Origin of the sequence: Pseudomonas putida (genome assembly GCF_028682455.1) — a bacterium.
Taxonomy (GTDB): Bacteria; Pseudomonadota; Gammaproteobacteria; order Pseudomonadales; family Pseudomonadaceae; genus Aquipseudomonas; species Aquipseudomonas putida_AA.
Genome location: NZ_JANHLD010000001.1, coordinates 512,129 through 738,573, shown reverse-complemented (window position 1 = coordinate 738,573; position 226,445 = coordinate 512,129). Strand labels below are relative to the sequence as shown.

Below are 226,445 nucleotides of genomic sequence, written 5' to 3'. Positions count from 1 at the left end.
CGCTGCGAAGAGTTGTTGGAAACAGTGAATACCCTGATGGACAAGGCACGCACCGCTGGCGCTCCGATTTTTCTCGCGCGCCACATCGGGCCCGCTGGATCTCCAATCGAACCAGACAGTCCGTTGACGATGGTTGCGCAGGAACTGAAACTTCTGGGTGGAGAGGTGGTATTCGAAAAACGGCGACCCAACGCCTTCGAAATGACCGACCTGGCGGACGATTTGCGGTCTCGCGGGGCTACCGGGGTGGTAATCACTGGCATGAAAACTCAGTACTGCGTCGACAGCACCTGCCGTGCTGCTCGTGATCTTGGCTTCGATGCGGTACTTGTCGCCGAAGGTCATACCTGTTCAGACACGCCAATGATGAAAGCCAAGGACATCGTTGCTCATCACAATGCAACTCTTGACGGCCCGTTCTGCCAGCTAGTTCGGGCTGAGGAGTGGAGCTTCTAGCACAGCCCGAAACTACGGGAATGCACATGACTTGCCGTAAGCGCTGGCACAATGTGACATTCCCGCACTTTAAATGGGACGTTAAGGGTCTGCTGTATAAAAGATGCGAACAGCGTCGCATCTGGTAATAGGCCTGGTTGAACTCAGCCAGTGACCGGGCCGAGTTGGCCAAGCTGGGCACGCAGCCATGGGTCCAGAATTAAGACAGGATTAAATCTTTTTCATGTTTGCCCCAGCAGATACAGGGCAATCGACAGCAACTCGGCCATACTCCAGAATGCAGCGGTTTTTTTGGGGGAAAACCCTTGCACAGCCAACGACATAACAACTTTTAGTGAGCCTCAACGTGAAAACCTCCCTTTCGATTCTAAGCCTGCTGCTGTTGCTCACGGGTACCGCCACTGTCACCCCGGCCGCTGCTGCGCAACCCCCGGCCCAGGTGCAACGCGATCCTGCCAAGTTGCACCTGGCTTCCGGCGCTGCGCTGCTGATCGATCTGCAGACCAACAAGGTGCTCTACGCCAACAATGCCGACCGGGTGGTGCCGATTGCCTCGGTGACCAAACTGATGACCGGCATGGTAGTGCTCGACGCCAAGCAGAACATGGACGAAATGCTTACGGTCACCATCGCCCAGAACAAGGAAATGAAAGGCGTGTATTCGCGGGTGCGGCTGGGTAGCCAGTTGAACCGCAAGGACATGCTGCTGATCACCCTGATGTCGTCGGAAAACCGCGCCGCGTCCACCCTGGCGCACAACTATCCAGGCGGCTACAACGCCTTCATCAAGGCGATGAACGCCAAGGCCAAGGCACTGGGCATGACCCAGACCCGCTATGTCGAGCCTACGGGGCTATCGCACAGCAATGTCTCCACCGCCCGGGACCTGGGCAAGTTGTTGATGGCCGCGCGCAACTATCCGATGCTCAGTGAGCTGAGCAGCACCCCGCAGAAGACCGTGGCGTTCCGTAAGCCCAACTACACCCTGGGCTTTCGCAACACCGACCACCTGGTCAACAAGAGCAACTGGGATATCAAGCTGACCAAGACCGGCTTCACCAACGAAGCCGGCCATTGCCTGGTGCTGCTGACCAAGATGGACAACCGCCCGGTGGCCATGGTGATTCTCGATGCCTTCGGCAAGTACACCCACTTCGCCGATGCCAGCCGCATGCGCCAATGGCTGGAAACCGGCAGTGCCAAGCCGGCGCCGGCGGTGGCCATGCGCTACAAGTCCGAGCGCAGCCAGAACCGCCCGGCGCTCGACTGACCCGCGTTGACCTCAGGCGCTGGTGCTGACCAGCGAACCTGAGCTTGCGCCGCCGCTCTCGGTCAAGGCCTTGACCAGTGCGGCGGTGGCCGCCCCCAATGCCGCCATGGTGGCGCCGATTGCCGACTGCGCCGCGGCAACGGCGGCGGCCTTGGCGGTTTCTTCCATCCGGCTGGCCATCACTTGCTGCAGGTGCTTCTGCTGCTCCTCCAGCTGCTTTTGCAGCTTCTCGATCATCTTGCGCAACTGCTTGACATGAGCCGGCTCCGAGTCGGTTCGCGGATCGCTGCTGTCACTGGCCTGCGCCTTGGAATTGCGCAGGCTGGACGGATCGACCACTACCTTTCCGGGCGCAACCTCTGCTGGCGGCTGATCTGCATTGATCGTCACCCGCGAACCTGCGGCGAGCGTGCTGCTTTGCAGTGGATTCCCGTTGAGCGTTACGGCACCGATGCCTGCCATGGTTTGATCTTCCTGAAGGGTACTTGGGATAGCGTACATATCGGCCGCCCCCGCTAGAACTTGAAGAGCAAACCCGACCAGCGCAGGACGTCCACCCGCGAAACAGAGCCTTAGTAAGAATTAGATACATTTTCTTGCAAATAAGCAGACGGGTTTTGCCCTGCTCATCCGTCCTTATAGAGACGGGTAACTTATCTGACGAGATCGGCTGCCCACCGTTCACCAATAAAAGACAGGCTCATGTCGAAAAAGTCACGCTCAAAAATCTGGTTCCTGGTCCATAGCTGGCTCGCGTTGCCGATCTGGTTTTTCGTGCTGATCGTGTGCTTTACCGGCACGTTGGCCGTGGTTAGCCAGGAAATCGTCTGGTTGGCCAACCCGGACGTGCGCGCCACCAAGCCAAGCCCCGATGCCGAACGCCTGAGCTTCCAGCAAGTGCTCGATGCCATGCAAAAGGCCGAACCGGAGATGGCCGTGCGCTTTATCAGCCAACCCGATGGCTCGCACTTCGCCCTGACCGCGGCGGTGACCTATCCCGACGGCAGTGCGCCGACGCTCTACGTCAACCCGTATACCGGGGCGATCCAGGGCAAGAGCCCGTCGTTCAACTTCGAAGGCTTCACCCGTGCCCTGCACGGTTGGTGGTTGGTGCCCTTCACCAACGGCTACAGCTGGGGCTGGTACCTGGTGTCGTTGCTCGGCCTGCCGATGCTGGCTTCGCTGGTGACCGGGCTTGTGGTGTACAAAAAATTCTGGAAGGGCTTTTTCAAGCTGCCACGTGCCAACCATGGCTCGCGGATTTTCTGGGGCGACCTGCACCGTTTGAGCGGGGTGTGGTCGATCTGGTTCATCGCGGTGATCTCCATTACCGGTACCTGGTTCTTGATCCAGGCGATCCTCGGCGACAACCACATCACCATTTCCACCGAGCCTGTAGTACCGGTGATTGCCCGTGAGGATGTACCGATCAACGCATCGGGCGCGCCAGCCCCGCGCATCGACCTCGATGAAGCCGAGCGCATCGCCAAGTCGCAGATTACCGGCCTCGATGTGAGCTTCATCCAGATGCCCGGCAACGCCTACTCGCACCTGTACCTGGGCGGTCGTGGCTGGTACCCGTTGATGTTCCAGACGGTCAACGTCAACCCGTACAACAGCAAGATCGAGGCGCAGTTCTTGATCGAAGACCGCTCGACCCTGGAGTTCGTCACCGAGTCGATGCGCCCGCTGCACACCGGCGATTTCGGCGGCCTGATCATCAAGCTGATCTGGGCATTCTTTGGCCTGGTGCTGTCGTTGATGGTGCTCAGCGGCCTGTTGATCTGGACCAAGCGTACCGCCCAGGCCACCGCCGCCGCCCTCAAGCGCAGCGAGCGCACCCCACGCAAACAGGCCGTTAGCGCCACCCCTGACACCGCCACGGAGACCAGCGTATGAGCAAGGCAGCCGTCCAGACCGCCAGCCCATTGAGCCGTTGGTGGCACAAGTGGCGTTTTCACCTGAACATTCTGTTGTTGCTGATACCCCTGGGCTTCATGCCCAAGTACTTCGCCGATGCTGCGCTGTTTCGTGGTGACAGCGGCCTGGGCGAGCGTGAGCTGGGCGATGTGCAAGTGGGTCGTTGGAGCGTGAAGCTGGCCGAGATGCGCGACGAAGCCCCGCGCCAGGATGGCCCGGCCGGCTACTTCAAGACCTTCAACCTGGCCCTTTGCCAAACCTGCATTCCCGAGGTCAAGGCCGTCTACCTGCGTATCGGCAAGCCGCGCAGCCTGCGCGCTGCCGGGACCATCTTCTTCGGCCCGCCCTACCGCATGAGCACCGGCCTGCCAGTCCCGACCAAGACCCGTCCGGACGCCGAGATCTGGATCACCCTCGAAGGCTGGGACGGCAGCATGCAGCAAGGCTCCATCCCGCTGGCCAAGGCCTCGCCGGCCACCGTGGCCTGGCTGAACAAACAAGGAGGCAAGTAATGACGTTTATCGCCCGCAGGCTGCTTGTGCCCCTGCTGTTGCTCGGCGCCGCCGGCCCGGCCCTGGCCCACAACCCGATGTGCGAGTGCAAGCCGATCGACGGCGAGCAGATCGAATGCACGGGCGGCTTCTCCGATGGCAGCGGTGCACCGGGCGTCACCCTGGATGTGATCGGCTACAACGAAGAGATCCTGGTGCCCGGCAAGCTTGGCGACAACTCCAAGCTGACCTTCAAGCGCCCTGATGGCGAATGGTATGTGCTGTTCGACGCGGGCCCCGGTCACGTGGTGGAAATCGACTACGCCGATATCGGTGAACCATGAGCCGGGTCCAGGTAGTGCGCCCGGCCGGCGCCGGGCATGAAACCCTTTACGTGCTGCTGGTGAGCCTGTTCATCCTGGCGGTGGCCGCCGGAGTGGTGGCGCTGCGCGGTGAGGATCACGACGAGGTCAGCATCGAGTCCCATCAGCTCGACGCCCGCCGCGATCTGAATGCCGCGGAGCAAGGGGTGTATGCCGACCTGCGGGTGGCCTTCGAGGAAATCCAGCTGCTGCGCGAAAGCGCCCCTGCACTGGTCGAGGTGGCGGTGCTGGCCGAGGAAGGCTTCCCACCCTTCGTGACCGATGCCAGCAGCGCCAGCCGTGGCGAGCATCGCTGGCAGTTGCTGGGCGAGCAGGCCTACCTGGGCCTGAGCCAGTCGCCGAGCGTAGCCGGCAGCTTCCTGCTGCTGGTGCCCAGCGCGCACGACGGCGCCGCCGATATCTGGCTGCAGCGCACGGCGAGCGCCGGTGCCCCTGCCGACCTCAGCCCCGCCGCCCTGATCGCTGCCGGCTGGCAACAGATCGCCGCCCACTACGACGCCGGTGTCACCCGCCAGCATCGCCACTGATACAAGGACGCCCCATGCTTCGCTCCGCCCTCGCCCGCCGTGTTCTGAGCCTGTTGATCGCCTGCGCCCTGCCGACCCTGGCCCTGGCCGACAACGGCAAGCCGCTGCGTATCGGCATCACCCTGCACCCCTACTACAGCTACGTGAGCAACATCGTCGGCGACAAGGCCGAGGTGGTGCCGCTGATCCCGGCAGGCTTCAACCCCCACGCCTATGAGCCGCGGGCCGAGGACATCAAGCGCATCGGCAGCCTCGACGTGGTGGTGCTCAACGGCATCGGCCACGACGACTTCGCCGACCGCATGATCGCCGCCAGCGAAAAGCCGCAGATCACCGTGATCGAATCGAACACCAACGTACCGCTGCTGGCGGCTACCGGTGTGGCCGCACGCGGCGCGGGCAAAGTGGTGAATCCGCATACCTTCCTGTCGATCAGCGCCAGCATCGCCCAGGTCAACAACATCGCCCGCGAGCTGGGCAAGCTCGACCCGGACAACGCCAAGTACTACAGCCAGAACGCCCGCGCCTATGCCAAGCGCCTGCGCAAGCTGCGCGCCGACGCCCTGGCCCAGGTGACCGAGGCGCCGGGGGCGGAGTTTCGCGTGGCCACCATCCACGCCGCCTACGACTACCTGGTGCGCGAGTTCGGCCTGGAAGTGACTGCCGTGGTCGAGCCTGCCCACGGCATCGAGCCAAGCCCGAGCCAGCTGAAAAAGACCATCGACCAGCTCAAGGCCCTGGACGTGAAGGTGATCTTCTCGGAGATGGACTTTCCGTCGGCCTATGTCGAGACCATCCAGCGCGAGTCGGGGGTGAAGATCTACCCGCTGACCCACATCTCCTACGGTGACTACAGCAAGGAGAAGTACGAAGTGGAAATGAAGCGCAACCTCGACACCGTGGTGCGCGCGATCAAGGAGTCCAAGGCATGACCGTGGCCGAAACCGTCGTCATCCTGCCCTGCGGGCCCGACATCGAATTTGCCGGCATCGACCTGACCCTGGGCCGCACGCGGATTCTCGACCAGGTCAGCTTCAAGGTCGCCGCCGGCAGCGTGCATGCGCTGGTCGGGCCCAATGGCGGCGGCAAGAGTTCGCTGATCAAGACGCTGCTGGGGCAGATGCCGCACCAGGGCCAGTTGACCCTGACCTGGCCAAGCGATGCGCAGATCATTGGCTACGTGCCCCAGGCGCTGGAGTTCGACCGAGGTCTGCCGTTGACAGTGGACGACTTCATGGCCGCCATGTGCCAGCGCCGCCCGGCCTTCCTCGGCCTGTCGCGCAAGGTGGCGCCGGCCATCGATGCGGCACTGGAGCGGGTCGGCATGCTCGACAAACGCAAGCGACGCATGGGCGCCCTCTCTGGTGGCGAGCGCCAGCGCGTGCTGCTGGCCCAGGGCCTGATCCCGGCCCCCCAACTGCTGGTGCTGGATGAACCGATGTCGGCGCTGGACGAAGCCGGTATCCAGGTGTTCGAGCGTTTGCTGCTGGACTGGCGCGCCGCCGGGACCACCGTGCTGTGGATCGAGCACGACCTGCAAGCGGTCACACGCCTGGCCGACCGGGTCACGGGCCTGAGCCGCCGCGTGCTGTTCGATGCCCCGCCCAAGCAAGCGCTGACCCCGGAGCGCCTGCTCGGCCTGTTCTCCATCCACCCGCGCAGCGAGAGCATCGCCTGATGAACTACGAAGAATTCCGCCTGCTGATCCAGGGCTGGGCCACCGCCGGCTACCTACCCGAAGCCCTGGCCTATGGCTTTGTGGTCAATGCCCTGCTGGCAGGCCTGATGATCGGCCCGGTGCTGGGCGGCCTGGGCACCCTGGTGGTGGTCAAGCGCTTTGCGTTCTTTTCCGAAGCGGTGGGCCATGCCGCGCTGACCGGCGTGGCCATCGGCATCCTGCTCGGCGAACCCTACACCGGCCCCTATGGCAGCCTGTTCGGCTACTGCCTGCTGTTCGGCATCCTGCTCAACTTCCTGCGCAACCGCACGGGGCTGTCACCCGACACCTTGATCGGCGTGTTCCTCTCGGTGTCGCTGGCGCTGGGGGCGAGCCTGCTGTTGATGCTGGCCGGCAAGATCAACGTACACATTCTCGAGAACGTGCTGTTCGGTTCGGTGCTCACCGTCAATGCCCAGGACCTGCTGGTGCTTGGCATCGTCGGCAGCCTGGTACTGGCACTGGCCTTGCCGCTGTACAACCGCATCATCCTGGCCAGCTTCAACCCACAGCTGGCAGCCGTGCGCGGCGTGGCGGTCAAGAGCCTGGACTACCTGTTCGTGGTGCTGGTGACCCTGGTGACCGTGGCCGCAGTGAAAGTGATCGGGGCGATCCTGGTGGGTGCCCTGCTGGTCATCCCGGCAGCGGCGGCGCGACTGATCAGCCAGTCGCTCAAGGTTTTTTTCTGGGCCTCGGTGCTGATCGCCACCCTGAGCACCCTGGTCGGCATCCTGCTGCCGATCGTCTTCGACCTGCCGGTGCCATCGGGTGCAGCGATCATCCTCGTCGCTGGCGCCTTCTTCGCCCTCGCCGCACTGGCGCGCGGCCTTGTTCCACGCCTGCAAGGAAACCCGGCATGACCTTCAAACTCCAGCACCTGTGCCTGGTCCTGGCGCTCGCCGGCCTGTCGCCCCTGAGCCTGGCCCAGAGCGCACCGGCTGCGGCCCCGCAGCAGGCCGCGACGACCACCGTCCTGGCCTCGCTGCCAGTCACCCATGCCCTGGCACTGGCCCTGCTCGACGGCACCTCCGTCAAACTGCAGCGCGCGGCACCGGCGAACATCCCGGCCTCGCGCCAGCCGTCCTACTTCAGTGGCCGGGGTGGCGCCAGCCTGCAAAAAATAGCGACCCAGGCCGATGCGGTGATTGCCCTGCGTTCGATCTGGAGTGACGACCCGCTCTACCCAATGGCCCGACGCAGCAACATCCGCATCGTCGAAATCGACGCGGCCCGCCCGGTGGACGGCGCCTTGCCGGGGATTGCCGTACAGGGCAGCAACGCCTTTGCCGGCTACCCCTGGCTGAACCCGACCAACCTTGGGCGCATGGCCGATGTGCTGGCCAACGACCTGGGGCGGTTGAGCCCGGGCGATCAACCGAAAATCCAGGCCAACCTTGCCAACCTCAAGCGCCAGCTACTGGAGCTGAGTGCTGGCAGTGAGTCGCGCCTCGCAGAGGCCGACAACCTCAGTGTGGTCAACCTCTCGGATCGCCTGGACTACCTGATCAGTGGCCTGAACCTGGACCTGATCGACCACCCGCGCGTGGCCGACGACCAGTGGGACGCCGCGGCGCTCAAGCAATTGGCAGATGAGCTCAAAGGCCAGGATGTGGCGTTGGTGATGCACCACAAGCAGCCGAGCAAAGAAGTGGTGGATGTGATTGCCGCTAGCGGTGCGAAGCTGCTGGTGATCGACACCGACCCGCAGGATACCCTGGCAGGGTTGAAGGCCAGCATCGAGCAAGTGGTGGGCGCATTGTAGGAGCGGGCTTGCCCCGCGATCCCGGAGGCCAGGCAACCTCGAAAGTGCAAGCTGTACTGGCCTCATCGCTGGCAAGCCAGCTCCCACAGGTACCGCGCAGACCGGCAAGAGCGCAGCGAATTGTGCTTTTGATCTGGATCTTGCTTTTGATCTTCAGGCCCCGTTAACCAGAGCCCTACGCAACCTGTCGACCTCAGTTACTTGCCGGGGGAAAGACTTCACCCCAGGCTCCCTCGGTCACTGAATACTCGGTGATCGGGTTTGGCGACCCGAACAAGTTAATACATCCCATGGCATCTCTTTACAGTGGGCGTGGCAGCTCCATAAGCAGGATCGGCGTAGCTCGCAAGAACACCACAGGCCAGCAGGGTGTCAGCGCTTCATGCAGCGCTCATAGCGCTCATCCACCCGGTTGGCGAACCAGGCCGTGGTCAACTTGCGGGTGATCTTCGGGCTCTTCAATTCAATGCCCGGCAGCTGCGCCCGCGGCAGCGCCTTACCCGCCTTGCCCTCGGCCAGCGCATACACCCCGCTGTACAACCGCGTCTCCTCGAACGCCAGGCTGTCGCCCTTCTCCAGCTGACTGCGGATGCTGGGGTTACGCAGATTCAACTGCTCTCCCAAGCGCCGCGCGGCCTTCTCGGTAGTACCCGGGAAAATCGCCCCCGGCGCAATCAAATCCCCGTCCAGGGCCAGGGTCACCCCGCTGGCCCGGCTCAGCGCACTCTGGAACGCCGCGTTGCGACTGGCGTACCACCCCGCGTTGAAGTCGGCAAAACGATACAGCTGGCGCTCGTAATGGCTGGGGTAGCCGAGCAAATGAGCGATGCCGAAGTACATCCCGCCACGGCGGCTGAACACCTCCTGGCGAATCGTCCCCGAATGGCTGTAGGGATAGCCCTGCGCGTTGCGTTCGGCAAATTCGATACTGACCTGCATCGGCCCACCGGTATGCACCGGGTTCAAGTCCCCCAGCAACGTGCGCCCCAGCGGCACCGTACTGATCAAGTCATCGAAGATCGCGCTGAGTTGTTTTTCACTGCGCACCACATTGAGCCGCTGGCTGTAGGTCTGGCCGTTGGGCGAGCGTGTCTGCAACGCCGCGTTCACCAGCATCTGCGGAATATGCAGACTGGCGGCGCGACGGTCGATTTCTGTACGGGCAATGCGGCCAAGCCCTGGCACTTGCGGATCGGCCTGGAAGGTCGACTCCTGCTCGGTCACCGCCAGCACGGCGCACAGGTTGGAACGGCTGGGGGTGATGTTCTGCGCGGTAAAGGCCGTCTGAATATCCCGGGCCCAGCCTTCACGGTCGTTGGCGGCTGCCGGCAACAAGCGCAGGATCTGCGCGCGCACCTTGGCCGGGTCTTCCTCCGGTGCCTCGCGCTGCGTGACGCAGCCCTGCACCGTCAGCAGCACAACAATCGCCAACATCAATCCCCTGACCCGCATGTACCGCCCTCGCCTCGTGCCTTGACAGCAGCACAGTAGCGAGGGCCGGGACCGACTGCAATCAAGCACCGCTACTTACTGGAAGTCGAAAAGGTACGACACCGGCATGGTCGAGCATGGCCTGCGGGGCGATGCTGGGCGCACTCGGCTTTTCACACGGCGGGACTCAAGCATCCCCCGGCACGATGAAGTTCTTGCTGATAGCGCGGAACTGCTCATGCGTTGAACTTTGCATCCACTCGAACAACACCATCTCGCGGGTAACGATCTGCGCCCCGGCGTCGCGCATGCGGGCGATACCGGCCGCCTTGCTGGCGCTGCTGCGGCTGTCGCAAGCGTCTTCGACCACGAACACCTGCTTGCCAAGTTCGCGCAGGCCAAGCACGGTTTGCAGCACGCACACGTGGGTTTCCATACCGCAGACGATCACTTGCTCGCGGGCCAGCAGCGAGGCCGGCAGGCAGTTGGCGGCAACACAGGAGAAGTGCTGTTTTTCCACCACCTCGGCATCGGGCGAGGCCTCGATCAGCGCCGCCACGGTGTGGCCCAAACCTTTGGGGTACTGCTCGGAGAACACCGTGGGCACGCCCAGCAGGTGCGTGGCTGCCAGTAGCCAGCGGGTGCGGGCCAGGGTGCCGGCCGGGTCGCTGACCGCGCCAATGAGCTTGTCCTGCACATCAATGACCAGCAGGCTGGCCTGGTTGGGCTTGATCAACATCCCTTGCACCTCGTCATGAGTGAGCCGTCAAGGCTCGCCCACCACGCCCATGGCGTCAATGCCCGGGGCGACAGCCGATGAATCTCACAGGGGGCAAGGCGGCCGCAAGCGACAGTCATCTCACCCCGGACTGGAAAAATTCGTCGCAAAGCCCCATCCTCCCCGACTTTTTTCACGCTCACCTCGCCAAGGACCCTGTTTATGCAAGCCCAACCCCTGACCCCCAGCGAGTTCGAGTTCATCGAGGACACCTTGCTCAAGTACGGCGACGACCACTCCGTGCTCAACCCCTCCGAGCTTGACGGTTACTTCACGGCGCTGGTCTCAAGCCCCGCGCAGGTGGATATCGCCGAATGGTTCCCGGCCATCTGGGGCGGCAAAACTCCGGAGTGGCAAAAGCCTGAAGAGTGCCGGCGTTTCATCGATCTCTGCGTGCGCCACCTCAACACCCTGGCCAGCCAGCTGGCAACCGCGCCCGAGACGTTCAAGGCGCGCTTCGAGCAAACCGAACACCGCGGCCAGCCACTGACCCTGGCCGAGGAATGGTGCTTCGGTTATGTGCGTGGCGTGGCCGTGGGCAACTGGCCGGCGCTCAGCGAGGCACTGGCGAGCCGCCTGCAACTGATCGCCGACTGCGCCGAGCAGGACAACTACGAACTGCCGGTGGATTTCGACGTGGTGCTGCATCGCCAACGCGTGGCGGCCATCGAGCCGGCTGCACGAGCATTGCATGACCATTGGGTGACGCAACGCTGACCGGTAGGAGCGGGCTTGCCCCACGATGCAATGTGCCTTACAGATTGCTATCGCCGGACAAGCCCGCTCCTGCAGCACCAAGGATGGCTATAGTCATTGACTGACTCGCCCATCCGACTCCTTACAGAGAGGTGCCCGCCATGCTCACCATCGGCTACGCAGCACAAACCCCGCAGGCGCCTTTGGCGCCATTCACCTTCCAGCGCCGCAGCCTGCGTCCCAACGACGTGGCCATGCAGATCCTCTACTGCGGAGTGTGCCACTCCGACCTGCACCAGGCCCGGGATGACTGGGGCATCAGCCGCTATCCGATCGTTCCCGGCCACGAAATAATCGGCCGGGTGACCGACATCGGCAGCGCCGTCACCCGCTACAAGGTTGGCGACGCCGTGGCCGTCGGCTGCATGGTCGACTCCTGCCAACAGTGCGATCAGTGCCGCAAAGGCGAAGAACAACTGTGCCGCGAGAACAACACCCAGACCTACAACGGCCTGGACCGCATCACCAGGGAGCCCACCTACGGCGGCTACTCCAAGCACCTGGTGGTACGCGAAGAGTTCGTGCTGCGCGTCCCCGACGGCCTGGACCTGGCCAAGGCCGCCCCGCTGCTGTGCGCCGGCATCACCACCTACTCGCCCCTGCGCACCTGGAACGTCGGCCCCGGCAGTCGCGTGGCGGTGGTCGGCCTGGGTGGCCTGGGCCACATGGCGGTGAAACTTGCAGCTGGGCTGGGCGCCTTCGTCACCGTCCTCAGCCGCACCCCCGACAAACTCGCCGACGCCCTGGAACTGGGTGCCGACAACCTGCTGGTATCGACCGACGCCAAGGCCATGGCCGCTGCACGCTCGAGTTTCGACCTGATCATCGACACCATTCCCGTGCGCCACGACGTATCACCGTACATGGCGCTGCTGGACGTCGACGCCACACTGGTAATCGTCGGCCAGGTCGGTCCCATCGACGAACAACTCACCGTGCCCTTCATTCTTGGCCGCCGACGCCTGGCCGGGTCGCCCATTGGCGGAATCGCCCAGACCCAGGAAATGCTCGACTTCTGCGCCCGCAAGAACATCCTGCCGGATTGCGAAATGATCCGCATGGACCAGATCAACGAAGCCTTCGAGCGCATGGAACGCTCGGATGTGCGCTACCGCTTCGTCATTGACATGGCCAGCCTGGACGACGCCGCCACCGCTTGAAAACCACCGCCGCCTGCCTGCGATTGCCCGCGAGGCGGCCGCAGGCCGGTCACCCACAAACCGCCGGATGCCCGACTATCTTCCAGCACTGGACATCAATGATGGCCAATTAGTAGCATCGCACTCCAAAAACCATGTTGTCCTACAAAAAAGCCAGCCAGGGAGGCTCAATGTCCACCATCGTCCACCGCCCGATCCACGTCTCACTCCGCCCCACCCTCACCTGGACCGACACCTGGCAAGGCCCGGACAACGGCTTGATCCGCTGCTGGGAAATCGGCCGTGAACGCGCCCTCAAACACCCGGAAATCGCCCAACGCTGCCTGGCCGGCGAACTCCCCGTACTGGGCTGGAAAGGCGGTGTCGAACGCACTCTGAAAAAGCGTGAAAAATACGGTTCGCTCAAATACCTCGCCCAATGGCAAGGCCTGCGCGGCGAAGACCTGCAGATCGACACCAGCACCGAGGTGACCTTGAACTGCGCGCGCACCGGCATGGTGGTGACCTTCACCCCGGATGCGGCGAAGTACTACAACCCGCAGCTTGAGATGGAAGAGTAAGGAGTACCGCTTCATGGTCGACTTGCACCAAGAGTTCCAGAACAGCCGCTGCGGAACTGCTTGAAGTGTTCAGCAATTTACGGGGACTCACAGCAATGACGCCCAACCTTTCACCGCCCCGACCACGCTTCCCCTGAACAACCCAGCACCGGTGCCGGGGTGGATTGATTGGGGGGCAGTGAGCAAGAAGGTTCACTTTCTGGTGGTAGGCAGTGTTGGGAACGAGCAGTGGCTGAAAAATGGAGGATCTGTGTCGCCGTTAGCACCGTGAACTCCAAAGGTGCCGCGTCTTGTCCTTCAAAGCGTAATCCATCCCGTAGCCAACCCATGTACAGCGACAATCGCCCCTACCACGGTGGCCGCAAATAGCAAACGCTCTGGCCCGCTGAAAACGGGCAGGCCTTGCTCACGCCGGGCCTGGATGTAGAGCAACGTGCCCGGCGCGTAAATCACCGCGGACAGCAGCAGGTACTTCAACCCTCCCGCATACAGCATGAGCAGCGCATACGCCGTTGCCAGGATGGCGATTACCAGGTCTTTCGCACGTCCCCCTTCAACTACCGTGTAGGTTTCGCGGGTCTTTGCGAGTTTGAGCGCATACGCTGCCACCAACAGGTAGGGAATCAGTGTCAATGAACTGGTCAGTTCCAGTGCCAAGGTAAACGCGTATTCAGTAAAGAACGTCAGAACCAGAAAGAACTGCACCAGCAGTGTCGTCAGCCAGAGTGCCGCGCTGGGTACCTTGTGGGCATTTTCACGGCTCAGGAACTGCGGCATCGCCTTATCATGCGCCGCCGAGAAGAGCACTTCGGCTGCCAGCAAGGTCCAGGACAGGTATGCACCGAGCACCGACACAAGCAGGCCGATGCTAATGAAAATCGCGCCCCAATGCCCCACGATCGCCTCCAGCACTCCTGCCATCGAAGGCTGGCGCAACTCGGCAAGCTCGGGGCGAAGCATCACCCCGTAGCTCAGCAGGGTGATCAGCATCAGCAGGCCTAAGACGCCCAAAAATCCCAGTATTGTCGCAATGCCGACATCTCGGCGATTTGTCGCGTAGCGTGAGTAGACGCTGGCGCCCTCGATGCCCAGGAATACGAATACGGTGACCAACATCGTGGCGCGCACCTGCTCGAACAATGAGCCGTCGGCATTGCCAGCCTGCGCGGCCTCCACCGCCGCATGGCCGACGCGGCCGTAATCGTCGGCATGCGCCAGGTCGGGCGACGTTGCCGTGAGGGCGTCACCCCAGAAGTTCAGCATGAACAGGTTGCGGTCGAAGGCCACGATTAGCACCACGACGAAAACCACGATGGGAATGATCTTGGCGATGGTAGCAATCGTGTTGATCACCGTAGCCTGCTGCACACCCCGCAGGACGAGAAAGTGGAAACCCCACAGCAGCACGGATGAAGCAGCGATAGCGGCAAGCGTATTACCGTCGCCGAACACTGGAAAGAAGCTGCCCAGCGTCGACTTGATCAAAATGAAGTAAGAAACGTTTCCGATGCAGGTGCCGGCCCAGAAGCCAAACGCAGAGGCAAAGCCAAGGTAGTTGCCGAAACCGGCCCTTGCGTACGCATAGATGCCGGAGTCCAACTCGGGTTTGCGGTGCGCAAGGTTCTGGAAGACGAAGGCAAGCATCAGCATGCCAATGCCCGCGATCAACCAAGCGATGAGTGCCCCCAAGCCACCTGTAGCGCCAGCGAAAGTCGCAGGGAGCGAGAAAATACCTGCTCCGATCATTGAGCCTACGACTAGCGCTGTCAGCGCGACTACATTGAGCTTTCCTTCAGTATGTGCACTCATCAATGCGCGTCCTTGACATGGCTCGACACAGTAAAGACGAAGCATCAAGTTTGGTCCAACCACGGGGGCGGGTTCACCGAAATGCGCATTCTGATCAGCGAGCTCGGCCAGTCGCTGCCAATGCAGCGACCGGGTTTAGCAGCCCGCCCAAACTGATCAAGGTGCAAACAGCGCCCCTTCTCGATCAACCGGCGCTATTTTTATGCCTGTTGTCTCGTGTCATGGCGGCTGTGCCCGGGGCGCCTGGCATCGGTCAAATTGCTCCCTCCTGCACCTTGGTTGGGCCTGTGAATGCCCAGACCACCCATGCCGCAGCACTGATCAAGGCGCCCAGCAGGCTGACAGCCACCCAGCCCCAAAGCGCATACACCTGGGTCGCGGCTACCGCCCCCAGCGCACTGCCGACCGAGTAGAAGCCCATGTAGGCGCCCACCATGCGACTCTGGGCATCGGGTCGTGCAGCAAAGATGAGGCTCTGGTTGGTGACATGCACGGCTTGCACCGCGAAGTCGAGCAACACCACGCCACACACCAGCGCGATCAGGGACGACTCGGTGAACGAGATGGGTAACCAGGACAGTGTCAGCAGGCCCAGCGAAATGCCGGTAACGCGTTGCCCCAGGCCTTGATCGGCCCAGCGGCCGGCTCGTCTGGCGGCCAGCGCAGCGACCACGCCCGCCAGGCCAAACATGCCGATGGCCGTGTGTGAAAGCGCCAGCGGCGCAGCGCTCAATGGCAGCACGACCGATGTCCACAGCACAGAAAAAGCGGCGAAGATCAACAGTGCCAGCAAGCCCCTGACCCGCAACACCGGCTCGGTCAGGAACAGCATGAACAGCGATCGGATCAGCGCTGGGTAGGACTGTTGGCTGGGAGGCGAGACGGTGGCGGGCACCACCTTCCAGAACACCACTGCGATGCTCAGCATCAACCCCGAGGATACGAAGTAGACCGCGCGCCAACCTGCAAGGTCGGCGATCAGCCCCGAGGTAAACCGGGCCAGCAGAATGCCCAGGACAATTCCACTGGTTACGGTACCCACCGCCTGCCCACGCTGCGAGGGCGTTGCCAGCACGGCGGCATAGGCCACAAGCACCTGGACGACCACCGACATCAAGCCCATCACGACCATCGCACCCAGCAGGGCCAGCCATTGCTGGGATGCGCCAACAGCCGCCAATGCAATCGCCAACAGTATCACTTGGGTGAGGATCAGCCGCTTTCGGTTGACCTTGTCACCCAGGGGTACGATCAATAGCAACCCTAGCGCATACCCCACCTGGGTGGCGGTCACCACGCCGCCGATCAGCCCCGCAGTGACGCCCAGGCTTTGCGCCATCGAGGCCAGCAAGGGTTGAGCGAAGTAGACATTGGCCACGGCCAGTGCGCAGGTGACGGAAAACAACAGCGTGAGCGAAGCACAGAGCCCCGCAGACGCGTCGGCCCCGCAGCGTTGCCCAGTGTCCGTATGCGGCGCCCCGGGCGTCTGCCTGGTGAAACGTTCGGCATCTACTGTCATGTACGCCTCCATGGCGCTAAACTGGTTGCAATTCGAAACCTGATCGCATTGTTGCCAATTCAGGTTTCAAAATGCAACCACATTTTTCCGGTTCTCCAACAGGTCAATACGATGGTCGAAGAGACTGCACTGCAAAGCAGCGAATGCCCGGTAGCAAGAACACTGGAGGCGATCGGGGATCGCTGGTCGCTGATGATCATCCGCGATGCCTTTGATGACGTTCGTCGATTCAGCGAATTTCAGAAGCGTTTGGGCGTGGCCAAGAACATCCTGGCATCGCGACTCAAAACGTTGGTGGAGATCGGCGTGTTCGACATCCGGCCGGCGTCTGATGGAAGCGCCTACAAGGAGTACGTGCTCACCCAGAAAGGACGGGAGATTTTCCCGGTCGTGGTAAGCCTGCGGCAGTGGGGCGAACGTTTTCTCTTTGAGCCGGGCGAGATGCATTCCGTACTGGTGGACAACGCGTCCGGACAGGCGCTGATGCCGCTGCAGGTTCGCTCATCGAGCGGTGAAGTACTGGGACCGTCCGACTGCCACAAAGTCAGACGTGCCGCCGACGCCTCGTGAACCGACCGCGACCCCAACCCATACCAGATCCACCATGCGGAAATCGCCATGCATCCCAACAAAGCCTGCGCTGTCGTCCTCTCCCCTGCACCCCAGCCTCGTATTCTCCTGTTCCGCCACCCTCTGGCGGGCGTGCAACTGGTCAAGGGCACGATCGAAAAGGGAGAAGCGCCCGCGCAAGCAGCCCTGCGTGAATTGAAGGAAGAGTCGGGTATCACTGCTGCCCACGCCTCAAGCGACCTAGGTTGCTGGGACGCCGGGCATCTTGGCCAGGTCTGGTCGTTTCAGTTGTGCCAGGTGTACGAGCCGTTGCCTGAGCAATGGTCCCATCACACGCTTGACGACCACGGCCATTGCTTCGAATTCTTCTGGGCTTCACTGGACCGGTTGCCCTACGCCGACTGCCATCCGCTGTTTCGACGTGCGCTTGAATTCGTGACGACCACATTGAAGGAGCGAGGCCTCTAGCCCCTCATCACCCGTAGGGGCAAGCCCGCTCCTGCCGCATCAATGTGCCGACGCGCCGCTTGCGCCCACGCCGGTCTGGCCGCGCACGTACTGGTCCTCGAAGGCTTCGCGCTCGGCCTTGGCGCGGGCGCTGTGGTCGAGTTTCGAGCACACATAGGCCGCCAGGAACGCCAGTGGCATGGAGAACAACGCCGGTTGGGTGTAGGGGAACAGCGGCTCGCTGAAGTGGAACACATCGACCCACACCAGCTTCGACAGCACCACGAACGCCATGGCACTCACCAACCCGAGGTAGCCTCCCGCCAGCGCGCCCCGCGTGGTCAGCCCACGCCAGAACATCGAGAGAAACAACACCGGGAAGTTCGCCGACGCGGCAATACCGAACGCCAGGGCCACCATGAACGCGACGTTGGTGTTCTCGAACACAATGCCCAGGCCAATAGCCACCAGGCCCAGCCCCAGAGTGGCGAACTTGGTGACGCGCAACTCCTGCGCTTCACTGGCCGTGCCCTTCTTGATCACCCGTGCATAGAGGTCGTGGGCAATGGCCGAAGCGCCAGCCAGGGCGAGCCCGGACACCACGGCCAGGATGGTGGCGAAAGTCACCGCCGAGAGAAAGCCCAGCAGCATGTTGCCGCCCACCGCCTGGGCCAGGTGCATGGCGACCATGTTGCCGCCGCCCAGTAGTTTGCCGCCGGCCTGGCCACCCTCGAAGTACTGCGGCTCCTGGCTGACGATCACGATCGAGGCCAGGCCCAGCAGGAAGATCACGTTGAAGAAATAGCCGATGAAGCCCGTGGCATAGAGCACCGACTTGCGCGCCTCCTTGGCGTCGCTGACGGTGAAGAAGCGCATCAGGATATGTGGCAGCCCGGCAGTACCGAACACCAGCCCAAGGCTCAGCGACAGTGCAGTCAGCGGATCGGCCAGCAGGCTACCGGGCGCCAGCAGGCGTTCACCCAGGCCATGGATGCCCATCGCACGGGTGACCAGGGTGTCGTAGCTGAAGTTGAACTCGTTCATCGCCAGCAGCATCACCAGGGTGCCGCCCACCATCAGCAAGAAAGCCTTGATGATCTGCACCCAGGTGGTCGCCACCATGCCGCCGAAGGTCACGTAGAGCATCATCAGCGCACCGACGATCAGCAAGGCAATGTGGTAGTCCAGGCCGAACAGCAACTTGATCAACTGCCCCGCCCCCACCATCTGCGCCACCAGGTAGAAGCACACCACGGTCAACGAACCAATCGCCGCCATGGTCCGCACCTTGCCCTGGTCCAGGCGGTACGAGGTGATGTCGGCGAAGGTGAAGCGCCCCAGGTTGCGCAGCCGTTCGGTCATCAGCAACAGCAGCACCGGCCAGCCGGCGAAGAAGGCGATCAGGTAGATGTAGCCGTCCATCCCGGAGGTGTAGATCAGCGCGGTGATGCCCAGCAGGGTCGAGGCCGACATATAGTCGCCCGCCAGCGCCAGGCCGTTCTGGAACCCCGAAATGCCACCCCCGGCGCTGTAGAAGTCGGCCGTCGAGCGGGTACGCCGCGCGGCCCACCAGGTGATGGCCAGGGTGAAGACCACGAACACCATGAACATGCCGATGGCATGCAGGTTCAACGGCTGCTGCGTCGCCACCGCCATCGCTGGCGAGGCCAGCAGCGAGGTGGAGCCGCACGCGGTACCAAGGGCCAGCAGCAGACGCGCGCTCATCGTGCCTCCTCCTGCTCGACCTGGGCGATCAGCTCGCGGGTCATGCGGTCGAACTCGCCATTGGCGCGGTACACGTAGAAGCCGGACAACGCGCAGAAAAACACGAACAGCGATACCCCGGCGACCACCCCGAAGGTCAGGTTCGAGCCCTCGGCAAGGCGCCGGGCAATCAGCTCGGGCCAGAACGACACCAGCCCCATATAGGCGTAGAACACCGCCACGATCACCACCAGAAGACCGAGCGTAAGCCGGTTGCGTCGAGCCACCAGCTCGATGAATTGGGTGTTGCGCCGTATGCGTGCATACAAGGGACTGGAACTGGGCATGTGACCACCTCTGACGAAAGCACGTGTTGTTATTGGAAAATGTGTGCGCTTGGTCCATCACTGCTCGGCGTGGCTGGGCACCTCCCGGGGCGCCTTGGCCCACTCGCGTAGCACGAATTTCTGGATCTTGCCGGTCGCTGTCTTGGGCAACGCCACCAGCGAGACCTGTCGCGGCGCCTTGAAATGCGCCAGGCGCTCGCGACACCAGAGGATCAGGTCATCGCCACTGACACTGGCTGCGGCGTCGGCCCGCAAGGTGACGAAGGCATGCGGTGTTTCCCCCCAACGCGGGTCGGGACTCGCCACCACGGCGGCCTCGATCACCCCCGGGTGCTGGTAGAGCACTTCTTCGATTTCCAGCGAGCTGATGTTCTCGCCGCCGGAGATGATGATGTCCTTGGAACGGTCCTTGATTTCCACGTAGCCGTCGGGGTGCAGCACCGCCAGGTCGCCGGTGTGCAGCCAGCCATCGGCGAAGGCGGTGCGGGTCGCCTCAGGGTTGTTCAGGTAGCCCTTCATCACCGTGTTGCCGCGCACTACCAGCTCGCCCAGGGTGACCCCGTCAGCGGCGACCGGCTGTCCACTGTCGACGTCGAGCACCGTGGCCTCTTCAAGCATCGGATGGGCCACGCCCTGGCGGCTCATGAACTGTGCGCGGGCCTCCAGGGGCAGCTCGTCCAGCCCTGGTTGCCACATGCACAGGGTGCTCGGCCCATAACTCTCGGTCATGCCATAGGCGTGGGTGATGCTGAAACCGCGCGCCTGCATCGCGGCGATCACCGCGCTGGGCGGTGCGGCGCCACCGGTGATCACCTCCACCGGCTGGCCACCACGCCGTTCGAACTGCTGCTCGGCATGGATCAGCATCGACATCACCACCGGCGCCGCGCTCATGTGGGTGACCCCGTGTTCGGCGATCGCGGTATAGATCGAGTGGGGCTGCACCTTGCGCAGGCAGACGTGGGTGCCGCCGCAGAGGGTTACCGCCCAGGTGTGGCTCCAGCCATTGCAATGGAACATCGGCAGCGTCCACAGGTACACGCTGCGCGGCCCGAGCTGGAAGATCAGCGCCCCGGCGCAGGCGTTGAGGTAGGCGCCGCGGTGATGCAGGAGCACCCCCTTGGGATCGCCGGTAGTGCCGGAGGTGTAGTTGAGGGCAATCGACTGCCATTCGTTTTCTGGCAGCGAAAGCGCGCGCCCGGCATCGCCCTGGGCCAGGAACGCCTCGTAGTCCAGTTCGCCGATCAGCTCACCGCCACTGGCCTGGGGGTCGTCGATATCGACCACCAGCGGCCGAGTCTCGAGCAGTGTCAGCGCCTGGCGCACGGTGGCGCTGAACTCGCGGTCGCAGATCAGCACCTTGGCGCCCGAGTGGCGAAGAATGAAGGCAATACTCTGTGCTTCCAGGCGAATATTGATACTCACCAGCACTGCGCCGGCGCCCGGTACCCCGTAGTGGGCTTCAAGCAGCTCCGGCACGTTCGGCGCCAGCAGCGCCACGCGGTCGCCAGGCTGCACCCCTACCCGCTCCAGGGCGCTGGCAAGCGATCGGCTGCGCTGGTGCAACTGTCGATAGTTGTAGCGACGCTCGCCGTGAATCACCGCGTCGCGGTCCGGGTAGATGTGCGCGGCACGCTTGAGAAAGGACACCGGTGACAGGGGTACATAGTTGGCGTCGTTGGGCGCCAGCGGGGTGTCGAACATCGAAGGCATCATGTAGTTCTCCCGACCGTCATCGGTCTGTTGTTGTTCTCATGCAGTGATGCGCCTGGCGGCTACAGGCCGCTGCACAGATGCCCACCATCGACCACGATCTCGGCACCGGTCATGGCCTTGCCGGCATCGGATGCCAGCAGCAACAGGGCACCATCGAGGTCGCCCGGCCGGCTGAAGGCACGGCTGGGAATCCGCGCCCGGAGTTTCTCTCCCGCCTCGCTGCGCAAAAAGTCTTCGTTCAGTTCAGTCATCACGTAGCCGGGAGCCAGGGCGTTGACCCGGATGCCGTGGCGCGCCAGCTCCAGTGCCATGGCACGGGTCAGCTGGGCCAGCCCCGCCTTGGCCGCCACGTAGGGGCTGACGGCCCCGGCCACGCGGCTGGCAAGAATCGAGGTGACATTGATCAGGCTGCCGCCGCGCCCTGCCTGCACCATGCGCCGCGCGGCTTCCTGGGCAACCCTCCAGGCGCCCTTGAGGTTGGTGTCGAGAATGCGGTCCCAGCCTTCGTCGTCGTAGGCCAGCACGTTGCGGCTGTCGCTGACGCCGGCGTTGTTGACCAGGATGTCCAGCGGGCCGATTTCATCGAGGCAGCGGCTGACATCATCGCGACGGGTCACGTCGAGCGTGAAGGCCCGGGCCGTGCCGCCGGCCGCCTGGATGTCTTCCACCAACTGGTGCAACGGCTCGCTGCGCCGCGCCGCCACCGCCACCTGCGCACCGGCGGCCGCCAGGGTCAGGGCGAAGTGCCGGCCCAGCCCACTGGAGGCCCCCGTGACCAGGGCGCGGCGACCGTCGAGGTTGAACAGCTGGGCAATGGAAGGCTGCATCAGTGCGCTCCTGTACGGCGGTCGAGTATCTTTTTCGCCAGGCTCATGCGGTGCACTTCGCTCGGTCCGTCATAGATGCGAAACGGGCGAATGTCGCGGAAGATCCGCTCGACCACGGTGTCGTCGGTCACGCCGCGACCACCGAGCATTTGCACACAGCGGTCGACCACCCGCCACAACGCCTCGGCGCTGATCACCTTGGCCATGCTCGAGTCGACATTGGCACGCTGGCCCTGGTCGAGCACCCAGGCGCAATGCCAGACCGCCAGGCGCACCACGTGCAGATCCATCAGATTGTCCGCGAGCATGAAGCCGACGCCCTGATGCTCGCCCAGCGGCTTGCCGAAAGAGTCGCGAGTGCGGGCGTAGTCGCAGGCGATATCGTGGGCCCGGCGGGCAGCACCGAGCCAGCGCATGCAGTGGGTCAGCCGCGCCGGTGCCAGGCGCACCTGGGCATAGCGAAAACCGGCGCCGATTTCACCCAGCACGTCGCTGGCCGGAATCCGCAGGTTGTCGAAGCGCAGCTGGCTATGCCCGCCGGTAAAGCAGCTGTCCAGGGAGTTCAGCTGCCGCTCGTGGACAATGCCCTCGCGGTCCATGTCGGACAGGAACATGGTCGCCGTACCGTCCTCCATGCGCGCCATGATGATCACGAACCCAGCGCCCTCGGCGCCGGTGATCAACCATTTGTGACCATTGATGAGGTAGTCGTTGCCGTCGCGGGTGGCGGTGGTTCGCAGCATCGACGGGTCGGAGCCGGAACCCGGCGCAGGCTCGGTCATGGCAAAGCAGGAACGGATGTGGCCCTGCACCAGCGGCCGTAGCCAGCGGTCCTTCTGGGCCTCGGTCGCGACCACGTCCATCAGGTGAATGTTGCCTTCGTCGGGCGCATGGATGTTCAGCGCCACGGGGCCCAGCGGTGAGTAACCGGCCTCTTCGAAGACGATGGCCTTGGCGATATGGCTCAGCGCCTGGCCGCCCATTTCGCGGCTGGCGTGCGGAGTCAACAGGCCAGCCTTGCGGGCGCGCTCGACCAGCGTCTGGCGCAAGGACTCGCTGGGACCATGGGCGGTCTGGCCAGGGTCGTTTTCCAGGGGGATCACCTGCTCGGCAATAAAGGCGCGGGTTTTCTCCTGCAGGGCGAGCAATTCATCGGGAATGGTGAAATTCATGGTTGTCCTTGGGTGCTTGGCACGGTGCGGTGTTCTAAGGGGGCGACTGGCGCGCTCATGGCAGCGCCTTCGGATTGCTGATCGCCAGCTGTGCGAGGGTGATGTGTTGCAGCGCCCCGACCAACCGGCCGCGTTCATCGCCCGCATCGAAGCGGCCTTCGCGAATGGCGGCGGCCAGCCCTTGACGGGCGTCCGCCAGCGACAGCGGGCAGTTGTCCAGCAGCGCGTGCAGTTGCTCCTGTTCCAGGGCATCGGCGTCGCTTGCGGCCTGGCACTCGCGGGCAGCGATGGCCATGGCGCTGGCAACCATCAGAGTCAGGTAGCGTTTGTCGGCAGGCAGCGCCGGCAGCAGCTCCTGCAGCAGGGTCAGGCGGGCGATGTGCAGCAGCTCGTGGGCCTGGGGACGCTTCATCGTGTGCCTCCCGCCGTCAGGCGCAGAATGTCCAGTTCCAGTTCGGGTAGCAGGCGTCCGGTGAGCGCCAGCTCCAGCGAAGGCTCTTCACCCGAAAGGTGGCGTTGGCTTTGCTGCAGGGCGATCACGGCCCAGCGCAGGGTCGCCATCACTTGCCAGTAGTCGAGTTGCTCACGGTCGATGTGCAGCGTGGAGACCTCGCGATAGCCCCGCAAAAAATCTTCCAGCTGACCGATGCCGCCCGCCTCGAGGTCCGGCCGGGTGAAGCGCCAGCAGCGCGCGCTGAACCAGCCGATGTCTTCGCGGGGGTCGCCCCAGCCGGTGAATTCCCAATCCAGCACCGCTTGCAAGCCGCCTTCAGTGGCCAGGTAATTACCGGTGCGGTAGTCGCCGTGCAGCAGGCACACGGCGCTGTCGGTCGGTGCGTTGAGTTCGCACCAGCGCAGGCCCCATTCCAGCACCGGGTGCGCGCCTTCATGGCGATCGAGGAACGCCCGGTACGTGGCGATGCTGGCCAGTGCCGGGGCGCTGTCGGGCACCGGCAGAAAGTCCAGCTCGGCGCAGGGCGGGCGCAGTTGATGCAGCCGCGCAAGGTTGGCGCCCAGCTCGGCGGCGAGGCGGGCATTGCCCTGGGGCGCACACTGGCCGCTGAGCAAGCGGCCCGCGGCAACCCCCGGCAGCCACTCCATGAGAAAGAAGGCGCGGCCGATCACCGCCGGGTCACGGCACAACCACAGTGGCCGAGGCACTTTTACCCCGGCCCGGTGCACCCGGCCGAGCACGGCAAATTCCTGGGCGCGACTCAGGCTGGCCGGTAGCGCGGAGGCGGCATCGCTGCGCAGTACCCAGCGCTGCACACCGGCAAAGGGACCGCCGTCGAGTTGCACTTCGAGCAGCCAGTTTTCCTGAATCGCACCGCCCGAAAGCTGTTTGCGCTGCAGGATGACCACCCGCTGCGCCTGGGCCTGCTCGCCGATGAACGCCAGCAGGGGTTGGTCGTTCGCCGCGTCGCTGTGCACGCCAGCGGCTTGAGATGCTGCGTTGAGATTGCTCATGAAGCGATTCGCCCTGCCCTTTGGATTTTTTATCGGGAGTTGCTGGTGACCAGAGCTATAGCAATGGCCGGGCCAATCATCGCCCCGGCGCCTATGAATCGACGCAATGCCCCGCCGTAGCTGGGTTGCCGTAGCACAAGGGCGCCAAGGCTCGGCGGTCGGCGACGGATACTCGTTTCACTTTCGAGACAAATCTGTTCAACTCTGAAAAACAATTTCATCCTTGAACAGAGGAGCCGCCCATGCCGTTGCCCCGTGCGCAAATCGTCGTGCTCATCAGCCACCTGCAACGCCCCAACCAGCAAAGTCGTCTGGCGCAGGTGGTCGAGGGAGTGATGGGGGACTACGCCGAAGAGGCGAGCATCCAGGTGCTCGACACTTCGGTGGACCACGCACTGCAGGTAGCCTGCGAACTGGAACGGCGCGGCGAAGTCGATGTGTTCGTGTGTGCCGGCGCCACCGCCGCCTACCTGCGCAAGCACCTCACCCGCCCGGTGCTGTCGATGCGTATCAGCGGCGCCGACCTGCTGCGTGCCCTGGAGCAGGCGCGCTCGCACTCCTCGCAGGTGGCAATCCTCAGCTACAACCACATCAACGCCGAACTGCAGGCCATGGCCGGGCTGTTCACCGTGCAGTTCCAGCAGGCGTCCTATACCACCCTGGAGCAAGCGCGGGCGGCGGTGGATCAGGTGGCACGGCTGGGTTGTCGCAGCGTCATCGGCTCATCCACGGTGCTGGAACTGGCCGAGCAGGCCGGCCTGCATGGCGTGCTGTCACTGAGTAGCGAGACCGTGCGCAAGGCCCTTGAAGAGGCGCTCGGCATCCTGCACAGCCAGCGCATCGAGATTGCCAAGCGCCAGCACCTGAACGCCGTGTTGCAGCACATCCCGGCGGGGGTGGCGGCGGTCGACAACCAGGGCATCGTGCAATCGCTCAACCCGGCCCTGGCGCTGCTGCTGGATCTCCCGGCCAGCGCCGCCCTCGGGCGTTCCTTGCAGGAGTTGTGTCCGGGGCTGAACCTGGAGCAGGCGTTGCGCGAAGGCGTCGGCGAAGAAAACCAGGTCATCCGTCTCGGCGTCCACCAGGTCGTCAGCAACCTGCTGCCGCTGCTGGAAAACGGGCAGCGTACCGGCATGGTGCTGGTCTGCCAGGACATCACTGCGGTACAGCGCGCCGACCAGCGCATCCGCTCCTCCCGGCGCCCCGGCGCCTTCGCCGCCAAGTACCGGCTGGAGCAGATCAGCGGCAACAGCCTGGCCAACCGCGAACTGCTGCGCCTGGCCGAGCGCTATGCCCTGACCGACTCGACCATCCTCATCACCGGCGAGAGCGGCACCGGCAAGGAGCTGCTGGCCCAGGGCATCCACAACGCCAGCAAGCGCCCCCATGGGCCATTCGTGGCGATCAACTGTGCGGCGTTCCCCGAGACGCTGCTCGAGAGCGAGCTGTTCGGCTACGAGGAAGGCGCGTTCAGCGGCTCGCGCAAGGGCGGCAAGCCCGGTCTGTTCGAGGCGGCGCACCGCGGCACGCTGTTTCTCGATGAGATCGGCGACATGCCGGTGTCGCTGCAGACCCGCCTGCTGCGGGTGCTGCAGGAGCGCGAAGTGTTGCGCCTGGGCGGCACCGAGCCGATCTCCATCGACGTGCGCATTATCGCCGCCACCCATCAGGACCTGCGGGGCGCCATCGAGGCCGGGCACTTTCGGACCGACCTGTATTACCGGCTGAACATCCTGCGTTTGCAGACTCTCCCCTTGCGCGAGCGTCGCGAAGACATCCCGCTGATCGCCCGCGGCATCGTTCAGGGGCTGCTGGTCAGTGGCCAGCCGCGCGGTGCAGGCGCCCTGCCCCCGGCCTTGCTGCCGTACCTGCTGGACTACCCCTGGCCGGGCAACGTGCGCGAGCTTGAAAACATCGTCGAGCGCGCGGTGCTCTCGGCCAACGACCTGGCCCAGCACGGCGGCATCGACGAGCAACGGCTGGCGCGCTTGCTGCCGGAGTTATTCGAAAAACGCGAGCGCCCGCCAGCGCCATTACCGGCGATAGCGCACGACCTGCGCGCGCTGGGCAAGGCGGCGCAGTTGACGCATGTTCGCCAGACGCTGGAGGCGTGCCAGGGCAATCACGATGAAGCGGCGCGGCGGCTGGGTATCAGCCGCACGACGCTGTGGCGGCGCTTGCGTGGCTGATCCTGCTGCAGGCCAGGCAACCTCGAATGTGCAGGCTGCATTGGCCTCATCGCTGGCAAACCAGCTCCCACAGGATCGGCGTAGCAAGCAAGAACACCACAGGCCAGCAAGAGCGCAGTGAATTGCGCTCTTGGTCTTGCTTTTGATCCGACAGGGTTCACGCCACTTCGGTGGGAGCGGGCTGGCCCCGCGACATGGACGGCGCATGTGCCTGATAGAAGCATTGAAATGCCTGGGCAGGCATCGCCTTGGCGAAGTACCAGCCCTGGCCGAACTGCACCCCCTGCCCGCGCAGATACTCCATTTGCGCCTGGGTCTCGATGCCCTCGGCGACGATCTGCAGGCGCAGGCTCTTGGCCATTTCGATGACGTGCGTGGTGACCGAACCGGCAGTGGCATCCGGGTCGAGGGTATCGACGAACGACTTGTCGATTTTCAGAATATCCAGGGGCAGTTGCTGCAGGTGCTGAAGGCTGGAAAAGCCGGTGCCGAAATCGTCGATGGCCGCCAGGTGCCCCAAGGCGCGCGCTCGATTGACGGTAGCTCGCGCCTCGTCGATCGCGACAAAGCCACGCTCGGTCGCTTCCAGCCAGATCTGTTGCGGACTCACCCCGGCCTTGCGCAGGGTCGCCTGCAACTTGGGCAGGAAGCGACCACTGCTGACATCCGCGGCCGCCAGGTTGATCGACACATGCAGGCCACGTTCCTGTACCAGCAGCGGACCGAGGTCATGCATCACCTGCTCGAACACCTGATCGGTGATCGGCAAGATCAAGCCACTCTTCTCGGCCAGCGGAATGAAGGCATCAGGGCACACCAGGGTCCCGTCCCGGCGGCGCCAGCGCAGCAGCGCCTCGGCGCCGATGCAATGGCCATCGCCCAGACTCATGATCGGCTGGTAGTGAACGATGAACTCTCGATTGCGCACGGCCAAGCGAAGCGCGGCCAACGGCGACAAGCGTCGTCGTGTCCGCCTGACCAGCACCATGGCCAGCACCCCGGCCATCAACCCGCCGATGGGCAGCAACAGCATTTCCATCCGTACCAGCCCTTGCAGCAGCTCCCGTCGCGACAAGGCGGCAATCGCCACCCAGTCGCCGCTGTGAACCAGCGTGTAGAGGTAGCCTTCCTCAAGCCCCTTGGCGGAGCCCGAATGCACACGGCTCAAAAAGTGTTCCACCTCCGGCCGCGAGGCGCTGACCAAGTGGCCGCCGGCGGTCCCCACTGCCAACTGGACATTGTCGTCCAGGGGCACCTGAAGGAACTGCTCCGGGTCCACCAGCACGTTGAACGCGGCGTACTGCAGGGCCATCATCGGTTTGGCCGCGACGATTCGCGGCTGCACGCCCAGCGAAACCCGCACGCCGTCGGAGGTGGTGAAGTCTTCCCGCCAGGGCGTCACATGACGCCCCAGCGAACCCCAGGATCCGCAGGCAAAGACCTCTTCTTCGACATAGCCGACCGACTTCACGGAAAAGGTATTGATGGTCAACAGCCGCATCTGGTCGATGCTTTCCGGCGTGCAGGGTGCCAGGGTGGAGCCGGCGATGCTCTTGAGCGCGCCGGCCGCCTCGTGAAAGGTGCCGTTGGCCCTGCTGGAGGCGACGCCCGCCAGGGTTTCGAGACGCTGCTGGGCCGATTGCAGGTTCAGCATCCAGGCCAGGTAGCCCATCAACAGCACCGGCAGCAGCACACACGGAAACCCCAGGAGAATGCTTTCCCAGACGATGCGTTTACGGTTCATGTTGCCGCCTTGGCCGTTGGCCTGTGTCCAGCCACTACAGCCTAGGCCTGCCCCGCTGGTGCGACATTGCCGCAGATCAACGCCACCCCCGGTCGGTGATCCGCTGCCACTGATCGGCAACCTCCTGCACACTCGCGCACTTGATCCGGGCAAGGTCGGTCGGGTAGTCCACTCCCGGGTTCTCGCAAAAGCGCGTGGCGGTGAACTGGCCGTTGCTGGCCCGCAGGATCACGCCAGTGTCCCGGCACAACGAGCTGGCCAGGTACAACACCCCCGGCACCACCCATTCCGGCTTGAGGTTCTCGGGTGGCTGGGTGATACCCCACATGCGCGTCTTGGCCACCGGCGACACCGCGTTGACCAGGATGTCGTGCTCGCGGCCCTCCATGCTCAAGGCGTTCATGATCCCGATCTGGGCCATCTTGCCGGCCGCGTAGGCAGTCAGGCCCACCTGGGCGTATTGCGCGTACATGGCGCGGTCGGAGGTGGTCAGCACCACTCGCGCAGCGGCCGAGCGCTTGAGGTGCGGCCAGGCATGCTTGCTCAACCAGATCGGCGCCTGCACATTGATGCCCAGCGAGCGTTGCAGGAACGACGCGTCTTGCTCCTCGATCGGCTGGTAACCGACCCAACCGGCGTTGTGGATCAGGATGTCGAGCCCACCGAACCGCTCGACAGCCAGTGCGACCAACGCCTTGCACCCGGCCTCTTCGTCCAGGTTTCCGGCATGCGCCACCACCTGCCCGCCCTCGGCCTGCAATGCGCGTACGGCCGCGTGCACGACGCCTTCATCCTTGCCCGCACCCGCCCGGTCAGTGCCCAGGTCGCTGACGACGACCCGGGCACCTTCGGCCAGCAGTGCCTTGGCGTAGGCAAGCCCAAGCCCCTGGGCAGCCCCGGTGACGATGGCGACTTTGTCTTTGAACAGCATGGTCCACTCCTTTGGGTAATTGTCCTTTGCACAGGAAAGGCTGCGACAGCCTAGCAGTCCTTATCGAGCGCTGGCATCCGCCTCGTGCTCATCGGCGAAGGCCATGAACATCTCCAGGTCCAGCACCTCCAGCTTGATCCTGGCGATGAACGCCGAGAACGCCAGGTTGGCGGCCAGCAGTCGCAGGTCACTGGCCCAGGCCGGAACATGTACCGGCCCCTTGAGCCAGCCCGACTCGAACAGCGGTCCCAGGCGCACGGTGTCACTCAGGCTCAGGCGCCCGGCAAACAAGCGGCCCACCAGTTCCGGCCGGTTGTCGCGGATGGCGATGCGCATCAGCGTGTGGACGCCAAGCAGGCCGGTCAGGTAGGCCGCATCCTTGGTAAACGCCGAGCCGCCACGCAGGTCGGCGCCACGGAATATCCGCTGGGTCGAGCGGAAAGATTCCTCCTCTGACTGACCTGCTGCCAGGAACCCTTCGAACACCTGGATGAAGTCGGCGCCGTCGAGCGCCTGCTGGACCGCCAGCACGCGCAAGGCCAGGCGGCGCAGGCGGTTGATGTCCATGCTGGCGGTGAACAGCTCGGCCAGGGTGGCAATCCCTTCCTGGGTCTGGGTGGTGCGCGGCGCCCCCAGGCCCAGGCATTTGAGGTTGGGTTGCAACGCGCCATTCTGCGCCGTGGCGACATGCACGAAGGCCTCGTGCTGCAGCAACTGGTTCTTGTCCAGCTCCGAGAACAGCGCACTGGCGCGCAGGCGGATGCGGCTCGACCCGGCGATGGCCTTGGCGGCGAGGGTCGGGTCGAGCCTGACGCTGATCTGGCCCACGCCGAAAAAACGGTCCAGCTCCGGCTGCATCCAGGCGGCGAAATCCTTGGCCGGGATAGTCGCCTCGCTCGGTGGAATCCGGGAGCCGCCCAACAGGGCGTCGGTGGTCTGGAGAAAGAAACGGGCCGCGTCGAGCATGCTCAGTTGCTGCCTGGGGTAATAGAAATCCGGGCGCCGATAAAGCGCAGCGCAATATTGCGTGAAGGCGGGCGTGCCAATGGCGCCCAGCATGCGGGCGGCGGTGGCATAGCTGCGCGCGGTCATGGCGAGGAAGTGCCCGGCCGGATGGCTTACATCGCAACGGCCGATAAAGGCTTCCAACGCGGCGATGTCGCCACTGTGGTCACGTGGGCACTGCTCGACGTCGGGCAGTTGCGCTTTACCGGCGCGCCAGTTCGCCAGGAAAACGTCCTCGACACCCTCCGGCCAGGACAGTGCATCCAGCACACGGATCCTGCGGGCCAGACCAGGCAGTGCGGCATCGAGCTCGGACAGGGAGGCAAGGCTCATGGCGAGATCCGCTCGTAAACAGGGGGTGATCTCGAAAGCTTAGCCACTCTCCGGTAGGAACGGGCTTGCCCTTACAAGTAGATAGCAAGTAGCCATCATTAAATACTCAAGATCTGTCTACCCATGGCCGATACCGTTCGAACATCCCGATAAAAATCGAGTGAACTCACCACGCCATGAACAGAAGTCTTCGTTTCAGTCACAAAATTCTTTTGGCCGCTTCATTGATCGTGTTGCTCGCCTTCACCCTGTTCACCCTCTACAACGACTACCTGCAACGCAATGCCACCCGCACCAGCCTGGAAAACTACCTGGCAGAAATGGGTGAATCGACGTCCACCAACATTCGCAACCTACTGGAGGGGCGCATCACGCTGGTGGAGAACCTGGCACAGAATATCGCCCAGCAACCCGCCAACGCCGAAACCCTGATGGGGCAACAGGCGCTGGTCTCGAGCTTTCTCACGGTCTACCTGGGCAAGGTCGATGGCGGTTTCAGCGTGCGTCCCGACGCCAAGATGGCCGACGACTACGACCCACGCACCCGCCCCTGGTACAAGGACGGCATGAGCGCCAGCGGCGCGATACTCACCGAACCCTACCTCGACCTGACCACCAACAACATGGTCATCGGCATTCTCAGCAAAGTCTCCAGCAGCATCGGCGTGGTCGGTGGCGACCTGGCGCTGGACGGCCTGGCGCAGATCATCAACTCGCTGAGTTTCGGCGGCATGGGCTATGCCTTCCTGGTCAACGACCAGGGCAAGATCCTGGTCCATCCAGACCAGACCCTGGTGATGAAATCGCTGTCGGACCTGTTCCCTGGGCGCACGCCAAAACTGTCCGGCGAGCTGACCGAGGTCCAGGCCGATGGCCAGGCGCGGCTGCTGACCTTCACGCCGATCAAGGGGCTGCCTTCGGCCAACTGGTACATCGGCCTGTCGGTGGACAAGGGCAAGGCCTATGCGATGCTCAGCGAGTTTCGCACCTCGGCGATCATTGCCACGCTCATTGCGGTGGCCATCATCATCTGCCTGCTCGGGCTGCTGATCCAAGTCCTGCTGCAACCGCTGCACACCATGACTCGCGCCATGGAAGACATCGCCCAAGGTGAAGGCGACCTGACCAAACGCCTGAGCATCCACAGCCAGGACGAATTCGGCGACCTGGGCAACGCCTTCAACCGGTTCGTCGAGCGTATCCATACCTCGATCCGCGAGGTGTCTTCGGCCACCGAGCAGGTCAATGAAGTGGCCCTGCGGGTGGTCAGTGCCTCCAACTCGTCGATGGTCAATTCCGACGAGCAGGCCAACCGTACCAACAGCGTGGCCGCCGCGATCAACGAGCTTGGCGCCGCCGCCCAGGAAATCGCCCATAACGCCGCGCAAGCCTCCCAGCAGGCAAGCTCGGCTCGACGCCTGGCCGAAGAAGGCCAGCAGGTGGTCGATCGCAACATTGCCGCCATGAACCGTCTTTCGGACTTGATCTGCACCTCCAGTTCGCACATCGAGACGCTCAACAGCAAGACCGTGAACATCGGGCAGATCCTCGAGGTGATCACCAGCATCTCCCAGCAGACCAATCTGCTGGCCCTCAACGCGGCCATTGAAGCGGCGCGGGCCGGTGAAGCCGGCCGCGGCTTTGCCGTGGTCGCCGATGAAGTGCGCAATCTTGCCCACCGCACCCAGGAATCGGCGCAGCAAGTGCAGAGCATGATCGAGGAGCTGCAGGTAGGCGCCCGCGAATCGGTCGACACCATGGGCCAGAGCCAGCGCCACAGCCAGGACAGCGTCGAGATCGCCAATCAGGCCGGTGAACGCCTCGGTAGCGTGAACCTGCGCATTGGGGAAATCGACGGCATGAACCAGTCAGTAGCCACGGCCACCGAAGAGCAGACCGCCGTGGTCGAGGCGATCAACATGGACATCAACGAAATCAACATGCTCAACCAGGAAGGAGTGGAAAACCTGCAGTCCACCCTGCGCGCCTGCGCCGACCTGGAACAACAGGCCAGCCGCCTGAAGCACCTGGTGGGCAGCTTCCGCATCTGACCGTAGTAGCGGGCTTGCCCCTACAGGTGGAGCATTTCGCTGATCCAGCGGACTTGCCGGGCGACGTCTTCAGGCGCTGCCTGGTGGGTGAGGATCCGTTGCTTGAGGCGCAACCGACGTTGCCACTTGACCAGGAACGCCTCGCTGCGCGCCTGCATCAGCAGCGGGCCGAAGTACAGCTCCCGGTCGGTGTACTGCACCGGCCCGCTGCGCTCGGCGACGATGATTTCATAGTCGAAACGGTTCTCGCGCAGCACCTCTTCAAAGAGGATGCGATAACCGTTTTCCATCAGCCACTGGCGCAATGGCTGCTCGCCGCCGTTGGGTTGCAGGATCAGGCGTTCCTCGCCACGCAGGCGCGCCTTGTCACGCTCGAGGATGTCGCGGATCGTCTCGCCGCCCATGCCACACAGGCTGATCGCGGTAATGCCGTCCTGCGGCTCGATCGCCGCCAGGCCGTTGGCCAGGCGCACGGTAATCTGCTGCTCCAGGCCCTCTTCGCGCACAGTGCGCTCGGCGGCGCGAAACGGCGTCAACGCTACTTCGCCGGCCACCGCCGCCGCGATGACACCACGGCGCATCAAGGCCACCGGCAGGTAGCCATGATCCGAGCCGATATCGGCCAGGCGCGCCCCGGCGGGCACCTGTGCTGCCACGCGCTCAAGTCGCATGGACAATGTCTGTTCGTTCAACTGCAGCCCTTCTTCATTTGTAGACGTACCGACCTCTCGCGGGGCAAGCCCGCTCCTACAGGGGCTATGCAACTTGTCGGCGCATTGCCAGGATTGCGGCGCCGAAGCCGATGAACGTCGAGCCCACCACTCGGCTGATCCACACCGAAAACGCCGGGCGGGTCAGTACACCCTTGGCCCGGGAGGCCAATGCGGCATACAGGCTCAACGAGGCCAGCGACAACGCCATGAAGATCGAGGTCAGGAGCAGGAACTGCGGCAGCAACGCTGCGCCCTGATCGATGAACTGCGGGAACAGCGCGGTGAAGAACATCGTCGCCTTGGGGTTGGTGGCGGCTGTCAGGAACGCCGCCTTGTACAGCTTCAAGCGCGATGGCTTGGCCACGATACCCCCGGCTTGAACATCACACGCCAGCATCGGCGTCTTCCTGAACAACTGCTTGGCGCCCAGGTAGAACAGATAGCCCGCGCCCAGGATTTTCACGGCGTTGAACATCCACTCGGAGCTCGCAAGCAATGCGCCCAGCCCCAACATCGCCGCCGCCGACAGGCAGAACAGCCCGCTGGCATTGCCGATCGACGACCACACCGCGTAACGCGGCCCATACGCCAGGCTGTTGTTGATCGCCATCAACGTCGCCGGGCCAGGGCTTGCGATGGCAATGGCGGCCACCAGGGTAAAAGCGAGAATCGAGTGAAGGTCCATTTTCAGGTTCTTGGCACAGAGAAAGAAGTGGGCATGTTACAGGACAACCGAGAGTTGTCTGAACAGCGCTGCCACAACGACCCCCGCCGCAATCGCGGGCAGCGGCTTGCGCAGCACCAGCATGACGATGGCCGTTGTCAGCAAAGCGAGTCGCGCGCCGTTGTCGCCGGTGACCGCCAACGGCGCCAGCACCGCGACCAGTACCGAACCGGACATGGCACTGATGAACTGCTGCACCCGATAGTTGATCGGTACGAAGGACATCACGAACACGCCGCCCCAGCGCGTGGCCAGGGTGACCACCGCCATGATCAGGATGAGGTAGAAGGTGCCGAAACCTGCGCTATCAATGCTCAATTTTTTTCTCCATCCACACTGCGCCCAGAATGCCGCCGGCCAATGCCCCGGCCACGACATGGCTGTTTTCCGGCAAGTAGGCGTACGCCAGCAGCGACGCGCCCGCAGCCACGCTCCAGATGATCAGCATGCGCAGGTTCTTTTGCCCGCCGATCACCATCGCCAGCAAAAAGCAGCCCATCACCATGTCCAGGCCCAGGCTCACCGGATCGTGGATCGCACTGCCAAACACCAGCCCCAGCCAGCTGCCCAGCGCCCATGCCGACCACAAGGCCAGCCCGCCACCGAACAACAACCCCAAGCCCGACTTGCCGGCGTTGTAGGCCTGCATCGACATTGCCCAGTTGGCGTCCGAGACCACCAGCATCACACCGTAGCGCCTGGCCCGTGGCAGTTCGCGAAGCCAGGGGTACAAGGTCGCCCCCATCAACAGGTGCCGGGCATTGATTGCAAACACCGTGACCATCAACGGAACCACCGGCACCTGCTGCCCCCACAGATCGAGCGCAGCGAACTGCGCCGCACCGGCAAATACCAGGGCGCTCATGAGCACAGTCGAGGCGTCGTCCAGGCCTCGCTGTGCGGCGGCAAGCCCGAAGGCCACGCCGAACACCACGACAAACAGGGAAATGGGCATCAGTTGCTTGAAACCCTCCCCTACCTCCTTCCAGTCCAGCGCGACTGCGCTTTTTTCAACGTTCAAGCAACCTCACCTCTTTACATTGTTAGCCCGCTTCTACTGTGACCATCCATCAGTTGGATCCCACGCCCGGAGCAGGCCACTAGACTTCATATGGGGGACGAAATCAACGCACCTCACAACCGGAGATCTGTGATGAACAGAGCATCTTGGCTGGCGTTGGTAGCGGCGGTCGGGGCAATTTCAGGCTGCGCGAGCAGATCCGAAGTTGTCGATGTCCCCCTCCAGGCTACCCCGCTGAACGCAACGCATATCGCTCGGGCCACCCTCAGCCCGGTGGGCGACCAGACCGGCATCAAGCTCACCATCGGCGGGGTTCCCCATGACCTGGCCGTACCCAGCCGCCTGGACACGGCCATCGTCGCCGGGTCGTGCCAGCACCTGGGCAACCCTGCCTACACCGCCCGCCAGGCCAACAGCGTCGACTATCCCTCGCTGGCCCCGCGTACCCAGTACTGGGCCCAGGCACCGGTGGCGCTGAGCGAACTGGCCAAGGGTGACTATGCCCTGCTCGTGCGCACCAGCCCGGCAGACGGCAGCCAACCGCTGTTCTGCGGCGATATCAAGGAAGGCTGAGCGCAGGGCTTGCTGTGTAATGGGCTTGTTGTGGGAGCGGGGCAGGCCCGCTCCCACACCACCGCACGCCTATCTCTTCAAGAGATGGCTCCATCTGAAATCAGCACTACGGGTGTTGGCCGAAGCCTGCCTAATATGAGCACTACCTCCCTACAAATGCCGCACGCTTGAGGCGGCGAACAAGAATCGGAGATTGCTCGATGCCCCTTCCCCAATCCCTGCGCGATGACCTGTGCCTGTTGCTCGGCGAGCGGTTTTCTACCTCTGCCAGCGTGCGCGAGCACCATGGCAGCGATATTTCCGCCCTCGATCCGATGCCACCGGATGCCGTGGCCTACGCCAACAGCCTCGACGATATCGTCGGTATCAGCGCCGCGTGCTACCGCCACGATGTGCCGATGATCGCCTATGGCAGCGGCACGTCCCTCGAGGGCTGGCTGCAGGCCACCCACGGTGGCGTGAGCATCGATGTCTCCGGCATGAACCAGATTGTCGATATCCGCGTCGACGACATGGACGCCACCGTGCAACCGGGCGTGACCCGCAAGCAACTCAATGCAGCCTTGCATGGCACCGGGCTGTTCTTTCCCATCGACCCGGGCGCCGACGCCTCCCTGGGCGGTATGGCGGCGACCCGCGCCTCCGGCACCAACGCCGTGCGCTACGGCACCATGCGCGAGAACGTGCTGGGCATGACCGCCGTGCTGGCCGACGGGCGAGTGATCAACACCGGCGGCCGGGCCCGCAAGTCATCGGCAGGCTATGACCTGACCCATTTGCTGGTGGGCTCGGGCGGTACCCTGGCGACCATCGCCGAGCTGACCGTCAAGTTGCACCCGATTCCCGAGGCCATCTCGGCAGCCGTGTGCCGCTTCCCCAGTGTCGATCACGCGGTACGGGCGGTGATCCAGATCATCCAGCTGGGCGTCCCCGTCGCCCGCATCGAGCTGCTCGATGCGCTGACCATGCGCGCCCTCAACGCCTACAGCAAGACGCAACTGCGCGAGGCGCCCTCGCTACTCTTCGAACTGCATGGCTCCGACGCCGGAGTGAAGGAACAGCTTGAGACCGTGCGCATGGTCGCCGACGAACACCAGGGCCTGGACTTCGAGTGGGCGGTGCACCCGGAAGACCGCAGCCGCTTGTGGCAAGCCCGCCACGATGGCTATTTCGCAGCCCTGGCCTTGCGCCCCGGCTGCCGTGCCCTGACCACCGATGCAGTGGTGCCGATTTCGCGGCTGGCCGACTGCATTGAAGCGACCGCCACCGACCTTGCCGAAAGCGGCTTGATCGCTCCGATTTTCGGCCATGTCGGCGATGGCAATTTCCACGCGCTGATTCTCGTCGACCCGGACGATCATGCCGAAGTCGAGCGCGCCGAAGCGGCAGCGCACCGGCTGGCCGAGCGGGCCATCGCCATGAACGGCAGCTGCACCGGCGAGCACGGTATCGGCTTGACCAAGCAACACTTCATGGCGGTTGAACACGGGGCAAACGCGGTGGACACCATGAAGGCGATCAAGGCCGCACTGGACCCGAAGCAGTTGATGAACCCCGGGAAGATTTTTCCTCGCGCACGCGTCGCAGGCTGACGCGCTGTACCATCACCGGCCCCGTACATTCCAGTGCCGCAGGAAGCCCCAATGGAAATCCGCCAGATCAGATACTTCGTCGCCGTGATCGACTGCGGCAGCCTGTCCCAAGCCGCGCGCCAGGTGCATGTGGCGCAGTCGGCCTTGAGCAAGCAGATGTCGGCGCTGGAAGACGAGCTGGGGGTGCAGCTGTTTCACCGCAGCCACAATGGCGTGATCGCCAGCGAAGCCGGCAAGGTGTTCTACGAATATGCCCAGGGCATGCTCAAGCACCTGGTCGATGCCCGCGCCGCGGTCACCAGCAGCCCGGACTCGGTCAGCGGCTCGATCATCGTGGCGTTGCCGCAAAGCGTCGCGACCATCCTTGCCATGCCGCTGATGCGGGCAGTGGCCGCGCGCTACCCCAAGGTGTCGTTCCATCTCAATGAAGAGCTGACCGGCAACGTCATGGACCAGCTGATCCGCGGCCGCGTGGACCTTGCCCTGTTCACCTCCGGCGACCTGCCCGCGCAAGTGCTGTTCAGTGCCTTGATCGAAGAAGACTTCTACCTGATCCACCGAGCCAACGCCGCCGATGCGCCACCTGCCGGTGAAGTGTCGCTGGCCCAGGCACTGGCCCGGCCACTGGTGTTCCCGAGCCAGGCCCACGGCCACAGCACCCGCACCCTGGTCGAGCAGGCGGTGGCACGCCACGGGCTGACCGTGGGCGAGATCGCCATGGAGGTCAACTCCGTGCACATCCTCAAAAGCGCGGTGGAGGCCGGCATCGGCCACACCATCATGCCGTTGAACCTGGCCATGCGCGAAATCGATGACGGACGCCTGGTGGCCCACCGGATTGCCGCCGACGGGGTCTCGCGCACCCTGGGCATCTGCAGTTGCGCCTCGATGCCCGCCAGCCACCTCAAGACGCTGATCAGTGAGTTGATCCGCGAAGTCGTCCGGGACATGTGCGCGAGCGGCGACTGGCCGGGAGGTCGCGCGCTCTGACCCGCGAGCAATGCCATTTCAAGTTCGCCCCTACAACAACAAGAAAGAGGCTCGAGATGAACACCCCACCCCCACGCCCCGATCACATGCCGGACGCAGCCCTGCAATCGGCCTACCGCAAGACGGCCTGGCGGATCATTCCGCTGCTGATTGTCTGTTACCTGGTCGCCTACCTTGACCGGGTGAACGTGGGCTTTGCCAAGTTGCAGATGCTCGACGACTTGAAATTCAGCGATGCGGTGTACGGATTGGGCGCCGGCGTGTTCTTCGTCGGCTACCTGATGTTCGAGATACCCAGCAACATCGCCCTGCACAAGTTCGGCGCACGACGCTGGATCGCCCGCATCATGATGACCTGGGGCTTGCTGTCGGCGGCGATGATGTTCATTGAAACGCCCATGACCTTCTACGTGCTGCGCTTTCTGATCGGCATCGCCGAAGCGGGCTTCTTTCCCGGGATCATTTTCTACCTCACCACCTGGTTCCCGAGTCATCGCCGGGGCGTGATGATTTCGCTGTTCATCGCCGCCTTGCCGATCTCGAGCATGCTCGGCTCGCTGATCTCCGGCCTGATCATGCAGACGTTCGATGGCGTGGCCGGCTTCGCCGGGTGGCAGTGGCTGTTCGTGATCGAAGGCTTGCCCGCCGTGGCCCTGGGTGCCGCGGTGTTCTTCCTGTTGCGCGACCGCAATGTCAGATCCGACTGGCTCAGCCTCGACGAAAAACGCGGCATGCAGGCTGCACTGGATCGCGAAGCCAAGCAGAAGGCCCGCCACTCGCTGCGCGACGGCCTGCTCAACCCGAAGATCTGGCTACTGGGCGCTGTGTACTTTTGCCTGGTGCTCGGGCAATACGTCATCAGCTTCTGGATGCCGACCATCATCCGCAACAGCGGTGTTGCCGAGCCCTGGGCCATTGGCGTGCTGACGGCGATCCCATACTCGGTGGCCACGGTCAGCATGGTGCTGGTGGGCCGCAGCTCCGACCGCCTTCGCGAATATCGCTGGCACCTGGCGATCTGCGCCTTCATCGGCGGTGCCGGGGTGGTGTTCGGCACGCTGTTCGGCGAAAGCCTGGTGCTGTCGATGATCGGCCTCACCATCGGCACGGCGGCAATGATCAGCAGCTTGCCGGTGTTCTGGGGCATGCCCACTGCAGTGGTGGGTGGCGCGGCGGCGGCAGCCGGAATCGCGTTGATCAACTCGCTGGGCAACATCGCCGGGTTCTTCAGCACCATTGTGGTCGGCTGGTTGACGCAGCTCACCGGCAACACCCATGCGGCCATGTACTTCATGGCCGCTGCGCTGGTGATCGGTGGGCTGCTGGGGTTGAGTGTGTCGCGTACACCACGCATCGCCGAACCGGCAGGTGCGGGCTTGCCCCGCGATGCAATGTAGGCACAGGCTCAGAAGTCGTAGCGCACGTCCATCATCAGGTTGCGCGGCGGCCCGTAATGGCCATAGCTGCCGGAGAACCCCGAGTAATACTTCTCGTCGAGCAGGTTGTTCAGGTTCAGTGAGCTCGAGAGGTGGTCGGTGAACCGGTAGCGCGCCATCAGGTTGACCACGGCGTAGTCGTCCTGCCCCACGCGGCTGTTGTAGCGGCTGAAGTACAGCGAGTTGCTGGAGTTCCAGCTGGCGCCACCGCCCACGGTCAGGCGCTGCCACTGGCCGGGCAACTGGTAGGTGGTCCACAGCCGGAAGGTGTCCAGCGGCAATTGCGTGGTCAGCCGCTCGCCCTCGGCATCCTCGGTGCGGGAGTGGCTGTAGCCGGTCTGCAACTCCCAGCCAGGCGCCAGTTCGCCCGACAGCTCCAGGTCGACGCCCTTGGTCTTGGCACCGCTCACCGCACGGTAGGCGTCTTCATCGGTACCCGGCACGGTGAAGCCGGCATCGAGCTCGGCGACATTGTCGCGCTTGACCAGGTAGGCCGCGACGTTGGCATTGAGCCGGCCGTCGTAGAACTCGCCCTTCCAGCCCAGTTCGTAGTTTTTGCCGACCACCGGCTCGAGCGTCTTGCCAGTACGGTCCTGGCTCGATTGCGGCTTGAAGATATCGGTGTAGCTGGCGTACACCGATTGCTGCGCAGTGAGGTCGTAGACCACGCCGGCATAGGGCGTGACTTCGCCACGCTCGGTCATGCCGTAGTCCATCGTGAACCCCGAGGCCAGGCTCTTGGAGTAGTAGTGATAGTGGTAGTTGCTAGCCCGGGCGCCGAGGATCAGGTGCAACTGGTCGCTGAGGTTGAAGCGGCTGGCCACGAAGTAGCCGCTCTGGCGAGTGTCGACGTCGTAGTCCAGGGTCGGGGAGAAGGTGCTTTTGTCCGGCTTGGGCAGCTCGTTGTTCCAGGTGTAGAAGTCCACGAGCGCCGGGCTGCCGGTGGTCGCGTAATGGTGGTTGACGTAGTCCAGGTAATTGCTGCCCACGATCAACTCATGGGTCTGCCCGAACAACTCGAATGGCCCTTGCAGCGTGGCGTCGATGGCCTTCTGCCGCTGGTTGGCTTCGGACCAGCTCTGGCTGATGCTCGCAATACCCTCCGGGGTGATGTACGACATGCCGGTCGAGCTCTGGTAGGAGCCTGTGCGTGTATCGCGGTCGACCTCCATGTAGGTGGCCGCCACCTTCAACTGCCAGTCGTTGGCCAGTTGCTGTTCGATGCCCAGGGTGTAGTTGTTGGTGTCGAAGCGGTCCGAGTTCCAGCGCGCGCCAGAGCTGGTGGAGCGGGAGAAATCGGTCTGCTGGCCGTTGCTGAACAACATCGGCACACCCTGTGCACCGGTCGGCCGGTAGCGCTGGTGGTCGATGCTCAAGCGCACCACGGTGCTGTCGGTGAAGTCGGCTTCGAGCACGCCGTAAAGAATGTCGCGGTCCTGCTGGTACCAGTCCATGAAGGTATTGTTCAACTGCTTGGCCGCCACCATGCGGCCGCGCAGGTTGCCGGTCGGCGTCAACGGGCCGGAGACATCCGCCTCCAGGCGCTTGTAGTCCCAGGACCCGACACCGCCCTGCACATAGGCCTGGAACTCGTGGGTGGGGCGCTTGCGGATCACATTGACCACCCCACTGGGATCGCCCGCGCCCGTCATCAGCCCCGTGGCACCGCGCACCACCTCCACGCGGTCGTAGATCGCCATGTCCATCAGGGTGCTGGGCATGTTGCGGGTCTGGTTTTCCTGGTAGGTGGTGACGCCGTCGAACTGGTAGGTATTGATGGCACTGCCACGCGAGTAGATGTTGAAGCGCTCGCCGCCATCCTGGGACATGGTGATGCCGGGGGTCTGGTTGAGCACCTCGGACATGCTGTGCAGTTGCTGGTCATCCATGCGCTGGCGGGTGATGACGCTGATCGACTGAGGGGTTTCGCGAATCGACAGGTTCATCTTAGTGGCGGTGCTGGTAGCGCCTGTGGTGTAGGAGCCGGTGCCTTCGGTGGTGGCGCCAAGGCCTGCCGCATTGATACTCGTGGCCCCCAGTTCCAGCGCCTCGCTCTCGGCTGCCTGGGGGATCAGCCGGTAGCGGCCCGGCCCCACCGCTACCGCCTGCAGGCCGGTCCCCGCGATCAGCCGCGCCAGCGCCTGGTCCAGCTCAAACCGACCGCGCAGGCCGGGGCTGTTCAGGCCCTGGGCATGCTGCGAATCTACCGCGACCATTACCCCGGCTTGCTGGCCAAACTGCCCCAGCACGCTGTCCAGGCTACCCGGGGCGATGTCATAGGTGCGCTCTGCGCCCTGCTCGGCGCGAGTCTCTGCGGCCTGCACGACTGGGTTGGCACAAGCCACGACAACGCCAAGCGCCAGGACGCGCACGGCTGTTGCAAGGGGAGTAAGGCAAGTTTGCATCGAGACAATCCTTGGGAAGCAGTTGGGGACATGACGCCGTGTACCTGGCGTCTTCCCTTGTCTTGATGCGCGAGCCCGCAAAACCTGCCGGCAGCGGTGAAAAAAATCAGGCCGGCACGACGTTGGCCCAGTAGCCGAATACGCGCTGGACACGAATCGGCAATACCTGGGCCAGCAGATCGAGGCTGGCCTCGGGCTGGTCGACCGAAAACGAGCCACTGACCAGCATTCCGGCGATACGCGGATCGCAGCGCAGCACGCCCGGCCGATAGCGGTCCAGCTCTGCCAGCAGTTGCCCAAGCGACAGCCGCTCGGCCACCAGCAGCCCTTGCGTCCAGGCTCCTGCACCTGCGGGCAATGGCGAGGGCGCGCTGATGTGCCCATCGCTAAAGCGCTGCTGCCAACCCGCCTGCAGCGTGAAACGCCGACCTTGTGCCTGCGCCACCAGGGCGCTGCCTTGGAGCAGCTGCACCTGGGTGCCGGCGCGGTCCCGGCTGACGATCAGCTGCGCCAGCTCCCCTGGGTGGATCGCGGCGTCGGCGGTATGCAGGCTGACCATGGCGCCCTGCTCCACCTTGAGCGACACACGCCCACTGTTGAGGGTGAGCTCGCGGATACCGGACACCAATTGGCTGTCCAGCGCAGTGCGGGTGTCCAGTTGCAGCGCAAGCCCCGTCTCGAGGGCAACGTTGCGCCGCTCACCAGTGCCGGTGCCATAGTCGCTGAACAGCGTCGGCAGCAGGCTGCGCTGTTGCACGCCGTAGCCGCTGGCGACCACCACGCCGACACCGGCCAGGCCCTTGAGCACGGCCCTGCGCGAAGTCAGCGTGCGTGCGTTCAACAGCCCTCGGGCTCCTGCCGGACAGAAGCCACGCGTGCCGTCACGCAGGCCCTGGCCGATGCCCTCCAGGCGCCGCCACGCCAGTTCGTGGGCCGGGCTTTCCTGGCGCCAGCGCTGGCAGGCATGTTGCTCGGCTTCGGTACTGACTCCCGATTGCAGGCGCACCATCCACAGCATGGCCTGCTCCAGCACCTCCGGGTCTGGATGGGGATCATTGGAGCTGAACGCTTTCATTCGCTGTAGACCGCCGCGTAGCAATGCCGGTATGCCTTGAGCATGGCCTTCTGCACGATATTGACGGTCAGGCCCAATTGCTCGGCGATCTGCGGGTAGGTCAGGCCATCGAGCTGGGACAACAGGAACACCTCACGCACCCGGCTGCCCAGGCCATCGAGCACCTGGCCGACGGCGTCCAGCGCCTCGAGCACCAGCAGGCGGGTTTCTTCCGAGGGGTGATGCTGCGGCTCCATCAGTGCCAGGCCTTCAAGGTAGGCGCGCTCCAGCGCCTGTCGGCGAAAGTGCTGCAGGCACAGGCGCCCGGCAACGGTGGCAAGGTACGCCCGTGGCTCACGTAGAAATGACGGCATCTCGCTGCGCAGCAGCCTGACGAAGGTGTCCTGGGCCATGTCCAGTGCCTGTTCACGGTTGCCGAGCCGACGCCGGAGCATGGCCACTACCCAGCTGTAATGCTGCAGGTAGAGCTCACCGACATCGTGCGGGCTGGACGGGGGCATGGGGCGGGATCTCCTGGGCGGCGAGGAAATCACGCATGGTAATACTTCTCATTAGCTTGTATCTAACTATTTGTTCCGCGATCACGGTTCAGAAAACTCACCAGCTCACGCCCGTGGCTGCTGAGCGACTCCCAGCCCTTGATGCACAACCGCAACTCAAGGGTGGCCCAACTTTCCTCGAGCAGAATCATCCGCACAGGCAACTCCTGCTCCATGCGCAACGCCGTGGTCTGCGGCAGCATGGCGATACCAGCGCGCTGGGCGACCAGTTGCGCGATGGCCTCGAAGCTCGGTGCCCGCACGCGGATCTGCAGCGCCATGCCCAGTTTTCTCGCCCGCTCTTCGACGAACCGCTGCATGGCCCGCTCGGTGGGCATGCCAATGAAGGGATAGCTCAGCGCATCGCTCAGGCGGGTGTGTTCGCTGCCTGCCAGGGGATGCTCGTTGGGCACCAGCATCACCAGCCGCTCGTTGCAAAACGGCAACGACAACACCCCGTCACTGATAACGCTGCCGTCATACACGCCGATTTCGCACTCACCGGTGAGCACCGCCCGCATGACGTCCGCGCTCCTGTACTCGGTCAGTTGCAAGTCGACCTCCGGGTAGTCGGCCAGGAACGATCCCAGCACAGCCGGCAACAGGGTGTTGGTGGTCACCGTGGTGGCCGCCAGGCGCAGGGTGATGCGGCGCTGGCCGGCGAGTTCCTTGAGTGTGTCCTGCAGGGTTTGCGCTTCGCCCAGCACGCTACGGGCCGCTTCCAGGACCAAGCGCCCGGAGGGGGTGAGCTGCATGCCGTCGGCCTTGCGGGTGAACACGGTGACGGCGCAGCGCTCCTCGAACAGGCGCAAGCGGCTGCTGGCGGCGGAGACAGCAACCGGTATGCTGGCCGCCGCCTTGCTCAGGCTGCCGGTGGTGGCGATGGCGACCAGCAGGCGTAAATCGGGGAGGTCGAAGTGCACGGGGCGTTCTCTTTTGGCGAAGGCTTGTTTCGGGAAAATGCGATTCTGCGCCGGTTGCGTTCTCTTTAGAATAACCCCTGTCTCCAACTCCTCTCCTGGGTTGCCCATGAATAATTTGCGTGCGTTGTGCCAGCGTTGCGTCCACAACGGCAGCCTGTTCGCGGTGCTGTCTGCCCTGGGGTTCAGCCTCAAGGCGATTTTCGTCAAGCTGTCGTATGCGGCAGGCCCCGTGGATGCGATCACCCTGCTGGCCATGCGCATGGGCCTGGCCCTGCCGTTGTTTGCCTGGCTGGTGTGGGCCAGCCGGGGCCCTGCCAACGCGCCGCTGGGCCTGGGCGACAGCGTGCGGGTGATGCTGCTGGGCTTGTTCGGCTATTACCTGGCGAGCCTGTTCGACTTCTATGGGCTTGAGTACATCAGCGCCGGGCTTGAACGGCTGATCCTGTTCACCTACCCCACCCTGGTGCTGGTATTCCAGGCCATCGCCCTGCGCGAGCGCCCTACCCTGCGCACCCTGGCGGCGATGGGCCTGTGCTACCTGGGCCTGGGAATCGCCTTCGTGCATGACGTCAGCGTCTCGGGCATGGGCAACCAGGTGATCGTCGGCGCTGCCTGGGTGTTCGCCAGTGCCGTGACCTATGCGCTGTACTACTCGGGCACCGGCATCATGCTCAAGCGCATGAATTCCATGCGCCTGGCCGGGCTGGCGGGCGGCGCATCGTCGCTGATGGTGCTGGCGCATTATGTGCTGGTGGCCGATTTCACCGGGCTCTGGCAGCTGCCCGCGTCGGTGTGGATGTACGCGGCGCTGATGGCGGTGGTGTCCACGGTGCTGCCGATCTATTGGGTGGCGCTGGCGATCCAGCGCATGGGCGCAACCCAGACAGCGGCAGTCGGCAACCTGGGGCCGGTGCTGACAGTGCTGGCCTCGTGGGCCGTGCTCAGCGAGGAGGTGTCGATGTACCAGATGGCCGGGCTGGCCCTGGTGCTGTTCGGGGTTTCACGGTTGAAACCTGCCAAGGCGAAGGCCCAGGCACCCGGGCCGGTCGGCACTGCACCACAAAAGGCGTAGCGTGCCGGTCAGCTACACTTGAGGGTCCTGGTGCCGCGCGTTGCGCAAGGCACCAGCCCCAAGCGCAGTTACTCTCACCGAGTTGACCTGAGTACACACCATCATGTGTAAATCATGTGATTCAACTTCAACGTCCACCCCCACCGACCGTCGTCGCTTTCTTCAACTTGCCGGACTCGGGGCCAGTGCCCTGCTACTGGCGGGTGCGCTACCTGCACGGATGATCCAGGCCGCGGAGAAATCGTCTGCGCCCCCCAAACCCCAAAACGTGATGACACCCGACCAGGCCCTGCATCGCCTGGTTGAAGGCAACGAACGCTATGTCAGTGGCAACTCCGACACCCACGACTTTCAGGACGAACGCGAAGCATTGGTTTCCGGCCAGAACCCGTTCGTGGCGGTGCTCAGTTGCTCCGATTCACGGATCGCCCCCGAGTATGCCTTCGATACCGCACGCGGCGATCTTTTCGCCATCCGGGTGGCCGGCAATTTCGTCACCGACGAAGGCCTGGCCAGCCTTGAATATGCGGTCGCCGTGCTTGGCGCACCATTGATCCTGGTGCTGGGACACGAAAGCTGCGGCGCCATCGATGCCGGCATCAAGGCAGTAAAGGAGCAGACTGTGTTCCCTGGGCATATCCCCAAGCTGACCGAAGCACTCAAGCCCTCCATTGAAAAGGTCCTCGAGCAGCCCGGCAACCTCATGGAAAATGCGACCGCGCAAAACGTCAAGGACTCGGTGCAGCGCCTTAAAAACGCCACGCCGCTGCTCACCGATGCCCTCGGCAAGGGCACCTTGAAGGTCGTAGGCGGTGTCTACCGCCTGGCCACCGGTAAAGTCGAACTGATTGCCTAGCAGCAGAAAACAAAAAAGCACCCGAGGGTGCTTTTTTGTTTGCCGCAATCTAGCTGGACAACGCCGCCACTCGGGCCCGCGCGCTGTGCAGCTTCTTGTAGCTGTCGATCAGGCGCAGGTGCTTGTCGAGCCCTTCGAGCTTCATGCTCGTCGGCGTCAACCCGAAGAAGCGCACGCTGCCGTCCACCGAGCCGATCACCGCATCCATCCGCGGGTTGCCGAACATGCGCCGGAAGTTGACCTCGTAGTCGTCCATCTCCAGGTCGTCGTCCAGCTCCACTTCCAGCACCACGTTCAAGGCCTGGTAGAACAACCCGCGCTCGACGGTGTTGTCGTTGAACTGCAGGAAGGTTTCGACCAGCTCCTTGGCCTCGTCGAACTGCTGCAAGGCAAGGTGGATCAGCAGCTTCAGTTCCAGGATCGTCAGCTGACCCCAGGCGGTGTTTTCGTCGAACTCGATGCCGATCAAGGTAGAGATGTCGGTGTAGTCATCGAGCTCGCTCTCGATCAGGCGATCGAGCAGTGCCTGCAGGTCGGCCTCGTCGAGGCTGTGCAGGTTGAGGATATCGGCGCGAAAGAACAGAGCCTTGTTGGTGTTGTCCCAGATCAGGTCGTCCACCGGGTAGATTTCCGAGTAGCCCGGTACCAGGATGCGGCAGGCCGTTGCGCCCAGGTGCTCGTACACCGCCATGTACACTTCCTTGCCCATGCCTTCGAGAATGCCGAACAAGGTCGCGGCTTCCTCGGCGTTGGCGTGTTCGCCCTGGCCGGAGAAGTCCCACTCGACGAATTCGAAATCCGCCCTGGCACTGAAGAAGCGCCACGACACCACACCGCTGGAGTCGATGAAGTGCTCGACAAAGTTGTTCGGCTCAGTCACCGCGTGACTTTCGAAGGTAGGCTGCGGCAAGTCGTTCAGGCCTTCGAAACTGCGGCCCTGGAGCAGTTCGGTCAGGCTGCGCTCCAGCGCCACCTCAAGGCTTGGGTGCGCGCCGAACGAGGCGAACACGCCGCCGGTGCGCGGGTTCATCAAGGTCACGCACATGACCGGGAATTCCCCGCCCAGCGAAGCGTCCTTGACCAGCACCGGAAAGCCCTGCTCTTCCAGGCCCTGGATACCGGCCAGAATGCCGGGGTACTTGGCCAGCACCGCCTGCGGTACATCGGGCAGGGCGATCTCGCCTTCGAGGATTTCGCGCTTGACCGCCCGCTCGAAGATTTCCGACAGGCACTGTACCTGGGCTTCGGCCAGGGTGTTGCCGGCGCTCATGCCGTTGCTCAGGTAGAGGTTTTCGATCAGGTTTGACGGGAAGTACACCACCTCGCCATCCGACTGGCGTACAAACGGCAGCGAGCAGATGCCGCGCGCTTCGTTGCCCGAGTTGGTGTCGAACAGGTGCGAGCCGCGCAGCTCGCCGTCGGGGTTGTAGATCTCCAGGCAGTACCCGTCGAGCAGCTCGGCTGGCAGCGCATCCTTGCGACCCGGCTGGAACCAGCGCTCGTCGGGGTAATGCACGAACGGCGCGTTGGCGATTTCTTCGCCCCAGAACTGGTCGTTGTAGAAGAAGTTGCAGTTCAGCCGCTCGATGAACTCGCCCAGCGCCGAAGCCAGCGCGCTTTCCTTGGTGGCACCCTTGCCGTTGGTGAAACACATCGGCGACTGCGCATCGCGGATGTGCAGCGACCATACGTTGGGCACGATATTGCGCCACGACGCAATCTCGATCTTCATGCCCAGGCCCGCCAGGATCCCGGACATATTGGCGATGGTCTGCTCCAGCGGCAGGTCCTTGCCAGCGATGTAGGTGCTGGCGTCCGAATCCGGATTGACCATCAGCAGCGCCTGGGCGTTGGCGTCGAGGTTTTCCACTTCCTCGATGACGAACTCGGGACCGGTCTGTACCACTTTCTTAACCGTGCAACGGTCGATGGAACGCAAGATGCCCTGGCGGTCTTTCTCGGAGATATCCGCCGGCAGCTCGACCTGGATCTTGAAAATCTGGTTGTAGCGGTTCTCGGGGTCGACAATGTTGTTCTGCGACAGGCGGATATTGTCGGTGGGGATATCGCGCGTCTGGCAGTAGAGCTTTACGAAGTAAGCCGCACACAGGGCCGACGAAGCCAGGAAGTAGTCGAATGGACCCGGGGCAGAACCATCGCCCTTGTAGCGAATAGGCTGATCGGCCACCACCGTGAAGTCATCGAACTTGGCTTCAAGTCGAAGGTTGTCGAGAAAGTTAACCTTGATTTCCATGCGGGATTACCATCGAGCAAAACAAATTGGCCGCCATTATCCGGTTTTTCACCCTGAAGTCCCGCGCTTTTAAGCGATGGCCGCTGGCCGGTCCCCAGGACATGATCTCGCCGGGTGCCCCGTTATTCGACAATCGCCGGATGCGCCTGCACCGGGCCACCCAGCAGCTCGCGATAAGAGGCAGGCTGCTTGCCGTCCAGATCGACAATGCCATACGCCAGCGCCGCTTCTGCGCCGATCAGCACCTGCCCGGATTGCGTCATCCGGTTCGGATCGCAATACAGCGCGTGAATGACCTTCCCGGTGAACTCCGGGCTTTCCAGCACAAACGAGAAGTCCTCGTACCGCTGCGGGTGGTCTTCCAATGCGCGTGTCGTGCGCTCCGTGCGCAGCGGGCCCATCCAGATGGACACCACCGCAACGTCGTAGGGGCGAAGGTCAACGGCCATGTCCTTGGCGAACTTGTCGACACCGGCCTTCTGCGCGCCATAGGCAGCACCGTGCATGTAGCAGTTCGCGCCGAATGACGAGGTAAACGCGATCAGCCCGCCCCGCCGCTTAGCCATCAGCGCAGCCGCATGCCAGCTCGCCACATAGGCCGAGCGCAAGCCGACATCGAGGATGTCGACAAGATCGAGCGACTTCTCCCAGAACGGGCCGGGCTCAATCAGTTGATCGTGCAGAAAGGTCGCATTATTGACCAGAATGTCCAGCCGCCCGCATTCGCGTTCGACCCGTTCAAACAAGCATCGCACCTGCTCGTCATCGGCGTGATCACACGCGACAGCGATGCCCTTGCCGCCTAATGCGTCGATCTCGCGCGCGGTCGCGTGGATCGTGCCTGGCAACGGCGCGTCGCCCTCGTTCTGCGAGCGGCCGGTCACGTAGACCGTCGCGCCTGCCGCGCCGAGCGCCAGCGCAATGCCTTTGCCGGCACCGCGCGACGCGCCGGTCACGACCGCGACCCGATTGCTGAGATCGTTATTCATTTGCGAACCCCTGTGCTGCGGAGTGAGTGGACTGCATCGCGATCGGCTGAATCCCGGCAAAGCGCACACCGGGTGCAGTGTCCGCGTAGCTCGCTTCCAAGGTGGACGTTACAACGCAGCGCGTGGCAGAGATCTTCCACTGGCCGTCGACCTTGCGGTACTCATCCTCGTAGTACGCACCGAGTTGGGTGATGACGCGCGAGCGCGTGTCGATCCTCTGGTAATGCAGGCCCCAGGTGCCGCGGGCCTGGGTATGATCGAGCACATCGATCTGCGGGTTGACGCCGTGATGCATCTCGACGACGTGGGGATGGCAGCCAAGCGCCTGAAAAATCGCCACCAGCTGATCGCGGTCCTCGAACTCACCGATCCGGCCGTAGTCGATGCGCACCGGGCCTGGCGCGAAGCAGTCGCGCATGCCCTGCGCATCCTTGAGGTCGCAACAAGCCAGGTAGCGCGCTTTCAGCCGGCGAATCGCCTCGGCGTCTTCAAGCATGCGCAAACGCGTTTCCAGTTGATCGGTGGGGGTCATGCCATCTCCTCGGGTCGTGCCGGTCCGTGTGCCTGAGCAACAAGGTACAAGCACGGCCGCACCGATCAGTAATCCAAACAGACGATGTGGCTTCTCAGGTCTCGCAGGATCTCAGCAGCGGCAAGCAGAGGTGAATGCATTGTCAGGCGTAATCAACGCATGGCACCTGTTAAATGTCTTCTGCCTCGGGCGCACGGAATGCCTTGCTGTAGTAGCCGGACGAGTCGAAACAGCAGACGTGCTTCTTGCCGGATGCAAGCATTTCGCAGGCATCACCAATTCGTTTGGCGCGCGTCTTGAGTTGCTTGGCTGAAGTCATCCAGTGGATCCAGTCTACGCGTGCGATGGTCGTCGTATTGTTCCAGGCCTCACGAGCCTCGGGCGTGGCGGCCAAGGCCTCCTGAAAATCTGCTGGGATGTCAGGCTCGGGCTCCTTCTTCACGGGGGCGAGTTCGAGTGTGACGATATCCCCGACGACCGCGCCTGCGGCTTCGAGTAACGCGCTACCAACCTGCAGCCAATGGCTGAGCTGACCATCCGGCTCAAGGGTGGCCTGGAAAGGGTGCCCATTGATTGTGCCTTCGACTGTGGTTCTTCCTCGCCTCGGAAGCTGTTCACTCGCCTCTCTTGGCAGTACGACAAACGCCCACGACGTATCACTGCCAGGGTGTGCCGGACGAAGTAGCCTTGCTTCGAATCGGGATTTCACATCGATCGTTGTCATTGCAACACCTCCAACCAATACGCCCGACTACTAGCCAGCAATTTTACAGTCGCGTTCAAACGCGACTGTGCGAGTAAAGGCTATTGCGGGATGGGGCTGGTATCATTCAAGCATCCACGAGCCGGGTTGAATGATGAACCGTCAAAAAAAGATCAAGCAGCTACTGAAGGCGCACGCCAAAAAGGCCAGTGCCAAATTGGCGCCGAAGAACAAGCCTAAATACATCAGCAAGGCTGATCGATTGAAGCTTGCCGCTGAAGGCAGCCAGGACTCGGAGCTAACCTGCGAGTGAGCGCCCCGCTGCGCGGCTGGCGCAGGGCAAGCAACAGCCTTGCACAGACTTCGTAGGAGCCGGACTTGCCGGCGATCGACCGCAAAGCGGTCGTCATTCAGGCCCCCTGTGACAGGCAAGCTGCACTGCCCTCATCGCTGGCAAGCCAGCTCCCACAAGGTCTGCCATCCGGTGGCCAGGCTTGCCCCGCGATCAATTGCACTAGCGCCGATAGTAGCGGCGGTCATCCTCGTAACGGTGGCGCATGGCCCGGTCATGGTGGCGCTCCCAATCACGATGGCGGGCAGCTTCGCGGCGGGCCTGCTCCCTGCGCCATTGATCCCGGCGCCAGTTGTCGCGACGCCAATCGTCCCGACGATCATGCCAACGGTCATCATGCCGGTAGCGGTCGTCATGGGCCAGCAACGGCCCGGCCGGCTCACTGGCCAGCGTCGCCCATGGGTTGCCGGCCGCCGCCTGTACATTCGCGACGGGCGGGGTTGAGGTGTTGACCTGTGTTGCCGATGCCGAGCCCATTGCCGCGAACGCGAACAGGCCGAAGAGCACCATCCGTGGGACATGGAATTTCATGAGCGAAGACAACCTCTGCTGGACAATTGGGCGTGTGGCCATCCGGCTGCAGGAAACCTGAAGGTTCGTTCCTGACAATCGGATGTGCCTATCCACATAGACCGGTAAACAGGAAAAAGTTCTAAGGCACCTTTGCTTTCGCGCTCCGATACGTACTCGCGGTCGAACGCGGTCGAAGATGTTCTGCGCATCAAACACGGGTTTCTTTTCCTACGCACTGAGTGATAATGCGACCGATTTACAATTAAAAGCCGCCGCAGTGGAAGGAACGGCATGTCTGGCAAACACCCCATCGAACATCTCTACGTCGAACACCATGGCTGGCTACAGGGCTGGCTGCGCCATCGCTTGAACAATGCCGCGGATGCGGCGGACCTTGCCCAGGACACCTTCGTGCGCGTTCTGCAACGCCGCCACGCCCAGGCGCTGCTGGAGCCACGGGCGTACCTGCGTACCGTAGCTCGCGGGCTGGTCATCGACCTGTGGCGCCATCGCGACATCGAGCGGGCCTGGCTCGAAACCCTGGCCCATCTACCGACTGAAGACATCCCTTCACCGGAAACCAATGCCCTGGCCATCGAGGCACTGGTGACCATCGACCGCCTGCTCGACGAGTTGCCAGCGCGGGTGCGTGTCGCCTTCCTTCTGGCGCAACTGGACGGCTTGCCCTGTCCTCGGATCGCCGAGCAGTTGGGGGTGTCGTTGTCCACGGTCGAGCGGGATATCGCCAAGGCCTTGCGCCATTGCTACAAACGAGTGTTCGAGGACGCGCTATGAACGGCGCCGCCCTGCCCTCGCTGCCAGCCGAGGTGGTCGACCAGGCCATCGAGTGGTCGATTCGCCTCACCTACAACCAACCTGACCAGGCTACGCGCCTGGCCTTCGATGCCTGGCTGGCCCGTGCCGATACGCATCGCCTGGCCTGGGCACGCATCCAGAGCCTGGGCGGGCGTTTTGCCGGAGTACCCACGGAGCTGGCCATGCAGGCCCTGGAGAAATTGCCGGAGGCTCGCCTGCAACGACGGCAGATGATGAAACTGCTATCGGTATTCGCAGCGGTCGGCGCTACAGCCTGGACAACCCGCCAAACCATTCCCTGGCAGCGTCTGCAGGCCGACTTCAGCACTCAGGTCGGGCAACGCGGCCGATGGACGCTGGCCGACGGCAGCCTGCTTGAGCTCAATACCGATAGCGCCGTGCGCCTGCGTTTCGACGCTGTGGCCCGTGATATCGAACTGCTGCGGGGTGAATTGCACCTGATCAGCGGCAAGGATGGCGACAGTCCGACCCGGCGCGTGCTGCGCGTCAGTACTGCGCTGGGTATGTTCGAGGCCCTGGGCACCCGCTTCAGCGTACGGCTGGACGAACAGTCCTGCCGCCTGGGCGTCACCGAAGGTGCGGTACGCATGCACCCGCGGGGCGGTAATGCCGCTGTCGCACAGGCCGGGGAAATCTGGCAACTGGAGGCTACTGCCACCCATCGCCTGACCGGCGATGCCGCGCAATCCGCGGCCTGGCGCGACGGCCTGCTGGCAGTGCGCGACATGCCGCTGGCCAATGTACTGCAGGAGCTCGGCCGCTACCGCAACGGCTACCTGGGCTGCGCGCCAGAGATCGCCCACCGGCCGATCAGCGGTAACTTCAACCTGGCAGACACCGACGCCACCCTGGCCTTCCTAGCACGTTCCCATGGTTTGCAGCTGCACACCCTGACGCGCTACTGGGTGCGCCTGAGCACCTAGGGCAGCACGATAAAAAAGTTCGCGATCCGTGAAGGGGTTTTCGATCTGGCACGGCATACAGATCAGATCCCATCTGCTAATGAGAATCATCGTGACTCACCACCCGTCCCTTCGCATCGCCGTTCGCCACGCCATTTTCTGCCTGGGCCTCGGCCTGAGCCCCGTTCCGTTCGTCCATGCGGCCGATCCTGCCAGCGCCAGCGCTGCCCGTGAGTTCTCCATTGCGGCAGGTTCGCTGGATTTTGCACTCACCGAACTCAGCCGCGCGACTGGCCTGAACATCGCCTTCGAGCCCGCCGATCTGGCAGGCAAGCACAGCCGCGGACTGAACGGACGCTTCACTGTCGACCAGGCGCTGGAGCGCCTGCTTGCCGGCAGTGGCCTGCAGGCACTGGCCATGGGCAACGGTGGTTTTCGCTTGATACCTGCCGAGCCAGCCTCCGCCGGTGCCGTGGCGCTGGCTGCCACCAGCGTCGTCGGGGCCGCCACCCTGGGCGAGCTTACCGAGAACACCGGCTCCTACACCTCCGGCGCCATCGGTGCAGGAGGCAAGACACCGCGCAGCCTGCGTGAAACGCCGCAATCGGTTTCGGTCATGAGCAAGCAGCGCATGGAAGACCAGAACCTGAGCAGCCTGACCCAGGTGCTCGACCAGACCACCGGCATCACCGTAGTGGGCGGCAACGACTCGAAGAACGAGATCTACTCCCGGGGCTTTGTGATTCGCAGCATCCAGACGGATGGCGGTGCGCCGATGCTGCGCAACGAGGCCTTCGACACCCTGCCAGACATGACCGCCTACGATCACGTCGAGGTGCTGCGCGGTTCCGATGGCCTGTATGGCGGTACCGGCGACCCCGGTGGCAGCATCAACCTGGTTCGCAAGCGTGCGCTGGCCTACGACCAACTGAAGGTCAGCCAGTCGGCAGGCAGCTGGGACAACTACCGTACCGAAGTGGATGTTACCGGCCCCCTGGGTTTCGATGGCGCCCTGCGCGGCCGGATGGCCATGTCGTATGAAGACAAAAAGTACTTCTACGACAATGCCGACAGCGAGAAGCACGTGGTGTTCGGCACCCTGGAAGCCGACCTGACGCCGGAAACCCTGCTGACAGTGGGCGGTACCTACGAATGGCGCGACATGGATGGCTATTGGGACCGGGGGCTGGTGCGCTACAAGGACGGTACAGAACTTGGCGCCTCGCGCAGCACCTCGCTGGCTGCCGACTGGTCAGCCAACAACTACAAGCGTACCGAGTACTTCGCCAAGGTCGAGCACGCCTTCAACGACAACTGGAAGATCAACACCAGCTACACGAAGAGCAAATTCGACTCCACCCAGGACATCGGCGAGGTGAAGAGCTCGGTCACCCCGAACGTCACCAATGGCACGATCTTCTCGCGTTTCATCCGTGGCTACAGCATTGAGCAAGACCTGTTCGATACCAACGTCTCCGGTAAATTCAACGCCTTCGGCCTGCAACATGAACTGCTGGTCGGTGCCGACTACGCCGAAGTCATGCGCAGTTACTCCGACCACAGCGACCTGACCACACCCAGCGCCATCAACGTACCGTTCGACATCAACACCGGCGACGCCGGCTCCATGCCCAAACCGCCCACACCCGGGATCTACTACTACAACCCGGACTGGAACCAGCGAAAATCCGGCGCCTACACCACCCTCAAGGCGCAGCTTGCCGACCCGCTCCACCTGACCCTGGGCGCGCGCTATTCGGACTACCGCGACAACGTGCGCACCGTGGTGCCGAGCTTCAACGCCGATAACCGGGTCAAGGAAAGCAACCGCGGCGAAGTCACTCCATTTGGCGCCCTGGTGCTGGAGGTGACCGAACAATGGTCGCTGTACACCAGTTACGCCGAGATCTTCTCGCCCCAGACCGCGTATAAATCCCAGAGCGGTCACCCACTGGACCCGATCGAGGGTGAAACCTATGAGTTCGGTACCAAGGGCGAACTGCTCGGCGGTGCCCTGAATCTCTCCTCGGCGTTGTACTACACCAAGCGCCAGAACGAGGCGGTGAGTACCGGCAACGGCTTCTATACCGCCTCCGGCGAAGTGGTGAGCAAGGGCATCGATACCGAGCTATCCGGTGAACTGGCGCCGGGCTGGCAGGCCATCGTCGGCTACACGCTGAACCTCAACAAACAGCGCACCGCAGGCGACTCGGCCAACGACGGCAAGCCGATGAGCACGCAAACGCCCAAGCATCTGTTCAAGTTCTTCACCACCTACCAACTGCCGGGCGAGCTGGAACGCTGGAAAGTTGGCCTGGGTGCGACCATCCAGAGCGACAGCTACAAGAGCGGCTTCGTACAGCACCGCCTGCCTGACGGCAGCCTGAGCTCGGCAGAGGCGTACTCGTTCGAGCAGTCCGGCTATGCCGTATGGAACAGCCTGGTCGAATACAAGATCGACCAGCACTGGACCGCGCAGGTCAATGCCAACAACCTGTTCGACAAGACCTACTACCAGACGGTCAACTCCAGCGATGGCGGCAACTGGTACGGGGCGCCGCGCAACTACATGCTGACCCTGCGCGGCACATTCTAAAAGGGACGATGGTCGGAGCTGGCTTGCCCCGCGATGCGATGTGTCAGATAGATCGCTATCGCGGGGCAAGCCCGCTCCTGCCTGCGTTAGAAGCTCGCCTTGACCGACACCATGAAGTTGCGCGGCTGCGCTCCAACGACCCGCCCAGGGCATAGTCACCCCACAGGCGCAGCATGTGGCGGGGCAATCGCTGACCACAACGGACTGAACGGCAAGCCCGCTCTTATATATGCAGCAGCTCTATCACCCTCCAATACTCCCGCTATTAGCCCTCGCCCTTCTCCACGACTAGCCTATATTTATCGCTGCACTGATCCGGCCGGATGGCTTCTGGGAAGGCGGTCACCAAGCGGCGACAGCCGCCCTCTCCCGCAGTGGGCCTCAAGCCGATAACGAGATTGCCGCTTCGCTTGCCTGTCCGTGATAGCCATCCAGAGGTGAAACAGTCATGTCAAACGAGTCAAAATGCCCGTTCAACCATGCTGCTGGCGGTGGCACCACCAACCGTGATTGGTGGCCCGACCAGCTGAACCTGAAGATCCTGCACCAGCATTCCTGCCTATCCGACCCCATGGACGAAGGCTTCGATTACGCCAAGGCCTTCAAGAGCCTGGATTTCGCCGCCCTCAAGCAAGACCTGCGGGCACTGATGACCGACTCCCAGGACTGGTGGCCCGCCGACTTCGGCCACTATGGCCCGCTGTTCATTCGCATGGCCTGGCACAGCGCCGGTACCTACCGCATCGGTGACGGGCGCGGCGGCGCAGGCTCCGGCCAGCAGCGTTTCGCCCCGCTCAACAGCTGGCCCGACAACGTCAGCCTCGACAAGGCCCGGCGCCTGCTCTGGCCAGTCAAGCAAAAATACGGCAAGAACATTTCCTGGGCCGACCTGATCGTGCTCACCGGCAACGTCGCCCTGGAATCGATGGGCTTCAAGACCTTCGGCTTCTCGGGTGGTCGCGCCGATGTGTGGGAGCCCGATGAAGACGTCTACTGGGGCTCTGAAACCGTCTGGCTCGGGGGCGACACCCGCTACGGCAAGGCGCAGCCTCCCGGAGACGCGCCGCTGGTAGCCGAGCCGTCGATGCACGGCAAAGAAGAAAGCCGCAACGACAACCCCGGCCGCAATCTCGAGAACCCGCTGGCCGCCGTGCAGATGGGCCTGATCTACGTGAACCCGGAAGGCCCGGAGGGCAACCCCGACCCTATCGCCTCGGCCAAGGACATCCGCGACACCTTCGGCCGCATGGCCATGAACGATGAAGAAACCGTAGCGCTGATCGCCGGCGGCCACGCCTTCGGCAAAACCCACGGTGCAGGCCCTGCCGACCATGTCGGTGCCGAACCCGAAGCCGCGGGCCTTGAAGAACAGGGCCTGGGCTGGCGCAACAGCTTCGGCAGCGGTGTCGGCGCCGATACCATCACCAGCGGCCTGGAAGTCACCTGGACCTCGACTCCGACCCAATGGAGCAACGAGTACCTGGAAAACCTGTTCAATTTCGAATGGGAACTGACCAAGAGCCCGGCCGGCGCCAACCAGTGGAAACCGAAGAACGGCGCAGGCGCAGGCCAGATCCCGCACGCCTTCGACCCGTCGAAAAAACAGGAACCGCGGATGCTCACCTCGGACCTGGCCCTGCGCTTCGATCCGATCTACGAGCCCATCGCCCGACGCTTCAAGGAAAACCCCGAGCAATTGGCCGACGCCTTTGCCCGCGCCTGGTACAAGCTGATCCATCGTGACATGGGCCCGCTGTCGCGCTACCTGGGCCCGGAGCTGCCCAACGAGGAACTGCTGTGGCAAGACCCGCTGCCCAAGGTCGACCACGCCCTGGTCACCGAGGCCGATGCCGCTGCGCTCAAGGCCAAGATCCTGGCCTCGGGGCTGTCGGTGTCGCAGCTGGTGTCGACGGCCTGGGCGGCCGCCTCGAGCTTTCGCGGCTCGGACAAGCGCGGTGGCGCCAACGGCGGACGCCTGCGCCTGGCACCGCAGAAAGACTGGGAGGCCAACCAGCCGGCGCAACTGGCCGAGGTGCTCGGCAAGCTGCAGGGCATCCAGAACGAGTTCAACGCCCAGGGTGGCGGCAAGAAAATCTCCCTGGCCGACCTGATCGTGCTGGCGGGCAATGCGGGTGTGGAGCAAGCCGCAAAAAATGCCGGCCACAGCGTCACCGTGCCGTTTTCCCCTGGTCGCACCGATGCTTCGCAGCAACAGACCGACGTCGAGTCCTTCAACCTGCTGGAGCCAGTTGCCGATGGCTTTCGCAACTTCGTCAAGGCGGGGGTCAAGGTCAAGCCCGAGGCGCTTTTGGTAGACAAAGCGCAACTGCTGACCCTCACCGCGCCAGAGATGACGGTGCTGGTGGGCGGCCTGCGGGTACTGGGCAACAACACCGGCAAGAGCGCGCACGGCGTGTTCACCAAACGGCCGGAGCAATTGACCAATGACTTCTTCCAGAACCTGCTGGACATGAGCGTGGAATGGAAACCCACCTCCAGCGCCAACGACACCTACGAAGCGCGCGACCGCAAGACGGGCGAGGTGAAATGGAGCGGCACCCGCGTTGATCTGGTGTTCGGTTCCCATGCCCAGTTGCGGGCACTGGCCGAGGTGTATGCCAGCAACGATGCCAAGGACAAGTTCGTCAATGACTTCGTCGCCGCCTGGACCAAAGTAATGAACCTGGACCGTTTCGACCTGGCGTAAGAGGAGCGCCACAACGCCCCGACCCGAGGTTTCGGGTCGGGGCGTTTTTATTCTGATCCGTATTTTTCTGCGTTATCTGCATCTGTAATGCATTGCCTGAGACTCCGACAATAAAGCCCTGTAAGGCGCGTTTGCCTCTTTCCTGTTCAATTCGGAGTTCATATGGGCAAGCTTGCATTTTTCGTGGTTGGCTTTCTGGTGCTGGCGATCGGCATCGGCGCGTTGGGCACCATCTCCCCCCTGTAGGAGCAGCTTTGCCCCGCGATAGCGCTGTCATCAACGCGTCATGGATCGAGTGGCAAGATCATCGGACATGCTTTCGAGCGCTACCGATGAACGTGCAAGGAACACTCGATGAAAGGCGACACCTCCCTGTTTGCGGCCATTGACCTGGGGTCCAATGCGTTTCGCATGATGATCGGCCAACCGGTCAAGCGGAACCGTCAATGGGTGATCGAAGAGGTGAAATCCTTGCGCGAACCCGTCCGCCTGGCCGAGGGTCTGCGCGCTGGCGCCCTGGATGAACTGGCGCTGGACCGGGGCTGGCAAGCACTCGCCCGGTTTGGCAAGAAACTGCGCGGTTTCGAGCCCGGGCGCGTGCGCGCCGTGGCCACCAGCGCGGTGCGCGAAGCCGCCAATGCCCGGCTGTTCTTGAGCGATGCCCAGCGTCACCTGGGCTTTCCCATCGATGTGATTTCGGGCGAAGAAGAAGCCAAGCTGGTGTATGCCGGCGTCAGCCATCGCATCCCAGCGTCCGATACCATGCGCCTGGTGGTGGACATCGGCGGCGGCTCCACCGAGCTGATACTGGGCCGGGGCGAGCAGGCACTGCTGACCGAAAGCCTTACCATCGGCAGCGGCACGTGGAGCACACGGTTTTTCCCGGGCGGCCTGGTATCGGCACAGGCCCTGCTGGATGCCGAGCGCAGCGCCACGATGCAATTCGAGAAAGTTGCCCGTCGCTATCGTCACCTGGGCTGGCAGCAGGCAATCGGCTCGTCGGGCACCGCCCGGATGCTGGCCAAGGTGCTCAGGGCCAATGCCTTGAACGACTGCGGCGAAGGCGGTATCACCTATCGCGGCCTGTTGCGCCTGGCGGTGCTGCTGCTCGATGCCGGGCATGTGAACTGCACCCGCCTGGGCGGCCTGCAACCCCATCGCCAGAACGTCTTGCCCGGCGGATTGGCAATCATGCTGGCAGCCTTCAAGGCGTTCGGGATCACCGAGATGACGCCGTCCGAGCCCGGGCTCAGGTTTGGTTTGTTGCACGGGTTGATGCAACAGCGCTGAACGCCGACGGACACAAGCATTGGCATCGGCGGGAAAAATCAGTACAGTCCCGCTCGCTACATGACACGCTCACCTGAGGACGACCTCAGGCTCGAATACTGATCGGGGACGGCCCTGGACTTCCAAGGAAGCAAGCCGTGACCGATGTATCCGCACTCCCTACCCTTCCCCTGTACTTCTCGCCCGCGCAGCGTTTTCGATTCTGCCCGTCAGACCCGTGCGCCTGTGGTTAGCCAGCCCCCACCTGAAGCTTTCAATGACCAACGTCACGTTGATCCATTCATACCGGGGACTGAACAATGACAGAGACAACAGCCACCATTTCGCACAACTGGGCGTTCGGCGTCTTCCTGCTGGGCGTTGTCACGCTTTGCCTGCTGATGCTGGGTATTTCCAGCTTCCTGGGCGGCAAGGCCTGGGGACGGAGCAAGAACGAGCCCTTCGAATCGGGCATGCTGCCCGTGGGCAATGCCCGCCTGCGGCTATCGGCCAAATTCCACCTGGTTGCGATCTTGTTCGTGATCTTCGAGGCCGAGGCGCTGTTTCTATTTGCCTATGCCGTCTCAGTGAGGGAAACAGGCTGGGCCGGATTCATCGGGGCGACTATCTTCGCCGGCATCCTGCTGCTCGGGCTGGTCTATGAAGGCGCAATGGGCGCCCTCAATGGCGGCGTCGCAAAAAAGCCCCGGGGCAAAACCCATGAGGCCAAACATCCATCCTGCTCGCAGGGAGGCTAACGCCATGACCACAGCACCCCGTCACGACACCCTGTTCGACGAGGCGATCAAACGCCCACTCATTGCGCTTTCGACCTGGATGCGGCTGGCCGGCGCCTGGCTGGTGGTCGGCCTGTTCATGCTGATGGGCGCAGACCTGCTGGGCAGCACCCTGAACTCGTTGACCTCGACCTGGGTGTTCCTGCTGCTGTTCTTCACCATCCTGATGGCGTCATTCGGTGTGGTACACGAAGCCGATCACCTGGCGCAGCAGCTTGGCGAACCCTACGGCACCCTGATCCTGACGTTATCGATCGTATCGATCGAAGTGATCCTGATCGCCTCGGTCCTGCTCGGGCCGGGGGATTTCCCGAGCATCGGCCGGGATTCGATCTTCGCCGTGATGATGATCATCATGAACCTGGTCATTGGTATCTGCCTGATCGCCGGCGCTGTGCGCAACGGCGAGCAGGCGTTCAATATCCAGGGCGCCAATGCCTATATCTCGATGATCGTGCTGCTCACCGGGATTGCCTTGATACTGCCCAACTACACCTCCAGCGCCGGCGAGTTCAGCGTTACCCAGGCAGTTGGCATCTCGGTACTGACCCTGACGCTGTATGCAGCGTTCCTGTGGATGCAAATGCGCAGCCACCGGCGCTTCTTCATGCAGCCACCTGCCGGACACATGAGCATTGCCCAGCCGCAATCGCACAGCGATGCGCCGCGTACCGACGAGCACACCTCGCTCGACAGCAAAGAGATCCTGATACGTTCCCTGGTGCTGCTCGGCTTGATACTGCCCATTGTGTTGCTGGCGCATTACCTGGCCGTGGTAACCGACTACGGCATCGAGGCCGTCGGCGCGCCCACTGCGGTGGGCGGTGTATTGATCGCGATCATTGTCTTCACCCCCGAGTCCATTACCGCAGTGAAGGCGGCGATCAACAACGAAATGCAGCGGGCGATCAACCTGTGCCTGGGCGCGTTCGTTTCCACCGTAGGCCTCACGGTGCCGGCGGTGCTGGTGATTGGCATGCTCACCAACAAGCCGGTAGTGATGGGGATTTCCAATACCGAGATCCTGCTCTTCATCATCACCGTTGTGCTGACCATGCTCAGCTTCAACAGCCAGAAGACCTCACCGATCCAGGGCCTCATGCACCTGGTCGTGTTTGCAGTGTTCGGCCTGGTGCTGTTCTACCCCTGACTGCAGGAGCGTCAGGCGTTGAGCTGCTGCAGCACCACTTCCAGCGGATGGCGCAGCGTGCGGTCGGCCTGACGCTTGACCTGGCTGCGGCAGGAATATCCCGTCGCCAGGGCTTCGCCCTCCTTGTCCAGCTTGCCCGCCCAGGACTGCTCGAAGATCACCTTCGAGGTGTCCTGGTTGCGGGCTTCGTGGCCGTAGGTACCGGACATACCGCAGCAGCCGGTGGCTTCGGTGGACAACTTCAGACCCAGGCGGGCGAACACCTGTTCCCACTGGCGGGTGCTGGCCGGGACGTTGGTCTTCTCGGTGCAGTGGGCCATGAGCCGGTAGGTGGTCGTGGCGCGGGTCGGCTGCTCGGGCAGTACGTCCATCAACCACTCCTGGGGCAGCAGCACGGTCGGGCAGCCGCCCAGGCCCGGCACCTTCTGGTACTCCTGGCGGTAGACCAGGGTCATCGCCGGGTCCAGGCCCACCAGCGGCACGCCGCACTCGGCCAGGGCGCTGAGCTGACGGGCATTGCGGATCGCCGCTTTGTTGAAGGCACCCAGGAAGCCCTGTACATGCAGCGGCTTGCCATTGGCGCTGTAGGGCGCCAGGTACACGCGGTGCCCCAGGCGGTGGACCAGGTCGATAAAGGCCGCCAGCACCGGTGTCTCGAAATAGCGGGTGAAGGCGTCCTGGACCAGGACGATGCTGCGCTCGCGCTGGGCCGGGGTCAGTTCGCGCAGTGCCGGGATACTGGCCATGCGCACGTTGCAGCGAGTCAGTGTGGCCTGCAGGTTGTAGCGGCTGATCAAGGGACTGTCGAGCATGCCGACATGACGCTCCAGCAGTTTGCTCACCCACTTCGACCCCATTACCGCGTTGTACAACCCGGGCGCATGGGCCAGGTACGGGATGCTGAACTCCAGCGAGCCGATCAGGTAGTCACGCAGCGGCCGCTGGTAGCGCCCGTGGTAGAGCTCGAGGAAGCGCGAGCGAAACTCCGGTACGTTGACCTTGATCGGGCACTGGCCCGCGCAGGACTTGCACGCCAGGCAGCCGGCCATGGCGTCGTACACCTCATGGGAAAAGTCCGCCTCGCCCTTGCTGCGCGCCAGGTTGTTGCGCAGGCGCGTCGGCAGACCCTTGAGCCAGGCCGTCTTGCCCTTGGCCACGGCCAGCACGTCGATACTGGCGGCGCCCTGCAGGCGCAGCCATTCGCGGATCAGCGAGGCACGGCCCTTGGGCGAGTGCTGGCGTTCGCGGGTGGCTTTCCATGACGGGCACATGGCGTCGTTGGGGTCGTAGTTGTAGCAGGCGCCGTTGCCGTTACAGTGCACGGCGCTGCCAAAGCTCTGCCACACGCGCTCGTCGATCTGGCGGTCGTAGTCGCCACGCAGCGGTGCCTCGTCGACCTTGATCAGGCCCTGGGCGCTGTCTGGCGGGGTGCAGATCTTGCCGGGATTGAGCTGGTTGTGGGGGTCGAACGCGCCCTTGAGCGCCTGCAGCGACGGGTACAACTCGCCGAAGTACTCGGGCACGTATTCCGAACGCAGGCCCTTGCCATGCTCGCCCCACAGCAGGCCACCGTAGCGCAGGGTCAACGCCGCCACGGCGTCGGAAATCGGCTTGACCAGTGCGGCCTGGGCCGGGTCTTTCATGTCCAGGGCCGGGCGCACGTGCAGCACACCGGCATCGACGTGGCCGAACATGCCGTAGGCCAGGCCATAACTGTCGAGCAACGCACGGAAATCAGCAATGTAGTCGGCCAGTTGCTCTGGCGGCACCGCAGTATCTTCCACGAACGGCTGCGGGCGCACTTCACCTTCGACGTTGCCCAACAGGCCCACCGAGCGCTTGCGCATGGTGTAGACCCGCGTCACCGCCTCGGCGCCTTCGGCCAGGGTGTGGCCCAGGCGCTCGACCCCTTGGTCGGCCTGCAAGTGGGCGACAAACGCCTGTACCCGCGCATTCACCTCGGCCGGGTCATCACCGCAGAACTCCACCAGGTTGATGCCCAGGGTCGGGCGCTCGGCATCGGCGGGGAAGTATTCGGCAACGCTGTGCCAGACGATGTCCTTCATCGCCAGCATCAGTACCTTGGAGTCGACGGTCTCGATCGACAGCGGCTTGTGCGCCATCAGTGCATTGGCGTCGCGCAGGGCGTCCATGAAGCTGGTGTAGCGCACGTTGACCAGCACCGCGTACTTGGGGATCGGCAGCACATTGAGCTTGGCCTCGACCACATAGCCCAACGAGCCTTCGGCACCGCACAGCACGCTATTGAGGTTGAAGCGACCCTGCTCGTCGCGCAGGTGCGCCAGGTCATAGCCGGTCAGGCAGCGGTTGAGCTTGGGGAAGGTCCGTTCGATCAGCTCGGCCTGGGTTTCCTGGATCTGCCGGGCGGTGCGGTACACCTCACCGGCACGCCCGGGCTCGGCACAGGCAGCCTCGAGCTCGGCATCGCTCAAGGGCCGGGTGTGCAGGCGCTGGCCGCCCAGCAAGACGCTGTGCAGCTCCAGCACGTGGTCGCGGGTCTTGCCGTAGGTGCAGCTGCCCTGGCCGCTGGCGTCGGTATTGATCATGCCGCCGACGGTGGCACGGTTGGAGGTCGAAAGCTCCGGGGCGAAGAACAGCCCATGGGGCTTGAGCGCGGCATTGAGCTGGTCCTTGACCACACCGGCCTGCACCCGCACCCAACGTTCCTCGACGTTGATTTCGAGGATGGTGTTCATATGCCGCGACAGATCGACGACCACACCGTCGGTCAGCGACTGGCCATTGGTACCGGTGCCGCCGCCACGGGGGGTGAGCTTGACCGCCTTGAAGCGCGGCTCTGCCATCAACGTGGCAATGCGGGCGACGTCGTCGGCGTCCACGGGAAACACCGCGGCCTGGGGCAGGCGCTGGTAGATCGAGTTGTCGGTGGCCAGCACCGTGCGGGTGGCGTAGTCAGCGCTGAGCTGGCCACGAAAACCTGCACTGCGCAGGGCATCGAGAAAATCAGGGTACAGAGTGGCCGGCGCAGTGCCAGTCAGTCGGGCGATCATCGGGGGACGGCCTCATTTATGTCGGGCTAATCAGGAATACGTGCTGAAACGGTATGGTCAGTACACCGCCAGGTAGTGGATGATGCCAATGATCCCGCACCCTTGCGCCCGGCACAAACGGATAATCCCGCAACCTTTGATGACTTTTACGAATGAATTACCGCAACCTCACCCCCTCGATGTCGTTACTGCTGGCCTTCGAAGCCGCCGCCCGGCATGAAAGCTACACTCGCGCCGCCGTCGAGCTGTCGCTGACCCAGAGCGCCGTCAGTCGCCAGGTCCAGGCCCTGGAGCAGCAATTGGGGGTCATGCTGTTTCGCCGCGAAGGCCGCACGGTCAAGCTCACCGATGTCGGGCGCCTGTACCAGCGCGAAATCGTCGAGGCGCTGGGCCGGGTGCGCAGCGCCACCCTGCACGCCATCGCCCATCAGGCCGGCGGCGGCAGCCTGCGCCTGGCGACCTTGCCCACCTTCGGTTCGAAATGGCTGTTGCCGCGCCTGCATGCGTTCTACCGCAGCCACCCGGAAGTGATGGTGCATATCAATTCGAGGATCGAACCGGTGGACTTCGCCACCAGCGGCATCGACGCCGCCATCGTGGTGGCCACCGCCGACTTGCCAGGGCTGATCTGCCATCGCCTGCATGCCGAAGAGCTGATGGTGATCCTCTCCCCCACCCTGGCCGCCACCCGCCCGGCCTGGAGCCCCCAAGACATCAGCCAGCAGGTACTGCTCAGCGTCGCCAACAACCCCAACGCCTGGGGCGAGTGGTTCACCCACCATGGCCTGGCGCACCAGGCCATGCGCCTGGGACCGAGCTTCGAACTTACCTCGCACCTGATCCAGGCCGTACGCGCCGACATCGGCATCGGCCTGGTACCGCGCATCCTGATCACCGAAGAGCTTGCCAACGGCGAACTGTGCAGCCCGACCCTGCCGTATGCCAGTGCGCGCAGCTATTACCTGGTGTATCCGCCGCGCAACCAGGCATTACCCGCGCTGGAAGCATTCCGGGGGTGGTTGCTCGACAAGGCTGGCCGAGGACTGGGTGATTAAACGGCCAATCAATGGACTCTCGATAAACAATTTCGCTTTAAAAAGAGCAGTTGATACTTCAAAAACAATAAATAGCGCACTGAGTATTGGCGTCAATTTATTTCAACCAACAACTACCCGATTAAAATTGGATCCACAACAATCCAGGCGAAATGTAACTTTTAGTTAATAAACAAACGGGTAGACAAACTGCCAGAACATGGCTACCGCCTGCGTCCTGCCTCACCACCTAGCCAGTGGCCATTATTTTTACAACAAAGCCCTGCACTTAAAAAAAGAGCAGCTATGTTGCTAATTAACAGGTCCGCAACGGACCCTTGGTGCGCCGAAGGTGTTGCTGATGAAAACAACAATAATTGCTGCCGCCGTTACCACCACGCTCGCAGGTTTCGTGCCTGTCTTAACTATGGCTGCGACCACAACCGATCCGGTACTGGGCGTCGGCTTGATCGGCAGCTATAGCGAATTGGAATTCAAGGGGCGGACTTCAACAGATACCGAATATATCCCCGAGGGCGGGCTGTTCATCAACTTCGGCAACAAGCTGACTGCACACACCGGCCTGGTATACCAGGCCGAGTTGAGCGGCCAGTATGTGGAACGTCAGGGTGAGCGGGTCAAGGACGCCCAGGCTGACGTCGACCTTGGCTGGCGCGTGGCGCTGGATGACAGCAACTTTATAGACGCCTTGATTGGCGCCGGCTACAAATGGAACCGCTTTCATCCCGACTACAGCAAGTACGACATTGAACTCACCAGCCGCACACCCTTCGCCAAAGTTGCAATTGGCTATAACCATCAATTCGATAATGCCACCGTGAGATTGGAAGCAGGTGTTCGCAAAACAATTGATGGCGATTCGCGATTGGAAATAAGTCGCGTCGGCAGCGACACCCTGGACTTGAAAGACACCAGCAACCCCTATGCCGAACTTCACGTCTTGTTCAATCAACAGGGAGACTTCCCGGTTGTCGCCACCCTGTACTACAGCCACTTCAAATACGACCTCGACGGCCAGTTCCTCATCACCAACTTCGACAAACAAACCCGCAACGAATATGGCGCCAAGCTGGGCCTGGTGTTTTAAACCTGCGGCTGATGGCTGGTCACACAATGGATACCTCCGCCGCCAGCGGCAATGGCATCGATGTTCAGTTGCACCACCTCACGGTCGGGGTAGCACTGCGACAACAGTTCATAGGCAGCAACATCCGCCGCCTTGTCACCAAACTCGGGGGCAATGACCGCGCCATTGACGACGAAGTAGTTGATATAGCCAGCGGCAAAGTCGGGGTTGTTCTTGCTGAACTTGCTTTTTCGCGGCTTGAGCGGTGGCGACAGGGTCAGCACCTGTAGTGGCCGGCCATCGGCATCGGTAGCCTGTTTGAGAATCTCCAGGTGCGCCAGCGTCACGGCGTGGTCGTAGGAGTCCGGGTCGCTGTCGAGGTTGGCAATGACTACGCCCGGCTTGGCGAAGCGTGCGTAGAAGTCGACGTGGGCATCGGTGATGTCCTTGCCCTTGATGCCGGGCAGCCAGATGATCTTGCGCAAGCCCAGGCGCGCCTTGAGCTCTTTCTCGACCTCGGCCTTGCTCCAGTCGGGGTTGCGGTTGCGGTTGATCCAGCAGCTTTCGGTCATGATCGCGGTGCCGTGGCCGTCCACTTCGATACCACCGCCCTCGCCCACCAGCTCGCTCTGGATGTAGTGCGCATCCACGGTGTCGGCCACCAACCCGGCCAATTGCGCATCCTCATCGTGCTGCTGTTTGTTGCCCCAGCCGTTGAAGTTGAAATCCACCGCACCCAGGGCGCCCTCGCCGTCAACGACGAAATTGGCGCCGGTATCACGCATCCACACATCGTCCAGCTCGGTGGTGACATAGGTGATGTTGGTCGTGCCGCAGTGTTGCCGGGCCAGCTCCCGCTCATGCTGGCGACAGAATACCGTCACCGGCTCATAACCGGCGATGGTACGGGCGATCAGGCCAATGGCTGCTTGCACGTCGGAGGTGAAGTCTTCCCAGATCGCCTCCTGGGCACCAAAGGCCACGAAAGCCCGCTGGTGCCGGTCACCCTCATCGGGCATGCGCCAGGTGCCCACGCTTGCCTGCGCGCGCAAGGGGCCCAGGCCAAGCCCCAGGGCTGCGGCGGCGCCCATTCCGGCAACGACCGAAGCCTGTTTGATGAAGTCACGACGTGTGGTCATAGGTGGATCCTTGAATAGTTGCTCGCACGCTTACTGCGCGGTGGCGGTCTTGAACTTGGTCCAGGTACGCATGCGGGCGCGCATGTCGGCCTGGGGAATGTCCTGGCCCGGAATCAGCCGCTCATAGGTGGCATCGTCGAGGTAGATGTCGGGGTTGTTGCGCATGCTCGCATCGACATCCGGGCGCGCCTTGGCGTTGGCGGTGGGGTAGCCGGTGAAATTGCTGATGGCGGCCATGTTTTCCGGGCGCATGACGAAATTGATGAAGGCATAGGCGTACTCCGGATGCCTGGCGTCCACGGGAATCGCCATGGTGTCCATCCACACGGTAGTCCCCTCTTTTGGAACGCGGTACTCGAATCGGGTGGTTTTGCCAGCGCTGTCGGCGGTACGCTGCGCCTGGGTCATGTCGCCGCTGTAGCCCAGCGACAGGCACAGGTTGCCGTTGACCAGGTCGGTCACCGGCTGGGACTGGAACTTGCGGATGTAAGGCCGGATCTTGAGCAATACCTCACTGGCGGCGGCCAGGTCTTCACGCCGACCACTGCGCGGCTCGCGACCCAGGTAGTTGAGCACCACGGCCAGCACTTCATCGGGCGAGTCGATCATCGAAATGCCGCAGTCGGCGAACTTGGCCGCCAGCTCCGGCTTGAACAGCATGTCCAGGCTGTTGACGGGGGCGTCGGGCATGCGCTGGCTGATCTGCTCGGCATTGTAGGTCAGGCCGATGGTGCCCCAGGTGTAGGGCACGGTGGCAGGGCTTGAATGCACATAGTGCGTGCGCAGCTTTTGCAGGCCAGGTTCGATGTCGTTCATGGCGTTGAGCCTGGATTGATCCAACACCTTCAGGCTGCCAGCACGCATCAACCGCTCGGCCACGGTATCGCCGGGAAAGATCAGGTCATAGCCGCTACCGCCAGCCATCAACTTGGCCTCAAGGGTTTCACTGCCATCCATGACGTCATAGATCACCTTGATACCGGTTTCGGCGCTGAACCTGGCCAGGGTGTCTTGAGCAAAGTAATCGGCCCAGTTGTACAGCCGCAGGGTTTTCTCTTCAGCGTGCAGCGGCGTGATGATGCAACCCAGGGCAAGGCCCAGCGCGCACAGCAGGCGTTTGTTGGCAGCGTGCATATCAGACTCCTTGGCGGTTCCAGCGAGCATTGAGGTGACGGCCGTCCTGGCTCAACAGCGGTCCGTACATCTCCGGGCGGCGGTCGCGGTAAATGCCCCAGCTCAGGCGCTCTTCGGCCATCGCAGCCAGGTCCAGGCTGCTCAGCAACACACCGGTGCTGCCACGGTCGGCCTCTACCAGCAGCTTGCCCTTGTGGTCGCAGATAAACGACGAGCCATAGAAGTCCATCTGCAGGTTCGCATCGGTGGTCGCCACTTCTCGGCCGACCCGATTGGCCGCCACCACCGGCAGGATGTTGGCGGCGGCATGGCCGCGCATCGCCATTTGCCAGTGATCACGCGTATCCAGCCCTTCACAGCCGGGCTCCGAGCCGATGGCTGTGGGAAACAGCAGGATCTCGGCGCCCATCAATGCCAGGCAGCGGGCAGTCTCGGGGAACCACTGGTCCCAGCAGATCCCCACGCCGATGCGCCCGGCCGCCGTGTCCCAGACCCTGAAACCGGTATCGCCGGGGCTGAAGTACTCCTTTTCCTGATAACCGATGGCATTGGGGATATGGGTTTTGCGATACACACCCAGCAACTGCCCGTCTGCATCGGCCACGCTCAGGGAGTTGAACCAGGCATTGCCGGCCCGCTCGAACCAGCTCAGCGGCAGGACGACCTCGAGCTCCCGGGCCAGCGCGGCGAAGCGCTTGAGCACCTTGCTGTCGCGGTACTCCTCGGCCAGCGCCAGGTGCTTGTGGCTTTGCTCGATGCAGAAGTACGGCGTGGCAAACAACTCCTGCAGCAGGATCAGCCGGGCGCCCTTGGCTGCGGCCTCACGCACCAGTTGCTCAGCGTGGTCGAGGTTCTGCCCGAGGTTCCAGGTGCAGGGCATCTGGGTGGTGGCTACGGTCAACAGGCTCATGGCATCACCCCTGCACCGGCCAGGCCGGCTGCTGTTGGGTGATGCAATGCACCCCGCCGCCGCCATGGGCCAGGTGGTTGATGCGCACCGGTACCACCTCGCGCCCCGGGAACGCCTGCGCCAGCACGTCAGCCGCTGCCTGGTCGGCGTCGATGCCATAGGCCGGCATGATGATCGCGTTATTGGCGATGTAGAAATTGGTGTAGGAGGCGCAGAACACTTCGGCGTCGGTGTCTACCGCTTCGCTGGCCTCATACAGTTCGATCAGCTCGAAGTGGCGGCCCTGGGCATCGGTGGCCAGCTCCAGCGCACGACGATTTTCCCGCGCTACCCCGGCGTACACCGAGCCCTGGTCATGGGTGGCGTCCACCAGCAGTACGCCAGGGCGGGCGAAGGCACACACACCATCGACATGGCCGTCGGTCATGTCGCCGGTCACGTAGCCGGGGTCGCCCGGCAACCAGATGGTTTTCTTGATGCCCAACAGGCGGCTGAAGATCTCCTCCATCTCGGCCTTGCTCACGCCCGGATTGCGATTGGGGTTTAGCAACACCGACTCGGTGGTGATCAGCGTGCCTTGGCCGTCGACATGAATGGCGCCGCCTTCGTTGCTCAACGGCGTGCCAAAGCACGGCAGGCCCAGGCCATTGAGCACGCGACGGGCCAGGCCTTCGTCCAGGTCATGGGCCGATTTGCCGCCCCAGGCATTGAAGCGCCAGCTCACCCCCGCCACGCCATGCTGCGGGTGGCACACGAAGCTTGGCCCCGAGTCCCGGCACCAGCTGTCGTTCACCGCCAGTTCGATCAACTCGATGTTCGGCCCGCACAGGGCCTTGGCACTGCCGACAGCAGCAGGGTCGACCACCAGTCTGACCGGCTCGAAGCGGGCGATGGCATTGGCCACCCGTGCGAAGTCTTCCTGCACCTGCGCCAGGGTCACGCCCCAGCCCGATTCCCACAGCGCCTGGTTGTGGGGCCAGACCATCCAGGTCGCCGCGTGCCGGGCCCACTCTGCCGGCATCCACCACCCATCGTTAAGCACGTTGTTCTGCTGCATGACAAATACCCTTGAGTTAAGCCATTGTGTTCAATGAAAACTGCCTTGGCGGTCTTGGCATGCATGCTACGGCTGTAAAAACGGGCTAACAAACGATGGATTTTGCAGAAAACTGATTAGGACAACTTATCAATGCTCAAGCACTGGCCCCCACTGAGCAGCCTACGCGGCTTTGAAGCAGCCGCCCGGCTGGGCAGCTTTCACAAGGCTGCCGAAGAACTGCACCTGACCCAATCGGCGATCAGCCAGCAGATCCGCAGCCTCGAGGCCTATCTGGAACAGCCACTGTTTTTCCGCAGCGGGCGCAGCGTCAGCCTGACCGATGCAGGGCACGACCTGCTCAGCACCACCCAGGCGATGCTGCAGCAACTGGCCGTGGGCATCCGCCGCCTGGGCCAGTACCAGAAGCCCAATCAACTGGTGCTCAACACCACCCCGGCGTTCGCCCGACACTGGCTGTTGCCGCGACTGGGCGAGTTTCGCCGCCAGTATCCGCAAGTGGATTTGTGGATTTTCACCACCGACGAAGTACCGGACATGGCCAGCCAGACCATCGACCTGGCGGTACGCGATGACATCAGTGCCCAGGCCGAATGCAGCTTCAAAGTGCTGCACGCCGACCGCCTGTATCCGGCGTGCCACCCCAGCGTACGGGCCCTGCCCTGCGAGCAGCGCACCACCTTGCATGGCGAGCGGGAAATGGATTGGAGCCACTGGGCGGTGGAGGCCGGCATCGATGTCGGCCAGCAGGACCAGGGCCTGAATTTTTCCGACCCCGGCCTGCTGCTCGATGCCGCGGCCGCGGGGCTGGGCATCGCCCTGGTCAGCGAACTGCTCAGCCGGCAGGCACGTGCCAGCGGGCTGTTGCAGCCCTTGGTGGAACAGACCATCCGCGGCCCGAACTGGGCGCTGCTGACCCACCGCGACAGCGAGCACGATCCAATGGCACGCAGCTTTACCACCTGGCTGCACGACAACCTGCCCGCTGTGGGTACACTGACAGCAACCTGAACCTGCTCCGGGAGCCCTGCATGAAGGTTGGCGTGATCTCCGATACCCATGGCCTGCTACGCCCCGAAGCACTGGATGCGCTGGGCGGTTGCGAGCGGATCATCCATGCCGGCGATATCGGCAAGCCGGAGATCCTTCGGCAACTGGCGACCATCGCGCCATTGCAGGTAGTGCGCGGCAACAATGACCTGAACCTTCCCTGGGCAGACAGCCTTGCCGACCATTTGCGTTTCGAACTCAACGGCTGGCCCGTGCTGCTGGTGCATGACATTGCCGATGTGCCGGCACTGCTCGATGACGACATCCGCCTGGTGATCACCGGCCACTCGCACAAGCCCCTGATCGAATGGCGGGGCGAGCGCCTGTATCTCAATCCGGGCAGTGCCGGCCCCAGGCGCTTCAAGCTGCCGGTGACCCTGGCATTGCTCGAAGCGCTGCCCCTATCGCTGGATCCGCAACTAGTCTCTCTGCTGTAGCGACCCTGCGCGCAAGCATCGGCAAATTATGTACTAACTTGTTAATTAGCTTGCTAAGGGTATAATTCGGCCACCCCCCTTTCGAGTTTTTTTCGATATGAAGCACGCACCGCGCGCCGCTGGCGCCTCCTCATTCATCCTGGTTGGCCTGGGCGTGATCATCACCCTGCTCGGCCTTGCACTCGCCGCCGGCGGTGTGAAGCTGGCCGGCCTGGGTGGCTCCTGGTACTTCCTGCTCGGCGGCCTGGCGATGGCTGTTTCCGGCCTGCTGATTGCCCGGCGCAAGCCTGCCGGCGCCTGGCTGTTCGCCGCCTTCCTGGTGGCCACGGCGATCTGGGCCCTGGCCGATGTGGGGCTGGCATTCTGGCCGCTGTTCTCGCGCCTGTTCATGTTTGGCGCCATCGGTTTTGTGGTCGCGCTGGTCTATCCGCTGCTGGCCCGTGCCAGCGGCGCCACCCCGGGCCGGGGTGCCTATGGAGTGGCGGGCGTGCTCGCCGTCGCCCTGGTGATTGCGGTGGGCAATATGTTCGTCGCCCATCCAAGCGTGGCGCCGACCGGCACCGGCCCTGGTATCACTCCGGTGGACCCTGCCACCGCGCAGAAAGACTGGGCCCACTACGGCAACACCGAGGGCGGCAGCCGCTTCGCAGCGCTCGACCAGATCAACCGCGAAAACGTCAACAAGCTGCAAGTGGCCTGGACCTACCACACCGGTGACGTCGCCATCAGCGACGGCAACGGCGCCGAAGACCAGCTGACTCCGCTGCAGGTCGGCAACAAGGTGTTTATCTGCACCCCACACAACAACCTGATCGCCCTCGATGCCGATACCGGTAAAGAGCTGTGGAAGAACGAGATCAATGCCAAGTCGGCGGTGTGGCAACGGTGCCGCGGCATGGCGTATTTCGATGCTACCGCCCCCATTGCCCAACCGACCCAGCCTGACAGCTCGGCGATCATTGCCGCCAGCGTACCGGCCGCTGCCAACTGCCAGCGCCGCCTGCTGACCAACACCATCGACGCCCGGCTGATCGCGGTCGATGCCGACACCGGAGAGTTCTGCCAGGGCTTTGGCGACAACGGCCAGGTGGACCTCAAGGCCGGCCTCGGCAATGTGCCAGACAGCTACTATCAACTGTCGTCGGCGCCGCTGATGGCCGGCACCACCGTGGTGGTTGGCGGGCGCATTGCCGACAACGTGCAAACCGACATGCCCGGCGGCGTGATCCGTGGTTTTGACGTGGTCAGCGGCAAGATGCGCTGGGCCTTCGACCCGGGCAACCCCGAAGATCGCAACGCCCCGGCAGGCGACGCCACCTACGTGCGCAGCACGCCCAACAGCTGGGCACCGATGTCGTACGACCCGGCCATGAACACCCTGTTCCTGCCCATGGGCAGCTCGTCCACCGACATCTATGGCGTGGAGCGCACCGCGCTGAACCACAAGTACGGCGCCTCGGTGCTGGCCCTGGACGCCAGCACCGGTGCCGAAAAGTGGGTGTACCAGACCGTGCACAACGATCTCTGGGACTTCGACCTGCCGATGCAACCGAGCCTTATCGACTTCACCAAGGCCGATGGCCAGTCGGTGCCTGCAGTAGTGATCGGCACCAAGGCCGGGCAGATCTTCGTGCTCGACCGCGCCACCGGCAAGCCGCTGACCCAGGTCGATGAAGTACCGGTCAAGGCCGGCAACATCCCCAACGAACCCTACTCGCCAACCCAGCCCAAGTCGGTGGGCATGCCGCAGATCGGTGCCCAACAACTGACCGAATCGGACATGTGGGGCGCCACGCCCTTCGACCAGCTGCTGTGCCGCATCGACTTCAAGAAAATGCGCTACGACGGCCTGTACACAGCGCCCGGCACCGACCTGTCGCTGAGCTTCCCAGGCTCGCTGGGTGGCATGAACTGGGGCAGCCTCTCCACCGACCCGGTGCATGGCTTCATCTTCGTCAACGATATGCGCCTGGGCCTGTGGATCCAGATGATCCCCTCGCAGAACAAGGGCCAGGCCGCCTCCGGTGGCGAGGCGCTGAACACCGGGATGGGCGCGGTTCCGCTCAAGGGCACGCCGTATGCGGTGAACAAGAACCGCTTCCTGTCGGTGGCCGGTATTCCGTGCCAGGCGCCGCCGTTCGGCACTCTCACCGCCATCGACATGAAGACGCAGAAAATCGCCTGGCAAGTGCCGGTGGGCACCGTCGAGGATACCGGCCCGCTGGGCATCCGCATGCACCTGCCGATCAAGATCGGCCTGCCGACCCTCGGCGGCACCCTGTCGACCCAGGGTGGCCTGGTGTTCATTGCCGGCACCCAGGACTTCTACCTGCGCGCCTTCAACAGCGGTAACGGTGAAGAAGTCTGGAAAGCCCGCCTGCCCGTGGGCAGCCAGGGCGGCCCGATGACCTTCGTGTCGCCGAAGACCGGCAAGCAGTACATCGTGATTACCGCCGGTGGCGCGCGCCAGTCCACGGATCGCGGCGACTATGTGATGGCTTACGCCTTGCCTTGATTCAACTCCTTTTCGCGGCGCAAGCCCGCTCCTGCAGTAGGAGCGGGCTTACCCCGCGATCGCCCCAAAAAGATTCAGGAATACCCCTCGATGTCCTCCGCTTTGCGCTTTACCTCCTGCCTGCTTACCGCCCTTGTCAGCACCACTACCCTGGCCCAGGACAACACCCTCACCGGCGACTGGGGCGGCCTTCGCCACCAGCTGGACGAACAAGGCATCAAGTTCACCGGTGACTACAGCGGCGAGACCGCCTACAACGCCAACGGCGGCCTGCACCGCTCGGCGCGCTACTCGCAGAACATCAAGCTCGGTGTGCAGTTCGATCTGCAAAAGCTGTACGGCCTGGACGACGGCGGCAAGGTCCAACTCACCGTCAACGACCGACGCGGCAACAGCGCCTCCGAAGACCTGGTGGGCAACCGCCTGCCGATCCAGGAGAACTACGGCGGCCTCTACACCCGCCTGACCGAACTGAGCTACGAGCGCACCCTGTTTACCCCGGCGCTGAACGTCAAGCTCGGCTACATGGCCATGGGCAACGACCTCGGCGGGCTGGACAGCGGCATCCTGTGCAACTTCATGAACGCAGGGTTCTGCGGGCACCCGCTGAACATGTCGGGCGGCAGCGGCTGGACCAACTACCCCAACGCCCACCTCGGCGCGCGGGTCAAATACGACCTGTCGCCGGCCTGGCAACTGCGCGTTGCCGCGTTCAATGTCGACCCCCAGAGCAATGGCAACTCCAGCCGCGCCTGGCACCTGGGGCCCAAGCACACCACCGGCACCGTGGTACCGATCGAGCTGGTGTACAAGCATGCCGGCGAATTGCCAGGGGAATACAAGCTCGGCTACTACTACGACAGCTCCGACGCCAAGCGCATCGGCAGCGACGATGAAGTGGCCGGGCGTGGCGGTCATTACCTGCTGATCGACCAGGCTGTGTGGACCTCTCGAGCCTCGACGGGCCGCAGCCTGCACGCCTTCGGCCAATACTCGGCGGCCAGTGCGGCAGCATCGCCCTTCAAGAGCTGGTATGGCACAGGCGTCGTGCTGTACAAGCCCTTCGAAGGCCGCCCCCGCGATACCGTCGCCCTGGGCTACGGCCGCGCCGTGCCCAATCCGCGCAGCCGCGACGTGCAGCAGGACGCCGCGCTGGCCAATGGCGAGGCATTCGCCAACCTGGACAGCGCCGAACAACTGATCGAGTTGAGCTACGGCTATCAGGCCACCCCCTGGCTGACCTTGCGCCCGGATGTGCAATACATCATCGAGCCAGGAGCGTTTTCGGGTGAGCAGATCGACAATGCCCTGGTGCTGGGCCTGCAGGTCAAGGCCACGTTCTAACCCACCGCCTCGATCTACAAAGAGGCCGGCTTGGCCCGCGATGCGATGTAGCAGACAGTTCGCTATCGCGGGGCAAGCCCGCTCCAACAGACTATGATCCAGCTTTCCAATTATCTTATGGATCTTCGCAATGCACCTCGCCCCCGCCATTCCGGTTCTGCGCATTTTTTCGGTGGAAAAGGCCAAGGAGTTCTACCTGGGCTTTCTCGGCTTCACCCTCGACTGGGAACACCGCTTCGAACCCGACCTGCCCCTCTACGCCCAGGTCCATCGTGACGGCTTGATTTTGCACCTGAGCGAACACCACGGCGACAGCACGCCAGGCTCTACCGTGTTTGCCCGTGTCGAAGATATCGAAGCCCTGCAGCGCGAGCTGATTGCCAAGCAGTACGGCTACTCGCGCCCCGAAGCGCAGCACGTCGGCTGGGGCCTGCAAATGGAAATCGCCGACCCGTTCGGCAATCGCCTGCGGTTCTGTCAGCAGATCGAGGGTTGATCACACCGTTGTATTGGGCGGCGCTTTACCCGCGTCGCCTGCGCCCTTAAGCTGTACCCCACTTGTGTTTTCCCGAGGTGTAGTCCGATGCGCCATTAATGCCGCCGTCTGTTTGACGGCCCGTCTTCATCCCCCTTTGCCGGGGACGTTGCTGGCATTTTATGGAGTGTCGTATGACCCCTGTCTCGATTCTGACGCTCGATCGCGTCGCCTTTGCCTTGCCCGATGGCAGGCCGTTGTTTACCGACCTGAATGAATGCTTCGACCAGCGCTGCACGGGCCTGGTCGGGCGTAATGGCGTGGGCAAGAGCATCCTCGCGCAAATCCTCGCCGGGGGCCTGGCGCCCACCTCTGGGCACTGCCGCGCCACTGGCCGGGTGCATTACCTGGCGCAGCAGTTGGCCGGCCCCGACACCACCGTGGCGCAACTGGCCCAGGTCGGCGAGGTGCTCGATGCCTTGCGCCGCATCGAGGCCGGCAGTTGCTCGCAAGCCGACTTCGACGCCGTGGGCGAACGCTGGGATATGCGCGAGCGCCTGCAAGCGCAATTGGCGCGCCATGGGCTGGAACAACTGGATGCAGATCGGCCGGTCGCCACCTTGAGCGGCGGGCAGGCCACCCGCGTGGCCTTGCTCGGGGCATTTCTCAGCGAGGCCGACTACCTGATCCTCGATGAGCCGAGCAATCACCTGGACGGCCCCGGGCGCGCCCAACTGCTTACCCTGCTGAGAGAGTGGAACAAGGGCTTGCTGGTGATCAGCCATGACCGCGAACTGCTCGCGCACATGCAGCGGATCGTCGAGCTTTCGCCCCTTGGCCTGGCCAGTTACGGCGGCAATTACAGCGTGTATGCCCAGTGCAAGGCCGAGCAAAGCGCCCAGGCCGAACGCACGCTGGAGCGCCTGAAGCTGGAACGCCAGCGCCAGGCCCGCGAGCTGCAGCAGCAACGCGAGCGGCTGGAACGGCGCCAGGCCAGGGCTGGCCGGGAGGCGCGCGACAGCAACCAGGCGAAGATACTCCTGGATCGCAGGCAGGAACGCAGCGAAGCCACCGCCGGCAAACTGCAGCGCGACCATCAGGCCACCCGGCAGGCAATGGCGCAGAAAGTGCGTGAAGCTGCCCGGCGGGTGGAGGCCAGCAACACCATCGCCCTCCAGGCACCGGCCCCTACGCGGCAGGCGGGCAGCCCGCTGGTAACGCTGCAGGCGGTACGCCTGCCGTTCGGCGACCCGCTGCAGTCACCATTGGACGGTTGCCTGTACAGCGGCGATCGGGTCGCGCTGATCGGTGCCAATGGCAGCGGCAAGTCGACGATGCTCAAGGTGCTGGCAGGTCTCCTCGCACCCCGCTGCGGCCACGTCGAGGTTCGCGTTGAAGTCGCCTACCTCGATCAGTACTGCAACCTGTTACCTGCCACGCAATCGGTGCTCGACTACCTGCGCCAATGCACCGTGCGCCTGGATGAAAGCAGCCTGCGCACGCGCCTTGCGCAATTGGGACTGGGTGCTGATCGGGTGGAACTGCCCAGCGGCCTGCTCAGTGGCGGCGAACGGCTCAAGGCGGCGCTGGCGGGCGTGCTCTATGGCGACACCCCGGTGCCGCTGTTGCTGCTCGATGAACCGAGCAACCACCTCGACCTGCCCTCCCTCACCGCCCTGGAAAGCATGCTGCGCCAGTACCGCGGCGCCCTGCTGGTGGCCTCCCACGACAGGGTGTTCTTGCAGCAGCTGGGGCTGGACGGCGAGTGGCGGCTGGGGCGCTGAAACGACAAGGCCCCGTCCATTGCTGGACGGGGCCTTGGTTTACCCTGCTGCCTGGTGTTCAAACTATCGTACCTGCCCCGCGATTGGCGGCGGTCGTGGTACGTATCGAGGTCAGCGGGCAAAGCTTCGTTGAATTTATGGTGCTCCCGACTTTGCAGTCTGTCCAGCTCAATGTGCGGCCAAATGGCCCAACGGTAGCGGCCCATGGGGCTTGACCGTCTGGATGGCGAAATTGCTGCGGATATCACTGACCCCCGGCAGCTTGAGCAGGGTGTCGATCAGAAAACGTTCGTAGCTGCGCAGGTCCGGTACCACCACCTGCAGCAGGAAGTCCGACTCGCCCGACACCAGGTGCGCGGCAATCACTTCAGGCAAGGCCAGTACCGCTTGCTGGAAAGCCTGGGCAGCCGGTTCGTGGTGGCGCTCGACCTTGACCCCGACGAACACCGTTAGCCCCAGGCCCACTTCGTCGCGATCCAGCTGGGCGGCATAGCCCTTGATCATCCCCGCCTCTTCCAGCAGGCGTACCCGGCGCAGGCAGGGTGACGCAGACAGGCCGATCATTTCGGCCAGCTCCACATTGCTCAGACGCGCGTTGCGCTGCAGGGCGTCGAGAATCTTGCGGTCAAAAGCATCCAGGGTAATTTTTGGCATGATCGGTATATTCCTTTACTGATCCTGGCATTTTATATCAATACACCCTGCAGCCCACGCAACATTCGCAAGCACCTGCCAGCCTCTCCCGGCATAGAATTTTTACCTCGTCGTGAATTGCCGGAGATGGGCAGATGACTCAATACAGCTTGTTTATCGCAGCCCTGCTGGTGGTGTACCTGGTGCCCGGCCCGGATATGTTCCTGCTGCTCAACACCGGCGCCAGCGAAGGCCGCCGCCAGGCCCTGATGACCGCATTGGGCCTGGCCCTGGCCCGTGCCGCCCACGTCACCCTGGCCGCCCTGGGGCTGGCGGCACTGCTGCGCACTCACCCGTGGGCCTTCGACCTGCTGAGCATCGCCGGTGGCTTGTACCTCGCCTGGTTGGGCTGGCAGTTGCTGTGCGCCAAGGTCTCGACACTGCCGACGAGCACGGCAGAGGCCCGCCAGCCTGGCCATTGGTCGGCTGCCTTGAAAAAGGGCCTGCTGACCAACCTGCTCAATCCCAAGGCGCTGCTGTTCTGTTCGGTGTTGCTGCCGCAGTTCATCAGCCCGCATGCGGGGTCGATCAGCCAGCAATTTGCCATTCTCGGCACGGTGCTGGTGGTGGTCGGCCTGGGCTTTGACAGCGTCTATGCCCTGAGCGGTGATCGCCTGGGTCGCTGGGTGGCTGCCAGCCCCTGGAAACAGAAGCTGCAGAACCGCTTGTTCGGCACCCTGCTGATCGGCTTCGGCGCGCGCCTGGTACTGCTGCGCGAGCTTGGCGGGTGACGATTTGCGCTGATTTTCACTGCGACCATGGTCCAATCTATGACTGGGCGTTTCCGATCTGCACGGGATGTATTATCGTGGCTGCGTGCGCTATTTCAGCCGCCTGAGCCATCAGGCATATGCCAACCATTCGAGGGTGCCATGAGTAACGAAAGCATTAACTGGGACAAGCTGGGCTTCGACTACATCAAGACCGACAAGCGCTACCTGTCCTACTTCCGCAATGGCGAGTGGGACAAGGGCACCCTGACCGAAGACAACGTACTGCACATCAGCGAAGGCTCGACCGCGCTGCATTATGGCCAGCAATGCTTCGAAGGCATGAAGGCGTACCGCTGCAAGGATGGTTCGATCAACCTGTTCCGCCCTGACCAGAACGCCCTGCGCATGCAGCGCAGCTGCGATCGGCTGCTGATGCCGCAGGTGCCTACCGATGTGTTCATCGAGGCCTGCAAACAAGTGGTCAAGGCCAACGAACGCTTCGTGCCGCCGTATGGCAAGGGTGCCCTGTACCTGCGTCCGTTCGTGATCGGCGTAGGCGACAACATCGGCGTGCGTACCGCCCCGGAGTTCATCTTCTCGATCTTCGCGATTCCGGTTGGCTCGTACTTCAAGGGCGGCATGACCCCGCACAAGTTCCTGATCTCCGACTACGACCGCGCCGCGCCACAAGGCACCGGTGCCGCCAAGGTCGGCGGCAACTACGCAGCCAGCCTGCAGCCAGGCTACAAGGCAAAGCAGGCCGGTTTCGCCGACTGCATCTATCTTGACCCGCTGACCCACACCAAGATCGAGGAAGTCGGCTCGGCCAACTTCTTCGGTATCACCGCCAACAACGAGTTCGTCACGCCAAAATCCGCTTCCGTGCTGCCGGGTATCACCCGTCTGTCGCTGATGGAGCTGGCGGAGTCGCGTCTTGGCCTGAAGGTGATCGAAGGCGACGTGCTGATCAATGACCTCAAGCGCTTCAAGGAAGCTGGCGCCTGCGGTACCGCGGCGGTGATCACCCCGATCGGCGGCATCCAGTACAACGGTGAGCTGCATGTGTTCCACAGCGAAACCGAAGTGGGCCCGGTGACCCAGAAGCTTTATCAGGAGCTGACCGGTATCCAGAGCGGCGACGTTGAGGCGCCGGCTGGCTGGATCGTCAAGGTCGCCTGAGGCATTGATGAGCGATGACTGAAGGGCATGCCAGCAATGGCATGCCCTTATCTTATCAACATGGACACGCCCATTCTGCCGATAAGAAATATAAGCAAGACCAGAAAAAATACCCGAATAAAACCACTGCCATACCGCAATGCCAAAACCCCCCCCGTAAGTGAACCGGCGATATTGCACACAGCCACCATCCCACCGATCGCCCATAACACGTGCCCCGACGGAATAAAAAAGAGCAACGCGGCGCTAAACGTCCCTAGATTCACCAGCTTTGCCGAAGCGGAGGCGTTCAAGAAATCGAAGCCAAAATACTTAACAAACAGAAAAAGCAATAAACTCCCACTCCCCGGACCAAAAATCCCGTCATAGAAACCAATCAGCCCTCCAAAAAACACCCCCAACAGCACTTCCTTGTCCCCACACTCTATGCGCGCATGAACCCGCCCCAAATCCTTTTTAATAAAGGAATAGATAGCCATCACTATCAGAACAACTAGAACAACGGGCTCCATAAACGCTTTCGGTATGAGCGAGACAGAGAAAGCGCCTAGCAATGCAAACACGAATGCCGAAGCCAGCGTAGGAAGCAGGAGCTTCCACACAATCTCTATTCTTTTTGTATAGCTGAAGACAGAAGAAAGATTCCCTGCGAGCACCGCGAGCTTATTGGTTCCAAAAACAGTCGCCACGCTGCATTGCGGCAAAGCATGCAAGAGCGCCGGCACTTGAACTAGCCCCCCTCCCCCCCACTGCCGCATCTATTAAACCACCGCAAAATGCAAAGAAGCCCAGCGCAACCAGAGTGTATTCATAATCCATGAAATTACCCAGTTTGAATAGCCAATTCAAATTTCGACACGCATTGAAATTAATCGAACAATAACATTCTTTCGAAAACCGACATCTCTATAGCCGAACTTGGGGTCGAACCGCAACGCTAAAAAACAGCGACCAGAAGCCACTAAATCCCTTTGCATTGCGCAGACCGATAACATCGATACGCAATACCGGCCTGGTGGAAATCATCATGGCGTGCATTATGGAGCTTTTATACTCACAGGAAGTGATTGCAGACTTATGCTCCGCCACACACTTCACGCATCGCTCTCTGGATTTCAGCGACAGACTCAAAGTTAGCGCGCAGAGGCGGACTTCTAAAACCATTCCCCATCGATCGACCAGGAATTTTCAATTCTTTCATATATCCTGGCAGCGACCCAAGGAACACATCACCAAACTTCTGCATTGAAGTAGCCCCCTCAATGCTCAAGGCAGCATTCAAGATGTCTATTAGCATTTGTAAAGTAGTAACGACTGCAAGCTTGCAAGAGCACCCAAATCGAAGATGCAGGACCTGTCCGAGCATCGGGTAGGCCTGGTCCAAAACCTACCCCCAAGACCCTGCCGCCCATAAGAGGGGGAGGCGTTGCCCAGATGAATTTTTCTTTAACCCGGGTACCGCCTATTCTTTGGCACAATCAAGTCTCTACTCGCCGCCCAGGTAATAGCATGCCCCGCGTACTGACTATCGAAGACGATGCGGTCACCGCACAAGAAATCGTCGCCGAACTCTCCAGCCATGGCCTGGAAGTGGATTGGGCCGACAACGGCCGCGAAGGCCTGGCCAAGGCCATTGCCGGCGGTTACGACCTGATCACCCTGGACCGCATGCTCCCCGAGCTCGACGGCCTGACCATCGTCACGACTCTGCGCAACCTCAAGATTGCCACGCCGATCCTGATGATCAGCGCCCTCTCGGATGTCGACGAACGGGTACGCGGCCTGCGTGCCGGTGGCGACGACTACCTGACCAAACCCTTTGCCTCCGACGAAATGGCCGCCCGGGTCGAAGTGCTTTTGCGCCGCAACAGCGTGCCGCTGGCGCAGACCCGCCTGCAAGTCGGCGACCTGGAGCTGGACCTGATCAGCCATGAAGCCCGGCGCGGCGAGCACACCCTCAACCTGCTGCCCACCGAGTACAAGTTGCTGGAATTTCTCATGCGTCATGCCGGCCAGGTGATAACCCGGATGATGATTTTCGAGGAAGTCTGGGGGTATCACTTCGACCCCGGCACCAACCTGATCGACGTGCATATCGGCCGCTTGCGCAAGAAGATCGATGCCGCAGGCCAGACCCCGCTGATTCGGACCGTACGGGGCTCGGGCTATGCCATTGCCGAACCCGTCTAAGGGCTGGAGTTCGTCCACCAGTCGCCTGCTTGCGCTGTACAGTTTTCTGTTCGTGGCCTGGAGCAGCATCCTCATGGGAGTGCTGTATTTCGAGGTCTCGGGCTATTTGAACAAACTCACCCGCCATTCGCTGCTGCAGCGCCAGCACCTGTTCGCGCACATGAGTGGCAAGCAGCTGGACGATGCCCTGATCGCGAGCCAGGCTTTCGAAGAGCGCAGCTTCGACGCCTACGGCCTGTTCGACGCGCAGTTCAACCCCTTGGGCGGACAGATACGCCAGGTACCGACGGAGCTGGGCCTGGACGGCAAGATCCATGAGCTGAACCGTTGCCTGGACGCCGACGACCCGCACCTGCCACGCGACAGCTGCGATGCGGTGGCCATCAAGGTGCGCGATGGTCGCTGGCTGATCCTGGTACGCGACAACGGATCGCTGTTCGTGGTCACCCGCATCATCCTTCATGCCCTGCTCTGGGGCCTTTCCTTGACGATCATTCCCGGCATCGCCGGCTGGTACCTGCTGCGTCGACGGCCGCTCAAGCGCATCCGCGCGATCCAGGCCACCGCCGAGCAGATCGTCGCCGGCGACCTGACCCGACGCCTGCCGCTGTCGCAGCGCCGTGACGAGCTGGACATGCTGGCCGCGATCGTCAACGCCATGCTCGACCGCATCGAACGGCTGATGCACGAGGTCAAGGGCGTGTGCGACAACATTGCCCACGACCTGCGCACTCCGCTGACCCGCCTGCGCGCCCAGCTCTACCGCATCCGCCAGCAGGCCGGCGACGAATCGCCCCAGGCCGAGGCGCTGGAACAGGCCATTGGTGACACCGACACGCTGATGGCGCGCTTTCGCGGCCTGCTACGGATCAGCGAACTGGAAGACCGCCAGCGTCGTGCCGGCTTTGTCGAACTGGACCCGCGGGCGCTGCTGCTGGAGATGCATGACTTCTACCTGCCGCTGGCCGAGGACGGTGAAATTCAGCTGAGCCTCGAGGTGCCAGCGCAGTTGCCGCCGCTGCATGGCGATCGCGAGTTGCTGTTCGAAGCGCTGGCCAATTTGCTGGGCAATGCCATCAAGTTCACCCCCGCAGGCGGCCAGGTGCGTATGCGCGCCAGCAGTGATGCTGGGGATGTGCAGATCGAGGTCGAGGACAGCGGGCCGGGGATTCCCGAAGACGAGCGCGGGGCGGTGTTGAAGCGCTTCTACCGTAGCGAGGAAGGCCATCGCCACCCGGGGTTCGGGCTAGGGCTGTCGATCGTTGCGGCGATCGTTGATTTGCATGGCTTCGGGCTGGAGGTGGGGAATAGCGAATTGGGGGGCGAGGTTGGTGGTGAATTGTCGGGCCTCATCGCGGGGCAAGCCCGCTCCTACCGTGTAGGAGCGGGCTTGCCCCGCGATCGGTCAGTCGGCCAGGCGCCAGGTGGTCCCACCCTTGCCGTCTTCCAGCACCACACCCATGGCGGTGATCTGGTCACGGATCCGGTCGGATTCAGCCCAGTTCTTGTCGGCACGCGCCTGCAGGCGCGCCTGGATCAGGGCCTCGACTTCAGCCGCATCGACCTTGCCTTCGGCACCGGCGCGCAGGAAGTCGTCGGCATCCAGTTGCAGCACACCCAGCAAGTCACCCAGCTCACGCAGGCGACCCGCCAAGCCAGCTGCGGCCTCTGGCTCGCTATCGCGCAGGCGGTTGATTTCTCGCACCAGGTCAAACAGCACGGCACAGGCTTCGGGGGTACCGAAGTCGTCGTTCATCGCCAGGGTGAAGCGGTCGACGTACGTCTCGCCACCCTTGGCCTCGACCCGCGGCAAGCCGCGCAGGGCGTGGTAGAAACGCTCCAGGGCACCCTTGGACTCGCGCAGGCTGTCTTCGGAGTAGTTGATCGAGCTGCGATAGTGGCTCGACACCAGCAGGTAGCGGACCACCTCTGGGTGATACTTGTCGAGCACATCGCGAATGGTGAAAAAGTTGTTCAAGGACTTGGACATCTTCTCGCCATTGATGCGAATCATGCCGCAGTGCATCCACGAGTTGGCGTACTGCTTGCCCGTGGCGGCCTCGCTCTGGGCGATTTCATTCTCGTGGTGCGGGAACTCGAGGTCGTTGCCGCCGCCGTGGATGTCGAAGCTTTCACCCAGGCAGCAGGTGGACATCACCGAGCACTCGATGTGCCAGCCCGGACGGCCCGGGCCCCATGGCGATTCCCAGCTCGGCTCGCCCGGCTTGACGCCCTTCCACAGGACGAAATCGAGCGGATCCTGCTTGGCTTCGTCGACCTCGATGCGCGCACCGATGCGCAGGTCTTCGATCTTCTTGCGCGACAGCTTGCCGTAGCCGACGAACTTGCCGACGCGGTAGTACACGTCGCCATTGCCGGGCGCATAGGCATAACCCTTGTCGATCAGGGTCTGGATCATCGCGTGCATGCCGGCGATATGGTCGGTGGCACGCGGCTCCTGGTCCGGCGGCAGGATGTTCAGGCGGCGCTCGTCCTCATGCATCGCGTCGATCATGCGGGCGGTCAGCGCGTCGAACGACTCGCCGTTCTCGTTGGCCCGGTTGATGATCTTGTCGTCGATGTCAGTGATGTTGCGCACGTAGGTCAGGTCGTAGCCGCTGTAGCGCAGCCAACGGGTGACCAGGTCGAAGGCGACCATGCTGCGGCCGTGGCCCAGGTGGCAGTAGTCGTACACAGTCATGCCGCAGACGTACATGCGCACCTTGTTGCCTTCGAGCGGCTTGAAGACTTCCTTGGTTTTGCTAAGCGTGTTGTAGATGGTAAGCACGAGCGTTCCTCAGCTGCCCCACGAATCGCGCAGGGTCACGGTCCGGTTGAATACCGGGCGACCCGGCTGGGAGTCTTTCAGGTCGGCGCAGAAGTAGCCTTCGCGCTCGAACTGGAAGCGGTCTTCTGGCTGGGCCTGGCCCAGGGAAGGTTCCGCACGACAACCGGTGAGTACCTGCAGCGAATCGGGATTGATGTTGTCGAGGAAGGTGCCGCCATCTTCGGTCTTCTCGGGGTTGGCCGAGCGGAACAGACGGTCGTACAGGCGCACTTCGCATTCGACGCTGGCAGCCGCCGGTACCCAGTGGATCACGCCCTTGACCTTGCGGCCTTCAGGGTTCTTGCCGAGGGTGTCCGGGTCGTACGAGCAACGCAGTTCGACGATGTTGCCGTCGGCATCCTTGATGGCCTCGTCGGCGCGGATCACGTAGCTGCCGCGCAGGCGCACTTCACCGGCGGGTTCCAGGCGCTTGTAGCCCTTTGGCGGCTCTTCCATGAAGTCGTCGCGGTCGATGTAGAGCTCGCGGGCGAACGGCAATACGCGCACGCCCATGTCTTCTTTCGGGTGGCGCGGCAGTTCGAGGTTCTCGACCTGGTCCTGCGGGTAGTTGGTGATGACCACTTTAAGCGGGCGCAGCACGCACATGGCGCGTGGCGCGGTGCGGTCGAGGTCTTCGCGGATGCTGAATTCGAGCATCGACATGTCGACCACGCCGTCGGAACGGTTGGTGCCGATCATTTCGCAGAAGTTGCGGATCGAGGCCGGGGTGTAGCCGCGGCGACGGAAGCCCGACAGGGTCGACATGCGCGGGTCGTCCCAACCGTTGACGTGCTGTTCGTCAACCAGTTGCTTGAGCTTGCGCTTGCTGGTGATGGTGTAGTTCAGGTTCAGGCGGCTGAACTCGTACTGGCGCGGCTTGGCCGGCACCGGCAGGTGGTCCAGGAACCACTCGTACAGCGGACGATGGCCTTCGAACTCCAGGGTGCAGATGGAGTGGGTGATGCCCTCGATGGCGTCCGACTGACCGTGGGTGAAGTCGTAGTTGGGGTAGATGCACCACTTGTCACCGGTCTGGTGGTGGTGGGCATGGCGGATGCGATAGAGGATCGGATCGCGCATGTTCATGTTCGGCGACGCCATGTCGATCTTGGCGCGCAGCACGCGCTCGCCGTCCTTGAACTCGCCGGCCTTCATACGGGCGAACAGGTCCAGGTTCTCCTCGACCGAACGCTCGCGGAACGGGCTGTTCTTGCCAGGTTCGGTCAGGTTGCCACGGTATTCCTTGGACTGCTCGGGAGTCAGGTCGCAGACGTAGGCGTCACCGGCCTTGATCAGCTCCACGGCCCAGTCGTGCAGTTGGTCGAAGTACTCCGAGGCGTAGCGCACAGGGCCGGTCCACTCGAAGCCCAGCCACTTGACATCGCTCTGGATGGCGTCGATGTACTCCTGGTCCTCTTTGGCCGGGTTGGTGTCATCGAAACGCAGGTGACAGGCTCCGCCGAACTCCTGGGCCAGGCCGAAGTTCACGCAGATCGACTTGGCATGGCCGATGTGCAGGTAACCGTTGGGCTCTGGCGGGAAACGGGTGACGATGCTGGTGTGCTTGCCCGAGTCCAGGTCGGCCTGCACGATCGGACGCAGGAAGTTCGCAGGGACGGCGGGCGCGCCTTTGGCAGCGGCGTTGGGAGCGGTGTCGGCAGTGGGCTTGCTCATAGGATCCTTGAAATACGGGTACACGGCCTGGGTAGGCCGACTGAATCAAAGCGCTTATCATAGCCGAAGCGGTCGAGCTGCCGACAGCGCCCTGCCGACAAACTGGCGGGATATTCGACCGGCAATGCAAAAAAACTGCCGCGAGCCACGTATCGCGGGTTGTAGACTGTGCGTCAGGTTTACATCGCGTTGCGGCGCGACCCTATTTCAAATGCCTTGAAAGAGCGAATTCCAGCATGTCCAAAGTCAAACTGAGCACCAACCACGGCGACATCATCCTGAAACTGGACGCCGAAAAGGCCCCTAAAACCGTCGAGAACTTCGTTCAGTACGTGAAAGAAGGCCACTACGACAACACCGTGTTCCACCGTGTGATCAAGGGCTTCATGATCCAGGGCGGCGGTTTCGAGCCAGGCATGAGCCAGAAGAAAACCCGCGCCAGCATCCAGAACGAAGCGGACAACGGCCTGAAAAACATCAAGTACAGCATCGCCATGGCCCGTACCATGGAGCCGCATTCGGCCTCGGCGCAGTTCTTCATCAACGCCTCCAACAACGACTTCCTCAACCACAGCGGCAAGAACGTGCAGGGCTGGGGCTATGCGGTGTTCGGCGAAGTGACCGAAGGCCAGGACATCGTCGACAAGATCGAAGGCGTTGCCACAGGTTCCAAGGCTGGCCACCAGGATGTGCCGAAGGACGACGTGATCATCGAGAAAGCAGAGATCATTGAGTGATACTGCTGATCTCTGATCTGCACCTGCAAGAAGAACGCCCGGACATTACCCGGGCGTTTCTTGATCTGCTCGACGGACGTGCCCGCCATGCCCGGGCGCTGTACATCCTCGGTGACTTCTTCGAGGCGTGGATCGGCGACGATGGCATGACCCCCTTCCAGACCGGCATCTGCCAGGCCCTGCGCGCCTTGAGCGACAGCGGCACGCAGGTATTGCTGATGCACGGCAACCGCGACTTCCTGATTGGCGAGGCCTTCTGCAAGGCCGCAGGCGCAACCTTGCTGGCCGACCCGAGCGTGGTGGAAATGGGCGGTGAGCCGGTGCTGCTGATGCATGGCGACAGCCTCTGCACCCTGGACCTGGCCTACATGAAACTGCGCCGCTACCTGCGCAACCCGGTGAGCCTGTGGATCCTGCGGCACCTGCCGCTGGGCACCCGGCAGAAACTGGCGCGCAAGCTGCGCAGCGAAAGCCGCGCGCAAACGCGGATGAAGGCCACCGATATCGTCGACGTGACCCCGGAGGAAGTGCCGCGGATCATGGCCCAGTACGGCGTGCGCACGCTGGTGCATGGGCACACCCATCGTCCGGCGATTCACAAACTGCTGGTCGATGGTCAACCGGCACGGCGAATCGTGCTGGGCGACTGGGATCGCCAGGGCTGGGCGCTGGAGGTGGATGAACAAGGGTTTCAACTGCAGCCATTTGCCTTCCCCTGATAGCGCCGATCGCTGGCAATCCAGCCCCACAGGTCATGTAGCAACCCTGTGGGCGCTGGCCTGCCAGCGATGCTTTTTCCTCAGTGCCCTGCCGCAGCAGGCCCGGCCTTGGCCGCAAACGGCGGCTTGGCCAGCCACACCAGCAGAATCAACCCTGCAAACACCCAGCCCATCAGGGTGAAGTAATCCACCGTCGACATCATGTACGCCTGACTGCTGAGCATCCGTTCCAGCTGCGCATACGACTGCCCGTTCGCCCCGCCCAGGTGGTTGAGCGCTTCACGGGTGGCCGGCTCATAGGTACTGATGCTTTCACTCAGGTACGCATGGTGCTGGTCGGCCCGGCGAATCCAGATCCAGGTGGTCAGCGAGGCGGCAAAGCTGCCGCCCAGGGTACGCAGGAAGGTGGCCAGGCCCGAGCCGTCGGCAATCTGGTGCGGTGGCAGGTCCGAGAGCAGGATGCTCAAGGTCGGCATGAAGAACAGCGCCACGCCGATCCCCATGAACAACTGCACCAGGGCGATGTGCTGGTAGTCCACCTCGCTGGTGAAGCCTGCGCGCATGAAACAGCTGGTGCCGATCGCCAGGAAGGCCAGGCCCGCCAGCACGCGCAGGTCGAAGTTGTGCGCGTACTTGCCGACAAAGGGCGACATCAGCACAGGCAACAAACCGATCGGCGCCACGGCCAACCCGGCCCAGGTGGCGGTATAGCCCATTTGGGTCTGCAGCCACTGCGGCAAGATCAGGTTGATGCCGAAAAAGCCTGCATAACCGAACACCAGCACGATGGTGCCGATGCGAAAGTTGCGGTGCACGAACAGCCGCAGGTTGACCACCGGGTGTTTGTCGGTGAGCTCCCAAATGATGAACACGGCAATGAACACCACCGAAATCAGGCTGCCGACAACGATGAAGTTCGACTCGAACCAATCCAGGTCGTTGCCTTTGTCCAGCACGATCTGCAAGGCGCCCACGCCGATGATCAGGCACAGCAGCCCGACGTAGTCCATGGGCTGGCGGCTGGTACTGACCGGTCGCGTGCGCATCTGCTGGCGCACCACCGCCGCGGCGAACAGGCCGATGGGCACGTTGATGAAGAAGATCCACGGCCAGCTATAGCTGTCGGTGATCCACCCCCCCAGAATCGGACCGGCAATCGGCGCCACCACCGTGACCATCGCCAGCAGGGCCAGGGCCATGCCCCGCTTGGCCGGGGGATAGACCGCAATCAGCAGGGTCTGGGTCATCGGGTACAGCGGGCCGGCGACGATACCTTGCAGCACGCGAAAGCCGACCAGCTCCGGCATCGAGCGGGCGATACCGCACAGAAACGAGGCCAGCACGAACAGCAGAGTGGCCCAGATGAACAGCTTGACCTCGCCGAAGCGTCGGCTCAGCCAGCCGGTCAGCGGCAAGGCGATGGCATTGCTCACCGCAAACGAGGTAATCACCCAGGTGCCCTGCTCCACGCTCACGCCCAGGTTGCCGGCGATGGTCGGCAAGGCCACGTTGGCGATGGTGGTGTCGAGCACCTGCATGAAGGTCGCCAGCGACAGGCCGATGGTGGTCAGCAACAGGCTGGGCGGCGTGAATGACGCAGTGTTGCTCATCGCGCCGCCGTCTTGCTGGCCGCTGCGCTGTTGTCGTGGATCAGCCGGGTGATCATGGCGTCGGCTTCGACCAACTGGCGGTCATACACCTTGGTGGTGAACGAGGCCTTTTGCGGTGGCAACTGGGCCAACACCGGGCCGCTCTGATCATGCAGGTCGACGGTGACCTGGGTCGACAGGCCGATGCGCAGTGGATGCTTCGCCAATTGCTCGGCATTGATATGAATGCGTACCGGCACCCGCTGGACGATCTTGATCCAGTTACCCGTGGCGTTCTGTGCCGGCAGTAAGGCAAAGGCACTGCCGGTTCCGGCGCCCAGGCTGTCGATGGTGCCGCTGTACTTGACCTCGCTGCCGTACAGGTCGGCGACGATGTCCACCGGCTGGCCGATGCGCATGTTGCGCAACTGGGTTTCCTTGAAGTTGGCGCCGATCCACAACTGGTCCAGCGGAATCACCGCCATGGTCGCGGTCCCCGGTTCCAGGCGCTGGCCCAGCTGTACGGTGCGCTTGGCCACGTAGCCGGTCACTGGCGCCACCAGGGTGGTGCGGGCAGCCGCCAGGTAGGCCTGGCGCAGCTGGGCGGCGGCGGCCATCACTTCGGGGTGAGACGACACCACAGTGTCATCGACCAGTGCGGTGGTGGTATTGAGTTGCTGACGGGCATTGATCAGGGCGTTCTGCGCCGAGGCCAGATCGTCACGAGCGTGGGACAGTTCTTCAAGCGAGATCGCCCCGCCAGCCGCCAAAGTCTTGCGCCGGGTGTAGTTTTCCTGGGCCTTGGTCTGTTCGGCCTGGCGCGCTGCCACCTGGGCCTTCATGCCGTCGACATTGCTGTACAGCCCGCGCACCCGGCGCACGGCACGGGCCAGCTCGGCCTGGGCCGCCTGCAAGCCGATCTCGGCATCGCTCGGGTCGAACTCGATCAACACCTGGCCTTCATGCACCAGGTCGCCATCATCGGCGCCGATACTGACCACGGTGCCGGTCACCAGCGGGGTGATTTCCACCACGTTGCCATTGACGTAGGCGTCGTCGGTCTCTTCGTTCCAGCGTCCGTACAGTTCATGCCAGGCCCAGACGGCGCTACCGACCACGACGATCAGAAGCAGCAGGCCGAGCAGCCAGGTCTTGCGCTTGCGGGAGTTGTCGAGGTCCTGCGTGGCGCCAGCAGGGTCCGGAGTGTTGGCAATGGCCATATCGAATACCTTGGCTTACGCGTTTTCTGAAATGGAAGGCTGCGCCGCAGCAGTGCGCTGCGCAGTCAGGGTGTCACCGGCGGCGAGCAGGATCTTGGTCAACAGGCCTTCAAGGCTTGCCAGCTCATCCGCTGCCAATACGCCCAGCAGTTCGTTCATGGCCGCAGCCCCGACATGCGGCAGCTGGTCGGCGAGCTTCTGGCCCTCTTCGCTCAGTTCCAGGCGAACCTGGCGGCGATCGTCAGGGCAACGTCGACGCACGATCAGGTCCTTCTGCTCCAGGCGATCGAGCATGCGCGTCATCGATCCGCTGTCCAGGGCCAGGAAGCGGCACAGCTCGGCGGGGGTATCGACGTCGTACTGGGCGACGATGATCAGCACCTTGAATTGCGCGGCGGTCACGCCAAAGGCCTGCAAGTGGCTGTCGAGGATGCGGTCCTTGACCAGCGCAGCGCGGGCCAGCAACAGGCCGAGGGTGCAGGACTGGAAGTTCTCGGGGGTGTAGTGCGGCATGACAGGAGATACCTGCTTAGGCAGTTAGTAACATAATGTTACTGCTTAAGCAGCTAACGTCAAGGCATTAATTAGCTAGCTTATTAATGGCTCAAGGCAAGTTCGCTCCCCTGATGGGGCAATTATTAAGGATGAATTTCGTGGGGGCATTGCCAGCGATCGACCGTCTCGCGGTCGTTTTTCAGATCATCGCCGGCAACGCCGACTCCCACGCAGGTTCAGCGAACCCAGGTCAGGCAGGAATACCGCTGTGAAACCGGAACTCTTCGTCTGGCGAACTGATCAGCTCGGCTTCCACCGCCCTGACCTTCTCCACCACACGCTCGATATCGGCCGCATCACCGTACTGGTGTGCCAGCTTGAGGTACCCCTGGTAGTGGCGGGCCTCGCTATTGAGCAGGCCGTGGTAGAACTTGCCCAGTTCTTCGTCCAGGTGCGGCACCAGGGCGGCAAAGCGCTCGCAACTGCGCGCCTCGATAAAGGCCCCGACCACCAGGGTGTCGACCAGCTTGACCGGCTCGTGGGTCCGCACCACCCGGCGCAGCCCCGAGGCATAGCGTCCGGCCGACAAGGGGCGCAGGCCGATCTTGCGCCGCTTCATCAGGCGCAGCACCTGCTCGTGATGCACCAGCTCCTCGCGGGCCAGGCGCGACATCATGTTGATCAGGTCAAGGTGGGTGTTGTACTTGGCCATCAGGCTCAGCGCGGTGCTGGCAGCCTTGAACTCGCAGTTCTTGTGGTCGATCAACAGGGTTTCCTGGTCGGCGAGGGCCGCCTGGACCCAGGCATCAGGCGTACGGCAACCAAGAAAGGCATCGATTTCGGGAATAAGGGACATAGGCTCACAAACAGGCAGGGCAACGGCAAGACCGGCGATTATACCGGCGGCGGTGGCGATCACCAGTGACTATGCTTGATATGTATCAACGCCCATTGCACTTGGCGCCGACTATAGTCAGGCATTGGTCGCCATTTCTGAAGGGAGTTCACGCTCATGCAAGAAGTACGCAGCATCCTGGTGGTACTCGATCCCGAACATGCCCACAGCCGCGCCCTGACCCGGGCCAAACTGATTGGTGGTGCCACAGGCGCACGCCTGCACCTGCTGATGTGCGACAAGAAGCAGGACCACAGCGCCCTGCTCAGCCTGCTGGCCAGCCAGTTGCATGACGATGGCTTCGACAACGTGACCCACGAGCAGGCCTGGCACGACACCCTGCACGAATCGATCATCGATGTGCAGCAAGCCGAGGGCTGCGACCTGGTGATCAAGGAGCATCGCCCGGACAACCCGCTGAAAAAGGCGCTGCTCACTCCCAGCGACTGGAAACTGCTGCGCCAGTGCCCGTGCGCGGTGTTGATGGTCAAGCACGAGCGCCCCTGGACTGGCGGCGTGATCCTGGCTGCAGTCGACGTGGGCAACCATGACGAAGCGCACCGCCTGTTGCACAAGAACATCATCGACCACGGCTATGAGATCGCCAACCTGGCCAAGGGCAACCTGCACGTGATCAGCGCGCATCCGTCACCGATGCTGTCGGCGGCCGATCCGGTGTATCAACTCAAGGAAACCATCGAGCAGCGTTATCGCGAGGAATGCAGTGCCTTCCAGGCAGAGTTCGATATCAAGGACGATCGCCTGCATGTGGCCGAAGGCCCGGCGGATGTGTTGATCCCCTACACCGCGAAAAAGTACGACGCCGTGGTGACGGTGATCGGTACCGTGGCCCGCACCGGGATCTCTGGCGCGCTGATCGGCAACACCGCCGAGGTGGTACTCGATTCGCTGGAGAGCGATGTACTGGTACTCAAGAGTGAAGAGGCGCGGGTACACCTGACCGAATTGGCACAAGGCTGAAGCCATCGCGGGGCAAGCCCGCTCCTACTGCAGGAGCGGGCTTGCCCCGCGTTACGTCTAGCCCAATGCATCCTTCAGAAAGCCCGGCGCGATATAACGCTGGTAGTGCGCCTCGGACAGCAGGAAGAATTCCCGATCAATGGCGTCGCGCAACTGCGGCAGTTCCCAGTCGCGAAACTCCGGCAACAGCACCATGCCATAGGCCTCGAGATCGCGGATAACCCGCGCGCCGCGGGCGATCAACTGGTAGGCCCAGCAGTATTCGGACTGGTGCGGCACGAAGCGGATCTTGCGCTGCTCCAGCTGCAGGCGCAGGCGCGTGGCATCAAAGACCTCAAGTTTGGCGATCATGACCTGCACCAGCAATTGCTCGAGGCGCAGCCACACCGCACGCTTTTCGTCGTCGTTGTAGCCGTTCCAGTTGATCACTTCATGATGAAAACGCTTGCAGCCGCGACACACCAGATCCCCGTAAACCGTGGAACAGAGGCCGACACAAGGCGTTTTTATTGACTGATTGGACATGAAAAAGACAGCAGCTTGGCGGTGGAACAGGCTGCCATGTTAGCCCTTTGTCTAACGGGGGTCACTCGTTAAAGTCCTACAGCGCGCCTTACCTTTATCCAGTTTTTACCGTAGAATCACCCGGCCTTTTTAAGGCGCCAATGTCCGTTAGAAGCTGTTTTCAAAGCGTCACGAGCACAGTTCATCCGGTAGAACGGCGTTGGCCCGGGATATTCGCCTGTCGCATGTCCCGCGCCAGCCCTCATCAGCCTCCGTTCTACAGGCGTAAAACTTTGAAAGCAGCTTCTGTGAGGATTTCCTGCAACCCTGGCTACGCGGCCCAAGAAGCCGTATTGCGCACGGGTGCCGGACTTTCTGGATGAGCGTCCCGGACACCCATTTGGGACCACTGATGAGGGTAATAACTGTGCTTGAAGCCTACCGCAAACACATCGAAGAGCGTGCCGCCCAGGGTATCGTGCCCCAGCCGCTTAACGCCGAACAAACCGCAGGCCTGGTCGAGCTGCTGAAGAACCCCCCTGCTGGCGAAGAAGCCGTCCTCGTCGACCTGATCACCAACCGCGTTCCACCAGGAGTGGACGAAGCCGCCTACGTCAAGGCCGGTTTCCTCTCCGCTATCGCCAAGGGCGAAGCCACTTCCCCGCTGATCGACAAGAAACGTGCCGTAGAGCTGCTGGGCACCATGCAGGGCGGCTACAACATCGCCACCCTGGTCGAGCTGCTGGATGACGCCGAACTCGCCGCCGTCGCCGCCGAACAACTCAAGCACACCCTGCTGATGTTCGATGCCTTCCACGACGTCGCCGAAAAAGCCAAGGCGGGCAATGTCCACGCCAAGGCCGTACTGGAATCCTGGGCCGCCGGTGAGTGGTTCACCAGCAAGCCTGCCATCGCTGAAAAATACAGCCTGACCGTCTTCAAGGTCCCAGGCGAAACCAACACCGACGACCTGTCCCCTGCCCCGGACGCCTGGTCGCGCCCTGACATCCCGCTGCACGCCCTGGCCATGCTGAAAATGGCCCGTGACGGCATCGTGCCTGAGCAACAAGGCGTCATCGGCCCGCTCAAGCAGATCGAAGAAGTCAAGGCCAAAGGCTTCCCGGTTGCCTACGTCGGTGACGTGGTCGGTACCGGTTCTTCGCGTAAATCCGCCACCAACTCGGTGCTGTGGTTCTTCGGCGACGACATCCCGCACGTACCGAACAAGCGCGCCGGTGGCTTCTGCTTCGGCTCGAAAATCGCCCCGATCTTCTACAACACCATGGAAGACGCCGGCGCCCTGCCGATCGAGTTCGATGTCTCGAACCTGAACATGGGCGACGTCATCGACGTGTACCCGCATGCCGGCAAAGTCTGCAAGCACGGTACCGACGACGTCATCACCACCTTCGAACTGAAGACCCCGGTGCTGCTCGACGAAGTCCGCGCTGGCGGCCGTATCCCGCTGATCGTTGGCCGTGGCCTGACCGACAAAGCCCGCACCGAACTGGGCCTGCCGGTTTCCGACCTGTTCCAGAAGCCTGAGCAGCCTGCCGACACCGGCAAGGGCTACACCCTGGCCCAGAAAATGGTCGGCAAGGCCTGCGGCGTGACTGGCGTTCGTCCAGGCACCTACTGCGAGCCGAAGATGACCACCGTCGGCTCCCAGGACACCACTGGCCCGATGACCCGTGACGAGCTCAAGGACCTGGCGTGCCTAGGCTTCTCTGCCGACCTGGTCATGCAGTCGTTCTGCCACACCGCGGCCTATCCGAAGCCGATCGACGTCAACACCCACCACACCCTGCCGGATTTCATCCGCACCCGTGGCGGCGTGTCGCTGCGTCCAGGCGACGGTATCATCCACAGCTGGCTGAACCGCATGCTGCTGCCGGATACCGTCGGTACCGGTGGTGACTCGCACACCCGCTTCCCGATCGGCATCTCGTTCCCGGCCGGTTCCGGCCTGGTCGCCTTCGCCGCTGCCACCGGCGTCATGCCGCTGGACATGCCGGAGTCGGTACTGGTTCGCTTCAAGGGCAAGCTGCAACCCGGCATCACCCTGCGTGACCTGGTACACGCCATCCCTTACTACGGCATCAAGAACGGCCTGCTGACTGTCGAGAAGAAAGGCAAGATCAACGCCTTCTCCGGCCGCATCCTGGAAATCGAAGGCCTGGACGAGCTGACTGTCGAGCAAGCGTTCGAACTGTCCGACGCCTCGGCCGAACGTTCCGCTGCCGGCTGCACCATCAAGCTGCCGGAAAAGGCAGTGGCCGAGTACCTGAAGTCGAACATCACCCTGCTGCGCTGGATGATCAGCGAAGGCTACGGCGATGCTCGTACCATGGAGCGTCGTGCCCAAGCGATGGAAGCCTGGCTGGCCAATCCGGTTCTGCTGGAAGCCGACAAGGACGCCGAGTACGCCGAGATCATCGAGATCGACCTGGCCGACATCAACGAGCCTGTGCTCTGCGCACCGAACGACCCGGACGACGCCCGTCTGCTGTCCACCGTCCAGGGTGAGAAGATCGACGAAGTGTTCATCGGTTCGTGCATGACCAACATCGGTCACTTCCGCGCTGCCGGCAAGCTGCTGGAGAAGGTCAAAGGCTCGATCCCGACCCGCCTGTGGCTGTCCCCTCCAACCAAGATGGACGCTCACCAGCTGACCGAAGAAGGCTACTACGGCATCTACGGCAAAGCTGGCGCGCGCATGGAAATGCCGGGCTGCTCGCTGTGCATGGGTAACCAGGCACGTGTAGCGGCGAACTCGACTGTTGTGTCGACTTCGACCCGTAACTTCCCGAACCGTCTGGGTGATGGTGCCAACGTATACCTGGCTTCCGCCGAACTGGCTGCCGTTGCCTCGATCCTGGGCAAGCTGCCAACCGTCGAGGAGTACATGGAATACGCGAAGAACATCGACAGCATGGCTGCCGACGTTTACCGCTACCTGAGCTTCGACCAGATCGCCGAGTTCCGTGAAGCCGCTGCGAACGCCAACATCCCGGTCGTTCAAGCCTAAGCTGACTTAGCGTAAAAAAACCCCGCCAATCGGCGGGGTTTTTTGTGCCCACGGCACCGGTGGCCTCCAGGGGGGGAGCAACTGTCTTGATCAGCCATTCCCGCGAGAGGTCAGTACAGCCAGCACGCTCGGGATTGCCTGACCCACGACCACTTCGCAGCCGATCGCGGCCTGCCCCAGGATGCGCGCCCTCAGATCACCAACAGGTCAACGAACCGGTGTACCGCCGTCGCCTCAAGCATCGCCTGGTCCTTGCACAACGCAAAGATCTCGCTCACCCGCTGCCCGGCAAAGCGCGTCGCAAGGTTGGCCTTGAACTTCTCCTCGAGCAACGGAATACCCTCGGCGCGACGCCGGCGGTGGCCAATCGGGTACTCGACCACCACCCGCTCGGTACTCGACCCATCGCTGAAGAACACCTGCACCGCGTTGGCGATAGAACGCTTGTCGGCCTCCAGGTATTCACGGGTAAATCGCGGGTCTTCGACGATCTCCATTTTCTCGCGCAGCCGGTCGATGGTCGGGTGGGCGGCATGGAATTCGTCTTCGTAGTGTTCGGCCACCAGGTTGCCGAAAATCAGCGGCACGGCGGTCATGTACTGGATGCAGTGATCGCGGTCAGCAGCATTGGCCAGCGTGCCGACCTTGGAGATGATGCGGATCGCCGACTCGTGGGTGGTGATGACGATCCGGTCGATTTCATGCAGGCGGTTGCGCACCTGCGGATGCAAGGCCACCGCCGCCTCACAGGCGGTCTGGGCATGGAACTCGGCAGGAAAGCTGATCTTGAATAGCACGTTCTCCATCACATAGCTGGCAAACGGCTGGGAGAGGCTGAAGACACGCTTGCATTCAGGCTTGAGCGCCAGGTCCTTGTTGGTGTGGCTGAACAGTACATCGTAGAAGCCCCACTGCGGCGCCGTGAGCACCCCGGGCACACCCATTTCGCCACGCAGGGCGATATCGGCCAGGCGCACGCCTCGGCTGGAGGCGTCCCCCGCCGCCCAGGATTTGCGCGAGCCGGCATTGGGGGCATGACGGTAGGTCCGCAGTGCCTGGCCGTCAACGAAGGCATGGGAAAGTGCCGACAGGAGCTGCTCGCGGTTGGCGCCCATGAGCTTGGCGCACACCGCCGTGGACGCCACCTTGACCAGTAGCACGTGATCGAGGCCGACGCGATTGAAGGCGTTCTCCAGAGCGATGACACCCTGTATCTCGTGGGCCATGACCATGGCTTCGAGCACCGTGCGCATGCTCAAGGGCGCCTCGCCATTGGCGACACGCTTTTGTGAAAGGTGGTCAGCCACGGCCAGGATGCCGCCAAGGTTGTCCGAGGGATGCCCCCACTCGGCAGCCAGCCAGGTGTCGTTGTAGTCGAGCCAACGTACGATGCAACCGATGTCCCAGGCCGCCTTGACCGGGTCAAGGCGATAGCTTGTACCCGGTACCCGCGCACCATGCGGCACCACCGTACCGTCCACCAGCGGCCCCAGGTGCTTGGTGCACTCAGGGAAGCGCAACGCCAGCAGGCCGCAGCCCAGGGTGTCCATCAGGCAATTGCGCGCCGTGTCCAGCGCCTCCCCGGATACGACGGTGTAGTTCAGGACGTAGTCTGCAATGTCCTGCAGAATCCGGTCGTAGTCGGGGCGGTTGTTCAGATCAACGTTGGCACTCATTTCACATCTCTCTGTTGGGTAAACAGGGAGCCAAGCGCCGCTAACCGTTAGAAGGCATCACCGGGTACACGCACCCAGCCCTCCATCAGTATGCGAGCGCTGCGGCTCATGATTGCTTTGGTGACAGTCCACTCACCGTTCACCTGGCGAGCCTCGGCGCCAACGCGCAAGGTGCCCGACGGGTGTCCGAAACGTACGGCGCTACGCTCGCCACCACCGGCCGCGAGGTTCACCAGCGTGCCCGGCACTGCCGCGGCGGTGCCGATGGCCACGGCGGCGGTGCCCATCATGGCGTGGTGCAACTTGCCCATCGACAGCGCCCGTACCAATAGATCAACGTCGCCGGCGGCCACGGTTTTACCGCTGGACGACTGATACGCCACAGGCGGTGCCACGAACGCGACCTTGGGGGTGTGCTGGCGCTTGGCGGCTTCGTCGACATGAGCAATCAGGCCCATGCGCACCGCACCGTGGGCACGGATAGTTTCAAAACGAGCCAGTGCCTGCGGGTCGCTGTTGATCGCGTCCTGAAGCTCCGTGCCGGTGTAGCCGATGGCTTCGGCCTGGATGAAGATGGTCGGGATGCCGGCGTTGATCAGGGTCGCCTTGAGGGTGCCGACACCAGGCACTTCCAGATCGTCGATCAGGTTGCCGGTAGGGAACATCGAACCGCCCTCACCGTCTTCGTCGGCGGCGGGGTCCATGAATTCGAGCTGCACTTCGGCGGCCGGGAAGGTCACGCCGTCCAGTTCGAAATCGCCGGTTTCCTGCACTTCACCGTGGGTGATCGGGACGTGGGCGACGATGGTCTTGCCGATGTTGGCTTGCCAGATACGCACGGTGGCGATGCCGTTGTGCGGCACACGGCTGCTATCGACCAGGCCCGCGCTGATGGCAAAGGAGCCGACCGCTGCCGAGAGGTTGCCGCAGTTGCCGCTCCAGTCGACAAACGCCTTGTCGATCGACACCTGGCCGAACAGGTAGTCGACATCGTGCTCGGGCTTGCTGCTGCGCGCGAGGATCACGGTCTTGCTGGTGCTGGAAGTTGCACCGCCCATGCCATCGATCTGTTTGCCGTACGGGTCGGGGCTGCCGATCACGCGCAGCAGCAGCGCATCACGGGCAGCGCCCGGTACCTGGGCGCGCTCGGGCAGGTCCTGCAGGCGGAAGAACACGCCTTTGCTGGTGCCGCCACGGATGTAGGTGGCGGGAATCTTGATCTGCGGTACGTGAGCCATGGGAATCTTGTCCTGAGTAAAAACACGCAAACGTAAGACGGATACCGGGCCGGTGGGAGCCGGCCCGGCTCACCTCAGGCAGTCGCCGATTCGAGGAAGTCCTGGGCAAAGCGCTGCAGCACCCCGCCCGCTTCGTAGATCGACACTTCTTCGGCGGTATCCAGGCGGCAGGTGACCGGGACTTCCAGGCGCTCGCCGTTACGACGGGTGATCACCAGGGTCAGGGTTGCGCGCGGCGTGCGCTCACCCACCACGTCGTAGGTTTCGGTACCGTCGATGTCCAGGGTCTTGCGGTTCACACCCGACTTGAACTCCAGTGGCAGGACGCCCATGCCCACCAGGTTGGTGCGGTGGATACGCTCGAAGCCTTCGGCGACGATGGCCTCGACACCCGCCAGGCGAACGCCCTTGGCTGCCCAGTCGCGGGACGAGCCCTGGCCGTAGTCGGCACCGGCAACGATGATCAGCGGCTGCTTGCGATCCATGTAGGTTTCGATCGCTTCCCACATGCGCGTGACCTTGCCTTCCGGCTCGATCCGCGCCAGCGAACCCTGCTTGACCTTGCCGTCTTCGCGAACCATTTCGTTGAACAGTTTCGGGTTGGCGAAGGTGGCGCGCTGGGCGGTCAGGTGATCGCCACGGTGGGTGGCGTAGGAGTTGAAGTCTTCCTCCGGCAGGCCCATTTTCGCCAGGTATTCGCCGGCGGCGCTGTCGAGCATGATGGCGTTGGACGGCGACAGGTGGTCGGTGGTGATGTTGTCCGGCAGCACGGCCAGCGGGCGCATGCCCTTGAGCGTACGCTCACCGGCCAGCGCACCTTCCCAGTACGGCGGACGGCGGATGTAGGTGCTCATCTCGCGCCAGTCGTACAGCGGTGGGACCTTGGGACCGGTGTCTTCTTCGATGGTGAACATCGGGATGTAGACCTGGCGGAACTGCTCCGGCTTGACCGCCGCCTTGACCACTGCGTCGATCTCTTCGTCGCTCGGCCAGATGTCCTTGAGGCGGATTTGCTTGCCGTCGACCACGCCCAGCACATCCTTCTCGATGTCGAAGCGGATGGTGCCGGCGATGGCGTAGGCCACTACCAGTGGCGGCGAGGCCAGGAACGCCTGCTTGGCGTACGGGTGGATACGGCCGTCGAAGTTGCGGTTGCCCGAAAGAACAGCGGTGGCATACAGGTCACGGTCGATGATTTCCTGCTGGATAGTTGGATCCAGCGCACCGGACATGCCGTTGCAAGTGGTGCAGGCGAAGGCCACGATGCCGAAACCGAGCTGCTCCAGCTCATCGTCCAGGCCCGCTTCCTTGAGGTACAGGGCAACGGTCTTGGAGCCGGGCGCCAGGGACGATTTCACCCATGGCTTGCGGGCCAGGCCAAGTTTGTTGGCATTGCGCGCCAGGAGGCCGGCGGCGATTACGTTGCGCGGGTTGCTGGTGTTGGTGCAGCTGGTGATGGCAGCGATGATCACTGCGCCATCGGGCATTTGCCCCGGCACTTCTTCCCACTGTCCGGCGATGCCTTTGCTGGCCAGGTCGCTGGTGGCGACTCGCGCATGCGGGTTGGACGGGCCAGCCATGTTGCGCACGACGCTGGACAGGTCGAAGCGCAGCACACGCTCGTACTCGGCGTTGGCCAGGCTGTCGGACCAGAGGCCGGCGACCTTGGCGTAGGTTTCCACCAGCTTGACCTGCGCGTCTTCACGGCCGGTGAGCTTGAGGTAGTCGATGGTCTGCTGGTCGATGGAGAACATCGCCGCAGTAGCGCCGTATTCCGGGGCCATGTTGGAGATGGTGGCTCGGTCGCCCAGGGTCAGGGCACGGGCGCCTTCGCCGTAGAACTCGAGGTAGGCACCGACGACCTTTTCCTTGCGCAGGAATTCGGTCAGGGCCAGTACCACGTCGGTGGCGGTGATGCCCGGTTGCGGCTTGCCCGACAGCTCGACACCGACGATTTCCGGCAGGCGCATCCAGGACGCACGGCCGAGCATGACGTTCTCGGCTTCCAGGCCGCCCACACCGATGGCGATCACACCCAGGGCATCGACGTGCGGGGTGTGGCTGTCGGTACCGACGCAGGTATCGGGATAGGCCACGCCCCGTTCGGCGTGGATCACCGGCGACATCTTCTCCAGGTTGATCTGGTGCATGATGCCGTTGCCGGGCTGGATCACGTCGACGTTCTTGAACGCCTTCTTGGTCCAGTTGATGAAGTGGAAACGGTCTTCGTTGCGACGGTCTTCGATGGCGCGGTTCTTCTCGAACGCCTGCGGGTCGAAACCACCGCACTCCACGGCCAGGGAGTGGTCGACGATCAATTGCACCGGTACCACCGGGTTGACCTGGGCCGGGTCACCGCCCTTGTCGGCGATGGCGTCCCGCAGGCCGGCCAGGTCGACCAGGGCGGTCTGGCCGAGAATGTCGTGGCAGACCACGCGCGCCGGGAACCAGGGAAAGTCCAGGTCGCGCTTGCGCTCGATCAGCTGGCTCAGCGAGTCGTTGAGGGTCGCCGGATCGCAGCGGCGTACCAGGTTTTCGGCCAGTACGCGCGAGGTATAGGGAAGACGGTCATAGGCGCCGGGCTTGATGGCGTCGACAGCCGCACGGGCGTCGAAATAATCCAGGCCAGTGCCCGGCAGGTTCTTGCGAAATTCAGTATTCATGGCACAGGGACTCAATCACGGTAGGGTCGGGAGGCAATCCGGCTACCCCTCCTTGCTGCCGTGGGAGCGGGCTTGTACCGCGAAGCGATGCACTTGATCGATCGCTATCGCGGGGCAAGCCCGCTCCCACCCGCAGGAGGGAGCGCCAGCCGATTGCTCAGCGTTGTTCGATTGGCACGAACTTGCGCTGCTCAACGCCGGTGTACTCGGCGCTCGGACGGATGATGCGGTTGTTGGCACGCTGTTCGAACACATGCGCCGCCCAGCCGGTCAGGCGCGAGCAGACGAAGATCGGCGTGAACAGCTTGGTCGGGATGCCCATGAAGTGATACGCCGAGGCATGGTAGAAGTCTGCGTTGGGGAACAGTTTCTTCTGTTCCCACATGGTCTTGTCGATGGCTTCGGACACCGGGTACAGCACGGTGTCGCCCACTTCGTCAGCAAGCTTTTTCGACCAGCCCTTGATCACTTCGTTACGTGGGTCGGACTCTTTGTAGATCGCATGGCCAAAGCCCATGATCTTGTCTTTGCGCTCGAGCATGCCGAGGGTGCCGTTGATGGCTTCCTGCGGGGTCTTGAACAGCTCGATCATTTCCATCGCCGCTTCGTTGGCGCCACCGTGCAGCGGACCGCGCAGCGAGCCGATGGCCGCGGTGATGCAGGAGTACAGGTCCGACAGGGTCGAGGCACACACGCGGGCGGTGAAGGTCGAGGCGTTGAACTCGTGCTCTGCGTAGAGGATCAGCGAGACGTTCATCACCTTGACGTGCAGCTCGCTCGGCTTCTTGCCGTGCAGCAGGTGCAGGAAGTGGCCGCCGATGGTGTCTTCGTCGCTGGTGCAGTCGATGCGCACGCCATGATGGCTGAAGCGGTACCAGTAGCACATGATCGCCGGGAACAGTGCCAGCAGGCGGTCAGTCTTCTCGTGCTGCAGGTCGAAGCTCAGCTCCGGCTCCAGGGTGCCGAGTACCGAGCAACCGGTACGCATCACGTCCATCGGGTGGGCAGTAACCGGAATGCGCTCCAGCACTTCTTTCAATGCTTGCGGCAGGTCGCGCAGGGTCTTGAGCTTGCCCTTGTACTCGGCCAGCTGGGCCGCGCCTGGCAGTTCGCCGTAGAGCAGCAGGTAGGCGACTTCTTCGAACTCGGCGTGCTCGGCCAGTTCACGGACGTCATAGCCACGGTAGGTCAGACCGGCACCGGCCTGGCCCACGGTCGACAGTGCGGTTTGCCCGGCCACTTGACCACGCAGGCCGGCACCACTGAGTACTTTTGCTTCGGCCATTGTTTTTCTCCACTCTTGAATTTGTTATTGGATATCTGGCTAATCGCGGGGCAAGCCCGCTCCTACGGGTTTGAGACGTTCAACCCTTCTTCTGGGCGAACAGGGCGTCGAGGCTTTGCTCGAACGCGTGATAGTTGATGGCGTCGTACAGCTCCATGCGAGTCTGCATGGTGTCGATGACGTTTTTCTGCGTGCCGTCGCGACGCAGCGCGGTGTAGACGTTCTCGGCGGCCTTGTTCATGGCGCGGAACGCCGACAGCGGGTACAGCACCAGGGAAACATCGACCGAGGCCAGCTCCTGGGTGGTGTACAGCGGGGTGGCACCGAATTCGGTGATGTTGGCCAGGATCGGCGCCTTCACGCGGTCGGCGAAGGTCTTGTACATGGCCAGTTCCGTGATCGCTTCCGGGAACACCATGTCGGCACCGGCCTCGATGCACGCGGCAGCGCGGTCCAGGGCCGCTTCCAGGCCTTCGACGGCCAGGGCGTCGGTACGCGCCATGATCACGAAGCTGTCATCGGTACGGGCGTCTACCGCCGCCTTGATGCGGTCGACCATCTCCTGCTGGGAGACGATTTCCTTGTTCGGACGGTGGCCGCAGCGCTTGGCGCCGACCTGGTCTTCGATGTGGATGGCTGCTGCGCCGAACTTGATCATCGACTTGACGGTGCGGGCCACGTTGAAGGCCGAGGAACCAAAACCGGTGTCGACATCCACCAGCAGCGGCAGGTCGCAGACATCGGTGATGCGGCGCACGTCGGTGAGCACATCATCCAGGCCGGTGATACCCAGGTCCGGCAGGCCCAGGGAACCGGCGGCTACGCCCCCACCCGACAGGTAGATGGCCTTGAAACCGGCACGCTTGGCCAGCAGCGCATGGTTGGCATTGATCGCACCGACCACTTGCAACGGGTGCTCGGCGGCGACGGCATCGCGAAAACGCTGGCCGGGACTGCTTTTCTGACTCATGACTCACCTCGTGGGCTGGTAGCGTCCAGGTAATGACGCTCGATGTTGCGTTTGGAGGCGCCGATATGACGGCGCATCAAGAGCTCGGCCAGTTCGCCGTCACGGTCGGCGATGGCATCGAGAATCCGGTGGTGTTCGGCGAACGCCTGGCGCGGCCGATTGGGCGTGGCGGAGAACTGGATGCGGTACATGCGCACCAGTTGATACAGCTCGCCACAGAGCATCTGTACCAGGGTACGGTTACCGCTGCCCTGGATGATGCGGTAATGAAAGTCGTAGTCGCCTTCCTGCTGGTAGTAGCCAAGGCCTGCCTGGAAGGTGGCGTCGCGCTCGTGGGTATCGAGCACCCGTCGCAGCTCTTCGATCTCGGCTACGCTCATACGCTCGGCCGCCAGGCGGCAGGCCATGCCTTCCAGGGATTCACGGATTTCGTAGAGTTCGATCAGTTCGGCGTGATTGAGCGACACCACCCGCGCCCCGACATGAGGCACGCGCACCAGCAGGCGCTGGCCTTCAAGGCGGTGGATGGCCTCGCGCAGCGGCCCGCGGCTGATGCCGTAGGTACGCGCCAGCTCAGGCTCGGAGATCTTGCTGCCCGGGGCGATCTCGCCCTTGACGATAGCCGCCTGGATGCGCCGGAAGACGTTTTCGGAGAGGGTTTCCGAATCCTCTGCTACTGCGCCGGGGGCTTGGGCTGTGTCCAGCATATTGTCGACACCTCGTAAATCAATGTGGCCAAAACTAGCCAAATCGACAGCAAGAGTCAAAGACAAAATGAACATTGTCGACAATCGTCTAAGAACGAACTTCACTACCCCCAGCGTTGTCAGAGTGCAGCCGCTGGCGCCAGCACACCAGCGTGATAGAATGCCGCGCCTCACACGAGGCATGAATAGTGTGCCTGTCATCAATTTGTGTTGCTGACAGATGAACGAGGAAGCTTGCGCAGTACTGCCAGTGGCCTTGACCCGAACATCGCACAGCACCGCGCCAGGATTTATGAGACTTACGCCCCTCCCACTGTTGTTCAGCCTGTTCTTCCTGCCTGCCCCGAGCCAGGCCGCAGAAAAGACCGTGTACGGCCTTAATGAATACGCCCGCCTTGCCGATATCGACCTTGAGGTTGCCGCCAAGCTCGATACCGGGGCCAAGACCGCCTCGCTCAGCGCCCGCGACATCAAGCGCTTCAAGCGCAACGGCGAGTCCTGGGTGCGCTTCTACCTGGCAATTGACGCCGCCCACGCGCATCCGATAGAACGACCCCTGGCCCGCGTCAGCAAGATCAAGCGCCGCGCCGGCGATTACAACCCGGACGAAGGCAAGGCCTACACCGCCCGTCCAGTGATTGAAATGAACATCTGCATGGGGACGGCCAAACGCGTCATCGAAGTGAACCTCACCGACCGCAGTGCGTTCCAGTACCCGCTGCTGATCGGCTCGGAGGCGCTCAAGCACTTCGATGCACTGGTCGACCCAAGCCTTAAATACGCGGCCGGCAAACCTGCCTGCGCCCCTGACGCTCACACCGCAGAGTAATCCCGATGCGCTCTCTTACCCTTCATCTGAAAGTCCTGATCACCGTACTGGTGCTACTGGGCATCATTGTCACGGCCTATCAGATTTTCTTCCTCGGCATCCCGGTGACCGAAGACGAAACCGACGACCTGTGGAACATCGATGCCAAGGTCGAGTTCGTCGCCAACCCCAAGGACCCGGTCAAGGTACAGATGTTCGTGCCACCGCTGAGCCGTGACTATGTCAGCCTCAACGAGAGCTTCATCTCCAACAACTACGGGGTCAGCGTCAACCGCGTCGACGGCAACCGCAAGGTGACCTGGTCGGCCCGTCGCGCCAGCGGCAACCAGACCCTGTACTACCGCCTGGTCCTGACCAAGCGCTACAGCACCGAAAAAGCCAAGATCAAGGGCCCGACCTTCCGCGACAGCCTCGCCGTCGAAGGCCCGGAGAAGATCGCCGCCGAAGCCCTGATGGCGCCCATCCGCCAGCACTCGGCCGACGTCGAGACCTTTGTCAGCGAGACCATCAAGCGGGTCAACAACCTCAACGACGACAACGTCAAGCTGCTGCTGGCCGGCGATACCTCGTCGCTGAACAAGGCCAAGGTCATCGACCTGCTGCTGTCCATCGCCCACGTGCCGGTCGAAAAGGTCCACACCATCCGCCTGGTCGCCGACCAGCCGCAAACCCCTGAGCTGTGGCTGCGCAGCTTCAACGGCACCGACTGGCTGTACTTCAACCCGGATACCGGCGAGCAGGGCCTGCCGACCGACCGCCTGCTGTGGTGGACCGGTGACGACAACCTGATCACCGTCGACGGCGGCAAGAAAGCCAACGTCAGCTTCAGCCTCAACAACAGCGAGATGAACGCCATCCGCCTGGCCAAGCTGACCGACGAGAACACCGACGCCGACTTCCTCGAATACTCGCTCTACGGCCTGCCCCTGCAGACCCAGCAGACCTTCATGATCATGGTGATGATCCCGATCGGCGTGCTGGTGATCCTGGTACTGCGCAACCTGATCGGCATCCAGACCCTGGGTACCTTCACCCCGGTGCTGATCGCCCTGGCCTTCCGCGAGACCCAGCTGGGCTTCGGTATCATCCTGTTCACGGTGATCACCGCGCTTGGCCTGTCGCTACGCTCCTACCTCGAACACCTCAAGCTGCAGATGCTGCCGCGCTTGTCGGTGGTCCTGACTTTCGTGGTGGTACTGATCGCCGCCATCAGCCTGTTCAGCCACAAGCTGGGCCTGGAACGCGGCCTGTCGGTTGCCCTGTTCCCGATGGTGATCCTGACCATGACCATCGAACGCCTGTCGATCACCTGGGAAGAACGTGGCGGTGGCCATGCGATGAAAGTCGCCATCGGCACCCTGTTCGCCGCCTCCCTGGCTCACCTGCTGATGAGCGTGCCGGAGCTGGTGTACTTCGTCTTCACCTTCCCGGCGGTACTGTTGATCCTGGTGGGCTTCATGCTGGCGATGGGTCGCTACCGCGGCTACCGCCTGACGGAGCTGGTGCGCTTCAAGGCTTTCGTGAAGGCTGACGCCTGATGATCGGACTCTGGAAAACCTGGAAAGCCCTGGAGGCCCGGGGCATCATGGGTATCAACCGGCGCAATGCGGACTACGTCCTCAAGTACAACAAGCGCCACCTGTACCCGATCGTCGATGACAAGATCATCACCAAGGAACGCGCCATCAAGGCCGGCATCCATGTGCCGGAAATGTACGGGATCATTTCCACCGAGAAAGAGATCGACAAACTCGGCGAGATCATCGGCGGGCGCAACGACTTCGTCGTCAAGCCTGCCCAGGGTGCCGGCGGTGACGGCATCCTGGTAGTTGCCGATCGCTTCGAGGACCGCTACCGCACGGTCTCGGGCAAGATCATCAGCCATGAGGAGATCGAGCACCAGATCTCCAGCATCCTCACGGGCCTGTACTCCCTGGGCGGTCACCGCGACCGCGCCCTGATCGAGTACCGGGTCACCCCCGACCAGATCTTCAAGAGCATCAGCTACGAAGGTGTGCCGGACATCCGCATCATCGTGCTGATGGGCTACCCGGTGATGGCCATGCTGCGCCTGCCGACCCGCCAGTCCGGCGGCAAGGCCAACCTGCACCAGGGCGCCATCGGCGTCGGTGTCGACCTGGCCACCGGCCTGACCCTGCGCGGCACCTGGCTGAACAACATCATCAGCAAGCACCCGGACACCACCAACGCAGTGGATGGCGTGCAACTGCCGAACTGGGATGGCTTCATGAAGCTGGCGGCCGGCTGCTACGAGTTGTGCGGCCTGGGCTACATCGGTGTCGACATGGTGCTGGACCAGGACAAGGGCCCATTGATCCTCGAGCTCAATGCCCGCCCGGGCCTGAACATCCAGATCGCCAACGACTGCGGCCTGACCAAGCGCACCCACGCCATCGAGGCGCACCTGGAGCAACTGGCCAAAGACGGCAAGCAGGAAACCGCCGAGGAGCGCGTGCGCTTCGCCCAGGCACTGTTCGGCCACGTACCGTCCACCTGAGTGCAAACACCTGGCCCGCGCCAACCAATACTGGCTGACGCGGGCCAGGCACTCACGGTCGCAGTCAGCGCTAGGCGCAGTTCCTGCACAGGACTACAATCGCCTCCCCCGCATTCATAGCTGTTCACTTGCATGCCGACCTGTACGCTCCACCCCCTGCCTTATCTCGCCGACCCTGCGGCCTACTTCACACGCATCCGCAAGGCGCCTGGTGCCGTACTGCTCGACAGCGCACGCCCGGGCGCCGAACGCGGCCGCTACGACCTGCTCAGCGCCTGGCCGCTGCAAAACCTGGCACCGCAGACCCGCGAGAGCGGTGAAACCTACCTGCAACGCCTGCGCCAGAGCCTTGGGCAACTGGGCCATGCCGACTTGCCCCCGGGCGCTGAGCTGCCCTTTGCCGGCGGCCTGATCGGCTATCTCAGCTACGATTTCGGCCGACGCCTTGAGCATTTGCCGAGCCTGGCCGTCGACGACCTGGGCCTGGCGGACGCCCACCTTGGGCTCTACGCCTGGGCACTGATCAGCGACCACCAGTGCAAGCAGAGCCAGCTGGTGTTTCACCCAAGCCTTGTCAATGCCGAGCGCCAGCGCCTGATCGCGCTGTTCGAAGCACCGGCCGGGCAAGACCAAGCGCACTTTTCACTGCAGGCGCCCATGCGTGGCGACATCAGCGCCGAGGACTATCGCAGTGCGTTCGACCGGGTGCAGCAGTACATCCATGCCGGTGACTGCTACCAGATCAACCTCACCCAGCGTTTTCGCGCACCGTGCCAGGGCGACCCATGGCACGCCTACCAGGCACTGCGCCGGGCCTGCCCGACGCCTTACTCGGGTTTCCAGCTGCTGGCTGACGGCAGCGCCCTGCTGAGCTTCTCACCGGAGCGTTTTATCCAGGTCAGCGCCGGCCAGGTAGAAACCCGCCCGATCAAGGGTACCCGGCCACGCAGTGCAGATGCCGCCGAAGACGCCCGCAACGGCGCCGAACTGCTGGCCAGCCAAAAGGACCGTGCCGAGAACCTGATGATCGTCGACCTGCTGCGCAACGACCTGGGTCGCACCTGCGAGGTGGGCTCGGTGAAGGTGCCGGAGCTGTTCAGCCTGGAGAGCTACCCCAACGTCCATCACCTGGTCAGCAGCGTCACCGGCCGCCTGGCTGCCGACAAGGACGCCCTGGACCTGATCGCCGGCAGCTTCCCTGGGGGCTCGATCACCGGCGCACCAAAAATCCGCGCCATGCAGATCATCGACGAGCTGGAACCCAGCCGTCGGGCGTTGTACTGCGGCTCGTTGCTGTATGTGGACGTGCGTGGCGAGATGGACAGCTCGATTGCCATCCGCAGCTTGCTGGTCAAGGACGGTCAGGTATGTTGCTGGGGCGGTGGTGCGGTGGTAGCCGACTCGGACTGGCAGGCGGAGTACGAGGAGTCGATTACCAAGGTGAAGGTGTTGCTCGAGACGTTGCAGGGGCTTTGAATGCATCGCGGGGCAAGCCCGCTCCTACACACATTGCCTGTAGGAGCGGGCTTGCCCCGCGAGGGGCCGCTACAGACTCAACGACCGGTTCGAAGCCTTGATGAACTCCTTCTTCAGTGCCTCGAAGTCATGCACGGCCGGAAACTGCGGGAATTCGCGGATCACGTTCTCCGGTGCATGGAACAGGATCCCGGCATCGGCCTCACCCAGCATGGTGGTGTCGTTGTACGAGTCGCCGGCGGCGATCACCCGGTAGTACAGGCTCTTGAAGGCCAGCACCGACTGGCGCTTGGGATCTTTCTGGCGCAACTGATAGCCGGTCACGCGGTCGGTGTCATCAGTGATCAGGCGATGGCACAGCAGGGTCGGGAAGCCCAGCTGACGCATCAGCGGCTGGGAGAACTCGTAGAAGGTGTCGGAAAGGATCACCACCTGGAAGCGCTCGCGCAGCCAGTCGACGAACTCAATGGCGCCGTCCAGCGGCTTGAGCGTGGCGATGACCGCCTGGATGTCGGACAGCTTGAGACCGTGCTCGTCCAGAATACGCAGACGCTGTTTCATCAGCACGTCGTAGTCGGGAATATCGCGGGTGGTAGCCCGCAGCGATTCGATTCCGGTTTTTTCCGCGAAGGCGATCCAGATTTCCGGGACCAATACGCCTTCCAGGTCGAGACAGGCAATTTCCACAGCACACTCCTCGAACAACGCCAAAAATGGGAAGCCGCACTCTACATGCGAGGCGTCTGCCCGGGCAATTTTTGTTAAGATCGGCACATTACGAGCGCCAAGCGCCATTCAATGACCGGAAGCCGCCTGATGAGCCAACCCTTCGACGTCGCCGCCCTGGCCGCGACCTACGCCAACAAGTCCCCGCAAGACATCCTCAAGCTCGCCTTCGAGCACTTTGGCGATGACCTGTGGATCTCCTTCAGCGGCGCCGAAGACGTGGTGCTGGTGGACATGGCCTGGAAGCTGAACAAGAACGTCAAGGTATTCAGCCTCGACACTGGCCGCCTGCACCCGGAAACCTACCGTTTCATCGATCAGGTGCGCGAGCATTACAACTTGCCGATCGAGATCCTCTCCCCCGACCGCAGCAAACTCGACCCCTTCGTCAAGGAAAAGGGCCTGTTCAGTTTCTACAAGGACGGCCATGGCGAATGCTGCGGCATCCGCAAGATCGAACCGCTGCGACGCAAACTGGGCACGGTCAGCGCCTGGGCCACCGGCCAGCGCCGCGACCAGAGCCCAGGCACCCGTAGCCAGGTGGCCGCGCTGGAAATCGACGGCGCCTTCTCCACGCCTGAGCGCCCGCTGTACAAGTTCAATCCGCTGGCACAGATGAGCAGCGAGGAAGTCTGGGGCTACATTCGCATGCTGGAGTTGCCGTACAACAGCCTGCACGAGCGTGGCTTCATCAGCATCGGTTGCGAGCCGTGCACCCGCCCGGTACTGCCGAACCAGCACGAGCGTGAAGGCCGCTGGTGGTGGGAGGAATCCACCCAGAAGGAATGCGGGCTGCACGCCGGCAATCTGATCGCAAAGACTTGAGCTGCAAGCTGTAGGTTTCAAGCCACAAGAAAAAAGCAGCCCGCACGCGGACTGCTTTCTCTTAGAGCTTGGAGCTTGGAACCTGAAGCTTCAGTGCACCGGCAGCTCGACACCTTCGAACAGCTCTTCAAGCTCTTGCTTGTTGTGGCACTGGATGGCCTTGGCCATCACTTCGCGAGTCAGGTGCGGGGCGAACTTCTCGATGAAGTCGCACATGAAACCACGCAGGAAGGTGCCACGACGGAAACCGATCTTGGTCACACTGGACTCGAACAGTTCGCTGGCATCCAGCACCACCAGGTCGCTGTCCAGCTTTGGATCGACGGCCATCTTGGCCACGATGCCGACACCCAGGCCCAGGCGAACGTAAGTCTTGATCACGTCGGCGTCGGCGGCGGTGAACACCACCTTCGGGGTCAGTCCACGGTGGCTGAAGGCTTCGTCCAGCTTGGAGCGACCGGTGAAACCGAACACGTAGGTCACGATCGGGTATTCGGCCAGCGCTTCGAGGCTGAGCTTGGGCAACTTGGTCAGCGGGTGGCCCTGGGGCACGACCACGCAACGGTTCCAGCGATAGCACGGCATCATCACCAGGTCGCCGAACAGCTCCAGCGCTTCGGTGGCGATGGCGAAGTCCACGGTGCCGTCCGCGGCCATTTCGGCGATCTGCATGGGCGAGCCCTGATGCATGTGCAGGGCGACTTCCGGGTATTGCTTGATGAAGCTGCTGATCACCGGCGGCAGGGCATAACGCGCCTGGGTGTGGGTGGTAGCGATCGACAGCGTGCCTTTTTTCTCGTTGGAGAATTCCTGGGCGATCTGCTTGATGCTTTCGACCTTGCGCAGGATCTCGCCAGCTGTGGTGATGATCCGTTCACCGGCCGGCGTCACGCGGGTCAGGTGCTTACCGCTACGGGCGAACACTTCAACGCCCAGTTCGTCTTCGAGCAGGCGGATCTGTTTACTGATGCCCGGCTGAGACGTATACAGGCTCTGCGCTGTCGCGGAGACGTTGAGGTCGTGGTGCGCCACTTCCCAGATGTAGCGCAATTGTTGAAGCTTCATAGGTATCCCTCAAATCTGCTGGGGCGTCACCGGCAGCAGCGACGATTTATAACTATATTAGTGGTTAGAAGAATAAATCTAGAACTATTTTGGCAGTCTAGTCCTAATCCGCTTACAACGCCCCGCTATACCTTCCTACGCCCCAAGTGCTGCGCCAATGGCACCATGTACACCGGCACCGGCGACAACTGCAGCAAGCGCACAGCGGTGCGGCCAATGGGAATATCGACACCCGCCCCCTGGCTGTGGCTGCCGAAGATCAGCAGGTCGACACTCAGGCGCTGGGCTTGCTCGAGAATCACCTGGGCGGGATCGCCCTGGCGCACGCGCACTGCCTTGATCAATGCAAGGTCGGCCTCCTCGCCGAGCTCGTCGCGAAAATTGTCCAGCACCCGTTGCTCGATGTTGGCCATGACACTGTTGACCCCCTGGCTATGCAACTCGTCGAGGGTGCGTTCGTCCAGGTAGCTTTGCAGCAGCGACTCGGCGAACTGCCCCATGGGCTCCACGGCATGAATCACATAGAGCTCTGCATTGAAGGTGCGCGCCAGTGCGAGGGCGTGTTGCATGACAAAAGGTGCGTATACACCGAGGTCGGTGGCATAGAGCATGGAACGGATCATTCGACCTCCTCGACTGCCGCCTGGGCAGAGCAAGCTTCAGCTTAGCAGCGCCCGTGTAACGCGCCGTTCCGTCCGGCGCCAGGCGCAAAAGCCTCAGCCCAGGGTCGGTTCGTTGCTGATTCCATGGGGGACATGACCGGTTGCCACCACGCTGCGGGCCCGCTCGCAATGGCCGGCCTGGTCGTCGAAAAACACATCGGCGGCGAAGGCTTCGAGGAATGCCGACTTGTCCAGGCCGCCGAGGAACAACGACTCATCCAGGCGGATATCCCATTCGCGCAGGGTGCGAATGACCCGCTCATGGGCCGGCGCCGAACGGGCCGTCACCAGCGCCGTGCGGATCGGGCAGGTACCTTCGGGAAACTCCTTCTGCAAGCGATTGAGCGCGGCCAGGAATGGCTTGAACGGCCCTCCCCGCAGCGGTTCGCGGGCCGACTGGCGTTCGCTGGCCTGAAACGCCTCGAGCCCACCCAGCTGATATACCCGCTCGGATTCATCGGAAAACAGCACCGCATCGCCATCGAAGGCGATGCGCAATTCATCGCTGTTGGCCCGCTGCGCACCACCGGAAAGAATGGTCGCTGCGGCGAACCCGGCCTCCAGGGCGCTGCGTACATCATCGGCATCGGTGGAGAGGAACAGGTGGCAAGCAAAGGCCGCCAGGTACGGATATGGGCTGCGCCCGCCGACGAACGCTGCGCGGTAGATGCCCAGGCCGTGGTGTTCGATGGAGTTGAACACCCGCAAGCCCGTGTCGGCACTGTTGCGCGACACCAAAACCACTTCGACCCGCGGCTGGCCAAGATGGGCATTGAGGCCCAGCAACTTTTGCACGAGGGGGAAGGCATCGCCGGGCGCGAGCACTTCGTCCTCATGGTCGATCTGGTATTGGCGGTAGGCTTCGACCCCCTGCGCCAGGTAGATGCGATGGCTCTCGCTAAGGTCGAACAGCGCCCGCGAGGAGATGGCAATGACCAGTTTATCGCCCAGGTTCTTGCTCATTCGTTGCGCCCTCCCGGGGCCTGTGGGTGCGAGCCTGCCCCGCGATTACCCCGTTCGATAAACGCCAGCGCCTGATACAGGGCCTCGATCCGCGGCAAGCTGCAGCCTGCTTCCCGCGCCTGGGCCAGGGGTTGAGCATAGATCGCCTCCAGTTCCAGCGGTCGCTGCCCGGTAAAGTCGTGGTACATGCTCGGCCAGTAGTCGGGCATTTTTTCGGTTACCGCGAACAGATGCTCAGCATAGCCCTCAGGCAACTCATGGCCACATGAGCGCGCCCCTTCGACCACCTCGGCCATCAACGCCTGGATCAATGCCCGACTGTGCGGATTGCCCATCAGCGCCGTGGTGCTGGCCTTGAGCAGCACCGACAAGCCGTTGTAAGGCACGTTCCACACCAGCTTCTGCCAGCGCGCCTGGGCAAGGTTACCCATGGCCTGTGAGTCGATACCGGCCGCGCGAAACAGGTCGGCCCCGGCTTCGACAATATACTGGCGCGCGGCGGCGTCCGCCGCCGGGCCACTGTGATAGCCCAGGTGCACCGCGCCCAGGGCCTGGTGACGCACAACCCCTGGCGCCTGCCGATCGACGCAGATAAAGCACAGGCCACCGAGCAGGTGCAGGTTGGCAGGCAACAACGGGCGCAACCGTTCTTCCACATCCAGGCCGTTCTGCAATAGCACGACCTTGCAATCAGTCGCCGCAGCCTGGGCGATCACAGGGGCAAGTTCGGCATTGCTGGTGGTCTTGGCGCCCACCAGCAACCAGTCGCACGGCGGCATATCGCTGGCATCGGCGTAGGCCTGTACCGGCATCTGCAGCGTGCCGTGCACGGCACTCTCGACCCGCAATCCCCGGGTATTGACCGCTTCGAACTCGCTGCGCAGAAGAAAGTGCACGTCAAACCCGGCCCGTGCCAGCATCAACCCATAAAAGCCGCCAATGGCGCCGGTTCCGATGACGCCGATACGCGGACTGCTGGTGCTCATGCTGCTCTCCTCGATTGCTTATTGTTTGTTCATTTTTTTGACACGCAAATCAACCGCTTTTCCAACCTTCACTATACTGAGGCGAACAAGGTCAAAAAATCGACACGGAGTCGATCATGCGTGGATACCTGACACACCCGGACGATGTTCCGGTCGAACTGGCCCTACGCCAGTCACCCAGCCTGTTTCGCCAGCGCCTGCACACTATCAGCCTGGGCGGTATCGCCTGCAACCACCCCCGCGCCTACCGCCGGGGCATGGCCATTGAAATGTTCATTCCCTCGCTCGGTGAGTCGGCACGCTACCCAGGCTATGTGGCCTGGTGCCAGAAACACCAGGACGGCTATCGGGTCGGCATTGCCTTTGTCGATGAACAGGCACTGTTCGGGGCGCGAATGAGTGAGCAGGTCTGCCAGATCCAGCATCTTTACCAGCAGCAGTCCCTCGACGAAACCACCCCGCCCGACCTCGACACCCTCGCCTGCCAATGGGTCAGCGTGCACGCGGGCGAGTTCTCCGAGGCAAGCCTTGAAGCCACCCATACCCGACAGATTCTCATTTAACGACAAAAACCCTGCCCCTGCGGGCTTTCACACGCAGGAAAGCGGGCTCTGCCCATTGTCTAGCCACGGTGTAACGCGCTAAGGTTCGGCTCCCCGCTGCGTACAATCATGCTGCTCCGCCGCACGGGGATCGCTGGCGGCCGGCACCCGTGACCTGACGAGTAACACGATGGCTGATTTACCGATCGATGACCTAAACGTTGCCTCCAACGAGACCTTGATCACCCCCGATCAGCTCAAGAAGGAAATTCCCCTGAGCGCCACTGCGCTCAAGACCGTGACTGCGGGCCGTGAAGTGGTGCGCAATATCCTCGACGGCAAGGACCACCGCCTGTTCGTGGTGATCGGCCCCTGCTCGATCCACGACATCAAGGCTGCCCACGAGTACGCCGAACGCCTCAAGGCCCTGGCCGCTGAAGTGTCCGACACCCTTTACCTGGTCATGCGCGTGTATTTTGAGAAGCCACGCACCACCGTCGGCTGGAAAGGCCTGATCAACGACCCGTACCTGGACGACTCCTTCAAGATCCAGGACGGCCTGCACATCGGTCGCCAACTGCTCCTGGACCTGGCTGAGATGGGCCTGCCCACCGCCACCGAAGCCCTCGACCCGATCTCCCCGCAGTACCTGCAGGACCTGATCAGCTGGTCGGCCATCGGCGCGCGCACCACCGAATCCCAGACCCACCGCGAGATGGCCTCCGGCCTGTCCTCGGCAGTGGGCTTCAAGAACGGCACCGATGGTGGCCTGACTGTGGCCATCAATGCCCTGCAGTCGGTCTCCAGCCCCCACCGTTTCCTGGGTATCAACCAGGAAGGCGGCGTGTCGATCGTCACCACCAAGGGCAACGCCTACGGTCACGTGGTTCTGCGCGGCGGCAACGGCAAGCCGAACTATGACTCGGTCAGCGTCGCCCTGTGCGAACAGGCACTGGCCAAGGCCAAGATCAAGCCGAACATCATGGTCGATTGCAGCCACGCCAATTCCAACAAGGACCCGGCGCTGCAACCACTGGTGATGGAGAACGTTGCCAACCAGATTCTCGAAGGCAACCAGTCGATCATCGGCCTGATGGTCGAAAGCCACCTGAACTGGGGCTGCCAGTCTATTCCGAAGAACCTCGACGACCTGCAGTACGGTGTATCCATCACCGACGCCTGCATCGACTGGGACGCCACCGAGAAGACCCTGCGCAGCATGCACGCCAAGCTCAAGGACGTGTTGCCCAAGCGCAACCGCGCCTGAGCGCCACACACAAGAACGCCGGGCAATGCCCGGCGTTCTTGTGTGTGCTTTTGAATGACAGCCCAGGGCTGCCTTTCGCGATTCTCAAGCCTTGGTGGAGTGCCGCTGCTGGCGCTCCATGTAACGTTCCACGTACGAGCATGACGGAATCACGGTGTAGCCCATGTCTTCTGCATACTGCAGCGCCTTCTCGGTGAGCGCCGCGGCAATACCCCGGCCCCGCAACGCATTGGGAACAAAGGTGCGGTAGATATCCAGGGTTTGCTTACCCAGGTCCATGTAGGTCAGGTAAGCACGATGACCGTCCACACTGGTCTCGAACTGATGACCAGCCTGGTCATGGTGGATGGACAACGCCTCGCTCATCACTACTCCTCGCGGGTCTTATGATCTGACCCCTACCTTACCGATGTTTGTCCGGCGAAAAAACCTCTACGCCACCCCGTGCCCGGTTGGACAGCAAGAACAGCATGGTCGTTCTGTGGCAAATGAGCACGTACAAATAGTAGGCGCCCAGGGCCCGGTTACTCAAGGCGACTGGTCGCAAAAATCACGCACTTGCAGCAGGTGAACCAGGCCGCCGACAGCAGCCCGTACAGTTGCCGGATGTTGTAGTGCTAAGACGTTTGATGACACTTTAAGTCACCTTTAGTTCAACAAAAAGCAAGTTTGCTACACTCTCTTACGCCCGTACAGGCAGCGTCCAGGCGGTTTTCCAGAAAACCCGGTGGCGGCACAAGCGCAAGCGCATTTTTTTTCCAGTTCTTGCGCTCTGTCAGTTTACTTACTACAAGTAATGGGTACTATGTACGCCGGTCAGTTTCTCATTGTTGAGAGATGGCTATTTAATAGAAAGTCCTTGAAGGGGAACACGATGAACAACGTTCTGAAATTCTCTGCTCTGGCTCTGGCCGCAGTTCTGGCTACCGGTTGCAGCAGCGTATCCAAAGAAACCGAAGCTCGTCTGACTGCTACTGAAGACGCAGCAGCTCGTGCACAAGCTCGTGCCGATGAAGCCTATCGCAAAGCTGACGACGCTCTGGCTGCAGCTCAAAAAGCTCAACAGACCGCTGACGAAGCCAACGAGCGCGCTCTGCGCATGCTGGACAAAGCCAGCCGTAAGTAATAATCCCCCGGGATTGTTATTTGGAGCCGACCCACTTGTGGGTCGGCTTTTTTATTGCCCCGAAGAAAGTAATCCCGCAAAAACGACGAGGCCTGCACAATGGCAGGCCTCGGGAGCAACAACGCAAAGGGTTACTGCATGTCCAGCGGTACGCTCGAGACCATTGGCTGCTGGGCAGTGATCGGCACGGCAATTTCCACTGGCATGCCATCTTCGGCAGCGACCACATCACGCACCATGTCCCAGTTCATGCGCAGGTTGTTGGCAAGATCTTCGCGCTTGAGCAAGGCGTTGATCACCGCAGTGTGCTTGTCGACCACCGACGGATCACCTTTGTCATCCAGAGGCGTGTGCGCTTCCAGGTAAACCTTGCCTGCACTCACACCGAACTTGTAAGGCTCGTTGATGATCCGCACCGCTACACCGACCGGGGCCATCTTGGCCAGCTCCAGCACGTTGTTGTTGAACATGCGGAAGCAACCGTGGCTGGTACGCATACCGATACCGAACTTCTTGTTCGAGCCATGGATCAGGTAGCCCGGCACACCCAGGGTGAACTTGAACGGGCCCAACGGGTTATCCGGACCAGCAGGCACTACGGTCGGCAGGATGTCACCGTCTTCGGCGTGCTCCTTGCGGATCGAGGCAGGGGGCGTCCAGGTCGGGTTTGGCGTCTTGGCGGTCACCTTGGTGTTGGCGATGGGCGAGCCCCAGCCCTCACGACCGATACCCAGCGGGTAGGTGTGCACCACGTTCTGCCCTTTCGGGTAGTAGTACATGCGGTACTCGGCCAGGTTGATGACAATACCTTCGCGCGGGCCTGGCGGCAGGATGAAGCGGGTCGGCAGGATGATTTCGGTGCCGGCGCCTGGCAACCAGGGGTCGACGCCCGGGTTGGCGGCGATCATTTCCAGATAGCCCAGGTCGTTGGCGGTGCCGATATCGGCGAAGGTGTCTTCGTATTTGGCCTTGATCACCTGGACCTGGCCAATGACGTCTTCACCAGGCGGTGGCAGGGGAAACTCCAGCGCAGCAGCAGGACCTGCCGCCAGCAGGGCGGCCAGGGACAGGCAACGGGTGACGGCGGGAAAGCGCGGCAACATCCGGGAAATCCTTCGCAAATTCATTTGAGGTCAAGTCGACGATTGTACACCGCCCCCAGCACAATCGGGAGTGACGGGGGTAGTTGAAGACAATTGAGGGGATGAAAGGCTGTATCAGCCTGTATCAGCCGACTTCCAATTGCGGCCAGACAGGCCGCGTGCCACGGCGCTGGGCATCGAGGATTGCCCGGCACAGTGTGCACAGGCGGCGGTCGCGGTAGATGCCGCGCTCGACGGTCGACCAGCGCGGCTGGGCCGGCAACAGCGTGCCGCACAGGGTGCGGTCGGCCGAGCCTCCAAGCTCAAGCTGGCGGGCCACAAGATGGACGCGGATCTCCTGGCAGGCGAACAGGTCAAGCTGTTCGTCAGGCTCGATCAATTGATAGGCATACAGGGACCAGGCGGGACGCGGCATCGGGGGCTCCAAATCGGGGGCGCAACATTAGCCGAAAGCCGGTCACTATAAAAGCGTCAAAGCAGCGGTTTTAGTTGCGGCCAGGCATTTTCCAGCAACCTTGCCTGCGCCCCCTGCCCCGGATGAATGCCATCGGCCTGCATCAGCTCGGGCACTCCGCCCACCCCCTCAAGGAAAAAGGGCACCAGCGGCACCTGCTTTTCGTTCGCCAGGTTTTCGTAGACCTTGGCGAAGGCCGTGGTATAGCGCACGCCATAGTTGGGCGGCAGGCGCATGCCCAGCAGCAGGACTTTGGCGCCCGCTTCGCGGGAACGGTCAATCATTGAGGCAAGATTTTGTTGCAATTGCGTAGGCTGCTGCCCACGCAGGCCATCGTTGCCCCCCAGCTCCAGCACTACCAGCTCCGGCTTGTGCTCTGCAAGCAGCGCCGGCAGCCGCGCCTGGCCTCCGGCACTGGTGTCGCCACTGATCGAGGCATTGACCACTTTACTGTCGAAACCCTCGGCCTTCAGCCGCTGCTCCAGCAAGGCAACCCAGCCCTGGCGGGTATCCAGGCCGAAAGCGGCACTGATACTATCGCCGACAATCAAGACGGTACCCGCTGCTGCGCCCTGGGCCATGCACATCAAGGCCAGGCCAGCACTCAATAACCACACTCGCATCGGATTCTCCATGGGCCCCAGCATTCTCACTGCGCGGAACCTTAGCAAAGTGGTTCCCAGCGCGGAAGGCGATCTGACCATCCTGCACGAACTCTCCCTGGAATTGAAACAAGGCGACAGCCTGGCGATTGTCGGTGCCTCCGGCTCGGGCAAATCGACCCTGCTGGGGTTGCTGGCCGGCCTGGACCTGCCCAGCGCAGGCTCGGTGACCCTGGCCGGCCACGACCTCGGCCCGCTGGATGAAGACCAGCGCGCCCGGGTTCGCGCCGAACATGTGGGCTTCGTGTTCCAGTCGTTCCAGTTGCTCGACAGCCTCAACGCCCTGGAAAACGTGATGCTGCCCCTGGAGCTGGACGGCCGCCGCGATGCCCGCGAGCATGCCCGCAGCCTGCTGGAGCGAGTCGGCCTGGGCCAGCGCCTGAGCCATTCACCACGCCAGTTGTCCGGCGGCGAGCAGCAACGGGTGGCCATCGCCCGGGCCTTTGCCGCAGAGCCTGCGGTACTGTTCGCCGACGAACCTACCGGTAACCTGGACAGCCACACCGGCGAGCGCATCAGCGACTTGTTGTTTGAACTGAACAAAGAACGCGGTACCACCCTGGTACTGGTTACCCATGACGAACGCCTGGCACAACGCTGCCGTCGTCTGATTCGCCTGGACGCCGGCCACCTGGTCGCGCCGCTGGAGCCCTGATGGCCCGCCTGCCGTTTTTCCGCCTGCTGGCGCTGGCCGTGCGCCAGTTGCTGCGTGATGCCCGCGCCGGTGAACTGCGCGTGCTGTTCTTTGCCTTGCTGGTCGCCGTGGCCGCCAGCACGGCAATCGGTTATTTCGGCGCTCGCCTCAACGGCGCCATGCTGCTGCGCGCCACCGAATTCCTCGGCGCCGACCTGGTGCTGCGCGGCAGCTCACCCGCCCAGCCCGAGCAGATCGCCTCGGGCAAGGCTGCCGGCCTGCAGCATGCCCAGGTGGTCGAATTCTCCAGTGTGATAGCCACCGACAACGGCATTCAGCTCTCGAGCATCAAGGCCGCCGACAACGCCTACCCGCTTCGCGGCGAGCTGCGCAGTGCCCCCGAACCCTACGCCGTCGAAACCAGCGGCGGTGGCCCGGCACCCGGCGAGGCCTGGGTCGAGCCGCGCTTGCTCGCAGCCCTGGACCTGAAGGTCGGCGACAGCATCGACGTCGGCATGAAAACCCTGCGCATGAGCCGGGTACTGACCTACGAGCCGGACCGCGCCGGCAACTTCTACAGCCTGACGCCCCGGGTACTGATCAACCTGGCCGACCTCGACGCCACCGGCGTGGTGCAACCCGGCAGCCGGGTCAGCTACCGCGACTTGTGGCGCGGTGAGCCCGAGGCGCTTGCCACCTACCGGGACAGTGTCACCAAGGGGTTGGCGCCAAACCAGCGACTGCAGGATTCACGCGACGGCAACCAGCAGATCGGCGGCGCCCTGGGCAAGGCCGAGCGCTACCTGAACATGGCCAGCCTGGTGGCCGTGCTGCTGGCGGGCGTGGCCGTGGCCCTGTCGGCCAGCCGCTTTGCAACCCGCCGCTTCGATGCCAGCGCCCTGTTGCGCTGCCTGGGCTTGTCCCGGCGCCAGGCACTGAGCCTGTTCTGCCTGCAACTGGCGATCCTCGGCAGCCTCGCGGCGCTGGGCGGCGCCCTGCTCGGCTGGCTGGCCCAGCTGGGCCTGTTCAAGTTGCTGCAAGGCTTGATGCCGGCGCAGATTCCACCCGGCGGGCTGGCACCTGCGCTGGCCGGTATCGCCACCGGCCTGGTGGCCCTGGCCGGCTTTGCCCTGCCGCCACTGGCGGCACTTGGCCGTGTGCCGCCCCTGCGCGTGCTGCGTCGCGACCTGTTGCCGGTCCCCCCGAGCAGTTGGCTGGTGTACGGCGCCGCCCTGCTCGCCCTGGGCCTGATCATGTGGCGCCTGAGCCTGGACCTGCTGCTGACCTTCGCTCTGCTGGGTGGAGGCCTGGTAGCGGCAGTGCTGCTCGGTGGCCTGCTGTTGCTCGGTCTGCGCAGCCTGCGCCGCATGCTCGCCGGCTCCCCACTGGCCTGGCGCCTGGGCCTGGGCCAGTTGCTCCGCCACCCGCTGGCGGCAGCCGGGCAATCCCTGGCCTTTGGCCTGATCCTGCTGGCCATGGCCCTGATTGCCCTGCTGCGTGCCGAGCTGCTCGATACCTGGCAGAACCAACTGCCCAAGGACGCGCCGAACTATTTCGCCCTGAACATCCTGCCTGACGACAAAAACAGTTTCGCCCAGCGCCTGAACGAATTCTCCGCAGAAGCTGCGCCGCTGTACCCAGTGATTCCCGGTCGCCTGACCGACATCAACGGCCAGGCCGTACAGCAGATCGTCAGCAAGGAGTCCACCGGCGATCGTGCCGTGCAACGCGACCTGAGCCTGACCTGGGCCGCCGACCTGCCAACAGGTAACGCCTTGAGCGAAGGCCAGTGGTGGCAGGCGAGCCCTGGGGCCGACAACGGCCTGCCCGGTGTGTCGGTGGAAACCGAGCTGGCACATAGCCTCAAGCTCAAGCTGGGCGACCAACTGAACTTCAACATCGGTGGCCAGCAGCGCCAGGCCGTGGTCACCAGCCTGCGCACGGTCAACTGGGACAGCTTCCAGCCCAACTTCTACATGATCTTCCAGCCTGGCACCCTGCAAGACCTGCCTACCACCTACCTCACCAGTTTCTACCTCGCCCCCGGCCACGACCAGCAAGTGGTGGCACTGTCCCGAGCCTTCCCTGCGGTGACGATCCTGCAGGTCGATGCCCTGCTCGAACAACTGCGCAGCATCCTCGCCCAGGTCACCCTGGCGGTGGAATATGTGCTGCTGTTCGTGCTGGCGGCCGGGCTTGCGGTGTTGTTCGCAGGCTTGCAGGCAAACCTGGATGAGCGCATTCGCCAAGGCGCGCTGTTGCGTGCCCTGGGTGCTGGCCGGGCCCTGCTGATCAAGGCCCGGCGTATCGAATTCGGCCTGCTCGGGGCCGCCAGCGGGCTGCTTGCCGCCATTGGCTGCGAACTGATTACCCTGCTGCTGTACCGCTATGCCTTCGACCTGACCTGGAGCCCTCACCCCTGGCTGTTGCTGTTGCCGGTGATCGGCGCCCTGCTGGTTGGTGGGGCTGGGGTCTATGGCACCCGCCGGGCGCTCAATGCCAGCCCGCTCACCGTGTTGCGCGACGGCTGATCGCCCCTCGACTCAAGCGGGCCTGCCCAGGCCCGCTTGAGTGTCACCCCCTCCCCGCCCGACCGCGCATCGCCCTCCAGTGCCCTTGGCTCACGCCTTGCTAGGCTCACTCTGCAGCACCCATCCCTAGCGCCGTACTGGAGGTTCGCATGAGCATTACGAAATCCTTATTGGCATTGTCCATCGGAGCAATCCTGTCTACATCAACCGTGTTGATACCCGACACCCTATCCGGATTCTCGAGTGCATATGCCAAGGATGGCGGTGGCGGTGGCGGTGGCGGTGGCGGACATGGTGGAGGGGGCGGCGGCGGACATGGTGGCGGTAGCGGCGGCGGAGGACACGGTGGTGGCAGCGGCGGTGGCGGCGGGAGTGGGAGCGGTGGCGGACATGGCAGCGGCAACGGCGGCGGCCACAACGGTGGCAGTGGCCACAGTGGCAGTGATCATGGCGATGGTCACTCCGGACACAACAGCGCCGGCACCGCCAGCTCCGGCCGCTCAGGCACCCACGCCGAACCCGGCGATGACCACGGTGTTCACGCCGCGGGCGAACCCGGCGATGACCGTGGCGTTCACGCAGCAGGCGAGCCTGGCGATGATCGCGGCGTCCACCTGGGGGGCGAGCCCGGCGACGACAAGGGTGGACTGCGCTAACGTCTACCCCCTCTTCCCCCCAGTTCGGGGCACCATTCCCCAATCCACTTGCGCCTGACGCTGATACTTCGGCGCCAGGCGCTTTGTCGGCCCCTGCCGATGCGATATGGTTAGCCTGCCCTCACCCCGGGCTCCACTTACGCCATTAAGGATGAAGCTTGGCTACAAACATCATCACCCGAGAAGGCCACGAAGCACTCAAGAGTGAGCTGGATCACCTCTGGCGCACCTACCGCCCCGAAATCACCGCCAAGGTGGCCTGGGCGGCATCGCTGGGCGACCGCAGCGAGAACGCCGACTACCAGTACAACAAGAAGCTGCTTCGCGAGATCGATCGTCGCGTTCGCTACCTGCGCAAGCGCCTGGAAGACGTCAAGGTCGTCGACTACGCCCCCGAGCAGGAAGGCCGCGTGTTCTTCGGTGCCTGGGTGGAGATCGAGAATGACGATGGTGAACGCAAGACCTTCAGAATCGTCGGCTACGACGAAATCTACGGGCGTAACGACTACATCTCGATCGACGCGCCCATGGCCCGCGCGCTGTTGAAAAAAGAGCAAGGCGACGAAGTGGTGGTCCAGACGCCAAGTGGAGAGGCGACCTGGTACATCAATCGCATCACCTACGGCTCGCCCCCGACGCCTGAGGACGCGTAACGGTTGTCGGGTGTTTGCTGCCGGGTGCGTGACTTGCGTCGGCCCTGGCCCCGTCCCACGAAAGTGCCCCTGGCACCTGGAACAGCAGACAAACACAACAACACGGTCTGAACCCCATGCATGCCCAACGAAAAGCGCTGCACAACGAGCTGCACGCCCGCCCGTCGTTGTACTTCGACGAGCCGGCCCATGTTTTCCACCTGGCTTTTCTCGGCACCGCCGCTCAATGCGATGACCTGCTGCAGCGCTGCTGCCCCGACACCTTCGAGCCCGACGCGGCCCAAGGCATCACCGTCCTCGACGGCCATCCGTTCAAATGGGAACGCCACGCCGAGTTCTTCACCCTGACCCTGGTCGTGCCTGCCGCTGACAGCGATTTGATCTGGACGACCATTCCCCAGGCCCTGGCGCAAGCCATCGAACCCTACCAGCAGCAGATCATCAACGCGGTGCAGGTGATCGTGCGCGACGAGGCCGGGCTCGACCTTGCCCGCTACGGCTTCAAAGACCCCTGCGGCTCCTGTGTCGGCGGTGGGGATGCCGTGGTCTGGAGCGACTTTCGCCTGACCGACGACGGCACCAACCGCTTCCTGTTCATCAACCGTCGCCTCAATGCCTATCGACAGGGGCGAATGATTCGCCGGCTGCTGGAAATCGAGACCTACCGGATGATGGCTTCACTGGCGCTGGACAACGCCAAGGCTTTGAGCAACCAACTCGATACCTATGACCGCACCCTGGTCAGTCTTTCGCAGCGCAACGTCGCCAGCGACGGTGGCAATGCCAAGGCGCTGCTCGAAGACATCGCGCAACTGTCGCGCCAGGTGGTCGGCAGTACCGTCAAGAACCGCCACCGATTCAGCGCCACCCAGGCCTATGCACAATTGGTGTTCGAGCGCTTGGGCGAACTGCGTGAAAGCCACGTCGCCGATTGCCAGCGGCTGGGAGTGTTCATCGAGCGGCGCTTCAAACCCACCGTGCGCTACTGCGCCGCCACCGAACAACGCCTGGAACACCTGGCCGAAAGCGTGGCCAACCTCGGCGAGCTGCTGCAGGCGCGCGTGCAGGTTGAAATGGAGGAGCAGAACGCCGAGATCCTGCGCAGCCTGAATGCCCGCGCCGACACCCAGATCAAGATACACCGGGCGGTGGAAGGCCTGTCGATAATTGCCATCACCTATTACCTGCTCAGCCTGCTGAAACTGGTCTATAGCGGCCTGCACACGCTGGGCGCACCGCTAAGCGCACGCGAGGCGCTACTGGGCATGGCGCCGTTGGCGATCCTGATCTTGCTGGTGATTCTGCTGCGTATCCGCAAAGCCAAGGAGCATTGAGCCCGACGCTCACGCGCGCGTGATCAGCCCCTGCCGGGCAATCCGGGTCAGGTGGCCGATCACCTCGGCGGCATCTTCGGCGCCGGGCGACTGGATGACGGCCAGGTCGAAACGGTCGCTGGCAAACTGGCTCAGCGATGCTCGGTTATCGGCGAATTGGATCAGGAATGCGGTGGCGCGGCCCTTGCGACGAGGCCAGCCATCGAGAAAACGCAGGAGCGTGGGCTGGTGAGTGCCGCCCAGTAGAATACGCGGCACGCGCGTGGCCTGACTGGCAGGCAGGGGGCTCAAACAGACACTGGTACGTGGACAACTCATGGAATGATTCTCCGCCTCGCAGATCCCGCTGGGCTGCGGTGGGAGGCGTCACCGAACCAGCGTTTTAGCGGTATTTGGAAAAACCCCGGGAGGTTCCCCCTGCGCCCCGCAAGTAGCTGTTTAAATCGGCGCAAGTCAGCATGCTAGAGAAAACTCGGCTTCGCTTCAAGGGGCAAGCTTGAAGCTGCAAGCAAGAGCGAAGCGACAGTGGACCAGCTCATCCATGCCAAGGACCAATCGCGGGGCATGCCCGCTCCTACCGTTCCAGCGCTTTGCGCTCGCGGTCGAAGGCCAGGAAGTACTTGTTCACGCTGTTGACGTAACTGACCGGCCCCATCCCCACCTGCTCCATGGCAATGCGTTCGGTCTGAAAGAACCACTGATTGCCATTGAGCCCCCGCCTGCGCGCCTCGGCGCGCATCGCCTGGACCCGCTCCGGCCCCAGGTTATAGGCCGCCAGCGTGAACGCCATGCGCTCACGTTCGTTAAGTTGATTGCTGGAAAAAAACTTGCGCCGGATCAGCGCCATGTAGCGAGCACTGGCCTGCACATTGCCATCGACACTGCTGATATTACTCACCCCCACCCGTTGCGCTGCGCTGGGCGTGATCTGCATCAGGCCATGAGCCCCACCCGCGCCACGTGCCGCAGGGTTGAGCGAAGATTCCTTGAACGCCACCGCCGCCAGGTTCAACCAATCGATATTCTGCGCAGTGGCATGGCGCTGCAGCACCGGCCTCAACGCCTCCAGCCGCTGGCGATCCTTGCGGGCCAGTGGATTGTGTACCCGGTACAACCGTCGATAGATCCGCTCGAACGCCGCATCCTGATTCTGCGGTGGCTTATACCCCTGCAAAAAACGATCGACACTGGCGTGCAGCATCACCGCATCGCGCCGCACGTACCAGCGCATGGCCTCCGGAGCTGCCACCTGCACCCGGCGATCGACCCGCAGCTTGGGCATCACCCGCGCCCAACGCTCGGCAATCGGCTGCTCGACCACGGTCAGGTGAAAGATCCCCGCCTGGACCATTTCCAGCACATCCTCCACCGCCAGCGTCGGGTCTACCCACTCGACCTTGATCGGCGCAAGTTTGCGCAAGGCCAGCCTCTGGTTGATTTCATGCAGGGTATCGCCAGCAGCACTGGCACTGGTCAGTGCCAGGGTGCGCCCCGACAGCTGCTCGATCCGCTGGAAGCTGCGCTCGCCCTTGCGCCCGACCAGCACCATGGGGACCTTGTCGACCACCGGATCGCTGGCCACCAGGCCGCGGGTCGAGGTCGGGTCGAGCAATTCACCGGGGGCTACCAGATCGGCTTCGCCGCGCTGCAAGGCCGCCAGCAATTGCTCCTTGGCCCGGGGAATGACTTTCAGGCGGATTTCCTGGCCATCCTGGGCGCGAGCGTTGAGGTAGTGCTCGAAGGCCCGCAGGCGATGGTACTCGACACCCACCGGCTCGCCCTTGACCTCGCCCGAGCTGTTGCGGCTCTGATTGACCAGCACCTTGAGCACCCGGGTGCTGCGGATCTGCGCCAGGTCGCGAACCTGGGCCTTGGGTACTGACTGCTGTGGCCCGGGCAGGCGCGCGCTGGCCGGCCCTGCCTGAAGCAGCGCCAAGCCCAGCACAATCGACAAAAACAGCGCACGCGTCATCCGTTTGAAGGCTCGCGGGTGTGTGGTTGGCGCCATAGTTTGCAGTCGATCCATGACAATTGACCGCAAAAGACCACGACAACGCGTTGAAGTTCTTCGATTTATCGAAATTCCTCGAGCTTTGCTATGCTGGCCGGCTTACGGCCTGAGGTAGCACCATGCAACTCATCGACATCGGCGTCAATCTGACCAACCCAAGTTTTGCCGACAAACACGCGGCCATTCTTGAACGCGCCGAGGCGGCGGGCGTGGTGCAGATGATGGTCACCGGCACCAGCCTCGAAGGCAGCGAACAGGCGCTGGAACTGTGCCTGGCACTGGATGAAATCGGCCAGCGACTGTTCAGCACCGCCGGTGTACACCCCCACGATGCCAGCAGTTGGAACAGCGACAGCACTCGCCAGCTGCGCGCCCTGCTGGAGCAACCCCGGGTACATGCCGTGGGTGAATGCGGCCTGGACTTCAACCGCGACTTCTCGCCCCGCCCACAACAGGAAAAGGCCCTGGAAGAGCAACTGGCCCTGGCGGTGGAGCTGCAGATGCCGGTGTTCCTGCACGAACGCGACGCCAGCGAGCGCCTGCTGGCGATCCTCAGGGACTACCGTGACCGCCTGCCCGCTGCGGTGGTGCACTGCTTTACCGGCGAGCGGGCGGCCCTGTTCGGCTACCTGGACATGGACCTGCATATCGGTATCACCGGCTGGATCTGCGACGAGCGTCGCGGTACCCACCTGCATCCATTGGTCAGCAGTATTCCCCAGGGTCGGCTGATGCTGGAAAGTGACGCGCCCTACCTGCTGCCACGCAGCCTGCGACCCAAACCCAAGAGCGGTCGAAACGAGCCGGCCTTCCTCACCGAAGTGCTACGCGAAGTGGCCCTGCACCGTGGCGAAAGCATCGAGCACCTGGCAGCACATACCACCGCCTGCGCCCGCGCCTTCTTTGACCTCCCCGCGATTATTTGACGCATATCAAGACGTCCCTCTGATAGGCTCGGCACAATGATGGCACCTTGCCAACATTGTTTCCGCTCAATCAGAGAAGACCTACATGGGTGCCTGGCTTAGCAATATCTCCCTGAAGTACAAGTTCTGGGCCGTCAACGCGGTGGCCTTCGTCACGACACTGTTCCTGGTGCTCTATGCCGTGCATCTGGAGCAACAGGCCCGGGCCCAGGAAGCCCAGGACAAAGCCCAGGCCCAGGCACAACTGCTCGCTGCCTGGCCCGCCGGGCAGGCACTGCCGCACAACCGCTTGTGGCTGCAGTACGCCCCCGGTACCGCGCCGAGCCATGAAGGTGAACAACTCCAGGCACTGGCCAACGCCCAGGGCTGGGTGCAACTGCATGGCCTGGCGCTGACCGGCAGCGACCCGCTCAGCGGCGCCCAGGTGATCAGCCGCGAGGGTCAGCAAATCGCCGTACTCGCTCCCTCCCCCAGCCTGCTCCAGGTATTTACCGAGCGCTTCACCAACTATGCCGTTTGTGTGCTGATCCTGATGCTGGCGATGCTCTGCGCCTCGCAGTTGTTGATCCGCTTCCTGCTCAGCCAGCTCAACACCCTCAAGGATGTGATGCTGCACGTGGAAAAGACCGGCGACCTCGCGGCCCGGGTGCCCTTGTCGTGCGGCGATGAAGTCGGCCAGATGGCCAGCGCCTTCAACGCCATGCAAGCCACCTATCACCGGGTGGTCAATACAGTGGCACGCACCGCCGCGCAGCTGGACTCCGGTGCCGCCCGCCTGGCCGCGAGCATGAATGACGTGCGTCACGGCATGCTCGGCCAGCAGAGCGAGACCGACCAGGCTGCTACCGCCATCAACGAAATGTCGGCCACCGTCTACCACATCGCCCAGCACGCCGGCGCCACCCGCGACCTGTCGCAGACCGCCGACACCCTCGCCGGCAGCGGCCAGGCCGTGGTCAGCCGGGTGCAGACCTCGATTGCCGGCCTGTCCAGCGGCGTACAGCAAACAGCCGAGATGATTCGCCAGCTGGCCGAAGACAGCCAGAAGATCAATGGCGTGGTCGGGGTGATTCACAGCATCGCCGAGCAGACCAACCTGCTGGCCCTCAACGCCGCCATCGAGGCGGCCCGCGCCGGCGACCTGGGCCGGGGCTTCGCCGTGGTTGCCGATGAGGTGAGGAACCTTGCCAAGCGTGTCCAGGCCTCCACCGACGAGATCACCACCATGGTCTCGGCGCTGCAGGCCGGTACCCGCGACGCAGTGGACTTCATGCAGGAGAGTTCATTCAAGGCCGACGACTGCGTCCAGCAGGCCCAGGAAGCCGGAGTCGCCCTGGCGGAAATCACCAGCGCCGTGGCGCAGATGCGCGAGAGCAATACCCAGATCGCGGTGGCCGCCGAACAACAGAGCCAGGTGGCCGAGGAAATGAACCGCGCGGTGGTGAGCATTCGCGATGTCACCGAAGAGACCGTTCAGCAAACCGTCGACTCGGCTACCACCAGCAGCGAGCTGGCCACCCTGGCCGGTGAACTGAACAAGGTCATCGGCCAACTCAAGCTATAAGGCCGATAGGCGCCGCTCATTGGCCCCCCGGCGGGGGCCGCACTATTCTTCAGGTAGAACCCTGAGGAATTGCCCATGAGCAAGCGCTTGCCCAACCTGCCCGCCTGGCAATGGCGTGGCTACCACCACAATCACCGCAACCCGACCAACCTGGTGTTGCACCTGATTGCCGTGCCGCTGTTCATCCTCGGCGTACTGCTGGTGCTGTCAGGCGTGTTCTCGCTCGACCTGGGTCAAGTGGCCGTCGGCATCATCGCCCTGATCGCAGGCCTTGGCCTGCAGCGCCAGGGCCATCGCCTGGAAGCCCAGCAGCCGGAACCCTTCAGCGGCCGCAAGGACGCCATCAGCCGCTTGTTGGTGGAACAGTTCGTCACCTTCCCGCGCTTTGTCCTGAGCGGCGCCTGGTGGCGCGCCTGGCGGGATCGCCATCGCCACTAGGCGAAGACCGTCACCGTCTGGCGGCTGATCGCCAGCAATTCGCCCGAGGCCGTCCACAACGCGGCCGCCGCGTGCCCGTAGCCATCGCGGGCATGCTCGGTCTGCGCGCAGTACTTGAACCAGTCGTGAGTAGTCAGGCTTGGCACCGGCTGGATGAACTCGATGGTCCAGGTCAGGGTGCTACCGGCTGCCGGCCTGTTCAGGTGCGAGAGCAAGGTCGGTGGCCAGGCATCGGTCAATGCCAGCAGGTGCGCCTCGCTCAAGGTCTCGTCGCCCCCCTCGTCACGCAATCTGACCCAACCGCCCATGTTGCGCGACGGGGTATTGCTGAACGGGATGCCGCCAATGGCCCAGCGCAGCGACACGTGGCGCATGAACTCAGGCGTCACGCCTTTGATGTAGGGCAGCTCAGTGGTGGATTCGTCCAGGCTTTTCATATCGATTGCCGGCAATGCTGGCACGTTCACCACCGAGTCGCGCCCGGCGCCGAAACTGCCCTGCATCAAGGTCACCACCTGACCGTTCTGCACCGCCCGGCCCAGCAGTGAACTGACCGCCTTGCCTTCGCGCAGCAACTCCACCTCGAAACTGATCGGCACCTCGGGCTCGGCCGGGCCGATAAAGGTGATCGACAGGGAGCGTACCGGGCGACCGGGCGAAGTCTTGGCGCGCATGGTTTCGTACAACAGGGCGGCCATCAGGCCACCGAAACAGGCGCGCCCTTGCGCCCAACTGGCAGGAATGGTCACCGCCTGGGGATGCAGGCGGACCGCCTTGAGCAATCGCGAGAGATTCATGCCGAACTCATCCGTGGGAAAAGTCCGATCTTAACCAGCGCGACCGCCAGCGACAGCCCGCATTTCGGCCATATCAGCGGCTTATCGTTGCGCCAGAGCCTTCTGCAGACGCTCCAGCGTGACGTCGGCACGTTGTTCAGCCTGAAGCAAACGCGCTTGCCAATGCGCGATGCAAGGTGCCAGGTCGGGCTGCTGTTCGGCCTGCAGCAGCCACTGATGCAAATCGTGCCAATCGCCCAGGTCACCTTGCGCTCGTTTCAGCGCCCATTGCAGGCGCTTGCCGGCATGCTCCAACTGCGGGTAGGCATCGGTGCCATAGCGCACGCGCTTGATCAGCAGGCGCAGGCGGTGGCGATCATGAGCGGGGTCATCCAGCGCTTCGCCCAACTGCTTCCACTGTTTCTCCAGGCGTTTGTCGATACGCTGGTGCAGCTTGCCGATCAAGCCTTCACGCTGGGCGGCACGCAGGAAGATCGGAAACGCATCGACTATCGCCAGCAGGCGCCCGAGTTCATCACTCTCGGCGACGCTGGCGAAGGTTTCCCGTCGATGAGCCAGGCGTTGGTACGCGGCGTCGAACTGCTCGCGTTCAAGCAGCTGCGCCGCCAGCACTTCCCGGTCGCGCAGCGGCGTGGTCAGGTCGCCCAGCGCCTTGGCGGCGCCCTCCAGTTGCTCGACACCCGGCAACTCGCGCAACGGCCGCAGCAGGCTGCGCAAGCGCCGGGTGGCGGTGCGCAGATCGTGCAGGGCTTCGCTGTCGGTATCAGCTGCCAGCCGCGCCTGGCAACCGAGCAGGCGAACCTGCAGGGCCAGTACCTTGGCAATCACATGGTCGAGCATGGCCGACATGGTGTTCTCCTGTGTCAGCGACCGGCGCGGGATTCACGAATATAAAAACGAGCCTTCTCGGCCTTCTTGCTGCAGCCCTCGAAGGCTTCGAACTGCTGCTGGGTCTTGGCGCCGGTCAACAGTGACAACGCCTTGGAATAACTGACGGTACCGGCAAAGCCTTCGGCCTTGGCCAGGTCGAGCTCTTTCCAGGCCGAATCCAACTGATTGGCGCAACTGTCGCGGTAGGCGGTTTTCCCCGCACAACCGGTCAACACCAGGGCAATCAGGGGCAGGCAGATCCAGGCTTTCATCGGTATTACCTCAAAAAAAAATGTTCAAGTGGCGAGTTCGACGGCTACAAAGAAGAAAAGTGCCCGGCAAGCGTAGCGCAGCGCGTATGACGATTGAAGCACAGACACGAATGGGCGCATTGTTAGACCATCGATAAAGCACAGACGGGGGGCATCATGGGCAAACGCGTGGCATTGGTGCTGGGCTCGGGCGGGGCCCGTGGGTATGCGCATATCGGCGTGATCGAAGAGCTTGAACGGCGCGGTTATGACATTGCCTGCGTGGCCGGTTGCTCCATGGGCGCGGTGATTGGCGGCATCTATGCCGCCGGCAAGCTCGAGGAATACCGCAACTGGATCGAGAGCCTGGACTACCTGGACGTGTTGCGCCTCGTCGATGTGAGCTTTCGCCTGGGCGCCATTCGTGGTGAGAAGGTGTTCGGCCAGATCCGCAAGATCGTCGGCGAAATCAATATCGAGGAGCTTCGCATCCCCTACACGGCCGTGGCGGCCGACCTCACCAACCAGCAGGAAATCTGGTTCCAGGAAGGCTGCCTGCATCAGGCCATGCGCGCCTCCGCAGCGATTCCCAGCCTGTTCACCCCGGTGGTGCAAGACAACCGCATGCTGGTCGACGGCGGCATCCTCAACCCCTTGCCGATCATCCCGGTGGTGTCCAGCCACTGCGACCTGATCATTGCCGTGAACCTCAACTCCACCAACCAGAAGCACTATCAGCTGCCGGTGATCGAGCGCCCTGCCGCCTTCAAACTGCGCTTTGACAACCTGATCAACTCACTGGGTTCGCACCTGCCATTCCGACGCAAACAGGCCGAGCAACTGATGCGCATCGAGCAAGGGCTGGCGTCGGAAGCGGCGCAGATTCCCAACCCCTGGCTCAGCGACGCGGCCGACCCCGAAGCCCAGCAGCCCGCTGCCGCTCCAGAGAGCGACGGCGCGCCCAAGTCGGCGAGCGGCTCGTTCATCATCGACAACGTCGGGCCGGCCTCCTTGCTGGATCTGATCAACCAGAGCTTCGAGGTGATGCAGACGTCGCTGGCCCAGTACAAGATTGCCGGCTACCCGCCGGATGTACTGATAAACGTGCCCAAGCGGGTCTGCCGGTTCTTCGAGTTCTACAAGGCGCCGGAACTGATCGCCCTGGGCCGGGAGATTGCCCGCGATACGATGGATAACTACGAGGCGGAGCGGCGCTGACCGGTCGATACACCGCGGGGCTCGCCCCGCGAGAATCTTCAGCCCTCCTCCGGCACCACCAACCGATACCCCACCCCAGGCTCGGTGATGATGAATCGCGGCGCCGTCGGATCGTCCCCCAGCTTCTGCCGCACATGCGCTACCACAATGCGCAGGTAGTGGCTGTCATCGACATGGGTCGGCCCCCAGATATCCTTGAGCAGTTGCTGCTGGGTGATCACCCGCCCCGGATGCGTGGCCAGTTGCGCCAGCAGTGCGTATTCCTTGCGGGTCAGGGCAATTTCATCGCCGTCCAGGGTGACCTTGCGAAAGGCCAGGTCCACCGTCAACGGACCAAAGCGCGGCGCCACCTGTTCGCTGGTACCTTGCGGCACCTGGCGCAGCAACGCGCGCACCCGGGCCAGGAACTCCTGGATACCGAACGGTTTGGTCACATAGTCGTTGGCGCCGTTATCCAGCGCCTCGACCTTCTGTATTTCACTGGCACGCACCGACAACACCAGCACCGGCACCGCACTCCACTCGCGCAGTTCGCGCAGTACCTGCTGGCCGTCCATGTCCGGCAGGCCGAGGTCGAGCACCACCAGGTCCGGCCGGCTCAGCGCCGCCTGGGCCAGGCCTTCGGCACCGGTCGCCGCCTCCAGCACCTTGTAGCCCTGGGAACTCAGGCTGATGCGCAGGAACTTGCGGATCTGGGGTTCATCGTCGATGACCAGCAGGGTAGCGATCTGGCTCATGGGGCTTCGCTTTCAGGCTCGGGCTGAGTGGGAAGCGGCAAGCATAGTGTGATGCGCGTACCGCGACCATCGATACCATCATCCACCCGAATATGCCCGCCATGTGCACCGATCATGCCCTGGCAGATCGCCAGACCCAGCCCTGTGCCCTGCCCGCCCCGGTCGCCACGGGCGGCGGTGTAGAACATGTCGAAGATCTTCTCCCGGTCGGCCAGGGGAATGCCCGGCCCCTCATCGCTCACCGCAAGCTGCAGTTGTTCGTCAACCACCGCGACCTGCAACGCCAGGCGGCCATTGGCGGGAGAAAAGCGCGCGGCGTTCTCCAGCACATTGACCAGTGCCTGCTCGATCAAGGCTGCATGGACGAACAACAGCGGCAAGCCCTCCGGTACCTCGGTGGTCAACTGCAACGGCGCCAGCACCACGCGCAGACGATTGAGCGCGCTGCCGACGATGTCGGTCGGCGCCACCCAGTCACGGGCCAGCTTCAGCCCACCGTGCCCCAGGCGGGTCATGTCCAGCAGGTTCTGGATGTAACGGTCCAGGCGTTCGGCTTCGTCGCGCGTGCCTTCAAGCAGCTCCTTGCGGTCCGCCTGGGGGATCGCGTCGCCCAGGGCCAGCAGGCTGTCGATGCTGCCACGCATGGCCGTCAGGGGCGTGCGCAAGTCATGGGACACCGATGCCAGCAAGGCACTGCGCAGCTGCTCGGTTTCGCCATGCAAGCGTGCCGCCTCCAGTTGCTCGGCCAGGCGTGCCCGCGCCAGTGCCTGGGCCAGCGGCTGGCTCAAGGCCTTGAGCAGACGCCGGCGCTGGGGCGTCAGGCTCTGGCCCTGTCGCGGGCGAACACCCAGCAGCGCCAGTGGCGACTCGTCCACCGACAGTGGCCACCACCACCAGCGGCCGTTGGGCAAGGTGTCGCTGCCAAGCCCCGCCGCCTGGTCGTGCTGCCAGGCCCACTCGGCCGCGGCGCGCTCATTGTCGCTGAACTGCGGGTTGTCTGCGCTGGCCACCTGCAGGCGCCCGTCGGCACTGCGCTCGAGCAGGCAGACCTTGAGGTCGTTCCAGCCATCGAGGTGTTGACCGGCGGCATTGAACACCGCCTGGCGGTCGGTGGCGGCGGTGAGTTTGCGCGACAGCTCCAGCAACTGGTTGGTCTGCTCCTGGGTTTCGCGCAGGGCCTGCAACTGGCGGCGCTGGCGGGCCGCCAGGTTGCCGGTGAGTGCAGCCATGAGCAGGAAGAACAGCGAGGTCAGCACGTCTTCTTCGCGCTGGATGCTGAAGGAGAAATTCGGTGGAATAAACAGGAAGTCGTAAGCCAGGAACGACATCACCGCACAGGCCAATGCCGGCCCCAGGCTGCTGCGCACCGCTACCAGCAACACCGCGGCAAGAAACACCAGGGAGATGTTCGGCAGCGCCAGCACACTGGCCACTCCCCAGGCCAGCCCCGTGGCCAGCAACGTGGCAACCAGGGCCAGCAGGTAATGGCGCCACACCCAGGCCTTTTTCACTGCAGCGCTGGGCGGCTCGGGTTTTTCGTCACGGTCCAGCACGTTGATTTCCAGGCCATGGGCCTCACGCAGCAACCGCGTCGCCACCCCGGCGCCGAACAACCGCCGGCGCAAGCGATCACGCGACTGCCCCACCAACACCAGGTTGGCGCGGCGCTCCAGGGCATGCTGGATCAGGGTCTTGGCCACTTCACCGGCGCGCAGCAGCACCACTTCGCCGCCCAGGCGCTCGGCCAGTTGCTGGGCCGCCTGCAAGCGCTGGCGGGCGGTTTCGTCGCGCAGCTTGCCGTTATCGACATGCACCAGGCTCCAGGGCAAATGACGCCGCTGGGCCACCCGACAGGCATGGCGTACCAGGCGCTCGGCCTGGGCATCGCCATCCACGCCCACCAGCAAGCGCCCGCGCAAGGTCGGTGCATCCTGGCCCAGCTGGCGATAGCCGTGGGCAAGATCGGCATCGACCTGGGCGGCGGCCGTCTGCATGGCCAGCTCGCGCAGGGCGGTGAGGTTGGTCTGGCTGAAAAAGGCATCGATGGCCGCACGCGCCTGTTCGGGCACGTAGACCTTGCCCTCGCGCAGACGCTCGAGCAATTCCCGTGGCGGCAAGTCGATCAGCACCAGTTCGAAAGCTTCCTGCAGCACCCAGTCGGGCAGGGTTTCACGCACCTGCACACCGGTAATGCCACGCACCTGGTCATTGAGGCTCTCCAGGTGCTGGACGTTGACCGTGGTGTACACGTCGATGCCTGCGGCCAACAGCTCCTGCACGTCCTGCCAGCGCTTGGCGTGCCGGCTGCCGGGGGCGTTGCTGTGGGCCAGTTCATCGACCAGGACCAGGTGCGGGGTGGCCTTGAGCAAGCCATCGAGGTCCATCTCTTCCAACTGCACGCCACGGTACTCCGAGCGCACCAAGGGTTGCTGCGCCAGGCCGGCCAGCAAGGCTTCGGTCTCGGCCCGGCCATGGGTCTCGACCACCCCCGCGACCACCTGCACACCCTGGCGCAGCTGGGCATGGGCGGCCTGAAGCATCGCGTAGGTCTTGCCTACCCCCGGCGCCGCCCCCAGGAACACTTTGAGTCGGCCGCGCCCTTCGCGCGGCAGTCCGGCCAACAACGCATCGGCGCGTTCGGAGTTGCTATCGCTCACTGCTCTTCCTTATTTCGAAACCGGGGCGAGCCGCTCGAGGGCTGCGTTCAACGTCAGTACATTGACCACCGGCGGACCGATCAATGGCTGCAGGGTGGACTGCTCCACCAGGGCTTGCAAGGCTTGTGTGTCAACCTGCCGCGCCGCTGCCACGCGCGGCAGCTGGTAGGCCACGGCGGCGGGCGACAAGTGCGGGTCCAGGCCGCTGCCGGAGGTGGTCAGCAAGTCCAGCGGCACCGCCCCCCGTTGCTCGACGTACTGCTGCGCGGCGCTCTGGGCAATGCGCTGGGCCAGCGCCGGATTGCTCGGCGCCAGGTTGCTGGCACCGCTGGCCACGGTGGCAAAATCCGCCGCCGAAGGCCGTGGGTGAAACCAGGCGTCGCCGGTAAAGGCCTGGGCGATCAACCGCGAGCCGCGGACCTGGCCCTGGTCGTCGCGTAGCAGGCTGCCGTTGGCCTGGTCGGGGAAGGCCAGCTGGGCTACCCCGGTGACCACCAGCGGGTACACGGCACCGGTGATCAGGGTCATCAGCAGGATCAGGCTCAAGGCCGGGCGTACGTAAGTTGTCATGGTCATCTCCTTGGCATCAGACCAGGTTCAATGCAGTGAGCAGCAGGTCGATCAGCTTGATCCCGGCAAACGGCACGATCAGCCCGCCCACCCCGTAGATCAGCAAGTTGCGGCGCAGCAGGTGCGCGGCGCTCGCGGCCTGCACCCGCACACCGCGCAGGGCCAGGGGGATCAGCACGACGATGATCAGGGCGTTGAAGACAATGGCCGAAAGAATCGCGCTCTGCGGGCTGTGCAGGTGCATGAGGTTGAGCACGCCCAGTTGCGGATAGATCGCCGCGAACAGCGCCGGCAGGATGGCGAAGTACTTGGCCACGTCGTTGGCGATCGAGAAGGTGGTCAACGCACCGCGTGTGACCAGCAGCGCCTTGCCCACCTGCACCACGTCCAGCAGCTTGGTCGGGTCGCTGTCCAGGTCGACCATGTTGGCGGCCTCGCGGGCGGCCTGGGTGCCGTCGTTCATGGCCATGCCGACATCGGCCTGGGCCAGGGCCGGGGCATCGTTGGCTCCGTCACCGCACATGGCGACCAGGCGGCCATCGTTCTGCTCCTGGCGAATCCGCGCCAGCTTTTTCTCGGGGGTGGCTTCGGCCAGCACATCGTCCACGCCGGCTTCGGCGGCAATGGCCGCGGCAGTGAGCGGGTTGTCGCCGGTGACCATCACGGTGCGAATACCCAGCTTGCGCAACTCGGCAAAGCGCTCGCGAATCCCGGGCTTGACCACATCCTTGAGGTGAATCACGCCGAGCAGGCGCTTGTCGACACACACCAGCAGCGGCGTGCCACCGCTCTGGGCAATCTTGTCCACTTCGCGGGCCAGCGACGCCGGCATTTCCAGGCGCTGCATGCCGACGAAGGCCAACACCGAATCCACCGCCCCCTTGCGAAAGCGGCGCTGCTGGTAATCCACACCCGAGAGCCGCGTCTCGGCGCTGAAGGCCACGGGGTTCAGCTGGCCTGCGGCCGGCGCGGTGAAGTCGAGCGACTGGCGCAGGTACTCGACGATCGACTTGCCCTCGGCGGTGTCGTCCGCCAGCGAAGCCAGCAAGGCGCCCTCCCCCAGTTCCCTGGATGTAACCCCGGGGGCTGCATGCAAGGCACTGCAGCGGCGGTTGCCGAAGGTGATGGTGCCGGTCTTGTCGAGCATCAGCACATGCACGTCACCGGCCGCTTCCACCGCACGCCCGGAGCGGGCGATCACATTCAGGCGCACCAGGCGGTCCATGCCGGCAATACCGATGGCCGACAACAGGCCACCGATGGTGGTCGGGATCAAGGTCACCAGCAGCGCCACCAGGAACACCAGCGGCAGGCTGCCACCGGCAAAGTGGGCAAAGGGCTGCAAGGTCACCACGACCAACAGGAAGATCATCGTCAGGCCGATCAGCAGGATGTCCAGGGCGATCTCGTTGGGTGTCTTCTGGCGCTTGGCGCCTTCGACCAGGGCGATCATGCGGTCCAGGGTCGACTCGCCCGGGTTGCTGGTGATGCGGATCAGCAACCAGTCCGACACCAGCCGCGTGTTGCCGGTGACCGCCGAGCGATCGCCACCGGACTCACGGATGACCGGGGCGGACTCACCGGTAATCGCCGCTTCGTTGACCGCCGCAATACCTTCGAGCACCTCGCCGTCACCGGGGATCATCTCCCCGGCCATGACCTTGACTACGTCGTCCTTGCGCAGGCTGGACGCCGGCACCACCTCGAAACTGCCCGAGTCGCTGCGACGCCGTGCGCTCAAACCCTGGCTGCCCGCCTTGAGGCTGTCGGCGCGGGCCTTGCCGCGCCCTTCAGCCAACGCTTCGGCAAAGTTGGCGAACAACACGGTAAACCACAACCACAGGGCAATCTGCACCGCTACCGCCGTCGGCACGCCATTGGCGGGCACCAGGCACAACAGGGTGGTGAAGATCGCGGTCAGTTCCACCACCAGCATCACTGGCGAGCGCTTGAGCTGACGTGGATCGAGCTTGATAAATGCTTGCACCAATGCCGGACGCCACAATGCTGCAAAGGTGGTGGGCGCCGCAGAGGCCGGGGCTGCTTTCACTTCGGGAATCGGCATGTTCATGATTCGCTCCTCACAAACCCAGGCTCAGTTGTTCGGTGATCGGGCCCAGCGCCAGGGCGGGCAAAAAGGTCAGGCCGCCAATCAGCAGGATGGTCACCACCAACAAGGTGGCGAACAACGGGCCGTGGGTGGGGAAGCTGCTCTCGCCCACCGGCGCGGCTTTTTTCATCGCCAGGCTGCCCGCCAGGGCCAGCACCGGCAGGATGTAGCCGAAGCGGCCGATCAGCATGCCCAGGCCCAGCATCAGGTTATGGAACGTGGTGTTGGCGCCGAAGCCGGCGAAGGCCGAACCGTTGTTGGCACTGGCCGAGGTATAGGCGTACAGCAATTGGCTGAAGCCATGGGCACCGGGGTTGCTGACCGCCGCTGCGGGGCCAGGCAGGCTTGCCGCCAAGGCGCCGAGCACCAGTACGCCCACCGGCATCACCAGCAAGGTGGCCACCAGCAGTTGCACCTCGCGGGCCTGGAGTTTCTTGCCCAGGTATTCCGGCGTGCGGCCAATCATCAGCCCGGCCAGGAACACCGCGATCAACACGTTGAGCAACATGCCGTAGAGCCCGGCGCCGACGCCGCCGAAGATCACCTCGCCAACCATCATGTTGACCAGCGCAACCATGCCGCTGATGGGGTTGAGGCTGTCGTGCATGTTGTTCACCGAGCCGTTTGAGGCGGCGGTGGTAGTGACCGTCCAGAGCACGCTGGCGGTGGTGCCCAGGCGCATCTCCTTGCCTTCCAGCGGCGCGGCCTGTTCGACCTGCGGGTTGTTCAGGCTGGGGTTGGCCTGGTACTCCGACCACAGCGCAGTACCGCCGCCGATCAGGAACAACGCCAGCATGCAGGCGATGATCGCCCGGCTCTGGCGCAGGTCCTTGACGTAGTGGCCGAAGGTGAACACCAGGGCTGCCGGGATCAGGATGATCGAGGCCATTTCGAACAGGTTGCTCCAGGCTGTCGGGTTCTCGAACGGGTGCGCCGAGTTGACGCCGAAGAAGCCGCCGCCATTGGTACCCAGTTGCTTGATGGCGATCTGGCTGGCCGCCGGGCCCAGCGGGAGGGTCTGGTCGGCGCCCTGCAGCGTCAGGGCCTGGACGTAGTCGCCGAAGGTTTGCGGCACGCCCTGCCAGACCAGAAACAGCGCCAGCAGCAGGCACAGCGGCAACAAGCCGTAGAGGGTGGCGCGAGTCATGTCGACCCAGAAGTTGCCCAGGGTCTGCGCCGAACGCCGGGCAATGCCACGGCACAGGGCGACCAGCACGGCAAGGCCGGTGGCGGCACTGACGAAGTTCTGCACGGTCAGGCCGATCATCTGGCTCAGGTAGCTCACCGAGGCTTCGCCGCTATAGGCCTGCCAGTTGGTGTTGGTGACAAAACTGATCGCCGTATTCATGGCCAGCGACCATTCCTGGCCCGGCAGGTGCTGGGGATTGAGCGGCAGGTAGCCCTGCAACAACAGCACGGCGAACACCAGCACAAAGCCCGCCAGGTTGAACGCCAGCAAGGCCAGGGTGTACTGCTTCCAGCCCTGCTCGGCATCGGCATCGACGCCAGCCAACCGATAGCAGCCCCGCTCCACCGGCCCCAGCACGGGCGACAGCCAGGTACGCTGGCCTTCCATCACCTTGTAGTAAAAGCGCCCAAGCCACGGCGCCGGCACCAGTACCAGCGCGAAGAACGCCAGCAGCAACGCGTAATCGTAACTGTGCATGGTCGCTCCTAGCCCCGGTCGGCGCGCAGCAGCGCGACCATCAGGTAGATCATCAACGCCACTGCCAGCAGCAGCGACACCCCGTCCAGAATGCTCATCGAATCTCTCCGTCCTTACGGCTGTTTGCCGCTGACGGTCATTGTCCGAAGAGGTGCTGTAAAGGTGCGAGACCAGGACCGCTTGCAACCTATAAAGAATGCGTAAAGAACGCCTTCAGTGCCCCGCCAGCGCCCGCCACTGCGGCGGCTGCACGTAATGCACGGCCCAGTTGATCACAGCCTCGGCCGGCATTGGCCGGGCAATGCCATACCCCTGGGCGACGTCGCAGCCCAGGCCCATCAACAGCTGGCCGTGCTCCACCGACTCCAGCCCCTCGGCGATCACCTGGCGGCCAAAGGCCCGGGCCAGGCCGATCACCGCGCGGGTAAGGGCCAGGTCGTCGTGATCGTGGAGGATGTCGCGCACGAATGACTTGTCGATCTTGATGGTGCGAGTGGGCAAACGCTTGAGGTAACTCAGCGACGAATAGCCGGTGCCGAAATCATCCAGGGAGAACTGCACGCCCAACTGCTTGCAGGCTTCCAGGCACTGGCTGACCCGCTGGATATTCTCGATGGCCACCGACTCGACGATCTCCAGGTCGAGCATCTGTGGCGCCACGCTCGGGTAGCCTGCCAGCAGCCCCTTGAGGCGCTCGACAAAGTCACTGCGCTGAACGTGCCGGGCGGCGATATTCACACTCACCGGCCACACATGCCCGGTCTGCTGCCAGCGCTGCATCTGTTCCAGGGCCTGGGCGATCACCCATTCGCCGATATCGACAATCAGGTCGGTCTGCTCCACCAGCGGCAGGAACTCACCCGGCGCCACCAGCCCTTCGGTCGGATGCTGCCAGCGCAGCAAGGCCTCGAAACCCAGCACCTGGCCGCTGCGCATGTTCACTTTGGGCTGATAGTGCAAACGCAGTTCGCCCTTGATCATCGCCTGGCGCACCCGCGCCACCGTCTGGTGCGTGGCCTTGACCTCGCGGTCCAGCGACACGTCGAACAGGTGGTAGCGGTTGCGCCCGCTCTGCTTGGCCACGTACAGCGCCTGGTCGGCATGGCGCACCAGGGTGTCGGCGTCTTCGTTGTCGAGGGGGAACAGGGTTACGCCGATGCTGGCGCTGACGCTCACTTGCTGGTCACGGATCGAATACGGCGCGGCAATCGCCTTGAGCACCCGGTCCAGTGCCGAGTGCAATGACGACGGTGCCTGCACATGGCGCAGTATCAACACGAACTCGTCGCCCGAAAGCCGAGCCACCGCATCGTCGCCGCGAAGGATTTCCTTGAGTCGCTTGGCCACTTCCACCAACAGCAAGTCACCACTGGCATGGCCGTAGCCATCGTTGACCGCCTTGAAGCCATCCAGGTCGAGCATGCACACCGCCAACGCGATGCCTTCGCGGCGGGAAAACGCCAGCGCCTGGTTGAGCAGGTCGGAGAGATAGGCGCGATTGGGCAGCCCGGTCAGCACGTCATGCCCCACGCGCCACTGCAGGGTGTGCAGCAGCTGGCGCTTCTCGGTGACGTCGAAGCGGATCGATACGTACTTGCGTACCTGGCCGCTGGCCGGGTCGATCAGCGGCACCATGGTGCTGTCGACCCAGTACAACGAGCCGTCCTTGGCGCGGTTGCAGATCTCGCCCTTCCAGACCTTGCCGGCCACCAGGGCGCGCCACATGCCTTCGAAATAGTCCCGCTCGTGCAGGCCGGAATTGAGAATGCGGTGATTGGCCCCCAGCAGTTCCTCGCGGCTGTAGCCGGAGATACTGCAGAACTGCTCGTTGACGTAGGTAATCCGACCGCGCAGGTCGGTTTCGGAAAAAATCGCCGCCGCATCCACGGCCGCGCGGTAGTTGTCATCCATGAAGCGCTCGTTACCCTTCGCGTCAGCGGTTGAATCGCTCGACCAGGGCGCGCAGGCCCAATGAAATGTGTTCCAGCTCTGCCCCGCGGGTAGCGGCGGCATTGGCGTTCTGTGCGGTGTGCTGCACGGTTCCGGCCACGGTATTGATCTGCTCGGACACCGACTCGGCCACCGACGACTGCTCCTCGGCAGCAGCGGCCATTTGCTGGCTCATGTCGCTGATGCGCTCAACCGCCGCACGAATGCCTTGCAGCGCCTGCTGTGCCTCCAGCACCCGGGCCACGCCCTGCTCGGCCTCGTCGATGCCCAGGCTTGCGATGCTCACCGCATCGACGGCGCCAGCCCGCAGGCTTTCGATGATGCCCTGGATCTGCACGGTGGACTGGCGGGTCTTGCCGGCCAGCGCCCGCACCTCATCGGCGACCACGGCAAACCCGCGCCCCTGCTCGCCGGCACGGGCCGCCTCGATGGCGGCATTGAGCGCCAGCAGGTTGGTCTGGTCGGCAATCGAGCGGATCACTTCGGCGGCCACGGAAATATCCTCGGTCTGCCCGGCCAGGTGGGTGACCGCCTGGTTGATCTGGCTGACCGTACTGGCCAGCAGCTGGATCGCCTCCCGGGTGGTGCCCACCACCTGGTTGCCCTGCCCGGCAAGCTGGTTGGCCGTGTGGGCCTGGTCTGCGGTCTCCTGTACATGGCTCGCGACTTCGGCAATGGAAGCGGCCATCTCGGTCATGGCGGCGGCAGTCATGTCGGTCTCGGCACGCTGGTCGAGCAGCGCCGACTCGGTCTGGCGCGACAGGCCGCTGGAGTCGCCGGCGGCCTCGCTCATCTGCACGGCCAGGTCGCTCAGGCGGGTCAGCGCCGTCTTGAGGCGGGCTTCTTCACTGATCAGGATCATCTGCAACTGGGCGGCAGGGCCCAGCGCATCGCTGTAGGTCAGTGCGACGACAGGATCGGAGAACGTGTTGCTGGAGCAACGGGCGATCTGCGCCATCTGCTGCCCCATGCGTTGGTGTGCCCACAGCCCCACCATACCGAACAGCCCCAGGGTGATCCCGTGGGCGACCCAACCTGGCAGCCAGAGCTGGGCCGCGATTGCTGTGCCACCAGCGAGCAACGGCAGGCCCAGTACCTGCGCGAGCAGCGCCAGGCGCCGGCCGGCCGACACGGCAGGCTTGCCTTCACGCAAACGGGCATACAGCACTTCGGCGCGGCGCACCTGCTCGCGCGTCGGCTTGACCCGCACCGACTCGTAGCCCACCACCCGGCCACCTTCGAGGATTGGCGTGACGTAGGCGCTGACCCAGTAGAAGTTGCCGTTCTTGCAGCGGTTCTTGACGATGCCCATCCAGCTTTGGCCGGCCTTGAGGTACTGCCACATCTGCTCGAACACCGCGGGCGGCATGTCGGGGTGGCGCACCAGGTTGTGCGGGCTGCCGATCAGTTCCGCCTGGCTGAAACCGCTCATGGCGGCAAACTCGGCATTGCAGTAGGTGATATTGCTGGCGGTGTCGGTGGCAGAAATGAGCCGTTGATCCTCACCGAACGTCTGTTCGACCGAGGTGACCGGCAGGTTGAAACGCACGTTGAAACTCCCTTTATGGCGGCAACAAGCAGCAACCCGGGGTTAACCAGGGTTTTTAACTGCTCGTTCAAATAACCCTACTAATTACACCACATTTCTGTAACAAATCGTTATGTGTTTAATTGCGACCAAATGCCAATAGTTATCTTTAACTTATTGATTGGAATAGACATTTTTCTGTAGGAGCGGGCTTGCCCCGCGATGGACCTCAAGGGCCCTTCGCGGGGCAAACCCGCTCCTACAGGGGTGAAAACAACTGGTCAGACCGGTCAAACCAAAAAGCCTTGCCAACCCGTAAAATACGCGCCTACACTGAGCACGCACTGGACATACCGGTAATACCACAATAATTAAGTCCTCCGCTCTTTCGCCCCCTGCGGCTATCGAAGCAAGGACACCGATCAGAGATCCCTCCCATGCTCAAATGGTGCTCGCGTTCGATCTTCCTCCAAGTGGTGCTGGGCCTTGCGCTAGGCATTGCCTGCGGCCTCAGCTTCCCCGAAGTTTCCCTGCAGTTGAAACCCCTGGGCGACGGCTTTATCAAGCTGATCAAGATGCTCATCGGGCTGATCGTGTTCTGCGTGGTGGTCAGCGGTATCTCCGGTGCGGGCGACCTGAAGAAGGTCGGACGGATCGGCCTCAAGTCGGTGATCTACTTCGAAGTGCTGACCACCATTGCCCTGGTCATCGGCCTGGTGTTCGCCTTTACCTCCGGTATCGGCAGCGGCGCCAACATCCACCTCGACCAACTGTCGGCCGCCGAAGCCGGCAACCTGGCCGAGCGCGGCCAGCACATCCACGGCACGGCCGCCTTCCTCATGGACCTGATACCGACCTCGGTGGTGGGTGCCTTTGCCGACAACAACATCCTGCAAGTGCTGCTGTTCTCGGTGCTGTTCGGCAGTGCGCTGAACCTGGTGGGTGAAGCCGCCTCGGGCATCTCGCGGCTGATCAACGAACTGAGCCATGTGATCTTTCGCATCATGGGCATGATCGTGCGCCTGGCGCCGCTGGGCGTGTTCGGTGCCATCGCCTTCACCACCAGCAAATATGGCCTGGAGTCGCTGCAGCACCTGGGTGGCCTGGTGGCGCTGTTCTACCTGACCTGCATCGGTTTCGTGCTGCTGATCCTGGGCACGGTGATGCGCCTGTCGGGCCTGCGTATCCTGCCGTTCATCAAATACCTGCGCGAAGAACTGACCATCGTCCTGGGCACGGCATCGTCCGATGCGGTACTGCCGCAGATCATGCGCAAGCTGGAGCATTTGGGCATCGGCAACTCCACCGTCGGCCTGGTGATTCCCACCGGTTATTCCTTTAACCTCGACGGCTTCTCGATCTACCTGACCCTGGCCATCGTCTTCATCGCCAATGCCACCGGTACGCCCCTGGCCATGACCGACCTGCTGACTATCCTGCTGGTCTCGCTGATCACCTCCAAAGGTGCCCACGGTATTCCCGGCTCTGCCCTGGTGATCCTCGCCGCGACCCTGACCGCCATCCCCGCGATCCCGGTGGTGGGCCTGGTGCTGGTGCTGGCGGTGGACTGGTTCATGGGCATCGGCCGGGCGCTGACCAACCTGATCGGCAACTGCGTGGCAACCGTGGCCATCGGCCGCTGGGAAGGCGATATCGACATGGAGCGGGCTAACAATGTGCTGGCCGGCAAACAGGGCTTCAGCTTTGCCCAGCGCAAGGCCCCGACCGCCCACCAACAAGAGTTCTGAGTCAAAGGGCCGGCACTGCGGTGCCGGCCCCAGGAGCACAACATGCAATCGATCTCAGGGAGTGAACCGTGATCAGCTCATCCACCGTCGTCAACTCCGTGGTAGAAAAACTGCGCCAGGCCCTGGACCGCGGCCAATGGCGCTCGGGCGACATGCTGCCGGGCCAGCGCGAACTGGCCGAGCAACTGGGCATCAGCCGCCCGAGCCTGCGTGAAGCGGTCACCGTGCTGGAAACCCTGGGCCTGGTGCGTTCACTGCCCGGCAAGGGTGTACTGGTGCTCGAACCTGGCAGCGTCGAGCCGATGCAGGCCCAGAGCGCGGTCGCCCAAGCCAGCCTGGAAGACGTGCTGCAACTGCGCTACACCCTGGAACCGTTCATCGTCGGCCTGGTGGCCCAGTCCATCAGCAGCAAGGAAATCGGCCAACTGCGCCTGACCCTGATGGACATGCGCGAAGCACTCGAGGCCCAGGACAGCGAAGCTGGCGTCAACGCCTACATCGCCTTCCACGAAGAACTGTTCACCCTGACCGCCAACCCGATCTTCCAGAACGTGGTGCAGCAGACCAGCAATGCCCTCAAGCAGAGCGCCGGCGTGCTGCGCAACTCGCCCGAGCACCTGGCCGCGCGACTGGAAGAAAACGAAGCGGTGGTGCGTGCCATCCGCAACAAGAACAGCGCCCAGGCCAGCGCGCAGATGCGCCACCACATCCTTCAGGAAGGCCGGCGCATGGGTATCGAACTGAACATCCCGGACGAACACCCGGGCAACTGAACCCAGGAGAGCAGTGATGAACGCCAGCGCCCAAGCCCCTGTGACTACCCTGCCGCCGCTGCTTGCCCACGGCGAAGTGCGCCTGTCGGCCGAACAGATCTACCCGCGCCTGTTCGACGCCATTCTCGAACAGCGCCTGGCCCCCGGCAGCGCCTTGCCCGAGCAGGCATTGGGCGACGCATTCGGCGTGAGCCGCACCGTGATCCGCCGCGTGCTGGGCAGGCTGTGCGACCAACAGGTGATCGTCCAGCGCCCCAGCCACACCGCGCACCTGGCCGCCCCCGACCCGCAACAGGCGCGGCAGATCCTCAGCGCGCGGCGCCTGGCCGAAACCACGCTCATCACCCTCGCCGTGCAGCGCTCGCGACCGGCGAAGATCCGCCAGTTGCGCGAACTGGTTGCCCGCGAGCGCCAGAGCCACGAACAGGGCCAGCGTTGCACCGCGATCCGCCTGGGTGGCGAGTTTCATCTGAAACTGGCGGAGATTGCCAACAATGCACCGCTGACCCGCTTTCTCAATGGCCTGGTGCCGCAGACTTCGCTGATCATCGCCCAGTACGAAAGCCGCCCTTGCAGCCACTGCGCGTGGCAGGAGCATGCGGCGATCATCGATGCCCTGGAAAAAGGGGATGGGGACGCGGCGTTGGCGTTGATGCATGAGCATCTGGATCATATCGAGGCGAAGTTGGAGCTGGGCGTCTGAACCATCGCGGGGCAAGCCCGCTCCTACCTATACTCAAATAGGAATACCCAAACACCAGACTGTCCACAGGGGCTGCGATGTGAAGCCGCCTTCCCCGCTCACCTTCCTTTTGCTCACCCTGCTGCTGGTGCTGGGTGGGTGTGCCTCTCGACAAAAACCCGTAGAGCTGCCCCCGGTGCAATTGAGCCCCGCCACCTGGGAGCAGATCGACCGGGAGATCATCGATGCCTCCCTGGCCGCGACCAGTTCGGTCAATGACTACACCCGCCGCTCCATGCGGGTATGGAAAGATCGCGTACAGCAATACACCGAAAGCGATTTCATCCCCTGGTTCACCGGCTACTGGACCCAGCAATGGCTGACCATGAAGGTGGCCTGGTACAAGATGAACAGCGGCGACGGCAAGGACCCGCCCGAAAAGCGCCTGGCCCTGTACCTGCAGGAGCAGTATCACCAACGCGTGCTCGACCAGGTCGCCAAGGAGATCGACCCCGAGGCGATTCGCGACCGGGCCATGGAGCTGTATATCCAGTTGCTCGGCCAGCAACTGCAACAACTCGCCCAACGCTACCGGGCGCCGCCCGAGCAGTTCAACCTGCGCCTGACGCGCATCCAGGCCATCACCCTCGCCCCGCCCGCCTCCCACAATGCCTCGCTTTACCAGTTGCTGTTCAGCAAGTCGCTGGCCGAGCAACCGGCCTATGCGGCGCTGGTCACCCGTATGCACAGCGCCGTGCGCGCCGGCACCCAGCGCTCGGATATCGGTTTGTCGTCGGTGGCGCAACAGGCCAGTGAAAAAATCGGCGCGACCCTGGCACCACGCGGCATCGCCAGCGCGGTTGCCAGCGCGGTGGGCCGCACCGCCGGCGCGCTGATCTCGGTGGTCGCCACCGGCTATGGGGTGTTCTCCCATAGCCAGGAACAACCGGCGATGATCGAGCAGTTGCGGGTGATCCTCAATGTGGCGCTCAACGAGGAGTGGCGGGAGCTGATGGAGAACCGCAAGACCGGGGCCATGGCCGGGGTGTACTACCTGTCGGGCGAGATCGAAGACGACCTGCTCGGTGCCACCCGCCTGCAGAAAGAGCCGGACTCCGGCTCGTTGCGCATTGTCATCCCCGCGCAGTGATTCACGCCGCCGCAGCCTGCCCCTGGGCCGAGGTCGGCAGGCCGAAGATCCGGTCGAATGCCCAGTTATAGAGAAAGGTGTAGCACGGGATCAGGATGATAAAGGCCAGGTCCACCAGGAAGGCTTCGACCAGGCTCATGTCCAGCCACCAGGCGATCAGCGGGATCAGGTAGATCACCAGCGTCAGTTGAAAACCGATGGCATGGGCCACCCGGCGCGCGACGCTGCGCCCGCGCTTGGCCTGCCGGCTTTCCCAGCACTCGAACAGGGTGTTGTAGATGAAGTTCCAGGCCATGGCGATGGTGGTGATCATCACCGCCAGGGGGCCGGTGTTGCTGGGGGCCGTGTCTGACAGATACGCCAGCCCCAACGTCGACATGCACAGGCCGATCATTTCGTAGGCAGTCACATACACCAGTTTGCGTTTGACACCTTGCACCGTATTACCTCGAATCCGTCATGAAGTGCTGCCTCAATGGACAGCAGAAGCGCGCCAGATTGCGTCAATCTTCTTGACAGCAAAAGTCAGCAGCTATCAGATTGACTGACAGGAGATTGACCTTTGAATTTTTCCAGCGACAACATCGAACTCTTTCTGGCGGTACTCGACTGCGGCTCGTTCTCGGCTGCTGCCCGCGCCCTGGGTCGAGTGCCATCAGCGGTGAGCATGGCCATCGGCAATCTTGAAGCGGAGCTTGGCTTTGCCCTGTTCGAGCGCTCCCATCGCGAAACCCGCCCCACCGCCCTCGCCCAGGCGCTCGAACCCCACGCCAGGATGATCGCTGCGCAACTGGGGCAATTGCAGGTGCATGCCTTGGAGCTTTCCCAGGGGCTGGAAAGCACCCTGACGATCAGCGTGGTGCCCGACATCGACCATGCGCCCTTGCTGAACGCCATCAAGACGATCAGCGAGCGCTATCCGTTGCTGGAGGTCGAAGTGCTCAACGCGCCCCAGGAAGAAGCCTTGCAGTTGCTGCACACGGGGCGAGTCAGCCTGTGCCTGGCGTTCGCCGGGTTGTCGGTCGACCCGCGGCAGCGCTTCCAGAACATCGGCATGGAATCGCTGGTGGCGACCATCTCTGCGAACCACCCTGTCCTGCAGCGCCAGCCCCGGCAAATCACCTACCTCGAGGACCTGGCCAGTGTCCGCCAGATACTGGTAGCCAGCCGCGACCTGCCGATCACCGATACCCGCGCCCTGATCGGCAAGGCCTACTGGCGCACCGACAGCCTGGGCATGGCCCTGGAGATGGTCGAGGCCGGGCTGGGCTGGGGCGACTTCCCGCTGTCGCGGGTGGCGCCGTTGCTGGAGGCCGGCCGCTTGCTGCGCCTGGACTTCAAGAACACCCGCAATGAACTGCAATTGCCGGTGCATGCCTTCTGGCGTCACAACCAGCCGCTGCAAAAAGCCGCCCAGGAGCTGGTGAGATTATTGTAGGAGCGGCCTGCGGCAATCTGTCTTTCAACCTTTTACCCTTGCGGCCGATACCCGGATGGACAGGTACGAGCATTCGCCAAAAGCACCGCTCGGCACTCCTCTTTCATGGCACAAGGGCTCGGAACATGAACCTGAAATTTCGCCACAAGATCCTGCTGTGCGCCTGCGGCGTCGTGGTTCTGGCATTTGCGTTGTTCACCCTCTACAACGATTACCTGCAGCGCAACACCATCCGCCAGAACATCGAGTCCTCGGTCAAGCAAGCCGGCGCCCAGACGGCCAGCAGCGTGCAGAACTGGATGAGCGGCCGCATCCTGGTACTGGAAAATCTCGCGCAGAACGTCGCCCACCAGGGCAGCGGTGCCGATTTCCCGGGGCTGGTCGATCAGCCATCGTTCACCAACAACTTCCAGTTCACCTATGTGGGCCAGGCCAACGGCGTATTCACCCAGCGCCCGGACGCGAAAATGCCCGACGGCTATGACCCGCGCCAACGGCCCTGGTACACCGCCGCCGTGGCCGCCAACCAGACCATGTTGACTCCGCCCTACATGGCCGCTGTCGGTGGCCTGGTGGTGACCATCGCCATGCCGGTCAAGAGCCAGGCCAACGGCGAGCTGATTGGCGTGGTCGGTGGCGACCTGAGCCTGGCGACCCTGGTCGACATCATCAACGCCGTGGACTTCGGCGGTATCGGACACGCCTTTTTGGTCGACCGCAATGGCCAGGTGATCGTCAGCCCGAACAAAGACCAGGTGATGAAAAACCTCAAGGACATCTACCCGGGCAGCAGCCTGCAGGTGGCCCCGGGCATTCATGACGTCACCCTGGGCGGTGAAGAGCGGATCATCTCGTTTGCCCCGGTCAACGGCTTGCCGTCGGCCAACTGGTACATCGGCCTGTCCATCGACAAAAGCAAAGCCTATGCCGGTATCAGCCAGTTCCGTACCTCGGCGATCATCGCCATGCTCATTGCCGTTGCCGCGATCGCCGGCGTGCTGGGCCTGTTGATCCCGGTGCTGATGCGGCCGCTGACCACCATGGGCCGCGCCATGCAGGACATCGCCCAGGGCGAAGGCGACCTGACCCGCCGCCTGGTCGTGGAGAACAAGGACGAGTTCGGTGAGCTGGCCGGCGCGTTCAACCAGTTCGTCGAGCGAATTCATGCCTCGATTGCCGAAGTGTCGTCGGCCACCCGCCAGGTGCATGACCTGTCGGAACGGGTGATGAGCGCCTCCAATGCCTCGATCAGCGGTTCCGAAGAGCAAAGCATGCGCACCAATAGCGTGGCTGCGGCGATCAACGAGCTGGGCGCCGCCACCCAGGAAATCGCCCGCAACGCCGCCGACGCCTCGCAGCACGCCAGCGGCGCCAGCGAGCAGGCCAACGATGGCCGCCAGGTGGTGGAAGACACCATCTCGGCGATGACTTCACTGTCGCAGAAAATCAGCGAGTCCTGCGCGCAGATCGAAACCCTCAACGCCAGCACCGATGACATCGGGCAGATTCTCGATGTGATCAAGGGCATCTCCCAGCAGACCAACCTGCTGGCCTTGAACGCAGCCATCGAAGCGGCCCGCGCCGGTGAAGCCGGCCGCGGCTTTGCCGTGGTGGCCGACGAAGTGCGTAACCTGGCCCACCGCACCCAGGAGTCGGCCGAAGAGATCCACAAGATGATCACCACCCTGCAGGTCGGCTCCCGCGAGGCGGTGCACAACATGAACGCCAGCCAGGTATCGAGCGAGGAAAGCGTGATGGTCGCCAACCAGGCCGGTGAGCGCCTGAGCAGCGTGACCCAGCGCATCGGCGAGATCGACGGCATGAACCAGTCGGTTGCGGCTGCCACCGAAGAACAGACCGCCGTGGTCGAGAGCCTGAACCTGGACATTACCCAGATCAACGTGCTGAACCAGCAAGGCGTCGCCAACCTCAACGACACCCTGCGTCACTGCGATGCCCTGGCCCAGCAGGCCGGTCGCTTGAAGCAACTGGTCGACAGCTTCAAGATCTGACCTGGGCATTCTGGCGAGTGGCACACTGCACCACTCGCCAGGTGCCTACCGCTAAAGCGCAACGGCGCGCTTGAAGCGCCCGATGCGCAACCAGCCGATCAACACCGCCAGCATCAGCACAAAGCCCAGGTAACCGAAGAACGGATACACCTGGCCGACCAGGCTGATAAAGCCGATCAGGCTGCAGACAAACGCTGCCACCCCCGCGGCCATCGACCCCAGCCGAAAACTGCGCGTCCCGGCCGGCAACAGCCGCGCGACGAACGAATAGAGCGTGCCCACCGCCGTGTTGACGATCATGCCGAAGATGATCACGCACATCACCACGCCCAGCGCCGGGGAGATTTCGCTGGCAATCGAGAGCATCGGCATGGGCAGGTCGGCGACCGAGTCCAGGCGCGACAGCAGTCCCGCACTCATCACCAGCATCAAGCCGCCCAGTGCCGCACCGCCCAGGAGCCCGCCCCAGATCGCGGTTTTTTCAAAGCGCGCCGAGCCGCCGAGAATCGCCAGGATCGGCGCACCGGCAACGATGTTGTACGACACATAAAGGAACGCGCCGAGCAGCCAGTGGCTGGTGCCCGCTGCTTGCCGGCTGGCTACCTCGTTCAGCGCGGTAAAGCTCAGGTCGCGGGTGAACACCCCATACAAGGCAATGGCCGTGGCGACCAGGATCAGGAACGGCGTGACCGCACCGATCAACACGATCACCTTCTGCACATCCAGGCAAACGATGGCGATCACCAACAGCGTCACCAGCATGCTGCCCGCCAGCGCCGGCACGCCGAACTGCTGCTCCAGCAACGCACCGCCACCGGCCAGCATCACCACCGTGACCGCGAACATGAAGAACGTGATCATCAGGTCGACGAACAGGCCCAGGTAGCGCCCACAGATGGCGTACACCACATCCTTGTGCGAGGAAGCCTGAAGACGGTTGCCCAGGCCGGCCAGGGCCATGCCGAGAAAGGTGAACAGGGCCGCACTGACCAGGGTGCCAAGCAGCCCCCAGAGGCCGAAGTCTACGAAGAACAGCAACAACTCGCGCCCTGAGGCGAAACCTGCACCGACGATGACGCCGATAAACGCACCGGCAATTTTCAGCTGCTCTTGCATGTCTGAATCCTCTGGTTTGTGTGGCCCTGTGCGGGCCTTGTTGTTTTTGTCCAGCGATGCGCCAAGGCGGCGCGGGTGCTACTCAGTCATTGCCGATCCAGGCCTGCACTTCAATCTCGACGTCAACGCCCAGGGCAAGGCCGGCACTGACGGTGGAGCGCACCGGGTAGCCCTGGGTGAAGAACGTCTTGTAGACCTCGTTGAAGCCGGCGAAATGCTGCATGTCCGACAGCCACACCGTGGCCTTGACCACTTGCTCGAAGCCGACGCCGCATTCGGCGAGGGTTTCGCTGATGCGCTCGAGGGTGGCGCGGGTCTGGGCCTGTATATCGCCGCGCACCACTTCACCTTCGCGGGTCATTGGCACCTGGCCGGAGAGAAACAGAAAGCCACCGACCTTCACCGCCTTGGAGAACGGAAATGGCAGGTGGCTGGGGATACGCTGGATGCTGGAAGTCATGGGAAAGTCCTTCAACGGTGGTTAACGAAAACGTGCCGGAGACAAGCGCTGGGGCTCGACCCCTTCGGCACTGAGGGATTGCGCCAAGGGCTGGCCGAGCAACAAGGCGGCGGCCAGCTGCGATACACCGGCGGCCGACTGAATGCCGTAACCGCCCTGGGCGGCCAGCCAGAAAAACGCAGGTTGTGCCGGGTCATGACCGATCACCAGGTCGCCATCGGCGACGAACGAGCGCAGCCCGGCCCAGGTGTGGCTGGGACGGCGGATACTCAGGGTGGTCATGTTCTCGATGTTGTAGATGCCCAGGGCCACATCCAGCTCTTCGGGCATCACATCCTGGGGCGCGACCGGGTCGGCATTGGCGGGCGAGCCGAGCAACTGCCCGGCGTCGGGCTTGAAGTAGAAGCTTTCATCAACGCCGATCACCGCGGGCCAACTGGCGAAGGCCTGGTCTGGTGGGCCTTCGAAGGTGAAGGCGCTGCGCCGGCACGGTTGCAGGCCGACCGGCTGCACGCCACACACACCCGCAACCTCATCGGCCCAGGCGCCGGCGGCGTTGATCAATTGGCGCGCCTGCACCCCACTGCCGTCGGCCAGGCTCAAATGCCAGAGGCCGTCATTGAAGTAACCCTCGACCACTTCGGCATTGCACTGCACCTGACCACCGGCCTGACGAAAGCCGCGCAGAAAGCCCTGGTGCAAGGCGTGCACGTCCAGGTCCATGGCGCCCGGCTCGTGAATGGCGCCGGCCAGCGTATCGGCGCGCAGGCTCGGGACCAGGGCCAACGCGGCTTGATGATCGAGCAGCGTGACCTCGGTGCCATTGGCCAGGCTCTGGGCATAGGTGCTGGCGAGCAGGTCCTGCTGCTCCAGGCTGGCGACATAAAGGCAGCCGCGCGGTTCAAGCAGCGGATGCTCACAGAAGCCGGCGGGAGGGGACTCATAGAACGCCCGACTGGCCCGGGTCAGCGCCTGGATCTGTTCAGTGCCATAGGCCTCCATGAACATGGCCGCCGACCGGCCAGTTGAGTGGTAACCCGGCTGGGCTTCGCGTTCCAGGATCAGCACCTGTTGCCTGGGCGCCAACCGGTAGCCGAGAGATGCGCCGGCAATACCGCCGCCAATGATCACGCTATCGAACGTCTGCGTCATAACCTTGCCATCGCCTGTTCAAGAAGCTGAAATTATCACTTATGAGAATTCTAATATATGAGAATTTAGAAATACGCAAGCTGCCACGGTAAGATGCCTGCCCTGATGCCCGACCGAGATCCTTGATGAGTGCCGACCGCTCCCCTGCTGCCGACCGCCCTGGCGCGCTGCCCCTGATCGACCGCGCCGAAGTCGGCGCCCGCCTGCGGCTGGTGCGCAAGAGCCAGCAACTGACCCTCAAGCAACTGTCGGAACGCTCCGGGGTACCGGTGTCGACCCTGTCGAAAATGGAACTGGCGCAGGTGTCGGTGAGCTACGAGAAACTGGCTGCCGCGGCGCGAGCACTGAACGTCGACATCGCCCAGCTGTTTCGCTCGACCGGCATGGGCGATGCACCGGCGCCGACCACGGTGGTGGTCAACTCACTGCCCACGGCACCCGGCTATAGCACCGGGACCTACGACTACCACCCCATCGCCGGGGAATTTCCCGAGCGCCTGATGACCCCGATGTATGCGCGGATCATTGCCCGGGAGCGGCAGCAGTTCGATGAATTCATCCGCCACCCGGGGCAGGAATTTGCGCTGGTGCTCAGCGGGCGGGTACGAATTGTGTTCGAGACAGGCGAAGCGGTGAGCATCGGGCCGCAGGAAACGGCCTACTTCAACAGCAACGTAGGGCATATCTATCTGTCGGAGACCGACGATGGCGGGGATGCGCATGTGATGGTGGTGATGACGGATCGGTAGCCGGATCGCGGGGCAAGCCCGCTCCCGCCGCACCTGTAGGAGCGGGCTTGCCCACAACGGCTAGCCCTGAGTCACCTGACGATCTTCCAGCGCATCCAGCAAGGCCTCTATCAAGCCCTTGGCCATTTCCACCGAGTGCAGCGTGGACCAGAGAAACCCCTTGGCTGAATCATCGATGCCATCGAATGCCTTGTGCGCCGTATCGTAGGCGCAGCGCAGGTACAACGAGGTATGTACCAGCGCGTCGTGGGGTGCGATGCCGGCGTTGACGGAGAAGAGTTGGGGGTGGCCGGCGGTGCAGTCGCCGAAGGGTTTGTCGAGGGTGGGATAGAGTGAGGTGGGTGGATCGGGGACAAGTTTTTTCATGGCGAACCCATTCAGTTGGGCTGCAACCCGTCGTTTCCACACTAAGGGTGGCAGCTGTACGCAGGGTGGAAAACCGGGCGAACGGGTAAGCCCGGCAGGCCATGAGACCTCCCGCGCACAGCTGCCATAACGACAACACCGTTCACCTGCTCGGGTTTCCACACCCGATCGCTGTACCTACAGCGACCCGAGGAGCCTAGAAGGACCGGTTTCCAAGGGCAATCAGAACGGGATCGACAGACCGCGTAGGGTATTTCCTAGGACCATATTTAGCCAGCCAAGGAAACATCCAGAAGCACCACCACACTCAGGTAGGAGCGGGCTTGCCCCGCGATGCAATGTATCTGGAAAGTCGCTATCACGAGCCAAGCCCGCCCCCACAACAGTTATAACCTAATAACGAACTAGTCTATTTGGCTATAAAAAAACCTTTATGCTGGCTGCCATCCGATCACGGGCACGTTGGGCGTTTAGAGAATATGGATGTAGGTTCTTTCGGCTTTACCATTGCAGGCCTCGTCGTAGGTTTTATCGTCGGCATGACCGGCGTCGGCGGCGGCTCATTGATGACCCCCATCCTTCTCTGGTTCGGCATCAGCCCGGCCACCGCCGTCGGCACCGACCTGCTCTACGCGGCCATCACCAAAGCCAGCGGCGTCTGGGTGCATGGCAAAAACAAGAACATCGACTGGAAAATCACCGGCTGGCTGACCCTGGGCAGCGTCCCGGCTGCCGCCCTGACCTTGTGGTTCCTGAGCTCCCTGGACGCCGATACCCAGGCCGCCAATGCCGTCATCAAACAAGGCCTGGCCGTGGTGCTGATCCTCACCGCGCTGGCCATCCTGTTCAAAAGCAAACTGCAAGCCTTCGCCAGCAAACACGCCGGCGACCGCTACCACCTGAGCGGCACCAGCCTGAACCTGCTGACCGTGGTCACCGGCGTCATCCTGGGCATCATGGTCTCGCTGACATCCATTGGTGCGGGCGCCCTGGGCACCGTGGCGCTGTTCCTGCTCTACCCGTTCCTGGTCACCCGCCGCCTGATCGGCACCGAAATCGCCCACGCCGTACCCCTGACGTTGGTCGCAGGCCTGGGCCACGCCAGCATGGGCAACATGGACTGGTCATTGCTGGGTTACCTGCTGCTGGGATCGCTGCCCGGCATCTACATTGGCAGCCATTTGACCGGACGTATTTCCGACAACGTACTGCGGCCTTGCCTGGCGGGAATGCTATTGATGATCGGTTACAAACTGGCTTTTTGATATCACCCAATGCAGGCCAATTACCATTAGTCCGAAAGAATTGTCCTACAGTCCTCTCGCTTGACGCTTATGCCACCTAGCGATTAATCTCGCGGGCCTTTAAAGCATGGAAGCTATCCAGTTCCCCAAAACACGGCGCGGAACCGGAATTTTCCTGAAATGAATTCACCAGTGTGCCCCGGCGCACTGCTTCGCTTTGCGGTAAACATCTTGAAGCCTCGTTCCTCCTTCCAGATCCAAAAATCAGTCATCTTTGCCCTGGTTCTCCGCGAAGCGCGTGCGCGTTTTGGGGATCGTCGGATGGGGGCGGTCTGGACGTTGATTGAGCCGATTTGCCACCTCCTGATCTTCAGCGTGCTGTTTGCTCTGATTCGCGGCCGCACAGTGGCCGGTGTTGAGTACCCAGTATTCGTGTTGGTGGGCATGGCCCCCTTTCTGCTTTACCGCAACACCGCCCTTCGCTTGATGGACAGCCTTCGCGAAAACCGTTCGCTGTTCGGCTACAAGCAAATCAAACCTCTGGACACCTATGTTGCCCGGGTGCTGGTTGAAACCTGCATCAGCGCCACCGTGTACGCGATTCTGGTCTTCGGCTTTGCCTGGTACGGCTTCGATATGTCTGTGCACAGCCCGTTGCAGTGGGCTGCGACGCTGGCCCTGGGCCTGCTGTTCGCCTTTGGCCTGGGCATGCTGCTGGCGTTGATCACCCACGCCCTGCCCAGCTTGAAGATGATCATCCGTATGGCCTTCTTCCCGCTTTACTTCATCTCCGGCGTGCTCCTGCCTGCAGCCTACCTCCCGCAGGCCATGATGCCGGTGCTGCTGCTCAACCCCTTCCTGCACCTCGTCGAATTGATCCGCGCCGAAGTACTGCCCCACTACACCCCTGTCGATGGTGTGTCTGAAACCTACGTTATTACCTTCACCATCGTACTGCTGTTCATAGCGCTGGGCAGCTACCGTGCCCGCCGACTGCACCTGATGTCGACCAAGAACGGATAAGGACAGTCCACCGTGTTCGAACTTAAAAACGTCACCAAGTCCTACCTGACACCCAACGGTCGCCGATACGTTTTCCGTAATCTGTCACTGGCCATTCCACCAGGCAAGAACATCGGCCTGATCGGCCGTAACGGTGCAGGTAAGTCCACCCTGATGCGTCTACTTGGTGGAGCCGATATCCCCGACTCCGGCTCGGTAGTGACTGACCGCAGCATCTCCTGGCCCGTAGGTTTGACCGGCGGCTTCCAGGGCAGCATGACCGGCCGCGACAACATCAAGTTTGTGTGCCGGGTCTACGGTGCCGAAGGCGAGGCCATGCGCGAGAAGGTCCGCTACGTCCAGGAGTTCGCTGAAATCGGTGACTGGATCGATGAACCGATCAAGACCTACTCCTCCGGCATGCGCTCACGCGTGGCATTCGGCCTGAGCATGGCCTTCGACTTCGACTACTACCTCATCGACGAAGTGATGTCGGTAGGTGATGCCCAGTTCAAGCGCAAATGCGCCGAAGTCTTCAAGGAAAAGCTGCAGAAGTCGAACGTCGTACTGGTCTCGCATTCCATGCCGGAGATCGAGAAGTTGTGCGACATCGTCCTGCTGGTGCGTGACGGCGGCATCCAGGTTTACGAAGACGTCGCCGAAGGCATCAAGGCCTACAACACCTGATCCACCCCCCTTTTATCGCAGCACCGTTCCACATCAAGGATGCATCACATATGAGCAGTACGGGTAAAAACAAGGGCTGGCGCCTGGCGATTGGCATGGTGGTCGTGCCAATGATCCTCGCGGCTATCTACTACGGCGTATTCGCCTCCGATCGCTACGTCAGCTCCGCCCAGGTGGTCGTCCGCCAGGATGGCGGCAACCAGGGCGCCCAGGTGCCTGGCCTTGCCACTCTGCTGACCGGCACCAATCCGGCCTCTCGGGAAGAAACCCTGTACCTGCGCGAGTACATCGTGTCGATGGACATGATGCTGCTGCTCGAAGAGCGCCTGCACTGGATCGAGCAGTACGCCGCCCAGCGCAGCGACATCTTCTTCTGGCTGAACAAGGACGCCGAACGCGAAGACCTGCTCAAGTACTACCAGCGCATGGTGTCGGCGCACTACGACGAAACCACCGGCCTGCTGCGTGTAGAAGTACAAGCCTTCACCCCGGAGCTGTCGGAGCAGATGCTGCGCACCATCCTCAAGGCCAGCGAACACTTCGTCAACGAAGTGAGCCACAGCATTGCCCGCGAGCAAATGAAGTTTGCCAAAGGTGAGCTGGAAACCGCCCGCATCAACTATGCCGAGCGCAAGACCGAGCTGCTCGACTTCCAGAACGTCAACAAGGTACTGGACGGCGGCAACACCGCACAAAGCCGTGCCACCATCATTGCCGACCTGGAAGGCCAGTACACCAAAGAGCAGGCCGTACTTACCGAAATGCTGTTCAAACTGCGCGCTGACTCGCCTCAGGTAAAACAGCAAAAACAAAAGGTCAACGCGATCACCCAGCAACTGGCCAAGGAAAAACGCCTGCTGGTTTCATCGCCTAACGGCTCGCAGCTGAACGTGGTCGCCTCGCGCTTCCAGCAACTGACCCTGGACGCCGGCATCGCCGAAGAAAGCTACAAGACCGCGGTTGCCGCCCTCGACAACGCCCGTATCGAGGCCAGCAAAAAAATCCGCACCCTGGTCACCGTAGTCAGCCCCAACACCCCACAACTGGCCCTGTACCCAGAGCGCTTGTACAACCTGGCAACCATCCTGCTAGGCCTGCTCATGCTGTACGGCATCACCCGCTTCATCCTGGCTTCGATCGAGGATCATCGTGATTAAATCCCTTGTTGTCTCTCACAAGTTCAACCTGAAACTGGCAGCACTGACCCTCGCGACCCTGGGCCTGGCGGGATGTGGCGGCACCCTTTCCGGTGCCGGCCCGTACAAGGGCGATATCGAGGCCAAGAACCAGCCGTACAACCTGGTCGACATCAATTCCAGCAACATCGCACCGTACATGGCCGGCGCTGCACGCCCTGTAGTGGCCAGCGTCACCAAGCCGCTATCGCCGGAAGTGCGCCTGGCCCCAGGTGATACGCTGAACGTACTGATCGCCGACACCGCACCAGTAGGTTCTGCCGTATTCGCCCCACTGGCCACCGGTGGCACTCAACTGAAGTCGCGCATTGATGCTCAGGGCATGCTTTCACTGCCTTATGTAGGGCGCCAGTTCGTTGCGGGCATGACCCTGAATCAGGTTGAACAGATGATTCGTCGTCAGCTAAAAGGTATTACCACTGACGTCCAGACCCACGTTGAACTAGTGGGTGACCTGTCGGGCTCTGTACTGGTTGCCGGCGCAGTCAAGACCCCAGGCCGCTTCAGCACCTTGCAAGGCCCACTGACGTTGCTGGATGCCGTTAATCAGGCAGGTGGCCCGGTAATGGAACCACACTTGGTCAACGTCACCGTACGTACTGGCAGCCAAGTTCAACAGTTCAACTATGAGGATGTACTGTCTGGCAACAACATGGTGCTGAGCCCAAACTCGGAAGTTGTGTTGGACCGTGCTCGCCAGAGATTTGTGGCAATGGGTGCGGTGGGGGAGCCAGGCCTGAAAGATTTGCCTAGCCAGAAGACTACGCTACTGGACGCACTCGGTAGTGTCGGTGGATTGCGCGAGCAGAATGCAAATCCCGAGGGTGTATTTGTGTTCCGTATGAGCGATGACGCGAACTCTAAGCCTACGGTACTGCGACTGAACATGCGTGATCCAGCCGCCATCTTCTACGCTCGTCAGATTGCTATCAAACCTGATGACACGATCTATGTGACCAATGCGGCAGTTTACGAATGGCAGAAAATCATTTCGCCTATCGTACAAACCATGCTTCTGGGACGAGCGACCGGCGCCTATAACTAACCGCTGGCCAGTTCGATCACTACAGACTGCAAACTACGTTTATGAATAAGCCTCGTGCGAGGGACCTGCGCGGGGCAGGAATATCGAGATATTACATGAATATTATTTTCTTCTTAGAGCCGGCCATCGAGCTGGGCAATCCCGTATTCCGCTACCCTACCCTGCGCAGTTCCATCGTATCGCAAGTTGTCGCCCTCAAAGGGGCTGGCGCTAATGTTCACTGCATCATGAGCACAGCGGTAGCTGAGCATGCGTTGCGTGACGGGCATATGAAAGCGCTTGGAACGGTATCCGTCATTGACCCTATTCAATGGACTGAAGGCGAAAACACCTTTGAGCGCTCTCTTCGCCATCAAGAAGGGACGTTCCGCGAAGGTGAGGTAGATCGACTGACAGGCCTGATAAAAGAAGGTTTGCCCGAGGGTTTTGAACCCGATGTGGTACTGGTGTGGGAATCCCCTATGCCGTACCTCCAATCAATTTTTGAGAAAGCACGCATTCTTTATCAAATGCCTGGCTTTTTTTCGCGCTCTCCCTATCCAGAACTTATTTCGTTTGATGACGGCCTATTGCAAAATAGCGCCCCTCTCAAATTGGACGCCTGCGCACCCGAAGACCACGATGCCATTCAAGAGTTGCGCGAGTATGAACGGCGCTTCCTGAATAGCGTAGCCCCTACGAAAGTGGCTCTCAGCGAAGTGAAGAAGCGCTTCCAGCGCGTCATCCTGCTACCGTTGCAAATTGACAATTACTTCATGATCAGTTCTGTGATTGGCCGAAAAAGCCAATTTGATGTTCTGATTGAAGTGCTGGAAAAGATTCCAAGTGATTACGCGCTCCTCGTCACAAACTACTGGTCGGGGCAAACCAGAAGCGCCGTACTGACTCGACAAAATATCGAGTACTTGCGATCCCGCTACCCGAACTTTGTATATGTCGAGCTATTTGACAACATTCCTTCGGTGTCCCAACTTATCGTTCCTGATGTCGACGGCGTCGTCTCCATCTCCTCGTCGCTCGGGTACCAGGCAGCATTCTGGCAGAAGCCCCTACTAACGCTGGGACAAAGCCATATCTCCAAGTTTGCAAGCGCCTCTAAATGGCAAGACTTCCTCGCGCAAATTTCCTCCAGAGAGCAAGTTAGCCGCGACAGTACTATCATCACCACCATCAAGACACGGCATGTCCCGATTCAGCTCATCGCCGCCGAGGGCGCCAAGTACCTGGATTGGCTGCAGAAAGCGAGCACGCTGCCATCGGGTAGCTACCCAGAGTGGAACAACGGCACTGATTTTGTTGAACCACTGAAGAAATTCAGACGTGAAGAAGAATACCTGAAGCAGCTTGGGTACTCCAAACGAGTCAATAACGAATCGACTATTGACCACTGCGTTGAGCTGTCTCATCAGATAGCAAAATACCCTGTTGTTTCATTCGACATTTTTGACACATTGCTTTACCGCCCATTGAAATCTCCATCCGACATGTTTGCCATGATGGAGGAAGAGGTGCGGGCGATTTGCAATATCCCTTCGCTCAACTTTAAAAATGCACGACGCGCTGCGGAAAAAGCGGCCTTTGAAGCGGCCATCGCCAGGGGCGAAGGCGAGACGCACATTGATCACATCTATCATGCATTCTCCCAGCAACTAGAACTTAGCTTTGAAACTGCTAACAAAGTTAAAGCGCTGGAAATGCAAACCGAGATGGACATTCTGTACCCGAGACTGTCTGGTTTCAAAGCGTTCAATGAAGCCAAAAGCCTCGGGCGTCGAATCATTTTGATTTCTGACATGTACCTCCCCAAGTCATTCCTGGAGAGTGTTCTTCAGAAAAATGGTTATACGGGATACGATAAGTTTTATGTTTCCTCGGAAGCCAAAGTCAAAAAGCATAATGGACGGCTTTTCGATTACGTACTGAAAGATCTGAACATCCCCGCCAAGACAATACTCCACATTGGCGACAACTTGGCCGCGGACGTCATCAAGGCTAAAGACCGCAGCATCAAGCCATTCCACCTGGTGAAAGCATCAGAGGCGTTCTCTGAATGTGATAGCTATCTCATCCCGTGGAAACGCGACGAAGACCGTCACGCCCTAGACTGGCAGATGATGCTCGCCATCATCGGCAACAGGTTCCATGACAACCCCTACCTGCCTCATCGACGTGGAACGCTTTTCTGCGGCGACCCATGGCGTCTCGGGTTTGCCGGTCATGGGCCGTTGCTGCTCGGCTATGTGAAATGGGTTCTGGAAAAAGCCATTCGCGATAAAGTTGATCGGCTGTATTTCCTGTCCCGCGACGGCCTCATCATGAAGGAGGCCTATGATCGCATTGCCAAACTTTATCCCGATGCGCCTAAGAGCATTTATCTACTGTGCTCGCGCCGCGCAGTGAACTTAGCTAAAGTTAAAGATGTTGCAGGCGTGATGGATCTACTGCATGTAGATTTTTCTCGCACCACTATTCGCCATTTACTTACCACACGCTTCGGCCTTCATATCACTGAAATCCCTGAAGCGATTCTCGCCGGACACAATCTGACTCTGGACACTGTTGTCAACAACAGGCATCAGGAAATGCTGAAGCCTTTCTTTATTGAAATGCTTCCGATTATTCTTGCTGCCGCTGAAAAAGAGCGCACAAATTACCTGTCCTATCTGACGCAGGTAGGCTTGCTGGATGACGGCAATGTCAGCATCGTTGACATCGGATATGCCGGAACAATGCAAGAATCGCTCTATCAACTCGCTGACAAAAAGAAACTGATTGGTGGCTACTACCTCATCACCTTCCGGCAAGCCCTGAGACGCGTTGATATGTATGGAATGCCCATCAGAGGCTACTTGGGCGAGTTCATCGACAGGCACGATACGTTCCACCCGTTCTGCAAACATGTACCTCTTTACGAGACGTTGTTCAGCAGCAAAGATACCTCCTTCATCAGGATGGATCGCGACTGGAACAACGACTTGACTCCTGTGTTTATGGAGCGATTCCCCGCGGAAGCTCGTAGAGAAGAAGTTGTACACATGATTCATAGTGGCGCGCTTGACTTCATCGAAGAAGTTTGCGCGATCTTGGGTCATCGTCTGCGTGCTATTGATATCGAGCCCAATAAGTCTATCCGGCTGCTCGACCGCTTCTTTAATAGCCCGCACCCGGTAGATGCGCAAATGTTCAGCGGCGTAGTTTTTGAAGACGCTTATGGGGGCGCAGGGCTTAAAACGATACTTCCTCCAAAAGGAAAGATTGACGACAACTGTGTCTGGAAAGTCGGCATGGCGGCGATCAAAGGTCACCTGGAAAAACACCCCCCCGCAAAGCAGGCCCCCGCAGCAAAAGCTGCCAGCCCCGCTAAAAATGTTGTCCCAGTTGCAGCAAAGACCGAAAAGCGTCCCGTGGAGGAGGCAGAGATGCAGGTTCAACCTCTTAAACATCTCCAGGTTGCGCACAAGCCAAAGTTAGAACATAAAGTCATTCAATGGTTGGTTCGTAGAACCTCCAATGACAGGAAATTCAAAAAATTCCAGGAAACCCCTTCGAAATTTTTTGCTGACTCCAAGTCGACTCACGTGAGAGCGCTCGGCAGACTTTACATGTATCGCGCAGGCATTAAGTGAGTTCTCTCGTGATAAATTTCAAAAAAAACGACCCCATTACAAATTTTATCAATAAAGCTTACTTTGAAATTTCGAACTCCAACCCGACTGCTAACGAGCTTGAAAAACTACTAACGACACACGAGAACGATCCGATCAAACTAGTAGCAGTCGGATTTTGTTACATACAAAAATACCCAATGAAAGCTCGCGGGTATTTATGCGCGTACGACAATCTCTTTAAGCTCGGATTTGATGGCGACTCACTAGCAGTCCTAAGTTCGCCTCTTACACAGATAAGATATCATCCACTTGTTGTCGCTCGCCTTGTTGTGCGCCACTTTAATACCCGTGACTACAGTAGCGCATGGAAGCTGGTCGCATCGTGCCCGCAAGAAACACTTACTAATCTCAGAGAGAATAGCGGCTTCACTCGGACCATTTTCGAGCTGACAAAAATCACAAAGAGCACCATCGCCTACGACGCATTAGCAGCCCATTCCCCTGCAATCGATCAGCTGAAGGTTGAAATCGCGGAAAAAACCTCCAGGCTTCGAGAGCACACGTCCACATGTGCTGAGACATACTCCAATTACGTCAAGGAACGGAATTTTAGTACTGCAGATGAATTCAGCTGGCTAGCGTACAACGCGGGCGAGCGATCTGAAGCATTCTTTGAAGTTGTTTGCAAACCACTGGCAACCGAGCTCGATATCTCCGCCAGGGTTATGTTTTTTAGAATCGAAGCAGCGCGAACCTTCAAAAAAAATCCAACATTCATCGCTTACGGAGCAAGAACTTTTCTACACGCAAGTGAAGTTAACTCTGCTTATGAAATCACAAGCAAAGCGATCGAAAACTCCGTTTTAAACACGGAGGTTCTTCACCTTAATGCAAGGGCGTCAGTAGTGTTGGGTTCCGCTACGACCGAGGTTTTGCCTGAGTTCGTTCCCGGCAAATCCGATCGTAATTTTTATGCATTCTCCCTACACCGAAAACTCAGCAAATCCATACTTACAGCCAATAGCAATGAAGAGCTACACTACAGAAATCTGTGCCATTCAATTGAAATGGAACTTCATTCCCCCCTGTCAGCTATTTGCCAAAAAACACCGATATACAAAAGCACCCACCCAAGAGTTGCCATTTGTATATCGGGTCAACTCCGGGGAATAGAAAAAAGTTCAAAAAGCGTGATTTCCGAGCTATTGGATCATACCAACGGACACCTTTTTATAGACACGTGGAAAACTCAAAGATCAAATTTCCCCACGTTCACCCGTGTTCAGCGGCTGATTGGCAACGAACTATGGAATCTTCTGCCAGTCGAACTGAAAATGCCCGATGGCTTCAGACAGTACCTTCCGCGTACGACTAAGAAACTCACTAGCCCTATCACTAGCTCAGTTACATCCGATTACGTCAAAAATTATCTACCTAGTGCTACAGTCAGAATTGAGGACGAGGAAATTTTTGAGAAAGCCGTATCGGAGCAAGCACCAAAACTGAGGCTCAGAGGCAATCTGAATCAGGCAAAAATGTTCTACAAGATTAAGAAATGCCATGAGCTTGCTACCAATTACTCATCAGACCATGAAATGGAGTTTGATGTAGTTATACGCACTAGGCCCGATTTGGAAATCAGCTTCCCAAACATTAAAGAATATATAGAATCCGCCCACAGCAACCAAAATGTAATATATGTAAGCTATTTAACAGCGGTCGGCTATGGCGATCAGTTCGCCATCGGCTCAAAGAAGGCCATGGACATATATTCATCGATATGGGAGAAAGTGTGGTCGAGCAAACAGTTTAAGTACTCAGACTCCTTCGACCAACAAGTATCCGCTTTTGCAGGAGAGTCCTTGATGGCGAACCATTTATTCCTTCACGGCATTGACGTTAAGTTCATAAAGCCAGAAAAGTCAAACTTTACAACCACCCTATCCATTAACTCTACTGACATCAAAGACGACTTGGCTGACGATATTGAAGCGTGCGAACTCAAGCCACTTCTTGAAGCATTTCATAGCAAGTATCTTGAAATGCGCAAATCAAAAATAGCATTCACCTGAGTAATATTTAGCAATGATCTTGATTACAATGGCTGGACTGAGTAGTCGATTTTTTAAAGCAGGGTATTTACAACCCAAATACAAGCTTGAATTGAATGGCACCTCTGTTTTCTCTCACTCGGTACTTTCATTTAAACATTACTTCAGCACTGAGCCTTTTGTTTTTGTCGTAAGAGATGTTCACGACACACCTACATTTGTAGAAAATGAAGCAAGAAAACTAGGAATCGCCGACTTCAAAATCATCATTCTGAACGAAGAAACTCGCGGACAGGCTGAGACTGCATATTTAGCACTAAAAAACTATAACGACGACTTTCCTATTTACATTTTTAACATAGACACTTTTCGTCACGCCTATAAAAAGCCGAATTTTATCGATCAGTGCGATGGATATCTCGAGGTTTTTCGTGCCGAAGGCAATCACTGGTCTTTCGTCCTACCGAACGGACAGAACGACGTTATCAGAACAACTGAAAAAGATCGAATCTCAGACCTATGCAGTGACGGCCTTTATTACTTCAAGCAAAAGTCCGTTTTCGAGGCTCTTTTTCTTGATGCCCTCAAGCATGAACGCACAGTGCGTGGAGAGTACTATATTGCACCTCTTTACAATGAATTGATCGAGCGTGGCGCCACCGTCAAATTTGACATTATCGAGTTAGATCAGATTGATTTCTGCGGCACACCTGAGGAATACCAACTTCTTCTGGACCGTCACTCAGACTCAACAGACAAGAGATAATTCGGGACAATTAATGAAAAGAATCATCATGGATTTAGACGAGACGATCTGCTCTACACAAGCAGGAAAATACGCCGAATCCACACCAAACATTCCTGTAATCAACAAGCTCCGAGAGTACAAAGCGCTGGGCTTCGAAATTGTTATTAGCACAAGCCGGAATATGCGCACCTACTCAGGGAACGTTGGGAAAATTACTGCCAACACACTCCCCGTTATTATGGACTGGCTGGCTCGCCATGACGTCCCGTTCGATGAAATTTACGTAGGCAAACCGTGGTGTGGGCATGAAGGTTTTTATGTTGACGACAAGGCAATTCGACCTGAGGAATTTGCGAATCTTTCATACGATGAAATCAAAATGCTGACAGGAATCGAAACATGATCATCATCAATTCCGCAGCCTATGTGATCCCTGAATTCAGGACTGAATTTGGTAGAATTCCTCCGTGTTTATTGCCTCTCGGCAACAAAAAGTTGCTGGAATACCAAGTTCCAATGCTGCGAAAAGCCTGCGGTGAGCAGATTTACGTCTCGCTCCCCAATGGATATGAATTGACTATTGATGAAACACATATATTTAAAGCGCTCGACATAGAACCCGTCTACGTGCCTGAGCAGTTCAGCTTGGCAGAGGCGTTGCTGTTTGTTCTCAACACAGTTACCACCCACAAAAGTTTTGAAGAGCCTCTACGACTATTACATGGCGATACGCTTCTCGATGAGATACCTCGAGCGCTAGATATTATTGCTGTCGCCCCATCGGATGATGATTACAATTGGGAATCTGAAAAAAACACCGCCGGCTCGCCATTGGTTTGGTGCGGTTATTTTTCCTTCTCTTCCCCGCGCCACTTTATTCGCTCGCTTGCACTGTCTCAAGGAAATTTCGTTAAGTCGGTGCGACTTTATTCCGATTTCAATACGCTTTCGGTGGAAGAGGCATCCGGCTGGCATGACCTGGGTCATGTCAACACCTATTTTTCTTCCCGCTCACAAATTACCACTCAACGCGTATTTAACGACTTGCGCATAGAGAATGGTATTGTTTGGAAATCCGGAACTGCCCACAAAAAAATTCTTGCCGAAAGTGAGTGGTTCAAAAAACTCCCCATTGGCTTACGACGCTATACGCCTCAGCTCATCGATAGCGGCTTGAACCCAGAAAATGGCGCCCCCTATTACGTACTTGAATATCTTCCTTGCAGCCCTTTGAATGAGGTATTCGTTCACGGACGGAACCCCGATTTCTTCTGGCGCAGGATATTTAAGCTCACCGCGATTTTTTTGAATGATGCACGCGCGTGCGCCTCGGACATTTTGTCTTCTGCTCAAATTGATAGCATTGCAGCCGATGCAATCCATTTGTATGAAAACAAAACCTATGCCCGGCTCGAAGAATATTGCAGCGCTACCGGCCTGAACCTCAGCGCGTCAATGTCTTACGGGAGGCGTAGTTTTGGCTCCCTCCTTGATATTGCCAAGGATTGTATCCAGCGCACCTTAGCGCTACCTTTGATTCCAACCATTCTTCACGGCGATCTTTGCTTCAGCAATATCCTGTTTGATTCTCGTAGTGTCTCACTCAAGGTCATCGACCCTCGAGGCATGAATCAGAAGCAAGAGCTCACGCTATTGGGTGATCAAAAATACGACCTGGCGAAGGCATGCCACTCAGTCGTTGGACTTTATGATTTTATTATCGCTGGGCGCTACCAGATAGAACGCTTTGAGTCACAGGCCCCTACAATTCGCTTCCGCACCGACGATAGACTTTTAAATATTCAGAAGTCGTTTTTGGATGCCGAGTTAATACCCGGCATAGAGGGTAAGGCCATACTTCCATTGACGGTACTTCTGTTCCTGTCTATGTTACCGCTGCATTCCGACCGACCAGATCGCCAAGAAGCCATGTTGATCAATGCGCTGCGTCTTTACGACGAATATGTTGCTTGAACAATGCTAGACGCTTTAAAGAGAGATACTAATTGAAAATTTCACACGCTATCGAATGCTCCAACAGCGCCCCCTTTGTCCTCTTCGGCGGCATCAACGTCCTTGAATCCCTGGACCTGGCCCTGACCGCCTGCGCCGAATATGTACGCGTCACCGAAAAGCTGGGCATTCCCTACGTGTTCAAGGCGAGCTTCGACAAGGCCAACCGCTCTTCCATCCACTCCTACCGTGGCCCAGGCATGGAAGAAGGCCTGCGCATTTTCGAGAAGGTGAAGGCCGAGTTCGGCGTACCGGTGATTACCGACGTCCACGAAATCTACCAAGCTGCCCCCGTTGCCGAAGTGTGCGACGTACTGCAGTTGCCTGCGTTCCTGGCTCGTCAAACTGACCTGGTCATGGCCCTGGCCAAAACCGGCAAGCCAGTCAACATCAAGAAGCCTCAGTTCCTGAGCCCGTCGCAAGTGCAGAACATCGTGCACAAGTTCAAGGAAGCCGGTAACGACCAGCTGATCCTGTGCGACCGCGGTACCTGCCTGGGTTACGACAACCTGGTTGTCGATATGCTCGGCTTCGGCGTGATGAAGCGTACCTGCGACAACCTGCCGATCATTTTTGACGTGACCCACGCCCTGCAGCAGCGCGACCCATCGGGTGCAGCGTCCGGCGGTCGTCGTGAGCAAGTGGTCGAGCTGGCACGTGCCGGTATGGGTGTTGGCCTGGCTGGCCTGTTCCTGGAAGCCCACCCGAATCCGGATCAAGCCAAATGCGACGGCCCAAGCGCTCTGCCGCTTGACCAACTGGAACCATTCCTGGCGCAGATCAAAGCCCTGGATGATCTGGTCAAGTCGTTCCCACCGCTGAACATCGCCTGAAGCTGCGTCTGTCAAAGCAAGGATTGTGAACATGACTAGCACAGAACAACGGGTCGCGATTGTCATTCCGGCCCGCTATGGCTCCACGCGCCTCCCGGGCAAACCACTGGCTGATATCGTCGGCAAACCGATGGTGCAGCACGTGTATGAGCGTTCCCTGCAGGTCGCCAATGCCCAGATGGTAGTCGTTGCCACTGATGACGAGCGCGTCGCACAAGCCGTGCGCGCATTCGGCGGCAAATGTGTGATGACTTCGCCGGAGCATCCCTCCGGTACTGACCGCCTGGCTGAAGTCATGGCCCAGGTCGAGGCAGACATCTACATCAACCTGCAAGGCGATGAGCCGCTGGTGCGCCCGGCAGACATCGAAGCCCTGGCCGCTGGCATGCTCGCCGATGCCAGCGTGAAGGTGGGCACTCTGTGCCACGCGATCGACAGCCACGAGGCCGCCAACCCCAATACGGTAAAAGTGGTACTGGCGAACAACGGCAATGCGCTGTACTTCAGCCGCTCGCCGATCCCCTACCCGCGTGATGGTGAAGTGGCGAACTACCTCAAGCATGTGGGCGTCTACGGTTATCGCCGCGATGTACTGGCCGACTACAGCGGCTTGCCACAGCCAATGCTCGAGCACGCCGAGAAGCTTGAGCAACTGCGACTGATGGCCGCCGGTTACTGCATTCGTGCCTATCAGGTGGAGCCGACCGGCCCGGGCGTTGATACGCCTGAGTGCCTGGAGCAAGTGCGTGCGTTGATGAGCGGCCAGGCGCCAGCTGCAAAGCCGACGCTCAATGACGTTCGCCTGGTGATTACCGATGTCGACGGCGTCCTCACGGACGGCGGCATTTACTACGACGCCACGGGCGAATGCTTGAAGCGCTTCCATGTGCGCGACGGCATGGGCATGCGTCTGCTGGAAGAGAACGGTGTGCGCGTGGCGGTGTTGTCGGGTCGTGACTCGGCGACGCTGCGCAAGCGGGTTGCCGACCTGGGTATCACGCTCTGCCAGTTCGGCGTGAAGGACAAGCAGGCAGCCTGCAATCAGCTGATGGCCGAAGCCGGTGTCAGCGCTGCGCAAACGGCGTGTATCGGTGACGACTGCATCGACTTGCCGGCGTTTGCAGCCTGCGCCCTGTCGTTTGCCGTGGCCGATGCGCCGGCATACGTCAAGGCAGCGGCTACCAACGTACTCGGTGCTGCTGGAGGTACCGGTGCATTCCGCGAGGTGGCGGACGCCATTCTGATTGCGCAAGGCAAGGATGCGGTGCTGGGCACTGCGGCAGGCTATGCGCAAGTGATGGCGAAGATGGCGCAATAACCAAGCAAAAAAACGGGGCCTTCAGGCCCCGTTCTACTTTCAGCGTGACGCCGCTGGATCAGTCGAAGATCTCGACCACACCCACAACCGCATTGTCATGGTCGGTCACAGCCAAGGCGCGGATCTTGTTGTCCCGCATGTAGGCTTCGGCTTCAGACAATTGCGCATCCGACTTGATGGTATGCGGATTGGCAGTCATGAAGTGGGCCACGGTAGTGTGAATGATCCCTTCGTTTTCGAGCAACGCACGACGCAGGTCGCCATCAGTAACGATACCAACCAGCTTGTGCTCGTCCATGACTACCGTCAGGCCCATACGGCATTGAGTCATGACCATCAGGCAATCATGGAAGCTGGTGTCCGGGGTAACGACCGGTGCTGGCGAGTGCATGACATCGCTGACGCGGGTCAGCAATTTACGGCCCAGGCTGCCGCCGGGGTGGTAACGGGCGAAGTCCATAGGCTTGAATTGGATGGCCTCGATCAGCGCTACCGCCAGTGCATCACCCATGGCCATGGTTGCCAGGGTGGAAGTGGTCGGCGCCAGGTTGTTCGGACACACTTCGCGCTCGACGGAGATGTCCAGCCAGATGTCGGCATGCTTGGCCAAGGTCGAGTTGCCGTTGCCAGTCATGGCGATAAATTTATTGCCGAAGGATTTGAGGCTCGGGATCAGCTTGATCAGCTCTTCAGTCTCGCCGCTGTAGCTGATCAGAATCAGCACATCGATCGGCTTGAGCATCCCCAAGTCGCCGTGGAAGGCTTCAGCCGGATGCAGGAAGAAACTTGGGGTACCGGTGGATGCAAAAGTGGCGACCATCTTTTGCCCGATAAGGCCGGATTTACCCATGCCACAGACCACGGTGCGTCCCTGGCAACCGAGAATCAGTTCAACAGCCTGCTGGAATTCGCCATTCAAGCGATCTGCCAGTTGGGTAACCGCCTGGGCTTGCGCGATAAGGGCTTCTTTAGCAATAGCGAGGTGATTCATTTTTTGACTTTCGTCCCTGAAAAACAACATGGTTTCGAGCGGCGAATTTTAAGGATTTTGCAACATTTAGAAAAGTCCCTTTACGGCTGAGCGGCCAATTTAAACGCGCCAATGTGGCCTCCATCCCACTCCGGCGGCCAGCAAGGTAAACTTTTCGTTGTGCCTGCGCTCTGTATGACTCAGCATATTGTTACCAAAACCGCTACAAATCGGACAAACGGCAGTTGCCTAAGTTGAAGCTCATGAATACGGATCTACACCCCCTGCAAGGCTGCAGAACGCTTTACCGCTGGCAACAAGGCCGATTGGACCACCACCTGCAGGCGCTGATGCCTCAATGGGGCGAACTGCCGCTGGACATCACTAGCCAGGACCTTGACTCGAACGCTTCATTCGTCAACTACGTCCGTCATCATCAACTGCTCGACCCCTGCACCGGCCAGCAAGTCGAACTGGTTGAGAAATCAATTCGCAAGCTCGCCTTTATAGGCAGCCAGGAAGCGCGATTCCACCGTATTCAGGGCATGCTCAGCGGCAGTGAACACTTCCACTACCCCGCCTGCCTGGGGGTTATCGAAACCCCCGGCGAAAGCCTTATTTTCACCGAGTTCGTACGTGGCAAACCGCCGCGAATGCATGCCATCGCCAAACAGCTGGCGCTGGGCATTGTCGAGCTTGAAAGCCTGAGCCATCGTTACTTGCACGAGCAGCCGCTGCACAAGGCACCGCTGCTGTGGAGCATGGACTTCTTCCGCCCCTGGTTCCTGCTGCGTCCGCGCTTCAATTTTGCCCGCTGCCTGCCTGAGCTCGAGCGCCTGGCACAGCGCGACGAGCGCTTCACCGGCCTGGCAGACAAGTTCAAGGCCTTCACCCCCGTGCTGGCCCGCCTTCAAGCCGCCGCCCGACGCAGCCCACGCTGCATCAGCCACATGGATTATCTGCGCAAGAACCTGTTCGTCGACAAAGGCAAACTGCTGTTGATCGACTGGAGCGAGGTCAAGGTGGGGCGCGTGGGCTTTGATGGCGGTGCTTATCTTGGCAGCCTGTTCCGTCGCAAGGACATGAAAGTGTTCCTCGCCGCGCAACAGGAATTCATCGAGGCCTACCGTGCAGCCTTGCCCCCCCGCTTCGACATCGACGAGGCCCTGCGCAACCTGAACTACCTATTCCTGCTGACTGCGCTGTACCACTGCCTGCGCCCGGAAACCATCGAGGAGTACCAGGCAAAGCAACGCATGGCAGTGCTGCGGGAGAAGTACGACTACTTGCTCAGCCTGCTTTGAGCAACCGAGGGTGAAGCCCCCAGAGTGAACCTAAGATTTGTCGGATATTTCTCCTTATTTGTACGAAATGTCCGTCATCCGTTTGTGAATTTGTATTAACATCCGCGCGACATAATTTCCCCGATAGGCACCCTATCGGCACTGCCGCGCGCAGCCACACACTCAAACGGATTTCTGCTCCACGTTTATGGATGACGCTTTTCCTCGCCCGCGTTTGTTGATCCTGTCCAAAGGTGCTCAACGCATTGCCACACTGCCCTCGCTGCTGCCCGACTACGTGCTGCATAACGGTGCTGTGGGCGATGCAGAGCAGGCCGAGCAGATCATGGCCTGGGGACGCAAACCCAGCGCGCATAAGGCGATGGCCATCGCGGCGAAGAGCAACAAACCTGTCCTGACACTGGAAGACGGCTTTCTGCGCTCCGTAGGCCTGGGTACCGATGATCCGCCGCTGTCGCTGATCGTCGATGACCTGGGCATTTACTACGATGCCAGCGCTCCCTCACGCCTTGAACAATTGATCGCCACGCCCCTGACCGCCTGCGAAACCGAGCGTGCCCTGGCGCTGCAGCTGTTATGGCAGCAACAGCGGGTCTCCAAGTACAACGACGCCCGTATCGAGTCCCTCGACCTGCCTGACGACTGCGTACTGGTCGCCGACCAGACCTTCGGTGATGCCTCGCTGCAGGGCGCAGGTCCAGAGGACTTCATGGCAATGCTGGGTGCCGCCCTGGAGCGCTACCCCACCAGCACCGTCCTGCTCAAGGTTCATCCGGACGTAGTGGCCGGTCGCAAGCAGGGGCATTTCGACCTGAAGGGCCTGGCAAACCATCCTCGTGTGCAGGTGTTGTCGCGCAATGTTCACCCGGCCGAGCTGCTGCCGCGCATGCGCGCCGTGTACGTGATGACCTCGCAACTGGGCTTCGATGCGCTGCTGTGGAACGTGCCCGTACACACCTGGGGCATGCCCTTCTATGCCGGTTGGGGCCTGACCGATGACCGCCTTCCGGCACCGTCCCGACGCATGCCGGCAAGCCTTGCGCAGTTGATCCATGCAAGCCTTGTAGGCTACCCCCGCTATGTTTGCCCCGAGCACGGCAAGCCTTGCAGCCCGGAAGTGCTGATCAACTGGCTCGGCCTGCAACGTCGCCACCGCAGCCTGCTGCCGAACACTGTGCAGATGCTGGGTTTCAGTCGCTGGAAAGAGCCACTGGTGAAGTTGTTCTTCGACGGTGCGGCTATTCGATTCGTCAAACCCGAGCAGCCCCTCACTGAAAAGCTCTCAGTGGTGTCCTGGGGCTGCAAGCACGACGCCGACCTAACCACGCATCCTCATCCGGTCCACCGCGTCGAAGATGGTTTCCTGCGTTCGGTAGGCCTGGGCGCTGGCAAGGCTCGCCCGTTGTCCTGGGTCGTCGACGACCTGGGTATCTACTACGACGCTACGCGCCCTTCGCGCCTGGAACACATTCTGCGCACCGAGCCCTTCGACCAGGCGCTGCTTGATCGGGCACACGCACTGCGCCTGGCCATCTGCCAGGCCGGGATCACCAAATACAACTTGCCTGGTAGCACCTGGCAACGCCCCGCAAATGTACAACGCGTCATCCTGGTAACCGGCCAGGTCGAAGGCGATGCCTCGATCCGCTTCGGCGCCCATCGCATCCGCAGCAACCTGCAACTGTTGCAGGCCGTACGCAAGGGCAACCCCGATGCCTGGGTGCTGTACAAGCCGCACCCGGAAGTCCTGGCGGGCACCCGAGCACGGGGCGATGACGAAGCGCAGACGGTGCACTGGTGCGATGAAGTCATTGGCGACACACCACTGCAACAGTTGCTCGATAGCGTCGACGAGGTGCACGTGCTGACCTCGCAATCCGGCTTCGAAGCCTTGTTGCGCGGCGTGCCGGTGACTACGTACGGCCAACCGTTCTACGCCGGCTGGGGCCTGACCCAGGACAAGTCGCTGCATGCCGATGTGCAAGCCCGTCGCTCACGACAACTGAGCGTCGATGAGTTGGTCGCCGGCACCCTGTTGCTTTACCCCACCTACGTCAGCCGCATCACCAACCGCTTCACCACCGCCGAACAGGCTCTCTACGAATTACAGCATTGGCACGCGTTACCGCAGCCCGGAGCAACATCCAGATGGCAAGACTTGATTCAGCGCTTGAGCAGTTTATTGGGCTTGAAACGCCTGAGAAGCTGAAGGCGCGAGCAACGCTTCGCCCTCTAGCGCCACATCCGCGTAACAGCTTTCTGTTTCTACAGGGCGTCAGCTCGCCTTTTTTCAGTCGGCTTGCCAAAGCATTGCGGGCAAACGATCAACGTGTGAACTGCATCAGCTTCAATGTGGGCGACGTGTTGTACAACGCAGGCTCACGCAGCTCTTGCTCGATGCGACCCGATGAGCTGGATGCCTTCTACAGCGAACGCTTTCGTGAGCTGGACGTGACTGACCTTGTGCTGTTCGGCGACTGCCGTCCGGTGCATCGTCCTGCAATCGTGCTGGCTCGACGCCTTGGTATTCGTGTGCATGTGTTCGAGGAAGGGTATTTCCGCCCCTACTGGATCACCCTGGAGCGCGACGGCGTGAACAACAACTCGCTGCTGCCACGGGACCCTGACTGGTACCGCGAGGTCGGCAAGCACATTGCTCGCTATGGCAATGGCAATGCCTTCAAGCTGTCTTTTGTATCCCGGGCTGCGCACGATGTGCTCTATCACAGCGGCGGGGCGCTGAACAAAGTGTGCTTCCCTCATTACCGCACCCATGCGCCGTACAGTGCAGCCATGGAGTACGCAGGTTTTATCCGCCAGGGTATTCGCTTGCTGTTTGCCACGCGCCGCGCCAATCAGTTGGTGGATGAAGTCGCCCGCGAGCGCCGCCCAACCTTCCTGTTGCCCTTGCAACTGGACAGCGACGCGCAGATCAAGGACCACTCGCCATTCGCCAACATGTTCGAGGTCATCGACCATGTGATCGCCTCGTTCACCGCTCACGCGCCGTCCGAAGCCAGGCTGCTGGTAAAGGACCATCCGCTGAGCCCGGGCCTGGTGAACTACAAGCGCATCACCCAGGCGCTGGCCGAGCAGTACGGCGTGAGTGACCGCGTTGACTTCCTCGCCACCGGGCACATGCCGACACTGCTGTCGCATATCGCCGGCATGGTCACCGTCAACAGCACCGCGGGTGCTTCGGCGCTACTGCACAGCCGCCCGACCTTTGCCCTGGCCAACCCGATCTACGCCATGCCGGGGCTCACCCAGCAAGGCAGCCTGGACGACTTCTGGCACCTCCCTGAGGCGCCAGACATGGCGCTGTTCCAACACTTTCGCAACACCGTCATCCACACCACGCAAGTCAACGGCGGCTTCTACACCCGCTGCGGCATCGACATGGCCGTGAGCAATTGCATCGATGTGTTGATGGCAAAAACTTCAAGAATCGAAAACTTCCTATGACGCAACACTCTTCACCCCGCTGCATTCTCATCACGGGTGCCACCGGTGGCATCGGCGGCGCATTGGCGCCAGCCTATGCCGCACCAGGTGTGACTTTGATCCTGCAAGGCCGCCGCCAGGACCGCCTGGAAGAGATGGCCAGCGAATGCCGCGCCCTGGGCGCCCGTGTGTTGCTCGAAGCCCTGGACGTGCGTGACCTGGATGAGCTGCGCGCCATGGTGCGCCGGATCAGCGATGCCGAGCAGCCCGATCTGGTACTGGTCGGTGCCGGGCTCAATACCGCGGTGGGCAGCAATGGCGAGGCCGAGTGCTGGAATGAAAGCCGCGCCCTGCTCGAAGTCAACGTGATGGCAGCGCTCGCCACCGTAGAAGCGGCCTTGCCGGCCATGCGTGCCCGCGGCCATGGCCAGATCGCCCTGTTCAGCTCGCTGGCCGGCTGGCGCGGCTTGCCGGTGACGCCAACCTACAGCGCCAGCAAGGCGGCGATCCGGGTGTATGGCGAAGCGATGCGCGACTGGCTGGCCCCGCAGGGGGTGAAGCTCAATGTGATCATCCCAGGCTACGTCGAATCGAAAATGTGCTTCGAGATGCCCGGCCCCAAACCCTTCCTGTGGACCGCCGAAAAGGCCGCCCGGCGTATCAAGCGAGGCCTGGCCGCGGACCAGGCACGCATCAGCTTCCCATTCCCACTGAACTTCGGCACCTGGCTGTTGGGTGTGATCCCGCAGCGTCTTTCTTCGTTCATCCTGCGTGGTCTGAATTACAGTGATTGAGTTGTCCATCCTGCAGGCCGGCGTTATCGGCCTGCTGCTGACCGTGCTGGTCGAGCGCTTGCTTATCCCTCGCCCGAACCTGCGTCGTCCGCTGAGCTGCTGGCTGCTGCACGGCGGCCTGTGGTGCACCTGCCTTGCGCTGTTGTACGGCCTGACTGCGCGCCCACTGTTCAGTGGCGTGAACGTATTGCTGCTGTGGCTGCTGATCGTGATGGTCAGCAACGCCAAGTACCACTCGTTGCGCGAGCCGTTTGTGTGCGCCGACTTCGAATACTTCAGCGATGCGGTGCGCTTTCCGCGGCTGTACCTGCCGTTTTTTGGCTTCGGCAAGGCCGTGCTGCTGGCCCTTGGTTTTGTCGCTTACCTGTGGGCCGGGTTGACGTTCGAGACGCCTGTATCGGGAGGTCGTATCGAGGCCCTATGGCTGGGGCTGGGGGGCCTGTTGCTATTGAGACTTGGTCATCGTCGCCAGGTGCCGAGCTTCGATGCCGAAGCGGACGTGAAGCGCTGCGGTTTGGCCAGCAGCCTGTGGCGCTACTACTGGGCGGCCCGTGCGCCAGTTGAACGCAATGCTCTGGGATCGCCCTTCACCATCCCGGCTAAAACCCCATCGACTGCGCCCCTCCCCGACCTGGTGTCGGTGCAGAGCGAATCGTTCTTCGATGTGCGCGACCTGTGGCCTGGCGTGAAACCCCAGGTGCTGAGTGAGTACGACCGCCTTGCCGGCGAGGCACTGGCCCGGGGCAAGTTGCAGGTCGCCGCGTGGGGTGCCAATACCGTGCGCACTGAATTCGCCTACCTGACCGGCATTGCCAGCGAGCGCCTGGGCGTGCATCGCTTCAACCCCTACCGGGTGCTGGCGCGCCAGGGCTTGCCAAGCATCGCCGCGCACCTCAAGGCGCAAGGTTATCGCACCGTGTGCATCCATCCGTACAACGGCAGTTTCTATGGCCGCGACAAGGTGCTGCCGGCGCTGGGTTTCGATGAATTCATCGACGTGCGCAGTTTCGACAACTCGCAGAAGGCCGGTCCGTTCATTGGCGATTGCGCTGTGGCCGACAAAGTCCGCGAGTTGCTGCAGGACCCCGCCCGTACCCAACCGCTGTTCATTCACGCGATCACCATGGAGAACCATGGTCCCCTGCACCTGGAACAGGTCGCAGCCGCCGAACTGCCTACCTGGTTCGACCGTCCGCTGCTTGCCGGCATGGATGACCTGGCACCCTATGTGCGCCATATCGCCAATGCCGACCGCATGCTCGGCCAGTTGCGCGAGACGTTGCTTGGGCATCCTCGCCAAGCGCTGCTGTGCTTTTTTGGCGACCATGTACCAATCCTGCCGGACGTTTATCAGGCCATTGGTGCACCGGCCGGCGATACCGATTACCTGATCTGGTCGAACCGACACCAGCCCGGCACCTCTCCCAGCCCCATTCGGGTCGAAGCGCTGTCCAGTCGCCTGGTCGATTGCGCGCATAAGCAGCGCGCGCACGCTGCTGTTGAAGGCGTGGCCTGAATCGTGGTGACGATTGTGCTGGGGTCCAGCCTTGCGCCGGAGCAAACCGCTGATCCGGCCCTGCAGCGCGTGGTAACCGAAGGACGTGGCTCGCTGGCGTTCCTGCTGGGCAACACCGATTGCCGCCAACGCCTGCTCGGCACCTGCATCAACTGGGACCGGGTCCTGCTGGCCATGGAAGAAGGCAAGGCGCTGGGCTATGTGGCGTTCAAGCATCATCTGCGTGGTCCCTTTGCCCTGCGCGTGCAGCCCTTCGCCCAGGAATTTGGCAAGGTTCTAGGCTGGGTCCGATTCGCTGCATTCTGCTTGAGTGAATACCGAGAATGGCGCTACTCGTTTTTGCTGTACGGGTTGCGCGTAAGCAAGACGGCCCGAAACCGTGGCATCGGTTCTGCACTGGTGCAGGCCTGTTGTGCACACGCTGGCGCAGAAGGGTTCAAAGACGTCTTTCTCGAAGTGCCGCTGAACAACAACCGGGCCCGTGCCCTGTACCTGCACAACGGCTTTAATCTATTGCGCAAACGCTGGGTGCCCTTTCCACCGGTGCGCAGCATGCATCGGCTTGCGGAGCCTGCCTTGTGAACGGCCCAAGGATTGACCTGCAAGCGCTGGTGGAAGGCCCCGGCTGGATTGGTGTGATGTCGCAGTGGGTAGCCTGGAAGGTGCTGCACCTGCCGCAGTTTCTCGGCCCTGAAGGCCCCCCCTATTGGTTGTGGCGACGCGGGCAAAAAGCGCCCAAGGGCCTGAAGGCTATCGCGGGTATCGGCTATAAGGACTCCTCCGCTCAAGCCCGGGTGCTGTGCCAGCGCTGGGGCTTGCCTTACGTTGCCATCGAAGACGGTTTTTTGCGCTCTTCGTCCCTGGGTATCGAAGGCGATACACCGATGTCGCTGGTGGTCGACCCCGTCGGTATCCACTACCTGGCCGACCGCCCCTCGCTGCTGGAAAACATCCTCCAGGCGCCTGAGGAATTGAGTGCGGCAGAACTGGACAGCGCTGCCCAACTGATTGCGCTGATGCGCAGCAGCGGCATCGGCAAGTACAACAACGCCCCGGATCTGGACCCAACGGATACCTTGGGGCGCGAGCGCCCGCTGGTGCTAGTGGTGGACCAGACGGCTGGCGACTACTCGATTCCCGGCGGCGGCCTGACCGAGGCCGATTACGTCCGCATGCTCGATGCCGCCCTGGCGGAGAACCCGGATGCGGATGTGCGAGTACGTATTCACCCCGACTGCGTGGGCGGACACAAGCCGAGTTGCCTATTGGCCGCTGCCACCCAGCGCGGCGTCACCCTGGAAGCCAGGCCAGTGTCATGGGCATCGCTGGCCCGTCGTGCCCGACGGGTCTACATCGGGACCAGTCAGGCCGGGCTTGAAGCTCTGATCCAGGGGGTGCCCGTCACCTGTTTCGGGCTGCCGTTCTACGCAGGCTGGGGCCTGACCGACGACCGCATGCCGATCCCCAGGCGCCAGGCACGGCCTGACCTGGTGCAGTTGGTGGCGGCGGCCTACGTGCGCTACTGCCGCTATGTCGATCCGCTGACTGGCCAGCTCACCGATGCACTGACAGTAGCCCGGCAACTGGCACGTAAAAAAGCGCAAGACGCAGAGTTCGCCGGCGATATCACCGTGCTCGGGATCAAGCGCCATAAGCAGCACAACATCCGGCGTTTTTCAGCAGCCGCTGGGGCGCCTGACCTTCGCCCAAGACAACCCGTCACTGATAACCGATATCGCCGCCAGGCAAGGCAAGCTACTGGTCTGGGCTGCGCGCGAACCTGCTGATCTCAAAGCTCGTGCCGCCGCTGCCGACGTACCGGTGTGGCGTGTCGAGGATGGCTTTTTGCGCTCCAATGGCCTGGGTGTACGGAACGCGCCGGCGCTGTCGCTGGTGCTCGACCGCAGCGGTATGCACTTCGACACCAGCGCCCCGTGCGACCTGGAACACCTGCTGGAACATACAGACTTCGATACCGAAACATTGAGGGAAGCGGCCCGGCTGCGCGAAGGCATCGTTGCCCGGCGCGTGAGCAAGTACAACCTCAACAGTGCCGCCGACAATCAGGTCCGCTCCCGCCCGGGCCAGCGTCGTATCCTGGTCCCTGGGCAAGTGGAAGACGACGCCTCGCTGCGCTACTGCACCGACGGCCTGCGCGATAACCTGTCACTGCTTGCCCATGTGAGGGCTAACGCTCCGGATGCCTGGATCGTCTACAAGCCCCACCCGGATGTAGAGGCCGGCAAGCGTCGCGGCTTTGCACCTGACCACAACCAGCTCGGGTTGGCCGATCAAGTGCTTTGCGGCGTCGATATCACCAGCCTCTACGATCAGATCGATGAAGTGCATACCCTCAGTTCCACTGCTGGTTTTGAAGCGCTGTTGCGTGGCCTGACCGTGGCTACCTACGGCACCCCCTTTTATGCGGGTTGGGGCTTGACCCACGACCACCTGCCCTTCGCGCGCCGCACCCGGCGCCTGACCCTGGATGAGTTGGTAGCCGGCGCCCTGTTGCGCTATGCGCGCTATGCCGACCCCCAGCACGCTTTGCCCTGCGATGCCTGGCATGCCCTGACATGCCTGTCGAACCGTCGCCCGCAGCACTTGGCGCAGCACCCACGCCTGCTGCCGCTGCTCAATTACACCCGGACCATGCTCGGCTGCGGCCGTGCACCGGCCCCACTGAAGGATTAGACCATGCCTGCATCATTGAAGGATCTGGGCCGTTATGCGGCGCTGCCCTGGCATTGCCTGCAACTGCTGACCCACGCCAAGTCATTCGAGAACAATCCCGTACTGGGCAGCGCCCGGCTCAATGCCCTGGGCTTGCACGTGCAGCGTCGCCAGCTGGCCATGGGCATGGCGGCGATGCGCCGTCGGGCGCTGGCGCCACGGCTGGATGCGGGCGAGCTGGCTCACTTTGAAGAGCAGGGCTTCTTTGTGCGCGAGAACGCCTTGCCTGCCGAACAGTTCGCCGCCTTACGCGCCGAGCTTGGCAACCTGCGCAGCACCGGTTGGGAGATGCGCCAGGGCAAGGCCGTGACACGCCGTGTGAGCCTGGACCAGGATGTACTGGAAAAGCACCCGGCCAGCGCCGCGTTCGTGGCCGACCGCGGTGTACGCGACCTGATCGCCTATGCGTCGTCCAACACCGGCGGCATTACTTATCAGCTGCAGTCGATCGTGATCGATGGCGTGAATGCCGAGCAGGATCCGCAAACCCGCCTGCATGCCGATACCTTCCATCCGACCGCCAAGGCGTGGTTGTTCCTGGATGACGTGGAAGATGACCAGGGGCCATTCAGCTATGTGCCGGGCTCGCATCGCCTGACGCCGCAGCGCCTGGCCTGGGAATACCGCCAGAGCCTGGATGCGGCGCGCTCGCCGGAGCAGATGCACCGCGAGGGGTCGTTCCGGATTCACGAGCATGAACTGGCCGAACTCGGCCTGCCGATGCCGCGGCGCTTCTCGGTTGCGGCCAATACGCTGGTGGTAGCCGACACCTCGGGCTTTCATGCCCGCTGTCCGAGTTTGCGCCCGAGCCATCGGGTGGAGATCTACGCGAGCCTGCGGCGCAATCCGTTCATTCCGTGGCGCGGCGCACACCTGTTCGCCCTGCCCTGGATCGCCAACCATCACATGCGCTGGGACATCCGCCTCAAGCGATTGATGGGTTTTGACAAGCGCAGCCACTGGCGTTTTATCGAGGCGCTCAACGCTTACGAAAAGCCGTATATCTGACCGACACACACAAAACCTGTGGCTGGCTTGCCAGCGATGTGATTACACATCCCGTTAAGTGAGCAAACCACAGGTCCGACCATTTGAATCTACCTTGAAGTTTCAACTTCAGGAGATCGACATGGACCGTCCCAGCTCCCATCGCCTACGCCGTGGCCGCGTATCAGAACCAGGCAGGCTTTATCTGCTCACAACAGTGGTTGAAAACCGAGCGCCCATTTTCGAAGACTTTCACCTGGCCCGCCTGATTGCCCATCATTTTCGAGTTGCACAACAGATGGATGAGGCAAAATCGTTGGCATGGGTCGTCATGCCCGATCACTTTCACTGGTTGGTCGAGTTGCGACAAGTGACGCTGAAAACCCTCATGCGCAGGGTCAAATCGCGAAGTACTCTCGACGTGAACAAAGCTTGTAAACGACGAGGAAGGTTATGGCAGCAAGGGTTCCATGACCGGGCATTACGTCAAGAAGATGATCCGCGCGCCGTTGCACGTTACCTGGTTGCCAACCCCTTGCGCGCAGGGTTGGTACAAGGCATTGGTGATTATCCCCATTGGGATGCCGAATGGCTTTAAATCCCGAAGTATCGATCGCTGGCAAGCCAGCTCCCACAGGGTCCGCGCAAAGCTTGAGGTCTGCGCTGTATCTGTGGGAGCTGGTCTTGCCAGCGATGAGGCCAGTGCAGCCTGCCCTTCTGGTGCCGCCTGGGTTACGCCCGCCGTGCAGCCGATCGCTGGCAAGCAAGCCCCCACAGGGTCCACGCAAAGCTTGAGGTCTGTGCTGTATCTGTGGGAGCTGGTCTTGCCAGCGATGAGGCCACTGCAGCCTGACCTTCTGGTGCCGCCTGGGTTACGCCCGCCGTGCAGCCGATCGCTGGCAAGCAAGCCCCCACAGGGTCCGCGCAAAGCTTGAGGTCTGTGCTGTATCTGTGGGAGCTGGTCTTGCCAGCGATGAGGCCAGTGCAGCCTGCCCTTCTGGTGCCGCCTGGGTTACGCCCGCCGTGCAGCCGATCGCTGGCAAGCCAGCTCCCACAGGGTCCGCACAAAGCTTGAGGTCTGCGCTGTATCTGTGGGAGCTGGTCTTGCCAGCGATGAGGCCAGTGCAGCCTGCCCTTCTGGTGCCGCCTGGGTTACGCCCGCCGTGCAGCTGATCGCTGGCAAGCCAGCTCCCACAGGGTTCGCACAAAGCTTGAGGTCTGTGTGTATTAGTGGGTGATGGCCTTGCTGGCGATGAGGCCAGTGCAGCCTGCCCTTCAGGTACCGCCGGGGTTACGCCCGCCGTGCAGCCGATCGCTGGCAAGCAAGCCCCCACAGGGTCCGCGCAAAGCCTGAGGTCTGCGCTGTACTTGTGGGAGCTGGTCTTGCCAGCGATGAGGCCAGTGCAGCCTGCCCTTCAGATGCCGCCTGAATCACGCAAGCCTGGCCATCTCTTCTGCGACGATGGCCACGGTGCTGATGATCTGCTCTTCGGTGTGCTCGCAAGACACAAAGAAACGCACCCGCGCCGCCTTTTCCGGTACTGCCGGATAAAGGATCGGCTGCGCGTTGATCCCGCGCTCGAACAACGCACTGGACAACCGTCCCGCCTTGAACGAGCTACCCGTGATTACCGGTATCACTGCAAGCCCGGTGCTGGTCGCAGTGTCGAGGCCGGCGGCCTTGGCCAGGCGCAGGAACAACTCGCCACGGGCCTGCATGGTCTGCACCCGCTCTTGGTCGTGGGCCATGCACTTGAGCGCCGCCAACGCCGACGCGGTGACCGACGGCGGCATGCCGACGCTGTACAGGAACCCCGGGGCTAGAAACTTAAGGTGCTCGACCAGCGCCGTGTTGCCGGCAATGTAGCCGCCGCAACTGGCCAGGGCCTTGCTCAAGGTCCCCATCCAGATATCGACGTCATCGCCCGCCAGGCCGAAATGCTCGCGAATACCTTTGCCGGTCGCGCCCATCACGCCCAGTGAGTGCGCCTCATCGACCATCAAAAAGACTTTGTGTTTGCGCTTGAGCTCGACGAAACGCGGCAGGTCCGGATAATCGCCGTCCATGCTGTAGATGCCCTCGACCACCACCAGCACCCGTTCGAAATGCTGGCGCTGCTCGGCCAGGATCCGATCCAGCGCTTGCCAGTCGTTATGAGCGAAGCTCAAGCGCCGCGCGCCGGACAACTGGATACCCTGCAGCACGCTGTTGTGGATCAGCTCATCATGCAGAACCAGGTCACGCGGGCCGAACAGGTAGCCGATGGTGGTGACGTTGGTGGCGTGGCCACTGACGAACACCACCGCGTCTTCCACCTCATACAGGCTGGCCAACTCACGCTCCAGCTCACGGTGCAGCGGGCGGTCACCCGACACCGGGCGGCTGGCCGACACCGAGGTGCCATAGCGATCAATCGCAGCCTTGGCCGCCTCGGCCACCACCGGGTGACCGGAGTAGCCGAGGTAGTTGTAGCTGGCAAAGTTGATGTATTCGCGGCTGCCGATGCAGGTTTCGGCGCCCGCCGTGCCCTCGTGCATACGAAAGAACGGATTGGCCAGGCCCAGGCGTGCAGCGCTCTGCTGCATCACCCGCAACTGCTGGTAGCCGGGGTGCTGGTCGAAGCGGTAGAACGCCTCGGGCACCTTCAGCGCGGCCTGTTGTGCTTGCTCCAGGGTCGCGCCGCCGGCCGTATCGCCCGCCTCGCTGCGACGGCGTTCCAGCGCTTGCTGGATCAACCGCTGCTTGATACCGGCACCCAGGCCGGTGGGCGTTTTTGCAGTCATCGGACTTTCACTCAATCAATCAAACGGTTGGGGACTGCAGTGTTATCGGCAAGCTCGGCGTTAAGTTCAGCGATCTGCTCACGACTCAGTTCGCTGCCGTGACGAGCCAGCACGTTCTCGGCCAGGGCGGCAGGCGCCGAGGCTTCGTTGGCCCCTGCTTCGCCGCGCAGCAGCTCGAGGATGCGCACGCTGAGTTTGTCGATGCTGGAGCTTTCGCTGAGTTCCATCACCGGCAGGCGAATGCCAAAACGCTCTTCCAGCGCGACGACCAGCTCGACACTCATCAGCGAGTCGAGCCCCAGTTCCTGCAAGGGGCGCTGGGTGTCCAGGCGCGCTGCCGGCAGGCGCAAAATTTCGCAGACTTCGTGCTTGAGCAGCTCGACGAAACGCTCCAGCAGTTGTTCGTCGTCAAGCTCGGCGAGCATGCGCTGAATGTCTTCGGCGTCGTTGTCATCGTCCTGTTCGCCGCCGTGGGCACGGACCAGTTCGATAAAGCGCGGTGTCGCCGCACTCGGCAAGAAGCGCGACAAGGCCTTCCATTCCAGCTCCAGCACACCGATACCGTCGTCACCCTTGAGCAGCATCTGCTCCAGGTGCGCCAGCGCCACGTCAGCCCGCAGTGCTGCACCGCCCATACGGCTTTGCAGGGCATCCTTGATCTGTTCGTTGCGGGCCAGAAAGCCCACGTCGTCGATGGCACCCCAAAGCACGGCGGTCGCCGCCAGCCCCAGGCTGCGGCGATGGCGGGCGAGAGCCTCGAGCCAATGGTTGGCCGCTACGTAGTTGGCCTGGCCCGGATTGCCGAACAAGGTGGTGGCCGACGAGAACATCACGAAGAAGTCCAACGCCAGTTCACGAGTCAATTCGTGCAGGTATTGAGCACCCTTGGCCTTGGGTTCCAGCACGCGCTGCAACTGCTCGGCATCAAGATTGCGGATCAGGCTGTCGTCGATCACCGTGGCGGCGTGCACCAGGCCGCGCAATGGATAGGCGCTTGCGTTGATGCGCTCGAATACGCCACGCAGCTGCTGTGCATCGGTGATATCGCAGGCCAGGGCCTGTACATCGATGCCCTGGGCCTGCCATGCCGCCAGGGCGGGCTGGGCCTCGGCACTGGCCGGGCCACGGCGGCCCAGCAACACCAGGTGCCGCGCGCCTTTGTCCACCAGCCACTGCGCCGTGCGCAGGCCGAAGCCGCCCAGGCCGCCGGTGACCAGGTAGGTGGCATCGCCACTGAGTTGCAGCTGCTCCACCGGCTGCTGGCGGGTCTCCACCAGTTGCTCGATCGGGTTGCCGTAGGTGACCACGATCTTGCCGATCTGCCGCGCCTGCTGCATGTAGCGGAAGGCCTCGACCACCTGGTTGGCATCGAACTCGCGGAACGGCAACGGGTGCAGGATGCCCTGCTCGAACAGTTCCATCATCTGCGCGAACAGGCGCCGGGTCAGGTCCGGGCGCTCGCTCATCAACTGGTCGGCATCAATGCCGAAGTAGCTGATGTTGTTGCGGAACGGGCGCAGGCCAATTCGCGTGTTCTGGTAGAAGTCGCGCTTGCCCAGCTCCAGGAACCGGCCAAACGGCTTGAGCACCCGCAGGTTGCGGTTGATCGCCTCGCCCGCCAGGGAGTTGAGCACCACGTCGACGCCGCGTCCGCCGGTTATTGCTAGCACTTCGTCGGCATAAGCCAGCGAGCGCGAGTCGAACACCTTGTCGACACCCAGCAGGCGCAGGAAGTCGCGCTTCTCGTCGCTGCCTGCGGTGGCGTAGATTTCTGCGCCACACCACTTGGCGATCTGGATCGCAGCGATGCCCACACCGCCCGCGGCGCCGTGGATCAACACCTTCTCGCCCGGCTCCAGGCGCGCCAGGTAATACAGGGCGTAGTAAACGGTGAAGAAGGTGCTTGGAATGGTTGCCGCCGCTTCGAACGACATGCCATCTGGAATGCGCGCCACGGCGTTGGCGTTGGTCACCAGGCGGTTGGCAAAGCTGCACGGCCCGAAGCCCACCACGCGGTCGCCCGGAGCGAAATCGCCGAGTACATCGGCACCCTTGCCCTGGACCACACCGGAGAATTCAAACCCCAGGGTCGGCCCGGAGAAGCCATTCTCGATGGCTTCATCCGACAGCAGGCCAAGGGCGAACATGACATCGCGGAAGTTCAGGCCGGTGGCGCGTACGGCAATGTCCAGCTCGTCCGGCGCAGGCAGGCGCGGCTCGCGCACTTCCCAGCGCAGGTTGCGCAGCTGGCCCGGCAGATCGAAGCCCAGGCTGATGCGTTTGTCGCTGTCGCCCACTGCCTGGGCCTGATCGCGCAGTACGCGCAAACGCGGCACATAGCGCTGGCCATCGGCGGTGATCGCAACCTCGGTCTCGGCGTCGGCCTGCAGCAGCGCCGGCAGCAGGCTGTCGATCGGGGCATCGAAGGCCAGGTCGAGCAGGCGGACTTTGCAGCTGGCCGACTCGTTCGCCAAGGTGCGGCCAAAGCCCCAGAAGGCGGCATCGGCGATGGCATCGACGTTGGCGGCGTTGTCGCCGGCGTACAGGTGAGTGGCCGCACCACGGGTCAACAGCCAGCATTGCGGCGCCATACCCAGCGACTCGCATGCCTGTACCAGTGCAGCCGCTTGCATGCAGCGCAAGCCCTGGCCATCGAGGCCCAGGTTGGCATCGAACCCGGCCAGGTGCACGACCTGCTCCGGTGCTTGCCCAAGCGCGGCGAGTTGCTGCCCCAGCGCCAGGGCATCGCCCGGCACCAGCAGGCTGACCTGCTGGCCTTGCCCACGCAGGGCCTGGGCCAGCTGTTCAGCGGCGCCCTGCCCGGCCTCGGCCAGCAAGGCCCAGCGCTGCACGGCAATCTCGGCAGCAGGCGCAGCACTGTTGGACGCTTTTTCGGCCAGCAGCAGGTAGCTGCCACAGGCATTGCCTGGCAAGGCTTCAAGGGTATGGGTCGGGATCAGGCCATGGCGCTGCAGCTCATGCAGCCAGAACGATGGCCGCTGCTGCCGCGACAGCGCTTGTTGCGGGCCGGCCAGCCACCAGTCGGCCTGGGCACCGAAGACGAAGTCGGCCCAGCGTGCCGGGTGTTGCGCCAGCAAGGCCAACTGGCCGTGCGGGTCAAGGCGGCTCGCGGCCTGGCGCAGGGCATCCCCAATGCTGTCCAGTGCCGCCAGGTCAGTCGGCATCAGCACCCAGTCGAACCCACGGGCATCCACCAGTTGATCAAAGCCGATGATGTCCAGCGCCGGGCAATCGTCGCGCAGCATCTGCGCCAGCTCCGGCTCTTGCACGCAGTAGCTGTAATCGACGCGATCAAAGTCGATACCGGCGTACAGCGTCTCGATAAAGGACGGGCCACCGAAGCCAAGCTCCAGCACCCGCAGTCGCTGCCCGGCCGGCAATGCGGCCAGGCGCTGGGCCAGGGTTTCGCGCACCCCGGCGAGCAGGCGTTGCTGCCCCGTTGCGCCCAGCACCAGGCGTGCCAGGTTGGCGCCGCTGGTTTCACGCGGCAGCAATTGTTCGAGGGTCTGACGACCGTCCAGCAAGGCCAGCAAATGGCGACCGATACGGCCGACCGAATGAATGATCTGGAAGTGTTCCGGATAGCTCTTGAACAGCTCCTGCCAGATTTCCTCGGAGGCAGGACGCTCGCCCGCCTCGACGATCTGCCAGGTGCCACCGGCATCGCAGCTCAGGCTGCCGTCGTCCAGGCCGTGGCGCAGCAAGGTAGCCAGGTAGTCACCCGGCACGCCTTCGTGCTGCGACCACAGGGCAACCTGCTCGGCACTCAACTGGCCGCCGGCCTGCTCGATCAGGTCGAGGACAAAACTGGAACACAGGGCTTCGAGCAACGGCTCGACTTCGTTGAGGTACCGCGCCTGCACGGCTTCATCGGCCAGCCCCTGCAGATGAGCAACCAGTGGCGTGCCGGCCATGGCGTCACGCAACACCGGAACGGCCTGACCAGGCGCTGCGACACCGACATGGGCCATGCGCTTGATGTCGCCAGAACGGTCACGTTGCAGGCGCACGCCACGAAAGCGCGCATCCTTGATGAACAACACGGCATCGCCGGCTGCGTCGAACAAGGTGAAGTCCACCAGCAAGGAATGCTCGGTGCGCTTGAGCTGGACCACCTCGGCCAGGCACGGCACACCACCAGCCTTGGCAAAGGCGATGCGACCGAACTTGACCGGAATGAACGCCAGGCCCTTGTTGCTGCCCGGCTGGCTGACCAGCAGTTCAGTGATCAACTGGAAGGCACCGTCGAGCAAGGCCGGGTGCAGGTGCAGCGTGGCCAGTTCGTCGGCGATGGCGTCGGGCACGCTCAGCTGCGCCAACACCCGGGCAGGCTCTACCCAGACGGCGGATACCGCCTGGTAGGCCGGGCCATAGTTCAGGCCGACCGCGCAGGTCAGTGCCAGGTGCTGCTCAGCCGTGAAATCCGCCGGGCGCTGCGGCAGTGCTGGCGCACGACCACCGAGCAGCACACCACGGGCTTCACCCGGCAGGCGCGCCACTACGTGCTGCACCCACTCTTCGCGCTGGGCCAGGGTACGTGAGGTAACCCGCAGGGTGCCGTCGGCCTCTTCGACGTTGACGCGGATTTTCTTGCTGCCCTCGCTGCCGAGCAGCAGCGGGTTGTGAATCTCCAACTCTTCGATGTCGACGAACTCACCCGGCTGGTGCAGCAAGGCAACGGCCAAGGCCAGCTCGGTGAAGCCGGCGCCCGGGAACAGTACCGACTCACCCACCTTGTGATCGCCCAGGGTCGGGAACAGCTGGGTGTCCAGACGGTTCTCCCAGGCCAGGGCACGGTCGGTGAGCGGGTAGCCAAGCAGCGGGTGCACGCGCTCGCGTTGCAGTACACCGAAGGATTCGGCGCTGACCGGCAGCTGGAAGCTGTCACGCTGCCAGGCGTAGTTCGGCAGGCGCAGGTTGTTGCCGGCCACCGGGAAATACGCCTGCCAGTCCGGCTCGGCACCGGCGATCAGCAGCTTGGCCACGCAACGCTCCAGCAATGCCGGGCTGTTGTCCTTGCGCAGCAAGGTAGCGATGACCTGACCCGGCAGCTCGCACTGGGCCAGGGCGTCGGTGACGTAGGAGCGCAGGATCGGGTGCGGGCCGACTTCGACGAACAGGTTGAAGCCCTGTCCCACCAACGCATCCATCGCGCCCTGGAACAACACCGGGAAGCGGATGTTCTGCCACCAGTAGCGGCTGTCCAGGCGCTCGCCGTCCAGCGCGCTGCCGACGACCGTCGAGTAGAACGGAATATCGCCACTGCGCGGCTGGATGTGCGCAAGGTCAGCAATGACCTGCTGCTCGATCGGATTCATCGCCGGAGAGTGGAAGGCATAGTCCAGGCCCAGGCGGCGCGCGAACACCTGCCGTTCGGCGAGTGCCTCCTCAAGCACGCTCAACGCCTCGACGCTACCGGCGACCGTGGCACCACGGGCACTGTTTTCGCCTGCGACCACCAACTGCCCGTCCAGGCCCAGCTCGACCAGCACTGCTGCAGTGGCTTCGCCCGACAGCCCCACGGCGGTCATTTGGCCGTTGCCACGGGTCAGGCCCTGCAGGCGGCTGCGGTGGAAGATCACCCGGGTGGCATCTTCCAGGCTCAAGGCGCCACAAGCCCAGGCTGCGGCCACTTCACCCACGCTGTGGCCAATCACTGCCACCGGGTGGAAGCCCTGGGCTGCCAACACGCGGGTGACCGCCACTTGCAGGGCAAACAACGCAGGCTGGGCGATCTCGGTGTGCACATAGCGATCTTCACCGTTTTCACCCAGCAGCTCGGCGCGCAGCGAATAGCCCGCCAGCGGCTGGAAAATGGCATCGACTTCGCCGACCGCCGCCTCGAACAGCGGGTTGCCGAGCATCGCGCTGCCCATGCCCTGCCACTGCGAACCGTTACCGGAATAGACGAAGACCGGGCCCTGGACCTTGTCCAGCGCCTGGCCGGCCTCGAGCACCGAACTCAGCTCGCTGAGGCTCGGGTCGTCGGCATAGTCGGCCAGCGCCTGGGCGGCTTCTGCCGGATCGGCGCTGATCAGCAGCAAGCGATGCGGGTGGGCGTCGCGACGGAACATGGCCTGGTAGGCCACGTCGTAATAATTGGCCTGCGGGTGCGCGGCCAGGTAGTCGGCAAAGCGCTCGGCCGTGGCCCGCAGGCCGTTGCCATCCTTGGCGCTGAGCATCAGCGGCAGTCGCCGTGCGCCGGTTGGCGCGGCAGCGGTAGTGTGCGGCGTCGGGCTTTGCAAAATGACATGCGCGTTGGCACCGCCGAAGCCGAAGGAGTTGATACCGACGGTCAACTGCCCTTCAGGCTTGAGGGTGTGGGTTTCGGTCACGACCTTGAGGTTGAGGTCGGCAAACGCGATGTTCGGGTTGAGCTCCTCGATGCCGATGGTGGCCGGCACTTTGCGTTCGATCAGGCAGTTGAGGGCCTTCATCAGGCCGGCAACGCCGGAGGCGGCTTCCAGATGGCCCAGGTTGCTCTTGACCGAGCCGATTGGCAGCGGATTGCCAGCCCCACGGGCCTGGCCCAGGGCCTCCCCGATGGCGCGGGTTTCGACCGGGTCTCCGACTGCGGTGCCGGTGCCGTGCGCTTCCAGGTAATCCAGCTGCGACGGATCGATACCGGCCTTGGCGTAGGCGCTTTTCAGCAGGGCGGCCTGGGCATCGGCATTAGGCAAGGTCAGGCTCGACTTGCGACCATCGGTGTTGACCGCACTGGCGGCGACCACGGCCAGGATCGGGTTGCCGTCGGCTACGGCCTGGTCGTAGTCCTTGAGCAGGAACAGGCCACCGCCTTCGGAGCGTGCGTAACCGTCACCGCTCTCATCGAAGGAGTGGCAACGCCCGGTGCGCGACAGCATCGAGGCCTTGGCGAAAATCATGAAGCCGAACGGGTGCATGTGCAGGCTGATACCACCGGTCACGGCCTGGTCGATATCACCGCTGATAATGGCCTGGCAGGCCTGGTGAAAGGCAACCAGCGAAGACGAACAGGCGGTATCGATGGCCATGCTCGGGCCGCGCAGGTCGTAGAAGAACGAGAGGCGGTTGGCCGCGATGCTCATGGTATTGCCGGTGGCGGTGGCGGCATCGATCGACGCCATGTCTTCCACCAGGCGATACGCCTGCTCAACGGCGGCGATTCCCAGGTACACACCGCAGTTGCTGCCGCGCAGACTGGACGGCTTGACCCCGGCGTTCTCGAAGGTTTCCCAGCACATTTCCAGCAGCATTCGCTGCTGCGGGTCCATCACTGCCGCTTCGCGTGGGGAGATATTGAAGAAGCCCGCATCGAACGCGCTAACGTCGCCCAGGGTGCCGGCTGCAAAGGTATAACTGGTGGCCGGGTTGGCTTTGTCCGGGTGCAGGAACTCGGAATGATCCCAGCGCGAGGCGTCGACCTGGGTAACCAGGTCCCGCCCGGCCATCAAGTTCTGCCAGAAGCTGCTCGTGGTGGAGCCGGGAAAACGGAAAGAACAACCAACAATTGCTACCTGTCTACGCTTTGTCAAAACCCATTCCTTTAAAACTCTTCCGGGCACCGTCCCATCCTGCGGACAGCCGGCGTGCCAGGCCAATATTCTTTTGGCAAGTCGTTAAACGTCACCTGCGGATCATCTTTTTATCTGGAGGTTGCCTTGCTGCACACAGGAAGGGTGCAAAGGCTGATGGCCTACACGCATCACGTAGGAAATCTTCAGAAATATCCGTAGGAATGATACGCGGTCTGAAGGGCCAAGGAAAATCCTAAGCGGCGGGCGGCGAGGGAATGTTCGACGCGGTTCACGTGGGTGAGAATTTGTTGCAAAGACTCGACAAACATTTGGCCTCGCTCTCCACTCGCAGCCTTTAGAGCACGGATGATAACGGCACAAAAATAGATTTTTGTGACAGCCCAGATTTCCAAGCTCATCTTCCGACCCGGCACTCTCGATTTTTGGCGCCCGACGACCGAACTTCTCGCCCATACCGGCCAGGGGCTTTGCGACTACTGACGGGCGAACACCACGCGCACTTGGTAGAATGCCGGCTTACCGCGACAGATTCCGAGCACCAATGCCAACCACTACTGCATCAACTTCCGTAAATTCACGCCCTGAGCCCTCCCGTCGCTTCAGCGTAGCGCCGATGATGGATTGGGCATGCTTTACCTGAAAGCCCTGTAATTAAAGGGCCGAGGACCATCACTCAGAGCGTTGTACCAAATTTGTACCATCCAGTCGAAGCTACCACTGCAAATAGTCGGCATCAGCCCACAAAACGACTGGTGCAAGCCCGCGACGTAGTGTTATACGTGAAATCGTTATGCCACTACGGACACTTAACGCTATCTAGCAAGCGCAGGATAAGCAAGGGCGGGAATCCTATCTAAATGCAGACTCTACAAGATGATTGATGACTTCAAAAAAGATCTCAGCAATCTTTCTAGCTTGCAGATCGTCAGAAAATATATTTTTTCAGCAGAAAGTCATATATTGACAGCTAACCAACACTACCAACTCAAAGAGAGGGTATGTGAACATTTTGATGTAGAATACAATGACGTAATCATGGTTGGTTCAGGCAAGTTGGGGTTTAGCATTAAACCTAGCCGTAGGTTTGAAGCGTTCGGCGACGAATCGGATATAGATATTGCGGTAGTATCGACAAAGCTTTTCGAAAAGGTATGGACCGAAGCCTATGCCTTCAAGAAAGGCGGGGCATATTGGCCGAAATCCTCAGAGTTCTTCAGGTACTTATCCGAAGGCTGGATCAGACCTGATAAGCTACCACGCAACAGATATTTCGAATTCACTTCAAATTGGTGGGACTTCTTCAACAGTCTAACCTCGAGCGGAAACTACGGCCCCTACCCCATAAAAGCCGGCCTTTACCACTCAAATTACTTTCTACAAGAATATCAAAAAATCTGTGTAGAGCAATGCAAGGATTCACTATAATGGACACTTCAGCTTCCAACAGACGCCTACGTGTTTTGTTGACTGCAATCGGCAACGGAACACTAATTCCTCAACCAGAGTTCCAAAGACGGCTGGTATGGATAAACAAGGATAAAGTAGAGTTCATACGAACTGTACTTGAAGGTTACCCCTTCCCCGAAATATACATCGCCGCTGGCAAAGTCGATACAAAAACTGGCGAAGGCGCTGAAATGTTGGTAGACGGCCAGCAGCGGATCACCACCCTACACCAGTATTTTAAAGGGTCCCCGGATCTAAGACTTCCAAAAGACCTCCCCCCCTACAGCAAGCTCTCTGAAGATCAACAGGTCGAATTTCTCGAGTATAAAGTCGTAGTACGCGACTTAGGAAACATGACCATAGATCAGATAAAGCAGGTTTTCCAGCGCATCAATTCAACCAGTTACGGGTTGAACGCGATGGAAATCCATAATGCCCGCTACGGTGGCGAGTTCAAAAAATTCGCTGAAAAAATTGCACAGCTTGAATTTTTCGAAGAGCACAGGATATTTACGTCCACCGACGTAAAACGCATGAATGACACCATGTATTGCGCGGGCCTGATTGCCACCACGATGTCGACTTACTTTAACCGCGACAGCGAAGTTGAAACCTATCTAGAGCAATTTAATGAAGAAATTCCGAATGAAGACGAAATCCTAAAGAACTTCGAGCGCACACTATCCTTCATAGATCGCCTCAACTTCCCACCCAAGTCAAGAGTATATAAAAAAGCTGACTTTTTCACCTTATTTGTCGAGACATATAAGCTACTATCAAACACCAATATCAATCTAGACCTAGTAACTACCCGCCATCTTCTAGAGTCCTTTTTCGAACTAGTAGAAATGGCAGGTACCGGCAAAGATCCTGGCAACCCAGATGCAGAGCGTTACTATAAAGCAGCACTGCAAGCCAGCAACGATAGAGGCAATAGAATAGTGCGCGGGGAGATCATAAACCGGGTGCTTAGGAAGGCGATCTGAAAAACAATTCAGCCCAGCAGTGCTGAGCAAGTGTGTAGCACTTTCCGATTGTGCTGTAGTAAGACAGGAAAAGGCGCCCAAGACCCGAAGTATCATGGCTTGGCGCCTTTTTGCATTCCGGCATAGCAAACGCACATGGGGATTTCCCGGGTTGGGAGGCCGAGCCGGCACCTGCATCTGCCTCGATCTCGATAGGGATTTGAACCCGCCCATCCTGCATGGTAGGTCGCTGTAGGCCCGAAAATTCGGCTAATCTGTCATAGACGCGCGGCCCGCTTCGGTCCAATACGGCCTACGATTTGCCCTAATTTTGCCCTAAGAATTCTCCACGCAGAGTGCAGGCTGATGGATGAAAAAACCTCAACTACAGCTGATACGCTTGAGCTGTTGCTTTTGAATCAGGTGGCCATCAGGGCAGCTATAGAGGAGCTTTCATTGTCTGTCAGCCGTAAAAGCTCGCTACAAGATCACGAAAATATCCTGGTCATCTTAGCGACGCTGGACATCCAAGACGATGCGATCAGAGAGGGGATAGAGCGTCTGCGTGGGTGATTAGCCCGAGAGGGGCGACTCGTTTACGATCACAAGGAATGTTCACGTCTCATCGCGCTGACCCACTAGACTGCAATCGACGTACTTGGTCCTCTGACCTTGCATGGAGCGGCTCTGATGATTGAACCAAAAGCTGAAGCCATATTAGCTCGCATCAAGGCTAACTACATAGCCGACCGGGCCTGCCTGCCTACTGCACTGCTGTCGGCGCTTCTGGGCTTAGACGAGAGCCCACGTTGCGCATTAGTCGGCCTCCTGGCCAGCTTGACCCGTACCCCGGCCGAGCAGCTGTCCTATGACATCGGTCTAGTGCACGGCCATATCTTTGCCGCTCTGCAGCGTGAGGAATTGAGCCCTGCGGACACCGACGCTCTGCTGGCCTTCGTGCGGGAACTGACCGTATAGCCGGGGGCATGCTGTCCTATTGCGGCCTTGCCGACTTGACGGTGGTCTATGGCCAGACACCGGACCTCATACATACCGCCAAGCGGGAGGGATTGAGGTGGTGGTTAACCGTCACAGCGCGAGCGCGCCAGAATCGGTGCTGATCAGCCGTTACTTGGGTAAGGCTCTGCTCACCGCCCCCATACCGAGTGGCGCAACCATGGTGCTGCTCGATGGCTGTCGCAGGGGTTGGCCGGATCCCCCATTCTCGTTTACTGTATATGCATACAGAAAGCGAGGAATGCAAGGTGACCGCAGAACTTTTCGACTTAGAACAAGCACGCATCCGGAAGCAGGCGCACAGAGTGCCAATGCTTTCGATTGAAGACTTTCCGATTGGCTTTGGCCGCGACCACTGCGCGCAAGCCAGAGAGCGACTGAAGTGGTCCGTCGAAGCACTGGCCTTTCGATCTGGCGTTTCCATTAATGCTATTAGACAACTTGAATCTGGCACCCGATCACTTCGCCCAGTGACCATGCAAGCTCTCGCGTTCGCTTTTGAGGTCGAAGGACTGATTTTCTTCCCTGGGCATGCTCCGATGATAGGAGGCAACTGCCGGGGAGCGACCCTCGACCCCAGCAGCAGAGCAGATTTTCACCTGGTTGAATGATCGGCCAGCAAACAAGAACCCACTCAACCAGTAGCCCTCAGTAGCCCTAAACGCTGGTGCTGAAGGTTGTCAGAATTCCTGGCGCATACCGGGGATTGCTGGATCTGGCACATGTGGCTTTCGAGGGGAAAAATTTAACGAAGTGATGAATATTGCGGGACCGAGTGAGGTACTCGCCGTTCAATTATTACCCCACGTGACGTGATTCGTTCGCTCTATGCGAAGACTGTGAAACTTTTGGTGACAGCGATTTGTTCCAGTCGACCACCTTGATGTGCGCATTGAACCTGTTCATATCATCCACGATTTTGTAGTCTTGGTCATGCGCACACCGGCTGAAACTATAAATTTCGACTCCGGGCAGGCAGCAACGAAAACTGCGCAATGGTAATATTTTTATTTACACCACACATCACACACAACAAATAAAGGCTGTGCCAAAGCAGACCACTCATGAGCGATATAGCAATCAAGGCGATAATTACATTAATGATAACCATGTTCTCCAACAAAATCCTTTCCACGCTACGCGTCCGCCAACTCTATCTTGCCGCAGAACAAATACTTGACTGCCACGACATCAATGTAGAGGGATACACAGCCTCCATTACAGTATTTAACAAGGGCAAGGACAAAGAAAAAGGCATCGAAATAATTTTCCCCGCAACCACTTTCTGTCAAGTAATCTCACAAAGCCAATCAGGCATTTCATATGAAAAAAATATTATAAAAATTGATAGGCTTGCTCCCAAAGAAAAACTATCCCTAATGGTTTTTGTAAAAGGCCACAACAAGATAAATAAAAAAAACCTCCCTACGATAAAGTCAGAGGACACACGCGGACGATCTTTTTGGGGAGCAGAAAATGTCTGGCCCAGTTTAGGCCCAGCAGTTTTAAGCTTATCTTTTGTTATTGGCCTTTTTGCGCTTGGTGGGTATGCAACATGGTCTGGTCAAAACCTACACCAGACATTTTTCAAAGCAAGATATCACGGTATTTATCAACAAGGCTTTTTACCAAGCATTATTTCAGATAACTACATCGCGTCTAAATTGCCGTTTTTTGATCAGAAACTTCCCATCACGGTTGACCCCTATACGTCAAAGACAAAATGATATACTTCCCCGTGCATGTCACTAACACGGAAAAGAACCCGCAAAAAATTGAAGCATCCATAAGTGGCATTGACATAAAATACTACCGCGAAATTACCCAAATCACGGTATACGGAGACAACTCGGAAGACGCAAAACAATCATTAAGGGAAAAATTTAGCGTCCCCAAAAATTACTGGAGCTCCGAGGAATTTACAATCAACCCCGGCGAGACCAAAACATTAATTTACAAGCGCGAAATTACACCAAACCTGAAACTTTCAAATATATCCGTTGAAATATCCATTAAAGGGAAAGATGAAGCAGGTGGATATTACTCCGACTTCTACAACTACACTCCAAAATCACACAAAGAGTTGCCTTTGGAGTTGAAACTAAGCGAATGATTGTAGATGTAAAAAGTCGGAGTCACTGGACTCCGACCGTATCAATAAAGGATCTGCCGGATGTAAGCCTGGCAGGCCTTGAGTGCAATTAGTCCTTGGTCGCCGTAATCGGTGATGCTGACAATTCGTCGAGCATGCGTTGGGTCAAGGTCGGCTCGTAGGGTTCCATGAACCACGCAGCCGCTGCCGGTGGCGGCTGGCATCCCACCGCCACTACCCTGGGCGGGGGCGGCGAGTAGGACTGACAGCCGCAGATCAGCAGTAGCAAGGCGGTCACGCAAGCGGGCTTGAGTCTGTTGGGCATCGCGCAACTCCTGGTAGTGGATCTGATCATTTGCCTGCAGGCGTTCCTCCAGCGCTCGACGCCGGGCTTGTTCAGCCTCCTGCCAATCGTTCACCGCTGTGGCGGCAAGCTCTCGCTCGGTGGTGTAAGCACTGGCTTGGTCGGCCAGCTCCTTTTCGTAGTGGTTGGCCTGCCACGACCAGGCGCCTCGGGCACCGGCGTATACCCCGAGCAACAGGACAAAGGCTACCTCCCGCCAACCGAGAGAACTCATTGCAGGACTTCCAAAGCGCGGCTGTAAAGCTTCTGCCGGTCTAGCCAACCATTGAGCCCACCATTGATACGGCGGGTGATCGTTTCGAAGTCGCCCTGGTCGGCCAAAGTATTGAGCCCAGCGCGATGCCAGAACCAGCCCGCCGACATCGCAGCATAGACCGGCTGCTCGAGGAGCTCAGGCATGTTGAGCAAACGGCTGTCGCCGAACAAGGCCTCGCTGCAGGCCTGATAGTTGTCACGGCCGGTCACCTGAATCAGGCCGCGACCGCGATACTTCTGCCCGTCGCCGTCAGCCTCAGGGGTGTTACCCAGTCGCTGGGCTAGCTTGCCGGTGTCGTATTTGCTCAGGTACGCATCACCACCCAGCTCGCGGACGTAGCGGAACTGGCCGGATTCATGGCCGATTTGGGCAATGAAGGCGGCCATGCGCAAGCTAGTGATGATTCCGTACTTGCCCATCGTGGCATTGAGGCCAGGAACAAAAACGCCGGCTTGGCGGCCGGCGTTGGGAAGGATCTGCAGCAATTGCTGCGCAGTGATAGACATCAGGATTCTCCAGTAATAGTTAGGGTTGTAGGTCCATGGTCTTGAGTTCTTTGGTTTCTTTACTCTTCTTGTCGCCGGCCTTGGCTTTGCCCTTCTTGCCGCCGTTGCATTCGACGGTCGTGGTCCAGCCGGACTGGGTGAACACCTGCTCGACCGAATCCACCAGGTACTCGCCATCGAGACCGGCTTTGAAGCCCTGGGCATTAACCAGGCGCTCGGCAAACAGATCCGTGCGGCCGGCCATTTCCAGGCGTACACCGGCGGTGCTCCGATTGAATGCGGCCAAGCGCGCCTTGCCGGCCTGTTCGGCGGCAGTCTTGTTTGGGTAGATATGACGGTCGGTATGCACCGGCGGCAGGCCGTTGGGAGACTCGTCGTTATCGAGGTCGACCACTTTCAGTTCGCCCGACTTCTCGTCCTGATGCTTGGTCTGCACGCCCTTGTGGGTGGTCTTGTCACTGACCCGGAACTGATAGCGGCTCACGTCCTGGCGGGTGATGGTGACGGTGCCCAGGGCCTTGCCACTTGCGCTCTGCCCAGCCTGACGCGGCAGCACCAACAACTTGCCGTCGCCGACCTTAGCGGTGCAGTCATACTGCTTGGCCAAGCGGGTGATGAAGTTAAAGTCCGACTCATTGAGCTGGTCGACGCGGGGCACCTTGCTGGCCACCGGGCAGACCGGCTCCCAGCCATTGCGAGCCGCGATGTCATGCACGATCTGCTGCAGGGCCACGCCTTCCCAACTACCGCTGCGCGTAGTCTTGCCGCTACCGCGCATGTCACTGGCCTTACCGCGAATGACCAGGCTGTCAGGTGGGCCCGACAGCTCGACCTCATCCACCGTGTAACGGCCCAAGCGGGTCAAAGCCTGGCTGGCATAGCCCAGGAACACTTCGATGTTGGCGCCGCGACGCGGCAGCACCACCGCCTGATCACGGTCATCGATGCGCAGCTCAAACTCGTCGGACTCCATCCCCGGCTTGTCACTTGTGCGCAGCAACAACAGCCGGTCGTTGATCATCGCGGAGATGTCTCTGCCGTCCGCGACGATGCGAAAAGTGGGTTTCATGCATGGGACTCCAGAAAAGCGAAACCCCGCACGGGGCGGGGCTTCATCGTTATGCGTAATGCGGGATCAATCCCACAACTGCACCAGCGCATCGGTTGGCGCCGGTAGGTCCGGCAGGTGAAACACCAGGCCGGCGCGGTACGGCTGCGCCTGCCTTGCCAGGTCGGGATTGGCCTCGAGCACCGCCTCTACCGTACCGTTGAGGTGTCCGTAATGGTGCTGACAGATCACATCAAGCAAATCTCCGTCAGACGTTCTGCAGGTCGCCGCCATAGCTCACAAACTCCAGGCTGAAGGACTGTTTACGCGGGATACCACCGGCGAGCAGATGGCTCTGTTCTTCGTCCAGACTGAGCAAGCACCAGCTGCCCAGCACCTCGCCATAGCCTGTGATCAGACTCAGCGGCTCCAGAGCCCTGCCGATACTGCGCAGGGTATCCAGTTGCTTGAGCCCGCCCTTGAAGCCAGGAAAGATCGCGCCCTTGAGGCTCAGCTTGTCCTCGCCCTGGCCGATGGCCTGCTGGGCAATACTGCGGCTCAAGCGCTCCTGGCCAGCCCAGCGAAACGCGGTCTGCCTGCGTAACTCATCGAACGCCGCCGTGTTGAGGTTGAAGTAATACGGCCGAGCATCCGGCCGCAGTGGCCGAATGATGAGCAGGTGCGGGAACGGCGTGACCGACTCGGCAGCCGGGGTCGCCAACGGCGAAAAACTCGACGTCGACACCACGTTTGCCAGCGATGGGCTCAGCTTGCCCACCACTTTGTTGATCGCATCCCCGCCCGGGCCGATTGCTCCTTGAGCGTGCCCATGCGCGACTGGATCTGGGACATTCCCGAGGTGGCCTGGCCATACATGGCAGCAACCTCGCCCACCTTGGACTGCGCCAGATTGATGCCACGCATGGTGCGCTGCAGCTTGGCGCCGACTTCCGGACCCACGAACGGGATACTTTCCAGCTCCGACGCGGCGCCGGTAATGTCGCCGATAGCACCATTCATGGGGCCCAGCATGCCGTCGAGCCCCTGCCGGCCGGCCTCCCCGGCTTGCACCAGGGACTTCAAACCGGACTCCATCTGTTCCATGTAGGGCATTTCCCCTCCTTATGCATGCGGTGCATCAAGCAATTGACGGTTCAGCGCCTGGCGGCTGTATTCCTCAAACTGCCGCTGCAGGTGCGGAGCAAGTTCATTGGCTAACTGAGCAGGATCTTTCACGTCCCCATTCACCGTCACCTCGATGCTTGGGGAGAAGCTGAACTGCTGGTCGACCTTTGGCGCCTCGGGCTTGCGCTGCTCAACTACCTTGGGCGGTACCGGCAAAGCCGCCGCCGATGGCACTGCCGCGACCAGGGAACGCACCACATCGCCAAGTTCATTGGTGTTGCTTGGAGGTTTGCCAGGCGAAACGCTCAGCGCCTGCGGACTGCCTTGATCCATGATCTTGGCCACCACCGGGGCTGTCGGTACCAACGCTGCAGGTTCCGCTCGGGCTGGTCCTGGTCGGGGAATGCTGAACACTGGCGGCGGCATTGCTGCCACCGCAGGCGCCGCTGCGGGCTCTGGCCGAACCAGGTCGGCACCAGGGAACCGCAACTTGTGGCTGGCCAGCGCCGGCAGCAAGAATGGGTCTTTGGCATTCGGGTCGCGTGGATCGTAGGACTCTGCCGACAGCCTCTCAGCCTGCATCGGTACCGCTGCCGGCAAAGGCACTGGTACGGGTGCAGGCATTGCAGCCACCACCGGCGCCGGGACCGGATCCGGCCGGGCCAGCTCAGCGCCAGGGAAGCGGACCTTTTGGCTGGCCAGGGCCGGCAGCATGAACGGGTCTTTGGCGTTCGGGTCGCGTGGGTCGTAAGACACTGCCGGCGGCTTCTCAGCCAGCACCGGCACCGCTGCTGGCGATGGCATTGGCAAGGGAGCCGGCATGGCAACCACGACTGGAGGCGCAAGAGGCCCAAGCAGTGCCGGGGCTGCCGGCATAGGTGCCACCTCGACAGCCTTGGCCTGCGGGGTCGCCGGCACCTTCTCCCCTGGCGTACTCTCATCGGCGGCGACTTCCTCCGGTTTGTCTTCTCCGCCAAACCAGTTCTTGCCCAACAGGCCGCCCAGACTTTCTCCACCCATTCCACCGAGGAACGCACCGACGGCGCCACCAACAAGGGGACCAACTAGCGGGATTACAGCGCCAAGCGCTGCGCCGGTCGCCGCTCCCGCCAGCGCGCCGCCCAGCCCACCTACGGCACCGCCATAGCCTTCGGCTTTGTCCTCCTTGGTTTCGGCGTTCATGTAGGTGTCGACAGCCTTCACACCGGCGTCAAGTATCGAGCCACCCGGCATTACCCGGCCGACCATACCCAGCTTGCCTGCAGCGCCAAGCATCTTGGCAAATCGCCCTGGTGCAACTGCAGGGGCAGCCATTTTCGGCACGGCAGTAGCACGCCCCGCCGCTCGCCGCTGACGACGACGCGACCGACGCGACCCTGCAGGGGCCGGCCCAGCAGCACCCAGACCGCCGATGGCGTTGGCATTGACGACAAACACGCGCTGCGGCTCCTTGCTGCTGCCGGCGTTGTCGTCATTGCTGGCCCCCAATAGACCACCCAACACCTTGATACCGGCGTCCACGGGTTTGATACCGGTTTGCGGGCCTTTCTCTGCCACAGCGCCCGCAACGTCACCCAACCCCTTGGAGCCAGCACGCCCAAGCATCACGCCCCGTCCGATGTTGGCCACGCCTCGAGCGATCTTGAGGCCGCTCAGAATCGTCTTCAGTGCCACAAACCCAGCACCGGCGGCGGCAAGCCCCAGCACTACTATCTGCGAGCCATCCGACAGGTTGGTCAACCCTTGTGCCACCGCCTTGATGCCCTTGGCCACCAGGTCAGTCGCCGGGCGAATGGCATCGCCGATACTGCGCATGGCGTCATTAACCGCCTGCCCCGTCTCGGCCCACATCTGCGCCGAGGATTCGCGGCGCTCGGCCAGGTTCTTGTCAAGAATGCCTGCCGCATTCTTCGAGTCGTTTTTCAGCTGCTCATACAGACCACGGTTGGCCGCATAGGCCGTCAGTGCCGCCTTGACCTGCATATCGGCGAAGATATCGCCGGTGCGCAGGGACTGCTCCAGGGCGTTAAGCATCGCCTTGGCTTTCTCAGGGTCGGTTTGCTTGCTGATGTTGGCCTGGGCTTCGGCCATCTTCGCGGCCTTGGCCGGGTCCGTGGCCTGGATGTACTTCATGGCCAGGGCAAAACTGGACTCAAGCGTCGACATGCCCTTTTGAATGCCCGAGTTCAGCGACGCCTGGTAGTCGATACCGGCATCCGCGTAAGCCTTGACCACCTCCCCGGAACCGATCTTTTCCATCCAGTTCTTGAGGTTGTTGGCCGCCTCGTCCGAGCCGCCGGCCGTCTTCATCTGTACCTGCAGCATCGCACCCAGCGAGCTAACCGCATCCATGCCGGTGCTGCCGTTTTTCTCCATGCCCGCCAACAACTGCGGAAACCACTTGGCCATGTCGGCGGCTTCAAAGCTGCCCGCCTGGCCCTGCAGGGCGATAGCCTCCAGGGCTTGTTGCATGACCTTGGGGTCAGTGATCTTGGCGTTCTGCTCGAGCGCCTGAATCATGCTGGCCGTGTCGACGCCGCTGGCTCCCTGGCCAATGGCGAACTTGGCCGCCGTCGGCGCATAAGCCAACGCCTTGTCCAGCTCCATACCGGCGCCAACCAGTTGGTTGACCAGGTCGGCCACGTCGTTGCGCGCCATGCCGGTATCTTGCGAAGTCTGGATGACAGTGCGGGTCATCTGCACTTCTTCCGGCTTGTTGGCTACGTTCGCCTTAATCGCAATGTCACGGATGATCGCCTGATAGTCCGCGCTGATCTTGCCCGCCACACCCAGCGCGCCCACGCCGACCACTGCCTGGCCAACGCTCGACTTCATCCCGGCCTTGCCCTGCTCGATCTGCTGATGTCCCTTGATCTGCAGATCGGCCGACTTGGCGGCACGGCCCAGGCGTTGATACTCGCGGTTCAGTCGCCCTACTTCGACACCCTGCTTGCGCAGACTTTCCAGGTTACCGTCCAGTTTGCGCAGCAACCCGGCCGCCGAGGCCGCGCCGCTGTCGTGCGCTTTCTTCCACTCCTCGCGCAGGCGAATGGTTTCGCCGATGGTGCTCTTCAACACCTTGGCCTTGTTGCCCTGCTGCTCCAGCTTCCTGATGCCGCTGGTCACCGTATTGAAGGCCGCCCCTACCGACGAACTGACAGCACCGCCGATGACCAGCCCTAACGACAGTTTGTTCGCCATGACTCCCCCTTAAGTGCGGGCTCAATCCGTGAGCCACCAGACCATGTCGCTGTAAGACATGGTCATGATCTCTTCAGCAGAAAAATTCAGTTCGGCAGCCAGTCGCTTGGCTGCCAGCTTCTGCAGGGCGGGGTCAAAGCTCGTCGTCTTGCACCAGGCGAAAATAGCCGGCCTGCACGCGGGCATAGTCCTTGAGGGTCAGGCCCTCCAGATCCTTGGGCCCGACCTCGGCCAGAGAAGCGAACAGGTTCATTTCGCGTTGCTCGTCATCGCCGCCGGCGGTCTGCTGGGCGGCGCGAATGTCGCGCACCGTCGGCGCACGCAAGCACAGCTTGTCGACCTGCACGCCATTGGCTTCGGTGGGCTTGGTCAGCGTGACGATCACGGCGTCGGCAGTCAGCTTCAGGAACGATGGGATCTTGATTGCATTGCTCATGGGGAGTCTCCTTACAGGCCAAGGGCCGAACGTTGGGCAGAAAGTTGGTCGACACCGTTAATGACGCGCTTCATGCCAATCGGGTCGATTTCGTAGATCAGCTGGCCTTTAACCTCCAGCTTGTAATAGGTCACCGCGACGTTGTGCTTAATTTCAGCCTTGTCGCCGGGCTTCCAATCGCCCATGTCGACCTCTTTCAACGAGCCGCGCAGGGTGACAACCACCGGTGTGATTTCGCCCTTCAGGCCCTTGAAGGCACCACGGAACGTGCCGTTGAACGCGGTGCCATCGGCCTGGCCGAAAAACTTCAGCGACTCGCGGCGTACGCCGGTAGTGACAAAGCCGGCCTCCTGCTTTTCCATGCCCATATCCAGCTCCACCGGGACATCCATGCCGCCGGCGCGGTGTTCCTCGGTCTTGAGCGTGAGTTTGGGCAAGGTCAGGCTGGGTACATCGCCCTGGAAGCTCACGCCGTCGACAAACAGGTTCAGGTTGGCCAGGGTTTCGGGAATCATTGCCATGGGGTGCGCTCCTTAAGCGGCGGTGTCGACGACTTCGGTCAGCCATTGGTTGGTGACCTCGACGAGGAAAATGGGGTTTTCGGCCGGCGGCACGTCGGTGAATCGGATGTTCCAATACACCTTGCCCTGCTCCAGCTGGCTGGACGTGTTGAGCACGGGGTCGGCGTAGACCTCGAAGTTGATGATTGCGCCTTGGTTCTTGAGGTCGCGCATGAACGCCTGCAGGCCCTCGGTCACGTCCTTGACGTAGGTCGCGGTGATCGAGCGGTCGACCGCCCACTTGTGGCCGTACAGGATCGCGTCCATGACGATATCCATCGTCCGCACGCGAGTAACGAACGCCCACTTCGGGTCGGTGCTCAGCGTGCGGTTGCCCCACAAGCGAAAGCCGTCATCACGGATGATGGTGGCAATGTTGGCGTTGTTGAGCAGGTTGGCCCGGCAGCTCGGGTCGCCGTCCAGATACTCGATGGCACGGCCGGTGCCGGTGATGCCGACAAACTCCTTGTTCGACGGCGACGCCCAAAAGCCGTATTCGCTGTCGGTGTAGGCGAACAGACCCGCCGCCCAGGCCGACGCCGGCGCATCCACGGTCTTGCTGGTGATGGTGTCCCACACCTGCACACCCGGATCGACCATGAACAGGCGCTTGGAACCAAAGAGCCCGGCGTAGGTGGTGGCCGCTTCGTCGGTCGTGCCTGGCCCGTCGATGATGCCGATCGCGCGCAGCTTGCCGGCCAGTGCATCGATCGCGGTGGCCACCGCTTGGGTAGCGCTGTGCTTGGGCGCGATGATCAGCCGCGGCTGAGCGTTGAACCGGCTCTTGCCATCGAGCAGCGCCTGCAGGCCGGTACGCTTGCCACCGACCTGGACGCCACCAACGATCGAGGACGTCTGCGCAGCCGCGTCGACGGCCTTGGCCACGCCACTGGCGACGATCACCGCTTTGGCGCGGGTAAAGATCGCCAGGCAAGACTTGGTCATGGCCGAATCAGGACCGAAGGCGGCAATCGCTTCGCTGTCGTTGGTGATCAGCACCAGGTCGCCGGCCTTGGCCGTGGCGTTCGCGCCCTCGGTGAAGGTGTCGACCAAGCCAATGATCGAAGAGGAAGGCAGCGCGATGTTGCGCGCGCCGGTGTCGACGTTCGTTACGGTAACGCCGTGAAAGAAACCAGCTGATGGCATGTGAAACTCCAGAAAGCACAAGGCCGCGACGTACGCGGCCAGAAAGGAAGAAGGCGCCCCAGGTGTGGCTGCAGGTGGTCGGAGCCGATCAGAGCAGCAGCGGCACCACCAGTGCGGCCAGCAGGCAGGCAACCAGGGGAAACAGCAGATCGAGGCGCCCATCTGGACTCCAACGCCAGATGCGCAAACCGTCGTACCAGCGCAGGTGACTCAGGTGCAGGGCCAGGTCATGGGCCAGCTTGCGCTCGCCGTGGGTGTACTCCCGGCCCAGGAAGAAGAAGACGCCAGCAGCGGCGCCGACCCACTGCCCGGACGGTACGCCGAACAGCGCCATAAAACCCCAGACCTGGGCCATGATGAGCAAGCCCGCCAGGGCGTGCTGCCAGTTGGTTCGATTCAAAATGCTTACTCCAGGCACAAAAAAACCGCACTCGGCGGCCTTGGGTTGACGTTGAGGGAGGCGGGTCAGGCGGCGTTGCCGACACCGACGATGCAAGTGCGGATGGCAGTAATGGCAGCATCGGCCAGGCGTTCGGCTTCGGCGTGACTGGTCGCCTTGAGCACCGCCTGCTTGCCCTTCAGCCGCTCGGCGCGAATTGCGTAGATTGCCGCCTTCCAGGCGCGGGCCTCGGTAAGAATGTCGTCAGTGGCGGTCTGAGCCTCCAGGCCGGCCGCATCCATCCAGGCTTGAACAGTTGGCGGCACTGGGCCAGCGTAATCTGCAGCGGCGAAGCGTTCGGCTTCATCTGCCGTCAGGCGGTATTCAACGGCGCGCAGAGGGTCGCCCAATACCGCACTGCGCGATTGGTCCGCGCATTGCTCGATTTGCTGGGTGGCAACTGCCAGGGCAGCCCCCAACGGCAGCGCCATATAGTCGTAACCGACATAGTTTCGACCGTCGTAAACCACAATCAGACTTTGAGTTTGCATTGCGCTTTTTCCTTACAAAGTAGGCAGGTTTGTGCTCACGAATGGCACAGTATGGGATTGGGTTCCAGCGGCAACGCCTGACATATAGCGGCCGGCAAACCCTACCGGGAACGACGTGCCAACAACCCCCAGGATCACCGGCGATACCGATGACCAGAGCAAGTTGGCGGTAGCACCCGGTAGATCGATCACATCGCAGTCAATCATCTTGACCGCCAGCACAGGTGCCGGTGATGTGGTATTTGCCTTGATCAGCGCATTGTTGCCGCCAGTGGGAGCAGGGTTCTGGTTATTCGCACTTGGAAGCTCGAAAGAAATGTTGCGCACACAGAACTGCGCGCCGATGTTTGCCGAGAAGCAACTGATCACCGTCGCCCCGGCCGTCTCTTCCTTGAAGTAGGTAGGTCGCACAATGCGGCGAGTCCCGATAATGTCGGAGCGCAATTCAACCGCGACACCTTCCACGGAGATAACGTTCGGTGCCATGTTGTAGTCGGCCATCAGCCGAATACTGCAAACGCCACCTACCGGGGTATTGGAGATTGCCTTTTCGATGGTCTTGAGCGGACGGTCAATGGTGCCGTCGTTGGTGTCGAGGCCGAGCAAAGGATGCACACAGTAAACTTTCTTGTTGATCGGAACTGCCGCGATGGCAGCAGCAACCGCAGCATCAATGCCAGTCTTTTTGCCGTTGAAGTAGTCAACCAACTGAGTGGTTTTGGTTACCAAATTGGCAACGTCGGTTTCAAGACTCATATTGTCTTATGCTCCATGGATGTGTTGGACAACAAGGGTTTGCAGGGCAATCAGCCCAGCCGCGTTAGAAACCGCAGCACTTAGCAGGCCGTCGCGGTCTTCGGCCTGGCGCTTCTCGACGGATTTCATGCGCGACATCAGATTGGCGATCTGTTCGCCTGCGATACGTTGCTGGGCGGCCTGATCGATGATCTGGTCTTGCTGCTGCAGACCGCGCAGCTGTTCGGCGATCAGGGCCGATGCCTGGGCTGCCAACGGCCCCGCCAAGGTCAGGTTGAGCCCACCAGGTACGCTGTTGATGATCACGCTGTCAGCCGGCAGCGCGGCCAGCGACACGTCATAGGCCAGCACAAAGTCTGCATCGGCAGGCTTGTAGGTCAGCGCCTCGGTGGGGTGCGACCACACCGCCAACAAGGTGCCGTCACTCAGCAGAAAGCCGATTTCGCGGACCCAGTACGCACGATCATCATCGGCGACAGCGGTCAGATGAATTTGCGTGCTACTCAGGCGCTCCCCGCCGGCAATGGGGTACTTGGCGACTTGCGCCTGCAGGCTTTTCTGGTCGGTTCGCGGGGTGTAGCCCGCCGAGCCCAGGACGACGTGGGTAATCTCAGCCGACACGCCAGTGTTGTCGGCTCGCCAGATTGCGGCCAAGCCGGCCTTGGTGATGAGGGGTTGCAAAGGGATACTCATAGAACAGCCTCCATCGTGCCGCGCACGACAATGCGGAGCCGTACCGCGTTAGCGATCTGCAGGCCCTGTTCAGCGTTGATCGGAATGCCCTGCGCCTCGACGGACCGTCGAACCACACAGCGCAGGTTAATAGCGTTGCCCAGCTGCAAGCCCTGCAGGGCCGGATCGAGCGGCACGCCCAGGGCATCCACCGAACGGCGATACACGGTGCGCAGCTGAGCGGCGTTGCCCAGGCGCAAACCGCCATCGAAGCCGGCGCCCAGGCGAAAGTCATAGTGGCTACGCTCGTTCTTGGCCGCGTCGACCAGGGCGCGCAATCGGGCGTACAGCTGCGGCGACAGAATCGAGCCTTCGCCGGGTCGGTTGTGGTTGGCCCAGGCGGTCAACTGGAACGTGTACGGCGCGGCACCTGGGATCTGGTGCCATTCCTTGTATTCCGAATTGACCCGCACCGCCTTGAGCACCCGGCGCACAGCGCCTACGGTGCCCTTGGTCTTGTGAATCGGGATCGCCTCCCGTATCAAGGCCCGCTGCTGGTCCTCGCTATCTGCCGCATCCCAGCCTTCGACCTTCATGGCCCAGGCCAGCCAGGGCAGGAAGTTCGGCGGGCAGCGTGCCGAGTCGGCCACCCCCCGGATCACCTCCGGGTCGATACCCAGGTCGCAGGCAACCACCAGCGCCTGCTCCAGATCGGTGGCGTTATGCGGTAACAGACTCATGCAATCACCTCAGTGGCCAGCGTGACGCTGCTGCAACTGGGGTAATGACGCTTGTCGCTGGTCACATCGGCCAGCGGCTGGGTCAACCGCACCCGACGCACGCCCGTTACGTGTAACGCGGCATAGATCGCCGACAACGGCAACTGCCCCTCCAGCCGCCGCGCTGCCGCCAGAGCGGCATCGAGACTGGCCCGTGACGCGGCCTTGACCACCGCCGGATCGGGCCCGGCGTCCAGCTCCAGCACCGCCGCCACGTTGAACGCAGTGGGCTGGCCGAGCTGAGCGCGGGGGCGATCCGTCAGCGGCCGCACATCCTCGGCCGACAGTGCCGCCTGCACGCCGGCCACCACCTCGGCGCCCGGTACCGGGCTGTCAAGGCGTGGCAGCACCGCCAGCGACACGTCGCCCGGCAACGGGTTGTCGAGGCCGGCGGCGTAGTCGCAGACCAGCACAATCGCCCCGGCCGGCAACTGCGCCTGCAGCGCTGCTGGGACCGGCACGCCCTTGAACGTCGGCGAATCGACGGAGACACTGGCCACGCTGGCCGACGCGCTCAGCCCGTGAAACTCATAGGCGCCCCGGCTGCCGGCAACCGACAGTGCCTCTAGTGACAACCGCGTGCGGTAACGCAACGCTTCGTCACCCTCCATCACCGCCGCCACTGGCGGCACCGCGTCAGGGTCGGCCGGGATTAGGGTCAGCCGCTGCACACCATAGTCGGCCGCACGGTTGTCCAGATCGGTGCCCCGGGCGTAGGCCAACAGGCTGGACTTGGCCGCGTCATTGACTCGGGCCCGGCCGAGCATCTTTTGAAAGGCTGCCACCTCCAGCAACTTGACGATAGGGTCGGACTCCAACAGCGCGGTCCACTGGTCGCCCATCTGCAGGCGAAAGTCGGCCAGCACCTCCTGATACAGCGTTTCAAACTCCAGCGTTTCCACCACCTCAGGCGGTGGCAACAGGGACAGATCAATCATGCACGAACCTCCAGGGTGGTTGCCTGTGCCAGGTACTGGCCCGTCAGCTGCAGCTTGATCTGGCCACCGACCACCGCCGTGACCCGCACCCGCTCCAACTTCAATCGCGGCTCCCAGCGCCCCAGGGCGCGAGCCACTTCGGCTTGAACCGCGCTTTTCCAGCCCTCATTGACCGGCAGGTCAACATAACGGCGCAGGTGGCTACCGTACTCCGGCCGCATCCGCCGGCTGCCCAGCGGCGTGGTCAGAATGTCTTCAATGGACTGTCGCAGGTGCGCCAGGCCGGCAATGGGCTGCCCGGTGCGGCGGTCCAGTCCGATCATGGTGGGTTACTCCTGCAGCGGTTTCAGATCCGGGTGAGCCTGCAGGAACTGCAGCGCCTCGGCGTCATCCGCCGCCACCGTCACCAGGCCACGCTCGACCGGCAACTGGCGACCCTTGGTCAGGATCAGCACGCGGGAGGTGTAGGCCGTATCGCGAAAGGTCACTTGCGCCGCTGTCTCAGCGGCATCGGCGGTTTTCTTGGGGGTAGCCATGTTTGTTCTCCAGGCATGAAAAAGCCCGCACAGGGCGGGCTGGGGTGAATTGGATAGCGGAACTAAGCGCCCGTATACGTCGAGCCTGTGATAGCTCCGCTTACGGCCTTGGCAATTTCCTTGGGGTCGACCTCGCCGAACACCTGAATACTGACGTTGCGGATTCCTGCGCCCTCTTTGCGGACGTAGCGCCCGAGACTCAGGGCGATGCAAAGACCTTGGGCAATTTCCTCTGGCTCATTGTCACCCGCCATCAGCCGCTTCCAGAAAGAAAGCATGCGGTGATAGTCGAACTCCTGACTGATCTGCCTATCGACCATATTGGAAATTTGGAAGCGATCAAACCCACTGATCGGGCCTAAAGTTATGGTTTCGATCATTCTTTCCTCAGTGCTTGTGGTTTGCCGTGTTACCGGCGGTGTCGATGATTCTGGCGCCACCGAGAATATCGCCCGTTACGCGTAACGTTCCGTTGATCTGCACCTGGCCTGTCAGGGTGATGCTGGCCGCCTCAACGGTAGCCGCCCCCGACTTGGCCGTGATCGCGTCATCCGTCAACACCGCCTCGGTGCTGCCGACCTTGATACTGACGGTGCCGCCGGGCAGGTCGATGGTGTAGGTTTTGGCCTGCCAGTCGTAGACCAGCGAGCCGCCATCATCGAAACGCCATACCTCGACGTGATCGCGGTTATCCGGCTGGGCCCCAGCGTTGCCGTAGAGTCCCAGTACAAACGTGCCCTGCGCTGGCTCCCCGCTCGGACTGATCAACGCACCCTGCTCGTCCAGGCTTGGCGCTCGCCAGTGCCGGGCCTTACCGGCCGCCTGGCTGTGCCAACGCACCCAGGCGCTTGTCCAGCCAGCGCCGTCGGAAACGCGAACCTTGGCGGCAGCCAGGTCGACCGCCACCACCCGACAAGGAATGATCAGGCCTGCCAGCATGCGGTCATGGGCCGCGCTTGCTGCGCTCATGCCATTGCCTCCGGCGATTGATAGTGCTGTTCACTCCCGGGGCCGGTGTCAGGGCTGAAGCCCCACACCAGCTTGCTAGGCGGTTGATTGGGCCACGGCCACTCTTCCTCACCGAGGTAAATGTCCTGAGTCCATTCAACGACCCACACCGCGCAGCTATCCAGTTCAGGCCGAGTCCAATCCTGAGAGGAGCGCACGAACTGCGCCTGCCCGACTGCCAAACCCCAATGTTGCATCCGCAGCAGCACCGCCATTTGCGAGGCTGCGAATGCCACCTTCTGATGGCATTCAACATCCTCGCTGCCAACGATAAAGCGCACCTCAAACCGTGCGATAAGCGGTGTCTCCCCGGTGCCCTGGTCTTGGCCAGGTTCAAACTCGACAAGCTCGATTACGGCCGCCGGCAAATCCACTTGCTCGGCCATATGCGGCATGGTGCACACACAGGTCAGTCCGGGGATCGCCTGCGCAATGTGCTCCTCGATGGCGCGATACAACAACTCAAGACTGAATTCAGGTTCAGACACGGACGGATCCTCGAAGGTACTTCTGTAGTTCAAAGTTCAGCTCCTGGTGCAGCACCTTCAGCAAATGCTGATCAGCCTGGCGCACCCACTTTTCAAAGTGCGGGCGCACGTCATCCAAGGAGATCTTGGCCTTGGCTAACGGATACCGACTGTCATTTTCCGAGATCCAACCCGAGCTGGCCCCTCCCGCTCCAGACACCTCACTGGCGGGATAGTCGCTGCGCTTGAAGTGCTTGCTTGCAGTGCGAATCCAGATATCGGGTTGCCCGCCGTAAACCTTCTTGAAAAACGCCCCTTGATAGCGGCGATTCCCCACCGACACACCAGCACGCGTCTGCCGAGGCCGGCCAGCGCGACTAGCTTCAATCGGGTTGATGCCGAACCACAGCTTGCCCTGGCCATTGCTGCCAACTGAGTAAGCACGCAAGCGCTGCCGCACTGCGCCAACCGCAACACGCTCTTGCTGGCTTACCTCACGCGCGATATACGTGCGCAACCAACGTAGGGTCTTGTTGATGGCTCGACGCTGGGCCGCAATCGCGGCCTTGGGGACCAATGCAGCAAAATCAGCGAAAGCCTTCAGGTCCGACTGATCAACCTGAAGCGTGAGGAGCCCTGAGCTGGACGATTGCTTGTGATAGCTGCCAACGTTCATCGAATCTCCCGCAGGGTCAGGTTGATCCAGCCAGTACCGTCCGGCGCCCGCTTGGTGATGATGTAGCGTCCGCCACCATCCTCTGGAGCAAGCTGGACGACCAGGTGCTGGCCTTCCTTGATGCCATTAGCATGTGCGATCCGCACAGCGAAGGTTGGTTCGCGCAGGCCAGTGTTGATGCCACCGACCTTAGGTTGCAGCCACGGTGCCGAGAAAAACCCCGGCACCGGCTCTGCGCGCCCATCGATCATCGCTTCATCGCCGAGAACCTCCAGCAACTGCGCGTCCATCACAGCCGTCTGGTCACGGAAGGCCATGATCACTCACCGTCGTCTTGTTCGTCCTTGGCTGGAAGCTTCCCGCGAGGCGCGATTTTGCCTTCATCGACCAGCAGTTCAAGGATCTCCTTATTGGTCGACGGGTAGGTTTCGCCCTTTTTGTAGGTCTTGCTGCCGTCCTGAATGCAACCATCGGCCACGACGTACTCGATTTTTACCGCCATGTCACACCACCTTTGCGTACAAGAAAGCATTAGGTTCCAGCATGCCGGCCAAGGCGGCACTCTGCAGTTTCAACCAGCGAGCGCTTGGGTCTGGGGTGACCCAACTTTTCGGGAAGCGCACCGCTTCCACCAGGCCGCTTTCGATGGCATCGACGTCCTGAATAGCGCCGTACAACATCGCGTTACGCGTCGAAGTAGCGCCGAGGATCAAACCACCCTCAGGCACCATCTGCTGTTCATCACCCTCGTCGTCCAGGTACCACTCGTCATACACATACAGGTCGATGCCCGGATCGTTGAGGTAGCCCAGGTAAGTCACGCCGTCTGGCAGCAACTCAGGCTTGATCAGGCCCATATCGACGCGCCGGGTGTTGAGCTGTTTCAACACGGCGTCGTTGCTCTGAAACGCGTCCTGGGCCTCACCGCTAAGCACCGCGACGTTGCCGGTGCGCCCGGAGTCTTTGGCGATCTGGCGCTTCCACTGCCGCAGGTTGGCAATGGGGTCAGAATCCGAGGTGTTCCAACGGCCACTGGCCAAGGTGACCTTGTGGGTGTCTTCCATCAGAAAGTCGATGGTGTCATCCACGCCCTCACCAACGACGCGAACCCGGCCGGTGCTCAGCGCTTGGGCGCACATCCACTCTTCCCGGCGGGTGATCTCGTCATCCAGTTCGATCAGGTCACGACCCAGTTGCTCGCCCGCTCGCTCTAGCGGGGTGCGGGCAGAATAGGGATTGTCACCTGCGGCGCGCTTGAGGATCTGCTCGGCACGGGTTTTACGCTTCGGCTGGATGTAAGGCGGGGTGTAGGTTTCGCTGCTGAAGCCGGTACGCAGCGAGATGCTCCCCGGCAGCGAAGGGTGAACGAAGGGCGCCATTGTCCGCTGGCCTTTCACGATGTCGATGGTCACCGCTTCGGTACCGAAGGTCACTGGGTTGGCACCATTGAAAAAGGTACTCATCAGGAAGCGACGCGGGGTTTGCATCTGTTCAACCGCTTCCAGCATGGTCAGGGTGTCGAAAATATCGGTCATGGTTGCTCCGGTCAGCGAATGAAAAGGCAGAGAGGACGCAGTGCGGCCTTCGCAGCGGCAAGGGTCAGGCCCTCGCCGAGGGTGAGTTGACTGCCCAGCACTTGGCCGGTCAGACGAATTGGCGCGCTCTTCGCGCCGCTCGCGGTGTCGACGTCCTGGTCGAGGATGGCTTTCGGTACCTGCGATCCGTCCTCGGCTGCGGCCTTACACAACAGGTACTCCTGAGTGGCCGTGACCTGTCCCAGGACTGCGCCACGCGTCAGATCCTGACCAGCGGCAATGACACCGGTGTCCATAGCAATGGGAAAGTCGCCGGCCGACAGCTGTCGTGGCTGGTAGGTAGTGCGTTCGGGGTTGCTCATGGATGTCTCCAGTTAACGGCGCGAGGCGCCTGCAACGATTGCGTTGACAGCGACTTTGCGCTCGCCCTGCTCGCCGCCAGTGGGGTGGTACCGGTGACGCCCTGGGCATCGCTCTTGATGCTCGCCAGCGAAATACCGCGATCCTGTGCGGCCTTGAACATCACCAGCGCGGTCGCTTCGACTGAGCTGCCGTTATCGATAGCCGCTTCGATTTCTTTCTCAAAACCCTTGCTAGCCAGAGCGTTGATACCCTTGATGCGTTCGCGCTCAGCGGTGGTAGCCTCGGTGCGAATCGAGGTAGTGTCAGGCTGGTCGGCCTGGGCAATCTCGATGGTGTTGGCATCGGTACCGGCAGCCAGTGCCGCACGCAGTTCTGCCGTGGTCTTGACGGTGGTCATGGTGTGTATCCTTGAGAGGTGATGGCCGGTTTGGCCAGTTCGGTGATCAGGGATTCCAGCGAGCCCACGCGATGGGCCAGGCCGTGCTTGACGGCGTCAGCGCCAACACGCAGTCCGCCGTGATCGCCCATCTCGGGGACTTGCTCGGCATCGACGCCAAGGTTGCGGGCAACCTTGCTCACGAAGACATCGCCCAGGGCGTCGATGGTCTCGCCCAGCTTGCTGCGCCCTTCCTCGGTGGAGAGATCCAGGCGCTTGTTCGGAGCATTGCGGCTGACGATCTGGTAGCGCTTGCGGCCGCTTGTGGACTCGTTCTCGACGACCGCTTCCACAACGACCCCAATGCTTCCCGCCAGACTGGCCTCATCGATGACAATCTCGCTGGCTGCCGAGGCGATCCAATAGCCCGCGCTCGCTCCCGTGCCGCCGATGTACGCGACGATGCGCTTGCGGGAGCGGCCGGCAAAGATCATCTCTGCCAGTTCGTTAATGCCCGACGCCACGCCACCAGGGCTGTCGATGTTGAGCACGATGGCCTTGACCTTGGGGTCGTCCAAGGCTCGCTGGATGTCAGTGGCCAGGACTTGGGTGCTGGTCGCACCGCTGATCTCGGTGAATAGGTTGGCGTAACGGAAGATCGGTCCAATGACCGGAACCACCGCCACGCCGTTGCGCAGGCTTACACTGCGGGTTTCTTCAAGCCGCTCGCCGCGCTTGGTCGCCAGCGCCATCGGATCGCCCATGCGATCAGAGATGGCCAGCAGGTTGTCCAGGGCGTCGGGCAGCATCAGCCAGGGCTGCGAGGCAGCCAGCTCAAGTGCTCGCGGCATGCTTATTCCTCTTCGGGTTTAGGGTCAGGCGGATTTTCCAGCCCGCTCTTTGGCAGGGCCTGCAGGTTGTGTTTGCGACGCTGATCGACTTCGCGCACGCGCTGACGGAACACTTGCTGCCAGGGCTCGCCGGTCATTGCTGCGGTTTCCAGCGTTTCGTTGCTAACGCCGATTTCAATGCGCTTACCGGCGGCGTTCGCTTCCTTGAGTTCGTCAATGGCACCACGCGCCGGGCCAATCCAGATGGCCTGGCAGTACGCTTTGCGCTTGGCCGGGTCGCCGTAACCCGGCAGGTCGATCAAGCCCCTGGCCACCGCTTCGTCGATGACCAGCTCGCGGCTGGGCTGGCAGAAGTCGCAAGCCAGCCACCAGCGGCGCAGGCTGTAAAAACGCCAGGCCTGAAGCATCGCGGCTCGGGCAGCGCTGTAGCTGCTGCTGTAGTGCAGCAGCAGTTCCTCCAGCGGCAGCTCCAGGGCGGCGCCAATCTCTTTCACCACGGCGGTGAAGAACGGATCGAACTGAGCATTTGGCCGACCGGGGTTGGCCACCACCGGTTCCTCGCCGACACCGAGGTCAACCACGGCCCCCTCGCCCAAGGCCAACTCGCCGTCGGTGGTGTCATCCCCGCCCGGAGTCTCTTCAGCCAGGGCAGTCATCGGCAGGTTGCCTGTCTGGAAGTCACTGCTCTTCTTGATGAATACCGTGAACATGGCCGAGATCACCGCCGCCATAAGCTCGGCACTGGCGTAGCGTTCAAGCTTCTGCAGGGGTTCGAGTACCGGTGCCAGGTAGGGCATGCCCCGCTTCTGGCCGGGCCGTTCCTTGTCCGCCAAGACATGCAGCACGCGGCGGCGGCCTGTCTCAGCGCCGAACACGCTCAACCGCTCCCACGCCAGGTTTTTTCCAGCCACGTGCTCGCCGACATACCCAGTGCACACGTGGTACGCCACGGGCGAACCCAGCTCGTCGAACTCGACGCCATCGACCAGGTCGACCCGATCCAAACCGGTATTCGGATTGCTGACCCGGTCGGACTCGATCAACTGCAGACGGGTGCTGAAGATGCACCCGGGACGCTCTTTGTCCGGGCTGGCCACGAACACATCGCCCGCCACCATTGACGACACCAGGACCAGCGCCTGGAGTTGGTAATGGTTGAGCGTGGCCTCTGCATCGCATTCCCGTGGGTCGTCGGCGTACAACGACCACAGGCGGTCAAGTTCGCCGTTCAGGTCGTCCGCCGCCTCTTCGCTGATGCCGAGTGCCGCATGGTCAACCTGGGCACGGCAGACCAAGCCGGTACCAACCACGTTGGTACGCAACCGCGTGATCGCCGCACGTGCGATAAGGTGGTTGCGCATGGCATCGCGGGAGCGGGCTACCAGCATCCGCCGTTCACTCTGGTTGAAGTCGCGTCGTGGACTGCCAAGGCCAGGAATCCAGCTGGCCATGCTGCGCAACACTCGCGAGGCACCACGCCAACGGGTTTCGACCCCACCACCGCCCCCTGGGCAACGATCTGCTGACCGCCAACCGTAGCCTTGGCCAGCTTCAGGGCTTCGCGCATTAGCTGATCCGCTGCGCTTTCACGCTTCCAGAAGGCCATGCTTAAACCCTCACGTAGGAAACGCGGCTGCGGCCACGGCGCTGGAGCGCTGCCGCCTCAGCGGCGACCTGATCGGCGTACTGCTTCTCCAGCAGACGCAGGCTGTTGAGCTCGGCCATCTGGACTTCACGATCCGCCCGGCGCAGGCGCTGGCCGTTCTTCAGGACGGCCGAGATCGCCGCCCGAACTTCCGCAAGGCGTTGTTGTGCTTCTGTCATGGTGAACCTCGATTAGCTGACGCGACTCCGAGTACCACGTCCGCGAGTCACTGCGCGGCGTGGCACCGGCGCTACCGCCTGCTCAGTATTGAAGAGGGTAGGCTGAAGCTGTTGCTGCTCCAGCTGGTCCCATTCGTGATCGCGTAGCAGGTGGGTCTTGAGGCTGCGCGCCGCGTGCAAGGCGTACACCTCGCAGTCCAAAGCTTCGTTGCGTCGCCCTGCTTTCTTTTGCCAGACCATCTTGCTCGGCTGTCGCGGGTGCGGTGCCAGTACCTCGTTGGTCACCTGCTCGTAATAGTCAGCGCGGATCTCGCTGTACCAGTGCATCCGTCCCGGCCCGCTGCCCGAGAGTCGCATGCGACCATCGATCAGCGTCTTGGCCTTGTGGGTGCCGACGATGTACACCCGCAGACCGTACTTGGCCGCCTTGGTGTTGTCCTGGCTGGTGTCCGCCGACTGGGCCGGTTTGGTGAAAATCTCCCGGTCCCGGCTATCGATCGATGCACCCTTGATCGCCATGATGTTGAAGCGCTGTCGGTCACGCACGTAGGTGTACACCGCATCGCTGGTGTTGCCGTCGGAGCTGTCGATGCTGACCGCCGAAACGGCGAGCTGAGCGCCGCCCTCGGCGGTGATGGGGGTGGCAATGATCTTGTCGAGTTCAGTCCACACTGGATCGTGGGGGTCAATCGGATTGCCCTCCAACTCGCCCCAGTACAACCGCCAAGACTCTTCACCCCTGCCCCAGCCCACGATCACCAGGGCCAGGCGGTCGCCTTGAACGTCCACGCCGACAGTGACCAACAGCACGCCTTTCGGCGCGGTCAATTCGGCGTAAGGCTCGGCGCGTTTCTCCAACTCATCGGTCTTGGGCGCATTGCTCTTGTACTCGTAGCACTCGCCCATCTGACTATTGGTGAACGCGATCATCGGGCCGTGGTTGCCGTTCGACGCGGCGTGTTCGGCTTGGAGCTTCTTCTCCATCAGCACTTCAAAGCGAGAGCCGTGGAACGTGGCATACAGCTCATTGAGGATGTAACCCGCAATTCCCCGGAACTCGGCGGTAGCCTCCCAACGGCCGTGCTGGAGGTTGGCATTCTTCTGGTGGTCGTCCCAGATCTCGCCGCAATGCGGGCAGGCGTAGTACGCCGTTTCCGGGCGACGCTTACCGTACACCTCATGGTAGTAACTGGGATCCTCGTCGCAATGCAGATGCTCGAAGCTCAGGGCATGCGCCTGGCTGCAGCCATGGCATGGCACCAGGCCAATGCGCTTGTCCGACAGCTCCAGCTCAGCGTCAATCGCTGAGAGCCCCTTGATGGTGGGCGTACCGCCGATGATGATCTTGGACCGACGGAACGTTTTCAGTCGTTCCTTAGCCAGCTTGATACTGTCCCCCTGCCCCCGCAGGTTCAGGTTGCAGTCGTCCGGCTCTTCCACTGCGACCCGAGGCACCGGGGTGGACTTCACACTGGACGGGCTGTTCGAGCCGACCATCTTGAGGAAGCCGCCAGGAAACCGCTTGAAGTCTTGGCGCTGCTGCAGCTTACGGCTGCGAAGATCGACCTTTTGCGCAAGCGCTTGGTCGCCGCGATCATCGGCTCCAGCTTTTCAGCGACGTACTGCTTGGCCGCTTCGGCCTTGGGAAACAGAATCAGGATCGGGGACGGATCAAGGTCGATCCACTTGCCGATGGCGTTACCCATCACCCCGAGGTCCAGGCCACCTGGGCGGACTTGCGACCAACGATCTCGAACACATTCGGATCGTCCAAGGCTTCCAGCGGGCCACCCGGCCAGACCAGGTGAGGCGTGACATCGAAGCGGTATTTCCCAGGCTTCCCTGCCTCTTCAGTTGAGAGGTAACGGTACTTGGTGGCCCATTCGATGATGCTCATACGTGGTGGCGGCGCCCATTTTCGGCACGCCCGGCTGATGCCCTTACTCGCCGTCTTCTTCAGAGCCCTCCTCATCGTCCGGCTCGTCAGGATCCCACTCGGGATCATCGTCACCCTCGTCATACGCGGACAACCTCCTGAGTATTAGTTCGATGGGCTCGCGAATCAGTTGGTCGTCGACTTCAACGCCGTACTGCGCGGACAAAGTCGCGGCCAACTCATCCGGCAGGGTATTTAGCAACTCGATCTTGGCGGCGGTGATAACGTCCTCGAAGCGAGAAACCATCTCTGCCTCGATCACGACTTCGCCCAGGTCCTTTGCCAGCGCCAGCTCTTCGCGGTCGCCGCGTATCCTGTCCAGCCGATCCCGTGTACTTTCCTTCTTGCCGTTCAACGCAGCCTGGCGCATGAGCCACTCGATCACCGCTTGGGTGTCGTACTGGTTTTCGTTGCCGCGACCCACGCCGAACTCGATGACGGGCATTCCGTCTTTCTGCCAGCGGCTGAGGGTGCGCTCATCTCGACCGACGATCTCACCGAGGTCGGCCTTGCTGACTGTCCTGCCCATTGCTAAGTCCTTGAAAAGACGGACATCCCTGCATACACCTCAGCTGCAGAGATTCCGCGAGTCCCCGTACCCGTGTAGGGGGCGAGCCAGGGGAGGACCCAAAATTTCACCACGCCCGCCCGTGCCCGGTGGGGTCACCCGTGCCTGCAACGCTGAGGCATCAGCAAGTCCGGCAACACCGCCCACACCGGCAGCGAGGCTTCTCTTGGTAACGCCCCGTGGCCAGCGCCATGCTCAACGCCTGTACCAGGACCTCCTTGGGGGTTTCCTCCAGGGTTTTCTCCCAGTAATGTCGCGCACGCATAAAATCGAAATCTCGGCGCACTTGTCTGTCGATGAAGCCCAATACTTGCTCCCAGCTTTGGGGGTTTGCTTTCTCTTGTTCAGGAGTCAAGGACATGACCACCTCCAACATTCAGAAATTTGATGAGATCACCGGCCGGGTGTTTGGTGCTCTCTATGAAAACTTCCCGGTAGCCAGACATCTGCTGATCGAAGACTTCCTGGAAGACGGGTTTTCTTACGATGAGGGCGCGCAGGGAGACTTTCCCAATCAGAACGGTGAGTTTTTCTTCGCCTGTGTCGAGTGGCTGGCAGAGGCGGGATACCTGCGCTTTAAAGAGAAACTGCATGACTCAGGATTTGAAAGAGTGGTTCTAACCGCAAAAGGCCTTGAAGCCCTCAAGGCTGTTCCCGCTAGCCTTACCGTTGGTCCATCCCTAGGCGACCAACTCGTTGATGCCACCAAAAGCGGTACCAAGAGCATCGTGGGCAGCCTGGCGGGCGAAGTACTGTCGG

Annotated in this window: 207 protein-coding genes and 8 pseudogenes (2 of these 215 running past the window's edge); 103 read left to right on the top strand and 112 right to left on the bottom strand. The window is 61.9% G+C overall.

From position 1 onward, the window contains the following. On the top strand, positions 1-456 hold the 3' portion of the coding sequence (locus tag NPS58_RS03520) for an isochorismatase family protein (protein ID WP_274113574.1). The gene continues 63 nt to the left of window position 1, outside the view; 456 of the gene's 519 nt are visible here — the last part of the coding sequence; the start codon falls outside the window, past its left edge; the stop codon is at positions 454-456. A gap of 346 nt (positions 457-802) precedes the next feature. Next, entirely contained in the window at positions 803-1,726 is a 924-nt protein-coding gene (pbpG, locus tag NPS58_RS03515; protein ID WP_274113572.1) for a D-alanyl-D-alanine endopeptidase, read from the top strand. A 12-nt stretch (positions 1,727-1,738) separates the two neighbouring features. Here the strand turns inward: pbpG and NPS58_RS03510 are convergent, their stop codons facing one another. Continuing rightward, on the bottom strand, positions 1,739-2,188 hold the full coding sequence (locus tag NPS58_RS03510) for a hypothetical protein (RefSeq protein WP_274113570.1): 450 nt from the start codon (positions 2,186-2,188) through the stop codon (positions 1,739-1,741). 240 nt (positions 2,189-2,428) lie between these two features. On the opposite strand from NPS58_RS03510, the gene NPS58_RS03505 reads away from it, so the two are divergent. Genes NPS58_RS03505 through NPS58_RS03470 form a run of 8 tightly spaced genes read left to right on the top strand, consistent with a single transcriptional unit; the run spans position 2,429 to position 8,526 of the window. Beyond that, positions 2,429-3,625, top strand: coding sequence for a PepSY-associated TM helix domain-containing protein (locus NPS58_RS03505; RefSeq protein ID WP_274113568.1), 1,197 nt, complete (start codon positions 2,429-2,431; stop codon positions 3,623-3,625). Continuing rightward, complete coding sequence (locus NPS58_RS03500) at positions 3,622-4,158, top strand: thiamine pyrophosphate-binding protein (RefSeq protein ID WP_274113566.1); 537 nt, start codon at positions 3,622-3,624, stop codon at positions 4,156-4,158. The genes NPS58_RS03505 and NPS58_RS03500 overlap by 4 nt, the downstream gene beginning before the upstream one ends. Continuing rightward, a complete protein-coding gene (locus NPS58_RS03495; protein WP_274113564.1) occupies positions 4,158-4,481 on the top strand; it encodes a hypothetical protein in 324 nt (107 codons plus the stop codon). The genes NPS58_RS03500 and NPS58_RS03495 overlap by 1 nt, the downstream gene beginning before the upstream one ends. Next, entirely contained in the window at positions 4,478-5,047 is a 570-nt protein-coding gene (locus NPS58_RS03490) for a DUF6162 family protein (RefSeq protein ID WP_274113562.1), read from the top strand. The genes NPS58_RS03495 and NPS58_RS03490 overlap by 4 nt, the downstream gene beginning before the upstream one ends. A gap of 14 nt (positions 5,048-5,061) precedes the next feature. Continuing rightward, entirely contained in the window at positions 5,062-5,979 is a 918-nt protein-coding gene (locus tag NPS58_RS03485; protein ID WP_274113560.1) for a metal ABC transporter substrate-binding protein, read from the top strand. Continuing rightward, a complete protein-coding gene (locus NPS58_RS03480; protein ID WP_274113558.1) occupies positions 5,976-6,725 on the top strand; it encodes a metal ABC transporter ATP-binding protein in 750 nt (249 codons plus the stop codon). Before NPS58_RS03485 ends, NPS58_RS03480 begins: the two co-directional genes overlap by 4 nt. Beyond that, entirely contained in the window at positions 6,725-7,624 is a 900-nt protein-coding gene (locus NPS58_RS03475; protein WP_274113556.1) for a metal ABC transporter permease, read from the top strand. The genes NPS58_RS03480 and NPS58_RS03475 overlap by 1 nt, the downstream gene beginning before the upstream one ends. Continuing rightward, positions 7,621-8,526 (top strand): metal ABC transporter solute-binding protein, Zn/Mn family, encoded by a 906-nt coding sequence (locus tag NPS58_RS03470; protein WP_274113554.1) that lies wholly within the window; start codon positions 7,621-7,623, stop codon positions 8,524-8,526. Before NPS58_RS03475 ends, NPS58_RS03470 begins: the two co-directional genes overlap by 4 nt. Positions 8,527-8,898: 372 nt before the next feature. Here NPS58_RS03470 and NPS58_RS03465 read toward each other — a convergent pair whose 3' ends face one another. Together NPS58_RS03465 and NPS58_RS03460 are read right to left on the bottom strand one after the other, a co-directional pair. Further along, on the bottom strand, positions 8,899-9,960 hold the full coding sequence (locus NPS58_RS03465; RefSeq protein WP_274113552.1) for a DUF1615 domain-containing protein: 1,062 nt from the start codon (positions 9,958-9,960) through the stop codon (positions 8,899-8,901). A 184-nt stretch (positions 9,961-10,144) separates the two neighbouring features. Then, on the bottom strand, positions 10,145-10,696 hold the full coding sequence (locus NPS58_RS03460) for a hydrolase (RefSeq protein ID WP_274113550.1): 552 nt from the start codon (positions 10,694-10,696) through the stop codon (positions 10,145-10,147). Between the two features lie 201 nt (positions 10,697-10,897). On the opposite strand from NPS58_RS03460, the gene NPS58_RS03455 reads away from it, so the two are divergent. The 3 genes from NPS58_RS03455 to NPS58_RS03445 all read left to right on the top strand — a co-directional run bounded on the left by NPS58_RS03455 (position 10,898) and on the right by NPS58_RS03445 (position 13,211). After that, entirely contained in the window at positions 10,898-11,452 is a 555-nt protein-coding gene (locus NPS58_RS03455; RefSeq protein WP_274113548.1) for a UPF0149 family protein, read from the top strand. Between the two features lie 140 nt (positions 11,453-11,592). Further along, entirely contained in the window at positions 11,593-12,651 is a 1,059-nt protein-coding gene (locus NPS58_RS03450; protein ID WP_274113546.1) for an NAD(P)-dependent alcohol dehydrogenase, read from the top strand. Between the two features lie 170 nt (positions 12,652-12,821). Further along, complete coding sequence (locus NPS58_RS03445) at positions 12,822-13,211, top strand: hypothetical protein (RefSeq protein ID WP_274113544.1); 390 nt, start codon at positions 12,822-12,824, stop codon at positions 13,209-13,211. Between the two features lie 297 nt (positions 13,212-13,508). On the opposite strand, the gene NPS58_RS03440 is transcribed toward NPS58_RS03445, so the two are convergent. Then, positions 13,509-15,020, bottom strand: coding sequence for an amino acid permease (locus NPS58_RS03440; protein ID WP_274113542.1), 1,512 nt, complete (start codon positions 15,018-15,020; stop codon positions 13,509-13,511). Positions 15,021-15,273: 253 nt separating this feature from the next. Continuing rightward, on the bottom strand, positions 15,274-16,539 hold the full coding sequence (locus tag NPS58_RS03435) for an MFS transporter (protein WP_274113540.1): 1,266 nt from the start codon (positions 16,537-16,539) through the stop codon (positions 15,274-15,276). Between the two features lie 111 nt (positions 16,540-16,650). Here NPS58_RS03435 and NPS58_RS03430 point away from each other — a divergent pair, with 111 nt between their 5' ends. Continuing rightward, entirely contained in the window at positions 16,651-17,109 is a 459-nt protein-coding gene (locus NPS58_RS03430) for a winged helix-turn-helix transcriptional regulator (protein WP_274113539.1), read from the top strand. A gap of 48 nt (positions 17,110-17,157) precedes the next feature. Beyond that, positions 17,158-17,577, top strand: coding sequence for an NUDIX hydrolase (locus tag NPS58_RS03425; RefSeq protein WP_274113537.1), 420 nt, complete (start codon positions 17,158-17,160; stop codon positions 17,575-17,577). Positions 17,578-17,616: 39 nt separating this feature from the next. Here the strand turns inward: NPS58_RS03425 and NPS58_RS03420 are convergent, their stop codons facing one another. From NPS58_RS03420 to NPS58_RS03390, 7 genes are all read right to left on the bottom strand, one after another. Further along, the gene (locus tag NPS58_RS03420; protein ID WP_274113535.1) at positions 17,617-19,281 is read right to left on the bottom strand and encodes a cation acetate symporter; all 1,665 of its coding nucleotides are present in this window, start codon (positions 19,279-19,281) and stop codon (positions 17,617-17,619) included. Next, on the bottom strand, positions 19,278-19,607 hold the full coding sequence (locus NPS58_RS03415; RefSeq protein ID WP_274113533.1) for a DUF485 domain-containing protein: 330 nt from the start codon (positions 19,605-19,607) through the stop codon (positions 19,278-19,280). The genes NPS58_RS03420 and NPS58_RS03415 overlap by 4 nt, the downstream gene beginning before the upstream one ends. A 57-nt stretch (positions 19,608-19,664) precedes the next feature. Further along, on the bottom strand, positions 19,665-21,320 hold the full coding sequence (locus NPS58_RS03410) for an acyl-CoA synthetase (RefSeq protein WP_425313048.1): 1,656 nt from the start codon (positions 21,318-21,320) through the stop codon (positions 19,665-19,667). Positions 21,321-21,382: 62 nt separating this feature from the next. Continuing rightward, positions 21,383-22,150, bottom strand: a complete 768-nt coding sequence (locus tag NPS58_RS03405; protein ID WP_274113528.1) for an SDR family NAD(P)-dependent oxidoreductase — start codon at positions 22,148-22,150, stop codon at positions 21,383-21,385. Continuing rightward, positions 22,150-23,322, bottom strand: a complete 1,173-nt coding sequence (locus NPS58_RS03400) for an acyl-CoA dehydrogenase family protein (protein WP_274113526.1) — start codon at positions 23,320-23,322, stop codon at positions 22,150-22,152. The genes NPS58_RS03405 and NPS58_RS03400 overlap by 1 nt, the downstream gene beginning before the upstream one ends. Before the next feature lie 55 nt (positions 23,323-23,377). Continuing rightward, positions 23,378-23,734, bottom strand: coding sequence for a DUF6285 domain-containing protein (locus NPS58_RS03395; RefSeq protein WP_274113524.1), 357 nt, complete (start codon positions 23,732-23,734; stop codon positions 23,378-23,380). Beyond that, complete coding sequence (locus NPS58_RS03390; protein WP_274113522.1) at positions 23,731-24,789, bottom strand: phosphotransferase family protein; 1,059 nt, start codon at positions 24,787-24,789, stop codon at positions 23,731-23,733. Before NPS58_RS03390 ends, NPS58_RS03395 begins: the two co-directional genes overlap by 4 nt. A 242-nt stretch (positions 24,790-25,031) precedes the next feature. Here NPS58_RS03390 and prpR point away from each other — a divergent pair, with 242 nt between their 5' ends. Next, positions 25,032-26,978, top strand: coding sequence for a propionate catabolism operon regulatory protein PrpR (gene prpR / locus NPS58_RS03385; protein ID WP_274113520.1), 1,947 nt, complete (start codon positions 25,032-25,034; stop codon positions 26,976-26,978). 157 nt (positions 26,979-27,135) lie between these two features. Here the strand turns inward: prpR and NPS58_RS03380 are convergent, their stop codons facing one another. The 3 genes from NPS58_RS03380 to NPS58_RS03370 all read right to left on the bottom strand — a co-directional run bounded on the left by NPS58_RS03380 (position 27,136) and on the right by NPS58_RS03370 (position 30,991). Next, a complete protein-coding gene (locus tag NPS58_RS03380; protein WP_274113517.1) occupies positions 27,136-28,722 on the bottom strand; it encodes an EAL domain-containing protein in 1,587 nt (528 codons plus the stop codon). 76 nt (positions 28,723-28,798) lie between these two features. After that, positions 28,799-29,653, bottom strand: coding sequence for an SDR family NAD(P)-dependent oxidoreductase (locus NPS58_RS03375; protein ID WP_274113515.1), 855 nt, complete (start codon positions 29,651-29,653; stop codon positions 28,799-28,801). A gap of 60 nt (positions 29,654-29,713) precedes the next feature. After that, positions 29,714-30,991, bottom strand: a complete 1,278-nt coding sequence (locus NPS58_RS03370; RefSeq protein ID WP_274113513.1) for a tyrosine/phenylalanine carboxypeptidase domain-containing protein — start codon at positions 30,989-30,991, stop codon at positions 29,714-29,716. A 176-nt stretch (positions 30,992-31,167) separates the two neighbouring features. Here NPS58_RS03370 and NPS58_RS29535 point away from each other — a divergent pair. Both NPS58_RS29535 and NPS58_RS29530 read left to right on the top strand, forming a co-directional pair. Further along, a pseudogene (locus NPS58_RS29535) lies at positions 31,168-32,184 on the top strand (HAMP domain-containing protein); the annotation flags it as partial. 93 nt (positions 32,185-32,277) lie between these two features. Continuing rightward, positions 32,278-33,042 carry a methyl-accepting chemotaxis protein gene (locus tag NPS58_RS29530; RefSeq protein ID WP_425313047.1) on the top strand — a complete coding sequence of 255 codons (765 nt, stop codon included), beginning with the start codon at positions 32,278-32,280 and terminating at the stop codon, positions 33,040-33,042. 20 nt (positions 33,043-33,062) lie between these two features. On the opposite strand, the gene NPS58_RS03360 is transcribed toward NPS58_RS29530, so the two are convergent. The 4 genes from NPS58_RS03360 to NPS58_RS03345 form a co-directional block, all read right to left on the bottom strand. Then, a complete protein-coding gene (locus tag NPS58_RS03360) occupies positions 33,063-33,734 on the bottom strand; it encodes a tRNA (adenine(22)-N(1))-methyltransferase (RefSeq protein WP_279843951.1) in 672 nt (223 codons plus the stop codon). A 64-nt stretch (positions 33,735-33,798) separates the two neighbouring features. After that, positions 33,799-34,440, bottom strand: a complete 642-nt coding sequence (locus NPS58_RS03355; RefSeq protein WP_274113510.1) for a LysE family translocator — start codon at positions 34,438-34,440, stop codon at positions 33,799-33,801. A gap of 36 nt (positions 34,441-34,476) precedes the next feature. Next, on the bottom strand, positions 34,477-34,797 hold the full coding sequence (locus NPS58_RS03350) for an AzlD family protein (RefSeq protein ID WP_274113508.1): 321 nt from the start codon (positions 34,795-34,797) through the stop codon (positions 34,477-34,479). After that, positions 34,787-35,500: an AzlC family ABC transporter permease gene (locus NPS58_RS03345; RefSeq protein WP_274113506.1), complete on the bottom strand. Its 714-nt coding sequence runs from the start codon at positions 35,498-35,500 to the stop codon at positions 34,787-34,789. Before NPS58_RS03345 ends, NPS58_RS03350 begins: the two co-directional genes overlap by 11 nt. 132 nt (positions 35,501-35,632) lie before the next feature. Here NPS58_RS03345 and NPS58_RS03340 point away from each other — a divergent pair, with 132 nt between their 5' ends. The 4 genes from NPS58_RS03340 to NPS58_RS03325 all read left to right on the top strand — a co-directional run bounded on the left by NPS58_RS03340 (position 35,633) and on the right by NPS58_RS03325 (position 40,052). Next, positions 35,633-36,073, top strand: a complete 441-nt coding sequence (locus NPS58_RS03340) for a hypothetical protein (protein WP_274113504.1) — start codon at positions 35,633-35,635, stop codon at positions 36,071-36,073. A 200-nt stretch (positions 36,074-36,273) separates the two neighbouring features. Continuing rightward, complete coding sequence (locus tag NPS58_RS03335; RefSeq protein ID WP_274113502.1) at positions 36,274-37,665, top strand: FAD-binding oxidoreductase; 1,392 nt, start codon at positions 36,274-36,276, stop codon at positions 37,663-37,665. Positions 37,666-37,716: 51 nt separating this feature from the next. Then, on the top strand, positions 37,717-38,655 hold the full coding sequence (locus NPS58_RS03330) for a LysR family transcriptional regulator (protein WP_274113500.1): 939 nt from the start codon (positions 37,717-37,719) through the stop codon (positions 38,653-38,655). A 56-nt stretch (positions 38,656-38,711) separates the two neighbouring features. Then, positions 38,712-40,052, top strand: a complete 1,341-nt coding sequence (locus NPS58_RS03325) for an MFS transporter (protein WP_274113498.1) — start codon at positions 38,712-38,714, stop codon at positions 40,050-40,052. 8 nt (positions 40,053-40,060) lie between these two features. Here NPS58_RS03325 and NPS58_RS03320 read toward each other — a convergent pair whose 3' ends face one another. The 4 genes from NPS58_RS03320 to NPS58_RS03305 form a co-directional block, all read right to left on the bottom strand. Next, positions 40,061-42,496 carry a TonB-dependent siderophore receptor gene (locus tag NPS58_RS03320; protein WP_274113496.1) on the bottom strand — a complete coding sequence of 812 codons (2,436 nt, stop codon included), beginning with the start codon at positions 42,494-42,496 and terminating at the stop codon, positions 40,061-40,063. Between the two features lie 106 nt (positions 42,497-42,602). Further along, positions 42,603-43,571: a DUF4880 domain-containing protein gene (locus NPS58_RS03315; RefSeq protein WP_274113494.1), complete on the bottom strand. Its 969-nt coding sequence runs from the start codon at positions 43,569-43,571 to the stop codon at positions 42,603-42,605. Further along, positions 43,568-44,071 (bottom strand): sigma-70 family RNA polymerase sigma factor, encoded by a 504-nt coding sequence (locus NPS58_RS03310; protein WP_274113492.1) that lies wholly within the window; start codon positions 44,069-44,071, stop codon positions 43,568-43,570. The genes NPS58_RS03315 and NPS58_RS03310 overlap by 4 nt, the downstream gene beginning before the upstream one ends. A 62-nt stretch (positions 44,072-44,133) precedes the next feature. After that, positions 44,134-45,033 carry a LysR family transcriptional regulator gene (locus NPS58_RS03305; RefSeq protein WP_274113490.1) on the bottom strand — a complete coding sequence of 300 codons (900 nt, stop codon included), beginning with the start codon at positions 45,031-45,033 and terminating at the stop codon, positions 44,134-44,136. A gap of 106 nt (positions 45,034-45,139) precedes the next feature. Between NPS58_RS03305 and NPS58_RS03300 the strand changes: the two genes are divergently transcribed. Further along, positions 45,140-46,105 (top strand): DMT family transporter, encoded by a 966-nt coding sequence (locus NPS58_RS03300; protein ID WP_274113488.1) that lies wholly within the window; start codon positions 45,140-45,142, stop codon positions 46,103-46,105. Positions 46,106-46,208: 103 nt separating this feature from the next. Then, a complete protein-coding gene (locus NPS58_RS03295; protein WP_274113486.1) occupies positions 46,209-46,961 on the top strand; it encodes a carbonic anhydrase in 753 nt (250 codons plus the stop codon). Between the two features lie 49 nt (positions 46,962-47,010). Here the strand turns inward: NPS58_RS03295 and NPS58_RS03290 are convergent, their stop codons facing one another. From NPS58_RS03290 to NPS58_RS03275, 4 genes are all read right to left on the bottom strand, one after another. Further along, positions 47,011-49,215 (bottom strand): OsmC domain/YcaO domain-containing protein, encoded by a 2,205-nt coding sequence (locus NPS58_RS03290; RefSeq protein ID WP_274113484.1) that lies wholly within the window; start codon positions 49,213-49,215, stop codon positions 47,011-47,013. A gap of 122 nt (positions 49,216-49,337) precedes the next feature. Continuing rightward, positions 49,338-50,204, bottom strand: coding sequence for an SDR family NAD(P)-dependent oxidoreductase (locus NPS58_RS03285; protein ID WP_274113482.1), 867 nt, complete (start codon positions 50,202-50,204; stop codon positions 49,338-49,340). After that, complete coding sequence (locus NPS58_RS03280; RefSeq protein WP_274113480.1) at positions 50,197-50,736, bottom strand: nuclear transport factor 2 family protein; 540 nt, start codon at positions 50,734-50,736, stop codon at positions 50,197-50,199. Before NPS58_RS03280 ends, NPS58_RS03285 begins: the two co-directional genes overlap by 8 nt. A 169-nt stretch (positions 50,737-50,905) precedes the next feature. Then, positions 50,906-51,460 carry a YdeI/OmpD-associated family protein gene (locus tag NPS58_RS03275; RefSeq protein ID WP_274113478.1) on the bottom strand — a complete coding sequence of 185 codons (555 nt, stop codon included), beginning with the start codon at positions 51,458-51,460 and terminating at the stop codon, positions 50,906-50,908. A gap of 133 nt (positions 51,461-51,593) precedes the next feature. Here NPS58_RS03275 and NPS58_RS03270 point away from each other — a divergent pair, with 133 nt between their 5' ends. After that, complete coding sequence (locus tag NPS58_RS03270; protein WP_274115342.1) at positions 51,594-51,752, top strand: DUF2986 domain-containing protein; 159 nt, start codon at positions 51,594-51,596, stop codon at positions 51,750-51,752. A gap of 201 nt (positions 51,753-51,953) precedes the next feature. On the opposite strand, the gene NPS58_RS03265 is transcribed toward NPS58_RS03270, so the two are convergent. Continuing rightward, the gene (locus NPS58_RS03265) at positions 51,954-52,322 is read right to left on the bottom strand and encodes a hypothetical protein (protein ID WP_274113476.1); all 369 of its coding nucleotides are present in this window, start codon (positions 52,320-52,322) and stop codon (positions 51,954-51,956) included. Between the two features lie 273 nt (positions 52,323-52,595). Between NPS58_RS03265 and NPS58_RS03260 the strand changes: the two genes are divergently transcribed. The 7 genes from NPS58_RS03260 to NPS58_RS03230 all read left to right on the top strand — a co-directional run bounded on the left by NPS58_RS03260 (position 52,596) and on the right by NPS58_RS03230 (position 62,562). Beyond that, on the top strand, positions 52,596-53,099 hold the full coding sequence (locus tag NPS58_RS03260) for a sigma-70 family RNA polymerase sigma factor (RefSeq protein WP_274113474.1): 504 nt from the start codon (positions 52,596-52,598) through the stop codon (positions 53,097-53,099). Then, a complete protein-coding gene (locus NPS58_RS03255) occupies positions 53,096-54,064 on the top strand; it encodes a FecR domain-containing protein (protein ID WP_274113472.1) in 969 nt (322 codons plus the stop codon). The genes NPS58_RS03260 and NPS58_RS03255 overlap by 4 nt, the downstream gene beginning before the upstream one ends. 91 nt (positions 54,065-54,155) lie before the next feature. Then, complete coding sequence (locus tag NPS58_RS03250; RefSeq protein ID WP_274113470.1) at positions 54,156-56,639, top strand: TonB-dependent siderophore receptor; 2,484 nt, start codon at positions 54,156-54,158, stop codon at positions 56,637-56,639. 448 nt (positions 56,640-57,087) lie between these two features. After that, positions 57,088-59,346, top strand: coding sequence for a catalase/peroxidase HPI (katG, locus tag NPS58_RS03245; RefSeq protein WP_274113468.1), 2,259 nt, complete (start codon positions 57,088-57,090; stop codon positions 59,344-59,346). Positions 59,347-59,700: 354 nt separating this feature from the next. After that, positions 59,701-60,636, top strand: coding sequence for a Ppx/GppA family phosphatase (locus NPS58_RS03240; protein WP_274113466.1), 936 nt, complete (start codon positions 59,701-59,703; stop codon positions 60,634-60,636). Between the two features lie 299 nt (positions 60,637-60,935). After that, positions 60,936-61,373: an NADH-quinone oxidoreductase subunit A gene (locus NPS58_RS03235; RefSeq protein ID WP_274113464.1), complete on the top strand. Its 438-nt coding sequence runs from the start codon at positions 60,936-60,938 to the stop codon at positions 61,371-61,373. Positions 61,374-61,377: 4 nt separating this feature from the next. Next, positions 61,378-62,562 (top strand): calcium:proton antiporter, encoded by a 1,185-nt coding sequence (locus tag NPS58_RS03230; protein WP_274113462.1) that lies wholly within the window; start codon positions 61,378-61,380, stop codon positions 62,560-62,562. Between the two features lie 11 nt (positions 62,563-62,573). On the opposite strand, the gene ydiJ is transcribed toward NPS58_RS03230, so the two are convergent. Beyond that, on the bottom strand, positions 62,574-65,594 hold the full coding sequence (gene ydiJ / locus NPS58_RS03225) for a D-2-hydroxyglutarate dehydrogenase YdiJ (RefSeq protein WP_274113459.1): 3,021 nt from the start codon (positions 65,592-65,594) through the stop codon (positions 62,574-62,576). 152 nt (positions 65,595-65,746) lie between these two features. Between ydiJ and NPS58_RS03220 the strand changes: the two genes are divergently transcribed. Continuing rightward, positions 65,747-66,649, top strand: coding sequence for a LysR substrate-binding domain-containing protein (locus tag NPS58_RS03220; RefSeq protein ID WP_274113457.1), 903 nt, complete (start codon positions 65,747-65,749; stop codon positions 66,647-66,649). A 340-nt stretch (positions 66,650-66,989) separates the two neighbouring features. Further along, positions 66,990-67,736 (top strand): hypothetical protein, encoded by a 747-nt coding sequence (locus NPS58_RS03215; RefSeq protein WP_274113455.1) that lies wholly within the window; start codon positions 66,990-66,992, stop codon positions 67,734-67,736. Here NPS58_RS03215 and NPS58_RS03210 read toward each other — a convergent pair. The 4 genes from NPS58_RS03210 to NPS58_RS03195 are packed head-to-tail and all read right to left on the bottom strand — an operon-like array spanning position 67,733 to position 71,955. Then, positions 67,733-68,854, bottom strand: a complete 1,122-nt coding sequence (locus tag NPS58_RS03210) for an agmatine deiminase family protein (protein WP_274113453.1) — start codon at positions 68,852-68,854, stop codon at positions 67,733-67,735. The genes NPS58_RS03215 and NPS58_RS03210 overlap by 4 nt on opposite strands. Positions 68,855-68,884: 30 nt before the next feature. Continuing rightward, the gene (locus NPS58_RS03205) at positions 68,885-69,988 is read right to left on the bottom strand and encodes an extracellular solute-binding protein (protein WP_274113451.1); all 1,104 of its coding nucleotides are present in this window, start codon (positions 69,986-69,988) and stop codon (positions 68,885-68,887) included. A gap of 1 nt (position 69,989) precedes the next feature. After that, positions 69,990-70,898 carry an N-carbamoylputrescine amidase gene (aguB, locus tag NPS58_RS03200; protein WP_274113449.1) on the bottom strand — a complete coding sequence of 303 codons (909 nt, stop codon included), beginning with the start codon at positions 70,896-70,898 and terminating at the stop codon, positions 69,990-69,992. A 4-nt stretch (positions 70,899-70,902) separates the two neighbouring features. Continuing rightward, on the bottom strand, positions 70,903-71,955 hold the full coding sequence (locus NPS58_RS03195) for an agmatine deiminase family protein (RefSeq protein ID WP_274113447.1): 1,053 nt from the start codon (positions 71,953-71,955) through the stop codon (positions 70,903-70,905). 132 nt (positions 71,956-72,087) lie between these two features. On the opposite strand from NPS58_RS03195, the gene NPS58_RS03190 reads away from it, so the two are divergent. The 6 genes from NPS58_RS03190 to NPS58_RS03165 all read left to right on the top strand — a co-directional run bounded on the left by NPS58_RS03190 (position 72,088) and on the right by NPS58_RS03165 (position 79,560). Continuing rightward, positions 72,088-72,966: a LysR substrate-binding domain-containing protein gene (locus NPS58_RS03190; protein ID WP_274113445.1), complete on the top strand. Its 879-nt coding sequence runs from the start codon at positions 72,088-72,090 to the stop codon at positions 72,964-72,966. A gap of 20 nt (positions 72,967-72,986) precedes the next feature. Then, positions 72,987-73,442: a metallophosphoesterase family protein gene (locus NPS58_RS03185; protein ID WP_274113443.1), complete on the top strand. Its 456-nt coding sequence runs from the start codon at positions 72,987-72,989 to the stop codon at positions 73,440-73,442. A 97-nt stretch (positions 73,443-73,539) separates the two neighbouring features. Further along, on the top strand, positions 73,540-75,957 hold the full coding sequence (locus NPS58_RS03180; RefSeq protein WP_274113441.1) for a glucose/quinate/shikimate family membrane-bound PQQ-dependent dehydrogenase: 2,418 nt from the start codon (positions 73,540-73,542) through the stop codon (positions 75,955-75,957). Positions 75,958-76,047: 90 nt separating this feature from the next. Next, complete coding sequence (locus tag NPS58_RS03175; protein ID WP_274113439.1) at positions 76,048-77,301, top strand: carbohydrate porin; 1,254 nt, start codon at positions 76,048-76,050, stop codon at positions 77,299-77,301. A gap of 130 nt (positions 77,302-77,431) precedes the next feature. Beyond that, complete coding sequence (locus tag NPS58_RS03170) at positions 77,432-77,797, top strand: glyoxalase superfamily protein (RefSeq protein WP_274113437.1); 366 nt, start codon at positions 77,432-77,434, stop codon at positions 77,795-77,797. Between the two features lie 173 nt (positions 77,798-77,970). Continuing rightward, a complete protein-coding gene (locus NPS58_RS03165) occupies positions 77,971-79,560 on the top strand; it encodes an ABC-F family ATP-binding cassette domain-containing protein (RefSeq protein ID WP_274113435.1) in 1,590 nt (529 codons plus the stop codon). 168 nt (positions 79,561-79,728) lie between these two features. Here NPS58_RS03165 and NPS58_RS03160 read toward each other — a convergent pair whose 3' ends face one another. Then, positions 79,729-80,205, bottom strand: coding sequence for an Lrp/AsnC family transcriptional regulator (locus NPS58_RS03160; protein WP_274115341.1), 477 nt, complete (start codon positions 80,203-80,205; stop codon positions 79,729-79,731). A 143-nt stretch (positions 80,206-80,348) separates the two neighbouring features. On the opposite strand from NPS58_RS03160, the gene NPS58_RS03155 reads away from it, so the two are divergent. Further along, a complete protein-coding gene (locus tag NPS58_RS03155) occupies positions 80,349-80,984 on the top strand; it encodes a LysE family translocator (protein WP_274113433.1) in 636 nt (211 codons plus the stop codon). Between the two features lie 141 nt (positions 80,985-81,125). Continuing rightward, positions 81,126-82,145, top strand: a complete 1,020-nt coding sequence (locus NPS58_RS03150; RefSeq protein WP_274113431.1) for a branched-chain amino acid aminotransferase — start codon at positions 81,126-81,128, stop codon at positions 82,143-82,145. A 47-nt stretch (positions 82,146-82,192) separates the two neighbouring features. Here NPS58_RS03150 and NPS58_RS03145 read toward each other — a convergent pair. After that, positions 82,193-82,964: pseudogene (locus NPS58_RS03145) on the bottom strand (sulfite exporter TauE/SafE family protein). Positions 82,965-83,654: 690 nt separating this feature from the next. Here NPS58_RS03145 and NPS58_RS03140 point away from each other — a divergent pair. Both NPS58_RS03140 and NPS58_RS03135 read left to right on the top strand, forming a co-directional pair. Beyond that, positions 83,655-84,335, top strand: coding sequence for a response regulator transcription factor (locus NPS58_RS03140; protein WP_274113429.1), 681 nt, complete (start codon positions 83,655-83,657; stop codon positions 84,333-84,335). Next, positions 84,313-85,717, top strand: a pseudogene (locus NPS58_RS03135) (sensor histidine kinase). Before NPS58_RS03140 ends, NPS58_RS03135 begins: the two are co-directional and overlap by 23 nt. Before the next feature lie 23 nt (positions 85,718-85,740). Here NPS58_RS03135 and cysS read toward each other — a convergent pair. Next, positions 85,741-87,123, bottom strand: a complete 1,383-nt coding sequence (gene cysS, locus NPS58_RS03130) for a cysteine--tRNA ligase (protein WP_274113427.1) — start codon at positions 87,121-87,123, stop codon at positions 85,741-85,743. A gap of 9 nt (positions 87,124-87,132) precedes the next feature. After that, positions 87,133-88,836, bottom strand: a complete 1,704-nt coding sequence (locus tag NPS58_RS03125; RefSeq protein WP_274113425.1) for a glutamine--tRNA ligase/YqeY domain fusion protein — start codon at positions 88,834-88,836, stop codon at positions 87,133-87,135. 236 nt (positions 88,837-89,072) lie between these two features. Between NPS58_RS03125 and NPS58_RS03120 the strand changes: the two genes are divergently transcribed. Both NPS58_RS03120 and lpxH read left to right on the top strand, forming a co-directional pair. Further along, complete coding sequence (locus tag NPS58_RS03120) at positions 89,073-89,573, top strand: peptidylprolyl isomerase (RefSeq protein ID WP_274113423.1); 501 nt, start codon at positions 89,073-89,075, stop codon at positions 89,571-89,573. After that, a complete protein-coding gene (lpxH, locus tag NPS58_RS03115; RefSeq protein ID WP_274113421.1) occupies positions 89,570-90,292 on the top strand; it encodes a UDP-2,3-diacylglucosamine diphosphatase in 723 nt (240 codons plus the stop codon). The genes NPS58_RS03120 and lpxH overlap by 4 nt, the downstream gene beginning before the upstream one ends. 80 nt (positions 90,293-90,372) lie before the next feature. Here the strand turns inward: lpxH and NPS58_RS03110 are convergent, their stop codons facing one another. The 4 genes from NPS58_RS03110 to NPS58_RS03095 all read right to left on the bottom strand — a co-directional run bounded on the left by NPS58_RS03110 (position 90,373) and on the right by NPS58_RS03095 (position 94,452). Next, positions 90,373-91,902, bottom strand: coding sequence for a DHA2 family efflux MFS transporter permease subunit (locus NPS58_RS03110; RefSeq protein WP_274113419.1), 1,530 nt, complete (start codon positions 91,900-91,902; stop codon positions 90,373-90,375). After that, positions 91,899-93,101, bottom strand: a complete 1,203-nt coding sequence (locus NPS58_RS03105) for an efflux RND transporter periplasmic adaptor subunit (RefSeq protein ID WP_274113417.1) — start codon at positions 93,099-93,101, stop codon at positions 91,899-91,901. The genes NPS58_RS03110 and NPS58_RS03105 overlap by 4 nt, the downstream gene beginning before the upstream one ends. 15 nt (positions 93,102-93,116) lie before the next feature. Continuing rightward, entirely contained in the window at positions 93,117-93,614 is a 498-nt protein-coding gene (locus NPS58_RS03100) for a MarR family winged helix-turn-helix transcriptional regulator (RefSeq protein WP_274113415.1), read from the bottom strand. Positions 93,615-93,846: 232 nt separating this feature from the next. Then, positions 93,847-94,452, bottom strand: a complete 606-nt coding sequence (locus tag NPS58_RS03095; protein WP_274113413.1) for a tRNA-(ms[2]io[6]A)-hydroxylase — start codon at positions 94,450-94,452, stop codon at positions 93,847-93,849. A gap of 156 nt (positions 94,453-94,608) precedes the next feature. On the opposite strand from NPS58_RS03095, the gene NPS58_RS03090 reads away from it, so the two are divergent. After that, complete coding sequence (locus NPS58_RS03090; protein WP_274113411.1) at positions 94,609-95,472, top strand: universal stress protein; 864 nt, start codon at positions 94,609-94,611, stop codon at positions 95,470-95,472. A 57-nt stretch (positions 95,473-95,529) separates the two neighbouring features. Here NPS58_RS03090 and NPS58_RS03085 read toward each other — a convergent pair whose 3' ends face one another. Continuing rightward, positions 95,530-95,997, bottom strand: coding sequence for a DUF1289 domain-containing protein (locus NPS58_RS03085; protein ID WP_274113409.1), 468 nt, complete (start codon positions 95,995-95,997; stop codon positions 95,530-95,532). A 406-nt stretch (positions 95,998-96,403) separates the two neighbouring features. Here NPS58_RS03085 and acnB point away from each other — a divergent pair, with 406 nt between their 5' ends. Further along, positions 96,404-99,004 (top strand): bifunctional aconitate hydratase 2/2-methylisocitrate dehydratase, encoded by a 2,601-nt coding sequence (gene acnB / locus NPS58_RS03080; protein ID WP_274115340.1) that lies wholly within the window; start codon positions 96,404-96,406, stop codon positions 99,002-99,004. 191 nt (positions 99,005-99,195) lie between these two features. Here the strand turns inward: acnB and prpD are convergent, their stop codons facing one another. From prpD to NPS58_RS03050, 6 genes are all read right to left on the bottom strand, one after another. Further along, complete coding sequence (prpD, locus tag NPS58_RS03075; protein ID WP_274113407.1) at positions 99,196-100,680, bottom strand: 2-methylcitrate dehydratase; 1,485 nt, start codon at positions 100,678-100,680, stop codon at positions 99,196-99,198. Between the two features lie 47 nt (positions 100,681-100,727). Next, entirely contained in the window at positions 100,728-101,918 is a 1,191-nt protein-coding gene (gene prpF, locus NPS58_RS03070; protein ID WP_274113405.1) for a 2-methylaconitate cis-trans isomerase PrpF, read from the bottom strand. Between the two features lie 74 nt (positions 101,919-101,992). Beyond that, entirely contained in the window at positions 101,993-104,581 is a 2,589-nt protein-coding gene (gene acnD, locus NPS58_RS03065) for a Fe/S-dependent 2-methylisocitrate dehydratase AcnD (protein WP_274113403.1), read from the bottom strand. A gap of 157 nt (positions 104,582-104,738) precedes the next feature. Beyond that, positions 104,739-105,866 carry a bifunctional 2-methylcitrate synthase/citrate synthase gene (gene prpC / locus NPS58_RS03060; RefSeq protein ID WP_028941446.1) on the bottom strand — a complete coding sequence of 376 codons (1,128 nt, stop codon included), beginning with the start codon at positions 105,864-105,866 and terminating at the stop codon, positions 104,739-104,741. Between the two features lie 79 nt (positions 105,867-105,945). Beyond that, the gene (prpB, locus tag NPS58_RS03055; protein ID WP_028941445.1) at positions 105,946-106,836 is read right to left on the bottom strand and encodes a methylisocitrate lyase; all 891 of its coding nucleotides are present in this window, start codon (positions 106,834-106,836) and stop codon (positions 105,946-105,948) included. Next, positions 106,833-107,543, bottom strand: a complete 711-nt coding sequence (locus NPS58_RS03050) for a GntR family transcriptional regulator (protein ID WP_274113401.1) — start codon at positions 107,541-107,543, stop codon at positions 106,833-106,835. The genes prpB and NPS58_RS03050 overlap by 4 nt, the downstream gene beginning before the upstream one ends. Positions 107,544-107,835: 292 nt before the next feature. Here NPS58_RS03050 and NPS58_RS03045 point away from each other — a divergent pair, with 292 nt between their 5' ends. The 4 genes from NPS58_RS03045 (at position 107,836) to pabB (ending at position 112,366) form a co-directional block, all read left to right on the top strand. Further along, complete coding sequence (locus tag NPS58_RS03045; RefSeq protein ID WP_274113399.1) at positions 107,836-108,372, top strand: ATP-dependent zinc protease family protein; 537 nt, start codon at positions 107,836-107,838, stop codon at positions 108,370-108,372. Positions 108,373-108,377: 5 nt separating this feature from the next. Beyond that, entirely contained in the window at positions 108,378-109,910 is a 1,533-nt protein-coding gene (locus tag NPS58_RS03040) for an inactive transglutaminase family protein (RefSeq protein ID WP_028941442.1), read from the top strand. A 2-nt stretch (positions 109,911-109,912) separates the two neighbouring features. Then, a complete protein-coding gene (locus tag NPS58_RS03035) occupies positions 109,913-110,890 on the top strand; it encodes an alpha-L-glutamate ligase-like protein (RefSeq protein ID WP_274115339.1) in 978 nt (325 codons plus the stop codon). A 132-nt stretch (positions 110,891-111,022) separates the two neighbouring features. Next, complete coding sequence (gene pabB, locus NPS58_RS03030; protein ID WP_274113397.1) at positions 111,023-112,366, top strand: aminodeoxychorismate synthase component I; 1,344 nt, start codon at positions 111,023-111,025, stop codon at positions 112,364-112,366. 69 nt (positions 112,367-112,435) lie between these two features. On the opposite strand, the gene thrH is transcribed toward pabB, so the two are convergent. Continuing rightward, positions 112,436-113,053, bottom strand: coding sequence for a bifunctional phosphoserine phosphatase/homoserine phosphotransferase ThrH (thrH, locus tag NPS58_RS03025; protein ID WP_274113395.1), 618 nt, complete (start codon positions 113,051-113,053; stop codon positions 112,436-112,438). A gap of 129 nt (positions 113,054-113,182) precedes the next feature. Between thrH and NPS58_RS03020 the strand changes: the two genes are divergently transcribed. Beyond that, positions 113,183-113,917, top strand: coding sequence for a phosphoadenylyl-sulfate reductase (locus tag NPS58_RS03020; RefSeq protein ID WP_274113393.1), 735 nt, complete (start codon positions 113,183-113,185; stop codon positions 113,915-113,917). Between the two features lie 90 nt (positions 113,918-114,007). Here the strand turns inward: NPS58_RS03020 and cysB are convergent, their stop codons facing one another. The 4 genes from cysB to NPS58_RS03000 all read right to left on the bottom strand — a co-directional run bounded on the left by cysB (position 114,008) and on the right by NPS58_RS03000 (position 117,593). Further along, positions 114,008-114,982 (bottom strand): HTH-type transcriptional regulator CysB, encoded by a 975-nt coding sequence (gene cysB / locus NPS58_RS03015; RefSeq protein WP_028941437.1) that lies wholly within the window; start codon positions 114,980-114,982, stop codon positions 114,008-114,010. A gap of 125 nt (positions 114,983-115,107) precedes the next feature. Beyond that, entirely contained in the window at positions 115,108-115,605 is a 498-nt protein-coding gene (locus tag NPS58_RS03010) for a universal stress protein (protein WP_274113391.1), read from the bottom strand. 93 nt (positions 115,606-115,698) lie between these two features. Next, positions 115,699-116,607 carry a 5'-nucleotidase gene (locus NPS58_RS03005; RefSeq protein ID WP_274113389.1) on the bottom strand — a complete coding sequence of 303 codons (909 nt, stop codon included), beginning with the start codon at positions 116,605-116,607 and terminating at the stop codon, positions 115,699-115,701. Beyond that, the gene (locus tag NPS58_RS03000) at positions 116,604-117,593 is read right to left on the bottom strand and encodes a putative 2-dehydropantoate 2-reductase (protein WP_274113387.1); all 990 of its coding nucleotides are present in this window, start codon (positions 117,591-117,593) and stop codon (positions 116,604-116,606) included. Before NPS58_RS03000 ends, NPS58_RS03005 begins: the two co-directional genes overlap by 4 nt. A gap of 116 nt (positions 117,594-117,709) precedes the next feature. On the opposite strand from NPS58_RS03000, the gene NPS58_RS02995 reads away from it, so the two are divergent. Continuing rightward, on the top strand, positions 117,710-118,156 hold the full coding sequence (locus tag NPS58_RS02995) for a PilZ domain-containing protein (protein WP_274113385.1): 447 nt from the start codon (positions 117,710-117,712) through the stop codon (positions 118,154-118,156). Positions 118,157-118,325: 169 nt separating this feature from the next. Then, positions 118,326-119,402 (top strand): 3-deoxy-7-phosphoheptulonate synthase, encoded by a 1,077-nt coding sequence (locus NPS58_RS02990; RefSeq protein WP_274113383.1) that lies wholly within the window; start codon positions 118,326-118,328, stop codon positions 119,400-119,402. A gap of 84 nt (positions 119,403-119,486) precedes the next feature. Here NPS58_RS02990 and NPS58_RS02985 read toward each other — a convergent pair whose 3' ends face one another. Beyond that, on the bottom strand, positions 119,487-119,768 hold the full coding sequence (locus tag NPS58_RS02985; RefSeq protein WP_028941432.1) for a GNAT family N-acetyltransferase: 282 nt from the start codon (positions 119,766-119,768) through the stop codon (positions 119,487-119,489). Positions 119,769-120,276: 508 nt separating this feature from the next. On the opposite strand from NPS58_RS02985, the gene oprI reads away from it, so the two are divergent. Next, positions 120,277-120,528: an outer membrane lipoprotei OprI gene (oprI, locus tag NPS58_RS02980; RefSeq protein ID WP_003259780.1), complete on the top strand. Its 252-nt coding sequence runs from the start codon at positions 120,277-120,279 to the stop codon at positions 120,526-120,528. 131 nt (positions 120,529-120,659) lie between these two features. On the opposite strand, the gene NPS58_RS02975 is transcribed toward oprI, so the two are convergent. The 3 genes from NPS58_RS02975 to NPS58_RS02965 all read right to left on the bottom strand — a co-directional run bounded on the left by NPS58_RS02975 (position 120,660) and on the right by NPS58_RS02965 (position 122,708). After that, on the bottom strand, positions 120,660-121,631 hold the full coding sequence (locus NPS58_RS02975) for a L,D-transpeptidase family protein (RefSeq protein ID WP_274113381.1): 972 nt from the start codon (positions 121,629-121,631) through the stop codon (positions 120,660-120,662). A 124-nt stretch (positions 121,632-121,755) separates the two neighbouring features. Then, a complete protein-coding gene (locus NPS58_RS02970; protein ID WP_028941430.1) occupies positions 121,756-122,046 on the bottom strand; it encodes a hypothetical protein in 291 nt (96 codons plus the stop codon). A gap of 56 nt (positions 122,047-122,102) precedes the next feature. Then, positions 122,103-122,708 (bottom strand): arylesterase, encoded by a 606-nt coding sequence (locus NPS58_RS02965; protein ID WP_274113379.1) that lies wholly within the window; start codon positions 122,706-122,708, stop codon positions 122,103-122,105. A gap of 10 nt (positions 122,709-122,718) precedes the next feature. Between NPS58_RS02965 and NPS58_RS02960 the strand changes: the two genes are divergently transcribed. The 5 genes from NPS58_RS02960 to NPS58_RS02940 all read left to right on the top strand — a co-directional run bounded on the left by NPS58_RS02960 (position 122,719) and on the right by NPS58_RS02940 (position 128,555). Continuing rightward, positions 122,719-123,402 carry an ABC transporter ATP-binding protein gene (locus tag NPS58_RS02960; RefSeq protein ID WP_028941428.1) on the top strand — a complete coding sequence of 228 codons (684 nt, stop codon included), beginning with the start codon at positions 122,719-122,721 and terminating at the stop codon, positions 123,400-123,402. Further along, positions 123,402-125,912 (top strand): ABC transporter permease, encoded by a 2,511-nt coding sequence (locus NPS58_RS02955; protein WP_274113377.1) that lies wholly within the window; start codon positions 123,402-123,404, stop codon positions 125,910-125,912. The genes NPS58_RS02960 and NPS58_RS02955 overlap by 1 nt, the downstream gene beginning before the upstream one ends. 149 nt (positions 125,913-126,061) lie before the next feature. Next, on the top strand, positions 126,062-126,568 hold the full coding sequence (locus NPS58_RS02950; RefSeq protein WP_274113375.1) for a hypothetical protein: 507 nt from the start codon (positions 126,062-126,064) through the stop codon (positions 126,566-126,568). A gap of 158 nt (positions 126,569-126,726) precedes the next feature. Then, the gene (gene greB, locus NPS58_RS02945) at positions 126,727-127,221 is read left to right on the top strand and encodes a transcription elongation factor GreB (RefSeq protein ID WP_274113374.1); all 495 of its coding nucleotides are present in this window, start codon (positions 126,727-126,729) and stop codon (positions 127,219-127,221) included. Positions 127,222-127,337: 116 nt separating this feature from the next. Continuing rightward, positions 127,338-128,555 carry a DUF3422 domain-containing protein gene (locus tag NPS58_RS02940; RefSeq protein WP_274113372.1) on the top strand — a complete coding sequence of 406 codons (1,218 nt, stop codon included), beginning with the start codon at positions 127,338-127,340 and terminating at the stop codon, positions 128,553-128,555. Between the two features lie 9 nt (positions 128,556-128,564). Here the strand turns inward: NPS58_RS02940 and NPS58_RS02935 are convergent, their stop codons facing one another. Together NPS58_RS02935 and NPS58_RS02930 are read right to left on the bottom strand one after the other, a co-directional pair. Then, positions 128,565-128,873, bottom strand: a complete 309-nt coding sequence (locus NPS58_RS02935) for a hypothetical protein (RefSeq protein WP_274113370.1) — start codon at positions 128,871-128,873, stop codon at positions 128,565-128,567. Between the two features lie 256 nt (positions 128,874-129,129). Beyond that, the gene (locus NPS58_RS02930; RefSeq protein WP_274113368.1) at positions 129,130-130,527 is read right to left on the bottom strand and encodes a transglycosylase SLT domain-containing protein; all 1,398 of its coding nucleotides are present in this window, start codon (positions 130,525-130,527) and stop codon (positions 129,130-129,132) included. Positions 130,528-130,685: 158 nt separating this feature from the next. Here NPS58_RS02930 and NPS58_RS02925 point away from each other — a divergent pair, with 158 nt between their 5' ends. The 3 genes from NPS58_RS02925 (at position 130,686) to NPS58_RS02915 (ending at position 133,494) form a co-directional block, all read left to right on the top strand. Continuing rightward, on the top strand, positions 130,686-131,492 hold the full coding sequence (locus tag NPS58_RS02925) for a TatD family hydrolase (protein ID WP_274113366.1): 807 nt from the start codon (positions 130,686-130,688) through the stop codon (positions 131,490-131,492). 85 nt (positions 131,493-131,577) lie between these two features. After that, entirely contained in the window at positions 131,578-133,056 is a 1,479-nt protein-coding gene (locus NPS58_RS02920; protein WP_274113364.1) for a methyl-accepting chemotaxis protein, read from the top strand. A gap of 75 nt (positions 133,057-133,131) precedes the next feature. Continuing rightward, the gene (locus tag NPS58_RS02915) at positions 133,132-133,494 is read left to right on the top strand and encodes an Mpo1-like protein (RefSeq protein ID WP_274113362.1); all 363 of its coding nucleotides are present in this window, start codon (positions 133,132-133,134) and stop codon (positions 133,492-133,494) included. On the opposite strand, the gene NPS58_RS02910 is transcribed toward NPS58_RS02915, so the two are convergent. The 3 genes from NPS58_RS02910 to NPS58_RS02900 all read right to left on the bottom strand — a co-directional run bounded on the left by NPS58_RS02910 (position 133,491) and on the right by NPS58_RS02900 (position 135,433). Further along, complete coding sequence (locus NPS58_RS02910) at positions 133,491-134,291, bottom strand: acyl-CoA thioesterase (RefSeq protein WP_274113360.1); 801 nt, start codon at positions 134,289-134,291, stop codon at positions 133,491-133,493. The genes NPS58_RS02915 and NPS58_RS02910 overlap by 4 nt on opposite strands. 81 nt (positions 134,292-134,372) lie before the next feature. After that, positions 134,373-135,140: a CHAD domain-containing protein gene (locus tag NPS58_RS02905; RefSeq protein WP_274113358.1), complete on the bottom strand. Its 768-nt coding sequence runs from the start codon at positions 135,138-135,140 to the stop codon at positions 134,373-134,375. A 14-nt stretch (positions 135,141-135,154) separates the two neighbouring features. Next, positions 135,155-135,433, bottom strand: coding sequence for a hypothetical protein (locus NPS58_RS02900; RefSeq protein WP_028941416.1), 279 nt, complete (start codon positions 135,431-135,433; stop codon positions 135,155-135,157). Positions 135,434-135,589: 156 nt separating this feature from the next. Here NPS58_RS02900 and NPS58_RS02895 point away from each other — a divergent pair, with 156 nt between their 5' ends. Then, positions 135,590-136,630 carry a patatin-like phospholipase family protein gene (locus NPS58_RS02895; protein WP_274113354.1) on the top strand — a complete coding sequence of 347 codons (1,041 nt, stop codon included), beginning with the start codon at positions 135,590-135,592 and terminating at the stop codon, positions 136,628-136,630. Positions 136,631-136,668: 38 nt separating this feature from the next. Here the strand turns inward: NPS58_RS02895 and NPS58_RS02890 are convergent, their stop codons facing one another. The 9 genes and pseudogenes from NPS58_RS02890 to NPS58_RS29525 all read right to left on the bottom strand — a co-directional run. Next, entirely contained in the window at positions 136,669-137,367 is a 699-nt protein-coding gene (locus tag NPS58_RS02890) for a response regulator (protein WP_274113352.1), read from the bottom strand. Beyond that, on the bottom strand, positions 137,364-140,024 hold the full coding sequence (locus tag NPS58_RS02885) for a sensor histidine kinase (RefSeq protein ID WP_274113350.1): 2,661 nt from the start codon (positions 140,022-140,024) through the stop codon (positions 137,364-137,366). The genes NPS58_RS02890 and NPS58_RS02885 overlap by 4 nt, the downstream gene beginning before the upstream one ends. Positions 140,025-140,033: 9 nt before the next feature. Continuing rightward, on the bottom strand, positions 140,034-140,594 hold the full coding sequence (gene kdpC, locus NPS58_RS02880) for a potassium-transporting ATPase subunit KdpC (RefSeq protein WP_274113348.1): 561 nt from the start codon (positions 140,592-140,594) through the stop codon (positions 140,034-140,036). Positions 140,595-140,610: 16 nt separating this feature from the next. Then, positions 140,611-142,665 (bottom strand): potassium-transporting ATPase subunit KdpB, encoded by a 2,055-nt coding sequence (kdpB, locus tag NPS58_RS02875; RefSeq protein WP_274113346.1) that lies wholly within the window; start codon positions 142,663-142,665, stop codon positions 140,611-140,613. Between the two features lie 10 nt (positions 142,666-142,675). Continuing rightward, positions 142,676-144,370, bottom strand: coding sequence for a potassium-transporting ATPase subunit KdpA (gene kdpA, locus NPS58_RS02870; RefSeq protein WP_274113344.1), 1,695 nt, complete (start codon positions 144,368-144,370; stop codon positions 142,676-142,678). An 8-nt stretch (positions 144,371-144,378) separates the two neighbouring features. Further along, positions 144,379-144,468, bottom strand: coding sequence for a K(+)-transporting ATPase subunit F (kdpF, locus tag NPS58_RS02865; RefSeq protein WP_105642480.1), 90 nt, complete (start codon positions 144,466-144,468; stop codon positions 144,379-144,381). Between the two features lie 115 nt (positions 144,469-144,583). Then, positions 144,584-146,281, bottom strand: a complete 1,698-nt coding sequence (locus NPS58_RS02860; RefSeq protein ID WP_274113340.1) for a putative bifunctional diguanylate cyclase/phosphodiesterase — start codon at positions 146,279-146,281, stop codon at positions 144,584-144,586. A gap of 22 nt (positions 146,282-146,303) precedes the next feature. Continuing rightward, complete coding sequence (locus tag NPS58_RS02855) at positions 146,304-147,452, bottom strand: methyl-accepting chemotaxis protein (protein WP_425313046.1); 1,149 nt, start codon at positions 147,450-147,452, stop codon at positions 146,304-146,306. An 87-nt stretch (positions 147,453-147,539) separates the two neighbouring features. After that, positions 147,540-147,869: pseudogene (locus tag NPS58_RS29525) on the bottom strand (PAS domain-containing protein); the annotation flags it as partial. A 416-nt stretch (positions 147,870-148,285) separates the two neighbouring features. On the opposite strand from NPS58_RS29525, the gene NPS58_RS02850 reads away from it, so the two are divergent. The 4 genes from NPS58_RS02850 to NPS58_RS02835 all read left to right on the top strand — a co-directional run bounded on the left by NPS58_RS02850 (position 148,286) and on the right by NPS58_RS02835 (position 152,201). After that, positions 148,286-149,596 carry a C4-dicarboxylate transporter DctA gene (locus tag NPS58_RS02850; protein ID WP_274113336.1) on the top strand — a complete coding sequence of 437 codons (1,311 nt, stop codon included), beginning with the start codon at positions 148,286-148,288 and terminating at the stop codon, positions 149,594-149,596. A 68-nt stretch (positions 149,597-149,664) separates the two neighbouring features. After that, complete coding sequence (locus tag NPS58_RS02845; protein ID WP_274113334.1) at positions 149,665-150,369, top strand: FadR/GntR family transcriptional regulator; 705 nt, start codon at positions 149,665-149,667, stop codon at positions 150,367-150,369. A 16-nt stretch (positions 150,370-150,385) separates the two neighbouring features. Next, a complete protein-coding gene (locus NPS58_RS02840) occupies positions 150,386-151,072 on the top strand; it encodes a GntR family transcriptional regulator (protein WP_274113332.1) in 687 nt (228 codons plus the stop codon). A gap of 79 nt (positions 151,073-151,151) precedes the next feature. Then, positions 151,152-152,201, top strand: a complete 1,050-nt coding sequence (locus NPS58_RS02835; protein ID WP_274113330.1) for a hypothetical protein — start codon at positions 151,152-151,154, stop codon at positions 152,199-152,201. A gap of 1 nt (position 152,202) precedes the next feature. Here NPS58_RS02835 and NPS58_RS02830 read toward each other — a convergent pair whose 3' ends face one another. Continuing rightward, positions 152,203-152,640 (bottom strand): PACE efflux transporter, encoded by a 438-nt coding sequence (locus NPS58_RS02830; RefSeq protein ID WP_274113328.1) that lies wholly within the window; start codon positions 152,638-152,640, stop codon positions 152,203-152,205. A gap of 123 nt (positions 152,641-152,763) precedes the next feature. On the opposite strand from NPS58_RS02830, the gene NPS58_RS02825 reads away from it, so the two are divergent. The 3 genes and pseudogenes from NPS58_RS02825 (at position 152,764) to NPS58_RS29515 (ending at position 155,651) form a co-directional block, all read left to right on the top strand. Continuing rightward, positions 152,764-153,639, top strand: coding sequence for a LysR family transcriptional regulator (locus NPS58_RS02825; RefSeq protein WP_274113327.1), 876 nt, complete (start codon positions 152,764-152,766; stop codon positions 153,637-153,639). Between the two features lie 125 nt (positions 153,640-153,764). Next, a pseudogene (locus tag NPS58_RS29520) lies at positions 153,765-154,796 on the top strand (HAMP domain-containing protein); the annotation flags it as partial. A 69-nt stretch (positions 154,797-154,865) separates the two neighbouring features. Continuing rightward, positions 154,866-155,651 (top strand): methyl-accepting chemotaxis protein, encoded by a 786-nt coding sequence (locus tag NPS58_RS29515; protein ID WP_425313045.1) that lies wholly within the window; start codon positions 154,866-154,868, stop codon positions 155,649-155,651. Positions 155,652-155,702: 51 nt separating this feature from the next. Here the strand turns inward: NPS58_RS29515 and NPS58_RS02815 are convergent, their stop codons facing one another. From NPS58_RS02815 to NPS58_RS02805, 3 genes are all read right to left on the bottom strand, one after another. Beyond that, positions 155,703-156,767 carry a YkvI family membrane protein gene (locus NPS58_RS02815; protein WP_274113324.1) on the bottom strand — a complete coding sequence of 355 codons (1,065 nt, stop codon included), beginning with the start codon at positions 156,765-156,767 and terminating at the stop codon, positions 155,703-155,705. Positions 156,768-156,849: 82 nt separating this feature from the next. Beyond that, positions 156,850-157,227: a RidA family protein gene (locus NPS58_RS02810; protein WP_274113323.1), complete on the bottom strand. Its 378-nt coding sequence runs from the start codon at positions 157,225-157,227 to the stop codon at positions 156,850-156,852. A gap of 21 nt (positions 157,228-157,248) precedes the next feature. Then, on the bottom strand, positions 157,249-158,379 hold the full coding sequence (locus NPS58_RS02805; RefSeq protein ID WP_274113321.1) for an NAD(P)/FAD-dependent oxidoreductase: 1,131 nt from the start codon (positions 158,377-158,379) through the stop codon (positions 157,249-157,251). Positions 158,380-158,504: 125 nt separating this feature from the next. Between NPS58_RS02805 and NPS58_RS02800 the strand changes: the two genes are divergently transcribed. After that, complete coding sequence (locus tag NPS58_RS02800; protein ID WP_274113319.1) at positions 158,505-159,128, top strand: helix-turn-helix domain-containing protein; 624 nt, start codon at positions 158,505-158,507, stop codon at positions 159,126-159,128. 60 nt (positions 159,129-159,188) lie between these two features. Here the strand turns inward: NPS58_RS02800 and NPS58_RS02795 are convergent, their stop codons facing one another. Beyond that, a complete protein-coding gene (locus NPS58_RS02795; RefSeq protein WP_274113317.1) occupies positions 159,189-159,494 on the bottom strand; it encodes a DUF3077 domain-containing protein in 306 nt (101 codons plus the stop codon). Between the two features lie 479 nt (positions 159,495-159,973). Between NPS58_RS02795 and NPS58_RS02790 the strand changes: the two genes are divergently transcribed. The 12 genes from NPS58_RS02790 to kdsB all read left to right on the top strand — a co-directional run bounded on the left by NPS58_RS02790 (position 159,974) and on the right by kdsB (position 175,239). Continuing rightward, positions 159,974-160,759: a sulfite exporter TauE/SafE family protein gene (locus NPS58_RS02790; RefSeq protein WP_274113315.1), complete on the top strand. Its 786-nt coding sequence runs from the start codon at positions 159,974-159,976 to the stop codon at positions 160,757-160,759. Between the two features lie 159 nt (positions 160,760-160,918). After that, positions 160,919-161,761, top strand: coding sequence for an ABC transporter permease (locus NPS58_RS02785; protein WP_274113313.1), 843 nt, complete (start codon positions 160,919-160,921; stop codon positions 161,759-161,761). Between the two features lie 12 nt (positions 161,762-161,773). Then, the gene (locus NPS58_RS02780; protein WP_274113311.1) at positions 161,774-162,427 is read left to right on the top strand and encodes an ABC transporter ATP-binding protein; all 654 of its coding nucleotides are present in this window, start codon (positions 161,774-161,776) and stop codon (positions 162,425-162,427) included. Between the two features lie 50 nt (positions 162,428-162,477). Beyond that, a complete protein-coding gene (locus NPS58_RS02775; RefSeq protein ID WP_274113310.1) occupies positions 162,478-163,584 on the top strand; it encodes an ABC transporter permease in 1,107 nt (368 codons plus the stop codon). Further along, a complete protein-coding gene (locus NPS58_RS02770) occupies positions 163,577-164,668 on the top strand; it encodes a polysaccharide biosynthesis/export family protein (RefSeq protein WP_274113309.1) in 1,092 nt (363 codons plus the stop codon). The genes NPS58_RS02775 and NPS58_RS02770 overlap by 8 nt, the downstream gene beginning before the upstream one ends. Before the next feature lie 95 nt (positions 164,669-164,763). Further along, on the top strand, positions 164,764-168,294 hold the full coding sequence (locus tag NPS58_RS02765) for an HAD family hydrolase (protein WP_274113308.1): 3,531 nt from the start codon (positions 164,764-164,766) through the stop codon (positions 168,292-168,294). 8 nt (positions 168,295-168,302) lie between these two features. Continuing rightward, a complete protein-coding gene (locus NPS58_RS02760; protein WP_274113307.1) occupies positions 168,303-170,348 on the top strand; it encodes a hypothetical protein in 2,046 nt (681 codons plus the stop codon). Between the two features lie 28 nt (positions 170,349-170,376). Continuing rightward, positions 170,377-171,093: a glycosyltransferase family 2 protein gene (locus NPS58_RS02755; protein ID WP_274113305.1), complete on the top strand. Its 717-nt coding sequence runs from the start codon at positions 170,377-170,379 to the stop codon at positions 171,091-171,093. A gap of 13 nt (positions 171,094-171,106) precedes the next feature. Then, positions 171,107-171,478, top strand: coding sequence for a capsular biosynthesis protein (locus NPS58_RS02750; RefSeq protein WP_274113303.1), 372 nt, complete (start codon positions 171,107-171,109; stop codon positions 171,476-171,478). Further along, positions 171,475-173,049, top strand: coding sequence for a hypothetical protein (locus NPS58_RS02745; RefSeq protein ID WP_274113301.1), 1,575 nt, complete (start codon positions 171,475-171,477; stop codon positions 173,047-173,049). Before NPS58_RS02750 ends, NPS58_RS02745 begins: the two co-directional genes overlap by 4 nt. Positions 173,050-173,081: 32 nt before the next feature. Then, the gene (gene kdsA, locus NPS58_RS02740; RefSeq protein ID WP_274113299.1) at positions 173,082-173,921 is read left to right on the top strand and encodes a 3-deoxy-8-phosphooctulonate synthase; all 840 of its coding nucleotides are present in this window, start codon (positions 173,082-173,084) and stop codon (positions 173,919-173,921) included. Positions 173,922-173,952: 31 nt separating this feature from the next. Next, on the top strand, positions 173,953-175,239 hold the full coding sequence (kdsB, locus tag NPS58_RS02735; RefSeq protein WP_274113297.1) for a 3-deoxy-manno-octulosonate cytidylyltransferase: 1,287 nt from the start codon (positions 173,953-173,955) through the stop codon (positions 175,237-175,239). 58 nt (positions 175,240-175,297) lie between these two features. Here kdsB and NPS58_RS02730 read toward each other — a convergent pair whose 3' ends face one another. Further along, positions 175,298-176,230 (bottom strand): KpsF/GutQ family sugar-phosphate isomerase, encoded by a 933-nt coding sequence (locus NPS58_RS02730; protein WP_274113295.1) that lies wholly within the window; start codon positions 176,228-176,230, stop codon positions 175,298-175,300. A 242-nt stretch (positions 176,231-176,472) separates the two neighbouring features. On the opposite strand from NPS58_RS02730, the gene NPS58_RS02725 reads away from it, so the two are divergent. From NPS58_RS02725 to NPS58_RS02680, 10 genes are all read left to right on the top strand, one after another. Then, the gene (locus tag NPS58_RS02725; RefSeq protein WP_274113293.1) at positions 176,473-177,513 is read left to right on the top strand and encodes a phosphotransferase; all 1,041 of its coding nucleotides are present in this window, start codon (positions 176,473-176,475) and stop codon (positions 177,511-177,513) included. A 187-nt stretch (positions 177,514-177,700) separates the two neighbouring features. Beyond that, positions 177,701-179,722, top strand: a complete 2,022-nt coding sequence (locus tag NPS58_RS02720) for a capsular polysaccharide biosynthesis protein (RefSeq protein WP_274113291.1) — start codon at positions 177,701-177,703, stop codon at positions 179,720-179,722. Beyond that, complete coding sequence (locus NPS58_RS02715) at positions 179,662-180,978, top strand: capsular biosynthesis protein (protein ID WP_337994254.1); 1,317 nt, start codon at positions 179,662-179,664, stop codon at positions 180,976-180,978. Before NPS58_RS02720 ends, NPS58_RS02715 begins: the two co-directional genes overlap by 61 nt. Next, positions 180,975-181,751, top strand: coding sequence for an SDR family NAD(P)-dependent oxidoreductase (locus NPS58_RS02710; protein ID WP_274113287.1), 777 nt, complete (start codon positions 180,975-180,977; stop codon positions 181,749-181,751). The genes NPS58_RS02715 and NPS58_RS02710 overlap by 4 nt, the downstream gene beginning before the upstream one ends. A gap of 7 nt (positions 181,752-181,758) precedes the next feature. Next, positions 181,759-183,267, top strand: a complete 1,509-nt coding sequence (locus NPS58_RS02705; RefSeq protein WP_337994261.1) for an LTA synthase family protein — start codon at positions 181,759-181,761, stop codon at positions 183,265-183,267. Positions 183,268-183,270: 3 nt separating this feature from the next. Further along, entirely contained in the window at positions 183,271-183,849 is a 579-nt protein-coding gene (locus NPS58_RS02700) for a GNAT family N-acetyltransferase (RefSeq protein WP_274113283.1), read from the top strand. After that, the gene (locus tag NPS58_RS02695; RefSeq protein ID WP_274113281.1) at positions 183,846-185,054 is read left to right on the top strand and encodes a capsule biosynthesis protein; all 1,209 of its coding nucleotides are present in this window, start codon (positions 183,846-183,848) and stop codon (positions 185,052-185,054) included. The genes NPS58_RS02700 and NPS58_RS02695 overlap by 4 nt, the downstream gene beginning before the upstream one ends. Then, positions 184,954-185,961, top strand: a complete 1,008-nt coding sequence (locus NPS58_RS02690) for a hypothetical protein (RefSeq protein WP_337994260.1) — start codon at positions 184,954-184,956, stop codon at positions 185,959-185,961. Before NPS58_RS02695 ends, NPS58_RS02690 begins: the two co-directional genes overlap by 101 nt. A gap of 3 nt (positions 185,962-185,964) precedes the next feature. Further along, a complete protein-coding gene (locus NPS58_RS02685) occupies positions 185,965-187,008 on the top strand; it encodes a phytanoyl-CoA dioxygenase family protein (protein ID WP_274113279.1) in 1,044 nt (347 codons plus the stop codon). A gap of 121 nt (positions 187,009-187,129) precedes the next feature. Further along, complete coding sequence (locus tag NPS58_RS02680) at positions 187,130-187,585, top strand: REP-associated tyrosine transposase (RefSeq protein ID WP_274113277.1); 456 nt, start codon at positions 187,130-187,132, stop codon at positions 187,583-187,585. Positions 187,586-188,418: 833 nt separating this feature from the next. Here the strand turns inward: NPS58_RS02680 and NPS58_RS02675 are convergent. Beyond that, the gene (locus tag NPS58_RS02675) at positions 188,419-189,771 is read right to left on the bottom strand and encodes an aminotransferase class I/II-fold pyridoxal phosphate-dependent enzyme (protein ID WP_274113275.1); all 1,353 of its coding nucleotides are present in this window, start codon (positions 189,769-189,771) and stop codon (positions 188,419-188,421) included. An 11-nt stretch (positions 189,772-189,782) separates the two neighbouring features. After that, the gene (locus NPS58_RS02670) at positions 189,783-197,306 is read right to left on the bottom strand and encodes a type I polyketide synthase (RefSeq protein WP_274113273.1); all 7,524 of its coding nucleotides are present in this window, start codon (positions 197,304-197,306) and stop codon (positions 189,783-189,785) included. A gap of 876 nt (positions 197,307-198,182) precedes the next feature. Between NPS58_RS02670 and NPS58_RS02665 the strand changes: the two genes are divergently transcribed. From NPS58_RS02665 to NPS58_RS02635, 7 genes are all read left to right on the top strand, one after another. Further along, positions 198,183-198,734 (top strand): hypothetical protein, encoded by a 552-nt coding sequence (locus NPS58_RS02665; protein ID WP_274113271.1) that lies wholly within the window; start codon positions 198,183-198,185, stop codon positions 198,732-198,734. Further along, the gene (locus NPS58_RS02660; protein WP_274113269.1) at positions 198,734-199,741 is read left to right on the top strand and encodes a DUF262 domain-containing protein; all 1,008 of its coding nucleotides are present in this window, start codon (positions 198,734-198,736) and stop codon (positions 199,739-199,741) included. The genes NPS58_RS02665 and NPS58_RS02660 overlap by 1 nt, the downstream gene beginning before the upstream one ends. Before the next feature lie 345 nt (positions 199,742-200,086). After that, positions 200,087-200,293 (top strand): hypothetical protein, encoded by a 207-nt coding sequence (locus NPS58_RS02655; protein WP_274113267.1) that lies wholly within the window; start codon positions 200,087-200,089, stop codon positions 200,291-200,293. Between the two features lie 117 nt (positions 200,294-200,410). Next, the gene (locus NPS58_RS02650; RefSeq protein WP_274113265.1) at positions 200,411-200,698 is read left to right on the top strand and encodes a hypothetical protein; all 288 of its coding nucleotides are present in this window, start codon (positions 200,411-200,413) and stop codon (positions 200,696-200,698) included. A 287-nt stretch (positions 200,699-200,985) separates the two neighbouring features. Beyond that, the gene (locus NPS58_RS02645; protein ID WP_274113263.1) at positions 200,986-201,348 is read left to right on the top strand and encodes a helix-turn-helix domain-containing protein; all 363 of its coding nucleotides are present in this window, start codon (positions 200,986-200,988) and stop codon (positions 201,346-201,348) included. 453 nt (positions 201,349-201,801) lie between these two features. Next, positions 201,802-202,464, top strand: a complete 663-nt coding sequence (locus NPS58_RS02640) for a hypothetical protein (protein ID WP_274113261.1) — start codon at positions 201,802-201,804, stop codon at positions 202,462-202,464. A gap of 11 nt (positions 202,465-202,475) precedes the next feature. Next, positions 202,476-202,850 carry a hypothetical protein gene (locus NPS58_RS02635; RefSeq protein ID WP_274113259.1) on the top strand — a complete coding sequence of 125 codons (375 nt, stop codon included), beginning with the start codon at positions 202,476-202,478 and terminating at the stop codon, positions 202,848-202,850. A 41-nt stretch (positions 202,851-202,891) separates the two neighbouring features. Here NPS58_RS02635 and NPS58_RS02630 read toward each other — a convergent pair whose 3' ends face one another. The 33 genes and pseudogenes from NPS58_RS02630 to NPS58_RS02475 form a co-directional block, all read right to left on the bottom strand. Beyond that, on the bottom strand, positions 202,892-203,407 hold the full coding sequence (locus tag NPS58_RS02630; RefSeq protein WP_274113257.1) for a lysis system i-spanin subunit Rz: 516 nt from the start codon (positions 203,405-203,407) through the stop codon (positions 202,892-202,894). Next, positions 203,404-203,955, bottom strand: a complete 552-nt coding sequence (locus NPS58_RS02625; RefSeq protein WP_274113255.1) for a glycoside hydrolase family 19 protein — start codon at positions 203,953-203,955, stop codon at positions 203,404-203,406. Before NPS58_RS02625 ends, NPS58_RS02630 begins: the two co-directional genes overlap by 4 nt. Before the next feature lie 19 nt (positions 203,956-203,974). Then, positions 203,975-205,024, bottom strand: a complete 1,050-nt coding sequence (locus NPS58_RS02620; RefSeq protein ID WP_274113253.1) for a phage late control D family protein — start codon at positions 205,022-205,024, stop codon at positions 203,975-203,977. A 66-nt stretch (positions 205,025-205,090) separates the two neighbouring features. Further along, positions 205,091-205,297, bottom strand: a complete 207-nt coding sequence (locus NPS58_RS02615; protein WP_274113251.1) for a tail protein X — start codon at positions 205,295-205,297, stop codon at positions 205,091-205,093. After that, positions 205,272-206,116, bottom strand: a pseudogene (locus tag NPS58_RS02610) (phage tail protein). The gene NPS58_RS02615 and the pseudogene NPS58_RS02610 overlap by 26 nt, the downstream one beginning before the upstream one ends. A gap of 9 nt (positions 206,117-206,125) precedes the next feature. After that, positions 206,126-209,329 carry a phage tail tape measure protein gene (locus NPS58_RS02605; protein WP_274113249.1) on the bottom strand — a complete coding sequence of 1,068 codons (3,204 nt, stop codon included), beginning with the start codon at positions 209,327-209,329 and terminating at the stop codon, positions 206,126-206,128. A 133-nt stretch (positions 209,330-209,462) separates the two neighbouring features. Next, positions 209,463-209,765, bottom strand: a complete 303-nt coding sequence (locus NPS58_RS02600) for a phage tail assembly protein (RefSeq protein WP_274113247.1) — start codon at positions 209,763-209,765, stop codon at positions 209,463-209,465. A gap of 11 nt (positions 209,766-209,776) precedes the next feature. Then, positions 209,777-210,286: a phage major tail tube protein gene (locus NPS58_RS02595; protein ID WP_274113245.1), complete on the bottom strand. Its 510-nt coding sequence runs from the start codon at positions 210,284-210,286 to the stop codon at positions 209,777-209,779. A gap of 12 nt (positions 210,287-210,298) precedes the next feature. Then, positions 210,299-211,471 (bottom strand): phage tail sheath family protein, encoded by a 1,173-nt coding sequence (locus NPS58_RS02590; RefSeq protein ID WP_274113243.1) that lies wholly within the window; start codon positions 211,469-211,471, stop codon positions 210,299-210,301. An 88-nt stretch (positions 211,472-211,559) separates the two neighbouring features. Beyond that, the gene (locus NPS58_RS02585) at positions 211,560-211,871 is read right to left on the bottom strand and encodes a hypothetical protein (RefSeq protein WP_274113241.1); all 312 of its coding nucleotides are present in this window, start codon (positions 211,869-211,871) and stop codon (positions 211,560-211,562) included. 65 nt (positions 211,872-211,936) lie between these two features. Beyond that, positions 211,937-212,401 (bottom strand): hypothetical protein, encoded by a 465-nt coding sequence (locus NPS58_RS02580; RefSeq protein ID WP_274113239.1) that lies wholly within the window; start codon positions 212,399-212,401, stop codon positions 211,937-211,939. A 12-nt stretch (positions 212,402-212,413) separates the two neighbouring features. After that, a complete protein-coding gene (locus tag NPS58_RS02575; RefSeq protein WP_274113237.1) occupies positions 212,414-213,157 on the bottom strand; it encodes a hypothetical protein in 744 nt (247 codons plus the stop codon). 6 nt (positions 213,158-213,163) lie between these two features. Next, on the bottom strand, positions 213,164-213,850 hold the full coding sequence (locus NPS58_RS02570) for a phage tail protein (protein WP_274113235.1): 687 nt from the start codon (positions 213,848-213,850) through the stop codon (positions 213,164-213,166). Beyond that, complete coding sequence (locus tag NPS58_RS02565; RefSeq protein WP_274113234.1) at positions 213,847-214,569, bottom strand: phage tail protein I; 723 nt, start codon at positions 214,567-214,569, stop codon at positions 213,847-213,849. The genes NPS58_RS02570 and NPS58_RS02565 overlap by 4 nt, the downstream gene beginning before the upstream one ends. Next, positions 214,566-215,546 carry a baseplate assembly protein gene (locus NPS58_RS02560; protein ID WP_274113232.1) on the bottom strand — a complete coding sequence of 327 codons (981 nt, stop codon included), beginning with the start codon at positions 215,544-215,546 and terminating at the stop codon, positions 214,566-214,568. The genes NPS58_RS02565 and NPS58_RS02560 overlap by 4 nt, the downstream gene beginning before the upstream one ends. Continuing rightward, positions 215,543-215,869 (bottom strand): GPW/gp25 family protein, encoded by a 327-nt coding sequence (locus tag NPS58_RS02555; RefSeq protein ID WP_274113230.1) that lies wholly within the window; start codon positions 215,867-215,869, stop codon positions 215,543-215,545. The genes NPS58_RS02560 and NPS58_RS02555 overlap by 4 nt, the downstream gene beginning before the upstream one ends. Before the next feature lie 6 nt (positions 215,870-215,875). Further along, positions 215,876-216,082 (bottom strand): hypothetical protein, encoded by a 207-nt coding sequence (locus NPS58_RS02550; RefSeq protein WP_274113228.1) that lies wholly within the window; start codon positions 216,080-216,082, stop codon positions 215,876-215,878. Positions 216,083-216,144: 62 nt separating this feature from the next. Next, complete coding sequence (locus NPS58_RS02545; RefSeq protein ID WP_274113226.1) at positions 216,145-216,462, bottom strand: hypothetical protein; 318 nt, start codon at positions 216,460-216,462, stop codon at positions 216,145-216,147. Between the two features lie 7 nt (positions 216,463-216,469). Continuing rightward, positions 216,470-217,051, bottom strand: a complete 582-nt coding sequence (locus NPS58_RS02540; protein WP_274113224.1) for a phage baseplate assembly protein V — start codon at positions 217,049-217,051, stop codon at positions 216,470-216,472. After that, complete coding sequence (locus NPS58_RS02535; protein ID WP_274113222.1) at positions 217,048-217,578, bottom strand: hypothetical protein; 531 nt, start codon at positions 217,576-217,578, stop codon at positions 217,048-217,050. The genes NPS58_RS02540 and NPS58_RS02535 overlap by 4 nt, the downstream gene beginning before the upstream one ends. After that, positions 217,571-218,233, bottom strand: coding sequence for a hypothetical protein (locus NPS58_RS02530; protein WP_274113221.1), 663 nt, complete (start codon positions 218,231-218,233; stop codon positions 217,571-217,573). Before NPS58_RS02530 ends, NPS58_RS02535 begins: the two co-directional genes overlap by 8 nt. Next, positions 218,230-218,550: a head-tail joining protein gene (locus NPS58_RS02525; protein ID WP_274113219.1), complete on the bottom strand. Its 321-nt coding sequence runs from the start codon at positions 218,548-218,550 to the stop codon at positions 218,230-218,232. The genes NPS58_RS02530 and NPS58_RS02525 overlap by 4 nt, the downstream gene beginning before the upstream one ends. Positions 218,551-218,552: 2 nt before the next feature. After that, positions 218,553-218,735, bottom strand: a complete 183-nt coding sequence (locus NPS58_RS02520) for a hypothetical protein (protein ID WP_274113217.1) — start codon at positions 218,733-218,735, stop codon at positions 218,553-218,555. A gap of 1 nt (position 218,736) precedes the next feature. Beyond that, positions 218,737-219,768 (bottom strand): major capsid protein, encoded by a 1,032-nt coding sequence (locus tag NPS58_RS02515; protein WP_274113215.1) that lies wholly within the window; start codon positions 219,766-219,768, stop codon positions 218,737-218,739. 11 nt (positions 219,769-219,779) lie between these two features. Beyond that, the gene (locus tag NPS58_RS02510) at positions 219,780-220,130 is read right to left on the bottom strand and encodes a head decoration protein (RefSeq protein ID WP_274113214.1); all 351 of its coding nucleotides are present in this window, start codon (positions 220,128-220,130) and stop codon (positions 219,780-219,782) included. Then, positions 220,127-220,528 (bottom strand): hypothetical protein, encoded by a 402-nt coding sequence (locus NPS58_RS02505; RefSeq protein ID WP_274113212.1) that lies wholly within the window; start codon positions 220,526-220,528, stop codon positions 220,127-220,129. The genes NPS58_RS02510 and NPS58_RS02505 overlap by 4 nt, the downstream gene beginning before the upstream one ends. Next, the gene (locus tag NPS58_RS02500) at positions 220,525-221,358 is read right to left on the bottom strand and encodes a S49 family peptidase (RefSeq protein ID WP_274113210.1); all 834 of its coding nucleotides are present in this window, start codon (positions 221,356-221,358) and stop codon (positions 220,525-220,527) included. Before NPS58_RS02500 ends, NPS58_RS02505 begins: the two co-directional genes overlap by 4 nt. A gap of 2 nt (positions 221,359-221,360) precedes the next feature. Further along, positions 221,361-222,964, bottom strand: a pseudogene (locus tag NPS58_RS02495) (phage portal protein). A gap of 2 nt (positions 222,965-222,966) precedes the next feature. After that, positions 222,967-223,182 carry a hypothetical protein gene (locus NPS58_RS02490; protein WP_274113206.1) on the bottom strand — a complete coding sequence of 72 codons (216 nt, stop codon included), beginning with the start codon at positions 223,180-223,182 and terminating at the stop codon, positions 222,967-222,969. A 12-nt stretch (positions 223,183-223,194) separates the two neighbouring features. Further along, on the bottom strand, positions 223,195-224,172 hold the full coding sequence (locus tag NPS58_RS29465; protein ID WP_337994259.1) for a terminase gpA endonuclease subunit: 978 nt from the start codon (positions 224,170-224,172) through the stop codon (positions 223,195-223,197). 141 nt (positions 224,173-224,313) lie between these two features. Further along, positions 224,314-224,888, bottom strand: a pseudogene (locus tag NPS58_RS29460) (phage terminase large subunit family protein); the annotation flags it as partial. Next, positions 224,888-225,079, bottom strand: coding sequence for a hypothetical protein (locus NPS58_RS02480; RefSeq protein WP_274113204.1), 192 nt, complete (start codon positions 225,077-225,079; stop codon positions 224,888-224,890). The gene NPS58_RS02480 and the pseudogene NPS58_RS29460, both read right to left, overlap by 1 nt. A gap of 43 nt (positions 225,080-225,122) precedes the next feature. Continuing rightward, on the bottom strand, positions 225,123-225,647 hold the full coding sequence (locus NPS58_RS02475) for a terminase small subunit (RefSeq protein ID WP_274113202.1): 525 nt from the start codon (positions 225,645-225,647) through the stop codon (positions 225,123-225,125). A 398-nt stretch (positions 225,648-226,045) separates the two neighbouring features. On the opposite strand from NPS58_RS02475, the gene NPS58_RS02470 reads away from it, so the two are divergent. Beyond that, a protein-coding gene (locus tag NPS58_RS02470) for a hypothetical protein (RefSeq protein WP_274113200.1) crosses the window boundary here: on the top strand, positions 226,046-226,445 show its 5' portion. Its footprint extends 47 nt past the window's final position; the window shows 400 of its 447 coding nt (coding positions 1-400); it begins with the start codon at positions 226,046-226,048; its stop codon lies off the right edge, out of view.

What these genes read in the sequence shown, in the direction of transcription:
- NPS58_RS02990 (WP_274113383.1), top strand. Translation starts at nt 118,326, where the DNA reads ATGGCTGATTTACCGATCGATGACCTAAACGTTGCCTCCAACGAGACC.
- NPS58_RS03510 (WP_274113570.1), bottom strand. Translation starts at nt 2,188, where the DNA reads ATGGCAGGCATCGGTGCCGTAACGCTCAACGGGAATCCACTGCAAAGC.
- NPS58_RS03050 (WP_274113401.1), bottom strand. Translation starts at nt 107,543, where the DNA reads ATGCTGGACACAGCCCAAGCCCCCGGCGCAGTAGCAGAGGATTCGGAA.
- NPS58_RS02975 (WP_274113381.1), bottom strand. Translation starts at nt 121,631, where the DNA reads ATGTTGCCGCGCTTTCCCGCCGTCACCCGTTGCCTGTCCCTGGCCGCC.
- NPS58_RS02685 (WP_274113279.1), top strand. Translation starts at nt 185,965, where the DNA reads ATGCCTGCATCATTGAAGGATCTGGGCCGTTATGCGGCGCTGCCCTGG.
- NPS58_RS02720 (WP_274113291.1), top strand. Translation starts at nt 177,701, where the DNA reads ATGGATGACGCTTTTCCTCGCCCGCGTTTGTTGATCCTGTCCAAAGGT.
- NPS58_RS02590 (WP_274113243.1), bottom strand. Translation starts at nt 211,471, where the DNA reads ATGCCATCAGCTGGTTTCTTTCACGGCGTTACCGTAACGAACGTCGAC.
- NPS58_RS02985 (WP_028941432.1), bottom strand. Translation starts at nt 119,768, where the DNA reads ATGAGCGAGGCGTTGTCCATCCACCATGACCAGGCTGGTCATCAGTTC.
- ydiJ (WP_274113459.1), bottom strand. Translation starts at nt 65,594, where the DNA reads ATGATCGCCCGACTGACTGGCACTGCGCCGGCCACTCTGTACCCTGAT.
- prpD (WP_274113407.1), bottom strand. Translation starts at nt 100,680, where the DNA reads ATGAGTGCCAACGTTGATCTGAACAACCGCCCCGACTACGACCGGATT.
- NPS58_RS02905 (WP_274113358.1), bottom strand. Translation starts at nt 135,140, where the DNA reads ATGTCGGCCATGCTCGACCATGTGATTGCCAAGGTACTGGCCCTGCAG.
- NPS58_RS03235 (WP_274113464.1), top strand. Translation starts at nt 60,936, where the DNA reads ATGACAGAGACAACAGCCACCATTTCGCACAACTGGGCGTTCGGCGTC.
- NPS58_RS02595 (WP_274113245.1), bottom strand. Translation starts at nt 210,286, where the DNA reads ATGGCAATGATTCCCGAAACCCTGGCCAACCTGAACCTGTTTGTCGAC.
- NPS58_RS03260 (WP_274113474.1), top strand. Translation starts at nt 52,596, where the DNA reads ATGTCTGGCAAACACCCCATCGAACATCTCTACGTCGAACACCATGGC.
- NPS58_RS02925 (WP_274113366.1), top strand. Translation starts at nt 130,686, where the DNA reads ATGCAACTCATCGACATCGGCGTCAATCTGACCAACCCAAGTTTTGCC.
- NPS58_RS03455 (WP_274113548.1), top strand. Translation starts at nt 10,898, where the DNA reads ATGCAAGCCCAACCCCTGACCCCCAGCGAGTTCGAGTTCATCGAGGAC.
- NPS58_RS03490 (WP_274113562.1), top strand. Translation starts at nt 4,478, where the DNA reads ATGAGCCGGGTCCAGGTAGTGCGCCCGGCCGGCGCCGGGCATGAAACC.
- NPS58_RS03475 (WP_274113556.1), top strand. Translation starts at nt 6,725, where the DNA reads ATGAACTACGAAGAATTCCGCCTGCTGATCCAGGGCTGGGCCACCGCC.
- NPS58_RS02805 (WP_274113321.1), bottom strand. Translation starts at nt 158,379, where the DNA reads ATGACGCAGACGTTCGATAGCGTGATCATTGGCGGCGGTATTGCCGGC.
- NPS58_RS02750 (WP_274113303.1), top strand. Translation starts at nt 171,107, where the DNA reads ATGAAAAGAATCATCATGGATTTAGACGAGACGATCTGCTCTACACAA.
- NPS58_RS03450 (WP_274113546.1), top strand. Translation starts at nt 11,593, where the DNA reads ATGCTCACCATCGGCTACGCAGCACAAACCCCGCAGGCGCCTTTGGCG.
- NPS58_RS02765 (WP_274113308.1), top strand. Translation starts at nt 164,764, where the DNA reads ATGAATATTATTTTCTTCTTAGAGCCGGCCATCGAGCTGGGCAATCCC.
- NPS58_RS03100 (WP_274113415.1), bottom strand. Translation starts at nt 93,614, where the DNA reads ATGCCGCACTACACCCCCGAGAACTTCCAGTCCTGCACCCTCGGCCTG.
- kdpA (WP_274113344.1), bottom strand. Translation starts at nt 144,370, where the DNA reads ATGCACAGTTACGATTACGCGTTGCTGCTGGCGTTCTTCGCGCTGGTA.
- NPS58_RS03265 (WP_274113476.1), bottom strand. Translation starts at nt 52,322, where the DNA reads ATGAAATTCCATGTCCCACGGATGGTGCTCTTCGGCCTGTTCGCGTTC.
- NPS58_RS02515 (WP_274113215.1), bottom strand. Translation starts at nt 219,768, where the DNA reads ATGACCGATATTTTCGACACCCTGACCATGCTGGAAGCGGTTGAACAG.
- NPS58_RS02775 (WP_274113310.1), top strand. Translation starts at nt 162,478, where the DNA reads ATGAGCAGTACGGGTAAAAACAAGGGCTGGCGCCTGGCGATTGGCATG.
- NPS58_RS03000 (WP_274113387.1), bottom strand. Translation starts at nt 117,593, where the DNA reads ATGAGCACCAGCAGTCCGCGTATCGGCGTCATCGGAACCGGCGCCATT.
- NPS58_RS03435 (WP_274113540.1), bottom strand. Translation starts at nt 16,539, where the DNA reads ATGACAGTAGATGCCGAACGTTTCACCAGGCAGACGCCCGGGGCGCCG.
- katG (WP_274113468.1), top strand. Translation starts at nt 57,088, where the DNA reads ATGTCAAACGAGTCAAAATGCCCGTTCAACCATGCTGCTGGCGGTGGC.
- NPS58_RS02890 (WP_274113352.1), bottom strand. Translation starts at nt 137,367, where the DNA reads ATGAGCCAGATCGCTACCCTGCTGGTCATCGACGATGAACCCCAGATC.
- NPS58_RS02620 (WP_274113253.1), bottom strand. Translation starts at nt 205,024, where the DNA reads ATGAAACCCACTTTTCGCATCGTCGCGGACGGCAGAGACATCTCCGCG.
- prpF (WP_274113405.1), bottom strand. Translation starts at nt 101,918, where the DNA reads ATGGCTCACGTACCGCAGATCAAGATTCCCGCCACCTACATCCGTGGC.
- NPS58_RS03280 (WP_274113480.1), bottom strand. Translation starts at nt 50,736, where the DNA reads ATGACCCCCACCGATCAACTGGAAACGCGTTTGCGCATGCTTGAAGAC.
- NPS58_RS03175 (WP_274113439.1), top strand. Translation starts at nt 76,048, where the DNA reads ATGTCCTCCGCTTTGCGCTTTACCTCCTGCCTGCTTACCGCCCTTGTC.
- NPS58_RS02725 (WP_274113293.1), top strand. Translation starts at nt 176,473, where the DNA reads ATGAATACGGATCTACACCCCCTGCAAGGCTGCAGAACGCTTTACCGC.
- NPS58_RS03465 (WP_274113552.1), bottom strand. Translation starts at nt 9,960, where the DNA reads ATGTTGGCGATTGTTGTGCTGCTGACGGTGCAGGGCTGCGTCACGCAG.
- NPS58_RS02960 (WP_028941428.1), top strand. Translation starts at nt 122,719, where the DNA reads ATGGGCCCCAGCATTCTCACTGCGCGGAACCTTAGCAAAGTGGTTCCC.
- NPS58_RS02600 (WP_274113247.1), bottom strand. Translation starts at nt 209,765, where the DNA reads ATGAGCAATGCAATCAAGATCCCATCGTTCCTGAAGCTGACTGCCGAC.
- NPS58_RS02745 (WP_274113301.1), top strand. Translation starts at nt 171,475, where the DNA reads ATGATCATCATCAATTCCGCAGCCTATGTGATCCCTGAATTCAGGACT.
- NPS58_RS02545 (WP_274113226.1), bottom strand. Translation starts at nt 216,462, where the DNA reads ATGATCGAAACCATAACTTTAGGCCCGATCAGTGGGTTTGATCGCTTC.
- NPS58_RS03195 (WP_274113447.1), bottom strand. Translation starts at nt 71,955, where the DNA reads ATGCAGCAGAACAACGTGCTTAACGATGGGTGGTGGATGCCGGCAGAG.
- NPS58_RS03310 (WP_274113492.1), bottom strand. Translation starts at nt 44,071, where the DNA reads ATGCCCCCGTCCAGCCCGCACGATGTCGGTGAGCTCTACCTGCAGCAT.
- NPS58_RS03390 (WP_274113522.1), bottom strand. Translation starts at nt 24,789, where the DNA reads ATGAGCAATCTCAACGCAGCATCTCAAGCCGCTGGCGTGCACAGCGAC.
- NPS58_RS03495 (WP_274113564.1), top strand. Translation starts at nt 4,158, where the DNA reads ATGACGTTTATCGCCCGCAGGCTGCTTGTGCCCCTGCTGTTGCTCGGC.
- NPS58_RS03320 (WP_274113496.1), bottom strand. Translation starts at nt 42,496, where the DNA reads ATGCAAACTTGCCTTACTCCCCTTGCAACAGCCGTGCGCGTCCTGGCG.
- NPS58_RS02950 (WP_274113375.1), top strand. Translation starts at nt 126,062, where the DNA reads ATGAGCATTACGAAATCCTTATTGGCATTGTCCATCGGAGCAATCCTG.
- NPS58_RS02785 (WP_274113313.1), top strand. Translation starts at nt 160,919, where the DNA reads ATGAATTCACCAGTGTGCCCCGGCGCACTGCTTCGCTTTGCGGTAAAC.
- prpB (WP_028941445.1), bottom strand. Translation starts at nt 106,836, where the DNA reads ATGAGTCAGAAAAGCAGTCCCGGCCAGCGTTTTCGCGATGCCGTCGCC.
- NPS58_RS02815 (WP_274113324.1), bottom strand. Translation starts at nt 156,767, where the DNA reads ATGCAAGAGCAGCTGAAAATTGCCGGTGCGTTTATCGGCGTCATCGTC.
- acnD (WP_274113403.1), bottom strand. Translation starts at nt 104,581, where the DNA reads ATGAATACTGAATTTCGCAAGAACCTGCCGGGCACTGGCCTGGATTAT.
- NPS58_RS03255 (WP_274113472.1), top strand. Translation starts at nt 53,096, where the DNA reads ATGAACGGCGCCGCCCTGCCCTCGCTGCCAGCCGAGGTGGTCGACCAG.
- NPS58_RS02930 (WP_274113368.1), bottom strand. Translation starts at nt 130,527, where the DNA reads ATGACGCGTGCGCTGTTTTTGTCGATTGTGCTGGGCTTGGCGCTGCTT.
- NPS58_RS02965 (WP_274113379.1), bottom strand. Translation starts at nt 122,708, where the DNA reads ATGCGAGTGTGGTTATTGAGTGCTGGCCTGGCCTTGATGTGCATGGCC.
- NPS58_RS02480 (WP_274113204.1), bottom strand. Translation starts at nt 225,079, where the DNA reads ATGAGCATCATCGAATGGGCCACCAAGTACCGTTACCTCTCAACTGAA.
- NPS58_RS03340 (WP_274113504.1), top strand. Translation starts at nt 35,633, where the DNA reads ATGAACAGAGCATCTTGGCTGGCGTTGGTAGCGGCGGTCGGGGCAATT.
- NPS58_RS02860 (WP_274113340.1), bottom strand. Translation starts at nt 146,281, where the DNA reads ATGGATGACAACTACCGCGCGGCCGTGGATGCGGCGGCGATTTTTTCC.
- NPS58_RS03480 (WP_274113558.1), top strand. Translation starts at nt 5,976, where the DNA reads ATGACCGTGGCCGAAACCGTCGTCATCCTGCCCTGCGGGCCCGACATC.
- NPS58_RS02795 (WP_274113317.1), bottom strand. Translation starts at nt 159,494, where the DNA reads ATGAAAAAACTTGTCCCCGATCCACCCACCTCACTCTATCCCACCCTC.
- NPS58_RS03295 (WP_274113486.1), top strand. Translation starts at nt 46,209, where the DNA reads ATGTGTAAATCATGTGATTCAACTTCAACGTCCACCCCCACCGACCGT.
- NPS58_RS02995 (WP_274113385.1), top strand. Translation starts at nt 117,710, where the DNA reads ATGCGTGGATACCTGACACACCCGGACGATGTTCCGGTCGAACTGGCC.
- NPS58_RS03270 (WP_274115342.1), top strand. Translation starts at nt 51,594, where the DNA reads ATGAACCGTCAAAAAAAGATCAAGCAGCTACTGAAGGCGCACGCCAAA.
- NPS58_RS03405 (WP_274113528.1), bottom strand. Translation starts at nt 22,150, where the DNA reads ATGCAGCCTTCCATTGCCCAGCTGTTCAACCTCGACGGTCGCCGCGCC.
- NPS58_RS03395 (WP_274113524.1), bottom strand. Translation starts at nt 23,734, where the DNA reads ATGAAGCGTCCCCAGGCCCACGAGCTGCTGCACATCGCCCGCCTGACC.
- NPS58_RS03155 (WP_274113433.1), top strand. Translation starts at nt 80,349, where the DNA reads ATGACTCAATACAGCTTGTTTATCGCAGCCCTGCTGGTGGTGTACCTG.
- NPS58_RS03045 (WP_274113399.1), top strand. Translation starts at nt 107,836, where the DNA reads ATGAGACTTACGCCCCTCCCACTGTTGTTCAGCCTGTTCTTCCTGCCT.
- NPS58_RS03180 (WP_274113441.1), top strand. Translation starts at nt 73,540, where the DNA reads ATGAAGCACGCACCGCGCGCCGCTGGCGCCTCCTCATTCATCCTGGTT.
- NPS58_RS02915 (WP_274113362.1), top strand. Translation starts at nt 133,132, where the DNA reads ATGAGCAAGCGCTTGCCCAACCTGCCCGCCTGGCAATGGCGTGGCTAC.
- NPS58_RS02500 (WP_274113210.1), bottom strand. Translation starts at nt 221,358, where the DNA reads ATGCCGCGAGCACTTGAGCTGGCTGCCTCGCAGCCCTGGCTGATGCTG.
- NPS58_RS02580 (WP_274113239.1), bottom strand. Translation starts at nt 212,401, where the DNA reads ATGCAAACTCAAAGTCTGATTGTGGTTTACGACGGTCGAAACTATGTC.
- NPS58_RS03335 (WP_274113502.1), top strand. Translation starts at nt 36,274, where the DNA reads ATGCCCCTTCCCCAATCCCTGCGCGATGACCTGTGCCTGTTGCTCGGC.
- kdsB (WP_274113297.1), top strand. Translation starts at nt 173,953, where the DNA reads ATGACTAGCACAGAACAACGGGTCGCGATTGTCATTCCGGCCCGCTAT.
- kdpB (WP_274113346.1), bottom strand. Translation starts at nt 142,665, where the DNA reads ATGAACATGCCGATTCCCGAAGTGAAAGCAGCCCCGGCCTCTGCGGCG.
- NPS58_RS02850 (WP_274113336.1), top strand. Translation starts at nt 148,286, where the DNA reads ATGCTCAAATGGTGCTCGCGTTCGATCTTCCTCCAAGTGGTGCTGGGC.
- NPS58_RS02550 (WP_274113228.1), bottom strand. Translation starts at nt 216,082, where the DNA reads ATGGCTACCCCCAAGAAAACCGCCGATGCCGCTGAGACAGCGGCGCAA.
- NPS58_RS02810 (WP_274113323.1), bottom strand. Translation starts at nt 157,227, where the DNA reads ATGACTTCCAGCATCCAGCGTATCCCCAGCCACCTGCCATTTCCGTTC.
- NPS58_RS03220 (WP_274113457.1), top strand. Translation starts at nt 65,747, where the DNA reads ATGAATTACCGCAACCTCACCCCCTCGATGTCGTTACTGCTGGCCTTC.
- NPS58_RS02900 (WP_028941416.1), bottom strand. Translation starts at nt 135,433, where the DNA reads ATGAAAGCCTGGATCTGCCTGCCCCTGATTGCCCTGGTGTTGACCGGT.
- NPS58_RS02490 (WP_274113206.1), bottom strand. Translation starts at nt 223,182, where the DNA reads ATGACAGAAGCACAACAACGCCTTGCGGAAGTTCGGGCGGCGATCTCG.
- NPS58_RS02555 (WP_274113230.1), bottom strand. Translation starts at nt 215,869, where the DNA reads ATGATCGGACTGGACCGCCGCACCGGGCAGCCCATTGCCGGCCTGGCG.
- NPS58_RS03470 (WP_274113554.1), top strand. Translation starts at nt 7,621, where the DNA reads ATGACCTTCAAACTCCAGCACCTGTGCCTGGTCCTGGCGCTCGCCGGC.
- NPS58_RS02570 (WP_274113235.1), bottom strand. Translation starts at nt 213,850, where the DNA reads ATGAGTATCCCTTTGCAACCCCTCATCACCAAGGCCGGCTTGGCCGCA.
- NPS58_RS03090 (WP_274113411.1), top strand. Translation starts at nt 94,609, where the DNA reads ATGCAAGAAGTACGCAGCATCCTGGTGGTACTCGATCCCGAACATGCC.
- cysB (WP_028941437.1), bottom strand. Translation starts at nt 114,982, where the DNA reads ATGAAGCTTCAACAATTGCGCTACATCTGGGAAGTGGCGCACCACGAC.
- NPS58_RS03420 (WP_274113535.1), bottom strand. Translation starts at nt 19,281, where the DNA reads ATGAGCGCGCGTCTGCTGCTGGCCCTTGGTACCGCGTGCGGCTCCACC.
- NPS58_RS02790 (WP_274113315.1), top strand. Translation starts at nt 159,974, where the DNA reads ATGGATGTAGGTTCTTTCGGCTTTACCATTGCAGGCCTCGTCGTAGGT.
- NPS58_RS02755 (WP_274113305.1), top strand. Translation starts at nt 170,377, where the DNA reads ATGGCTGGACTGAGTAGTCGATTTTTTAAAGCAGGGTATTTACAACCC.
- prpR (WP_274113520.1), top strand. Translation starts at nt 25,032, where the DNA reads ATGCCGTTGCCCCGTGCGCAAATCGTCGTGCTCATCAGCCACCTGCAA.
- NPS58_RS03165 (WP_274113435.1), top strand. Translation starts at nt 77,971, where the DNA reads ATGACCCCTGTCTCGATTCTGACGCTCGATCGCGTCGCCTTTGCCTTG.
- kdpC (WP_274113348.1), bottom strand. Translation starts at nt 140,594, where the DNA reads ATGACAACTTACGTACGCCCGGCCTTGAGCCTGATCCTGCTGATGACC.
- NPS58_RS03240 (WP_274113466.1), top strand. Translation starts at nt 59,701, where the DNA reads ATGAAAGGCGACACCTCCCTGTTTGCGGCCATTGACCTGGGGTCCAAT.
- NPS58_RS03290 (WP_274113484.1), bottom strand. Translation starts at nt 49,215, where the DNA reads ATGGAAATCAAGGTTAACTTTCTCGACAACCTTCGACTTGAAGCCAAG.
- NPS58_RS02955 (WP_274113377.1), top strand. Translation starts at nt 123,402, where the DNA reads ATGGCCCGCCTGCCGTTTTTCCGCCTGCTGGCGCTGGCCGTGCGCCAG.
- NPS58_RS02665 (WP_274113271.1), top strand. Translation starts at nt 198,183, where the DNA reads ATGATTGATGACTTCAAAAAAGATCTCAGCAATCTTTCTAGCTTGCAG.
- NPS58_RS02800 (WP_274113319.1), top strand. Translation starts at nt 158,505, where the DNA reads ATGAGTGCCGACCGCTCCCCTGCTGCCGACCGCCCTGGCGCGCTGCCC.
- NPS58_RS03010 (WP_274113391.1), bottom strand. Translation starts at nt 115,605, where the DNA reads ATGATCCGTTCCATGCTCTATGCCACCGACCTCGGTGTATACGCACCT.
- NPS58_RS02575 (WP_274113237.1), bottom strand. Translation starts at nt 213,157, where the DNA reads ATGAGTCTTGAAACCGACGTTGCCAATTTGGTAACCAAAACCACTCAG.
- NPS58_RS29530 (WP_425313047.1), top strand. Translation starts at nt 32,278, where the DNA reads ATGGTCAATTCCGACGAGCAGGCCAACCGTACCAACAGCGTGGCCGCC.
- NPS58_RS02680 (WP_274113277.1), top strand. Translation starts at nt 187,130, where the DNA reads ATGGACCGTCCCAGCTCCCATCGCCTACGCCGTGGCCGCGTATCAGAA.
- NPS58_RS03500 (WP_274113566.1), top strand. Translation starts at nt 3,622, where the DNA reads ATGAGCAAGGCAGCCGTCCAGACCGCCAGCCCATTGAGCCGTTGGTGG.
- NPS58_RS02920 (WP_274113364.1), top strand. Translation starts at nt 131,578, where the DNA reads ATGGGTGCCTGGCTTAGCAATATCTCCCTGAAGTACAAGTTCTGGGCC.
- NPS58_RS03460 (WP_274113550.1), bottom strand. Translation starts at nt 10,696, where the DNA reads ATGTTGATCAAGCCCAACCAGGCCAGCCTGCTGGTCATTGATGTGCAG.
- NPS58_RS03005 (WP_274113389.1), bottom strand. Translation starts at nt 116,607, where the DNA reads ATGAGCAAGAACCTGGGCGATAAACTGGTCATTGCCATCTCCTCGCGG.
- NPS58_RS03215 (WP_274113455.1), top strand. Translation starts at nt 66,990, where the DNA reads ATGAAAACAACAATAATTGCTGCCGCCGTTACCACCACGCTCGCAGGT.
- NPS58_RS02935 (WP_274113370.1), bottom strand. Translation starts at nt 128,873, where the DNA reads ATGAGTTGTCCACGTACCAGTGTCTGTTTGAGCCCCCTGCCTGCCAGT.
- NPS58_RS03300 (WP_274113488.1), top strand. Translation starts at nt 45,140, where the DNA reads ATGAATAATTTGCGTGCGTTGTGCCAGCGTTGCGTCCACAACGGCAGC.
- prpC (WP_028941446.1), bottom strand. Translation starts at nt 105,866, where the DNA reads ATGGCCGAAGCAAAAGTACTCAGTGGTGCCGGCCTGCGTGGTCAAGTG.
- kdpF (WP_105642480.1), bottom strand. Translation starts at nt 144,468, where the DNA reads ATGAGCATTCTGGACGGGGTGTCGCTGCTGCTGGCAGTGGCGTTGATG.
- NPS58_RS03285 (WP_274113482.1), bottom strand. Translation starts at nt 50,204, where the DNA reads ATGAATAACGATCTCAGCAATCGGGTCGCGGTCGTGACCGGCGCGTCG.
- NPS58_RS02605 (WP_274113249.1), bottom strand. Translation starts at nt 209,329, where the DNA reads ATGGCGAACAAACTGTCGTTAGGGCTGGTCATCGGCGGTGCTGTCAGT.
- NPS58_RS02615 (WP_274113251.1), bottom strand. Translation starts at nt 205,297, where the DNA reads ATGGCGGCGACCTGCAGAACGTCTGACGGAGATTTGCTTGATGTGATC.
- NPS58_RS02910 (WP_274113360.1), bottom strand. Translation starts at nt 134,291, where the DNA reads ATGAATCTCTCGCGATTGCTCAAGGCGGTCCGCCTGCATCCCCAGGCG.
- NPS58_RS03095 (WP_274113413.1), bottom strand. Translation starts at nt 94,452, where the DNA reads ATGTCCCTTATTCCCGAAATCGATGCCTTTCTTGGTTGCCGTACGCCT.
- NPS58_RS03440 (WP_274113542.1), bottom strand. Translation starts at nt 15,020, where the DNA reads ATGAGTGCACATACTGAAGGAAAGCTCAATGTAGTCGCGCTGACAGCG.
- NPS58_RS03150 (WP_274113431.1), top strand. Translation starts at nt 81,126, where the DNA reads ATGAGTAACGAAAGCATTAACTGGGACAAGCTGGGCTTCGACTACATC.
- NPS58_RS02660 (WP_274113269.1), top strand. Translation starts at nt 198,734, where the DNA reads ATGGACACTTCAGCTTCCAACAGACGCCTACGTGTTTTGTTGACTGCA.
- NPS58_RS03040 (WP_028941442.1), top strand. Translation starts at nt 108,378, where the DNA reads ATGCGCTCTCTTACCCTTCATCTGAAAGTCCTGATCACCGTACTGGTG.
- aguB (WP_274113449.1), bottom strand. Translation starts at nt 70,898, where the DNA reads ATGAGCCTGTTGACCGTAGCCACCACCCAGATGCCCTGCACCTGGAAC.
- NPS58_RS02715 (WP_337994254.1), top strand. Translation starts at nt 179,662, where the DNA reads ATGGCAAGACTTGATTCAGCGCTTGAGCAGTTTATTGGGCTTGAAACG.
- NPS58_RS02895 (WP_274113354.1), top strand. Translation starts at nt 135,590, where the DNA reads ATGGGCAAACGCGTGGCATTGGTGCTGGGCTCGGGCGGGGCCCGTGGG.
- NPS58_RS03185 (WP_274113443.1), top strand. Translation starts at nt 72,987, where the DNA reads ATGAAGGTTGGCGTGATCTCCGATACCCATGGCCTGCTACGCCCCGAA.
- NPS58_RS03140 (WP_274113429.1), top strand. Translation starts at nt 83,655, where the DNA reads ATGCCCCGCGTACTGACTATCGAAGACGATGCGGTCACCGCACAAGAA.
- NPS58_RS03325 (WP_274113498.1), top strand. Translation starts at nt 38,712, where the DNA reads ATGAACACCCCACCCCCACGCCCCGATCACATGCCGGACGCAGCCCTG.
- NPS58_RS02525 (WP_274113219.1), bottom strand. Translation starts at nt 218,550, where the DNA reads ATGGCCTTCCGTGACCAGACGGCTGTGATGGACGCGCAGTTGCTGGAG.
- pabB (WP_274113397.1), top strand. Translation starts at nt 111,023, where the DNA reads ATGCCGACCTGTACGCTCCACCCCCTGCCTTATCTCGCCGACCCTGCG.
- NPS58_RS02510 (WP_274113214.1), bottom strand. Translation starts at nt 220,130, where the DNA reads ATGAGCAACCCCGAACGCACTACCTACCAGCCACGACAGCTGTCGGCC.
- NPS58_RS02560 (WP_274113232.1), bottom strand. Translation starts at nt 215,546, where the DNA reads ATGATTGATCTGTCCCTGTTGCCACCGCCTGAGGTGGTGGAAACGCTG.
- NPS58_RS02675 (WP_274113275.1), bottom strand. Translation starts at nt 189,771, where the DNA reads ATGACTGCAAAAACGCCCACCGGCCTGGGTGCCGGTATCAAGCAGCGG.
- NPS58_RS02630 (WP_274113257.1), bottom strand. Translation starts at nt 203,407, where the DNA reads ATGAGTTCTCTCGGTTGGCGGGAGGTAGCCTTTGTCCTGTTGCTCGGG.
- NPS58_RS03445 (WP_274113544.1), top strand. Translation starts at nt 12,822, where the DNA reads ATGTCCACCATCGTCCACCGCCCGATCCACGTCTCACTCCGCCCCACC.
- NPS58_RS03330 (WP_274113500.1), top strand. Translation starts at nt 37,717, where the DNA reads ATGGAAATCCGCCAGATCAGATACTTCGTCGCCGTGATCGACTGCGGC.
- NPS58_RS03020 (WP_274113393.1), top strand. Translation starts at nt 113,183, where the DNA reads ATGAGCCAACCCTTCGACGTCGCCGCCCTGGCCGCGACCTACGCCAAC.
- NPS58_RS03415 (WP_274113533.1), bottom strand. Translation starts at nt 19,607, where the DNA reads ATGCCCAGTTCCAGTCCCTTGTATGCACGCATACGGCGCAACACCCAA.
- NPS58_RS03085 (WP_274113409.1), bottom strand. Translation starts at nt 95,997, where the DNA reads ATGTCCAATCAGTCAATAAAAACGCCTTGTGTCGGCCTCTGTTCCACG.
- NPS58_RS02505 (WP_274113212.1), bottom strand. Translation starts at nt 220,528, where the DNA reads ATGACCACCGTCAAGACCACGGCAGAACTGCGTGCGGCACTGGCTGCC.
- NPS58_RS03170 (WP_274113437.1), top strand. Translation starts at nt 77,432, where the DNA reads ATGCACCTCGCCCCCGCCATTCCGGTTCTGCGCATTTTTTCGGTGGAA.
- NPS58_RS02625 (WP_274113255.1), bottom strand. Translation starts at nt 203,955, where the DNA reads ATGTCTATCACTGCGCAGCAATTGCTGCAGATCCTTCCCAACGCCGGC.
- NPS58_RS02710 (WP_274113287.1), top strand. Translation starts at nt 180,975, where the DNA reads ATGACGCAACACTCTTCACCCCGCTGCATTCTCATCACGGGTGCCACC.
- NPS58_RS02640 (WP_274113261.1), top strand. Translation starts at nt 201,802, where the DNA reads ATGAGCGATATAGCAATCAAGGCGATAATTACATTAATGATAACCATG.
- NPS58_RS03375 (WP_274113515.1), bottom strand. Translation starts at nt 29,653, where the DNA reads ATGCTGTTCAAAGACAAAGTCGCCATCGTCACCGGGGCTGCCCAGGGG.
- NPS58_RS02475 (WP_274113202.1), bottom strand. Translation starts at nt 225,647, where the DNA reads ATGGGCAGGACAGTCAGCAAGGCCGACCTCGGTGAGATCGTCGGTCGA.
- NPS58_RS03425 (WP_274113537.1), top strand. Translation starts at nt 17,158, where the DNA reads ATGCATCCCAACAAAGCCTGCGCTGTCGTCCTCTCCCCTGCACCCCAG.
- NPS58_RS03355 (WP_274113510.1), bottom strand. Translation starts at nt 34,440, where the DNA reads ATGGACCTTCACTCGATTCTCGCTTTTACCCTGGTGGCCGCCATTGCC.
- NPS58_RS02730 (WP_274113295.1), bottom strand. Translation starts at nt 176,230, where the DNA reads ATGAATCACCTCGCTATTGCTAAAGAAGCCCTTATCGCGCAAGCCCAG.
- NPS58_RS03125 (WP_274113425.1), bottom strand. Translation starts at nt 88,836, where the DNA reads ATGAGCAAGCCCACTGCCGACACCGCTCCCAACGCCGCTGCCAAAGGC.
- oprI (WP_003259780.1), top strand. Translation starts at nt 120,277, where the DNA reads ATGAACAACGTTCTGAAATTCTCTGCTCTGGCTCTGGCCGCAGTTCTG.
- NPS58_RS03110 (WP_274113419.1), bottom strand. Translation starts at nt 91,902, where the DNA reads ATGAGCAACACTGCGTCATTCACGCCGCCCAGCCTGTTGCTGACCACC.
- NPS58_RS02655 (WP_274113267.1), top strand. Translation starts at nt 200,087, where the DNA reads ATGGATGAAAAAACCTCAACTACAGCTGATACGCTTGAGCTGTTGCTT.
- NPS58_RS03190 (WP_274113445.1), top strand. Translation starts at nt 72,088, where the DNA reads ATGCTCAAGCACTGGCCCCCACTGAGCAGCCTACGCGGCTTTGAAGCA.
- NPS58_RS03485 (WP_274113560.1), top strand. Translation starts at nt 5,062, where the DNA reads ATGCTTCGCTCCGCCCTCGCCCGCCGTGTTCTGAGCCTGTTGATCGCC.
- NPS58_RS03380 (WP_274113517.1), bottom strand. Translation starts at nt 28,722, where the DNA reads ATGAACCGTAAACGCATCGTCTGGGAAAGCATTCTCCTGGGGTTTCCG.
- NPS58_RS03410 (WP_425313048.1), bottom strand. Translation starts at nt 21,320, where the DNA reads ATGCCTTCGATGTTCGACACCCCGCTGGCGCCCAACGACGCCAACTAT.
- NPS58_RS02970 (WP_028941430.1), bottom strand. Translation starts at nt 122,046, where the DNA reads ATGCCGCGTCCCGCCTGGTCCCTGTATGCCTATCAATTGATCGAGCCT.
- NPS58_RS03120 (WP_274113423.1), top strand. Translation starts at nt 89,073, where the DNA reads ATGTCCAAAGTCAAACTGAGCACCAACCACGGCGACATCATCCTGAAA.
- NPS58_RS02565 (WP_274113234.1), bottom strand. Translation starts at nt 214,569, where the DNA reads ATGAGTCTGTTACCGCATAACGCCACCGATCTGGAGCAGGCGCTGGTG.
- NPS58_RS03370 (WP_274113513.1), bottom strand. Translation starts at nt 30,991, where the DNA reads ATGAGCCTTGCCTCCCTGTCCGAGCTCGATGCCGCACTGCCTGGTCTG.
- NPS58_RS03505 (WP_274113568.1), top strand. Translation starts at nt 2,429, where the DNA reads ATGTCGAAAAAGTCACGCTCAAAAATCTGGTTCCTGGTCCATAGCTGG.
- NPS58_RS02650 (WP_274113265.1), top strand. Translation starts at nt 200,411, where the DNA reads ATGATTGAACCAAAAGCTGAAGCCATATTAGCTCGCATCAAGGCTAAC.
- NPS58_RS03400 (WP_274113526.1), bottom strand. Translation starts at nt 23,322, where the DNA reads ATGAATTTCACCATTCCCGATGAATTGCTCGCCCTGCAGGAGAAAACC.
- NPS58_RS03315 (WP_274113494.1), bottom strand. Translation starts at nt 43,571, where the DNA reads ATGAAAGCGTTCAGCTCCAATGATCCCCATCCAGACCCGGAGGTGCTG.
- NPS58_RS03230 (WP_274113462.1), top strand. Translation starts at nt 61,378, where the DNA reads ATGACCACAGCACCCCGTCACGACACCCTGTTCGACGAGGCGATCAAA.
- NPS58_RS03210 (WP_274113453.1), bottom strand. Translation starts at nt 68,854, where the DNA reads ATGACCACACGTCGTGACTTCATCAAACAGGCTTCGGTCGTTGCCGGA.
- NPS58_RS02540 (WP_274113224.1), bottom strand. Translation starts at nt 217,051, where the DNA reads ATGAGCGCAGCAAGCGCGGCCCATGACCGCATGCTGGCAGGCCTGATC.
- NPS58_RS03105 (WP_274113417.1), bottom strand. Translation starts at nt 93,101, where the DNA reads ATGGCCATTGCCAACACTCCGGACCCTGCTGGCGCCACGCAGGACCTC.
- NPS58_RS29515 (WP_425313045.1), top strand. Translation starts at nt 154,866, where the DNA reads ATGAGCGCCTCCAATGCCTCGATCAGCGGTTCCGAAGAGCAAAGCATG.
- NPS58_RS02530 (WP_274113221.1), bottom strand. Translation starts at nt 218,233, where the DNA reads ATGAACGTTGGCAGCTATCACAAGCAATCGTCCAGCTCAGGGCTCCTC.
- NPS58_RS03430 (WP_274113539.1), top strand. Translation starts at nt 16,651, where the DNA reads ATGGTCGAAGAGACTGCACTGCAAAGCAGCGAATGCCCGGTAGCAAGA.
- NPS58_RS02940 (WP_274113372.1), top strand. Translation starts at nt 127,338, where the DNA reads ATGCATGCCCAACGAAAAGCGCTGCACAACGAGCTGCACGCCCGCCCG.
- NPS58_RS02520 (WP_274113217.1), bottom strand. Translation starts at nt 218,735, where the DNA reads ATGGCGGTAAAAATCGAGTACGTCGTGGCCGATGGTTGCATTCAGGAC.
- NPS58_RS02840 (WP_274113332.1), top strand. Translation starts at nt 150,386, where the DNA reads ATGAACGCCAGCGCCCAAGCCCCTGTGACTACCCTGCCGCCGCTGCTT.
- NPS58_RS03275 (WP_274113478.1), bottom strand. Translation starts at nt 51,460, where the DNA reads ATGACAACGATCGATGTGAAATCCCGATTCGAAGCAAGGCTACTTCGT.
- NPS58_RS03205 (WP_274113451.1), bottom strand. Translation starts at nt 69,988, where the DNA reads ATGCACGCTGCCAACAAACGCCTGCTGTGCGCGCTGGGCCTTGCCCTG.